Consider the following 225,207-nt stretch of genomic DNA (forward strand, 5'->3'; position numbering starts at 1 on the left):
CCATGGGCGCAGTCTACATGGGCGCGCTCACCTATATCGGCAATGCGCCGAATTTCATGGTGAGCAGCATCGCCAGCGAGAACGGCATCAAGATGCCGAGCTTCTTCGGTTATTTCGTGCGCGCCAGCGCGGTGCTGATCCCGCTATTCGTGCTGCTGACGCTGCTGCCGTTCGCTCCGATCCTGCGCTGGCATTGAATCCGCCACCCGATTTGCTACTGCTCGCCCAAGATGCGATGAATTTGCGCGAAGCAATTGGAGCCGGTGGATGAGCGCGCACAATCCGATGCCTCGGTCGGCCTGGATCTTTCCGGCGCTGGCCGTGCTGCTGTTCGCGGCCGTCAGCGCGACGGACTACGCGTTCACGCTGTCGTTCGGCGGGCTCGTCTTCGCCCTCGTGCTCCTCGTCATCCTGTTCGGCACGGTGTTTGCCGCGGTCCATCATGCCGAAGTGATCGCCGAGCGGGTCGGCGAACCCTACGGCACGCTGGTGCTGACACTCGCGGTGACCATCATCGAGGTGGCGCTGATCACCACGATCATGCTGGGCGACAAGCCGGCCCCGGAACTGGCGCGCGACACCGTGTTCGCCGTGGTCATGATCGTCTGCAATGGCCTCGTCGGGCTCTGCATCTTCATCGGCGGCCTGCGCTATCGCGAGCAGGGTTTTCAGCTCTCCGGCGCCAACGTTTATCTCAGCGTGCTGTTCGCGCTCGCGACCATCACCCTGATCATGCCGAACTACACGACCACCACGCCGGGCCCCGTCTATTCGGCGGCTCAACTCGGCTTCGTCGACGTGGTCACACTCGCGCTGTATGGGGTGTTTCTCTACACCCAGACCGTGCTGCACAAGGATTACTTCGTTCACGACCGGGCGGGCGGCGGGAGCGGGGAGGCGCATCTGTCGGGGAGGACCTTGGCGCTCAGCGTCGTGCTGCTGCTGATTGCGCTGCTGGCGGTCGTGCTGCTGGCCAAGAAATTCTCGCTGGTGGTCGATGCGGTCGCGGCCAGGATCGGCGCGCCGCCTGCCTTTGCCGGACTTCTGGTCGCGCTCCTGATCCTGCTGCCGGAGGGCGTCGCAGCCGTCTCGGCGGCTCGCAAAAACGACCTTCAGAAGAGCATCAACCTCGCGCTCGGCTCGTCGCTGGCCACCATCGGGCTGACCATCCCGGCGGTCGGTGTCGCCACCTATGCGCTCGACAAGGAGCTCACGCTCGGCCTCAGCGGCCAGGGCAGCGTGCTTTTGCTCCTGACCTTCTTTTTGAGCATGCTGACCTTCGGTACGGGCAGGACCAATGTCCTGTTCGGGCTGGTCCATATGGTGGTATTTGCCGTCTACGTGTTCATGGTTTTCGTGCCCTGAACCGGTTTTCCGGATATGCCCCAGGAGAGTTCCGATGCTTGCCGCCGAGTCCGAGGTTCAGGTCGACAATGAGCAGGTTCGGGTGACCGAGTGGCGGCTCGCGCCAAACAGCGCCACCGGGCATCACACCCACGGCATGGACTACGTCATTGTTCCCGTGGTCGCAGGGGAAATGACCATCGTGGCACCCAATGGCGAGCGGTCCAAGGCGCAACTTGCGGCCGGAAAATCCTATTTTCGCAAGGCCGGCGTCCAGCACGATGTGCTTAACGAAACCGCAACCGAGATCGTGTTCCTTGAGGTTGAGCTGAAGTCGTAAATCGGCGTACCCCTTTGCCATTGATCCGTCGCAGTTGATCCCTCACTATGCCTCAAAGTTCCCGCATCAGATCGCGCGGGGAGTGGCCGGAATGCTGAAATACATCGCTAAAATCTCGATGGACATCTTCCCCTCGGTGCTCGCAACGATCATCGGGGCATACATCGTTAATCATTACATCAACGCGAAGCCGGCGGCGGATGCACCCGCGGCCGTGATGGCGCCTGCCGACGCTGGCAAGAACGGCAAGCCCGCCGATCTGGCCAACCTGCCCACGCCGGGTGTCAAGGCCAAGGGTATTTCCGAGAAGAAGGTGGCGGACAAGCCGGCGACCGAGAAGGCTGGCGATCAGCCCGCCGCGGAGCCAAAGACTTCTACGGCGGACGTCGCACCGGCCGAGGCCGCCCCGCGCGGCAAGCCGTCCGCGCGCGAGAAGGCAGTCGCCAAGTCCACCCCGGCCGTCAGTGCACCCGTTCCCGCCACCCCGGTGGTGGAGGCCAATTCGGCGCCGGCTGCTGCCGCACCGACCGCAACCCCCGACGCCAACGATCTCGTGCGCGCCGCGATCGAGCGCCTGCGCAAGTCGCCTGAGGGTAAAGCCGTTGAGGCCAAGTCGGTTGAGACCAAGTCTTCGGAAGCCAAGGCGCCCGAGAAGACTCAGGAGCCTGCGGTGCGCGAAGCCGCCCGCAGCCCGGAGGCTCCGCGTATCATCCCCTTGGATCAGTCAACGGTGCGTCCGTTGCCGCCGCCGATCACGGTCTCGACGCCCGCAGCCGAGGCCTATGGCGATGGCGGCTCGTCGCAGGCGAACCCGCCCTACACGGCCTCGGTCGGCAACGAGAACCCGAATCGGCTGACGCCGCCGGCTGACATTCCTGTCCCGATGATCGCGCCCCCGCTCGATCTGCGCGCCGATGCCGGCGCGTCCATGCCGCGGCCGAAGACCAATGTCGCCGACGACATGCTGTCGGGCGTCAAGTCCATGTTCCACTCCGTTCTGCCGAAGGGCGTCACCCCGGATTAAGACGGCGCCTGCGGCTTCGCCAGAATCGTCAGCCGCCGACGCGGGCGAGGCCGCTGCGGGCGGCATCGTCGCGTGGACGAAGCGAGACCGCCTTGGTGTAGGACGCCGCCGCCTTGGTCCTGTCGCCCAGCCGTTCATAGGCCTGGCCGCGTATGGTCCAAACTTGGGCATTGTGGGGATCGGCCTCGGAAGCCTCATCCAGATCGGCCGCGGCCTCCTTGGCCTTGCCGAGGGCGAGATAACTGTTGGCGCGGCCGAGCAGCGGCTCGACCTTCTGCGGGTTAAGGCCGCTCGCCGCGCTGAAATCGGCGATCGCGAAATCGTGCTGGTTCTTGCCCTGGTAGATCAGGGCGCGGCCATAGAGCGCCTGCGCATTGTAGGGATCGAGTCCGACCGCGTGATTGAATTCATCGAGCGCGGCCGCCGTCTCGCCGGACTTTGCCAAGGCTTGGGCCTTTGCCGTATGGGCCTGGGCTTCGCTGACATTGCCGGCGCTGACCACATTCTCGGCGGTCGTGGCCGCCTTGGGTGCCTCCTGCGGCTTTTCCTTCTCCGGCGTCAGCGATCCCAGGTCGAAGGAGCAGCCGCACAGCGAAATCCCCATCAAGGCCAGCGCAAATGGCTGCAGCAAGATCTGGCGTAACCGCGCCAAGCCGCGCTTGGGGAAAGGGGAGGCCATCTACGGTTCGCTCGCGCTAGTGCCGCATCGGGAGTGCCCCATCCCAGGAAGGCACCGCTCACAAAACAATAACGCGGGCCAGGGGCCCGCGTCATCGAAAACTGAAGTCTCTCAAGTCCGGTAAATCAGCGCGGTCCGCGCGGACCGGCACTTGCACCAGCACCCGGGCCGCCGCGACCGCCACGATCACCGCCAGGGCCAGCGCCGAACACCGGCTTCGGCTTCATTGGCAGCAGGCCTTCGCGCTGCAGCTTCTTGCGGGCCAGCTTGCGTGCGCGACGCACGGCTTCGGCCTTTTCGCGGGCCTTCTTCTCGGAGGGCTTTTCGTAGTGACCGCGGAGCTTCATCTCGCGGAAAATACCCTCGCGCTGCATCTTCTTCTTCAGCGCCTTGAGGGCTTGATCGACATTGTTATCGCGGACGAGAACCTGCACGCGGCATCCTCTTCAGTGGATCGGATTTGAATTCTGGTAAGTCAAAGGGGATGGCGAAACGCACAAGCCCTTAACCTTGAGGGCGCGGATGTATCAGACAAAACCTGGGATGTCCACCGGCCAAGCGGGTTTTCGGGCCAAGTTCAGCCATTAAATGAGGCAAAATACCTCTGTGCGGCCCTGATTTGGGAGATTTGACGCCAAGGGTGGGGCCGTTTCCGGAGCTTTGTTCCGGAATCTTTGAAAGCAGGGGACGACACATGGATATGAAGAAATACGCGGCCGAAGCTATCGGCACCTTTTGGCTCACATTCGCAGGTTGCGGAAGTGCTGTGATCGCAGCCGGCTTTCCGCAGGTCGGCATCGGTCTGGTCGGTGTCTCCCTCGCATTCGGGCTGAGCGTGGTCACCATGGCCTATGCGATCGGCCACATCTCCGGCTGCCATCTCAATCCGGCCGTCACTGTCGGCCTTGCTGCCGGCGGACGTTTTCCGGCCGGACAGATCCTGCCTTATGTGATCGCGCAGGTGGCCGGCGCGATCGTGGCCGCGTGGCTTCTCTACGTCATCGCAAGCGGAGCGCCCGGCTTCGACGTCAGTAAAGGGTTCGCGTCCAACGGCTACGACGCCCATTCTCCCGGCCAGTACAGCATGATCGTGTGCTTTCTCACCGAGGTGGTCATGACCATGATGTTCCTGTTCATCATCATGGGCGCTACCCACGGCCGCGCGCCCGTGGGCTTTGCGCCGCTGGCGATCGGGCTCGCGCTGGTGATGATCCATCTCGTCAGCATCCCCGTCACCAACACCTCGGTGAACCCGGCGCGCAGCACGGGCCCCGCATTGTTCGTCGGCGGCTGGGCGCTGTCGCAGCTCTGGTTGTTCTGGGTTGCGCCACTGATCGGCGGCGCGCTGGGCGGAGTGATCTATCGCTGGCTCAGCGACGAACCCACCGGCGTCGTCGCGGGCGCAAAGACGGCGTAATCGCAAAGCGGGATCGCGGCATACGCCGCGGTCCCGTTATTTGCCGGTCGTGGGTCGCACTTCGGTGACGTGGCCCATCTTGCGGCCGGGACGCGGCGCGCCCTTGCCGTAAATGTGCACGGTCGCGCCCGGCACGCTCAGCCAGTTCTCATACTCGTTGATCTCGTCGCCGATCAGATTGGTCATGGTGACGACTTCGCCGTGGCGCACGGGCTTGCCGAGAGGCCAGCCGGCAATGGCGCGAATGTGCTGCTCGAACTGCGAGACGGACGCACCGTCGAGCGTCCAGTGTCCGGAATTGTGCACGCGCGGAGCGATCTCGTTGACCAGCACCTTGGGTCGGGTGCCGTTGGCGAGCACGAACATCTCGACGGCAAGCACGCCGACATAATCGAGCGCGCCCGCGATCTTGCCGGCGATGCTGCGCGCTTCCTCGGCGAGCACATCCGGGATCCGCGCGGGCGCACGGGAGATCTTCAGGATGTGGTCGCGGTGCTCGTTTTCGGTGACGTCGAAACACTCGACCTGGCCTGTGGCCGAGCGGGCGGCGATCACGGAAATCTCACGCTCGTACGGCACGAAGGCTTCCAGGATGGCCGATTTGGTGGCGAGACTGGTCCACACTTTCGCGATGTCGTCGCCCTCGCGGATGATGGCCTGGCCCTTGCCGTCATAGCCGAAGCGACGGGTCTTCAGCACTGCCGGAAGGCCGATCCTGGCGATCGCCTCGCGCAATGACGGGACCGAGGTGACGTCGGCATAGGCCGCGGTGCCGATGCCGAGCCGGGTCACGAAATCCTTTTCGGCGAGTCGGTCCTGGGTGGTCTCGAGAATCTTGCGGTTGGGCAGCACCGGGCGGCGCGCATCCAGCACCATCGCGGCCGCGGACGGCACGTTCTCGAATTCGTAGGTGATGACGTCGACGTCGTTGGCGAACAGCTCGAGTGCTTCGACATCGGCGTATTCGGCGCAGGTCGCATTCAGGACGACGTCGAAGGCCGGTGAGTCCGGATCGGGCGAGAACACCTGGCAGCGCAGGCCGAGCCGTGCCGCCGCCATAGCCAGCATCCGCCCCAATTGTCCGCCGCCGAGGATGCCAATGGTGTCGCCGGGCTTCAGCTTCACCTGCTTTGCGTCAGTCACGCCTTGTCCTCCGGGCGCTCGGCCACGGCCTCGGTCTGCGCCTTGCGCCAAGCGGCGAGGCGGTCGGACAAGGCCGGGTCGGACAAGGCCAGCACGGCAGCCGCCAGCAGCGCCGCATTGATGGCGCCGGCCTTGCCGATCGCGAGGGTGCCGACCGGGATGCCCGCGGGCATCTGAACGATCGAATAGAGCGAATCGATGCCTTTGAGTGTCCTCGATTCGACGGGAACGCCGAACACGGGCAGTTCCGTCAGCGCCGCCGCCATGCCGGGCAGGTGGGCTGCGCCGCCCGCGCCGGCGATGATGACCTTGTAACCAGCCGCCTTGGCGCCCTTGGCGAACGTAAACAGCCGGTCGGGGGTGCGGTGGGCTGAAACGATGCGGGTGTCGGCGGCAACGCCGAGTCCTGCGAGCGTGTCGGCGGCATGCCGCATCGTGTCCCAGTCCGACTGGCTTCCCATGATGATGGCGATCGGCGCGGTCATGACGTGAATTGTGCTCGAAAAACAGGAAGATAGGCCAGATTAGCGGTTCCGGCCGGTGGCTCGCAAGGCGGTGGCAAGGAGAAGGGAATGCACTATCCTGTCTTGGTGAATCCCCGCAAGCCTTCATTGAGCAGGATGCCCATGAAGAAACCAAAAAGGGCGAGCGCTGCGAAGGCCAAAAAGGGCCCGAAAACCAGCGCCGCTCGCTCCAAAGTTGCTCCTAAGCGTCCGGTCAAGCGTCCGACCAGACCGTCGCGACGCGGAGCGTCTGCCGATGACGGCGCCAAAGCGGTCATCAAGACGGCCATCAACGCGACCATCCGTGACCTCCGGAGCAAGCTGAAGGGGGCGCTGCGGCGAGTCGCGGAGCTCGAGGCGGCCGCCGACACCGACTTCCTGCTCGAAATTCCGAACCGGCGCGGCTTCGAACGCGAACTCGGACGCGCCGTCGCCTACATGAAGCGCTACCGCGCCAGCGGCGCGCTGATCGTGCTCGACGTCGATCGGCTGAAGCCGATCAACGATTCCTTCGGCCATGCGGCCGGCGACGAGGTGCTGAAGGCGATTGCCACCACGCTGACGCGGCAGATCCGCGCCTCCGACGTGGTCGGCCGGCTCGGCGGCGACGAGTTCGCGCTGCTGCTCTGGAATCTCAGCGAGACCGACGCCAAGGCGAAGGCCGCGGCCTTCGAGCAGGCTGTCGACGAATTGTCCTTTGTCTTTCGCGGCCAGCACGTGAGCGCGGGCGCTTCCGCCGGCGTGGCCCTGCTCGGGGTACAGTCCGACGCCGCGCGCGCCCTGGAAGAGGCCGATGCCGCGATGTATGTGCGCAAGGCGCACCGGCGGCACGAGCCGCGCATCAGGCTCGTCAGCAGCTAGTTAAAGCGTGCCGAGGTCCTTCGGTACGTTGCCAAAGCTGCGAAGCAGTTTGGCGTCGCCGAATTCGCCGGTCATGGGATCGCCGCTGCGGCTGAACGCGACGGCGCCGGTGTGGCCGGCGCCGTGCGACATAACCTCGGCGCGCCGTAACGCGGCCGCCGCGGTCTGGCATTCCTCGGCCGCACCTGCGACCGGCGATCCGTCCTCGTCGGTCAGGAAAGGTAATGCAACGTAATAGGTGACATCGGACATGGTCGGCTCCGATAGCTGACAGCTCAGGCTGCGCTGCTCTTGCTCCGCATCTTGCTGCGTGAGGTCTCCGGAATGCAGCCGGCGGAAATGGCCGCCTGCAATTCCTCCAGCTCGGCCTCCAGATATTCATTGGCCATGATCAGCGCCTTGATGGTGCTGCGCAGATTGCCGTCGCACATCGCGATCGCCTGATCGCAGGCTTGTTCATAATGGCTGTTGTCGAGAAGGGCGGTTGCCGACATCTGCGTTTTCCTTGGACGGTTTTCCTGGGGGCGTTGGTGCGCAAATGTTCTTATTTTGTTCCTTTCGAGTCAAGCGGATTCGCGTGCGGCGAGCTGCCGTAAAGCTCTCCTCCTGTGGATCAGGCGATGATGTCGGGCGTGATCTGGTCTTCGATGAACGCGATACGGTCACGCAACAACAGCTTGCGTTTCTTCAACCGCTGTAACCGCAACAGGTCGGGCGCGGGCGATTGATGCAGTGCATCGATCGCCACATCGAGATCTCGGTGTTCCTGGTGCAACCGGGCGAGCTCGGATTCGAGTTCGCGCGCATCTTCATTGGTCATGTCTGCGGTGGCCGAAAAACCGATAGGCGTGAGATTAAGGCTGTGGATGCCCTGTGGAAACTATCGTCCTTGCGCGCCGTGATCGCAAGCGATCTCGGGCTGTCCTGCGCCGATCTCCCGCGAGATATTTCTGCCGGTCGCTGCGGCGTTGCGCAAGCGCATTGATATCACGGATTTTTCCCGCGTGGTTCCCTTACTCACGCTTCGTTACATATGAATTTTTAAAAATGACACTGCGACGACTGATATCCATCGACAGAACGAATCGGTGATGTACACTTCCTCGTCCGGTCGAATCCAAGGTTCACCCCTACCGAGGAGGTTTCGAATGACAATTCAGGCACATCTGGTTGAATTGGAGCGGAAGCATAAAACTCTCGAAAACGAATTGCACGAAGCTCTCGTGCACCTTTCAACAGACGACCTGCAAATTGTTGAGTTGAAGCGCCGGAAGTTGATGGTCAAGGACCAGATCGAGCGTCTCAGGCACGGCGACACGCTCCACTAGCAACCCCCGTAACAGCGTAGAGTTGATCGCACCCTTTCAGGCAGGGATGGGAGTCTTTGCGCTCATCCCTGCTGCAAGGCGCGCACCGTGCAAGGATTTGTGCGGCTCTAGCTTCTTGTCTGGACGCGGTTCTTTACGCGCAACTGGAATCCACTTCGCTTTAAACCACTAGACATTTGCGAGCTCGGCGACGTGATCCGCGATCGCAAGCGATGACGTCAACCCGGGCGACTCGATGCCGAACAGGTTGATCAGGCCTTCGACGCCGTGATCGCGCGGGCCCTGCATCAAGAAATCCTGCGTGGCCACCGCCGGCGGCACGATCTTCGGGCGGATGCCCGAATAGCTCGGCATTAGCGCGCCGTCAGGCAGCGTCGGCCAGTATTTGCGGATCGCCGGATAGAAGCGCTCGGCGCGTGATGGGTCGACCTCATAATTGATCGTCTCGATCCATTCGACGTCGGGGCCGAAACGTGCCTGCCCGGCCATGTCCAGCGTCAGATGCACCCCTAGCCCGCCGGGCTCGGGCACCGGATAGATCAGGCGCGAGAACGGCGCCCTGGCATTGCAGCTGAAGTAGTTTCCCTTGGCGAGGTAGGCCGTCGGGATCCGTTCCAGCGGCATGCCCTCGATGTTGCGCGCCACCGTGGTCGCCGAGAGCCCGGCGGCGTTGACGAGGAGGCTGCATTGCAGCGTCATCGGCGCTTCGCCGCCCGCCTCGATTTCAATGACGCCGGCGGTGGCCTTGGCACGGATCAGCGGGGTGTGAAACGCGAAGGCCGCGCCCGCGTCCTCGGCTTCGCCGCGCAGCGAGAGCATGTAGGCGTGGCTGTCTATGATGCCAGTCGACGGCGACAGCAGCGCGGCGTCGCAGGCGAGCGCCGGCTCAAGCGCACATGCCGCATCGCCCGTGAGCAACTGCATGTCGAGCACGCCGTTGGCCTCGGCATGCGCCTTGATCGATTGCAGCTTCTCGGTCTCTTTCGGATTGGTCGCGACGATCAGCTTGCCGCTATTCCTGTGCGGGATGCCGCGCTCGGAACAGTAACGGTAAAGCGCGTGCTTGCCGTCGACGCACATGCGCGCCATCCAGCTTCCGGCGCGATAGTAGATGCCGGCATGGATCACCTCGCTGTTGCGCGAGGAGGTGATGGTGCCGATGGCCTCGGCTTCCTCGAGCACGATCACCTCGCGCCCGGCTTGCGCCAGCTTGCGAGCCACCGCGAGCCCGATCACGCCGGCTCCGACGACGACGCAGTCGACCCTATCCATGGTAGTGCAGGACGTCCGCTCGAAGCGACGATGGCCTCACGCCTGGGACCGGCGGCGCGGGGGCGTTTTCCGTTAACGAAGCATTTATCATGTCAGGGCAATTGCCGTATTTGATGCCACATTTTTTCGTTGCGCGTACAGGCGTTTACCCGATCCAAACCCGCGAGGCCAGACAATCCGACGTTGAAATCGCGGGTGGCTGATGGCTGAGAAGAACTGGCACGCGGGCAGCGCGCTTCCGATTGCGGTGCAGGCCGTCGTGTGCCTGGCCGCAGCGGTGACGCCTGCGCGCGCCTTTGCCCTCTCCGACAGCTTCACTCCTCCGAGCTATCTCGGCCACCTCGATCCCAACGTGATCTGGGAAGCCCTGATCGCGGGCATCGTGATCTGCTCGTTCCTCGTCGCGATCGCGCTGTGGATCCATTCCTCGCTGCGCCGGACCAAGCGTCTGCAGCTGCGGCGCAATGCCTTCGTCTCCTCCGCGATGAACAATCTCAACCAGGGCGTGGTGATGACGGATGCGCAGCGGCGCATCATCTTCTGCAACGACCGCTATCTCGAGATTTACGGCCTGGCGCGGTCGGATCTCTGGGCCGACATGAATGGCTACGAACTCCTTGAGCTGCGACGCAAGCGCGGTGTGCTCGGGGGCGCCTCCAACGACGAGTTCTATGAGAAGGCGGCAAGCACCAACGGCTTGATCACCGAACTGCCGGACGGGCGGGCCATCCTGGTGAAATATTTCGTGCTGCCCAATGGCGGCTCGGTGACGACGCATCTGGACGTCAGCGAGCAGCGCAGGCTGTCGCGGCAGCTCGCCTCCACCAAGCAGTTCCTGGAAACATTGCTGGACCACGTGCCGGCCTGCGTGGCCGCGAAGAACATCGAGGATGGTCGCTACATCTTCGCCAACAGCGCTTATGAGCGGTTCTGGGGGTTCTCGCGCGACCATGTCGTCGGCAAGACCGCGCGCGAGCTGTTTGCGCCTGTCTCGGCGGACAGCATCGAGGCGACCGACCGGGCGGCACTCGATTCGCAGGACGGCCAGTTTCGCAACGAATTCGAGGTCGACCGCGCCGGTGAGCGGCGCATGGTTGCCTCGATCCGGATCGTGGTCCGCAACGAGAGCAACAAGCCCGAATTCCTGATGCTCGTGTTCGAGGACATCACCGATCGCCGCTCGCTGTCGAAGGAGCTGGAGAGCACGAAGAAGTTCCTGGAGCTCGTGGTCGACAACATCCCGGTGGCCCTGATCGTCGAGCAGGTCAAGGACGGCCGCTACCTGCTCGCCAACCGCAGCGCGGAGACGATCCTCAACCGCAGGCGTGAGGAAGCCACGGGCCTGACCGCGTCCGACATCTTCAATCCCAAGGAAGCCAAGCTGATCATCGCGCGCGACGAAGCCGCGATCAAGAAGCGCGGGATGATCACCGAAGAGCACCCGATCTCCACCAAGGACGGGCTGCGGCTGTTTCTCACCCGCCGCGCTACCGTGCTGAGCGACACCGGCGAGCCGCAATATCTGATCAAGACCCACGAGGACGTCACCGATCGCCGGCAGACCGAGTCGCGCATGGCGCACATGGCCTATCACGACGGCCTCACCGATTTGCCGAACCGTGCCGCTTTCCTGCAGGCGTTGACCCAGATGATCGAGGCCTGCGAGGGCACCGGCGAGGAGTTCGCGGTTCTGTGCGTCGATCTCGACGGCCTCAAGGAGGTCAATGACGTCTTCGGTCATGCGCACGGCGACAAGCTCCTGGTCGAGGTGGCCCAGCGGCTCCAGGACTCCGCGCGCGGCGGCGTGGTGGCGCGCCTGTCTGGCGACGAGTTCGGCCTGATCATCGACGGCAAGCAGCCGGAGGCAGGTCTCGCGCTGGCGCAGCAGATCGGTGATGCCGTCGCCAAGGAATTCCAGATCGACGGCCGCCCGGTCCGTGCCGGCGTCACCACCGGCATGTCGATCTTCCCGCACAACGGCGCCGACGCCGCCTCGCTGCTCGCCAACGCCGGCGCGGCGCTGTTCCGCGCCAAGCAGAAATCGCGCGGCACGATCAGCCTGTTCCAGCCGGAGATGGACCAGCAGATCCGCGATCGCCGCGTGCTGCACCAGGATCTCTCGATGGCGATCAAGAACGGCGAGCTCTCGCTCGCCTTCCAGCCGCAGGGAGCAGCGGGCCACAGCGTCGCCGAGAGCGAGATCATCGGCTTCGAGGCGCTGGCGCGCTGGCAGCATCCGGTGCGCGGCCAGGTCTCCCCGGCCGAATTCATCCCGATCGCGGAGGAAAGCGGCCTGATCGTCGAGATGGGCGAGTGGATCCTGCGCGAGGCCTGCCGCGAAGCCGCGTCCTGGCCGACGCCGCTTCAGATCGCGGTCAACCTGTCGCCGGCGCAGTTCATGCACGGCGACGTGGTCGGGCTCGTCCATTCCATCCTGCTCGAGACGGGTCTTGCCCCCGGCCGGCTCGAGCTCGAGATCACCGAGGGGGTGCTGATCGAGGACTTCGATCGCGGCCTTGCGCTGCTGCGCCGGCTCAAGGCGCTCGGCGTGCGCATTTCCATGGACGATTTCGGCAGCGGTTATTCATCGCTGAGCTATCTCCAGGCGTTCCCGTTCGACAAGATCAAGATCGACCGCGCCTTCATCATCAATCTCGGCCGCAACCCGCAATCGGCAGCGATCGTGCGCGCGGTGATCGATCTCGGGCATGGCCTGGAAATGTCGATCGTCGCCGAGGGCGTCGAGACGCTGGAACAGCTTGCCTTCCTCGCCGCGGAAGGCTGTGACGGCGTGCAGGGCTATCTGCTCGGCAAGCCCCTGCCGATCGGGAAATATGCCGGCCTCGTCGGTCGCGCCGAAGTCATGGAGCTTGCGCTCAAGACCGGCTAAAGCGGTTTCGAGCGAAGTGGCTGCCGGTTCGCGTCAAGAAAACGCGCCAAACTCAAATCTAGAGCCCCGTTCCGATTTCATCGGAACGGAAATGGCTCTAGTGAGGGTGGGCGTTTCTTTCGCTCCCATTCGACGGCTTTATGGCGGATTACGATTTTGCGATCATCGGTGGCGGCCTGAACGGTGTCAGCCTCGCGCGCGATGCCGCCGGCCGCGGCCTGCGGGTCATCCTGTTGGAGCAGGGCGATCTCGGCGGCGCGGCGTCCTCGGCAACACCGCGGCTGATCCACGGCGATCTCTCGGTCCTGGAACGGCGCGGCTTCCGACGGGTGCGCCGAGCGTTGGCCGAGCGCCGGACCTGGCTGCGGATCGCGCCGCATCTGGTTCGGCCGATGCGCTTCGTGATCCCGGCGCATTCCGACGAGCGCCCACCATGGCTGCTGCGCGTTGGCCTATTCCTCTACGACAGCCTCACCGGCCGGAGCGGCCTGCCTGCAACGGCGACCCTCGACATCACGCATCATCCGGTCGGCAACGCGCTGAAACGACCGTTCGGCACGGCCTTCGAATATTCGGACTGCGTCGTCGACGATTCCCGACTGGTGGTGCTCACGGCACTGGATGCGGCCGAGCGCGGCGCCGTGATTCGGACTGGAGCGCGCTGTGTGCGTGCCGATCGAACCGATACATGGCGGCTCGCGGTGGTCGACCGCGGCCATCGTCGCACGATCACGGCCCGGGCACTGGCCAACGCCACCGGCGGCTGGACGTCGATGGTCGCCGAGACCGTGCTGCGGCAGCCGCAACCCGCCATGGTGGCGACGCAGATGAGCCAGATCATCGTCCCGCGGTTGTTTGATTCCGATAACGTCTACGTCTTCCAGAACAGCGATGGCCGGCTGATCTTCGCGAGTCCTATCGAGCGCGATTTCACCCTGATCGGAACAGTAACGCACGATTTCACCGGCGATCCCGCGATCGTCGCGATGCCGGGGGCCGATGTCGGCTATCTCTGCGAAGCGGCGAGCCGCTATTTCCGCGAGCGCGTTGCCCCGACCGACGTGGTGCGCGCGGTCTCCGGCGTCAACCTGACGCTGGCGTCCGCGCGCCGGCGTGACGGCACGACGCTGTTCGACGCGCGGCGGCGCAAGGCGCCGCTGATCACGATGTTCGGCGGTGACGTCACCACCTCGCGCCTGCGGGCGGAGCGCGCGGTGACGAAGTTGACGCCGTTCTATCCGATGTCGCCGCCCTGGACCGCCGGCGCGGCGCTGCCCGGCGGAGATTTTGCCTGGGACCGTTTCGACACCGAGGTCGATCTTGCGCGCGACCGTTGGCGCTTTCTGTCGGAGACGCAGGCCCAACGCCTCGTCGCGGCCTATGGCTCGCGGCTATCGGTCGTGCTTGCCGAGGCGAAGACCCGGGACGATCTCGGCGCCGCCTTCGGTCCCGAGCTGACGGGCGCCGAGGTGCGCTATCTCATGACCCACGAATGGGCGCGTTTTCCCGAGGACATCCTGTGGCGCCGCTCCAAGCTCGGCCTGACGATGTCCGCACAGGAATGCGATGCGCTGGCTGCGTTCATGGCGAATGCGTGAACGAACCGCCTCTAATTGGTTGAGTGAGGGACGATCGGCCGCTAGCGTGCGGCGGGATTGGGGTTGGCAGGGACCATGACTGACGAGTTGCCCGGAACAGACGCGGCTGCGGCTGCGGTTGGAGAGACGCAGTTCGCGGCCGGCGAGCCGCTGCTGCGCATCGAGGGCGTCGCCAAGTCGTTCGGGACGTTCCGGGCCGTCGACGGCGTGTCGCTCGACATCAAGGCCGGCGAGTTCTTTGCACTGCTCGGGCCCAGCGGCTGCGGCAAGACCACGCTTCTGCGCATGCTCGCCGGTTTCGAAGCGCCGGATCAAGGGCGCATCCTGCTCGGCGGCAAGGACATCGCGCAGGCGCTGCCGCATGAGCGGCCGATCAACATGATGTTCCAGAACTACGCGCTGTTTCCGCACCTGTCGGTGCGCGACAACATCGCCTTCGGCCTGAAGCGCGCCGGCATGGCGCGCGCCGACATCGCCACGCGCGTTGCGGAGATGGTCGCGCTGGTGAAGCTCGAAGGGCTCGAGAAGCGCAAGCCCGATCAGCTCTCCGGTGGCCAGCGCCAGCGCGTGGCGTTGGCGCGCGCACTGGCGCGACGCCCGCAGCTGCTTCTGCTCGACGAGCCGCTCGCAGCGCTGGACAAGAAGCTGCGCGAAAACACCCAAGGCGAGCTGATGGAGCTTCAGCGCCGGCTTGGCATGACCTTCATCATCGTCACGCACGACCAGGAAGAGGCGATGACGATGGCGAGCCGGATCGGTGTGATGAGGGACGGCAAGCTCGCGCAGGTCGCCAGCCCGCGCGAGCTCTACGAGGCGCCACGCTCGCGCTGGATCGCGGAGTTTGTCGGTGACGTCAACCTGTTCGACGCCGAGTCCAAATTGCGCGACGGTCATCGTCTGGTCATCGGCACGCGCGATGCGGGCGCGCTGGTGGTGGCGGAGCCGCGCGAGCCGTTCGGCGAGGGCAGATTATCGGTTGCGATCCGCCCCGAGAAGGTCAAGCTGTCGCGCCGCGGTCCGGTGCGGGAAGCCGGTCATGAAACGGCGATCAACCAGCTGGACGGCGTGATCGCCGACATCTGCTATCTCGGCGGCACCACCACTTACAAGGTGAAGCTGGACGCCGGCGGGATGCTGCAGGCTTCGGTCGCCAACAGCGCGCGCCTCGATGTCGACGCCTACAGCCTGAACCAGCCTGTCGTCGCCTGGTTCACGCCCGACGACTGCGTGGTGCTGCCGTCATGAGCGCGCGCCGCATTTTTGCGCGACCCGCTCGCCTTGCCGCGATCGCGCCCTATGTCTGGATGGTGCTGTTCTTCCTGGTGCCGTTCGGCTTCGTGCTGAAGATCAGCCTGTCGCAGACGGCGATCGCGCAGCCGCCTTACGAGCCGGTGTTCGACCTGATGGCGGGATGGGGGGCGCTGAAGGCCGCCTTTGCTGCGCTGTCGATCGACAATTTCAGGCTGCTCGTCTCCGACGATATTTACGTGTTCGCCTATGTGCGTAGCCTCACCGTCGCCGTCACCGCGACCGCGCTGTTGCTCCTGATCGGTTATCCCATCGCCTACGGCATGGCGCGGCTGCCGACGCGCTGGCAGGCCGTGGCGATGGTGCTGGTGATCGTGCCGTTCTGGACCTCGTTCCTGATCCGCATCTATGCCTGGATCAACATTCTCCAGCATGACGGCCTGCTCAACCAGATCCTGCTTGCGTTGCATCTCGTCAGCCAGCCGGTGGTGTGGCTCTCCACCGACAGCGCGATGTATATCGGCATCGTCTATTCCTACCTGCCGTTCATGATCCTGCCGCTCTATGCCACGCTCGCCAAAATGGAGCCGGTGCTGGAGGAGGCCGCCTCCGATCTCGGCGCACCGCGCTGGCAGGTGTTCTGGCTCGTCACCTTCCCGCTGTCGCTGCCCGGCGTCGGCGCCGGCGTGCTGCTGTGCTTCATCCCCATCGTCGGCGAGTTCGTCATTCCGGATCTCCTGGCCGGCTCCAATGCGCTGATGATCGGTCAGACCCTGTGGCTCGAATTCTTCACCAACAAGGACTGGCCGGTCGCCTCCGCCGCGGCCATCGTGTTGTTGGTGGTGCTGCTGGTCCCGCTGCTGCTGTACGAACGGCTGCAGAAGCGGCAGCTGGAACAGGGGCGGTGAGGCGATGCGCAAGGTCTCCCGCCTGTCCCGCTTCAACGTCGTCTCGCTCGCGCTGGGTCTGGCTTTCCTCTATCTGCCGATCCTGATCCTCGTGATCTATTCCTTCAACGCCTCGCGGCTGGTGACGGTGTGGGGTGGCTGGTCGCTGCGCTGGTATCACGAGTTCTTCAATGACCGCGCCATGATCGAGGCGGCCTGGATGAGCCTGCGCGTCGCGGTTTCGTCGGCGACCATTGCGACCCTGATCGGCACGCTCGCCGCCGTGGCGCTGTCGCGCGGCGAGCGGTTTCGCGGCCGCACCCTGTTCTCCGGCATGCTCTATGCGCCGCTGGTGATGCCGGAGGTGATCACCGGATTGTCGCTGCTGCTGCTGTTCGTGGCGCTGAACGCCGAGCGCGGCTTCTGGACGGTGACGATCGCCCACACCACGCTGACGATGTGCTTCGTCGCCGTCGTCGTGCAGTCCCGCCTCGGCTCGCTCGACCGTTCATTAGAAGAGGCCGCGATGGACCTCGGCTGCGACCCCGTGCGGGCGTTCGTGGCCGTGACGCTGCCGCTGATTGCGCCCGCGATCGTCGCGGGCTGGATGCTCGCCTTCACGCTGTCGCTGGACGATCTCGTGATCGCGAGCTTCACCACCGGCCCGGGCTCCGCGACGCTGCCGATCCGGATCTATTCAGAGGTACGGCTGGGAGTGAAGCCCGAGATCAACGCGATCTGCACGCTGGTGATCGCCTTGATCGCGGTCGTCATCGTGATCGCCTCGCTCGCCTCGAAATTGTCGAGCTCGCAGGGCGAAAGCGCGGCGCCGCTTTGAGAGGGGAGGCATTGTGATATTCACCTACCAGGTCCTCGTCCATACGCCGCTCTGGGTCTGGCCCTTGTTCGCCTATCTGGTCTGGCAGGGCATCAAGGCGATGCAGCCGCGCAGGACGCCGATCTGGCGCGCGCTGATCGTGCCGGCCGTGTTCATCGTTTGGGGCGTCTCACGGATCGGCTTTGGACATCACGACGGCACATGGCCGCTGATCGCCTGGATCGCGGCGGCACTGGCGCTACTGCCGCTCGGCGTCCTGACGCCGCGTCCGTTCGATGTCGATCACACGACCGGGGAGATCATTCGTCCCGGCAGCGCGTTTGCGCTGGTCCGCAACCTCGTCGTGTTCTCTCTGCAGTACACGGTTGGCGTGATCTCGGCGATCGATGCGGGCGATCGCGCGGTGGCCTTCATCGCCGGCCGCGCCATTTCGGGCGCGACCGCCGGCTATTTCATCGGCTCGACGGTCGCGCTTCTGATCGCATATCGCAGCAAGCGCGCGGCCGATGTTTAGGACTTCACCGCACCCGCCGTGAGCCCGCCCACCATGTAGCGGCGGAAGGCGTAGTAGATGGCGGCCGGCGGCAGCGCGTAGATGAAGCCGGTCGTCATCAACAGCTCCCACGGCGAGTCGTCGGCGGCGAGGAAGTTGCCGAGCGCGACAGGGAGGGTGATCTCGCGATCGTTTGAGAGCAGCAGGAACGCGTAGAGATATTCGTTCCAAGCGAGCAGCACCGCATAGGTGCCGATCGCGACCAGCGAGGGCATCATCAGCGGCAAGTAGACCAGGCGGAAGATCTGGAGAGTCGTCGCGCCGTCCATCACCGCGGCCTCGTCCAGCTCGACCGGCAGCTTGTCGGAGGCCTGCTTGAGCACCCAGATCGCATAAGGGCTCGCGATCGTCACCATGGCCAGGATCAGCGACCAATGATTGTTGAGCAGGCCGTAATTGCCCATGGTGCGATACATCGGCACCGCGAGGAACGCTGCCGGGATGAAATAGGTGAACAGCGCGAGGTTCATCACGATGCGCCCGCCGGGCACGCGCAACCGCGAGATCGAGAACGCAGCCGCGGTTGCGATGACGAGCGTGAGCACGCCGACGGCTGCCGCGATCACCAGCGAATTCCAGAACTGCACGTAGAAGTCCCGCAGGAAGTAATGCTGCTGCTTGAACACGATTTCGAAGTTGTGCAGCGTCGGATGATCCGGCCACAGCTTGCCCGAGAACGCGTCCTCCTTCGGCGAGATCGCGAACAGGAACATGTGATAGATCGGTATCATCGTCCAGAGCAGGACGGGAATGCCGATCAGGAGCAGCCGCGCCTCGGTCGCGACGTCACGGAGAGAGGGAAGCTTCATCGCGACAACCGTTTCATCATGAAGTACATCAGCGGCAGGACGAACGGTATCGCGCAGACGATGGAGGCCATCGCGAGCGAGAGCTGGTCGAGCCGGAGATAGCGGATGCCGAGTGTCGACAACACGTGCGTGAGGTCGGCCGGGCCGCCGCCGGTGAGCAGATAGACGCTGTTGAAGTCGCCGAGCGTCCAGATCATCGAGAGCAGCGTGCAGGTGATGTAGAGCATCTGCAGCGACGGCCAGGTGATGTAACGGAATTTCTGCCACCAGCTGGCGCCGTCGACCTCGGCGGCCTCGAACAGATCTTGCGCGATCGCAAGCCGTCCGGTCATCAGGATCAGCGTCCAGAACGGCAGCGATTTCCAGATGTGGACGCCGATTGCCATGGTCAGCGCCACGGTCGGGTCGTTCAGCCAGTTCGGGCCGTCATCACCGGTCAAGTTGAAGATGAGGTGGTTGACCATGCCCCATTCGGGGTTGAACATGAAGCGCACCGACAGGATGGTCGGAATTGACGGCACTGCCCAGGGCAGGATGAAGACCACCGAGAGCCATTTGATCCAGGTGCGCTGCTGCGCGAAGAAGCCGGACAAAAACAGCGCGATCAGCATCTTGATGTTGATGCCGATGACCAGGAAGATCAGCGTGTTGACGGCGGCGCGCGCGAAGATCGGGTCGTTATAGAGCGCGACATAATTCGACGGGGCCCGCGCCAGCCATAGCCCGTAACAGACGGGGTAGACGACGAAGGCAAGGAAAACGAGCAAATAGGGTGCGAGCAGCACGATGCCCCAGATTTGCGTCGGGGTCAGCCGCGACGACAAGGGCGGTGCGGGGATCGACTGATCACCAGAGAGCGTAATCGCCATTCTTTTTGGACTCTTCAAAGAGTTGCCGGCCGCGAAACGCGGCCGGTACTGTTCTTATACCTTCACCCGCTGGGCGGGGCGAGGGGATGATGACTTAACCCGCGACCTGCTTGATGCGGGCGATCAGTTCGTCGACGGCCTTGTCGACCGGAACCTTCTCGCTCACCACCCGGTTCATCGCCTTGGCCCACACGTTCTCGTTGTTGAGAATCGTGAACTTCCAGTTCTTGGTGAAATCGAACGGCGCGGTGCCGCCCGTGAACTGGGCGTACACCGCCTTGCGGTGCTTGTCGGCCTGCCAGAACGGGCTGGCCTGGCTTTCCTTCGTCACCGGGAACCAGCGGCCGAGCGCGCCCTCGATATAGGGGCGAACGTTCTCTTCCTGGAGCAGGAAGCTGATGAACTGCTTGGCCTCGGCCTTGTTCTTGGCAACGCTGAAGACCAGCCCGGTCTTGACGTCGGAGCGGTAGCGGATGGTCGACCCATCCGGCGCCTTGGGGAAGGACGCCGTGATGATGTCCTGCTCATAAGCCTTCTTGCCGGCGTCGCGCTGCTCTTGCGTGAGCGCCTGGTTCTGCGAGTCCTCATACCACTTAGCCGCGATCGAGATCGTGAAGTTGTGGGTCATCACGATGGTCTTGTTGTGGAACGCGACGTTGTTGTCCGGATCCTTCCAGGTCGTGGAGGACGGTGGCGTGCAGCCCTTGATATAAGTGTCGGTGTAGTCCTTCATGGCCTTGATCAGGTTCTCGCGGACCGTGGGATCGTCGACCGTGAGCTTGCCGTCGTCGTCGACCAGCTTGACGTGGTAGGCATCCATGAAGGTGTAGAACGACTGGAAGGCGTCGGTGGATTCTACGCCCATCGGCTGGCCGACGGCGTAGATGCGCTGGCCAGTGGCTTTGCGGATTCCCGGTTGCACCTTGTCGCACCAGAACGTCCAGTACCCCGCCCAGTCGGTCGGAATGTCGCTCTGCTTGAAGCCGGCCTTCTCCAGCATGTCGTTCCAGATCTGGACGTGCATGCTCTGCTGCTTCAGCGGGAAGCCGTAATAGGCCTTCTTCTTGGTGACGTCGTTATAGAGGATCGAGGCGTCCAGCGTGTTCTGCACGAACCGGCCCTTGATCGGCTCCATGACGTCGGTGAGATCCTCGAGCTTGCCCTCGTAGGCCCACTTGCCCTGGGCCTGCACGTCATAAGAGTCGGAATAGGCGACGTCGGGCACGGTGCCGGCATCGAGCGCGGCGACCGTCTTCGGAATCATGTCCTGGATCGCGTACTGCGACAATTCGACCTTGATTCCGGTCTTGGCTTCGAACTTCTTGATCGTCTCGAGCAGCGCGTCGTCTTCGGAGCGGTAGAAGCCCTTGCCCCACCAGACCGTAATCGTCTTCTGCTGCGCAAATGCGGGTGCAGCGGCTGCAAGCAGCCCGGCCGCAGCGACCGCCAGTGATACTGCGCCAATAACCTTGGATTTCACGTTTTTCTCCCTCAAACGGCCGGTGTTTTTAACCAGTCGTATAAAACACTAGCGCATGGCCGCTATCCGATCTAGCGGCTTCTTGTCAGACATAGGTCGTGGGGTGTCGGGCGAGAGGAGATGCTTAATGTGCGGCATCGATCCAATCGCCGCATCAATTCGCCCTGATCAATTCGCGTGAGGTCTCAGGGCCCGAGCTGACATGCAAATACGCCAAACTGTCTCTTTAGCGGGTCCGACGGCTGGCATTGAAGGCCTTCGATCGGCTGTCCCCTGCGGTCGATCGGACACCAAGAGGCGTCGGTACTGGTCCAGTTGATGCCACGATCAAAAAACGTCGGTGCATCGAATCTCGCCTCGATCACCATTTTTCCTTCCACATTCATGAAGCCCCAATGCCCGCCCGATTGGGCCGGGACCAAGCCATCCTCGAGGCGAATGCCCATCCGTCCCTCTCGCGGTTTGATTAGCCAGGAGCCATGGGCATCAAGGATGCCGCGTTTACCCCCCTCGAATGCCATGGCCATATCAGGCCTGATGTGGCAGATGCGTTCGAAAGGCTGCTTGGTGATCCATGCACCGGTCGAGGCATCGATGATGCCGTTCCTGTCGTCCAGCCGCGCTAGAACCGAACCATTCGGCAAGCCTGGAGAGATCGCATCGAGCGTGGGTTCTATGGCCCAGGTGATGTCAGTTCTCAACAATCCGAATTTGTCCCCAAAACCGGCGACAGCAAGAGAGCCGACGAAAGGGCCGGCACGGTCAAACCGCTGTGCCGTCATCGGCGTGAGATCGGCTGCCGCATAGGCAAATTTACCGCTGATCTTGAGGATATAAGGTCCGTCGCAGGTCACCGGCCTCGATAGCTCACCCTCCTGCGGCTCGATCGACTTGCCATTCTCATCAAGAATTCGCGGCTGCCTGTCGATCTCCCCGACAATGCGTCCATTGGCGCATCGCCCGACCGAAAAATCGAATAGGGGCGGGACAATGAGCTTGGCGTTTTCATCGAGATAGCCATGCTTCTTCTCGTTCTGAATGTCCCACGACCATGGCGCAGTCCCCTTCAGAGATATGTTTTCGTATTGGGGCTGGACGACCCATTCGCCGGTGCGATCTACCAGGCCCCATCGGCCGTTCAGGCGGGCTGGGGTAAATTTCGCGCCGTGTACAAATTGATGGACGTTCTCGAATTTCGGCTCGATCTTGAGGCGTCCCGCGCGATCAATGAAACCCCAATGGTCATCGACCTTTGCGGGGGCCATCCCATCAACAAACGAACCAAGCTGCTGGAATTTTGGTTCGATCTCCCAGCTTCCGTCGGGACGTATCACACCCCATCCTGAATCGACCCTCGCCAGCATGAGCGCCGTACCTTCGGTGTCAAAAGGCAGGATCGCGTTGGGAGACGGCGGAACAAGCCAGGCGCCGGAGCGGTCCACGAGGCCCCATTTGCCTGTCGCAGTGACCGCTCTGCTGTCGGCGATCGCGCCGACGAACTCGAAAATCCCATGGCTGAACTGCTCCGTGCCCGCGATGCCTCCTGACGTGGTCCGGCCCTCGGTGGCAAAGAAGACCTTCTCGGTGAAGGGAATGACGTAGCCAAACTTCGGCTCGAGCGCGGTGTTGCCGTCGAGGTCGATCAGACCGGATCGGCCGCCGACGTCGATCTGCGCAAATCCGTGCGAGAAGCGATCTGCAATCGGATATTGCGGCTTTGCGATCACATGACCGCTTGTGTCGACATAGCCATAGCGACCATTCGATCGCACCAGCGCGCGCCCTTCATGGAAGGTATCGACCCAATCGTATTCGGCCGGCACAGCAAGCGTGCCGTCGCGGTTCACCGCGCCGCAAAGCCCATCAGGAAATCCGCACGAGGGCAGTGGGAACGAAGGGGGCAGGCCGAAGCCGTTTGTGCCCCTGTTGGCACGAGCCACCGCGGCGTCGAAAATGACCTTCCCGGCAGGAAGGAGAAGAGCGGAGGGGCGATCAACAGACTCCGGTCGTGAAACGTCTTGCGCATGCGAGGCGCTCGCGACGGTGACCAGCGCGAGTGCCGCAATAACGGCGGCCACCCGGCATCTTCCAAAGCTTCCCATTGGGCGATGTCTCCTCCTGCTTCAACCTCAGGTATGAGACCATCGTGGCGAAATACGGACGGCTCTTATGCGTTGGCGGAGGCGTTCCGCGTCCGCGATCCGCTCAGGACTAGTTCGACTTCGCGCCTTCCTTGGCGTTCTCCGCCGTCGGCGCTTCGGCGGGTGCGGGACGTTTTCCGGTGCCGGTGATGCGCTCGATCGCGGAGCGCACCGCGTCGCCCGGCTTGCGGTCTTTCAGCATGTCGAGCAGGGGCGCAGAGGCCGGCGAGCGGCGGATCAGGCTTTCCGGATCGGGGAAGACGAGGGGGTCGTCCCAGGGGCCCTGCACCACGAAGGGCAATTCGAACCCCGACGCGCTGTTGAGGCTGGCCACGCCCTTCATGTCGTATTCGCGGGTCGGCACCGAGGCGGTGCCGGTCATCGTGATCTTCGCCGCCGGTCCTTCGACGCGGATGTCCTCGGCGGTGGCGATGCCGTCGGAGAACTTCACCGCGATGGTGAGATTGTCGTAAGGGGTCGAGCCGTTGCGGAAATTGCCGCCGCCGGACAGCGGCCGCCGCTCGAGCCGCTTCAGGAGCTGCTCGGCATTGAAGCCCGCGATCGCGCCATCATGCCCGGTCACGGTGGCGCTGCCGTCGAGCGACTGTACGAGGCCGAACGGGCTCGAGCCGGACGCGACGAGCGAGACGTTGATGTTGCCGCGCCCGGACAGCTTGTTGATACCGAACAGCTCGGAGGCGCAGGCCTGAAGGTCGACGTCGGTGAACTGGAATTGCGCCTTGATGTCGGCCACGGTGTCGGAGCGCGCGATGCCGAACGAGCCCTTGGCGATGCCGCCATAGACCTGGGCCTCGCCGACCGAGAGCGCCAGCGTGCCGTTGCGCAGATTCGCGCCGATCGCGGTGCGGCCGAGTTTCGACGCCCCGACCGTCAGCTTGGCGGCCGACAGGCGCATGTCGAGGTCGGTGGTCGACAAGGCGTTGAGATCGAACAGCTGCCTGTTCCAGTCGCGCGCGCCGCTCGCGAGCAGGCGGAAGGTCGAGATATAGGGTGTGAAGTCGAGCGCGTCAGCTGCGAGCGTCGCCTGCAGCGTCTGCCGGCCGTTATTGGCGTAGGTCATCACGCCCTCAGCGGTGTTGCCGTCGAGCTCGACATTGACATTGGTGAGCGCGATCGACGCGCCGACGACATTGGCCCGCGCCTTCAACGCGAAGCGGCCGAAGCCGCCGCTGGCGGGCTGCGGCTGGCCGGTCCAGCGTAGCGCGTTGCGCAAGGACGGGCTGTCGATGGTGAGCGTGCCCTCCATCATCGGGCTGGTGCGGTTGGCGACGCTGCCGTCGAAGGCGAGCTTGAGCGGTGCGCTCGCGATTCGCGCCTTCAACCCCGAGCGCTCGCCGGAGAGCGCGGCGACGAAATCGGCAAAGCTGATCGAGCCGTCGACCCGTTCGCCGCGCCAGTCGAATTGTCCGGTCGCAGCGAAGGAGCGCGAGATCGAGGGCCAGGCCAGCGAGAGGTCGATGTCCTCGAACTTCTCGGTGCCGTGCATGGCGGCGTCCTCGTAATCGAGCACGCCGTCCTGGATCCGGATCTCGGAGAACGACACTTGATTCTCGGCGCCGGGCTTCATGGTGCGCGCGATGGTCTGGATGAACGGCGTCCAGTTGCTTTCGCCGTCCGGCTTCAGGCTGACATGGATGCGCGGCCGCAGCAGCGTCAGGTCGGCGATCTCGAACCGTTGCAGCAGCAGCGGCAGCAGCCGCAGGTTCGCGGTGAGCACGTCGACATGGAGCGCGGGATCGCTGGTGCCGCCGCCCTTCAGGCCGACGTCATGGAAGGAGATGTAGCTTGCCGGCAGCACCGAAATGTCGATCGCGCCCGCGACATTGACCTCGAGCCCGGTGACGTCGCGGATCTGCGTTTCCACCGCCTTGCGCAGCGCGTCGCGGTTGATGAGCCATGAGGTCGCGATCAGGGCGATCAGCGCCACGCCGAGCAGCGCCGCGATCGGCGTCCCGAGGCGCTTCATTCCTTGGGCCATGGTCAATGGCATGTCCTGATCGAGTTGGTCGCTGGAGCCAGAAGGCGGGCCGGGAAACCTGCGCGCCCCACGCCCAAGACCTATTGTGTTAAGTGCCGCAACTTGATGGGTTTTCTTGTCGCTTTCAAGGCCGCGGGAACGGTTGCGCCCACGGCTTGGGCAGCTTCTATCACCCAGGGGTGGAGCGGAGAACCCCGTATCATTGACGGCTTCGGACGATTTCGCCTAATAATCGCCGCCACTAAGGCGCGACGCCTGCAAGCCGAAGGTTCACTCGAAGGTAATTTGCATGAACAAGGTCTATCCCGACGCCAAGTCGGCTCTCGAGGGTGTTCTGAAAGACGGCATGATGATCATGTCGGGCGGCTTCGGCCTTTGCGGCATCGCCGAGACGCTGTCGGACGCGATCCGCGACTCCGGCGTCAAGGACCTGACGGTGGTCTCAAACAATGCCGGCGTCGACGGCATTGGCCTCAGCCGCCTGCTCGAAACCCGTCAGATCAAGAAAATGATCTCGTCCTATGTCGGCGAGAACAAGCTGTTCGCCCAGCAATTCCTCGCCGGCGAGCTGGAACTCGAATTCAATCCGCAGGGCACGCTGGCCGAGCGCATCCGCGCCGGCGGTGCCGGCATTCCGGCCTTCTACACCAAGACCGGCGTCGGCACGCTGATCGCCGAAGGCAAGGAAGTGAAGGAATTCGACGGGCAGAAATACCTGATGGAGCGCGGCCTGTTCGCCGACCTCGCCATCGTCCACGCCTGGAAGGGCGACACCGCAGGTAACCTCATCTACCGCAAGACCGCGCGCAACTTTAACCCGATGATGGCGACGGCCGCCAAGGTCACGGTGGCCGAGGTCGAGCATCTGGTTCCGGCCGGCGAACTCGATCCCGACCACATCCACACACCCGGTCTTTTCGTCAAGCGCATCGTCGAGGTCGGAACGGCCAAGAAGCGCATCGAATTCCGCAACACCCGCCCGCGCACGGCAGCTTGAGATCAGGAGACTAAGATGGCCTGGACCCGTGAACAGATGGCTGCGCGCGCCGCGAAGGAACTGCGTGACGGCTATTACGTCAATCTCGGCATCGGCATCCCGACGCTGGTCTCGAATTACATCCCCGACGGCATGGACGTCAGCCTTCAGAGCGAGAACGGCATGCTCGGCATGGGCCCGTTCCCCTATGAGGGTGAAGAGGACGCCGATCTCATCAACGCCGGCAAGCAGACCGTCAGCGAGCTGCCGTCGACCTCGTACTTCTCGAGCGCGGATTCCTTCGGCATGATCCGTGGCGGCCACATGGATCTGTCGATCCTCGGCGCCATGCAGGTGGCCCAGAACGGCGATCTCGCCAACTGGATGATCCCCGGCAAGATGGTCAAGGGCATGGGCGGCGCGATGGATCTCGTCGCCGGCGTCAAGCGCGTGGTCGTGGTGATGGAGCATTCGGCCAAGGACGGTCCAAAGCTCCTGAAGCAATGCAATTTGCCGCTGACCGGCGAGCGCGTGGTCGACATGGTCGTGACCGACCTGGCCGTCTTCACCATCGACAAGCACGGCAGCGGCGGCATGGCGCTGATCGAGCTCGCCGACGGCGTCTCGCTCGACGAGGTCAAGGCCAAGACCGAAGCCGAATTCCGCGTCGCGCTGAAGAACACGTAAGGTTTTCGCGAAGGGGCGCGCATGACGATACGGTCTGCGCGTCCCGAAGACGCCGATTTCATCGCACAAACCATCCTGTCATCGCAGCGCGGCTACCGGCCGCGCGGCTGGTTCGACGTTGCGCTCGGTTGGCCTGAAACACAGTGCCGCGCTTTCATCGCGCGCGTCGCAGTCGCCCGCGCAGTGTCGATGTGGCACGTCTCGCAATTTCTGGTCGCCGAGATCGATGGCAAGCCTGCTGCCGCCTTGTGCGCGCTACCGGCGGCCGGCACGGGACCAGCGGCTTGGCGTGCGATCGAAGAAGTCGCAGCCGCGTCCGGGCTCGCCCCGGCAGAGCTGGAGGCCATTCGTCAACGCGCCGGCTACACGCGCGCCTGCTGGGTTCAGGGCGGCGAGGGCGATTGGATGATCGAGTATGTCGCGACTGATCCCGCCTATCGCGGCCGCGGCCTGGTGCAGTCACTGATCGCGCATGCGCTGGAGAAGGGGCGGGCAGCTGGATTTGCCCGGGCGACGATATCGTTCCTGATCGGCAACGAGCCCGCCGAGCGCGCTTATGCCAAGGCCGGCTTCGTCCTTGCCGAGGAGAAGCGCGATCCTGCCTTCGAGGCGATCATCGGTGCGCCGGGCTTTCGCATGTTCGTGCGGGCGATCTGAGCACGCCGCGCGTGCAGTGACGGTTGAGCGCCGGGCGCGCGCCGCAATTTCGTCATTGCGAGGAGCTCTTGCGACGAAGCAATCCAGACTGTCTCCGCAGAAAGATTCTGGATTGCTTCCGCCTTCGCCGAGGCTTCGGCGGACAAGTCGCTGCGCTCGCAATGACCGAATATGAGGCGCCGGCGTCGATCTTCCCTCGCGTTTAGATCCGCTACGACCTCGCTGCCCACGTCTTGCTCCACCGCGCCGACACGCTTGCGACCCAGGACGTTTCCTCTCGAACCAGGCGGAAGCCGAGATTGGCGGGAGGGACGCCCTGTGCGCAGCCGCCCGCGCGGGCGTCGCGGATGAAATCGGTGACATAGGCGCGGTGCGCGCCTTCGGCGACGCGCACACCGCAGTTCACGGTGGGACGGCCGGCATTGCCGGCTGCGTCGATCCGCGAGCGCACGAAGCAGGTCGAGGTCCACTCCCAGACATTGCCGGCGAGATCTTCGATGCTGTGCTCGTTCACACCGAACCTGCCAAACGGATAGGTCGTCGTGTCGAAGAGGTCGCGTTCGGATTCACGTTCATAGCGGCCGATCCAGCGCTTCGATGGATCTGTTGCGTCCACCGGAAGGCCGTCATCCCTGAATCGGGAGCCGGCCGCAAAGGCCCATTCCACGTCGCTCGGCAGGCGGTAACTGTGACCGGTCTTGCGCGAGAGCCAACCCGCATAAGCCTCGGCATCATGCCAGCTCACCTGCACCGCGGGTCGATCGGAGGCGATTGCCACGCCGCGATCAAGCGCGCGGCAAGCGCCCTCCTGCACGCAAATCTGATAGTCGGATGACGAGACCTGATGCCGCATGATGTACAGCGGCCTCTCGAAGCGCATCGCGCGCAGCGGCGCTTCCGCCTGCTGCCCGGCACGCGTGAAATCGCCGGCCTCGCGATAGGACAGGCTGCCTGGCGCGACCCTGACGATGGCGGGCTCCGTCGCAGCGCCGTGGGTCCCGATCTCCGACACGAGCGGCGCCACCGCGATCGGCCCTGCAAGCCCGGCGGCGCAGGCGAGCAGCAGTTTCAACTTGAATGCGATCAGCATGGTCGTTCCCCAAGGAAAAGGGGCCGGTCATTCACCGGCCCCTCGTCGCGTCTAGTTGGTGTTGGGGGCCGGGATATCGGCAGGGGCCTTCACCTGCGTCATCAAATCGTCGTTCCACTTGCCTTCGACCTTGAAGTGCGCGGTGGCGCCGAGGTCGGCGGCTTCGATCAGATTGTGCGTGACATAGGCGTAGATGCCGGGCTGCATGAACTTGTACAGCGCAGCTCCCGCCGAGCCGCCGCGGATGAACCACGTCTCAAGCCCGGTCTCCGGCGCGTTGGAGAACTTGCCGGTCTCCCAGACATAGTCGCCATGGCCGCCGATCAGATGCGGACGGCTGTCGCGATTGGCCTGCGAATGCACGATCAGCACGTTCTCGCCGACATTGGCGGTCAGCGCATTCTTGCCGGTGAGCGCGCCGACCTTGCCGTTGAACACGACATGAGAGGGGATCAGCTTCTTCATCACCTCTTCGGTGTCGGTGAAGGCTTCGCCCGGCGATTCATAGGACTTGAAATTGCCCTTGTCGTCGCGCGGCACGTACATGTCCTGCTCTCCGACATAGTAGATCTTGTCGTATTTCAGTGCGTGGCCCTTGCCGTCGTTGAGGCCGTCGCGCGGCAGCACCATCACGGCGCCGTTCATGCCGGAGACGACGTGCCAGGGGATCATCGGGCCGCCCGGTGCGCAATGGTAGACGAACACGCCGGTTTTGGTTGCCTTCCAGCGCAAGACGACCTGCTCGCCGGGATTGACCAGCGTGAGCGCGCCGCCGCCGAGCGCGCCGGTCGCGGAATGGAAGTCGATGTTGTGCGGCATGGAATTGGTTGCGGGATTGACCAGCGTCGTTTCGACGTAGTCGCCCTCGTGCACGACCATCATCGGACCCGGCATCGACCCGTTGAAGGTCATCGCCTGGAAGGTGGTGCCCTTCTCGTCGATGACGACCTTCTTCTCCTCGATCGTGAGTCGGAACTCTACGATCTTGGGACCCTGCTTGGTCGCTTGCTCATGCGCGTGCACGAACGGCGGAGCGACCAGCTCGACCTTCTGGCGCGGCAGTTTGAGATCATCGGCAGCCAAGGCGGGTGTCGCCAGCATCAGGGCGGTTGCGGCGGCGCTGATCAATGCGGCTCGGCGGGTGAACATCGGAAGCATCCTTCATCTGAAATGGTTTTGATGACGGAATGCAGTGTGCGCCGATCGCGGCAAGTGTGTTTGTGCTGCGACAAGCTTTTGCCGAATTCGCCTCCGGTAAAATCCTTAGGAGTTTGTCGAAGATCGCATCGGCGATACGAAATACGTGACGACTCGCGACGTCAGTCGCGTCGGCCGCAAATCGTTCGCATGTTCAGCTGCGTTTATTGCGAATGGATTGTCGTCGATTAGAGCAACTGGATCGCAATCCAGACCGTGCCCCAAACCGCGAGCGACAGCGCGGCGAAGACCGCGGCCGTGATGACCATCACGCGGACCACGTGGCCGGCGCCAACGGTGGGCGTGGAGGGGACGGGACGAAAATCGTCGAAGCGCGGGATATGGCCGCGAACGCCGGTGAGCCACAGAACGAGATCGAGCGCGAACGACGCCATAACCTATCTCCAGAGGGCAATAATCAAATGTCACCATGGCTCCGATCCCGTGCTCGGACTTTGAGCGAGCGCAAGGTTTCGCACCCGAAAACGAGTAATTTCGTGCCATCCGGGATGCGCTGCCCCGCTGCGCAGCATTGATTGACGAATGGGTAAGATATGAGGGCCGATCTTGCGGCGAGCTACGGCGAAGAACGATTGCCGCGCTACACGAGCTACCCGACCGCACCGCATTTCTCGCCGGAGATCGGCGCGGGGGCCTGCGCCCGCTGGCTGGCGGAGCTCCCGGCGGCGGCCAGCGCGTCGCTTTATCTGCACGTGCCGTTCTGCCGCGAGATGTGCTGGTATTGCGGCTGCCATACCCAGATCGTTCGTCGAGACGGTCTCATCGCGGCCTATCTGCGTACGCTGCGCAGCGAGATCGCGCAGGTGTCCGAGACGATCGGCCGGCGCATCAAGGTCGAGCACATCCATTTCGGCGGCGGCACGCCGACGATCATGGCGCCGGAGGCTTTTGCCGAGTTGATGGCGGCGATGCGGCAATCGTTCTTCGTGCTGCCGTCGGCCGAGATTGCAGTCGAGATCGATCCCCGCACGCTGACTTCCGACATGGTCGAGGCGATGCGGCTCTCCGGCGTCAATCGCGCGAGCCTGGGCGTGCAGAGCTTCGACCCTGTCGTGCAGCGCGCGATCAACCGGGTGCAGAGTTTTGAGCAGACGGCTTCCGTGGTCGACATGCTCCAGCACGCCGGCATCAAGGGGATCAACTTCGATCTGATCTACGGACTGCCGCACCAGACCGTTGCCTCGTGCCTGGATACGGTGCGACGTTCGCTCGAGCTTGGGCCCGACCGCTTCTCGGTGTTCGGCTACGCGCATGTGCCTGCTTTCAAGAAGCACCAGCGCATGATCAACGAGGCCGTGCTGCCCGACGGCCTTGCGCGCCACGACCAAGCCTGCGCGATCGCCAATGCGTTGAAGGAGGCCGGCTACGTGCAGATCGGGCTCGATCATTTCGCGCGACCCGGCGATTCCATGGCCGTGGCCTTCGAGCAACGCACGCTGCGGCGCAATTTTCAGGGCTACACCACCGACCAGGGCGAAGTTCTGCTCGGCTTCGGCGCGAGCGCGATCGGACATTTGCCGCAGGGCTATGTCCAGAACGAGGTGCAGATCGGCGCCTATGCGCAGAGCATCGCCGCCGGCCATTTGGCCACCGCGAAAGGCTATGGCCTCACCGACGACGACCGGCTGCGCGCCGACATCATCGAACGCATCATGTGCGAGTTCAGCGCCGATCTCGGCGATATCTGCGCGCGTCATGGCGCAGAGGCCGGGGCAATGCTGAAATCGGCGTCGCGTCTGAAGCCGCTGATTTCCGACGGCGTCGTGAAACTCGACGGCGCCCGCATCGCAGTCGCCAAGGACTCCCGCTTTCTCGTGCGCAGCGTCGCAGCCGCGTTCGACGCGCATCTGGATCCCGCGAAGCAGTTGCACAGCCGGGCGGTGTAGTCCCGTCATTCCGGGGTGCGCCACTTGGTGCGAGCCCGGAATCCATTTCACCTCTCGGTCTGCTGCCCGATGGATTCCGGGCTCGCGCTTCGCGCGCTCCGGAATGACAAGCAGCTTGCGCTCCAACAAAGAAACCGCCGCCCGCTCTGCTATCGTGGTTTCGGAACGGAGTTGTTGTCCATGCCTTTTGGATCCGACGATCTGGTCGATGACATCATGCGCACGGCGCCGCACACGATCCGCGTGTTTCTCGCCTTCAGGATGGCCTGCGTGGGCTGTCCGATCGCAACCTTCCACACGGTCGATGACGCCTGCCGCGAGCATGGCATCGATCGCGACAAATTCCTCGCCGCGCTGTGTGACCGCGTGCCGGCGTGAACCGATCTGGAATTCGCGCGGGCTGCGCGCGGATTCCCGGGTGAGGGGCGCTTTCGCCGTAAGCGGAAGCGACGCTCACCCCTGGCCTTAAGCCGCGCCGCTGTCAGGGCTCCGCTCCGCCAGCACGACGATGCCATGCGGATCGCGCAGGATGATGCGCTGACGGCCGCTCTCGACCAGCCCCTGCTGTTCCCAGCCGCTCAGGATGCGGCTCACGGTGTGCAGCGTGGTGCCGGTCATCTGCGCGATGTCCTGGCGGCTGATCGGGAAATCGATCTCGATGCCGTGGTCGAGCTTCTTGCCGGATTGTTTGGCGAGGCGCAGCAGCGCATGCGCGACGCGCTGCTCGACCTGCTGGGTCGACATTTCCAGGATTCGGGTGTGGCTCTCCTGCAGCCGCGTGCCGACGGTTTGGAGCGTGTTGGCGGCAAGCGAGGGAAATCGCTCGACCAGTCGCGGCCAGGCCGAGGTCGGCCAGATCAGGGCGACGCTGTCGTCGACCGCGATCGCCGTGGCCGGATAGCGCGCGGCCCCGATCGCCATCGCGAGACCGAACGTCTCGCCCGGCGAGACGTAGCGCACCACGATCTGCTCGCCGCTCGGTGTGGTCTTGGCTGCGCGAACATGGCCGTGCAGCAGCAGGAAGAAGGATTGCGCGTCCGCACCCTGCTCGAAAATGGCGCTGTTCTTGGGATAGCGCACTGAGCGGGCCTCGCGCAGGATCTCCTCGAGGTCCTCCGGTTTGACACCCCCAAACAGCGGCAAATGCGCAACCAACGATGTGTCGACCTTGGCCATTCTGCCTCCTTGGCGCTGGAAGTGTGATGACACCTGCAATCGTCAGGGTGTTTGCGATAGCTCAAAAACGAGCCGGCCGGACGGCAGTATTTTTCCAGGCGACGATTTGAATCGACTGGAGTTGACCCATGGCTGGCGCCCGATCCCGCAACTTTGAGGGCTGGCCGCTGTTTGCGAACAGCTTTCGGCCCTTTTTCCTGCTCGCCGCCATCCAGGCTGGGCTTTCGATCCTGGCCTGGCTGCCGATGTTCTACGGCGAATTGTCGGTGACGTCGGCTTTCGCGCCGCGCGATTGGCACGTCCATGAGATGCTCTACGGCTTCCTGCCGGCGGTGATCACGGGATTCCTGTTCACGGCGATTCCGAACTGGACAGGGCGGCTGCCGATCCAGGGGACGTCCTTGGGCGCGCTGCTGGCGGTCTGGCTCGCCGGCCGCGTCGCGGTGACGCTGTCCGCCGATATCGGCTGGGCGTTTGCGCTTGCCGTCGATGCCGCCTTCCTGACCTTGGTCGTCGCTGCAGCAACGCGCGAGATCATCGCCGGCGGCAACTGGCGCAACCTTCCTGTGGTGGTGCTGGTGCTCGTGCTGCTCGCCGGCAATGTCGGCTTCCATCTCGAAGCGCATTATGCGGGTGCGGCCGATGTTGGCATCCGCGTCGGCATCGGCGTGGTCGTGCTGATGATCTCGCTGATCGGCGGCCGCATCATCCCGAGCTTCACCCGCAACTGGCTGGTCAAGTTCAACCCCGGCCGCCTCCCGGTGCCATTCGGACGCTTTGACGGTGTGGTGATCGGGTGCAGCGCAATTGCGATCATCGCGTGGATTGTGGCGCCGTTGAGCACCCTCACCGGCGTGGCGATGGCGCTTGTCGGCGGGCTCCATCTGGTGCGGCTCGCACGCTGGGCCGGTGACCGCACATTCCGCGAGCGGCTGCTCCTGATCCTCCATATCGGCTATGTCTTCGTGCCGCTCGGTTTCCTCCTGCATGCCTTTGCCGTCGTCGGCGAATTGCCGCCGAGCGCGGGCGTCCATGCCTGGATGGCCGGCGCGGCCGGAACCATGACGCTCGCGGTGATGACCCGTGCGAGTCTCGGCCATACTGGACAGGCGCTGACAGCTTCGCCGGCGACACAGGCCATCTATGCCGCGATCATCGTTGCGGCGCTGGCGCGGGTCGCGGCGGTGGTTTGGCCTGCGCACAGCGATGCGTTGCTGCACCTTGCCGCCTGCGGGTGGATCGTTGCGTTCCTCGGCTTTGCCATCGCGTTCGGCCCGCTGCTCGCCGGCAGCCCTCGCCGCGCCCTCGCCATCATGGGCGTGCCCGTCCCGGCACGCTGATTCAAGCTGCGGTCGCCACGGTCGACGATTTCAATGGCCTGACGCCTTTGCGCCATGCGGTGATGGTGCAGCCGAAATGGCCGCGGAACCAGCGGGCCATGGCGCTCTGCGCGGAGAAGCCGAGCTGCACGGCGATGTCGGCCAGCGGCCGGCCGGGATTATCGATCAGCTGGACCACGAGATCGGCGCGCTGCGCGTCGAGAATCGCCGAGAAGCTGGTGCCGGCTTCGGCGAGGTGCCGGTGGACGGTGCGGCGGGTGCAGGCGAGGTGCTCGGCGACGCGCTCGACCGTGCAGTCGCCGCCGGCGAGCAGGAGACGCACGACCTCGTCGACCTTCTCCTCCCAGCTTGCCGGCCGCGTCTCGATCGCCTCGATCCGCTTGCGCAGATAGCTCGCGATCAGCGGATGCGCGCTCGGGATCCGGCGCTCCATGTCGTGCGCCGACAACAGGATCGAATCGTCCTCCGCATTGAAAGTCACGCGGCAGCCGTAGAACTCGCGGTAGCGCTTGCGGTCGTGCGGCGGTGGGTAATGCAGGTGCACTTCCTGCGGCCGCCAATCGCTGCCGAACAGCGACTGGATGATGCGGTGGACGCTGCCGAGCGCCATGTCGATCGACTGGCGCGGCGCGGTCGGCTGTCGGCCGCGCAGGTGCAGCGTGACGGTCACGGTCTGCTTGTCGCGGGTGACGTCCAGCTTCATGCCGTCGTGATGGATCGGGATGAAGCGCGAGAAGGCTTCGATGGCTTCACCTACCGTCGCCTGTTCGCGCACGATCAGGCCGACCGCGCCGAAATTGGTCAGCCCGCCGCGCTCGGCAAGCCGCAAGCCGAAATCTTCGGCTCCGGACGCCTCTGCCGACAATTCGAGCAGACGTCGCAGGCCGGTGACGGCAATGGGCGTATCGGGCTTGTCGAGGCAGGCCAGCGGCAGCCTGACCTTGCGCATCATTTGTCTGGGGTCGAGCCCGACCGACCGGGCGACCTCCGGGTAATAGCTCAAGCCCGCGCTGCGAATGAGGTCGGTCATGCGAACCGTTCCTGCCAGCCATTCCCGCAGATGTCCCGAAATGTAAAGTTTATGTCCCGATCCGTCAAATCCGGGAACCGGGTGGAACATACATAAGGGAAACCGAAGCACGGGCGTGAATGCCGTGCATATGACGGCGCGGCGCGACGAGGCCCCGCTGCTGTCTCGGACCATTTGACCAAAAGACATTGCTGGATCGGAATTATGCCTGGGAACATGCTTTCCAAGGGTGAGGTATTCGTCATCGACACCGATGCCGCCTCCCGCGAACAACTTTCCACCGCGCTCCAACAGAGCGCATACAACGTGATCTGCTTCGCCGACGGCGCGTCTCTGCTCTCGGAGGCCAAGGCGCGGATGCCGGCCTGCGTGCTGCTGGAGATGCCGCCCGATCGCTCCGGTCTCGACGTGCTCAAGCGCCTGCGCGAGGAAAACTGCATGGCGCCGGTGCTGGTGACCGCGACAAACGGCAGCATCGCCATGGCGGTCGATGCCATCAGGAGCGGTGCGGCCGACTTCATCGAGAAGCCGTTCCGCACCCGCGACATCGTCGACCGGATCGATGCCGCCATCGACGAGTTCGCGCAGCCCGGCTCCAACCGGCAGCGCTGGTTGCCCGGCTGCGAACCCCTGACCGCGCGCGAAGGTGACGTGCTCGAGCATCTCGCCGCCGGCCTGACCAACAAGGAGATCGCCCGGCGCATGCATCTGAGCGCACGGACGGTCGAAGGCTATCGCGCCGGCATTCTGAAGAAGGCGGGCGCCAAGAACGTGACAGACCTGCTTCGCCGCATTTTCGGCCAGGGTTCGTCCGCTCAGGATTAAGGGCTCTGTCGCGGCCGACGACCCGTTCCGGGCCCCGCTGCCGCCGCGGCGGCGCCCCACGGAAACCTCAATCGAACCAGTTCCTTCCCTGCCGCGTCCAACCATGTTGGCGAGGCATTGGATCGCGCGTCCGGCTGGCGGCGGCGATGACTTGGAGGAGGGACTTGATGCGCATCACCGCAAGATGTTTGGCAACGACGAGCCTGGTTCTGGTGACCACGGCCTTCGCGTCGTCGTCATGGGCTGCCGAATTGGACGCCACATCGGCCATCGATACCGTCACGGTTTACCCTGATGGCGCGACCGTCACCCGCGTCATCGCGGTGGACCTGCCGTCTGGTGACTCGACGCTCATTGCCAAGGACTTCCCGCTTGGTCTCGACACCTCCTCGATCCGGGTGGAGGGTGAGGGGGGAGCGAAGCTCACCATCGGCACGATCGATGCGCGAACGCCACGTGCGGCGCCGGTCAATCTGCCGGAGCTGGACAAGCGCATCGAGGCGCTGAATGACCAGCGCGCCGACCTGCAAGGCGCGATCGACTCGGCCAATGCGCGGCGCAAATTCGCGGAGCATTTTGCGGAAGCATCGCCCGCCGGCATCGGCGACAAGGGCGAGGCGCGGCCGATTGCCGAATGGCGCACGGCCTTTGCCACCGTCGGGGAGGAAATTGCGAGCGCCGATACCGCCGTTCGCGACGCCACGCGCAAGATGCGCGAGATCGATCGGCAGATCGGCCAGCTCGAAATCGAGCGCAAGGCCAAGCCGCCGAGCAAGCTCGAAGTCCGCATGGACATCGCCGTGCCGGCAGCAACCAAGGCGACGTTGAGGGTCACCTACAATGTGCGCAATGCGCGCTGGCTGCCGCTCTACGACGCCCGCCTCGACACCGGCGCGAAGGATCGCAAGCCGCAGCTCGAATTGGTTCGCCGTGCCGAAGTCACGCAATCGACCGGCGAGGACTGGTCCAACGTCACGCTCGGCGTCTCCACGGTCCGCATCGGCCGCGGCGGCAGCGCGCCGGAGCTGAATTCGCTGGTCGCGCAGTATCCGCAAGTGCCGAAGCCGCGGGCGCTGGGTTCGCTTTCGGATTCGGCAATGCCTGCGGCGGCGCCAATGCAGCGTAAGATGGAAGCTCCGGCTTATGCCAGCCGATCCAGGGAAGATATTGCCGAACGCGCCGAAGAACAGCAGGCGGTCGCCGAGATCGGCGACTTCCAGGCCACCTACAAAATTCCCGGCCGCGTCAGCCTCGCCCCCGCCGAGGGCGCCAAGAGCCTGCGCATCGCCTCGATGACCGTGCCCGCCGATCTCATGGTGCGCGCGGCTCCGGTGATGGATCCCACCGCCTTCCTCGAAGCCAGCTTCAAGCAGGCCGACGACACGAGCCTGTTGCCAGGCAAGGTCGCAATCTATCGCGATGGAACCTTCGTCGGCCGCGGCAAGCTCTCGGCTTCGGCCAAGGACGATATCGTGCGGCTCGGCTTCGGCGCCGACGACAAGGTCAGGATCGAGCGCGCGGTGCTCAAGCGCAACGAAGGTTCGGCCGGTCTCCTGGTCACGACGTCGAAGACCGACGAGCGATCGTTCAAGACGACGATCCGCAACGGTCACGACTTCCCGATCAAGGTCGCGATCGAGGATCAGTTGCCGGTCAGCGAGAACGAGGACATCCTCGTCGAGATGTTGCCTGCGACCACGCCGCCGACCGCAAGCAACATTCGCGACCGGCGCGGCGTGCTGGAATGGTCGTTCGACGCCAAGCCCGGTGAGGTCAAGGACATCAATTTCGCCTGGCGCATTCGCTGGCCGAAAGACAAGAGCATGGTGATCGTGCCGGCGGGTTGATGGGCGGCGCCGAAGTGCGATGCTGTCTTAGCTCGCGCTCGCTCACTCCCTGTCATGCCCCGCGAAGGCGGGGCATCCAGTACGCCGCGGCGTCACGATTCAATCGCTGGCGCCGCGGATTACTGGATCGCCCGGTCAAGCCGGGCGATGACTGTGTTGAAAGAGCGTCAGCTTACTTCGCCTTCAGGAAATCCGCGACATCGAGCAGCATGAACTCGTCGTCGTCGGCCTTGTTGGGATCGCGGCTGGACGAGAACGGCAGATTGTTGTCGTTGCCGACGATGATGTGGGTTTCGTCGACACGATCGACGTTCTCGATGGTGAAGAACGGGAAGGTGTAGACGCCATCATTGAGCGGCTTCTTCGCCTTGTTGTCGGGATCTCTGATCTTCAGGAGGTCGATGTAGCCGATCTTGCGCACGGGCTTGCCGACATTGGCGTCGGTGAGCTCGATCTTGTAGACGCGCTTGAACTTGGCGACGTCGGGGAAGCAGTTCTCGCCGCGGGTGCCTTGCGGGCAGGCCTTGTCGGGCGTGCCTTCGCCGTTGTCGCGCTCGATGATCAGACCGCTCGCCCGGTCGATCATGTTGAAGTCGCCGATGGCATTGCCGTTCTGCTCGAAGACATACTGCCAGTAGCGGCCAGTGAACTTTTCCGCGGCGACGTCGAATTCGAGGATGCGCGAGGCTTCCTTGCCGTCGACCTTCTCCCAGTCTTTCTTGTCGGCGTCCCACAGCGGCCCCTCGAGCAGGCCGTAGAGAAACTTGCCGTCTTTCGAGGAGGCGAAGCCCTCATAACCCTTGGAGCGCCGCAGGTTGACGTTGGTGTAGGTCGCGCCCGGCGCGCCCGGGGTCGTCACCGCCCAATGATCCGGCGAGCGCACCGGCTTGCCGTCGGCAACCGTCTCGAACAGCCCGAGGATCTTGCCTGATTTGTCGGCCTCCAGGATATAGGGGCCGAATTCGTCGCCGATCCAGAAGGTGTCGCCGATGATCTGAAAACCTTCGGTGTCGAAGTCGGAGCCGGTGAGATAGCGCTTCTCGGTATCTTCATGCACGATGCGGAACGGCACGCGTCTGTCGGGGTCGTGCAGGAACACGGTCTCCAGCCGCTCGATCTTGCCACCGGCCCAATCCATCTTGTAGCGGTTGAGGTACAGCATGGAATCCGGCGAATTGGCGCGCGCGCCCATGCCGTTGTCGGTGACGACCCAGAAGGTGCCGTCGCCCATCGACTTGATGCCGGAATGGCCTTGCAGCGGCTGGCCCTTGAACGGCAGCGACAAGCCGGTCGCCCGCTCATAGGACTTGCCCATCACCGTGCCGAGCGCGTCGACGCGCTTTCCGGTGGTGTATTTGCCGGAGGTCTTGAGATCGGCGGGCGCATCAGCCGGCGCGTCGATGAACGTGGCGGCCGGCATCACGACGTGGCCGGCGAGCCTGGCCGGGAATTCGCCTTCGCTCTGCGCGAGCGCGGAGCTCGCGGTGAGAATGATCGTTGCGACGGTGCCAAGAAAAGTCGCGCGCATGTGCGTCTCCTGTTAACGGAGGCCGTCTTATGCGGACCGCGCATTGCAGTTTTGTGAAACCGGGCCAAACGCCGCGGCCGACGGTCATTTTTTTAGCGGTGTGGGAATCTCAAAGCTGACGGACTTGCTGTCGATCACGTGGTGCGTCGGATCTGCCAGCTCCAACAGGACCTTGTGGGGTCCTGGCTTCAGTCCGACCACGATCACGGTCTCGCCACTGGCATCGACAAAATGCCACGGCGCATCGTCGACCGTGATATGGACGTGGCCAATGCGCGGCGATACGTCGAGCGCGCCCTTGCCAAACACCGGCACGACGCGGAGATTCTCCGTGGTGTACTGGATGAAGACGAGACCCTGCGCCAACTGGTCGGCGAGCGGCGGATCGACGATCAACCGCGCAGGCGCCTCATTTTCGATCGCGACCAGTGGCGATGGGCCGCGCACGTCTCTGGCGGTTTGGGCGACGGCGGCTGCTGCGAACAAGGTGGAGGCCGCCAGAACGGCCATGCAGTCGAGAGCGGCATACATGTCCGTTTCCTTCCGGACTGATCAGGCGATCTTGCGGGAGAGGAAGTTGCGGATCAATGGGACCATTTCGTCGAACTTGTCCTCGAGCGCGAAATGGCCGGTGTTGATGAGGTGAAACTCCACCTGGGGCAGGTCGCGTTTGTAGGGATGGGCGCCATCGGCCGGGAAGATGAAATCGTTCTTGCCCCAGACGATCAGGGTCGGCGGCTTGTGCTTGCGGAAGTAGGCCTGCACCGCGGGATACAGCGGCAAATTGGTCCGATAGTCGTAGAACAGGTCCATCTGGATTTCGCTGTTGCCGGGACGGTCGAGCAGTGCCTGATCCTGCACCCAGTTGTCGGGTGAAATCCGGCTGACGTCGGACATGCCGTCGGTGTACTGGAATTTCGTCGTTTCCAGCGTCACCAGCTTCATCAATGCTTGGCGGCTGGTGTCGGATCCGTCGGTCCAGTATTGCTTGATCGGATTCCAGAACTCCTTCAGCCCTTCATCATAGGCGTTGCCGTTCTGCACGATCAGGCCGCTGATGCGCTCTGGATTCTTGAGCGCCAGGCGCCAGCCCACGGGAGCGCCGTAATCCATGACATACATCGCATAGCGAGTGACGCCGAGCTGGTCGAGCAGGCCGCCGACAAGCTCGCCGAAACGGTCGAATGTGTACTTGAATGTCGCGCGCGGTGGCATCTCGCTCTGGCCGTAGCCGGGATAGTCGGGAGCGATCACATGGTACCTGTCGGCCAGTGCCGGGATCAGGTTGCGGAACATATGCGAGGAGGTCGGGAAGCCGTGCAGCAACAGCACAACGGGAGCGTCCTTCGGACCCGCCTCGCGATAGAAGATCTTGATCCCGTCGACGGTCTTGGTTCGATGATAAGTGACCGGATAGGCAGCGGCGGCGTGTTCGTCGCGCTCCGGCTTCGCGGATGCTGCCGTGGAAGCAACTGCGACAGCCGCTCCGGACAACCCAAGAACGAGACGGCGACGATCAAGGAGCGATGGCTTGGATGTGGTCTCTACGATTTTCATGTCAATGTCCTTTCAATACGATGAGTTCGTCGACGGCCGAGAGGGATTTTTCAAACGCCCTGATAGACCAGCCCGGTGAAGAAGCCGGGATCGATCACGAATTGCCCCCATATCGCGTCGAACGCCGCGGTCGGCTTCGCCGCAACGGTTTCATCCCGCGTTCGTCCCTGCTTCTTGAGGCGCGCGACGTTGTCGCGGATCCCGACGAGCATGTCGCGAAAGGCCTGGAATTCGGCCTTGTTGCCCACCGGCTTGCCATGCCCGGCGATGACGATCGTGTCCTTGTCCATCGCCGCGAGATTGGCGTCGCATGCAGCGATCATCCCGTCGATGCTGCCACCGGTCGAATAGTCGATGAACGGATAGATGCCGTTCCAGAACATGTCGGCGACATGAATGATATTGGCTTCTGCGAAGGTGACGGAGATGTCGCTGTCGGTGTGTGCGGGCCCGTAATACTTCAGGCCGATCGAGGTTCCGTTGAGCTTAAGCTCGCGGCTGTCGGCAAAGACTTCGCTGGGGATTCCGCCCGCGCCGAGCGGAAGGAAATTGTAGTCCCAGTCCTCGACCCGCTGCACTTCGGCAAGGTGTTTACGGGTGTTTTCCTGGGCAATGATCTTGGCGCCGGCTGCATGCAGCCATTCGTTGCCATCGGCATGATCGAAATGCCAGTGGGTGTTGACGAGATGGGTGACGGGATCGGCGCCGAGATCAGCCAGCGCTTTGGTGAGTTGTGGACGTGAGACGCGGATGCCCGCATCGATCAGGACTTTGCCGTCGGGCCCGGTCAGCACGGCAATGTTGCCGCCGGAGCCTTCCAGCACGGTGATGTTGTTTCGGAGCTTGTGCGTGACAATCGGCGATACCGCAGCACTGTCCTTGATCAGGCTGACGATGCCTCGCGCTTCTGCGTAGGCTTGCCTCGGGCTAAGCCATCCCGAAGCGCCGGACGCTGCGGCGCCGACGCAACACAGGCAGAAACCGCGTCGGGATAACGACGGGAGCTTTGGCGAACGCATGCAATTTTCGCTTTCTCGAGCGACAATCGACGGCGCCAATGATCGACCCCGCTGTCACGATGGAGCGTGGGGCCAATGCAGCAAGCAGTCTATCACGATAGCACGATCGACTGCGCTTGCGCTCAGCCGCGAGTTACTCCTTTACCGCGCCGGTCAGCGACGACACGTAGTAATCGACGAAGAGCGAGTAGAAGATCGCAACCGGCAGCGAGCCGAGCAGTGATCCCGCCATCAGCGCACCCCACTGGTAGACGTCGCCGGTGACGAGCTCGGTCAGGATCGCGACCGGCACCGTCTTGTTGGCGCCGCTCTGGATGAAGGCGAGTGCGTAGATGAACTCGTTCCAGGACAGCGTGAAGGAGAAGATGCCGGCCGAGATCAGGCCGGGCACCGCCAGCGGTAGCGTGATCCGGCGCAGGATCTGGAGCCGTGTGGCGCCATCCACCAGCGCGCATTCCTCGAGTTCGTAGGGGATCGACTTGAAATAGCCGATCAGGAGCCAGGTGCAGAACGGCACCAGGAAGGTCGGATAGACCAGGATCAGGGCAAGCGGGCTGTCGAACAGGCCGAACTGCACGACCACGGTTGCGAGCGGAATGAACAGAATCGACGGCGGCACGAGATAGGCGAGATAAATGCCGAGGCCCACATAGGGGCTGCCGCGGAAGCGCAAGCGCTCGATCGCGTAGGCGGCAAGCGTGCTCGCGATCAGCGACAGCGTGGTCGCGCCGACCGCAACCAACATTGTCGTCCACAGCCAGCGCGGATAGGCGGTGTCGAACAACAGGTGCTTGATGTGCGCCAGCGTCGGCGAGGAGATCCAGAATGGGTTGTGCTCCCGGTAGTTCATCAGCTCGGCGTTCGGCTTGAACGACGTGATCGCCATCCAGTAGAACGGAAACAGCAGGATCAGCACGAAGCAGCCGAGCGGCAGATAGATCATCATCAGTCGCCGCAGCCCGGAATCCCAGGCCATGGTGTCCGGCACAGCCTTCGCGTCGGCGACGGCCGGTTGCGCCACTGTATCAGTCATTGCTCTCTCCTTGCTGCCATTTGCGGCGCGCCAGGCCGAAATAAGAGAACAGCGTCGCGAACACCAGGAACGGGATCATCGACACCGCGATCGCCGCGCCCTCGCCGAGCTCGCCGCCGGCAATGCCGCGCTGGAAGGCAAGCGTGGCGAGCAGATGGGTCGAGTTGCCGGGGCCGCCACGGGTAATGGCGTAGACCAGCTGGAAGTCGGTGAAGGTGAAGATGATCGAGAAGGTCATGACGATGGCGAGGATCGGCATCATCATCGGGAAGGTAATGTAGCGGAAGCGCTGCCAGGCGCTGGCGCCATCCAGCATCGCCGCCTCGTAGAGCGAGGGCGAAATGGTCTGCAGGCCCGCCAGCAGCGAGATCGCGACGAAGGGAATGCCGCGCCAGATGTTGGCGGCGATCAGCGAGAAGCGCGCCGGCCAGGGCGAGCCGAGGAAGTCGATATTGCTCGTGCGCCAATGCAGCACATCGACCAGAAGGTAGGAGATGATCGAGAATTGCGGATCGTAGATCCACCAGAACGCCAGCGCCGAGAGCACCGTCGGCACGATCCAGGGCATCAGGATGATCGCACGCAACAGGCTCTTGAACGGAAAATGGTTGTTGAGCAGCAGCGCGAGCCAGAAGCCCAGCGCGAACTTCCCGAAGGTCGCGATCCCCGTGTAGACCACGCTGTAGAACACCGCGTTCCACCACAGGGAATCGGTGAGCAGATACTGGAAGTTCTCGAAGCCCACGAAGACGCCTTTTCTGCCGATCGTGGTGTCGGTGAAGGCGAGCCAGATGCCGAGGCCGAGCGGATAGGTCAGGAACACCGTAAGGAGCCCGATCGCGGGTGCGAGGCACATCACGATCAGGAAGGGCTTGTAGTCGAACAGGCGCACCAGCCAGGAGGGCTGCCGTCGTGCGAGTACGGGGGAGGAGAGGGTGGTCACGGACATCGGTCAGGCGTCCTGTTTTAGGCTGTCACCACATCCGTCATTGCGAGCGAAGCGAAGCAATCCAGTCTGTCTCCGCAGTTACAGTCTGGATTGCTTCGTCACTTCGCTCCTCGCAATGACGGTCGCTTTATCGTCGGGCGCTACTTCTGCCGCCGGAAGTACCGCTTGCAGCGCTGCTCGGCTTCCGCGGCCGCGGCTTCCGGCGTGGCAGCGCCGGTCGCGACGGACGCGAACATCTGAATCAGCACGTAGTCGGCGCTGACGGCGCCGGTCGCGGTCGAGATCGGGCCCGCGTAGCCGTCGTAATAGGTGCTGTTCATCGTGTTCTTGAACAGCTTCACTTTGGGATCCTGCGACCACACGGCCGCTTCGGCATAGGCCGCGAGCGGCTGGGCCCAATAGCCGGAATTGGCGTTGAGCCACGGCTCGTACTGGTCCTTTTCCAGCATGTATTGCAGGAAGGCCTTTGCGGCGTTGGGATACTGGCTGTGCTTGAACACCATGGCGTTCAGCGTCAGGCCCGCCATCGGCGACACCTTGGCCAAGCCTTTCGGCAGCAACTGATGCTCGCTGTCGTCGGCGATCGCCTTGGTCGCCGGATCGTTCTTCAGCGAAAAATACAGCGAGACGCCGTTGGCGGTCAGCGCGATCTCCTGCGCAGCGTAGGCGCGGTTGTTGCTGACGTCATTCCAGGACGTCGTGCCGGCGATGAAGGTCGGGTAGAGCTGCTTGACCCAGTTCAGCGCGGCGATCGTCTCCTTGCTGTTGATGATGACGTTGCCCTCTTCGTCCAGCAGGGCCGCGTTGTGCGACCATAGCGCCCAGCTTGCGAAGCCGTTGCCGTCCCCCTTGGCATTGCCGAGGGCGAAGCCCGCCGGCTTGCCGGCCTTCTGGAGCTTCTGGCACAGGTCGAGGATTCCGGCATGGTCTTCCGGCACCTTGTCGAAGCCGACCGATTGCAGGATCGACTTGCGATAGATCACGGGACCCGCGGTGGCTCCGAACGGCAGCCCGATCCAAATGGGGCTCTTGTTCTTCTTGCCGTAGCGCTGCGCCAGCGGCAGCCAGCCGCCGTACCGTTTGCCGAGGTAGTCGGCCACATCGGTCAGCTCGATCAGCTTGTCGACGTAAATGTGCGGTGCGTCGGAGAAGCCGATGATGATGTCGGGACCGGCGCCGGAATTCGAGGTCACCGCGGTTTGCTGGTTGATGTCCTCCCAGCCGACGAAATCGACCTTGACCTCGACGCCGGTCTCCTTGGTGAATTTCGCCGCATTGGCGCGGAACACATCCTCGTCGGCCTGGACGAAACGTACCGGTCGCAGCATGCGCAGGGATGCGCCTTTCTCGATCGGCAGTTTCGGTGCGGGGACGTCCGCGGCCTTGATCGTGGATTGGGCATTCGCCGGAGCACCGGTTGCCGCGATTGTCGCAGCGGACAGGCCCAGCGCCAAGGCATCACGACGTGTGATGTCGTTCCTCATCGGTTCCTCCCTATGTTTTTCCCTTCCCGGCGTTGATCGCCGGTGAAGGGTCTTTCCGGTTGCCGGCGCGCCTTCGCGGCCGCCCGCCTAGCTGTTCGGGCCGCGGTCCATGCTGACAGGTTGCCAGCGGCGGAGCGCGGTGTCTTGCAGCACCGACGGATTGACGCAGCTTACCGGCCACATGCCCTGAAGCACCAGTGACAATTCGTAGCCCACCCGGCGCTTGCGCGCCTCGTCGAACCGTGCCGAGGCGGAGGCGACGTGGGCGGTCAGGGTCACATTCTCCATGCCGAGGATGGGGTTGTTGTGCGAGGGCGGCTCCTTCTCCAGCACGTCGAGGGCGGCATGGGCAATCCAGCCCTCCTGAAGCGCCTTGATCAAGCCTTCCTCGTCCACGGTGGCGCCGCGACCGGTGTTGATGAAGACCGAGCCCTTCTTCATCTGCCGGAAGTGCTTCTCGGTGAGCATGTGATGCACCTCGGGCCGGGCGGGGGCGTGCATCGAGACGAAGTCGGATTGCGACAACACCTCGTTCAGCGTCGCCGGAATCACGCCGTGGTCGGACATCAGTGTTTCCTGGATGAAGGGATCGTAGGCCATCATCCGCAGGCCGAAGGGAGCTGCGCGTTTCGCAACTGCACGCGCGACGCGGCCGAACGAGATGAAGCCGAGCGTCTGGCCCATCAGCCGCGGAATCTTCGACAATGCCGGCCGGCCCTCGGCCCAGCGGCCGCTGCGCACCATCCGGTCCTGCTCGACCGCCCGCCGGAAGCCCGCGAGCAGCAGCATCATGGCGTGGTCGGCGACCTCCTCGATGAAGGTGTCGGGGATGTTGGTGACGGGAATGCCACGCGCGGTCGCGGCCTTGATGTCGACGCTGTCGACGCCGACCGAGCCGAGCGTAATGACCTTGCAGGTCTCCAGCGCGTCGATAATGGTCTTGGTGATCGGGATGCCCTTGGCGTAGATGGCGTCCGCAGTCTTGGCGGCGGCGATGAACCCGGCCTCGTCGGCCGGCGCCTCGACGATCTCGGCGTCGATCGGATCGAGCGCCTCACGCTCGTAGGAATAATCGCTGCTCGCGACCGTGAAGCTCGCGCCCTTCGGCGTCACCACCCTGTATTTCGGCATTTCCTGCTCCCGATTTGGTTTCTTGTTGTGACCCGGACTTTGCGCGAGTCTTTGCGTCTTTTACGCGAAATCGGGGCGGTTGCGTACAATCGGCGGTTGCCGTGGCGGCGATTGTGCGACGGCCCCGACGTTTCCTCCGTGCCTTTACGGGGCGCTCCGTAACAGGTTGCTAAGGGGTCGCCACTAAAAGTTGTTTCAATTGCGATCGATTCGCTCGTGCGTCCTTGTCCTTTTGTTGCCGGAGCCATCCCGTGAAATTGAGCAATCTGAAGATCGCCCCCAAGCTCGGCATTCTCGTCGGCGTCACCTTGTTCGGCCTGTGCATCTCCGGATTTCTCGCCGGCTATCTGATGAAGCGCGAGATGGTGAATGCACGCGTCGAGCAGACCAAGGCCATCGTCGAGGTTGCCCGCAACATGGCCCTCGCTCTCAAGAAACGAGTCGATGCCGGCGAAATGACGAAGGACGCGGCGATGGCCGAGTTTCGTCTGCTCGGCAACGCGATGACCTACGACAAGGGCGCGGGCTACCTCTTCGGCACTTCGTATGACGGCATCACGCAGCTTGCGCCCGACCCCAAGCAGGTCGGCCTGAACCGCATGAGCAATCTGACCAACGGTCGCAATCTTTCCAAGGAATGGATGGATGGCGTCAAGGCCAACGGCGAATTTCTGCTCTTCTACGAGTTCATGAAGCCCGGCCAGGAAACGCCGATCCGCAAGATCGGCTACGCGGTGGCCGTGCCCGGCTTCGACATGTATCTCGGCACCGGTGGCTATCTCGACGATATCGACGCCAAGATGGTCCCGATCTACTGGCTGCTCGGGCTTGCCATGCTCGGCATCGTCGTCGTCGCGGGCAGCGTCGCTTGGGGGCTTGGCCGCAGCATCAGCCGTCCCTTGGCGCTGCTCGGCGCCCGCATGAAGGATCTCGCCGAGGGCAAGCTTGAGGGCGACATTCCCGGCGTCGGCCGTGGCGACGAGGTCGGCGCAATGGCGTCGACCGTCCAGATCTTCAAGGACAACGCACTGCGCATTCGCGACCTCGAGAAAACCGAAGCCGATGCCAAGGATCGTGTCGCGGCGGAACGTCGCAGCGCGATGGAGGGTATCGCCAGCGATTTCGAACGCAGCGTCAACGGCATCGTCCGCTCGGTCTCCTCGGCCGCGACGGGCATGCAAGCCACGGCGCAATCGATGACCGCGACCGCCAGCGACGCCTCTTCGCGTGCGGCGACCGTCGGCGCGGCCTCGCAGAGAGCGTCGGGCAATGTCGGCACGGTCGCCGCGGCTGCCGAAGAGCTGTCGAGCTCGGTTGCGGAAATCTCGCGCCAGGTCACCCGCTCGACCGAAGTGGCGAGCCGCGCCGTCAACGACGCCGAGCGCACCAATGCCACGGTGCAGGAACTCTCCACCGGCGCCGAGAAGATCGGCGAGGTGGTCAAGCTGATCCACTCGATCGCGGCGCAGACCAATCTGCTCGCCCTCAACGCCACCATCGAGGCGGCGCGTGCCGGTGAGTCCGGCCGCGGCTTCGCCGTCGTCGCTTCCGAGGTCAAGGCCCTCGCCAACCAGACCGCCAAGGCGACCGAGGAAATCTCCGCCCAGGTCGCGGCGATGCAGACTTCGACCAGCGATGCGGTCGCCGCCATCGGCGGCATCACCCAGACCATCGCCGAGATGAGCGAGATCACCGCGGGCATTTCCGCGTCGATCGAGCAGCAGGGCGAGGCGACCCGCGAGATCGCCCGCAACATCCAGTCGGTCGCGGCCGGATCGAACGAGATCAACGCCAATATCGGCAGCGTCACCTCGGCCGCGGAAGCGACCGGAACGGCGGCAAGCGACGTGCTCACCAACGCCCGCGAGCTCGACAGCCAGTCCGGCGCGCTGCGCAGCGCAGTCGACGGCTTCCTCGCCAAGGTGCGCGCGGCGTAAGGCTTGCACTGAATTCGTAAGGTGGGCAAAGACGCGAGGCGTCGTGCCCACCTTTTCTTTTTGAGTTCGCGGTAACTTCTCGGTGGGCACGCTTCGCTTTGCCCACCCTACGAGACCGCCCTACTGCTTCTCGATCCCCGCCTCGCGGATCAGCTTCTCCCACAACACCAGCTGTTCGTTCACGAACGTGCCGAGCTGTTCCGGCGTGCCTGAAAACGCGTCCATGCCGAGGGTGGCGAGCTGCGCCTTGATCTCCGGCTTCTCGACGATCTTCCGGATCTCGGCGTTGAGTCGCGTCACGATCTCCTTGGGCATGCCGGCGGGGCCGAAATAGCCCTGCCACGACGAGATGTCGAAGTCCGGCACGCCGGCCTCTTGCATCGAGGGCAGGTTCGGCACCAGCGACGAGCGGTCCTTTGTCGTGACGGCGAGCGCGCGTAGCGCGTTGCCCTGGACATGCGGCAGGCCGGTCAGGATGTCCACGAACATCATCGAGACGCGGCCGCCCATGACGTCGTTGAGCGCCGGCGGCGAGCTCTTGTAGGGCACGTGCAGGAGGTCGAGCCCGGCATTATGCGCAAAGGTCGCCCCCGACACGATCGCCGAGGACGAGCCCGAGGCGTAGCTCAGCTTGCCCGGATTGGCCTTGCCGTAGGCGATGAGCTCGCCGACCGTCTTGGCCGGCACCTCCGGGTGGATCACCAGCATGAAGGGCAGGTCGCCGGTGCGCGCGATCGGGGTGAAGTCCTTGACCGGATCGTAGGTCAGGCTCTTGAGCAGATAGGGATTGGCCGAATGCGTGGTGTTGGTGGTCACCAGCAGCGTGTAGCCGTCGGGCGCGGCGCGCGCGACATAGGTGGCGGCGATCATGCCGTTGGCGCCCGCCTTGTTCTCGATGACGATGCCGACGCCGAGGGCCTGCGACAAATGCTGCGAGATCAGCCGCGTCGTGGTGTCGGTGCCGCTGCCGGCCGCGAACGGCAGCACCAGCGTGATGTTGCGGCTCGGATAATTGTCGGCCTGCGCAGCGGATGCGCCAGCGAGACAAAGGGCGGCCGTGGCGATGGCACGCAGGTTTCGGATCAACGCTGAAAGCATGTCTGGTCGTTCCCTCTTTTTTCGTTGGCGGGGAACCTAGCGTCTCCTCGTCGAAATCGGAAGGCGCGAGTTTGTCGCCTCGTCTCGCGGTGCGGAATTACTTCACCGCAGACCCTTGGCGCGAGGCGATCACGACGCCGGCGAGCACCAGCAGGTAGCCGATCAGGTGGAACGGCTGGATCTTTTCGCCGAGCAGCAGGATCGCCATCGCCGAACCGAACACCGGCACCAGATGGAAGAACGGCGCGGCGCGGTTCGGGCCGATCAGCGCCACGCCCCGGTTGAAGAACAGATAGGCCAGCGTCGAGGGAAAAATCAGGATGTAGCCCAGCGCCGCCAGCGTCACCCCGTCGAGTTGCAGAACGCGGCCGCTCCAGGCTTCCCAGATCGCGGTCGGCAGCAGCATCGTCGCGCCGCAGCAGGTGGTGAAGGAGAGAAATGAGAGTTGGTGGATCTTCGGTCGCCGCGGGATGAAGGCAGAGTAGATCCCGAACGCCACCAGCGAGGAGGCGAACATGATGTCGCCCCTGTTGAAGCTGATACTCGCGAGCGCGGCGAGATCGCCGCGCAGGATGATGATCAGCACGCCGAGCAGCGAGATCCCGATGCCGGCGAGCTGCGCACCGGTCAGCCGCACGCCGAACAGCACCAGCGACCACAGCGCCACGAACAGTGGTCCGGCCGATTGGATCAGCAGCGCGTTCAGCGCCTCCGTGTACTGCATCGCCCAGTACGAGATCGCGTTGTTGAAGGCAAAGCCCACCAGCGACAGGAACAGCATCAGCGGCAGGCTCTTGCGCAAGTTCGGCCAGTCGCGCTTCAGATGCGGCCAGGCGAACGGCAGCAGGATCAGGAACACGCCGAACCAGCGGATCGTGGTCACCGTCAGCGGCGGCACATGCGCACCGACGTGGCGCGCGAGCACGATGTTGCCGGCCCAGAACAGCGAGCTCAGGCTGAGCAGCAGATAAGGCTGGTTGTTGAGCCAGCTGGCCGCATTGGAGGCGGGTGGCGCGGGCGAAGCGATCGTCATTGGCGTTCGACGCGAGCTTGCGCCGGATTTAAGTCGTGACACAAGTCACGCGGCCGCAATGCTACAATGCAGGCATGACCAGAGGAGGCGGCATTGGCGGTTAATATGTTGAACATCGACGGCCTGGATCGGCTCGATCGGCATGCACCGGTGGTGATGTTGAACCTGATGCGCTTCCACGCGCGCTCGGGCGACGGCGACGGTTCCGGCTGGGACGCCTATTTGCGCTACAGTGCGGTCACAGTGCCGATGATCAAGGCGCGCGGCGGCACGCTGCTCTGGACCGGCGACGCCAAGGCGGTCGCGCTCGGCCCGCAGCAGGGCAACGACTGGGATTTCGCGGCGCTGGTCTATTATCCCACGGTTGCGGCTTTCATCGACATGATGACGTCGGAGGCCTACGAGACCGAGGCCGATCCGCACCGCGTCAACGCCTGCGCCGAGCACGTCATCATTGCGACCAGCGAAGCGTACAGCAAGTTCAAGGTGAAGTAGCCTTGGCTGCCGCGCGGCACGGCGCTTTCCTTCTCCTACGACGGAGAAGGAGGACCTATGCCGCCTGCTTCCGTGACGCCACGAACACGCCGGCCAGCACCAGCGCGAAGCCGATGAAATGGAACGCCTGGGGGTGCTCGCCCAGAAACACCATTGCCATGATCGAGCCGAACACCGGCACGACATGGAAGAAGGGCGCGGCGCGGTTGGCGCCGATCAGCCGGACTCCGCGATTGAAGCAGAGATAGGCGAGCGTCGAGGGGAACACCGCGACATAGAACAGGGTCAGGAGGTTCGGCCCGTCGAGCTTCATCATGGGGCGCGCGGACAGCTCCCAGATCTCCAACGGAATGAGACAGGCAGCACCGCAGCCGAACGTGAAGGCGAGGAACGACAGGCCGTGCATCGGCGGCCGCTTCAAGGTCAGCACCGAATAGAGCGCGAAGATGATCAGCGCGACGACGAAGATGAGGTCGCCCTTGTTGAAATCGATATTCGACAGCGTGGTGAAATCGCCATGCAGCAGGATGATCAGCACGCCGCACATCGACAGCAGCACGCCGAAGGCCTGCGCCGCGGTAAGCCTGATACCGAGGATGGCGAGCGACCACAGCGCCACGACCAGCGGCGCGGCTGACTGAAGTAGCAGCGTGTTGAGCGCCTGCGTATGCTCCAGCGCCCAATATTGCAGCGTGTTGAAGGCGCCGATGCCGGTGATCGAGAGTGTGACCATCAGGCCGAGCTTGCCGCGGATCGCGGGCCAGTCCTGCGCAAGGTGTTTCCAGGCGAACGGCAGCACCAGCAGGAAGGCGAAGAACCAGCGCAGGAACGACAGCGTCACCGGCGGAATGTGACCGGCGGCGAGCCGTCCGACGATGGCATTGCCGGCCCAGCACAGCGCGGTGATGCTGAGCAGCAGGTAAGGCTGGTTGGCGATCCAGTTGTGGCCGGACGTGGCGGCGCCGGTGGTCTCGTCGGTGGCGGACATTGTGATCGTTGTGGCCCCGCGTCATGCGCCAAGCCTCCAGCCCGGCGGCACCCGGGCCGGTTCAGACCCGGCCCGTTCAAAGACACGGAAATCCGGCCGATATCAATGGCGCGAGGCGCATCGCGTCCATGCACGGCGGCGGCCGGAACCCGCTCAACCCTTCAGTCCGGCACGGATCGCAAACGGCTTCACCAGTTCGGCGCAGGCGAGATAGACGACAACCAGAACCGCGATGCCGGCCATCATGAGCGGTGGCGGCGCAACAAAGCCGAACCAGGCACCGAGCGGCGTGAAAGGCACCACCATCGCGACCAGCAAGGCGACCAGCGATGAGACGGACAGCACCGGATCGGGCCAGCTGCGCCACGGTCGGCCGTTGGTGCGAATGATGAAGATCACGAGGATCTGCGTCGCCATGGATTCGATGAACCAGGCGGTGCGGAATTCGTCCGGCGACGCTTGAAACAGCAGGATGAGGGCGCCGAAGGTCAGGAAGTCGAAGACCGAGGACAGCGGCCCCATGATCGCGGCGAAACGCACCAGCCGCGTCATGCTCCAGACCTGCGGCTGCGCGGTGGCCGCGCGCGAGACCTGGTCGAAGGGAATGCCGAGCTCGGAGAGATCGTAGAGCAGGTTGTTGAGCAGAATCTGCGTCGGCAGCATCGGCAGGAACGGCAGCGCCATCGAGGCGATCGCCATCGACAGCATGTTGCCGAAATTCGAGCTCGCGCCCATCCGGACATATTTCATGATGTTGGCGAAGGTGCGCCGGCCCTCTTCGACGCCGTCGGCAACGACTTCGAGATCCGAGGCGAGCAGGATGATGTCGGCGGCGGCCTGCGCCACGCCGGTCGCGCCTTCGACCGACAGGCCGATATCGGCGGCCTTCAGCGCCGGAGCGTCGTTGATGCCGTCGCCCAGGAAGCCGACCACCGCGCCGCCGGCCTGAAGGGCCTTCACGACGCGCGACTTCTGATCGGGCGCAAGCCGGCCGTAGGCGTCGGTCGATTGAACCTGGACCGCCAGTGCTTCGTCGCTGAGCTCGGCGATGTCGGCTCCCGATAGGACGCGGTCAGCGTTCAGCCCGACCAGGCCGGCGAGTCGCTTCACCACCACCGGATCGTCGCCCGACAGGATCTTCAGCGTGATGCCGGTTGCCGCGAGCCGTGCGATCGCGGCCGCGGCCGTCGGCTTCGGCGGGTCGGCGAAGGCGCAAAAACCTTCGAAGACGAGATCGGTCTCGTCGGCGGTCTCGACTTCGCGGGTTGCGCCGGTCCACGGGCGCGAGGCGATCGCAATGCTGCGTAGCCCTTCGCTCGCGAGCTCGTGCACGCGGGCGATCGCGCGGGTCCGGGCGCCGTCATCCATCACGCACAGCTCGAGCACCGCCTCAGGCGCGCCCTTGACGATGAGCAGCGCGCCTTCGGGACCGGTCGCGAGCACGGATCCCAGCCGCCGTGAAAAGTCGAACGCCTGCCTGCCGGCGAGGGTCCAGCCCTGTGCGGCATTCGACTGGCCGGCAACCAGCGCCGCGTCGAGCGAGCCGCGATCGCCGCCGAGTTTCGCGGCGATGGCGCCGAGCCGCGCGGCGCGGGCATCGTCCTTGCCGGCGGCATCGAGGCTCTTGGCCAGCGTGATCTCGGCCGAGGTCAGCGTGCCCGTCTTGTCCGTGCACAAGACGGTCATGGCGCCAAGATCGTGGATCGCGGCGAGGCGCTTGACGATCACCTTGCGGCCGGCCATGCGCAGCGCGCCGCGCGACAGCGTCACCGTGGTGATCATCGGCAGCAGTTCCGGCGTCAGCCCGACCGCGAGGGCGACGGCAAACAGCAGCGAGTCCATTACCGGGCGGCCGAACACCACGCGGACGCTGAGCACGACCAGCACCAACGCCAGTGTGGCGCGCGCGATCACGAGGCCGAATTCGCGCAAGTCGCGTTCGAACGGCGAAGGCGTCTGGGCCTCGGCAAGCGCGGAGGCCGCCGCTCCGAACACGGTGTCGCGTCCGGTCCTGACGACGAGCGCGATCGCCTCGCCGGTTTGCGCGACGGCGCCGCGAAACAGTGCATTCGACGTGTCGTCCGGGTCGGTGATGGCACCGGCGCGCTTCTGTACCGGATAGGGTTCGCCGGTGAGCGCCGCTTCGCCCGCGGTGAAGGCTGTGCTCTCCAGGACGAGCGCGTCCGCGGGAATGATGTCGCCTGAACGGACGCGCAGGATGTCGCCCGGCACCAGCCGATCGACGTCGATCTCGCGGAAGTCGTTGTCACGTCTGACTTCGGCCTTGAGCGCAACCGATCGGCGGAGCACTTCCGCGGCCTGCAACGCATGGCCTTCCTGAACAGTGTCGAGCCCGATCGAGAGCGCGAGTATCAGGACAATGATGAGCCCGCCGATATCGTCGCCGGTGAGCATCGAGACGATGCCGGCAACCAGCAGAATCAGAGACAGCGGCTCCAGCAGCCGGCGCATGATCGCGCGCGCCGCCCCCTCGACGCGTGGCCGCGCGTCGCTGTTCGGCCCAAAGCGATCGAGGCGCTCGGAGGCGTCCGCGGCGGTCAGGCCGGTGAGGCCGCAGCCCAGTCGCTTGCATAATTGATCGGGTGAAAGATGCCAGAAGCGGTCGTCGGCGTGCGCTGGACTGTCCGACAAGCAAGGCCCCCGATTCGAATTGTCTCGTCAGGCAAATGCCTCGAAATTCGGTGTAACCTGTTGACCTACCGCAATTTGGATGGCCGCGAGCGCCTGGCTTCGTTGGCATCTGCCGACTGAAACGACGTGCTGCAGGGCATTGACCTCGAGCTCGACCATTGCTGCGACCGCATCATCGAAGTGGTCGACGGCCGCATCCGGGCCTAACGTCGTAGAGCCCGTCCGACAAAGCGGATTTTTAGGGGATATCAAGGGCTTGGATAGCGCATTGGGCCCCGAAAAAGCCCCGTTCTTGCTTGCTTACAGAGGCTGCATCCTTTATCCGGTTGGCTGCCTCGCGTTCGAGCGGCCCCGGCCGTGATTGGGCTGGGCGCATCTAACAGATTGCATAGGGATTACCCGCGAATGGCCAATGTTGTCGTCGTCGGCGCCCAGTGGGGCGACGAAGGAAAGGGCAAGATCGTCGACTGGTTGTCGGAGCAGGCGGACATCGTCGTCCGTTTCCAGGGCGGCCATAACGCCGGCCACACGCTGGTGATCAACGGCAAGACCTACAAGCTGGCGCTGCTGCCCTCGGGCGTGCTGCGCGAGCAGAAGCTGTCGGTGATCGGCAACGGCGTCGTGTTCGATCCCGCCGCCTTCCTCGACGAGGTCACCAAGCTGCGGTCGCAGGGTGTCGCGGTCAGCCCGGACAATCTTCGGGTCGCCGAGAACGTCACCCTGATCCTGCCGCTCCATCGCGAACTCGACGCGCATCGCGAATCCGCCAATGCGGCGACCGCGATCGGCACCACCCGCCGCGGCATCGGCCCGGCCTACGAGGACAAGGTCGGCCGCCGTGCCATCCGCCTGATGGACCTCGCGGATCTCGACACGCTGCCGCACAAGATCGACCGGCTGCTGGCGCATCACAACGCATTGCGCCGCGGCCTCGGCCTGCCGGAGTTCGACGGCAAGGAGATCCTGAAGGAATTGACCGCGCTGGCACCTCAGCTGCTGCCTTATGCCGAGACCGTGTGGCGGTTGCTCGACATCGAACGGCGCGCCGGCAAGCGCATGCTGTTCGAGGGCGCGCAAGGCGCGCTGCTCGACGTCGATCACGGCACCTACCCTTACGTCACCTCGTCCAACACGGTGGCGGCGCAGGCCGCGACCGGCTCGGGGCTCGGCCCCGCCGCGGTCGGCTATGTGCTCGGCCTCTGCAAGGCCTATACGACCCGCGTCGGCCAGGGCCCGTTCCCGACCGAGCAGGACAACGAGACCGGCCGCAAAATCGGCGAGCGCGGCCGCGAGTTCGGCACCAATACCGGGCGCCCGCGCCGCTGCGGCTGGTTCGATGCGGTTCTGGTTCGCCAGGCGGTCCGGACCTGCGGCATCAACGGTCTGGCGCTGACCAAGCTCGACATTCTCGACGGCTTCGACACGATCGAGGTCTGCACCGGCTACAAGCTGGACGGCAAGGAGATCGATCATTTCCCGGCGGGCGAGGGGGCCCAGGCCCGGGTCGAGCCGATCTACGAGACCATCGAGGGCTGGAAGGAGCCGACCGCCAATGCGCGGTCCTGGGCCCAGCTGCCGGCCCAGGCGATCAAATATGTCCGCCGGATCGAGGAATTGGTGGGGTGCCCGGTCGCACTGCTTTCCACGAGCCCTGAACGCGAGGATACTATCCTGGTACAAAATCCGTTTGAGGCTTAACGATCTCTTACCGGGACGCGCGTATAATTGAGTAGAAATGGCTGATTACTATCCGCTGATCGCCCGCGCTATTGCCGCCCTGGACCCCAACGCTCCCGGCGAGAGCCGTCGCGCGCTCTACGAGCGGGCGCGCACGGCGCTGATCGCGCAGCTCCGCAGCGTGCAGCCGCCGCTCTCCGAATCCGAGATCACCCGCGAGCGGCTTTCGCTGGAAGAGGCCGTCCGCAAGGTCGAATCAGAGGCTGCCCAGCGTGCCCGCGAGGCCTCGCGCCCCGGTGGCAGCGCCCGCAGCAGCGGCAGCGGCGATGCCTTCCGCCGCGCCAGCACCCGCGCCACCGAGGGCAACGCGCCCGCGCCGCAAAGCGCTGCCCCGCCGCGCACCCGTCCGGCTCCGCCGCCGCCGCGCGCCGACCGGCCCTCCTTCAATGTCGATGACCAGGGCGACGCCCCGCGTGCGCCGCGGGCTCCGCGTTTCGACGCGCCGCGGCAGCCGGGTCCGTCGGCACCGCCGTCGATGCCAGAGCCTCCGCCGGCCGGACGTGATCGCGCCGGTGGGCGCCGTCCGCCCGACATGGGACCTCCGCCGCCGCTGCCGCCGGCACCGGGCGTGCGCGGCTTCCGCGACATCACGGCCGACGCCAACGATCTCGGCGGCGCCGCCGCGCAGGCCAACCGCGCGGCGCGCCGGACCTACGCCAACGTGCCCTCGCCCTCGCCGGAATTCGATCGGCTCGAGCCGAGCCTGGAAAATCGCGCCGCCGGAGCGGACGCGCCGTATTCCTACGACGAATCGATCGAGGAAGCTGAGCGCTACGCGCCGCAGTCGCAGCCGCCGCGTCCGCACATCCCCGTTCTCGACCGCGAACCGAAGAAGAAGCGCGCCCGCGCCCGCACCGGCTCCGTGTTTCCGTTCAAGAGCGCGATCGCCGTCGGCATCGTGCTGATCCTGGTCGGTGCCGGCATCCTGTGGGGCAAGCAACTGGTCCAGACCGCGACCAACCTGTTGAAGTCTTCGCCGACGCAAGTGGTGGAGGCGCCCAAGGATTCGTCTCAGCCGCAGAGCAAGCCCAAGATCCCGGATCGCGTCGGCCAGCCCTCGGCCAGCGACCAGCCGGTCGCGCCGGTGGCGCAGAAGGTCGTGCTCTACGACGAGGATCCATCCGATCCGAAGGGCAAGCAATATGTCGGCTCGGTGGTGTGGCGGCTCGAGCCGATCAAGGCGTCGGGCAACCAAAAGGCCGACGTCGCCGTGCGCGCCGACATCGAGATCCCCGATCGCAAGTTCAAGATGACGATGTCGTTCCGCCGCAACACCGACTCCTCGCTGCCGGCGAGCCACACCGCGGAGCTGACCTTCGTCCTGCCGGCGGACTTTTCAGGCGGCGGCGTCGCCAACGTGCCGGGCATCCTGATGAAGTCGAACGAGCAGGCACGCGGCACGCCGCTCGCAGGCCTCGCGGTCAAGGTCACCGACGGCTTCTTCCTGGTCGGCCTCTCCAACGTCGACGCCGACCGCAGCCGCAACGTCCAGCTCCTGAAGGAGCGCTCCTGGTTCGACGTGCCCCTGGTCTACGCCAACCAGCGCCGCGCCATCATCGCCATCGAGAAGGGCGCTCCCGGCGAGCGCGCCTTCAACGACGCCTTCGCGCAGTGGGGCGACTAGATCTCTACTCCGTGAGACCTCTGCATGGTTCGAGACGCCCGCCTCGGCGGGCTCCTCACCATGAGGGTTTGATATCTCGCCGCGAAACGAGACCTCATCCTGAGGGCCCGCCCCTTGGGCGGGCGTCTCGAAGGATGGCCGCAGGTACGCTCTCTCTCTATTGCGCCGTGGCTTCCCGCTTGCGCGATGTCGCGGCGGCGTGCTCGCGGTCCATCACGGCGCGGCAGCCGGGGCTGACCTGCGACCTGTTCCGTACCATGCAGGCGGTGATCCTGGGGATGTCGGGGATCTCACTGGAGCACAGCCGCATGGCATCGCCCGAGCACATCTGCTGCGCTTCGGACGAGAACGCGACGCCCGGCGAGGTCGGGATTGCGATGGTGGTGGCGAGGGCGAAGAGAGTTGCGATCGTCTGATTGCGTGTCATGCAGAATGCGTCCCCGAGTTCCGTGGGCTTGAGCCACTTGATTTTGGGGCGCCGCACGCGGCTTGACCTGCCGCATGTCTCAGCCATCACGCCGGGACCTCAATCCCGCATGTGGTTGCTCGATCTCTCGTGATGTTCGAATCGAAAAGTGCTGCGCCGCCCGAATCAAGTATGCGCCATTGTCGCGCGGCCGCAATGCCAAGCGAAAAGGAATTCGCAATTGTTGCGCGCACGTCACGCACAATGCGACTCGCATGCGATCAGATCAACCGATCGGAGGATGCGCTCGCTGGTTCCGCATCGCTTGCGCCAAGGGCTGCGTGCTCTTCGACCGCCGTAACGCCCTTTGCCGTGAGCTCGAACAGATCGCCGTCCTTCATCACGTAACCGTCGGCGATCAGCTCGCCTATCTTGCCGTGCCGGTCGTCGGCAAAGGCGATGGATTGGCTGATGTCCCTCAGGATCGAGAGCTGTTCGTCGCGCAACATGGCTTCACTCTCCGTTCGCCGGGGATGGTTCCGGTCCTCACATGCCGTGGCTCTGAAAGACCTTGCTGCAAGACCGCGACAGTTTGGCTCGGTTGGCTTGCAGGCAATTCTGCACCGCACCGTCATTGCCGAGGTCCTTGCGGCAGAAGCGCGAGGCGTCCCGCGAACAGGCTTGCTGCTCCTGCGGCGAACCCATATGGCCTTGTGCGAGAGCGGGCGCGTTCGACAGGCCGCTCACGGCCGTCAGCGCGATCGTCGCCAGGAAGAACAGTTTGCGGGACATCGGCGGCTCCAAATCTGACAGGTGAGTTTCAGGTCCTGTCTGAACTCGTCGCTATGCGGCTTGTTCCCAGGGCAGAGCCCGCGCCGCCGCTATTCAAGGTTCCTGCGGCGCTGCTATAACGGGGCGAAGGATGAGGGTGCCTGATGAAACGCTATCTCGTGTTTGCGCTGGTTGGCCCGTTCGTGGGCGGGTTCCTGCTGCTGCTGACGACGACCTATCAGTCCGGCTATTGGACCCAGACCAGTCTCGCTGAGGTCGGCAAGCTGTTCGCGGTGTTCTTCAAATCCCTGCAATACAGCTATCTGTTCGGCTTCCTGCCCTCGCTGATGATCGGGGCGGTCGACGACATCCTGGTCCACATCCGGCGGATCGGCCCGGTGCTGCGGATGCTGCTGGTCGGCGTGTTCGCCTTCATCCTGGCCTCGTTGACCTATAGCTCGCGCGGGCCGGACTCGGGCGCGGTGCAGTTCATCCTGTACGGCCTCGTCGGGTTCGTGCCGGCGGTGATTTCATCCTGGCTCGTGCACAGATATGTCGCGGAGCCGCAGCCGGCGGCGGCACCGACTTGAGGGCGCGACCTTCGATCACGCCGCAGCAACCTCCGCCGTGCTGGTGCGTTCCCTACAGGCCATGACCATGTCCGATGACGATATTCTTGCCCCGCGTCGATCCCATTCGGGAAGCCGCCCGGGTGCGGCCTCTTCGGGCAGCGAGGGGCGTGGGCCGATCATCGATCAGGACGGTCGTGAGATCCGGCCCGAAACACTGGAGCAGGGCTTTCGCGAGTTTCGCTTCGAGTTCGGCAAGGACAGTCCCTTCGCCGGCAACCCGTTCGGCAATCTGACGCGCGAGCAGCGGATCGCGCGGATCGAGGCGATCGCAAAGCTGCTCGACGTGGCCTTCGTGCTGCCCGGAACCAATATCCGCTATGGCATCGACGGCTTGATCGGACTGATCCCCGTCGTCGGTGACATCATCACCACCGCGATCTCGCTCTGGCTGGTGCGAGAGGCGAGGGCGCTCGGGGCGCCCTGGTACATCACCGCGCGCATGCTCGGCAATGTCGCCCTCGACGGCGTCGTCGGCATCGTCCCGTTCGCGGGCGACGCCTTTGACGTCATGTTCCGGGCCAACATGCGCAACGTGCGCCTGCTGCGCCGCTGGCTCGACAAGCAGCCGCGCATCTGACACTCCCGAAAATGCAAAAAGCGCGGCGGCCTTTCGGCCACCGCGCTTTCAGCGCACATCGGAGGTGCTTTACGAAAATTTACGCCGCGTCGGCGGCGTCGGTGCTGGCTTCCACCGGCTTGCGGTGACGGGGCAGCGGGAAGGCTTCGCTCTCATAGAGCGAACGGATGCCGTTCTGGTCGAAGCGCGCTTCCTCGACCTGAAGATAGGCGCCGTTCAGCGAGTCCGTCGGCAACTGCTCCATCGCGAACTGCACGGCTTCGGCCGCGGTGCCGAACCGGCGATAGGTGAAGCCTGCACGCTTCTTCTTGCGGATCGCAGCGGGGAAGAGTTCGGCGGAAGTGTTGAAGTTGAACGGACGCAATGGACGCATGGTCAAAGACCTCGTGATCTCTCTGGGGCTTTAAGCGCGTGGGGTTGGGACGGGCAGAGGCCACCATTGAGTGGGCGCCGCACATGTCATTTTCGTCCTCTAATATAGCTCGTTTTGACAAAATTGCGACCCCCGCGATGCGAGATGATGAATCCGCGCATGGCAGCTCCGCAACTCAGAAAATTGCAATAATATCAGTTGCTTGGATGGTTTATAGCTTGCCAAGGAGCAGCAGCACGAGCAGCACCACCAGGACGAGGCCGCCGATCCCCATGCCGGAATGACCCATTCCGTAGCCGTAGCCACCGATGCGGCCCGACAAGCCGCCGACGAGATAAATGATCACCAGGATGATCAGGATGGTCCCAAGCGTCATGGCATCCTCCCTGGCGGCCGCCGCAACGCCATGGCCGGCCGCACCACCAGGGAAGAAAAGCACATCGCGCCGCCGGGTTCCATGGCGGAACCCGGCGGCGCGCAAGGTTTATTTGGGCTCGAGCTTCAGCGCTGCGGAATTGATGCAGTAACGCAAGCCGGTAGGCCCCGGGCCGTCGGGGAAGACATGGCCGAGATGGCCGCTGCACTTGGCGCACAGCACCTCGGTGCGGATCATGCCGTGGCTGACGTCCCGCTCCTCATCGATATGGCCCTCGGCGGCGGGCTGGGTGAAGCTCGGCCAGCCGCAGCCGGAATCGAACTTCGCGTCGGACTCGAACAGCACATTGCCGCAACCGGCGCAGGTATAGGTACCGGCGCGGTGGTCGTGCTCATATTCGCCGGAGAAGGGACGCTCGGTCGCCTTCTCGCGCAGCACCGCGTATTGCATCGGCGACAGCTCGTTGCGCCATTGCTGTTCGCTCTTGATGACCTTGTCGTCCGTGGTTTTCGTCTTGGTGTCGGGCATGGGTCTCCCGTTTTTTCGGTGAACTTGTTTTCCGTGATCTTGTTCAGTGATCTTGCGATCAGTTGGTGGCCTTGCTGGCGCTCACCAGCGTCGGCTTCTCGATATAGTTATCCGCGAACAGCTTTTTCAGGTTCTCGACCTTCGGAAGGTCGTTGTAGGCGATATAGGGCTGGTTCGGGTGCAGGGTCAGATAATCCTGGTGGTAGGCCTCCGCCGGATAGAACGCCTCCAGCGCGCCGACCTTGGTCGCGATCGGCTTGCTGAAGACTTTGGCGCCGTTGAGCTGGGCGATATAGGCCTCGGCCACCTTCTTCTGCTCGTCGGAGGTGGTGAAGATCGCCGAGCGATATTGCGTGCCGCTGTCGGGGCCCTGCCGGTTGAGCTGGGTCGGGTCGTGCGCCACCGAGAAGTAAATCTGCAGGATCTTGCCGTAGGAGATCTTCTTCGGGTCGTATTTGATCTCGACGGATTCCGCGTGGCCGGTCCGGCCACTCGAGACGGTCTGGTAGTCGGCTGTCGCCTTGGTGCCGCCGGCGTAGCCGGAGACCGCGTTGACGACGCCCGCGGTGTGCTGGAACACGCCCTGCACGCCCCAGAAGCAGCCGCCGGCGATCACGGCGGTCTGGATCCCGCTTGCGGGCGTCGCGTCAACGGCGGGAGCGGGGATCACGACCGCATCCTCTGCGGCTCGGGTCGGCGCGGCAAAGGCCAGCGTCAGGGCGGTGGTTGCGGCGAGCAGGGACAGGACGGCAGGTCGGCGCATGGCGATCCTCTTTCCGAAGGTCTGACAGTCTAGGGCGGTTGGGGCCGGGCGAACAGCCTGGCCGGCATTTTCGGACATTCGAGATACGGGCGGACCGGGCGATTGTTACGGCCGGACGGACACGAGTCTGTGAAACGCGCCGCCTGGAGCAGCCCGGCTTGGCGAGGACCGGAACTCCGCGCTAGATGAACCGGCGCGATCGGTGATCGACCTAAAGAATGATGGCTGGAGCTGACCTGACAACATGCTGCGCGTCGCATCCCTGACCCTCATCGTCGTTCTCGCCATCCTGGCCGCCTGGAGCTCGATCGCGGCGGCCGCACCGCAACCCGGCGACGACCTCGCCCTTTGCCGCGACCGCCAGGCGGATGCGCAGGCGAGGGCGCAGGCCTGCGACAATTTGCTCAACGCCGACCGTGTCACCGGCAAGGACAAGGGCATCGCGCTCTCCGTGCGCGGCAATACGCTGATCAACAAGCGCGACTACGGCCACGCGATCGAGACCTTGTCCATGGCCGTCGACCTCGATCCCGACAATGTCGTCACGCTCAATTTGCGCGGCCTCGCCTATGAGCGGACGGGTCAGGACGACCATGCGATGGCGGACTACAACCTCGCGCTCCAGAAGCGCCCGACCTACGGTGTCCCCTACAACAACCGCGGCATCATCCAGCTGCGCCGGGGCGCGCTGCAAAGCGCGCTCGACGATTTCAACCTGTCGATCAAATACGCGCCAAAATTCCTGCTCGGTTACACCAACCGCGCCCGCGTGCGCACGCTGATGCAGGATTTTGACGGCGCCATCGCCGATTTCGCGGAGGCCGAGAAGATCGAACCGGCCGCGCCGCAGATCACCGGCAACCGCTGCATCACCTACGGCATGATGGGCAAGTTCGACCAGGCCTTCGCCGACTGCAACGGTCTGATCGAGAAGCAGCCGAAGAACACGTACGCGATTAACAATCGCGCCGACGTCAACATGCTGAAAGGCGATCTCGACGCCGCGCTGAAGGACTACAACATTGCGATCCAGATCAACCCGAACAATGTGCGCGCACATTCGGGTCGCGGCCAGATCTACGAGCGCAAGAAGGATCTCGCCCAGGCCCGTGCCGACTATCGTGCGGCGGCCTATTCGCTGACGAAGTTCGACGAGCTCGACGTCGCGCGCGCCCGCGCCATCGCGCAGGAGCGATTGGCTGCGCTGACACCGCAGCCGTCAGCCGGATCCGCAGGGCGCCGTGTGGCACTTGTGATCGGCAACGGCGCCTACAAGAACGTCCACGCCTTGCCCAATCCGCCACGCGACTCGAAAATGATCGCGGCCGCGCTGCGCGACGTCGGCTTCCAGACCGTGATATCCGTCAGCGACCTCACCCGCGACAAGTTCTTCGAAGCGTTGCAGACGTTTGCGGCCGAAGCGGAGAAGGCGGATTGGGCGGTGGTCTATTACGCCGGCCACGGTTTCGAGATCGGCGGCGTTAACTATCTCGTTCCCGTCGATGCCAAGCTTGCCGCCGACAGGGACGCCGAGACCCAGGCGGTTGCGCTGGAGCAGGTGATCGCGGCGGTGGGCGCTGCGCGAAAAGTACGTCTGGTCATGCTGGATGCCTGCCGCGACAATCCGTTCGCGCCGACCATGCAGCGCACGCTGTCGCTGAAGCTGGTGGACAAGGGCTTTTCCAACATCGAGCCCGGCGCCGGCTTCATGGTGGTCTACGCCGCCAAGCACGGCGAGACCGCGATGGACGGCGACGGCGGCGCCGACAGCCCGTTCGCCACCGCACTCGCCCGCGAAATCAAGGTGCCGCGCGTCGAGATCCGAAAACTGTTCGACATCGTCCGCGACGACGTCTGGCTTGTGACCAAGCACGAGCAGCAGCCGTTTTCGTACGGCTCGCCGCCGGGCCGCGAGGATTTTTATTTTGTTGTGGGGAAGTGAGGGCCGGGCTCGAATTCGTAGCCCGCATGAGCGTAGCGACATGCGGGTCCTTCTGTCCCGGATATCGCTTCGCTCATCCGGGCTACGGCAGCTTCACACCACAATGCTCAGCCGCTTCGCCGCCCGCGTGATCCCCGTGTACAGCCACCTCGCCCGGCTCTCCTGAAACGCAAAGCTCTCGTCGAACAGCACGACGTCGTCCCATTGCGACCCCTGCGACTTGTGTACGGTCAGCACGTAGCCATAGTCGAACTCGTCATAGGGCTTGCGCTGCTCCCAGGCGATGGCCTCGACACCGCCCTCGAAGCAATCGGCGCGCACCGAGACCTTGGTCACCTTGTGGCCGAGATCCTCGTCCGGCGACAGCCTCATGCTGAGAATGCGGGATTTCGAGCGCGAGGTGTTGCGCGACTTCACGCGCCACAGGCCGCCGTTGAACAGGCCCTTCTTGCGGTTGTTGCGCAGGCAGACCAGCTTGTCGCCGGCGACGGGGAAAACGTCTTCGATGTTCTGGCGCTGGCGCACCCGCATATTGTACGCGCGCCGCGTGTTGTTGCGGCCGACCAGGACCTGGTCGGCGGCCATGACGCGATCGGGGTCGAGCTCCTTGCGCGACACCACCTCGCTCTCGCCGTAGCGGCCGATGTCGAGCTCGCGGCCCTCGCGGACGTCCATCGACATCCGCACGATCGGGTCGTCCTGGGCCTGACGGTGCACCTCGGTCAGCATTGCGTCCGGCTCGGTATTGGTGAAGAAGCCGCCGCCCTGGATCGGTGGCAGCTGCGCGGGATCGCCCAGCACCAGCAGCGGGCAGTCGAACGACATCAGGTCGCGGCCCAGTTCGGCATCGACCATCGAGCATTCGTCGATCACGATCAGCTTGGCCTTGGAGGCCGGGGCGTCGTCCCACAGCTCGAAGCTCGGCTGCTCCTCGCCGGATTCGCGGGTGCGATAGATCAGCGAATGGATGGTGGAGGCTTCGTCGCAGCCCTTGTTGCGCATGACCAGCGCCGCCTTGCCGGTGAAGGCGGCGAACTTCACCTCGCCGTCGACGCCGTCGGCGATGTGCCGCGCCAGCGTGGTCTTGCCGGTGCCGGCATAGCCGAACAGACGGAACACCGGCGGCGTACCGTTGCGGCCGGGTTTGGCCTTGAGCCAGTCGCCAACGGCCTTGAGCGCGGCATCCTGATGCGGGGTGAATGTGGCCATGTCTGTCTTGAGAAGGGGCGAAACGGAGCGATTCGCCATCTGCCGAAACTAACCATTCGCCCCAAGGGTTCAAGCGCAGGGCGGCCGCATTCAAAGGCTGTTTCTGCGGCCATCCTTCGAGACGCCCACCTTTGGTGGGCCCTCAGGATGAGGACGGACTGCGCGGCGGCTATCTCGACGGGCGAAGATGCCGCCTAGCCTCATCCTGAGGAGACCGCAAAGCGGTCGTCTCGAAGGACGAGGCGCGCGCTCAGGCCTCGCCGAGGCTACTGCCAGCCGGGAACGCCGCGCATGTCGGGCAGATGGTGGGCAATGCCCTTGTGGCAGTCGATGCAGGTCTTTTCCTTGGTGAACAGGAAGCGCTGGTGGGCGACCGAGGCCCGCGGCGACTGCTTGGTGATGTCCATGGAATCGGCGCTGTGGCAGTTGCGGCATTCCAGCGAATCGTTGGACTTGAAGCGCGCCCATTCATGCGCCGCCAGCTCGAGCCGGTGATCCTGGAATTTCTCGCGGGTATCGATCGTGCCGAAGATCTTGCCCCAGACCTCCTTGGAGGCTTGCATCTTGCGGGCGATCTTGTCGGTCCAGTTGTGCGGCACGTGGCAATCCGGACAGGTCGCCCGCACGCCGGAGCGGTTGGCGAAGTGGATGGTCGACTTCAGCTCGGCATAGACGTTGTCCTTCATCTCGTGGCAGCCGGTGCAGAATTTTTCGGTGTTGGTCAATTCCAGTGCGGTGTTGAAGCCGCCCCAGAAGATCACGCCGGCCATGAAGCCCGCCAGCACCAGCACACCAAGCCCGAACACCGAGCTCGGACGGATCAGCACCTGCCAGAGCTCGCGCGCAAAGTCCAAGCTTCGCGCGACGAAGCCGCCCTTGGCCTTCATTCCCTCGCCGGGTTCATCAGCGGTCGTCGTCATCGGCGGCCACCGGGGCTTGCGCGCGACAGCAGCGTGTCGATGTCGGTGAAGTCGTTGCTGACGGGCGGCGTCGCCGTGTTCTGCGGCACGTGGCATTCCGTGCAGAAGAAGCGGCGCGGCGAGATCGAAGCCAGGAACTGGCCGTCGCGATCCATGAAGTGGGTGATCGAGACCATCGGCGCCTGCGATTCCGCGATGCGCGCCCGCGCGTGGCAGGACAGGCACTTGTTGCCGTTGAGATCGACTTGATAGCCGTCGATCGCATGCGGGATCACCGGCGGCTGCTCCGGATAGTTGCGCACTTCCCTTTCGGAGGTGTTGCGGTTCGGCAGCATCGGCGGCGCCGGCCCTTCGTCGTTGAGCGGGGTCGGGCCGCGCAAGCCTGACGTCACCGTCTGCGCGGTCAGCGAACTCGCGCCAGCCGCGATCGCGACTGCGAGCAGCGCTACTCCAAATCGTTTCATCATGACACGTTCACCCGCTCGATGCGCACGGCGCACTTCTTGTAATCGGTTTGCAGCGAGATCGGATCGGTCGCGTCCAGCGTCACCTTGTTGATCAGCTTGGATTCGTCGAACCACGGCACGAAGACGAGGCCACGCGGCGGCCGGTCGCGGCCGCGCGTCTCGACGCGGACGCGGATGAAGCCGCGGCGGGAGACCACCTTCACCTCGTCGCCGCGGCGGATCTTCGCCTCCTGCGCATCATCAGGATGCATGAAGCACACGGCCTCGGGGAAGGCCTTGTAGAGCTCGGGCACCCGGCGCGTCATGGTGCCGGAATGCCAATGCTCGAGCACGCGACCGGTCGACAGCCAGAACGGATATTCGTTGTCGGGGGATTCGGCCGCCGGCTCGTAAGGAAGTGCGAAGATGCGCGCCTTGCCGTCCGGATAGCCGTAGAACTGCACGTCCGTGCCCTGCTTGACGTAGGGATCGCTGCCTTCGCGGAAACGCCATTTGGTTTCCTGGCCGTTGACGACGGGCCAGCGCAGGCCGCGCTCGCGGTGATAGGCGTCGAACGGCGCGAGGTCATGGCCGTGGCCGCGGCCGAACGCGGCATATTCCTCGAATAGGCCCTTCTGCACGTAGAAGCCGAACGCCTTGGACTCCTCGTTGGCGTAGCCGTCCTCGATCTCCGATGTCGGGAATTTGTCGACCTGGCCGTTCTTGTAGAGCACGTCGAACAGAGTCTTGCCGCGCACGTCCGGCTTCTTGGCGATCAGCTCCTCGGGCCAGACCTCCTCGATCTTGAAGCGTTTTGAGAACTCCATGAGCTGCCATAGATCGGACTTGGACTCGCCGGGCGCGGGGACGAGCTGGTGCCAGAATTGCGTGCGCCGCTCGGCGTTGCCGTAAGCGCCCTCCTTCTCCACCCACATCGCGGTCGGCAGGATCAAATCGGCGGCGAGCGCAGTCACCGACGGATAGGCGTCCGAGACCACGATGAAATTGTCGGGGTTGCGGAAGCCCGGATAGGTCTCCTCGTTGGCGTTGGGACCAGCCTGCAAATTGTTGTTGACCTGCACCCAATAGGCGTTGATCAGGCCGTCCTTCAGCATCCGGCTCTGCAGCACGGCGTGGGCGCCGGGCTTGTCGGGAATGGTGCCCTCGGGCAGCTGCCAGATGTGCTCGGCCTTGGTGCGGTGCTCCTTGTTGGTGACGACCATGTCGGCCGGCAGGCGGTGCGAGAAGGTGCCGACCTCGCGCGCGGTGCCGCAGGCCGAGGGCTGGCCGGTCAGCGAGAACGGGCTGTTGCCGGGCGAGGAGATCTTCCCGGTCAGAAGGTGGATGTTGTAGACGAGATTGTTGCACCAGACGCCGCGGGTGTGCTGGTTGAAGCCCATGGTCCAGAACGAGACAACCTTGGTCTTGGGATCAGCGTAGAGCTCGGCCAGCGCCTCCAGCCGATTGAGCGGCACGCCCGACATCTCGGCCGCTTTCTCCAGCGTGTACTCGGAGACGAACTTGACGTACTCGTCGTAGCTCATCTCGGTGGAATCGTTGGCCTTCGCCGCGCCCGTCGCTTTCTTCTGCAGCGGATGCTCCGGCCTCAAACCATAACCGATGTCGGTCTGGCCGCGCCTGAAGATGGTATGCGCGGCGACGAAGTCCTTGTTGACCCGACCGCTCCTGATGATGTGGTTGGCAATGGCGTTCAGCAGATAGAGATCGGTCTGCGGCTTGAACACCATGCCGATGTCGGCGAGGTCGAACGAGCGATGCTCGAAGGTCGAGAGCACGGCGACCCGGACATGCGGCGCGGAGAGCCGGCGGTCGGCGAGGCGCGTCCACAGGATCGGATGCATCTCCGCCATGTTCGAGCCCCACAGCACGAAGGCATCGGTGGCCTCGATGTCGTCATAGCAGCCGGCCGGCTCGTCGATGCCGAAGGTGCGCATCATGCCGGCCACGGCGGAGGCCATGCAGTGGCGCGCATTGGGATCGATGTTGTTGGTGCGGAAGCCGGCCTTGAACAGCTTCACGGCCGCATAGCCTTCCCAGACCGTCCACTGGCCGGAGCCGAACATGGCGACGCCGTTCGGCCCGCGCTTCTTGATCGCCTCCTTCCACTTCACCTCCATGATGTCGAAGGCTTCGGTCCAGGTAACAGGCGTGAACTCGCCGTTCTTGTCGTATTTGCCCGCCGTCTTGCGCAGCATCGGCTGCGTCAGGCGATCGTGGCCGTACATGATCTTGGAGAGGAAGTAGCCCTTGACGCAGTTGAGGCCGCGATTGACCTCGGCCTTGATGTCGCCGTGGGTGGCGACGACGCGATTGTTCTTGGTCGCGACCATCACCGAGCAGCCGGTACCGCAGAAACGGCACGCGGCCTTGTCCCATTTCAGTTCGGCGACGTCGCGCTCGGCGACGAGGTTTGCGGCGAGCGCCGGTGCCGGCATGCCCGCAGCGGCTGCCGCGATGGCGGCGGCCTCGAGCTTCAGCATCTGGCGGCGGTCGAGCTTTGGCGATGTCATGACGACTCTCCCGGCCTTAAGCCGTTTCGATGGCGTGAAACACCAGCGCCGCCGAATAGACGTCGGGCAGCGACTGGATCGTGTTGAGCAGGGTGCCGAGGCTGCCGGCATCAGGCGCTTCGGTCACGACGATGAGCTTGCCGCGCAGGTCGCGGCCGTGGATCTCGCAGCCGGGAAGGGCGGTGATCGCGGCTTCCAGCTGGTCCAGACGCTCGGGGCGGGCCTGCACGATGATGCTGGCGATTTCGCAACCGGGCGGCGCGACGATGCGGTCGGCGCTGAGCACCCGGCCGGTAATCAATGCGCGGCGGTTGAGTTTGGATTCGGCCATGATGCCTGTCTTTCGCTTCGAGGAGATCAATGCGGGGAGGGCGGCGGGCCGGGAGGGCCGGCAAACATCTGGTAGATCCAGACGCCGAGCCCGTAGGAACCCACCGTTCCGACCGCGAGGACGGGCATCACGATCGCGGTCAGGAACAGGAAAGCGAAAATCTCCATGCGCTTACGGCGCACGCGCGAAGTCGCGTCGTCTGGGGCCGACATATTCGGTCTCGTTTGGAATGTGGGGATTGGGACGGCATCCGGGCCGTTGCCTTGCCGCACATTAGAAGCAGCAGGGCCACTGACGCCTTGATCTGGATCAATCCGTCGAGTTGCGATGATGGCTGCCGCCAGACCACAAGCGCAAGTTTGGGTTGTACCCGTGCGACGGCGATGCGACAGTTTGGCATCGAACGGGGATACGAGTTGTGACCGCGACAGGGCTGACGGCGATCGATCTCGGACTTCGCGGCGCGGCGAGCGGCGTGTTCCTGTTGATCGTTCTCGTGGCGTTGCTGCGTCGTGCGACCGGCCAACAGGCTTTGCTGGGCATCGCGATGTGCGCAGGCGGCATATTCTATGCGATCGCGACGGCGCCCAGCCTGCCCAAAACGGCTTGGTGGTGGACGTTGCCGATCCTGTCCGCGCAGCCTGCGGTCTTCTGGCTGTGGGCGCGCGCGGCGTTCGACGACGATTTCGTGCTGAGGCGTTGGCACGGCGCCCTGTGGCTGAGCATCGTGGCTTTCGGATTTGCGATCACGCTGGCCTGGGCGAACTGGCCCGCTTTGGCCGGCGCAGGCGGGCGAGTCCTGGCTCTGGCCACCCTGGTGCTGGCCCTCGCTGCCGCGGTTCAGACGGTCAAGACCTGGCGCGCCGATCTGGTTGCGCGGCGACGCCGACTGCGGCTCGCGATGCTTGCGATCAATGTCGTGCTCATCGCGACCGTCGCGGTCGCCGGCTTCGCCGCAATTCCCGTCGCGGTCCCCGGTGCGCCCGGCAGTCTCCCGACCGCGCTCGGGCTGTTCGTGGTGGCCATGCTTGCCGGCCTCGGCCTGTTCAGCGCGCCGGCGATGGCCGTCAATGACGCCACGGCCGCGATCGCATCCGGCGAGGCGCGGACGCAGGCCGGGGGCGCCGATCGCGCCGCCGCGGGGCGGGTTGTTGTCGACCCGATCTTGCTGCGGCGCCTCGACCATCTGATGACCGTGGAGCGAACCTACCGGCAGGAAGGTCTCGCGATCGGGGCGCTCGCGGCTCGGCTCGACGTTCCCGAGCATCGGCTGCGCCAAGCCATCAACGAAGGGCTGGGCTATCGCAACTTCAATGCGTTCCTCAACCGCTACCGTATCGAGGACGCCAGGCTGGCGCTGTCCGACGTGACGCAACGGGAGGTCCCGGTGCTGACCATCGCCATGGATGCGGGCTTCCAGTCGATCGGACCTTTCAACCGGGCCTTCAAGGCCGAAACCGGCATGACCCCGACCGAATTCCGGCGTGAGGCGCTGAGCCGGCCGGACATGGCTGGAATCGGCCAGCCGCGCCGCGAAATCGGCTAGCCGATTTTTGGATCAGGCGAGAAGGCCCTGTGCCGATGGATTAGACCGTCCAGCATACACTCCCATCCAGCCGGAACGAGCCTATCCATGTCCCACTCGACCGCCGCCGCCCCTGCATCGGAGAGGCTCCATGCTCTCGACGCGGTCAGGGGTGGCGCCCTGCTGCTCGGCATCGTCCTGCACGCGACATTGTCGTTTGTGCCGGCCTCGTCCCGGTTCTGGATCATCCAGGACATCCATACCAGCCCCACTCTGGGCCTACTGTCCTTTACGATCCACGTCTTCCGGATGACGACCTTCTTCCTGATGGCCGGCTTCTTTGCCCGCATGAGCTTTCACCGCCGGGGGAGCTGGGGCTTCGTCAGGGACAGGCTGCAGCGGATCGGCCTGCCGTTCGTGATCGGTTGGCCGCTCGTGTTCATGCCGATAGCTCTGATCGTGAGCTGGGCATCTCACTTTCCAAATGGTGGTCTGATCCACCCCACCTCCGGCTGGCTGCCGGCATTGCCCAAGTTCCCCCTGACCCATCTCTGGTTTCTGTATGTGCTGCTGGAGCTCTATGTCGCGACGCTGCTGCTGCGCGGTGCAATTGTCTGGCTTGATGTATCAGGTACGCTACGCACAGTGTTTGACCGTATCTTCGCCCGGACCATGCGAAATCCGCTGGCTCCCCTGGTTCTGGCAATCCCGATCGGCACCGCCTTCTGCCTCGACCCACGATGGATCAATGTGATGGGCGTGAGGACGCCGGATCAATCGCTCGTCACCAACGCGCAGGCCTGGATCGGTTTCGGCACCGCATTCGGCGTCGGCTGGCTCCTGCATCGGCAGGTCGATCTGCTGCGGCTCATCGAGCGACGCTGGCTGGCGCATGTCCTGCTCGCGCTCTTCCTGGTTCTGGTCAGTTTCGCGTTGTCAGGCGTGATGCTGTCGTTGCCTGTCGCGCCGAAACTGCCGGTCAGCTTCGCCACGCTGAGGCTGATCTCCGCCATCCTCTACGCACCGGCGATTTGGGTTTCCACATTCGCGGTCCTCGGCCTCGCCCTCCGCTTCATGTCCGGCTTCAGTCGGGCGTGGCGCTACCTCGCCGATGCATCCTACTGGCTCTATCTGATCCACCTGCCGATCGTGATGGCACTGCAGGTCGCGCTGTCGCAGCTCGACTGGCCCGGGCTGATCAAGTTCGCGATCATTCTCGTCGTCGCGCTTCCTCCGATGCTGGCGAGCTATCATCTGCTGGTGCGCTTCACCTTCATCGGTGTGGTCCTGAATGGCCGCCGCGCCGAAAAGCCCCTTCTCCCGCAAGGCGGAATTGCGACTGCGTAGACAGCGTCGCCCCACCCATTAAGATGCCCGCAACAAAAATATAAGCTGCAAGAAAACTCAAGAATACTTGGGAGAGGCGTCATGAAGTTCGGCATCTTCTATGAGCTACAACTGCCACGGCCGTGGGTGGCCGGCGACGAGCTCAGCCTCTATCAGAACGCGCTCTCGCAGATGGAACTCGCAGACCAGCTCGGCTACGACCACGCCTGGGTTGTCGAGCATCACTTCCTCGAAGAATACTCGCACTCGCCTTCACCGGAATCCTTCCTCGCGGCCGCGAGCCAGCGCACCAGGAACATCCGGCTCGGCCACGGCATCCTCCAGCTCACCACCAACCACCCGGCGCGTGTTGCCGAGCGCGTCGCGGTGCTGGATCTGCTCTCCAACGGCCGCTGCGAATTCGGCATGGGCGAGAGCGCCTCCATCACCGAGCTCACGCCGTTCGGCCGCGACATGGAGACCAAGAAAGAGGTGTTCGAGGAGGCCGTCGCCGCGATCTTCCCGATGTTCAAGGACGCGGGAAGCGAGCATCACGGCAAGTATTTCGACATCCCCTTGCGCAACGTCGTGCCGAAACCGGTGCAGAAGCCGCATCCGCCGCTGTGGATGGCCTGCTCGCAACTACAGACCATCGAACGCGCCGGCCGCCACGGCTTTGGCGCGCTCGGCTTCCAGTTCGTCAGCGCGGATGCCGCGCATGCCTGGGTGCACGCCTATTACAACGCCATGACCAAGCGGCTCGCCAAGCTCGCCGACTACGAGATCAACCCGAACATGGCGCTGGTGTCGTTCTTCATGTGCGCGAAGACGGACGAGGAGGCCCGCGCCCGCGCCGACGGCGCCACCTTCTTCCAGTTCGCATTGCGCTTCTAGGGCGCCTCGCAGAATCGCCAGCGTCCGGCGCCCTACACCGTCAACATGTGGGACGAGTACAACAAGTGGAAGCGCGACAATCCGGAGGCGCAGGAGGCGGCGCTGCGCGGCGGCCTGATCGGCTCGCCCGAGACGATCCGCAGGAAGCTGAAGCGCTTCCAGGGCTCGCACATCGACCAGGTCATTTTGCTCAACCAAGCGGGCAAGAACAGCCACGAGCACATCTGCGAATCGCTGGAGCTGTTCGGCCGCGAGGTGATGCCGGAATTTCAGAACGATCCGGCGCAGGCGGCCTGGAAGCAGGGCGTGATGAGCGGCGAGATCAAGCTGGAGGAAATCGACACGGAGGCCTTCACCGACCGCTACGGCAAGCTCGCGGTCAGCGTCGCGCCGGCGAAGGCGGCGGCGGGGTAGAGGCAGTCCCGTAGCGGTGGCATGGACCCCGGCTCTGCAGCGCACCGCTGATCCGGACGATGCTTCGCATCGCCGGGGAAGCGCTGCGCTGCGTCCGGGAGACCATTGATCGACGCGCTCTCTCTTGTCCCAGACGCGCTGCAACGCGTAGCGTTGCTGCGCAGAGCCGGGACCCAGAAGCTGCACATGAGCTGCAGGCTTCCGGCGCGTCGCCCTTGCTGATATCTTCCGCCAAAAGAACTTCGGCGGAGGATACCAATGCGGCCCCACGGCATGGCCTCAACTCCATCGGCCGGCGACATTACGCCCGCGGTGCTCGCCATCGGTCGCCCGGATTTCCCTGATGTCCTGATCGATACACTGCGCCGGCAGGCCGGCGTCGGGCATTGCATGGTGTTCGCGCTGAGCCGCGCGGGCGCCGCACACTGCCTGCTCGATGCCGGCAACATCCCGATCGGCGGCGATCTCGGCGCGGCCTATGCCGGCCAGTTCCACCAATCCGATCCCAACCGCGATGCGCTGTTCGAAGGCGAGGGCCGCGCGCCGCTCGTGCTGCCCGCCTTCGCGCCGCGCATGTACGGCGCCCGCTACCGCAAAATGTTCTTTGTCGATTCCGGCATCGTCGACAAATGCGCGACCGCGATCTGGGTCGACGACACCTGCTTCTACGTCAACTTCTATCGCATCGCGGTCCAGGGCCGCTTCAGCGACGCCCAGCGTGCGCGGCTTCAGGCCATCGCACCGGCCATCAGTGCGAGCGTGGCACGCCATTTCCAGCACAGCCCGGCGGCGACGACCGAGCAGTCTCTCGCCGCGCTCTTCGCGACGCGCGCGCCGCTCGCCAGCCTCACCCCGCGTGAGCAGGACGTCTGCCGGCGCATTCTCTCCGGCTTCAGCTCCGAGGCGATCTCGCAGGCGCTCGGCATCAGCCTGCATTCGACGCTGACGTACCGCAAGCGCGCCTATGAGCGGCTCGGCATCTCGTCACAAAGCGAGCTGTTCGCGATCGTGCTGCGCCTGCTCGCCGGCCCACGCGGCCTGAACTAAGGGGTACTCCAGGCCCGCGAGTCCCTGCTTCCGAGAGCAAGGCGGACACGCGGCCCGCCCTCCGGGACTGTCGCTCTGTGACCCATTGTAGGCGATATAACCAGAGTCAGGTTTCAGTCTCCTTCAATCCAAATCCCCGCTTCACTCAGGGCGTTGAGAACGCGTTCAACGTCTTTGGGATCAAGTGTGCTGCTGTCACACAGCTGATTTAGTTCATCGAAGGTAATCTTGCCGTTCCGTTCACCGATTTCGATGGCACGTCGAATGATTCCGCCACGCTCATGCTCTCTCCGCTTCAGCAGCCTCTACTATACGGGAAGAGGGACGGGTCTGGTCCATAAGCGAACATCGAAGCTTCGTCCTGCACGGCTGCTGCCGGGATAGGGCCGGATCTCCGGCCCGGTGCCAAACCCGATGCGGACATCGCCTCCGCGATCGATAAAGTTGGAACCAAATCGTAAAACCCGCCGAAGCGGAGCCCCTGTATTAGCTTTGAGATCTGCTAGCTCGATCGGAAGAGATGTCGACCACCATGTCTCGCGGCTCCCCAGCGACAGGACCTTCGCTCATCGATAGAATCGGGCTGTGGATGTCGAAAAGCCGCGTTGTCGACGGCCTCTGGATCGGATCTTTATCGGATGATCCCGAGCGAGCCCTGCAACGCGTCGAAGCCGCGCTGCGGCTGATCGAAAGGTTTGCTCCACTTCACTACCGGCGCATCAAGAAGAGTCTTTTTCGAATCTGGGTGCAATTGGTTCCGCACGGCGCCGGATGCTATCAGCATTCAATAAACGCCTGCCTGCTCGACGCGCGTGTCGTCGATTCTGAAAGCACGACGGTCGAATGGATCGCGTCCGCCATCGTACACGAGGCGACCCACGCAAGGCTCGAGAACTGGGGCATCCACTACTATGAAGCCGTCCGCCCCCGGATCGAGCGGATCTGCGCCAGAAGAGAGTTGGATTTTGCTCGGCGTCTGTCGGGCGTCGACGCGTTGCGAGAAGAGATCGCTTGGAGACTTGATTGGAGCCGTGAGGGGAGCACGCATTACACCGACCAGAATATGAGCCAGAGCATGGATCAGGGAATTGCGCAGACACTCCGTCATCTGGGAACGCCAGAATGGCTCATAACCCTCATGTTCAGGGTGAGAGATCTACGCGTTGGATTCCGCCGGTTCACGCGACGCATAGCGGGTGCTTTGGAGTGATGAACTCGGGTCCGAAACGAAGTGGGGCGGGTCTGGCGGGAAATCCTGACTAAAGCTCGGTGCCGGCTGGCGCGTCCGCACGAGACTCTCAGCAGAAATTAACGTTGCGCGACCAACATGCCCAACATGCATCCCGAACGGCTTCGTCAACTGCCTTATCTGGTTCACACCAACAGAGAGCTCGGCTTGATGTTGAGGGGTATCAAGCCGCTCGCGTATTTCATGGACATCATTGGCCAGGAGCCAGATATTTGCATTCGATATTGGCGCATGTTCGACAGGCACGTCACTGAAGGTCGCTTGATAAGACGCGAGCTGATCGAAACATGTCCTGACGCGCCGCAGTTCGAATATCGGAGCCTCTTCTACACGTTGCCCGGCCATGAGTGGCAGGTTGATACCATGCTTGCACTCCTAAACGAACCCGGAGCCTGGTCCGATGATCGCGAACGACGCTTTGGCGAATTGCTTGGTTACGAGAGTTGGCAGAACGACTATTGGCTGACGCATGGTCGGTCGCAGGCGGATGTCTCATCGACGCCGCCGTCGTCGGCCATTCGACTTGCGAAGACACGCCCTGAGGCTGCTTGTCCCAATCGCTGGGGACAGACGGCGCCTCCTGAAGCCGCTAACCTCGGTGGCGAACAGCAATGGAGCGAAGCTTGAGCACCGCGCCGCGCATCGACATCGACCCGGCCGCGTTCTGGGCCGACCCGTATCCGATGCTGGCAAAGATGCGCAAGGAGGCGCCAATCGCCTTCGTGCCGCAGCTCGGCTCGACGCTACTGACGAGCCGCGACGACATCTCGATCTCCGAGAAGCAGATCGACGTGTTCTCCTCGCACCAGCCTGCCGGCCTGATGAACCGGCTGATGGGCCACAACATGATGCGCAAGGACGGCGAGGCGCACCAGGTCGAGCGCCGCGCGATGTTTCCGACGGTGTCGCCGAAGACGGTGAAGGCGCACTGGAGCGGGCTGTTCCAGGCCCATGCCGATCGCATCATCGACGCGATCGCGCCCGGGCGGATCGATTTCATGCGCGACTTCGCGTTGCCGTTCTCCGGCGAATGCCTGAAGTCGATCACCGGCCTCACCAATATCGGCTTTGCCGACATGGACGCCTGGTCACAGGGCATGATCGAGGGCATCGCCAACTACAGCGGCGACGCAGCCGTCGAGGCGCGTTGCCATGCGGCGACGTCGGGTATCGATGCGGCGATCGACGACATCCTGCCGGTGATGCGCAAGCATCCCGACCAGAGCATCCTCGGCGTGCTCCTCGCGTCGGGCATGGCGATGGAGAGCGTGCGCGCGAACGTCAAACTCGCGATCTCCGGCGGTCAAAACGAGCCGCGCAAGGCGATCGCCGGCACGGTGTGGGCGCTGCTGACCCATCCCGACCAGCTCGATCTCGTGCGCAAGGGCGAGGTGTCGTGGCTCCAGGCGTTCGAGGAATACGCCCGCTGGATCTCGCCGATCGGCATGTCGCCGCGGCGCATCGCAAAGCCGTGGACGATCCGTGACGTCGCGTTCGAAACCGATGAACGCGTATTCCTCATGTTCGGCTCCGCCAATCGCGACGAGAAGCATTTCGAGCGCGCCGATCAGTTCGACGTGCGGCGTGACACGGCCAAGAGCGTCGCGTTCGGTGCTGGCCCGCATTTCTGCGCCGGTGCCTGGGCCTCCCGCGCCATGATCGCCGACGTCGCACTGCCGACATTGTTCGCCCGTGCCGGCCGGATCGAGCTTGCCGACGACGAACCGGTGCGGATCGGCGGCTGGGCGTTCCGCGGACTGCAGAATCTGCCGGTGAGGTGGCTGCATTAGTCCGGCAAGGACCGGTCCATCCGCAACGCCGCCATGATGCCATCCTGCCCCTGTTTTGCCCGACGAGTCAAGTCAAGTTCGGATAAACGTAAGTCATTGTTTTCGCACGCGCCGGCTACTGTGCATGGGGTTGTTTTCGCGATTTTTTAGTTTCTCGGTCAGGTAGGTGCGTTTTTCACATTCGCGTGCGGAAAAATATCCCCTGCGTTCGCTCCGTGGATTGAAAGATAATCATGCGCTCTGCCAACTGCGCAGTGCTTGCATCGCTATTTTTCCGCGCGTCTCGACACCTCCGATCAGCCGCACCATCATTCACGAACACGAATGAAGGACGGCCGCACGCGGCCTGGAGTGTCGGATGCAACGTCGGGACTTTCTCAAACTATCCGTTGGAACTGCGGCAGCCGCCGCATTCGCTTCAAGTGCCAAAGCACAAGGCGCGGTGAAGGGCATTCGTATCGGCTACCAGAAGACCGGCGTGCTGGTTATCACGCGTCAGCAGGCCGCCCTGGAAAAACATTTCGCGCCATTGGGCATCGACGTGAAATGGGTCGAGTTCTCGTCGGGACCTCCGATGATGGAGGCGATGAATGTCGGCAGCATCGATTTTGGCGCGGTCGGCGATTCCCCGCCGGTGTTCGCCCAGGCGGCGGGCGCGGCGATCGTCTATGCCGCCGGCCAGCCCATCACCAACGGGCAGGGCATCCTGGTGCCGAAGGACTCGTCGATCCGCGGCATCGCCGACTTGAAGGGCAAGCGCGTCGGCTTCACCAAGGGATCCAGCGCGCACAACATCGTGGTGCAGACGCTGGAGAAAGCGGGCCTCACCTACGCGGACATCACGCCGGTCTATCTGACGCCGCCGGATGCCGGGCCGGCCTTTGCCAACGGCAGCATCGAGGCATGGGCGATCTGGGATCCGTACTTCGCGATCGGCGAGACCAAGCAGGGCGGCCGCATCCTGATCAATGCGCGCGACGTCACCAAGACCAATTCCTTCTTCATCGCCAACCGCGATTTCGCCAGGAATCACGGCGCCATCCTGCAGCAGATCATCGACGTGACGACGGCGGCTGGCAAATGGGCCGAACTGCACCGCGACGAGGTCGCCAAATCGCTCGCCACGATCACCGGCGTCCCGTTGGACATCCAGACCCTCGCCGCCAAGCGCGCGAATTTCGTGGTCGGCCCGGTCACCGACGACATCGTCACGACCCAGCAGGGCGTCGCCGACCGCTTCCACAAGCTCGGCCTGATCCCGAAGCCGATCGTGATCCGCGACATCGTCTGGCGCAACCCGGCAGCGTGATCGTGCCCACCAATTTCCCCATTTCAAAAGGTTTGAACATGAGGCGTATCGTTCAACGCGTATTCGCAGCCATCGTCATATCGATCGGCATCGTCGCTGCCGCGGTCGGAACGACGTACGGCTAGTCATCGGAGCACCTCCATGAGCAACGCCAACATCCTCTGGTTCCTGCCGACCCACGGCGACGGCCGTTATCTCGGCACCGGCACCGGCGGCCGCGAGGTCAATTTCAACTATCTGCGCCAGATCGCGCAGGCCGCCGACCAGCTCGGCTATTTCGGCGTGCTGCTGCCGACTGGGCGATCTTGCGAAGATTCCTGGATCGTCGCCTCCTCGGTCGCGCCGTTCACCGAGCGGCTGCGCTATCTCGTGGCGGTCAGGCCGGGCCTGCAATCGCCGAGCGTGGCCGCGCGCATGACCGCGACGCTCGACCGCATCACCAATGGCCGGCTCCTGGTCAACGTCGTCACCGGCGGCGATCCCGTCGAGAACAAGGGCGACGGCATCTTCCTCGGCCATGACGAGCGCTACGAGGTCACCCGCGAGTTCCTCAGCGTCTACAGCGAACTGCTCGCCGGCAAGACCGTCAATGTCGAGGGCAAGCACATCCATGTCGAAGGCGGCAAGCTGCTGTTTCCTCCGGTGCAGTCGCCGCGTCCGCCGCTCTATTTCGGCGGCTCGTCGGATGCCGGCATCGACGTCGCCGTCGACACCGTCGACAAATATCTGACCTGGGGCGAGCCGCCGGCCTTGGTCGCGGAGAAGATCGCGAAGGTGAGGGAGGTGGCCGCCGCACGCGGTCGAAAACTATCCTTCGGCATCCGGCTCCACGTGATTGTTCGAGAGACCAATGACGCGGCCTGGCGTGCGGCCAATGAGCTGATCAAGCATGTCAGCGACGAGACCATCGCGGCCGCGCAGAAGAACTTTGCGCGGATGGATTCCGTTGGCCAGCAGCGCATGGCGCAGCTCCATGGCGGCAAGCGCGACAAGCTCGAGATCGCCCCGAACCTGTGGGCCGGTGTCGGCCTCGTGCGTGGCGGCGCCGGCACGGCGCTGGTCGGCGACGCCCAGACAGTCGCGGGCCGCATCAAGGAGTATCAGGACATCGGCATCGATACCTTTATCATGTCGGGCTACCCGCATCTGGAGGAAGCTTATCGTTTCGCCGAGCTGGTGTTCCCGCTGCTCTCGCTGGAGCAGCCCAGCAACGTGACCAAGCTTCACTTCAACGGCGGTCCTTTTGGTGAAACGGTCGGCAGCGACTTCCGTCCGCAGCAGAAGGTGTCGCAATCATGAGCCTGATCGACAGCGTTTCACCCCCGCGCAGCTTGCGCCTGCCGCGCGTCGACGGCCTGATCCAGTGGATCGTGCCGCTTGCCATCATCGCGATCTGGCAGGTCGCCAGCGTCACCGGCTTCGTGCCGACGCGGGTGTTGCCGGCGCCGAGCGACGTCTTGCTTGCGGGCTGGAAGCTGCTGCTCTCCGGCGAGCTCGCGCGCAACATCTGGGTCTCGTTCTGGCGCGCCTCGATCGGCTTCCTGATCGGCGGCAGCATCGGCTTTGCCTTCGGCCTCGCCAACGGCCTGTCACAGCTCTCGGCCAAGCTCACCGACACCACGCTGCAGATGGTGCGCAACGTGCCGCATCTGGCGCTGATCCCGCTGGTCATCCTGTGGTTCGGCATCGATGAGAGCGCGAAGCTGTTCCTGGTGGCGCTCGGCGTGTTCTTCCCGATCTACCTCAACACGCTGCACGGCATCCGCACCGTCGATCCGCAGCTGATTGAGATGGGCCGCATCTACGGCATGACTGACGGCGAGCTGTTCCGCCGCGTGATCTTCCCGGGCGCGCTGCCCTCGATCTTCGTCGGCATCCGTTTTGCGCTCGGTATCATGTGGCTGACCCTGATCGTCGCCGAGACCATCGCGGCGTCCTCGGGCCTCGGTTACATGGCGATGCAGGCGCGCGAGTTCATGCTGATCGACGTCGTTGTGCTCTCGATCCTGATCTACGCGCTGCTCGGCAAGCTCGCCGACAGCGCCTCCCGCGTGCTGGAGCGCCTGACGCTCTCCTGGCACCCCGCTTATTGGAAACGCTGAGCAGACATACTGGGAATCACATGCAGACTGCCCTTCGTACCTCCCTTCCGGACACCGAACTCGCAACCCGCGCCAATTTCGCGCCTCACGCCCGCGTGGTGCGCGAGGAGCGCCCGGTGCAGACCTCCGGCCTGCCGCTCAGCATCCGCGGCCTGCGCAAATCCTACGGCGACAACGAGGTGCTGCGCGGCATCGACCTGCACATCCCCGCCGGCCAGTTCGTCGCCATCGTTGGCAAAAGCGGCTGCGGCAAGAGCACGCTGCTGCGCCTTATCGCGGGCCTGGAGAAGTTCGACGCCGGCAGCATCTCGCTCGGCGACGCCGTGAAGCCCGAGGATATCCGCGTGATGTTCCAGGAGCCTCGGCTGTTGCCCTGGGCCCGCGTTCTCTCCAATGTCGAGGTCGGCCTCGGCCGCGATCGCGCCTCTTCCGACGCGCATTCACGCGCGGAGAAGGCGCTCACTGAGGTCGGGCTGACCGACAAGCGCGACCAGTGGCCATCGATACTGTCGGGCGGCCAGAAGCAGCGTGTAGCCCTTGCCCGTGCGCTGGTCTCGCGCCCCCGTGTGCTCGCCTTCGACGAGCCGCTTGGCGCGCTGGATGCGCTGACCCGTATCTCGATGCAGCGGTTGCTGGAGCGCGTCTGGCGCGACCAGGGCTTTACCGCGATCCTGGTGACCCACGATGTCGCCGAGGCGGTCGCGCTGGCCGACCGGGTGCTGGTGATCGAGGAAGGGCGGATCGCCCACGACGTCGTGGTTAACACGGCCCGGCCCCGCGAACGCGGCTCGGCCGAGCTCGCGGGTCTCGAAGGCTCGATCCTGAGCCACCTTTTGTCGGCGGACGATCGTACCTAGATAGACAGGGACCCCGGCTCGGGAACGATGCCATGAATGTAGTGCCCCGCGATCTCATGACCCAAACTGTCGTCTCCTCCGCCGATTTCCGCGGCGCCATGCGCCATCTCACCGGCGGCGTCAGCGTCATCACCGCCGGACGGGGCAAGGACATCACCGGCATGACGGTCACCTCGGTCAGCTCGTTCTCGGTCGATCCGCCGACGCTGATCGTCAGCATCAATCGCGACGCCTCGTCCTTCCCGCTGATCCGGCGCTACGGTGCCTTCGGCGTGAACATCCTCGCGGCCGATCAGCTCGAAATCGCCGAGCGCTTTGCCGGCAAGGGCGGGCTCAAGGGTGCCGATCGTTTCGCGGGCGCCAGATGGGTGACCGCGGTCTCCGGTGTTCCGCTGCTGGTCGGCGCATTGTCCGCCGTCGATTGCGAGGTCGAGGAGCTCATCGAGCGCCATTCGCACGGCATCGTCATCGGGCGAGTGCGAGACGTCAAGAATTCGACCCGCAATGCTGCGCTGGCCTATTGGCACGGTCAGTACGTGGCGGTGGATCAGGACGAAGACGCGGTCAGGCTCGCGGACGTCAGCGTTCCCAACCACGTCCGCCGCGGCATTTGATCGCCGCCGGCGATGGGCCGTGCAGGCTGGCCTTTTCCCCGTCATCGCTCTAGAAGCGCTGCCTGAGCCTCCCGCCGGGACAGCAATGGAGCGCAATGATGAAACGCGTCGCGACCTGGGCCTTCTACGCGGTCGGCGCGCTCGCGATCGCCTATCTCGCGCTCTACGCCTATGCGATGTTCAGCGGTCATCCGATCGTGCCGGGCGACCCCATCCAGATCTTCCGCAGGCCGGATGCGCCGAGCTATTCGTGAGGTTCGGGAGGTCTCGTAGGGTGGGCAAAGGCGCACTTGCGCCGTGCCCACCATCTTTCCCCGGCACCTGAAGCGGTGGGCACGCTTCGCTTTGCCCACCCTACGGCACCTGTTTTCACCCCCGCAAGATCGCCAGCGCCAGCGCCTGCGCGCGCGGGACGATGCTGTCGAGCTCGAGATATTCCTCCGGCGTGTGCGCGAGCCCGCCGACGGGGCCGAGGCCGCAGATGGTCGGCGTTCCGACCGCGGCGGTGAAGCCGGAATCGGCGCAGCCGCCGGAGAACTCGCCCTGAAGCGTCGTGAGGCCGGCCTGCCTTGCGGCGGCCTGATAGTTCTCGAACAGCGCCTTTGAATCAGCGCTCTGCACCACCGGCACGAACTCGCCCTTGATTGTGAGCGTCGCGCTGGTGCCGGGCACGTAAGGTGTCGCGATGATGGTCTCGATCGCCGCCATCACCCTCGCGCGGTCCGCCGGATCGACGTAGCGCAGGTCGATCTGCCCTTCCGCGTAAGGCGCCGTCGTGTTGACGGACTGCCCGCCCGAGACGAGGCCGACATTGAGCGTGATGCCCTTGTCGAGATCGGTCAGCGCGTGGATATGCACGATCTTGTGCGCGAGCTCGCCGATCGCGCTGACGCCGGCGGCGAAATTGGCGCCGGAATGCGCGGCTTTGCCGGTAATGGCGACATGCATGAAGATGCCGCCCTTGCGTCCCGTGACGATATTGCCGGTCGGGCGGCCCGGCTCGGAATTGAACACGGCGCGCGCGGTGCGCCCTTCGCGCTCGATCACGGGCCGTGAGGAGGGTGAACCGATTTCCTCGTCCGAGGTGATCAGCAGCTTGATCGGGTGCGGGTTGCCGCCGAATTTGTGAAAGGCGGTTGCCACGAACATGTTCATGACGACGCCGGACTTCATGTCGGCAACACCAGGACCATAGGCGCGCGTACCCTGGATCGTGAACGGACGCCGTCCGGCCTCGCCCTTGCCGAACACGGTGTCGCGATGCCCCATCAACAGCACCGGCTTCTCGTTGCTGCCGGGCTTTGCGACTTCGGCGTGGATGGCATCGCCGAATGTGGCGTGGCTTTCGCGCCGGAACGGAATGCCGTGCTCGGCGAAATGCTGCTCGAACCGCGCCCCGACCGCATCGACGCCTTCCTTGTCATAGGATCCGGAATCGATGTTCACGACATCGCGCAGCAGGTCGATCATCGCCTGCCGCTGCGACGCCAGCCAATCCGTGATTTGAGCTTGAGACATGTTCACCCTCGCGTGGTTCTCGGTGGCGCTTATAGGGCTTTGCGGGGGCTTGACCTAGTCGGAGAATGCGGTGCGGCCATGTCGCAGTCTGCGGGTTTGATGCACGCTGCCTCCCCAACGTCGTCCTGGCGAAAGCCAGGACCCATACTGCGGAATCTGTCGACGGAGGGTGGTAGGAGTACCGAACGACGAATCTTCGCCAAACTCCCCCTTGGGGCATTGGGTCCTGGCTTTCGCCAGGACGACATTGAGAGTCTGGAGGCTGTCTGCACTTCACCAACAAAAATGCCCGAGGACCAGCCCCGGGCATTCGCAGTCTCAATGTTCGGCAGGAGCGCCTACGCTCCCACCATCGGCATGCGCGGATATTCACCCGGGGTGCCGGCTGGCGTGATCGGAATGCCGCCGTCGGAATATTCGTTGAGCTTGTTGCGCAAGGTGCGGATCGAGATGCCCAGGATGTTGGCGGCATGGGTCCGGTTGCCGAGGCAGTGCTTCAGCGTCTCCAGGATCAGGTCGCGCTCGACGTCAGCGACGGTGCGGCCGACCAGTGCCCGCGTCACCTGCTCGGCGGCCATGGTGGCATGCGCCACGGCCGGTGCGGTCTTGGCGAGGTCGAGGCGGTCGCCGTCGGGCGTGAGGATCGCATCGGCACCGATCTCGTCGCCCTGCGCCATCAGGACCGAACGGTGCATGGTGTTTTCGAGTTCGCGGACGTTGCCCTGCCAGCGGTTGGTGGAGAGCACGCGCCGCGCTTCCGCCGAGATCGGGCGCATCGGCACGCCGTTGGCTTCGGCGTATTTCTTCACGAAGTGCTGGGCGAGCTCGAGAATGTCGAGGGGACGCTCGCGCAGCGGCGGGATCTTCAAATTCACGACGTTGAGCCGGAACAAGAGGTCCTCGCGGAACGTGCCTTCGCGCACGGCCTCGACCAGGTTGCGGTTCGAGGTCGCGATGATGCGGATGTCCACGGGGACGGGCTTGGTGCCGCCGACACGGTCGATCACGCGCTCCTGGATGGCGCGGAGCAGTTTCGATTGCAGGCGGACGTCCATCTCCGAGATTTCGTCGAGCAGCAGCGTGCCGCCGGTTGCCTCCTCGAACTTGCCGATACGACGGGCGATCGCGCCGGTAAAGGCGCCCTTCTCGTGGCCGAATAGCTCGGACTCCAGCAGATGCTCGGGGATCGCGGCGCAGTTGATCGAGATGAACGGGCGCTTGGCACGGGCCGAGCGGGTGTGGACGTATCGAGCCAGCACTTCCTTGCCTGTCCCGGATTCGCCGGTGATCATCACCGAAGCGTCCGAGCCTGCGATCTGCTGGGCGAGCTTGATCACCTTGGCCATCGCCTCGTCGCGATAGACCAGCTCGCGGGAATCGTTGGCGACGGCAGCCAGCACCGCTGCGATCAGCTCCGGGTCCGGCGGCAGCGGGATGTATTCCTTGGCGCCGGCATGGATCGCGGCGACCGCGGCGCGGGCGTCGTTGGTGATGCCGCAGGCGACGATCGGCGCGTGGATGTGTTCGGCCTCGAGCCGCATCACGAGGTCGCGGATGTCGAGGGCGACGTCGACCAGCAGCAGGTCGGCGCCCTTGCCGCTGCGCAGCACGCGCATCGCCTGTTCGTTATCCTCGGCGTGGGTCACGGTGGCGCCGTTCGCCATCGCGATCTTGGTGGCGGTGGTGAGCTGGCCCTTCAATGTGCCAACGATGAGAAGCCGCATGTCAGTCTCCTGTCCGTCTGGTCGCGCTGCCGCGCGTCGTCGCTTTAGGCGCGTTCAGTCTTGATGATTTCAGTCATGGTCACGCCGAGCTTGTCCTCCACCAGGACGACTTCGCCGCGGGCGACCAGCTTGTTGTTGACGTAGATGTCGATGGCTTCGCCGACGCGCCGGTCGAGCTCGAGCACGGTCCCGGGTCCGAGCTTCAACAGCTCGCTGACGTCCATCTTGGAGCGGCCGAGCACGGCCGAGACCTGCACCGGCACGTCGAACACGGCCTCGAGGTCGGCGGCGGCGCGCGTCGCATATTCGTCCTCGTTGTAGCCGACGTCGGTGCCGGTAGGCGGCATCGGGCCGTTGAGATCGGGCAGCGGGACCTGTCCGTCAGTGTCGCTCATGGTTTAACTCCCCCTGCGGGACGCAACGTAGCGCCCCACCATTTCGTCGATCTTGGCCGCGATGGCGGCGCGCTCCAGCACGACGCCGCCATCGGCCCATTCGATCCGGCAGTCGCCGGTGGCAATCTCGGGCTCGGCCAGAATCACCAGCCGGCCTTCGAAGCCGTTCTGCCTGGCCAGCCGCTCGATGTTCTCGCGCGCGGCATCGTAGAGCGCGTCGTTGATGCGAACGACGAGATGCGGCGTCGCGACCAGATGCGAGAAGCAGTCCTTGACCAGCGCGACGATCTCGCCGAGCGGCTCGCCGGCGACCAGATCGGCGCACAGCTTGCGCGCCACCGCGACCGCGACGTCGACCGCTTCCGTCTCCATCTTGGATTCGATGTTGCCGATGCCCGAAGCGATGCCCCGGATGGCGATGTTGATCTCTTCCATGGCGAGCGCGACGCGGCGGTCGCTCTCGGCCTTGGCCTCGCGCTGGCCGGCGGCGAAGCCGTCCTGATAGGCGCGCGCCTCGGCTTCCGCGACCTTCTGGGCGATCTCGGCCGCGGTTGCGGCCTTCTCGCGCGTCCGGTCGGGCGCGGCGAAGTCGTTGTCGAACAGGAATTTTGCCGGAGCGGCCATCAATACACCAGCTCGTCGTCGGCGCGGTTCTTGGTCAGCATGATCTCGCCCTTGGCGGCGAGATCCTTGGCCAGGTTGACCAGCAGCGCTTGGGCCTCGTCGACGTCGCGCAGGCGGACCGGGCCCATCGCCGCCATGTCGTCCTGGAGCATTTTGGCCGCACGCGAGGACATGTTGCCGAAGAAGAAGTTGCGGACGTCCTCGTTGGCGCTCTTGAGCGCGACGCCGAGCTTGTCCTTGTCGACGTTGCGCATCAGGGTCTGGGCGGAGCCGGAATCCAGCTTCACAAGGTCGTCGAAGGTGAACATCAGCGCCTTGATGCGCTCGGCCGATTCGCGGTTGTCCTCTTCCAGCGAGGTGATGAAGCGGGTTTCGGTCTGGCGATCGAAATTGTTGAAGATTTCCGCCATCACCTCGTGGGCGTCGCGTCGGCGGGTCTGGGACAGATTGGACATGAATTCGGTCCGCAGCGTCTTCTCCACGCTCTCGATCACCTCCTTCTGCACCGCCTCCATCTTCAGCATGCGGTTGACGACGTCGAGCGCCAGATCCTCGGGGAAGATGCCGAGCACGCGGGCGGCGTGTTCCGGCTTCAGCTTCGACAGCACGACCGCAATGGTCTGCGGATATTCGTTCTTGAGATAGTTGGCGAGCACCTCTTCCTGCACGTTGGAGAGCTTCTCCCACATGTTGCGGCCGGCGGGGCCGCGGATTTCGTCCATGATGCCGTTGACGCGCTCGGGCGCCAAATATTGCTGGAGCAGCCGCTCGGTGGCGTCGAAATTGCCCATCAGGGCGCCGGAGGCCGACATCCGCGAGACGAATTCGAGCAGCATGTCCTCCACGGTGTCGACCTCGACGGTGCCGAGCGTCGACATTTCCAGCGAGAGCTGGCGCACCTCGTCGTCGTCGAGCAAGCCCCAGATCTTGCCGCCATATTGCTCGCCAAGCGCCAGCATCAGGATCGCGGCGCGCTTCGGTCCCGCCACCGCGTCGACCTTCGCGCCTCCGCGGCTGCCGGCACGCTGACCGAGCGTGGAGATCACGCTGGTGATGTCGTTGGAATTGGCGTTTTGCAGGGCGGCGGCCATGTCAGATCACTTCTCGATTATTTCGCGGGTTCGGTCAGCCATTGGCGGATGATGGCGACCGTCTCGTTGGGATTGCGCTCGGCGAGTTCGCCGACGCGATGGACGGATTGGGCATGGACCTGGCCCTGGACGGTGGCGACGTCGATCGCGCTCGCAGCGCCGCTCGGCAGGAGCGGCTGGCTGGCGGGCGCGGCCTCGTCGCTCGCCGGACCGGTGAGGACGCCGGAGATGGCGGCTGCGACTTCGTCCGATGCCAGGATGCGCTTGACCAGCGGCCGGATGACCAGGAACAGCACGACCAAACCGAGCAGCATCATCACGCCGAGCTCGACGAAGTACATGACGTCGTCCTTGGTGAACTGGAGCATGCCGAGCAAGCCGCTCGGCTCCGCGATCGGAGTGGTGGAGGGGGCGTCGGCAAAGCGCAGATTGACGACCTCGACCTGGTCGCCGCGCTTCTGGTCGAAGCCGATCGCCGATCGCACCAGCGTGGCGATGCGGTCGAGCTGCTCCTTGGTACGGTCCTGGTAGGCCAGATCGCCCTTCTCGTTCTTGGAGTAGATGCCGTCGACCAGCACCGCGACCGAGATGCGGTTGACCCGGCCGGCTTCGGTCACCTCGGTCTTGGTGGTGCGGGAGATCTCGTAATTGTTGGTCTCTTCGCTCTTCTTGCTCTGGTCCTTGGCCGCAACGCCGCCGTTCTGCTGGTTGCCCGGCAACTCGTTGTTGACGGTGACCTGGCCGTTGTTGTCGGCGGTCATGCTCTGCTCTTCGCGGGTCTGGCTCGAGCGCAGCACGCGGCCTTCGGGGTCGTACTTGTCCGAGGTCTGGGTGATCTTGTTGAAGTCGAAATCGGCGGAGAGCTGGACCCGGGCGCGCCCGGTCCCCACCACGGAGGAGACGATGTCCTCGACCTGCTTACGCATCCGCTTCTCGAAGGCGGTGCGGCGCTCGTCGCCCATCGCCTGCTCCGGGTCGGTCTGGGCGCCGTCGGCGAGCAGCTGCCCGGTCTCGTCGACGATCGAGACCCGCTGCGGCTTCAGCCCGTTCACGGCAGAGGCGACGAGGTGGCGGATGGCGCGGATCTGCTGGGCTTCCAGCGCGCCGCGGACCCGCACCACGATCGAGGCCGATGGCTCCGGCGCCTCGCGCGAGAACAGCGGGCGCTCGGGCAGCACCAAATGGACGCGGGCGGCCTGGATGCGGTCGATGGCCCGGATGGTGCGGGCTAGCTCGCCTTCCAGCGCGCGGAGATGGTTGATGTTCTGGACGAAAGAAGTGGTGCCGAGCGCATCCGACTTGTCGAACACCTCGTAGCCGACGCCGCCGCCCTTGGGCAGGCCGCCCTCGGCGAGCTTCATCCGCAGCCGGGTGACCTTGTCCTTGGGCACCATGATGATGGTGCCCTCGTTGCGCAGCTCGAACTGGATGCCCTGGCGCTCCAGGTCCTTGATGATGCCCGAGGAGTCCTCGACGCTGAGGTCGGTGAACAGCGTCGTCATCTGCGGCGTGGTGACGCGCATGATGACGAACGCAAAGAAGCCGACGAGCGCGGCGGTGACCGCGATCATCGCCCCGAACCGGGCGGCTCCGATACCCTTCAGAAAGTCCGCAAGACCTTGCAAGCAACCGCCCCGACAGATTCGGCTGCTTTCACAGGAAAGGCCGACTGGGCAATTATTGCCTAGGTGATGGTTTCGATATGGTTAACGAAGGTTAAGAGCTGCGACAAAAGTAGCGCCAAAACGAAACATGAAAAAAATCGGCCTCGCAAGGCGAGGCCGATTTTCGTCAAAAGCCGCAGATTTCCGGATTGCCTACTGGCGATATTGTTGGATACGGGTGGTGCGAAGTCCCGCCAGACCATGCTGGTCGATCGAAAACTGCCAGGAGAGGAATTCGTCAACCGTCAGGGTATAACGGCTGCAGGCCTCCTCAAGGGAGAGAAGACCGCCACGGACTGCGGCGACGACCTCGGCCTTGCGGCGGATGACCCAGCGTTTGGTGCCGGGTGCAGGCAGATCCGCAATCGTCAACGGACTACCGTCCGGCCCGATGACGTATTTTACCCTCGGGCGATGGGGTTCTGTCATGGCGTACTCACAAACTCTCAACCACTGAACTCACTCAGGAACCCTACGCCCGCCGACTTAAAAATCCGCTAAGCCTAAGGCTTCAATACAATTCTCGTTGAAAATGGCTGGAACGCAGCCGTCTCGACCGGCGGGACGGTGCGTCCGGGCGGGCCGAGGGGGTGTTCGTAAATACTTTACTAACGAAAGAGGCCTGCGGGGGTGTCGCACGGCCCTCAACGTCGTCCTGGCGAACGCCAGGACCCATTACCCCAGCGCGAAGTTTGGCGAAGACTCGGAGTTACTTCCTCGCGCCAAAACGACTTTCGGTGGCGATGGGTCCTGGCTTTCGCCAGGACGACACAGCGGCATTCCGCCTTTAATTGCTGGCCGTCGCGATGATGCTCTTGACCTGGCTCATCGTGTAGCTGGCGCCATCGATGGTCAGCAGCGGCGGCGACTGGGTCAGGTCCACGGATGACACCGTGCCCTGCACCTGCGCGGCGATGCCGACATTGTTGTTGGCGACGTCCTTGCCCGTGGCCGAGATCGTGTACTTGCCGTCGGGCCATTGCGTGCCGTCATTGCCCATTCCGTTCCAGGTGAACGGAACGTCGGTGCCCGCGCCGGCGGTGTATTTGCCGGTGAACACGGTCTGGCCGCTGGCATTGGCGACGGTGATGTCGACGGTGGCGTCGCTGGGCACGTTGAGATGCCAGGTTGCCGACGAGTTGGTCATACTTGCGGTCGTGCCGTCGACCAGGGCGGTCTTGCCGACGAAGCCGAGCGCCTGGGTCGCCTGCGTGGTCTGTTGCAGGGTGACGAGCTGGGACAGCGAGTCGTTGGTCTTGAGCTGCTGCTCGACGCCGGCGAACTGCACCAGCTGCTGTGTGAACTGGTTGGTGTCCAGCGGATCGAGCGGATTCTGATTCTGCAGCTGCGTCGTCAGCAGCGTCAGGAAGGTCTGGAAGTTGCCGGCCAGCGTCGCGCCGGTGCTCGAGCCCAGGCTTGGGTTAGACGAGGATTTCGGCAGGTCGGTCGTGCCGGAGACGACGGACGGGGCGGTGGCGGCATTCGTGGTAGTCATGATCGAATACTCCTCACACTCTGATATCGACGCCGCTGCTCGATCCGAGCATGCGGCCGTAGCTGCGCCCGACCGGGGCTGCGGGAACTGCGTCGTCGTCGCTGACGATCAGCCGGCGGGCATTGCCGCCATTGTCGTTGTTCTGGCCGGAGTTCTGCCCCGACGAGTTCTGGTCGCGCAGGCTGAAGGACAGTCCGTTGCTGCCGGTTTTAAGGCCGGCATCGTCGAGCGCGCGCTGCAATTGCGGCGCGTCCTGCCGCAGCATCTGCAGCGTCTCCGGCTTCTCGACGGTGAGATGCGAGGTGACCTGGCCGTTGCGGTCGACATTGATGCGGACGTCGATGCGGCCGAGGTCGAGCGGATCGAGGCTGATGTCGAACCGGGTCTTGCCCGCGCGCGCAGCGGCGGCAATTTCGATCGGCACGCCGCTGATCGGAATGGCCGTATTGGTGGCCGCGGTCGCCGTGAGCGTCGCGGTCGAAGCGGTCGCGGCCGAAGTCGTATTGGTCAGCGACGCCTGCACGGCCGAGGCCGCCTGCGCGCTGGTGTCGGTGGTGGGGACAGCGACCTGCGTGCCGGCATGGGCATGATTGGTTGTCGTCGCCGGTGCCACATCGGCGGTGCGGTCGGAAGTCCCAGCCTTGGCGTCGGCCGCGTTCGCATCGATGGACGGCTTGTCCGGTTGCGGATGCGCCGTGGTGGCGGACGCTGCTGTCGCCGAGGTCTGCGCGGCGTTCGCCTTGCCGGTGTCCTGGCCGATATTGGAGACGTCGCTCGCGCCCTGCGCGATCGCTGCGGCCTTGAACGAGGTTTTTGGCGTGCCCTGGTCGACCGCGGCGATCAGGCCGCCATTGGTCTTGGCATCGGTCGCGGTCGAATCGGTCGTCCCGGTCGCGGCATCGGCCAGCGTCGCCGAAGTGTCGGCATCGACCTTGGCACTTGCGGTCTTGGCGCTCTTGTCGCCCGGCGTCGCGGTATCGGTCTTGGGGCCGGCGATCTGCGCCGCGATGGACGCGCTGGCGGCGATGCCGGCGGCGGCAATCGTCAGCGGCGAGGAGGCGGAGCCGGCGGCCTGGTTCGTAGCCGCGTTCGGATCGGCCGGCACGGCCACGACGAGTGCGTTTGGATCGGGCACAGCGGCGGCCTGCGTCGCGTCAATCTGCGCGGCTGCGACGGCGTCAACGGCGGCAAGGCTGCCGTCGGCCTTGTCCCCCTTGGTCTCGTCGGACTTGTCGGCCGATTTGGCGTCGGACGCCTCCGGCTTGTCCTTGGTCTTGCTATCAGCCTTGGCCGCATCAGCCGTCGTATCGTTCTTGGCGTCGCTCTTGGCGTCGTTCTTGATGTCGTTTTTGGCGGACGCGGAATTGTCAGTGTCGTCGCTGGCCTTGCTCTGCGAGGGCTTGTCGGTCGCCGAGCGATCGCGCGGGCTCCTGTCCGAGGCGGAGGAGGATGAATCGGTCCGGCGCGGGGAGTCCTGCGCGGAGGACGCCGCGCTGTCGCTGATCGCCTGGGTGTTGCTGTCCACCAGCGAGCCGAACGAGTCGTTGGCGGAGTTCTCTTTCGGCGCTTGCGACCGGGCAGGCTTTTGCTGCGCGCTCGGGACTTGCACGCTTGCCACGACATCTGACGTACGACCGACCACAGGCAACCCCTTGGAAACATCTTCGCCATGAGAGGGAGCAAGGAGCGGGCCATCCTCGCGCTGAGTAACTTTATTTAATGAAATCAATGGTTTGATGATTTGGCGTCCCCGCCTCAGGGCCTCTCGAAGGCCCACCATTTCTGCCTCCCCGGCAAGAATTGCCGTAAACCTTGCGGGGTCCGTGATTGCTTCACCGGAAGGCCGCCTATATTAAAGAGACAGCTCTCAACCGCTTTCGACCGGGCAGGCCGTGCCTTTCGGGAACTCTCAGTTCCCGGGGGATCGCCGATGTCCCGCTGGAAGCACCCAGCGGATCGCCCAACGCCGCCGTCCACAACGCTTTAAGGCCCATGCTCAACAGTCTGGATCTCGAAGGCCGTCCTGAGGATACCAGGGTCGTCGTTGCCATGTCGGGCGGCGTCGATTCATCGACGACGGCTGCGCTTTTGAAGGCGGAAGGCTACGACGTCGTCGGCATCACGCTGCAGCTCTACGACCATGGTGCGGCGACCCATCGCAAGGGCGCCTGCTGCGCCGGCCAGGACATCCACGACGCCCGCGACGTCGCGGCCAAGCTCGGCATTCCCCATTACGTGCTCGATTATGAGGACCGCTTTCGCGAATCCGTCATCGATAATTTCGCCGACAGCTACGCGCTCGGCGAGACGCCGGTGCCGTGCATCGAGTGCAACCGCTCGGTCAAGTTTCGCGACCTTTTGAAGACCGCGCGCGAGTTGGGCGCCACCGCGCTCGCCACCGGCCATTACGTCGCCTCGCGCCGCCGCGCCGACGGCTCGCGCGCGCTGGTGTGTGCCGCCGACGCCGATCGCGACCAGAGCTACTTCCTGTTCGCGACCACGCAGGAGCAGCTCGATTATCTGCGCTTTCCGCTCGGCGACATGACTAAGCCCGAGACGCGCGAGTTGGCGCGGCGCTTCGGTCTAGCCGTCGCCGACAAGCACGACAGCCAGGACATCTGCTTCGTGCCCACCGGCCGCTACACGGATATCATCACCCGCCTGCGGCCGAACGCGATGGACCCCGGCGACATCGTCGATCTCGACGGCCGCGTGCTCGGCCGTCACAACGGCATCGCCAATTTCACCATCGGCCAGCGCCGCGGCCTCGGCATCGCAGCCGCCGCACCGCTGTTCGTGGTGCGGCTGGAGGCCGCCAACCGCCGCGTCGTCGTCGGCCCGCGCGAGGCGCTGAAGATGCATCGCATCAGCTTGCGCGACGTCAACTGGATTGGCGATGGCGACATCGACTGCGCCATCGGCAATGGACTCGAAATGTTCGTGCGCGTGCGCTCGACCCGCGCGCCCCAGCCGGCGTGGCTGCGCGGCGCAAACGGCCATTACGAGGTCGAGCTCGTCGCCGGCGAAGAGGGCGTTTCGCCGGGCCAGGCCTGCGTGTTCTACGACGCACCTGGCGGCCAGGCCCGCGTGCTCGGCGGCGGCTTCATTCAAAGCGCCGCCGCGAAGGCCGCAAGCAGCACGACGAGGCCGCTCGCAGAAGCGGTCCGCGGCTAAAAAAATATATAGGGCAGGGCATGGCAGCAGACATCTCGCGGGCCGGGGTCGAGAAGGCCTATGGCCGCTGGGCGCCGGTCTACGATCTCGTGTTCGGCAAGGTGTTCGACGCCGGCCGGCAGTCGACCATCGCCGAGGCCGACCGCATCGGCGGCCGTATCCTCGACGTCGGCGTCGGCACCGGGCTTTCGCTGTCGGATTATGCGCGCACCACAAAAATCTGCGGGGTCGACATCTCCGAGCCGATGCTTCGCAAGGCGCAATCGCGCGTGCGTGCGCTGCGCCTGAGCAATGTCGAGGTGCTCTCGGTGATGGACGCGAAGAATCTCGCCTTCCCTGGAAACTTCTTCGACGCGGTGGTCGCGCAATACGTCATCACCGCCGTGCCGGATCCGGAGGGCACGCTCGACGAGTTCGTGCGCGTCTTGAAGCCCGGCGGCGAGCTGATCCTGGTCAATCACATCGGCGCCGAAAAGGGTTTGCGCAAACTCTCCGAACTCGCGTTTGCGCCCTTGGCTCGCCGTCTCGGCTGGCGCCCGGAGTTTCCGTGGGCCCGCCTGGTCGTCTGGGCCGCAAAGCACGGCGGCGTTACGCTGGCGGAGCGCCGCCCGATGCCGCCGATGGGGCACTTTTCGTTGATCCGCTACCTCAAATCGTAATGTTCGGGGGTGGGAACAGGGCGCGCGCCCCGCGCGTTTCCCTCCCATGCGCACCACATCGAACATCATTCTGGCCAGCCTCCTGATCGCCGCCTCCGGCAGCGCGATCGCGCAGGCCCCGCCCGCCCCGGCGACGCCGCCGCAACAAACCGCGCCGCCATCCCCACAGCATGCGACGAATTGTACGCCGCAGGACCGCCCGAACCGCTCAGCCGACGGCACCACCACCGGCCAGTCACGGGAACCGCTCGGCGACAAGCTGGCCAAATCGGACGGCGTGCTCTGCCCGCCCTCCGGCGTCGATCCCGAGATGCACGCCCCGGCGCCTAGCACGAACGGCGCCATGCCCGTGATCCCGCCCCCCGGCAGCCCCGGCGGGGATCCGACAGTAAGGCCGAAATAGCTTGTCGCGCCGAAGCCTTGGCGTAGGCGGAGCCTGTTCCGCATCCCCAATCTCGTCGTCATGCCCCCGGGCTCGTCCCGGGCATCCACGTTCTCGGCGGCAGCGAAGACGTCCGTGGATGGCCGGGACAAGCCCGGCCATGACGGTGCGGCCGGAAATTAAGCTCAAAACAAGCCAATTCGTCTCCACCCGCGGCCATGTCCGCCGAAGCTTTCGCTAAGCGGAAGCGAAGGCGGATTGACAGCCCGCCGCCCCCTTCCTTATATGCCGCGCGTTCGCGAGATCGGCCTTGTCAGGCCCTCGCGACCCTGTGGCGGGGTAGCTCAGCTGGTTAGAGCACGGGAATCATAATCCTGGGGTCGGGGGTTCGAGTCCCTCTCCCGCTACCAAATTCCGCGATTTTGCATCCCTAATTACTATCTCCTGCGATTTTGTACTCCTGACCCGTAGCGGTCGGAGCCCCGCTTGCGGGACTGCGTTGTCCGAGAAAAAGCCTCGCGGAGCGTCCCGAACTCAGGAATCGTCATTTTTCCATCCCGGTCACGAACCAGGAGGGTGAGGAGATCGGGAAAGTGCCAATGGATGTCCTGCACTGAAATCCCGGCCTGACATGTTGACGAGAATCGGAGTGATCTCGGATACGCACGGCCTTCTCCGGCCGGAGGCCGAGCGCTGTCTTGCGGGAGTGTCGCATATCCTCCACGCCGGTGATATCGGCGCGCCGGAGGTTCTGGAGCGGCTTTGCCGAATAGCACCCGTCACCGCCATCAGGGGAAACGTCGACGTCGGCAGCTGGGCGAGGCGCTATCCCGAAACCGAAACGGTGCACCTCGGCGCTCGTTGCTTCTATCTTCTGCACGATCTCAAGACGCTGGCCATCGACCCTGCGGCAACCGGTGTGAACGTGGTGATAGCAGGACATTCGCATCGGGTGCAGGTCAACACGATCAACGGAGTGCTTTTCCTGAATCCCGGGAGCGCCGGTCCGAGGCGCTTCAAGCTGCCGATCACGCTGGCAACGCTCGATCTGGATGAGGGCGACCTGCGGCCCACCATCCATGAGCTCGACGCGTGAACGAGGTACGTGCGTCGCAGCTAGTGGGTATTCGATTTTTGCCACCGCTCCAGATCAATCGGGGGACGCTTTGGGTCGATCTGCTCCTTCTCGGGATTCCCCTGCCAAGGCTGGTCCGTCTGCCGGTGGGTTGGCAAATCGGTCTGCTGTCGCGGATCGTCGACCGGGGTTTCTCTCGGATCGTTTTCAGGTTCTTTTGCTTTCGGCATAAGCTGTCCTCTCTACAATCCGTCGATGCGGCGGCACGCGATCAGCGTACTGGCGCGGCACGGAAGTACCGATCATCATCTCGAAATTCGGGCGATCCATCGCGGGGTCATGCGCTGATGAGAGGATGGAGCGGAGCTGTTCGCGCTGCTGATCGTTGAGGCAGCCGGCTCCTGTGGAGGGGCGGCCCAGATAGTCCGTTGCCCCGAACATCTGCGGGACGGCGAACCAGACGATGAAACCCACAAACAGGACCGCGGCCACTCCCGATCCCGCCATCATCAGCTTCCGGGTGCCGTCCTTCTCCGTTTCACGCGATAGATCCTTGACCATGAACAAAAAGCCGTCGGTAGGAACTGCGGGGTCAACACGGGCAGGAATCGTTCGTTCCTACGGGCATGTATCGGCCGCCGAGGCTGCCTGCGCTATCATATGGGCTTGCAGGACCGAAACCCTCTCATCCGCGTTTTGCTGTCATGACGCACATCATCTTTAGCGACTACCGCAATCCTGCTGCCGAACAGGCCTATGAGATCGCATGGGACTTTCTCGCCCGTAGTGGAGCGATCCACGATGAATTCGATGCGTGCGTATTTCTAGCCCAACGCATCACCATGATGGTCCAGGAAGGCCAGGAAAATCGGATCCGGATGGCGAACCGCGCGATCTCCGAATACCAGTACCATCTCGAGAACCTCTGCAAGTCGGTCCGCGGCGCGGCTGCTTCACGGGCTTGAGGGCTCGCGAGGAGTTCCGCTGATCACTGCCGATCGGCGATCGTCAGCTTGCCGCGTGCCCCGGTACGTCCGCTCCTGCGCGGTGCAATGGCCGGAACGAGTGCCGGCGCTTCCCCGGCCATGCGCATGGCGAAATAGGCGATCGTCGCCTTGAGACCGTCTTTGAGCGCCACGCGCGGGCGCCATCCCAGCGCTCGAACGGCTGTGTCGATCACCGGTTTGCGGCGCTTTGGATCGTCCTTGGGCAACTCCTCGAACCGGAGCGGGGAAATTGATTCCGTGTACGCCAGCACGTCGCGCGCAATGGCCTCGATGGTGACCTCGTGGGGATTTCCCAGATTGCACGGACCGGTAATCGAAGACGAACTCTCCATGAGCAGCTGGAGGCCGTGCACGAGATCGTCGACGAAGCAGAAGCTCCTGGTCTGCGTACCACCTCCATAGATCGTGATCGGCTCTCCGCGAAGTGCCTGCACGATGAAGTTGGAGACCACGCGTCCGTCATTCTCCAGCATCCGGGGTCCGTACGTGTTGAAGATGCGCGCGACCTTGATTTCGACCCCGTACATGCGATGGTAATCGAACATCAGCGTTTCCGCGGCCCGCTTGCCCTCGTCGTAGCAGGCCCGGGGCCCGATCGGATTGACGTTGCCGAGATAGGTTTCCGGCTGGGGATGGACCTCCGGATCGCCGTAGACCTCGCTGGTTGATGCCTGCAGCACCCGCGCGCCTTTCCGCTGCGCGAGCTCCAGCATGTTGATGGTGCCGAGCACGCACGTCTTCATCGTGCCGACCGGATCCTTCTGATAGTGACGGGGCGACGCCGGGCAGGCGAGGCTGTAGATCCGGTCGATGTCGCCGTCGATCTCGACGGGATCGCGCACGTCATGTTCGATGAAGCGAAAATTCGGATGATTGAGCAGCGGCCGGATGTTGTCGATCCTTCCCGTAAACAGGTTGTCGAGACAGATCACGGTGTGGCCGCGCTGCAGAAGCGAGTCGCAGAGGTGGGATCCGATGAAGCCGGCGCCGCCGGCCACCAGAACGGTGGGGGAGCGGCGGGACGCGTTGATGCGGGTCTGAAGTGTCATGGTGGTGCCTTTCAGATTTGAGCGACCTGCATGGGACGCGAGGCGGGAAGTTGCGGGGCTTTCCGACGGCGACGGACCGATGCCTCGGCGTAGTAGGTCTCCACTTGCCGGGCGCGATGGTCGGAGGTGTGGTCGGCCAGAACGCGCCGCCGTGCGTTTTCCGCGATCGTGCGCCTCCGCTCCTCGGGCATGTCGCGCAGGATCTCCACGACGTCGCGGGGGCTCGATGCGAGCAGGATTTCCCGGAAAGGCTCGAAGACGGTCTCGATTCCAGGCCACCGGTCCGAGATGACGGGCGTGCCGCACGCGGCCGCTTCGAACAGCCGAACGCTGGGCGAGAAGCCGAGCGCGCGCATGTCGGCGCGGGTGGCGTTTAGCGTAAAGCGTTGCTCTGCGTAAAAGCCCGGATGATGTCTCGGCGTGAGGTGCTCGATCCGGGCGACATTGGCGGGCCAGACCACCTCATCGGGATATTGCGCGCCGGCGACGACGAATTGCTCGCGTGACAGAGTGCGAGCGGGGGCGAGCAGCAACTGCTCCAGAACCGGTTGCCGGTCCTCGCTATAGGTTCCGAGATAGCCTAATGCCCACTTCTTCTCCACGCGTTGTGGCGCGTAGATGTCGGTGTCGGCACTGCAATACAGCACCCGCGCCAGCGGACTGCCATAGTTCTCCTCAATCATGCCGGGCACCGGGCCGCCGGCAAAGGACAAATAAAGGTCGAAGCGCGGGATCATCGCCGCGGAAAGATAGTCCAGGCCCTGCTCGAGCTTGGCAAGCGTGACCGGCGTGTCGATGTCGTAGAAGGCGGTAATCCCCCGGGCGTGGGTCGTGATCCATTCGGAGATCGCGATGCCGTCGGGCACGTAGGAGCCAATGACCACCAGATCGGCATCGCGGATTATCTTGCCGAAACGCTGCGGGATGTCCTTCAAGGATTGATAAAGCTCGACGGTCCAAGCGGAAGGCTTGGCAAGATCACGATGCTCGCGATACCAGGGGACGTCGCGTTCGAGAAACGTGACGTGGTGACCTCGTCGTGCCAGGGCTTCGATCAGGGCGCGGTAGGTCGTGGCATGACCGTTGCCCCAGGACGAAGTAACCGAAAGACCGACGACGACGATGGTGAGGTTCATTCTGCTGCCTCGATTCGCGAACTGCTTGCGGCAAAGAGATCGTTGAACTGGCGCGCGCGCTGCCGGTAGGTGTGATGGCTCAGAATGCGCGCACGAGCGCGCGCTGCGATCGCCTGAGCCCGGTCGAGGCGCAGTGCGGCAAGATGCTCTGCGACCTCGGTCCCGCTCGCGGCCACCAGCACCTCGCGATCTGGTTCGAGAAAATGATCGATGCCGTCCCACTGGTCGGTGATCAGGCAGGCTCCGGCACCGATGGCTTCGAACACGCGCGTTGGCGGCGAGAAGCCGTAGCGGGCCATGCTATCGCGATTGACGTTCAGCGTAGCCAGAGCGGAGCCGAAAAACGCGTTGTGGTCGCCGGTCCCGACATGCCCGACCTTGTGCAGATTGGCTGGCGTGTCTTTCGAGTCCCACCCCGATCCACCGAGCACGAATGTCTTGTCCGGCAATCGGCAGGCGACATCGATAAAGAACCGCTCGACGCGCTGCTCGCGATCAGGGAGGCGGTTTGCCAGCAAGCTCAGATCGCAGGTGAAGTGCGCATTGGGCGGCGCCGGAAAGTGCGTGGCGGGGTCGAGCGCATTGTAGATCGGCACGCAGTCTCGCGCGCCGATGCCGCGATAAGCGGATACGACAGCATCGCCGCCGCCATAGGTCAAAACCATGTCGTAGGACCGGATCGCATGGCGCAGATGATGGTCTGGATTGTCCGCCACCGATTCCAGCGTCGCGGGGGCATCGACGTCCCAGTAGATGCGCATCGCATTCGACGGAATTTCAGCGACCGCGTTCTCCAGCTCCCGATCGAAGACGCCGACGCCGCTGGCCTTGACCAGCATGTCGGCCGAGCGGGCCGCTTCCTCAAGCGAGCTTCGCCAGCCGTCGGGCGTCGCGGCGTAGACCACCACCTTCGCCCAGTCCGGATCGTCGATGTCGCGATGGGCCTGGCGCTCGAAGGCATCGGGCTCGAAGAATGTGACGTCGTGGCCGAGGGCCACAATCTCCTTCAGCATGCCGCGGTAATAGGTGGCAGCACCGTTCCAGTAGGATGAGACGAGGCTGGACCCGAAGAAGCAGATCTTCATGCGGAGGCTCCGATGTATCGCAGGGGCTTTTTGGAGTGGCCTGTGACCCGGAGGTCCTGCACGATGCCGACAAGCTGCTCCGCCCGGTGACGGCAGGTGTGACGTTCCTTGATTGTCCGGAGTCCGGTCTCCACGGTGGAGGACCATAACTCCCGGTCATCGAGCAGCGCACGAAGCGCCCGCTTCATTTCGGTGCCGTCGGAGGCGCCGAGATAGGCACCTTCCGGGAACAGGCCTTCCGCATCCGACCAGGGGGCCGAGACCAGTGGAATGCCGCAGGCCATCGCCTCGAAGACGCGAATGGTTGGAATGCCCGGAAGCAAGCGGACATAGGGGCCGCGGGGAACGTGGACAGTCGCGCGTGCGCCGGCGAAAGCGATGGGAGCCCAGTGTGCGGGCAGCCAGCCGCCATACCGAATGCCTGCCGCCTGAATGGTGTCGAGCGCCCCGTCCGAATAGCGGACGCCATAGACCCCCGCGCGCAGCTTCAGCTCGGCCACGGGTTCGACCAGAAATTCGTTGAGCTCGGTGCTGCGTTCGCCGTCGCCCCAATTTCCGATCCAGACGACATCGTCGGTGCGCTCGACATGCGGCAGCGGATGGTACAGGGCGATGTCGGCCGCCTCGTGCCAGGTGAAGGCCCGGTCCGCCCAGCCGAGCTTCAGATAGATTTGACGAAGGACCTCGCCGAAGGCGAGCACACCGTCGAAGCCGTCGAGGTCGAACTGCGCAAGTTCGTCCGGTGCGCTAACGGCGCGATGATGGGTGTCGTGGAACAGCAGCGTGAACGGAGCGCCGTGAGCCCGTCTCGATCCGATGTCTGCGATTAGATCAGGCGAATTCCATTCGTGGACGACGACGAGATCGGCGCCGTGCAAGGCTTCATCGAGATTAAGGGAGGCATCGTAGCGGCGGAGGCCGATGCCGGGAAATAGCGTTGGAATATCCTCCATCGTTTGACTGCCACCCTCGCGGATCGCATTCAATCGGCTCCAGCCGTCGATCGGCTCGAACACGACGACCTCATGGCCGAGCGCGTGAAGTTCGCGGGCATAACCACGCAGGAAATGGGCATTGCCGTTGTTCCAGCAGGAGGTGAACGCGTGGTAGAACAGAACGCATTTCATGCGCGTACCTCCATGGGGGCGGGCGCGTGATGGACGGCAAGCAGCTCCTGGTAGAGGCTGAGATAGGCGCTCGTGGTCCGGGTCAGCGAGTAGGTCAGGGAATGCTCAAAGGCGGCACGTTGCAGCCGCACCCGCTCGCGATCGTCGGTGCACAGACCTGCGAGTGCTCGATGCAGCGCCTTGCTGTCGGTGGGATCGACGAACAGCGCGGCCTCGCTCCACAATTCCCTGAAAGTGGGAATGTCGGACAGGATGAGAGCGCATCCCGCCGCAGCGGCTTCCAGAACGGAGAGGCCGAACGGCTCATAGAGCGCAGGGCTGGCGAAGATGGCGGCGTGCTGCAAGTACGCGCGCATGGCTTCGTGAGACAACTGCCCGAGCCAGGTGACGGAAGCCGAAGGGCACTCGTCCGCCGGCCCGGCGACCTGAACGGGCCAGTCCAGCCCAGGCGCTGCAGCCGCCAGGACTTCGATGTTCTTGGCGCGGTCCCAGAGCCGGCCCGCCGCAAAGATCATGTCTTGCTTCCGTCCCGCGGGATCCTGAGGGGAAATTCCATTCCAGATCACGTTGCCGCGCGAGCGAGGCCGATAGATTTCCGCAACGTCATCGTGGAAGGACTGGCTGGGACAAACCCAGGCTTGTGCCGTGTCGAGTGCGGCCGTCACCCGTTCGGTGTAGCGGCGCCACTTCGGTTCGCCGAGCCAGCCCGTATCGCGGCAGGCGAGCCCCCAGGAGTTGACGCAGGAATGCGCGACGACCACCACAGGAGCGCGCCAGGCGAAGGTCGCCTCGCGAAAACTGTTGAGGTGAACGACGTCGGGCCCGATTCCGACTTCGAGCTTCGCAAGGACGTGTCTGGCCTGGGACAGATCTTGTCCTTCCGGGTCCTGCCATTCGAGTGCAAGGTCCGTTTCGATCAGGCGGACCCGCGAGCCACGCAGCATTGCAAGCTGGCCGGCCTGCGCGCGGGGGCCCATCGTCACCAGGGTGACGTCGGCGCCCTTCGCAGCAAGGGACGAAGCAAGAGAGGACGAGTAGGTCCAGACGCCCCCGACGGTATCGGTCGTCATCAGGATCCTGAGCTGCGAGCTGCGGCTCATGATGCCACCTGCAGTTCGAGAGTCTCGAGCGGGACCGGGCGATCGTTCTGCACGTCGCTGAACTGGTCGAACATCGCAAGATAATGCCGGTGTGCGCGCTCCCAGGCGAAATCGTCGGGCTCGCCCCACAGCTTCCGATAATCCGGCGAGCCCGGATAGGGATACAGCGGGACCGGATCGTTGGCCCAGATGCCGGCATCCTGCATGGTGCGGCGCCAGCGCTGCACGATGGGGTCATCGTCCTCGGGGACTTCGATCAAATTGGCCTGCACGAAAGGAACGTGACGGCGCGCTTCGACCAGGCGTTCGGCCAGCTGGTCGGTCGTCATCTTGCAGTTCTTGGCGAGCGCGGCGCGGCCCTCGACGGTCAGGCTCTCGATGCCGGCTTCAATCGAGACGCAGCCGGCGCGGCCGAGCAGCGCCAGCATATCCGGCCTCCAGAGGTCGATGCGGGTCTGTACCCCGAACTTCAGCCCGCGTGTCGTCAGCCCTTCCAGCAGTTCCGCGTTCGGTAGGAAAATCTCGTCGATGAAATAGACATACTCGATGCCCTGATGACGCAGGCCGTCGATCTCTTCGAGAACAATGGAGGGAGGCCGCTTGCGGTAGGCGTTGCGGAAGTTCTCCTTGGCGCAGAACGTGCAGTTGTACGGACATCCCCTGGATGATTCGACTTCGGCGCCTGGCGCCTGCGGCTCGGCTTCGAAGCGATGATGGTGATGATGGTGCCGCCGGATCATCTCCTCCGGCCAGTCAAGCGGCGGCTGATCCTTGAACGCGACCGCCTGCGGCCCCTCATTGACGCGTAGCGATGCGCCATCGGCGAAGCACAGGCCCGGAAAGTCCCGCTCGCCATTGGCGAGACGCAGCAAGGACGCCTCGCACTCGCCCATCACGACGATGTCGGTGCCGAGCTTTCGAAGCGCGGTCCTTGGCACAGTCGAGCCATGCGGGCCCACCGCGATGAGGATCGGAGCCAAATCGCGCACCGCCATCGCGAGCTCCTGCGGAACGCGGAGCTCGGGAGGGGCACAGCGCCAGAACAGATAGGTCGGTGCCGTCGTGATGACGATCTGGTCGGGGCCGAACGCGCGCAGCTCGGCTTCGATATCGGCGAGGGAAAGATCGAACATGTGGGCGTCGAGCAGCAGCGTCTTGTGCCCGGCCGCCTTCAGGTAATGCTCGGAGATCCCGAGTTCGAGCGGAAGGTGAGGGGATCGGCAGCCGAAATAGATGCTGCCGCCAAAATCCCAGTTTGGATTGATGAGGGCAACACGCGTCATGCCAGCGCCTCGCGGTTGCCTTGTGACGATCCGAACCGGCCGTCCAGCCAGGTGTGAAGGGATCGGAGGCCGTCTGCGAACGAAACCTGAGGCGCCCAGCCGAGCGCGCTGGAGAGCGCGCGCGTGTCGGTGACGTACCAGGGCTGATCCCCCGGCCTCCAATCAGCAAAGCGATAGGCCACCTTGCGGCCGGTCAGATCGGTGATGCGGTCGATCAATTCCAGCAGACTGATTGCGTTGGCCGGACCGCCGCCGAGATTGAAGACGCTTCCACGGGCGAGCGCGATGCCATCGAGCACGGCGAGCCAGGCCGAGGCCGCGTCGGAGACGTGAAGCGCATCGCGGACCTGATGGCCGTCGCCATAGATCGTCAGCTCCTTGCTGCGGATGGCGCTCAGCAGGAAATGCGCGATCCAGCCCTGATCCTCGGTGCCGAATTGACGGGGCCCATAGATGCAGCTCATCCGCATCACCACGGTCTGGAGGCCGTAGACCCGCGCATAGTCGTGAACGTATTGATCCGCCGTTCCCTTGGAGCATCCATAGGGGCTGTAGAAGTCGAGCGGCGCATTTTCCGAGATGCCGGCGGCCAGCAGGCCGCTTGTCGGCGTGTAGCGGCGACCGGTGAGCGCGATGTCGCCATCGTCGATCAGGCGTCCGTAGACCTTGTTGGTTGAGGCGAACACGATCGGCGCGGCGTTGTTGTGGAGGCGCACGGCTTCGAGCACGTTCAATGTGCCCCGCGCGTTGATCTCGAAATCGGCGGCCGGATCGCTCACGCTGTCGGTGACGGCGACCTGGGCGGCCAAGTGCAGCACGGCGCGGGCTTCGCGTACGGCGTCGATCACCGGGATCGGCTCGCGAATATCGGCCACGGTGATTGTGACCCGGTCGCCATGCCGAGACTTCAGCCACTGCGCATTCTCCCGCACGCCGGCGCGGGCGAGGTTGTCCAGGATCAGCACCGGCTCGCCACGCTCCGCGAGGCGATCGGCGAGGTTGCAGCCGATAAACCCGCAGCCGCCGGTGATCAGGACGGGTCTGTTGTCTCGTTCACTCATCACGCGACCAATCCTCGTTGCTGCAGCTCCTTGGTGGCTCGCTCGGCCTGATCGTCAGCGATCTGGTCGGCGAGATATTCCGCCAGCTCTTCGAGCCCGGCCCTGAATACGACGCGAGGCTCGAAGCCGAGCACGTCGCGGGATTTTCCCATGTCGGCGAAGCAGTGCCGGATATCTCCGGCGCGATATTTCCGCGTCAGCTCGGGCGCAATGTCGCGGCGCCCCATGACTTCGGCCAGATCCTCCGCGACCGACAGAATGGTGCGACTCTGGCCGGAGCCGACGTTGAAGACGTCCTGCGCGTGCTCCGCCTCCAGCGCCAACCGGCAGGCGCGGGCAACGTCATGGACATGGACGAAATCGCGGCGCTGCCGGCCGTCCTCGAAGACGAGGGGAGGGCGGCCGTTGAGCAGCCGGGCGGCAAAGATGGCCAGCACGCCGGTATACGGATTGGACAGGGCCTGACGCGGCCCGAACGCATTGAAGAAGCGTAGCGCCACGGTCGGGATGCCATAAGCCTTGCCCGTGATCAGGCACATGCGCTCCTGCGCATATTTGTTGAGCGCATAGATCGAGCTCAGCGAAGGCTGCTTTGTCTCCGGCGTAGGGACAGGATCGAGCGGGTTACCGGCTGCATCGCGCAGCTCCCAATCGCCGCGGCGAAGCTGCTCGACCGCCCGCTCCTCGCAGGCGACCACGCTCTGATCGGCGCTCCGGTAAAGGCCCTCGCCGTAGATGCTCATGGACGAGGCCACCACGAGCCGCGCGACCGGGCGCTTGGACAGTGTCTGCAACAGCACGGCGGTACCGAGCTCGTTGGTTCTGACGTAGGGTTCGATGTCGTACATGCTCTGGCCGACGCCGACTGCTGATGCGAGATGCAGGACCATGTCGGTGCCGCGCAACGCATGATCGACCGCGAGAGCGTCGGTGACGTCACCGACGACGAGCTCCGCGTCTTTGGCAAGATACGCGGGACGCTGGCGGTTGCCTCCGTGGACCTGCGGCGAGAGGTTGTCGAGCAGGCGGACTTCATAGCCGGCCGCCAGCAGCGCGTCGGCTGCATGCGATCCGATGAATCCCGCACCTCCAGTGATCAATACTCGCGTCATTCACCGCTCCGTGCCGCCGTGAGATCGATCCTGCGGGATCAATCCGTGATGAGAATGAAAGCGCGCTGCTGTTCTGGTCGGGCGACCGGCGCGCCAGTCACATTTGGAATAAGAAGCGATGCAAGGAATGTTCGTTCCTGCGAAACCTACAAACGAATATTTCTCTAACCTGGATCAATAACCCAGGTGAATCTGTCCGGTGCAGCGGGCTAAAAATACACGCCGTGAACCGGCGTCGGTAGCTCAAGATGCCTCGCGACCGTCGCGCCGATGTCCGCAAATCCGTCGCGCTTGCCGATCGGAGAAGTTGACCGCGTGCTCCACGCCAAAATCGGCACTTGTTCCCGCGTATGATCGGTACCGCTCCAGGTTGGGTCGCAACCATGATCGGCCGTGATGATCAGGAGATCATCGTCGCGCAGGCGGTTCAGCAGATCCGGAACGCGAGCATCGAAGGTTTCGAGTGCCGCTGCATAGCCCCCGACATCTCGGCGATGGCCATACAGCGTGTCGAAATCGATAAAGTTTGCGAACAACATCCCGCCCTCTGCGAGAGAGGCGAGCCCATCGAGCGTGGCATCGAACAGCGCTTGGTTGCCGTCGCCGCGCAGGTTCCTCCCGGTGCCGCGATGGGCGAAGATGTCGTCGATCTTGCCGATCGTGACGATGTCACGGCCTGCGCTTTCGGCAAGATCGAGGATCGTCCGCTCCGGCGGCGGAACGGAAAAGTCCTTCCTGTGCGCTGTTCGCTTGAAATCACCTGCCGACGCGCCGATGAAGGGACGTGCGATGACGCGCCCGATGTTGAGGGGATCGATCAGTCGGCGCGCAATACGGCAGATCTCATAGAGGCGTTCGAGTCCGAACGTCTCCTCGTGCGCTGCGACCTGAAACACGCTGTCGGCCGACGTATAGCAGATCGGTTCGCCCGTTCTGATGTGACGCTCGCCGAATTCGGCGATGATCTCGGTGCCGGAGGCATGACAGTTCCCGAGGATGCCGGGCAATCGAGCCTGTTCGCACAGGCGCTCCACCAGGTCGCGCGGAAAGCACGGCTTGGTTCTTGGAAAATAGCCCCAGTCGAACGGCACCGGCACGCCGGCGATCTCCCAATGGCCGGATGGCGTGTCCTTGCCTTTGGAGATCTCGCTCGCGCAGCCAAATCGCGCATGCTCAGGACGGCCATCGAGCCCCGGCGGCACGCGCCCGGTGGCGAGACGGCAAGCCTGGCCAAGGCCGAGCGCGACCAGATTGGGAAGCCGAAGCGGCCCCTCCCGGCGTGGTCCGTCGGCATTGCCGGCCATGCACATGTCAGCAATGTGGCCGACGGTATCGGCACCCTCGTCGCCGTAATTGATGGCATCGGGCGCGGCGCCGATGCCGACGGAGTCCATCACCAGGATCAGGGCACGCATGTCGGCTCCGAGATGGCCGCGCGCGAAGACGCTGCGGACGGCGCGAGCCCGGTTTTCGCGCAATAGCGTTCGACCATCTGTGCGCAGAAATCCGCGAACTCGTTGACGTCGAGCGGCGGGCTGGTGTGATGAGGCTCGATACCCCGATGTTCCGGGGTGAAGCAGAAGGTCACCGTGACCTGAAACTCGGCCAGCGCGTCCATCTGCCGATCGAACCAGGCGAGCGCATTGGGACGGAAGCTGTCAGCCCAGGACAGGCCGGTCCTGAGATGCTGCACGCCGAGTCGGCGCATCCAGCGCACGGCGTCATCGAGGCGGTGGTCCTCGAAGTGAAACCACTGGCACAGGCCCATCGCAGGTGCATATTGGCCGAACAAGTCCGCGGCAGCTTTCGGCGTGCCGTCCTCGCGCAGCAGCCCCATGTGGAAATGCCGGTAGTAGGAGGAGCCTTCAGCTTCCTTGTGCCGCGTGGTCGCCTCCCAGCTCGAAGGCAGATCGTACAGGCTGTACCAGTGAATCCGCGGCGCCCGGCCAGTCAATAGCTCAGCGGTCCGCGTCAGTCCCCAGGCCTGCACCTCCTCGGCACCGAAGGACGAGACTCCCACCTCCGTCACCCAGACCGGTAGCGAGGTGACCGCCTTGATCTCCTCGATCTTGGCGGGCCATTCCGCGATCTGCCACAGGTTCCAGTCCAGCGGAAAGCCGTGCACGGCCACGGCATCGACATGATCGAGCACGCCGCGCGCCTGCATGTTGCGCATGAAGGACGGATCGATCGGCGACATGCCGCCAAGCACACGCGGGAGTGTGGGATGCGCGCTGCGGATCGCCTTTCCGGCAGCCAGCGCCAGGCTGGCGAACATGGTCCAATCCGGATCGATCAGGATGTCCCAGTGCGATTTGTTGTTGGGCTCGTTCCAGATCTTGGCGGCTTCGATCATCGGCCGGTCTCCCGCGACGGATAAACCGGACCTTCCGCCTGCGGCCTTGTCACCCGCTTGCAGAGATAGACTTCCTCTTCCGGATGCGCCGCGATCGCAAAGCCGGCGCTGCGCAGCATGGCTTCGGCGCAGGCGCGGTTCGGCACCCACCAATTGGTGGGGTCGTCGGCATATTTGTTCTCGATGAAGTGCAGCTTTGGATAGCCCGGGGAATCGAACTGATCGGTGGTCCAGAAGTCGTAGTTCTTGTCGAGGGAATCCACGCGGCTGTCGCCGCGCTGCATCGACTGGAACAGCAGGAGATCGCCGGCCACGTGCTCGTGGATCAGGTCGAGCGCCAGCAGAGGGTGCCGCAGGTGGTAGAGGACGCCCATGAAGATCACGAGATCGAATTTTTCGCGCAGCTGTCCGACATCATAGGCTGACATCTTGCGGAATTCGATCCTGAGCCCGTTCACCTCAGCCGCGAAGCGGGCTTGCGCGAGATATTCGTCGTCGGTGTCCAGGCCGAGGACGCGCTCGGCGCCGCGCCGCTTCATCTCCATAGCGTAGAAACCGGCATTGCAGCCGATGTCGAGCACGGTCTTGCCTTCGAGGCGGTCCGGAATGATCCCGGAAAAGCGGCGCCATTTCACGTTGGGATAGTCGCCGAGAAAGTGTGAAGGCGCTGTCGGCACGCCGTTGAGGTCCAGATTGTGAAACCATGGCCCGAGCGCATCGACGCGCTGGCGGATTTCCTCGCGGGAGAGGGCGCCACTGCTCATGCGGTCACTCCATTGTTCATTGCGGGGGCCGGGCGGGCTGCCTCCGGCGAACCGCCGGCCAGTAGTCGAGAGCGTCCGTTCCCGGGAGAGCTTTCCGCGAGCAACGCCATTGCTGTCCGGTAGCCGTCGATGGTGCCGACGTCGACATAGGATTCGCCAGCCTTGACGCCGAGACCCTGGCCGCCGGCCGCGATGTAGGCATTGACGAGCGTCCCGAAATATTCATCCCGGCGCTCGCGCTTTGTCCACAACGACTGGAGTTCGCGAAATCCGTTGCCGGACATCTTGAAGGCACCCCATATCCATTTCGACGCCGCATCCGGCTGCTTGACCTGGATTTCCGTGACGCGATCGCCGTCGAGCACGACAGCATCGAAGAACTCGGGGTGTTCGACTGGAAATAGCAGAAACGACAGGTCAGCGGCCGGCAATGCCTGCAGGGCCGCCTTTGGGAACCAGACGGTATCCGGAAGTCCGACCAGGATGTCTTCGTCGTGGCCAACCACCGTGCCCGCCCTGAACACGGCATCGCACAGCCCCGACGCATCGGGCTGCACGACATAGGCGAGCTGGGCGCTGCCGTAATGATCGCCGAAATATTCGAGGATGTCCGATTTTCCGGGGGAGATCACGAAGCAGATCTTGTCGGCGCCCCCAAGGATCAGCCGCTCCAGCAGATATTCGGAGACCGCGCACGGACGGTCGATGCCGTCGTCCCGTTGGCTTCCGACCGGAAGCAACTCCTTGGAGAAGGCAAGCGGCTGGATGCGGCTGCCGCGGCCCGCGGCCGGAACGATGCCCCACATGATCAGGCCTCCTCGGGTTGCTGTCGGCGCGCGCCAAGGGATGCCGTCTGCTCGAACAGCCAAATCAGTTCGGCTGCGCGCTTGTCGGATGTGTGCTGATCCATGGTCCGTTCATATGCGCGCCCGGCGATGTGCTGAAGCTCGGCGTCGGTCATCGTCAACGCGGCGAGCGTGTCCTTCGCATCGCGTGCGATCAGGATCTCCTGCCCGGGTACAAAGAATTCATCGAGTCCCGGCCAGTCGTCGCTGAGCAGCGGGGTCTTGCAGGCAGCGGCTTCGAACAGGCGGCCGGAGGGGCACCAGCCCATCTCCGCCATGGCCTGGCGCGTGACGTTGAGTGTCAGCCGGGACGACGCAAAGAACGACGCGTGCTCAGACGGCGGCAAGTGCTGCACGAAGTAAATGTTTGGCGACCAGGGAAAATCTTCCGGGTATTGTGCACCCCCGATCAGGAAGCGCCGATCCTGCCTGCTACGTGCGGGTTCGACGAAGAGAGCCTCGAGAGCGCGCTGGCGATCCTGCGAATATGTGCCGAGATAAGACAGATCCGCACGGTAATGCGGCTGCGACGGCACCGGCCGATGAATGTCCGTATCGACATGGCCGTAGAGCGGACGGACATTGCCAGCGCCAAGCCTGTCGCGAAATTCGTTGCAGATGCGTGGACCGCCGGTGAAACTCAGGACCAGGGCGAAATCCCGCAGGCCGCACGGCCCGATGTAGGGAACCGTCTCGCCAGCCATCAGCTTCGCCAGCGTGACCGGCGTATCGAGATCGTAGAACACGGGCACCGCCCGACCCTCGGACAGGACGAGCTCCGTCGCGGTGATCGCGTCGGGACAATAGGAGGTCACGATCGCGACATCGGCATCACGAATGTCGCTGCGCGCCAAAGGAAGCACATCGTCCCAGTTCGGGAACAGTCGCAATTGGCCGCCGGGCAGTTCGTGCAAATCCCGCGCGCCGGCGTAGTACGGCACGTCGCGCTCGAAAAAGACGACGCTGTGGCCGGCGCGCGCGAGATGCTTGCAAAGCCCTCGCCACAAGGTGGCGTGACCGTTGCCCCACGACGAGGAAATTGTCAGGCCGAAAATGACGATCTTCACGCTGGCACCCGCTGATTGATCCCGGTGATCTTGAGTCCGCGATTGTCCACGCTGAGGGTGCTGACGCTGCCGGGGTCGATCTTGATCGAGAGGAAGTCGTCGAGCTCCTTCCGGGAATAATGCAGCAGCGCTGCGCGGATCGGTTCGGCATGGCTGACGGCGACGACGACGGTGCCGCTACAATGATCATTGCGCACTTGTTCCAGATGGGCGACGACGCGCTTCTGGAGCGACCGCATGCTTTCGCCGCCTGGCGGGCGGTTCGTTCCGCGTTGTTCGTTCCAGCGCGACCATCGGCGGTCTCCGGCGAGCGCCTCGAATGACAGTCCGGTCCATTCGCCGTAGTCGAGCTCGTCGAGTGCCGGCACGATCTCGACTGGCAAGCCGAAGCGCGCCGCCAGGATGCAGGCCGACTGCATGCAGCGCCGCTGCGGGCTCGACTGGACCATGCTCGGCGGCGGCGTGAAGGTATCGGCGCATCGCGCGATTTCCTCGCAGCCGAGATCATCGAGCTCTACGCCCTTCATCCGGCCACAGAGCGTGCGGCCGAGCAGGGCATGATGCCCATGGCGGATCAGATGAATGATCTCCGCCATCAGGCGTACGCCTTGTCGTCGATGAAGGCGCGCGTTCGCCGTCCGGCCTCCTCGTCCGTGAACTGCTGAGGCGGCGACTTCATGAAATAGCTCGACGGCCCCGTCAGCGCGCCGGCCTGCCCGCGGTCCATGGCGAGCTTGGCGCAGCGGACCGCGTCGATCACGACGCCCGCCGAGTTCGGGGAGTCCCAGACCTCGAGCTTGACCTCCGCGCTCAAGGGAACACCGCCGAACGTCGTGCCTTCCAGGCGGATAAAAGCCAGCTTGCGGTCGGTCAGCCACGGCACATGGTCGCTCGGGCCGACATGGATATTATCGGCATCCATGGGCACATCGAACTGGCTGGTCACGGCCTGGGTTTTGGAGATCTTCTTGGACGTCAGCCGCTCGCGCTCGAGCATGTTCTTGAAGTCGGTGTTGCCGCCGACGTTGAGCTGGTAGGTTCTGTCCAACCGCACGCCGCGTTCGCGGAAGAGATTGGCGAGCACACGGTGCAGAATGGTGGCGCCGACCTGGCTCTTGATGTCGTCGCCGACGATCGGCAGGCCTGCATCCTCGAATCGCCGCCGCCAGTCGGGATTCGAGGCAATGAAGACCGGGATGCAATTGACGTAGCCGCAGCCGGCCTCGATCGCGCGCGCGGCGTAAAATTCGCTCGCGCGCTGCGAACCGACGGGAAGATAGGACACAAGCACGTCCGTGCGCGACGTCGCGAGCACCTCGGAGACGTCGGCTTCCGGAACATCCGCAATCGGAACGTCGTCCTTGAGATATTGGCCGACGCCGTCCATGACAGGGCCACGTTGGACCATGACGCCGGTGGGCGCGACGTCGGAGAAGCGGTGCGTGTTATTCGGCGCTGCGAAGATTGCCTCGGCCACGTCGCGTCCGACCTTGCCGGCATGGACGTCGAAGGCCGACGCGACCTGAATGTCGCTGATGTGGTAGCCGCCGAGATCGGCGTTCATCAGCCCAGGCACCGGCTCATTCGATTTGGCGTCCCGGTAATAGGAGAGCCCCTGAACGAAGGAGCTCGCACAATTGCCGACACCGACGATGCCGACGCGCACGCGCCGCCTGTCCTGAAGACGAGAATGCATGGATCTAGGCCCTCCGGAAGACGTGCAGCGTTAAGGCATGCAGTGTTGAAGACGTACTGTGTTAAAGACTTGCAGTGTTGAAGACTTGCAGTGTTGACGTAAGTACGTCGGCGAACGTGAGGAACGTATGTTCGTTCCTGAACTCACGGCACTACGTCAGATTCCGGCCAAAAAAATTTCGCGCCCTTAACCTGGGATAGAATCCCGAGCAGTTTGGCGGGAACTAAAAGCTTCCATGATGAAGATGAAGAAGATGATGCTCTGAGAGAGCCCGACACCACGAAAGAACAAATCCTTCCGTCCGGCGTTCACGGCGAACAGTCTGACGCGACGACCTATTCGTCGCTCGCTCTTTGTCAGCAGTCGAGGTGTGACATGTCAACCAAATCACAAACCAGCGAAGCCCAGCAGACCACCAGCCATGACGTGATCAGGAAATGGGCGGAGGAACGCGGCGGAAAGCCCGCGACGGTCAAGGCTACCGAGGAGGACGGACACGCCGGTATCCTGCGCATCGATTTCGATCCGCCCGACGAAGGTCTCGACCGGATCAGCTGGGACGAATTCTTCGCGAAGTTCGACGAGACCGGCATCGCGTTCCTTCACCAGGACCGCACCAAGGATGGCAAGATGAGCCGTTTTCACAAATTCGTGCGGCGTTGATCGGATCACCGCGAGTGTCGGTTAGTTGGACGGAAGCGATGCGAGCAGGCGACTTCGAACGTGCCTGGGCGATCAGCGACCGCGATCTGGCGATGCTTGCGTATCCACCCAAGCACACCGGGCCTCGTCACCTGCAGCGTATCTGGCGCGGCGAGGAGCTGACGGGCAAGGATGTGCTGGTCCGCTGCTACCACGGGCTCGGCGACACCATCCAGTTCCTGCGCTTCATGCGGCCGCTTCGTGACGTCGCGCGCCGGGTCACGGTCTGGTGCCAGGGCGAGCTTCTGCCGCTGGTCGAGCGAACGGCTGGCGTCGATCGGGCCTTTGCGCTCCATGATGGTACGCCTGAGGTCGACTTCGAAGTCGATGTCGAAATCATGGAGGTGCCGCATGCCATAAGGGCGGGGCGGGAGCACGTCGAGATGCGGGCACCTTACGTATCGCTGCCGCCGGCGGTCGCGCCAGCACTTGCGCAAGTGCGAGGTCTTGAACTTCGAGGTCTCGAAGTTCCAGGTCTTGAAGTTCCAGGTCTTGGACTGCGAAGGCTTGCCGTCGGTCTGGTTTGGGAAGTCGGCAACTGGGACAAACGAAGGACCATCCCGCCGTCCCTGTTGGGGCAACTTGACGTTCCCGGCGTGACGCTCTGCTCGCTGCAACGCGGGGCCCGAGCGCGCGAACTGGCCGAGATCGGCGCGAGGGACGTCAGCACGCCTGACATTACGGTTCTCGGTCATCTCCTCCAGCGGCTCGATCTGCTCATTTGCGTCGATACCATGGTGGCCCATCTCGCGGGAGCACTCGGCTGTGATGCGTGGGTCTTGTTGCATGCGGATTGCGACTGGCGCTGGCCGTCATCCGAGTCCCACTCCCTTTGGTATCCGAGCCTGCGGCTGTTTCATCAGAGGACGCCAGATAATTGGGATGATGTCATTGGAGAAGCGCGGCAGGCCCTGATTGCACGCTCCGCAATCCGTCAAGGTGTCGTCCGAAACGGGCTCAAGCGAGCGCAAGGTCCGCCGTAAGTGGCCTGAGACGCGAGGACGACGCATCGTCGCGGCTGGACGGAATCCCCAGATAAGTCGGATCGAATCTTGCGAGCCGCACGAGTCCCGGCCAGTCCGTGATCGTTACCGTCTTACCCTGCCATTGCAGGAGGTTGCATCGTCGCAGTTCCTGAATTGTGCGGTTGGCGTGCACTGGGGAAATGCTGCACGCTGCCGCAAGGTCCGATTGGGTAAAGGGTGATGGCAACCTGAGATCTCTCGCCAAGCCGACGCTTTGCAGGCGGGTAGTGATCTCGCACAGCAGATGCGCAACACGCGTCAATGCATCACGGCTGCCCAGGTTCACCGTCCAGTTGCGCTGAATGGCGTGGCTGGTGAGCAGCATCAGCAGCAATGCGCGAGACATCGCGGGCGAACGCGCGGACAAATCGTGAAAGAAGCGGTGTGGCACGAGAGCGACGATGGCCGGGCCGAGTGCGATCAGGTTGCCGTCAACGCGCGGACGATAAAGCGTGTGTAGATCGGCGATGTCACCGGGAACATGGATTGACGTGATCTGCCCGTCCGCACTCTCTGCATCCTGCCAGGACAGATATCCCTGAAGCAGCAGGCAGCACTGGGTGGTATCATCGCCATGCCGCAAAACGGCCTGACGCGAACTGAGATGCGCGATTGTGCTTGCCATGTCCGCGAGCAGGTGGAGATCGTCAGCCGTTACGGGAGTGAGGCTCGCCAACCGGTCGGCGAGCTTGGAGAACGCAAATCCTGCCTGCATTGGTCGCCTAATAACTCAGAACCCGTCCCCAATTTGATCGATGAGAACGACAGAACGCATTAAACTTTGATAGTTTCGCTCCATGCAGGTGATTGTTTGTCTGCCCCGCACGCGCGAAAAAGGCGACGCGCCATCGGCGCCCGGGATCAGGTCTGCGTCGATGACGAGGTTCTTCTCCCGGTGAGGGCGGCGTATCCTGCCGCAATTGCGCGGAGCCGATCGACAAGCTAAGTCGTTGATCTCTTGAGCGGTGAAGCGGGCAAGCCTGATTGTTCGCGCACGTCTTCTGCCCAAGGGCTGTGACGGTCAAACCCGTACATCCGGCCTCGGCCTTCGTTCTGCGTGGCCGGTGCTGAGCGAACTTGGTGGCAGCTGTCCGCGAAAATCCACCATCAATGTGCCGTCCGTTTCGACTCAGGGAGGGCGCGCGGAACATCGCCGACATCGTCAAGGTCAGGCGCCTGGCCGTATCCCATGCGTTTCATCTGCTGATGTACCTGCGCCATTTCAGCGTCGCTGAGGCGCGGCGGCTCGCCGATAGCCAACGCATGGACATACATCTTCGCCAGCGTCTCCACCTCCACGGCGAGCCAAAGCGCCTTTTCGAACGTTTGGGCCGTTACGATCAAGCCATGATGGCCAAGGAGGCAAGCGTTGCGATCTTCGAGGGCCTTGAGGGCGTAGTCCGATAGTGCCTGAGTGCCGAAACAAGCATATGGCGTACAGCGCACATCGTTGCCACCCGCAACTGCAACCATATAGTGGAAGCAGGGAATGCCACGCTCATGAACGGCGAGAATCGTGCTGAAGGTGGAATGCGTATGCAGCACGACGTTGACGTCTTCGCGTGCTCGCAGAATATCGCGATGAAAGCGCCATTCGGATGAAGGCCGATGGTTGCCCTGGTAGTTCGCGGCAAAATCCATCGCGACAATGTCGTCTGGCTGCATCCGATCATAGGGCAGACTGGTAGGCGTGATCAGCATGCCGTTTGGAATCCGGTGCGAAAGATTGCCGGATGTGCCCTGATTGAGGCCGTTTCGATTCATCTCCCTGCAGGTATCGACAATGCCTTGGCGGAGATCGGCATGATTATGGTCTGTCATGAAGACGGCTCCGAGAAAGCGATCCAGGACTGGTAGGCGGCGGAAAGGTCGCGCGGTTCGAACCCATCGTTGCTGAGTGATGTGACGGCTTCAAGGATCACACTCGAAACCGGCAGCGTACGCGAGAACCGCCGCCACAGCAGCGCAGCGCCAAGCGCCGTTCCGTCCGGAGACCGACTCACCCAGACGCTCTGCGAGGATCGCAAAGTCGCAAGGCAACGGGCGAAGGGCAGGTTTGCGGCAAAGCCACCATCGATGACTATGCGTTGTGAGCTCTCGAGCGCATCAAGACAGCGGTTTGCGCTGAATGCTGCGTAGAGCACCGCTAGTGCCTGCCATTCGGCAGGCGTTTCGGGGGGCGGTCCGATGACCCGTCCGCGGCGAGCCGCGCCCGGAAACAGTCCATCATCGCCGACGAATGAGGGGAGCGCCAGGGTTCCCCTCGACAGCAGGGTGGGCAATGCGGCAAGGACGGCTGCATCGGAAGCACAATTGTTCCCGCGGATCAGGTCGTATTCGCGGCCGGTCGCGATCAATGTCGAAGGTGCATTCTCGCCATCGACATCGATATTGAGAACCATCGCGCGCGTGCAATCGAGTTTGTCCAGGGGGAGGCCGCGCTGAAAGCCGATCATCCAGGTACCGGTCGATAGGATCGTGGCATCGGCCATGCCGGCGGCCTTGTAGCGGAACAGGTTGGCGTTGGAATCATGGACGCCACAGAGGATCTCGGTCGATTGCGCCAGGCCGGAGCGCCTGGCTACGGATTCCGAAACCGTCCCTAGCACCTCGCCGGCGGGTACGCATTCGGGCAGCAGATGGCTCCAGCCGCGCTTGCGCATAAGAGAAGAAGGCTGCTGGTGGATGAGGTCCCAGATATGGCTCTGAGCCGCGAGCTGTGAGATTTCACTGGCCGCACGTCCGCCAAGCCGCAAGGCAAAAAACTGCGCGGTGGTCAGATAGGTTTTTGCGCGGGCGAATTCGAGGGGATACGCGCTTTCCTGCCACAGCAGCTGTTTTCCTAGCCGCATCGCCCCTCCGATTCCGCAAAACACTTCATCGCAACCGGGCGCGATTCGCGCATATGCTTCATCGATTGCCGGTGGAGAGACGGCATCATAGTCCATCATCGGCAGCACTGGCGTATCACCGTCGACGAGAACCGCACCGCATCCATGCGCAGCCACGATCACGGCTCCAATGGCATGGCGTTGAGACACGACGGCAAGGGTATCGAGAAACCACTCTTCTAACCCGGCAAGGTCATAGGCGAGGTACGAGCCCTGAGTCATCGGCACATTTGGAAGCGCATGTGTTTCGAGCGGCCAGCCGTCCTCGCTCGCCACTAGCAGTTTGAGATTGGTCTTGCCAATGTCGAGAACTGCGATACGGGGCGAGGCGATCGAGCGCATCATCGCTGGCTACCGCGGCGCTTTGCCGGCGAAATGAGGAACCGCCGCGACGGCAATCAAGATTCCACCCCAGATCGCCAGCGTGAGGAATTGGCTGAGGTTCAGAAGGTTGAATGCCGATGAGATCACCTGAAGGATGATCAGCGCAAGCAATAGCCCGCCGACTTTGCCGAAGCCACCAAACGGATCGATGCCGCCGAGGACGGCCGCGAGAATGGTGACCAACAGATAGCTCTCGCCGTATGCTGCGTTGGCCGAATTGAAACGTGCCAACATGACCACCGCTGCCACGCCCGCGAGCAAGCTGGAAAACACATAGAGTTTGAGGAGGACGGCGCGGGTATCGACGCCGGAGTAGCGGGTCGCCTTCTCGTTCGAGCCGATCATGTAAACCTTTGCCCCGAACGGCGTCGCGTTCAGCATGAGCGCGACGGGCAAGGCGCAGAACACAAGTACGATCAAAGCAAAGGGTACCCCGAAAACCGTTCCATTGCCGATAAATACAATGGGCTCCGGAAATCCGGAGATGACGTTACCGCGCGACAGGCCGATCGCGATGCCCTTGCAGAGCGTCATCGTGCCGAGCGTGGCCAGGATCGGCGAAACGCCGAGATAGGCGATGACAAAACCGTTGAGGAGGCCGACCAATGCGGCCACTGCGAATCCTGCAGCGATCGCCAGCACCTGAATGCCGACCCAGGCAAGGCCCTGACTCCCCGGGATGTAGTGCGTCAGCAGGAAGGCGATGGTCAGTCCGGACAGATTGGCGGTCGCGATGATCGAAAGGTTGAGTCCGCCGGATAGCAAGGCCAGCATCATCGCAAGTGAGAGGATGCCGAGTTCGGGCATCTGGAAAGCCATGGATTGCAGCGTGTTGACCGAGAAGAACCGGTCGCCGATCGTGATCGCGAACGCCACCCAGAGCGCGAACAACAGCAGGGTGAGGGTGGTGACCGTGCCGCTGCCGGCGAGGCCGACCATACGCCGGCGAAGCGAGAGGGCGGGCGCATTGCTCATCGGCGCGCGCTCCGGGTTCGCCGCTCTCGCTGGGACCAGGCGGTCGCTGAGACCGAAATGAGAATAACCAAACCGACGAAGAACGGCGACCAGTAGGACGAAACGCCCAACAAAATGATTCCGTTTTGGAGCACCGCGAGCAGTGTCAGGCCCAAAAACGTGCCGAGGACTGTGCCGACGCCGCCCATCAAGCTGGCGCCGCCCAGCACGACGGCGGCGACCACATCGAGTTCCTTGCCTACCAGCACTGTCGGGGCAACGGATTGCGCGAGTTGTGCCTGGATCAGCGAGGCGATTCCGGCCATGACACCCATGTAGCAATAGACCAGTATGTTGAGACCGAAAATGTGGAAGCCGAGCCGCTGTGCAGCGTCGGCATTGCCTCCCATGGCATAGATTTGCCGGCCGATATTAGTTCGATTAAGCAGGAGCCAGGTGACGAGAAACGCCAGCGCGAGCGCAAGGATCTGCAGGTTGATGCCGTACGAGCTATCCTTGCCCCATTCGAATTCGAACCAGAATATTCCGGTCGCAAACCAGTCGGGCAACGAATAGATGTATTTGCCGCCGGTGAAGAAGATCAGAAGTCCATAGAAAATGTTCAGAGTTGCGACCGAAACGATGATCGATGGTATTCGAAGTTTCTGGATGAAGATCGCGTTGAGGGCACCCAGCGCACCGCCAATCCCAATCGCGATCGCAAAGACGCTGATCCAGTTCGCGCCGTAAGCATTGGCAAGCGAGAGTGTGACATATTGCGCCACCGACGCGGTGGCGGTGAACGAGATGTCGATACCCCCGGCGATCAGCACGACCAATAGTCCGAGCGCCAGGATGCCGACGAAGGCGTAGGAGGTCAGCAGATCAAACAGATTCTGCACGGTCAGGAATTGGGCATTCGCGAAGCCCAAGCTGGCGCAGAGCCCGAGGATTACCATCAGCAGCCAGAACTCATGGCTGCGACGAAACCTCCCAAATGATGCAATGCGCGATTCAGGCATTGACGGCCTGCCGAAGCTCATCTTCGGAAGTGGCTGCGGCAGCCACATCGGTTGTCAAACGTCCTTCCCGCATCACTAGCACGCGATGACTATGATAAAGGACCTCCGGGATTTCGTCTGATATCATCAGCACCGCAACGCCGTCGCGGGCCAGCCGCCGGATGATTTCATAGATTCCGTCCTTGGCGCTGATGTCGACGCCCACCGTAGGACTATCGAGGATAAGCACCCGCGGGCTGGTCGCCATCCATTTGGCGAGCACGACCCGCTGCTGATTGCCCCCGGAGAGGGTCTTCACCGCGTTGGCCGGGTTGGAGACCTTAATCCCGAGTTCGGCGACCCACCGAGCCACATGGCTCTGTCGCGCGCCTGCGGCAATCAGGCCGAATGCGCCAGCCAGACGTTCCAGCACCGTGAGCGTGACGTTCGCCGTGACGGACTGGTTCAGGATGAGACCAAGCGTAAGCCGATCCTCGGATACATAGGCAATCCCTCGGTCGATCGCCTCTGCATTTGTCCGGAGCGCGATCGGCTGCCCGTCAAGCGCGATGGTGCCGCGGTCGGGCGGCTTCATGCCGAACAGCGATAGCGCGAGTTCGGTTCGACCCGAGCCGAGCAGACCGGTGAGACCCACCACTTCCCCTGCGCGCAACTGCAAGCTTACATCCTCATACTCACCCTGGCGGCCAAGGCCCTTCACTTCCAGCACGACCGGGCCAGCGGCAAGCTCAGGCGCCTGTACCTGATACTCGAAGGACTTACCGGTCATCAGATGGCTGAGTTTCCCACCGTCGATTGTGTCTGCAGCAAAAGTACCGACTTTGGCGCCATCCCGCAGTACCGTTACGCGTTCGGCGATTTCAAGCACCTCGTCGAGACGGTGACTGACGAAAACGACGCAGATGCCAGCACGCTTCAGCTCCCTTACGAGCGCGATCAGGGCGTTCACCTCGTGGCGGGTCAACGATGCCGTCGGCTCATCCATAATCAGGAGTTTGGCATCCGCAGCCAAGGCGCGGCAGATCGCGATCAGCTGGCGTCCGGCAATGCTGAGCTCTGAGACTTTCGCGTCCGGGTCGAACTCGACGCCGATCCTTGCCATTGTGGTCTTCGCGGTGGCGCGCATTGAGGCCCAGTTCACCGAATGGAGGCCGCCAAGATGGTGCGCCATCGCGATATTCTCGGCGACGGTGAGGTTGGGGAATAGCGAAAGATCCTGGTAGATGACCTGAATGCCGCAATGCGTGGAGTAGACCGGGTTTAGTTTGGGATATTCCTTGCCGGAAATTGCGATGCGGCCGCCAGGCTCCGCTGCCTCGACGCCCGAAATGATCTTGATCAGTGTGGATTTTCCGGAGCCGTTTTCACCGACCAGGCAATGCACCTCGCCGACTTCCAGAGTGAAATCGACGCCGCGGAGCGCGTGCACGCCGCCGAAGCGCTTCGATATGTCGGACATCTCCAGGAAAGTCGCCAAAGGTTCGCCTGCAATGGACGTTCGATCGTGCGATCACTCGAGTGGTACTGCATTCCCGACCGGAAGGGCCGGGAATGCAGCGCGATGAGGCGACTAAACGGGTGTCGGCCTAGAGCCCTCCGGCGATCAACCCGTCGATGGTTTCCTTGTTGATGCGCATGATCTTGTCCACCTTGATCTGCTTTCCTGCAACGTCGACGGCTGCCTTGCCAAGGCCGGGTACATCGACGCCATCCGTGATCGGTTTGCCATCGAGCACGAGTTTGGCCACCGCGACCATCGCGTAACCCGCATCGGTGGGATTCCACAGAAAACCTTCGCGGATCGTATCGTCCGCGATAAGCGACTTCGCCTGGCTCGGCAGCACGGTGCCGACCACGGCGATCTTCTTGCCAAGGCGTTGTTGACGCACAGCATTTCCGGCCCCGATAGGTCCATTCGAACCGAAGCCGAGAATACCACGCAGGTTCGGATAGGCCTTGATCACGTCGAGCGTCGTGCGTTGGCTGGTGTCGATCTCGTCGGCGCCGGGGAAGCGGTCGGCGACGAGCTTCATTTTCGGAAAATTCTTCTGCTGGTAGGCAATCGCGGCATCGGCCCATTTGTTGTGAAGCGGCGTCGTAAGAGTCCCGACATAGACCACATAATCACCTTCGCCGCCCATGTCCTTGGCGAGACGTTCCATCTGCACTTCGCCGAAGCGAACGGAGTCGATCAATTCCACATTCCAGTCACGACCTTCCTGTTCCGGACCCTCATGCGTGATGACCTTGATTCCGGCGGCCTGGGCGCGCTTCAGCACGGGCTCGCAGACTTTTACATCAAGCGGGACCAAGCCGATCACGTTGACTTTCTTGGCAATCAGATCCTCAAGGAGCTTTACTTGCTGTGCCGGATCGACGTTCGCCGGGCCAACCATAGTGGCATTAATGCTGAAGTCCTTCGCACCCTTCTGGATTCCCTTTTCAAGTGCGTTGAACCACGGAATTCCCGCGATCTTCACGACCGTGACCATTTCCTTTTGGGCTTGCGCAAAGGCAAAGCCCGGAAAACCGGCACCGGCAAACGCGGCCGTACCACCGATCAGCTTGAGCGTCTGACGTCTGTCCATTGTTCCCTCCCAGGAAACTATCTTGGATTCCGCACCCTCGATCTGACAGTCGATGGGTGGGGGCAGTCGAGCCTGTTCTTGCTTGGGGGCAGAAAGAGTTGCCTGTCCAACCGCAGGACCTTGAGGGAGATTAGAGACCGGCACTCCAGAACGTGTCAAGCAAGCGAGATGTTCGCCAGCCATCGTCGCAGTGCGATACCTGATCGCGTCTTCGAGCTGCTGAGTGAGGAGCTGCGAGCGATCGGCGTTCCTACAGCCATCGTCTCACCGAAGGAGCGCCACGCCACCCCGCCGGACGAAAGCAAGTAGTCCCGGCTTCTGGCTTCAATCCAGCTTCAGCAATCGGGCTTCGTTCGGCTTCGCGTAGCGATTCACACTTTTCCCTGAGTGTCATTTTTTTCGTGACGCGCGTGGATGCCACCATGAAAGGCCGGCCATGGCCGGCTTCGCCGTTGCACAATCCCTTGCCGCCCACGAACATCCGACTGTCATTGTTACGTTTTCTGCTTCCCGCAATTGTCGTCGGTTGGCCGTGCGTGCAGATCGTGTCTCGCGCCGGAGCGTCCGCCCTCGGCTTGTCAGCATCGCAAGTTGCGTGCCATCCTAACGCAACACGCGCACGGGAAGGTCAATTCCCGGCATGGCTACGCGCCGCGTTAGGGTGGAACACAAACGCTCAGGGAGACACGACATGGTGTGGACGCTTCGTCTGACGGGGCTGGCTTGCGCCGGCTTGCTGTTGTCATCGGTGAGTGCTCTGGCAGGTCCTAAGGTCGTCTCCGGCCCGGGCGCCGACCCCGCCTGCTTCAAGCCATGGTCGTCCGAGACCAAATTCTTTCAGTGGCCCAAGAAGGCGGGCCCCTACAGGATCGCGCTGGTCAACGGTTTTGTCGGCAACACCTGGCGCATCCAGATGGTGAAGACTGCCAAGGCTTTCGCCGATCAGCCGGGTATCAAAGAGAACATCAAGGAGTTCAAGGTCGTTTCCACCGGGACCGATGTGGCGGCGCAACTTGGCGCGATGGAGGACTTCATCAACCAAGGCTTCGACGCAATCGTTACCATTGCGGTCGCTCCCGACGGTTTTGATCGCATCATCCGTCTTGCCGACAAGAACAACGTCGTGGTGGTGCCGTTCGACAACGTCCTCGACACCGACAAGGTGATGATGGTCAACGAGGACCAGAAGGAAATGGGCCGTATGTCGGCCAAATGGCTGATCGACGAGAGCGGCAAGAAATCCGGCGACATCCTTGAAGTCCGCGGCCTGCCGGGAAATTCCGTCGACCGCGACCGTCATCTCGGTTTCCGCGAGGTAATAGAATCGCCCGGCAACAGCTTCAAAATCACCGAGGTGGTGGGTAATTGGGACACCGGCACCTCGCAGAAGGTGACTGCGGATGCGCTAGCCGTGCATGGCCATTTCGATGGAGTATTCACCCAGGGCGGATCCGATGGCACCGTGCAGGCGCTGATGGCTGCCAAGCATCCCTTTGTGCCGATGTCGGGTGAGGGCGAGAACGAGTACCGCAAGCAGATCGCCGATCACGCCAAGGACGGACTGAAGGGAATGTCCTACGGCCAGTCGCCGGCGCTGGTGGCGATCGCGACCAAGGCGGCGATCTCGGCGCTGCAGGGCAGCATTATGCCGCAGCTGATCTCGATCCCGATTCCAGTGGCGACCTACAAGGATCTCAAGCCGGGCACGAATTACTGGCCTGAGCTCAATGCCAACTTCTTCGCGCCGAATCAGTTCACGCCGTGCGGCGTGAACTTCACTGCGCCGGAGATCATGTCGCAGAGCGAGAAGAACACCCAGTGACGGCTCCAGCGATGTCTCTGTCACGGCCCGGCATTCGCCGGGCCGCCGTCGCGTGAAGGCCCGGGCATGCCGGTTGCCGACCCGACGCAATCCGCCTTCCTGGAGCTTGCCGGCATCTCCAAGCGCTATGCCGGCGTTCGGGCGCTGGAAGGGGTCGATTTCGCCTGCGAGCGCGGCAAGATCCACGCCGTGCTGGGCGAGAACGGCGCCGGCAAGTCGACCCTGATCAAGATCATTGCCGGTGTGGTGCAGCCCGACAGCGGCCGCATGCGCCTCGCGGGGAGCGAGGTCAGCTTCGCCACGCCGTCGGCGGCGAATGCAGCCGGTGTCGTCTGCATCTTTCAGGAGCTATCGCTGATGCCCGACCTCTCGGTCGCGGACAACATCTCCATTGCATCCCCGCCGCGGCGGTTCGGCCTGATCGATGCGAAGGCCCAGCGCCGCCGCGCCGAAGAACTGTTGTCCGAGATCGGCTGTGAGGACGTCAACCCCCTGAGGCGCGTGCGCGATCTGCCCCTATCGAGGCGCCAGGTGGTCGAGATCGCGAAGGCGCTCGGCAAGCGGCCGCAGTTGCTTATCCTCGACGAGGCGACATCGGCACTGACGAGCGCCGATGTGGAGAAGGTTTATGCGATGCTGGCACGGCTCAAGGCCGAGGGCGTCGCAATCCTGTACATCTCGCACCGCATGCACGAGGTCGAGGCGCTCGCCGACCGCGCCTCGGTGTTTCGCAACGGCCGCCATATCGAGACCTTCGACAAGGGGAGGCGTTCGACCGCCGATATCATCCAGCTCATGATCGGGCGTGACATCGCGGCCCAGTATCCGCCCAAGCCTGCGCGAAATGCCGCGAAGCCGGTGCTGGCGCTCGAGAACCTGTGCTGGGAGAGGCAGCTCGATCGCATTTCACTGAGCATCGGCGCCGGCGAGATCGTCGGGCTCGGCGGTCTCGACGGGCAGGGCCAGAAATCCCTGTTGCTTGCTCTGTTCGGTGTTTTGCGCGGCGTCACTGGTCGTCTCACGGTGGCGGATCGCGAAGTACGTCCCGGCTCCCCGGCGGCGGCAAAATCGGTCGGCATCGCGCTCGTCCCTGAGGACCGCAAGACCGAAGGGCTGATGCTGCCGGTGTCGATCGCGGACAATCTTGCGATCGCATCGCTCGACGCGCTTTCCACTGGCCCATTCATCGATACCGGCCGGGAACGCACCGCGATCCAGCGAGCCATCGCGAGGCTACAGATCAAGTTGGACGCAGCGAGTGATGCGGTCTCGACGCTGTCGGGCGGAAACCAGCAGAAGGTCGTGCTCGCCAAATGGCTGATGACCGATCCGCGCATCATCCTGCTCAACGATCCCACGCGCGGAATCGACGTAGGCACCAAGCAGGAGCTCTACCGGCTGATGCGCGAACTCGCCGACCAGGGCGCCGCAATCCTGTTCTACTCGACCGACTATGACGAGCTGATCGGCTGCTGCGACCGCGTCGTCATCATGTATGACGGCCGCATCGTGCGCGAGCTCGAGGGCGACGACCTCACCGAGACCAACATTGTCGCAAGCTCCCTGAATGTCGACACCGATACCGCAGCGGGGGCGGCGCATGCTTGACGATATCGCGATCAGGATCCGCCAGAACATCGGTCTGGTCACCGCCATCCTGTTGTTCTGTGCCCTCTACATTTTCTACAACGCCGCGCATCCCCGCGGTTTCTCCTCCGCCGTGCTGGTGCAGAATGGCGACGAAATCTTTGCGCTCGCCATGCTGGCGATGGCGCAGACAGTGCCGGTCTTGATGTCGGGCCTTGATCTCTCCGTCGGAGCGGTCATGACCATGGTGGGCTGCTTTGCGAGCTACCTCCTGACCGGCGCGGCAGGTGGTGCGCCGCTGCATCTCGACATGTTCGGCGTGCATCTCGGCCTCGGCACCTTTCCGGGCGGCGTGAGCGGCATTCTGCTCGGGATCGCCGTGTGCCTTGCGATCGGCGCGGCTGCCGGCTTTATCAATGGTTGCGTCGTCGTCTATGGGCGCATCCAGCCGATCATCGCGACGCTTGCGACCGGCGCGGTCTACATCGGCATCGCGCTTTTCCTGCGTCCGACCCCGGGCGGCAAGATCGATGTTGATCTGAACTGGGCGCTGACTAACTCGCTCGGCGATTTCGCCTCGACCGTGCACATCTTCGACGATGGCGCGGCTGCCTGGTTTGCGCCGTTCGCCTGGATCCCGGTGCCCTTTGTGCTTCTCGTTCTCATTCCGCTGCTGGTGTGGGTGCCGTTCCGCCGCTCCGTTCTCGGCCGCGCCGTCTATGCGATCGGCTCGGCCGAGGGCGCGGCTTATATGTCCGGCCTTCCGATCGAGCGCGCCAAGATCGCCGCCTTCACGCTCGCGGGCTTCTTCGCCGGCTGCGGCGGTCTCTTCCTTGCTATCCAGACGTCGTCTGGGAATGCGGACATTCCGCAGGCCGGCGCCTATACGCTCAACTCGATCGCCTCCGTGGTGATCGGCGGCACTTCGCTGCTTGGCGGAACCGGCAGTGCGATCGGGTCGATCTTCGGGGCCATGGTCTTGCGCGTGATTTCCTTCTTCTTCCGCATCTTCGACATTGCCCCTCTTCTGCAGCCGCTGTTCGAGGGCGTGATCCTGCTCGCTGCCGTCAGCATCGGCGCGTTGGGCATGCTACGCGTCAAGAACACGCTGGAGCTGTTTCGATGACGGCGGCCTCATTCAGTCTCTCGCGCGACGACCGCCCGATCCTGATTGCGGCGGCGTTCATCGTCGTCATTCTCGTCGCGGGTACGGTTTACACATTCGCCCGTTTCGGCAGCGCTCCCCTGTTGTCTCCGGCCTATCTTCTGCAGCAATTGCAGATCGGTGCGTTCCTCGGGATCGTCTCGGCCGGCATGATGATCGTGATCCTGATCGCGCAGATCGACCTGTCGGTGCCCTGGACGCTCGCCGCCGCGGCCATGATGGCGACCTCGGTCGGCGGTCCTCTCGCAATTCCGGTCGGGCTCGGGGTCGGCGTTCTGGTCGGGCTCGTCAACGGCGTCGGGGTCGCGTATCTGCGGGTCCCCTCGATGATCTTTACGCTGGGCGTGAATGCCGTGATGCGCGGCCTGATGGTCGCGCATACTGGCGGCTACGCACCGCAGACCGGGGCGACCGACCTGATGCGGATGCTGGCGGGCGATCGTACGCTCGGCATTCCCAACGCGCTGTTCGTCTGGGCCGCGGTGTCCGTGCTGGTGGTCGTCATCCTGCAGCGCATGTCGCTCGGCCGCTACATCTACGCCATCGGCAACAAGGAGGCGGCGGCCTATCTGGCCGGCGTCAACACGCGCCGCGTCACGGTGGTCTGCTTCGTGCTCTGCGGCCTTGCTGCCGCGCTCGCGGGCGTGCTGCTCGCCGGCTATTCCACCAAGGCCTACCAAGGCATGGGAGACGCCTATCTGCTGCCCTCGATCGCCGCCGTCGTGATTGGAGGCACCAACATCCTCGGCGGCCGCGGCCGCTATCTCGGCACGCTGATCGGCGTCGTCCTGATCGTGCTCCTGAACAGCGTATTGTCGATCATGGAGATGCCGGAGGCGGGCCGCCAGGTGATCTATGGTCTCGTTATCATCTTCATGCTGCTCGTCTACGGGCGGGGCGAACGCGTCACGAGCTAGATGGCCGGCCTAAGCTTACACGGCCGCGCGCGTATTGAGGAAGATCGAATACAACGAGGTCTGTCCGCAAATGTACAGGCGGTTGCGCCGTGGACCGCCGAAACAGACATTCGCCACGATCTCACCGATCGGGATCGTGCCGATATGCGTCCCGTCGGTCCCGTAGCAGAACACGCTCCGTCCCGCCGACGTCCAGATGTTGCCATGGATGTCGCAGCGAAATCCGTCATAGAGCCCGTCGGGGCAGGTGGAAAACAGCGAGGGCTCAGCGACCTCGTTTCCCTGCACCTTGTAGGACCAGATCGTCGCGGGCAGCCCGTCGACGTGGGTCGCGCCGGTATCGGCGACATAAAGCAGCTTCTCGTCTGGCGAGAACGCCAGCCCGTTCGGCTGCACGCGGTCAGAGACGACCAGGCTGATCTCGCCGCCCGCTGGATCGATCCGGTACACGTTGGAGGCGCCAATCTCGGATTTGGCATGTCGGCCCTCGTAATCGCTGTCGATGCCGTAGGTCGGATCCGAAAACCAGATCGAGCCGTCCGATTTCACCACGACATCGTTGGGCGAGTTCAGCCGACGCCCTTCGAACTGTTCGGCAAGCACCGTGATGGAGCCGTCGTGCTCGGTCCGGGTGATGCGGCGCATGAAGTGCTCGCAAGTGACCAGCCGCCCCTCGCGATCGGTCGTGTTGCCGTTCGAGTTGAAGCTCGGCGAGCGGAACACCGACACCGATGAATCCGTCTCGTCGAAGCGCATCATCCGGTTGCTCGGAATGTCGGACCAGATCAAATAGCGGCCGGCCGGAAAGTAAGCGGGTCCTTCGGCCCAGCGGCAGCCGCTGGTGAGTTTTTCGAGATTGGCGTGACCAAAGACCAGGCGGGCAAATCGCGGATCGTGCGTGACATAGGGGAGCATCGTTCCTCCTTCGTTGCCGCAGGTCGTGAAGTGCCCGCGTGCCGGTTCCGCTTTTCTTAGCAACCCGAATGTATGAGCGGAATAGTCTTGTACGAGACCCGCAATCCTCGCGTTGACACCCGACGGCAAATACATACGCTGCGCGTCGCTGCAATGAGACGAGCGCGCGATCAAGGCGCGAAGAAGGAAGAGCAATCCACCATGATTTCGCAATCAGCTTTGCCGCGCCGCACACTTGGCCGGACCGGTCTCGAAGTCTCCATCCTCGGGTTCGGAACCGCACCGCTCGGCGATCTCTTTCTCGAGCTCGACGACCACACTGCGATCGCCGCCGCGAGCCGCGCCTTCGAGCTCGGCATCAATCTGCTCGATACATCACCGCACTATGGCAACGGCCTGTCGGAGCATCGCTGCGGAACGGCGCTCCGGCGCGTGCCCCGCAAGGATGTGGTGCTTTGCACCAAGACGGGTCGCTGGATGGATCCGTTTCACCAGCCGGAGACTCGGTCCGGATTTGTTGGCGGACAGCCGCACCGGGCCGTCGTCGACTATTCCTATGACGGCACCATGCGCTCGGTCGAGCAGTCGCTGTTGCGGCTTGGCACCGACCGGATCGACCTGCTGCTAATCCACGATGTCGATGTGTGGACCCACGGCAAGGACGCGATCGAGGACCGGTTTCGCGAAGCGATGTCCGGGGCCTATGTAGCGCTGGACAAACTTCGTTCCGAAGGTGTGGTCGCGGGCATCGGGATCGGCGTCAACGAGGCCGAGATGTGCGTGCGCTTCGCGCAGGCCGGATCCTTCGAGGTGATGCTGCTCGCGGGGCGCTATTCGCTGCTGGAGCAGCCAGCACTCGAAGAGTTCATGCCGCTGGCGCTGAAGGAGGGCATCGCGGTGCTGCTCGGCGGCGTGTTCAATTCGGGGATTCTGGCGACGGGCGCCACCAAGGGCGCCAAGTACAATTATCAGGACGCACCGCCGCAGATCCTTTCGAAGGTTGCCGAAATCCAGCGTATCTGCGCAGCTCATGACGTAGCGCTGCCGACGGCCGCTCTACATTTTGCGCTCGGTCATCCCGCGGTCGCGAGCGTGGTCCTCGGGGCGCATAATGCGCAGGAGGTCGAGCGCAACGTGGCAGCGCTGACCACCACGGTGCCAGCCGCGCTCTGGAGCGATCTCAAGGCCGCGTCCCTGCTGGAATCGGAAGCCCCTGTTCCGAGCTAGACCGGATGAACGCGCTTGAATCGGTACAAGGCGAGGACTCGGATCACCTCTCTCCGCGGGGGAGAGGTGCACCGAATGATACGGTCGGAATCGTGAATTTTTGCATCGATGCGCGGGCGCGCGTGGACCGCGTAAGAACGGCGGCTTCTGGCGGGCTATCAAGGCACGAGGCCGGGGGTTAAGCTGCCCTCCGGTAAGCGAACAGCGCCTCCACAGTCGTGGGTTTGGCACCGTAGCGGTCTCCCGCTACGATTTCCCCAAGCTTCGCATGTGCGGCTTTGACCTATGGGAGGACTACCCGTCGGGCAAAACACCCGCCACCCCGTCAACCCCTCCCCACAAAAATATTCCACTTTACCGAAATTCGGAAATGGCGTATGTGTCGTCCATCCCGGCTCATCCTTGAGGGGCGATCTTGTGGTCGTCATGTTCGCGAGCCGGGCTTGCGGTGGACGCGGCAGCGTTCGGGTGCGAGTGGCCAAGGGCAGGGCGGATTGCTCTCCGTGAGCCCAAGGCTTCGTTCCGACGAGCGGCGCTGCTAGGCTTCGTCTCGTCATCAGGTCGGCGGCAAGGTGCACAACGTCGTCGAAACCGGTGGTGAAATGGCGGGCCGTGCGTACGGCAAAACCGTGTGGTCCTGGCCGTCGTTGCTACGGTCAAGCCCTAGCGAATGCGGCATCTGCGTCAACCGGCGTGGTGTCGGTGAATTTCGCTGGGGTGAGGGAGGCCAGAACGAACTCGGCTCCCGGGAGAGCACGGCATAAGCCGTCCAACCATCGCGCAGGGAAGGCCGAGTGATTGGCTACACCTGTATGCTGCTGTGCGGTTCTTTTGCGCACCATCTTCGCGCAGCGGACCGCGGGTGCCAGCCGGCACCCGGCCTTCCCTGCACCCTCTTGGACAAGAGGGTGGAATGACGAAGCAAAGCTCGGGCGAAATGCGCCGCGAGGATGCGAAGCTGTGCCTGTTAGGTCGTAGGATGGGTAGAGCACTTGCGAAACCCATCATGCTTCCGCGCGGATGAAACAGGATGGGTTTCGCTTCGCTCTACCCATCCTACCAGCGCTGCTAAAAGTGCGCGACTGGCTAGCTGCAGCTCAGCGGCACCGGCTGGCCGGGATGCAGCTCGTACCAATCATAGCAATCCGGACCGGCGCCGTAGAATCCATATCCGGCGCGGAAGCGGCCGTCGCGGTGAAACGCGTGCTGGCCGAAGCCGCGGGTTGCGGCATGATCGCCGAAGCCTAGGTGCTCGCCGCCGAACCGGGCGCCGCCGCCGAAGCCGCCCTCGTGCCCCATGCCGCCGAAATGCGCGCCGCCGCCAAAGCCCGCATGTCCGCCGCCGAATCCGCCACCGCCAAATCCGCCGTGGCCGCCGCCACCACCACCGCCGCCGTGCGCGTCGGCCGTGCCGATGGCGAGCGTCGAGGCGAGCGCCGCTGTTGCCAGAATCATGATCACTCGTTTCATGGAAAACTCCTCTCGTGTTGAGCCCGGCCATCCCTGAAGCCCGCTTCCGCGCCGCGCGGTACGCGCGAGGCTGCTTGATGGCCGGGTGTGTGACGCTGGAGAGGTAGGAGCGCTGCGCGGCAATCCAACTGAATTCGACGTCAGACATTGGGGTCAGACATCGGGCTCGCCGCGCACGAAGGTGATCGCGCCGCGCCTGGTCGCGACGCAACGCAAGGGAGCGGGCTGACGAGATCAGTCCGCTCCCTGTCATTCGATATGCGTCCGGGCGGCGAAGTCACTCGGCCGGATGCGTTGGCGCGATCAGAAGAAGCTGCCGGTGCCGGGCTCGCAAGGCACGTTGTTGCCGGTCCACGGCGCAGTGGCGAAGGCGCCGACGCGCGGCGCCGGCACGCAGCCACGTTCGCCCTGATAGACCGGCGCGCTCGTCGCGATCGTGTCGGCCGCCGTCGCGGGTTGCCGCACGAGGCGGTGATGCTCGCGCGCCATGGCGGGGCCGCCGAGCATGGCGGCCGCAATCAGTCCCATCGACAACAGTCTGGACGTGGTCATTCGCTCTCTCCTTTGATGACATCAGGCCGACCAAGCCGGCTGGTCGTCGAGGTGTGCGCGATCGGGCCCGATTCAAATGCACGATTTGCTCACCGCAATTCAACGGCCCGTGAGCCGATGTGACGTCGCAACCACGATCGTGCGAATCCATAACATCCGTTGTCCCCCGGACGACTGCGAGCGCGTCGAGCTCATATGTTCGATGCAGCGCAGTTCGGAGCGGAGCCCACAAGATGATCACGACATTGGCAACACGCATTGCACTGGCGCTGCTGGCGCGACGCGCAGCCTGCATCATGAACTGCAATTCAATGGCGCCCCATGCGCCGCAAGCCTATCCCGTACCGCAGCGAGTGGCCGGCAACAGGCGACATCAAGGCCGCGCGTTCGACGAGCACGGGCATCGCACATGACCCAACGCGTCGCCGAGCCCACGCGCCCCTACCGCGCGCCGAGACGCCGCGTGGAACGTGGAGCGAGGGTCATGAACCGGATTCTCCTGATCGAGGACGACGCCGAGACCGCCGAGGCGATTGTCGCCGAGCTTGCCGACCGCGGGTTCGAGGTGCATTGGTCCGCCGACGGCGTCGACGGCCTCGACCGCGCGCGCGTGTCGAGCCCCGATGCCATGATCGTCGATCGCATGCTGCCGGGAATGGATGGGCTGACCGTCATCGAGGCACTTCGCAACGACCAGGTCAGGACGCCCGTTCTCGTCCTGAGTGCGCTCGGCGCGGTGGACGACCGGGTGCGCGGATTGCGAATGGGCGGAGATGATTACCTCACAAAACCGTTCGCGATCATCGAGCTGGTCGCGCGGATAGAGGCGTTGCTGCGCCGTCCGATCGACAGCCGCGAAACCATCCTGCATGTCGGACCGCTCGAGCTCGATCTGATCGAGCGGACCGCGCGGCGCGGCGAACGCCGGCTCGAGTTGCTGCCGCGCGAATTCCGCCTGCTCGAATACATGATGCGCCGGAACGACCAGGTGCTGACGCGTGCGATGCTGCTGGAGGAGGTCTGGAACTACAAGTTCGTTCCGGCAACCACGAACCTGATCGACGTGCATATGGGCCGGCTCCGTCACAAGGTCGACGGCCCCGGAGAGGTGCCGCTCATCCACAACGTCCGAGGCTCCGGCTTCGTCCTGCGTTCGCGGCAATAGGGGCCGGCGATGCGTCAGATCCAGCTGATCCGCTCCAGCACGTTCCTTTCGGCCCTGGCCATGGCGGCCGGCTTCGCGCTGTTCGTGGTCGGCCTGTTCGCATTCATCTATTGGAAGCTCGACAACTATCTGGTCGCGCGATCCGATCGCATGATTACCACCCAGATTCACTTCATCTCAGACCTGTCGCCGGCCCATCGCATCAGCGCGATCGCGGATCATCTCGATCAGGATTCCAGGGGCGTGCAATACGCGGGACTGTTCGATGCCGCGGGCACCCGCCTTGCCGGCAACATCGACCACGTGCCGCGCGAGCTCGGGCTCGATGGAGCGGTGCAGGGCGTGCGCCTCGATCTCATCAAGTCGCCGACGGTGCACAATCCTGTCGTCAGGGTGGTTGGCAAGCGCCTCGACGGCGGCGATGTCCTGGTGGTCGGACGGAATGTCGATGAGACACGCGAGATCTCGAGCGTGGTGGGGCAGGCGCTGGCCCTGGGCCTGCTGCCGGCCTTCAGCCTCTGCCTGCTGGCCGGTGCCTGGCTCAGCCTGCGCGCCCAGAGGCGCGTCGAGGAGGTGAACCAGCGGGTCCAGCGCATCGTGGCCGGCGAGCTGCGCGAGCGGCTTCCGCAGGACGGGACGGACGATCCGTTCGCGCGGCTGGCCGGGATCGTCAACGGCATGCTCGACGAGATGGAGGCGATGATCAATGCGCTCGCCGGCGTCGGCAACGACATCGCCCATGATCTCAGGACGCCGCTCACGCGCGTCCGCCTGGCGCTGGAGCGCGGGCGCTCCCATGCGGCCACTCTGGAGGAGCTGCAGGAGACCATCGACAAAGCCATTGCCGGCATCGACCAGTCGCTCGCGATCGTCACCGCCCTGCTGCGCCTGACCGAGATCGAGAACAACCGCCGCATGGCCGGCTTTGGCGAGGTCGCGCTCGACGAGATTCTGCGGGAGGTGTGCGATGTCTACGAACCCATCGCCGAAGACAAGCGCGTGGGGCTCGGTGTCGTCATCGAGCGCGATGTGCTTGTGTGGGGCGACCGGGACCTGCTGTTCGAGGCGGTCGCCAATCTCGTCGACAATGCCGTCAAGTTCACGCCGTCAGGCGGTCGGGTCGAGCTCGCCCTGGAAGCGGACGACGACACTGCGCTGGTGCGCGTCAGCGATACCGGGCCCGGCATCAGCGAGCAGGAACGCGAGGCGGTGCTGCGGCGGTTCTATCGCTCCGACAAGATGCGCCATACGCCGGGCGTCGGCCTCGGACTGAGCCTGGTCGCCGCCATCGTCAAGCTGCACGACTTTCGGCTGATCGTCGGTCCCGCCCCTGGTGGACGGATCGAGATCCTTGCCTGGACCGGACGGATGGGCAAGGCCGCCACGCGCCGGTCGCGGACATTGCTGCGCGCAGACGCAGACCAGATGGGATGAGCCACATGGTCCACGATGCTTTCGAGATTGATCAGCCGGCCTGGAGTGCGGGAGCGACAGATGCAGACTAGCCACGAAGTGACGAGGATCAATCCCCCTGCGACGCCGGTCGCACCGGTGTCGGTGCCGTTCCTCAGCGCGTATTCCGCGGCCATCGGGCGCTACGACTTCCTCGAGCCCGGTCAGGAGCAGCAGCTTGCACGCCGCTGGCAGCAGACGCGGGACCGAAGCGCGGCGGACGCGCTCGTCACCAGCCATCTTCGGCTCGCGGCCAGGCTGGCGCGAGGCTACAAGCGATACGGCCTTCCGATGGTCGATCTGATTGCTGAGGCTAATCTGGGCCTCGTGATCGCAGCGTCACGCTTCGAACCCGGCCGCGGCGCGCGCTTCTCCACCTACGCGGTCTGGTGGATCAAAGCCGCTATTCACGAGTACATCCTGCGTTCCTGGTCCCTCGTCAAGATCGGGACGACGGCCGCGCAGAAGAAGCTGTTTTTCAAACTCCGCGGCGAGATCAGGAAAGCCACCGGCAGCGCGATGTCGGGGCTCACGCCTGACGTCGCCGAACTGATCGCGGGGAAGCTCGAGGTCACCGCGCGTGAGGTGATCGAGATGGACGCGCGGCTGCATGGCGACATGTCGCTGAACGTGCGCATCGGTGGCGAGGACAGCGGAACCGAGCTGGAAGCCTTGCTGGTCGACGGGGCGGTCGACGCCGAGACGGTGCTGGTCGATCACGAGCAGACCGAGCGGCGTGCCAGCGCCTTGCGTGTTGCGCTCAGCGGGCTCGCGGCGCGGGAACGTCGCGTCTTCGAGGCGCGGCGGCTGACGGAATGCCCCGTCACGCTCGATCGGCTGGCCCACGAACTCTCCATATCCAGCGAACGTGTCAGGCAGATCGAGATGCGCGCCTTTGCCAAGGTCAAGCGCGCCGTGATGCTTGCCGTGCAGGATGCGCCACGGGGCACCGCATGCAGCGTCTGAATTCGTTTTCATTTGAACGCAGGTCCGGCCGCTCTCATCTGTCCGACGATCCCGCGTAACTCCCTCCAGGCAGACCCCCATGGGAATTGTTCGCTTCGCGCTACGGCTTCCGCACACATTCTATGTGCTTGCTGCGCTGATCCTGTTCCTCGGCGGGATCGCAATCCGGTCGATGCCGACGGATATTTTCCCGGAGATCCGGATCCCCGTGGTCACCGTGATCTGGAGCTACACCGGCCTGTCCACGCCGGAGATGGAGCAGCGCGTCAGCACCTACAGCCAGTATTCGATCAGCGCCAATGTCAGTGGCATCAAGAATATCGAAGCGCAGACCCTCAACGGCCTCTCGATTCAGAAAATCTACTTCCAGCCGGACGTCAATCTCGATCTCGCGATCTCGCAGATCGTCTCGGGGACCAATGCCATCCGCGCCCTGATGCCGCCGGGGATCCAGCCGCCGATCATCGTGCAGTTCAATGCCTCGAGCGTCCCGGTGCTCCAGCTCAGTCTCCAGTCGAACAGCCTGAACGAGCAGCAGCTCTACGATTTCGGCATTTACCGCGTCCGCCAGCAGCTGGCTCCCGTTCCGGGCGTGACCCTGCCCACGCCTGCCGGCGGCAAATACCGCCAGATCATGGTCGACATCGATCCGAACAAGCTCCTGTCGCGCGGATTGACGCCGCTCGACATCGTCAATGCGGTGAACACCCAGAACCTGACGCTGCCGACCGGCACGACCAAGATCGGCGACACCCAGTACACCGTTCGAACCAATGCGACGCCGGCCACGATCCAGGATCTCAACATGATCCCCGTCAAGTTCGTGAACGGGGCCACGATCTTCCTGAAGGACGTCGCCCAGGTCCGCGACGGGGCCCAGGTCCAGCAGAACATCGTGCGCGAGGACGGCCACCGCGCCGTCCTGCTCAGCATCATCAAGAACGGAAATGCCTCCACGCTCGCTGTCGTCAACGGCGTCAAGGCGGCGTTGACGTCTATCCGCGCGGCGGCTCCGGCGGGGCTGAAGATCAACGAGCTGTTCGACCAGTCGATATTCGTGACCCATTCGGTCAATGGCGTGCTGCGCGAAGGTGCGATCGCCGCCGGCCTGACCGCGCTGATGATCTTGGTGTTTCTGGGATCGTGGCGGTCGACGCTGGTCGTCCTGATCTCGATCCCGCTGGCGATGCTGTCTTCGCTGATCGTGCTGTATTTCCTCGGCGAGACCCTCAACACAATGACGCTCGGCGGGCTCGCCCTCGCGGTCGGTATCCTCGTCGACGATTCGACGGTGACGATCGAGAACACGCACCGGCTCTGGACCGAGGAAGGCATGCCGTTGCCCGAGGCGACCCTGCACGGAGCCGCTGAAATCGCCATCCCGACGCTGGTCTCGACGCTCGCGATCAGTTGCGTGTTCACCTCGGTCGTGTTCCTGGAGGGCCCGGCCAAATACCTCTTCACGCCGCTCGGCCTGGCGGTGGTGTTCGCGATGTTGGCGTCCTACGGGCTGTCGCGAACGCTCACGCCGATCACCATCGGCCTGCTGCTGAAGGGCGAACGGCGTCATGGCGAGAGCGCGCGCCCGTCAGGCATCTTTGCGCGCGCCTCCGCTGCGTTCGAGCGCGGGTTCGAGCACCTGCGCGAGGGCTATTCCGATCTCCTGCAAAAGTTGTTGCGGCGTCGTGCCGTCGTGCCCGTCGTCGCCGTGCTTGTGCTGGCGCTCGGAGCCACCATGTTCGCCTATGTCGGCAGGGATTTTTATCCCGTCATCGACGGCGGCCAGATCCAGCTCCATGTTCGCGCGCCAGCGGGTACGCGGATCGAGCGTACGGAAGCGATCTTCCAGGCGGTCGAGGACAAGGTCCGCGAGGTCATTCCGGAAGGCGACCGGGCGTTGATCGTCGACAATATCGGTCTTCCGGCGCGGGCCTACAATCTCGCATTCACCGACGGCTCGACGATCGGAGTGAATGACGGCACCATTCTGGTATCGCTGAAGGATGGGCACAAGCCGACGGCGGATTACGTCAGGAAGTTGCGGCAGGTGCTGCCAGCGGCGTTCCCGGAGGACACCTTTTATTTCCAGGCGGCCGATATCGTCACGCAGATCCTGAACTTCGGGCTTCCCGCGCAGATCGATGTCCGCACGGTCGGTTACGGCAGCAACAATCTGGCCGTGGCCAAGGAGCTGCAGAAGAGCCTCGCGGCGATCCCCGGCGTGGTCGATGCGCATCTGCAGCAGGAGGTCGATGCTCCCGCGTTCTACGCCGACATCGACCGCACCCGCGCCGCACAGCTCGGCCTCAATGCGAGCACGGTGGCGACCAATATCAATGTCAGCCTCAGCTCGTCCGCGCAGGTCTCGCCGAATTTCTGGACGGACCCGACGTCAGGCATCCCCTATTACCTTGCGGTGCAGACACCCGAATACAGGGCTGATTCGCTGAACGCCTTGGGCAACACGCCAGTGTCGGCCTCGGCTGCCGCAAGCGGTCAGACGGTGCCGGGCTTGCTCAGCAATGTCGCGACGTTCAAGCGGGGGACCGTTCCCACCAATTCGAACCAGGCCAATGTCCAGCCGGTGTTCGACGTCTATGCGAGTGTCCAGGGCCGCGATCTCGGCAGCGTAGCGGCCGATATCGAGAAGGTGACGTCAGCCCTGCAGAAGCAGCTCCAGCCAGGCAATTCGATCCAGGTTCTGGGACAGATCCAGAGCATGCATCAGTCGTTCCGCGATCTCGGGATGGGACTGCTGTTCGCCGCTATCCTGGTCTACCTGCTGATGGTCGTGAACTATCAGAATTTTGGCGATCCCTTCGTCGTCATCCTGGCGCTGCCGGCGACATTTTGCGGCATCGTGACGATGCTGTTCATTACCGGGACGACGCTGAACGTGCCATCGCTGATGGGAGCCATCATGGCGATCGGCGTTGCCTCGGCAAATTCCATCCTGCTCGTGACCTTCGCGCGTGACGAGCAGTTGAAGGGGCATTCCGCGTTCCAGGCGGCGCTGAGCGCAGGCCGTACGAGGATCCGGCCCGTCCTGATGACCGCGGCCGCGATGATCGTAGGCATGATCCCGATGGCGATCGGCGGTCCGGGCGAGGAGCAGAACGCGGCGCTCGCGCGGGCGGTCATCGGCGGGCTGCTGTTCGCAACCCCGACCACCCTGCTGATCGTGCCGTATCTCTTCGCCATGCTGCGCAAGAGCAACGATGGCAAGCCTCGGCACGGCGTATTTGAGGAGCAACCGGAATGAGCGACGTTCGCGCAAGAACCGATGACGACGGTGCGAGAGATCGCCCCGGGGCGGAAAACCTCCGGGTTGTGGAGCTGCCGAGCAAGGGCGCACGATCCGGACGCCCTTATGGTGGGGCGCTGCTGGGCGGAGGCCTGCTCCTGCTGCTTGCGGGCGGTCTCGGCATCGGCGGCTGGCGGCACTACGAGGTTGCGCGTCAGGTGGCCGCCGTGGCCGAACAGGTTCGGACCAACATTCCGGAAATTCGGGTGGCGACGGTCAAGCCCAGCGGCGACATCATGAAGGTCAGCCTGCCAGCGACGACGACTGCATTCGAGGCGGCCAACATCTTCGCGCGGACCAGCGGCTACATCGAGAAGCGCCACGTCGATATCGGCGATCGCGTGAGGAAGGGCGATCTCCTCGCGGAAATCACCGCTCCCGAGCTGGATCAGCAGATCGCGCAGGCGCAGGCGACGCTCGCCCAGGACCAGGCTGCGCTTCAGCAGGCGCAAGCCAGCCGGGAGCTGGCCGACGTCACCAACTCGCGCGACAGCAATCTTGTCAAGCAAGGCTGGTTAACGGCACAGCAGGGCGACAACGACCGTCTCACCCTGCGCGCGCAGCAGGGGGCTGTGGGCGTCGCCCAGTCGAACATCACGGCGCAGGAGGCGCAGATTCGCGTTCTCCAGCAAGAGAAGTCCTACCAGCGTGTGGTGGCGCCGTTCGATGGCGTGGTCACGCAGCGGAACGTGGACAATGGCAGCCTGGTGCAAGCCGGCTCCACCTTCATGTTCACGATGATGCATTCCGATGTGGTCCGAACTCAGGTCTTCGTACCGCAGGACGAGGCTTTCGGAGTTGCCCCGGGCGTCGATGCGGACATCCGCGTTCCCGAGATTCCGGGGCGGACGTTTGCGGGCAAGGTCACGCGGATCGCAACCGCGCTGCAGCCGGGGAGCCGAACGCTGTTGACCGAGATCGACGTGCCCAATCCAGATGGTCTGCTCAGTCCCGGCATCTATTGCACCGTCGAACTATCGATACCGCGCAGGACGCCATCAATGACGATCCCGTCCGACGCGCTCGTCTTCGATCAGAATGGCCTCCACGTCGCGGTCGTGCGGAACGGCACGGTCCACTTACAGCAGGTCTCGATCTCCAGGGATTTCGGCACCACGGTGGAAGTGCGCGACGGCGTGCAGCCCGGCGATCAGGTCGTGCTCAATCCTGCGGTCACGCTGGCAGAAGGCAGCAAGGTCACCGTTCGCAAGCTTGAGACGAGCTAGGGACACGAGAGATGATACGGTTCGCGTTTGCAATGATGGTCGCTTTCCTGCTCGGCTTCTCTCCGGGCCAGGCACAAATCGCAACGACCGGCAGCACCGCAATGGATCTGCCGACGGTGCCGGGCGCGATCGTGATCTCGCCGCTCAACAGCCCGGGGCCGTTTTCCGCAACGACTGTGCCGGGTGCTCCGGATACGACGCTGGCGCCCGTTCCGCTGGCGTCGGATCCGGTGACGCCGGGGACAGTGGTCATCTGCGCGCCGCCATCGTCATCGCTGTCGCCGGTGCCGGCGACTCCAGCTGTATCGCCCACGGGTCTTTCGCCTCCGGGCATCGCGGCTCCGATCCTGCCGCTCACGGGACAGAGCGGTAGCTCCATCGGGACGATTCCCGCGGCCGCTCCGGCGGGAACAGGTGCGACAGTGGCCTGCAGTTCAACGCCGGGAGGACAGGTGACCAGCGCTGCGTCTTTGCCGCTTTCGATTTCGCAAGTGCCTGCAAGCCCCGCGCCCGGCACGATCCCGGCGGACGCCAGCAACGCCGGCGGCACGGGCATCGACCCGAACGCCACCGTCGTGCCGAGCCCTAACAGCGCGGCTTGCGCGGAAGGGGTCTCTATGAACCTGGCGGAGCCCGCGACAGTGGTGCCGGCGAACGCCTCAGGCGCAGCGCCGACGCCGGGCGTGTCGCCGATCCTGCCGCCGGGATGCTGAGATGGACTTGCAGGGCTTCCGTGTTATCGCATCACACGGCATTCGCCAGTCATATTGCCGGGCGCAACTTGCGGACTTCGGCATCCGGGGGAAGCACGCTTCCACCATCCCTATATTTCCAGTCTACCATGACGGCTTTGTTGCCCCTGACCGCGGTGCGACCGACGAATGTTCCCATCGTGCTTTGATGATCGATCGAACGCCAAATTGCCGGTCCAAACGGTGTATCGAAGCTGACATTGCCAAACCCATCCGCCATCGTTTCGGTATCGAGGCTCCCGAGCCGCTCGATCGGAGCCACGATGGAGCTGATCATGGCGTGACCGACCACGGAGCCCATGGTGGGAGCCTCGCCATATCGCGAGGAATACGCCGATGCGAATGAACTGTTGGCGCGGTCCAGGATCTCGGTCACGGGATAGCCGGTCACGATCCAACCTGTCGGCGCGTCCTCTCCGAGCGGATGGAGATATTCGGGTTCGCCTGTCGTGAACGACACGACATCTCGTCCTTCGAACAGGCCGCGATCCTTTCCCTGCCGGACGAATTTGGTGAGATCGGGCCCGAAGGTGATATTGAGGATCGCCTCGGGATTCTGCTGTGCGAGCGCGTTCACGACCACGCCGGCATCGATGGCAGCCAGCGGCGGCCATTGACTGCCAACGAACGCGACATCGGGGCGACGTTGGCGGAGAAGCTGCATGAACCACCTTACGGCCGACTGCCCGTACTCGTAGTTCGGAGCGATTGTCGCCCATCGTGTCGCCTTGAGTTGAGCGGCCTCCTCAACCAGCATCGCTGCCAGCATGTAGGTCGAGGGGCGGAGCCTGTAGCAATATCGATGTCCCCGCTCCCAGACGAGGGCATCCGTGAGCGGCTCGCTCGCCACGAACAAGACCCGGTTCTGCCGGGCGAAGTCGCTGATCGCGAGGCCGACATTCGACAGATATGCGCCAGCCAGCAGATCGACGTCGTTCCTGCGCACGAGCTCCTCTGCCGCGCGGATCGCGACGCTGGGTTTGCCTTCGTCGTCCCGGCTGACGACCTGCAGCTCGCGACCGAGAAGGCCGCCTTTGGCGTTGACCTGCTCGACCGCCAACTGCCAGCCGCGACGATAGGGCAGGGTGAACGCGGGGGCGCTGCTATAGGAGTTGATCTCGCCGATCCTGATCGGTCCCGTGCCCTGCGCACGGATGATGCCGGGCGAAAACACCGAAGCGCCGATGCCGCCCAAAATCTGTCGTCGAGAGATGTTCATCACGCAAGGTCCGGAAGATGGAGTGAAGGGCAGTGTCGGCCGAAAGGCATCGCAACCTAATGGCAGGTGCAGGATGGGAGCCGGTCGCCGTCGGATGTCGAAAGCGAGATGCCCGGTATTTCAGCCAGAGTGCGGGCAAAGGCGAGTGCGGGAAGGTCAATCTCCTGATCGAACAGCGCGCTCACCGGGCCCACAAGATCAAGGGCCGTCTGCTGACGGTTCGATTTCGCCATGATCCCTGCCCACGCAGCCGCAACTTTCAACTCGTAGAAGCGGCATTGCTGGTCCCTGGCGATGGACAGTCCCTCGGCGAACAGCACCTCGGCTCGCGAAAGATCGGATGGTCCGTTGGCCAGGAGAATCTCGGCCTTGATCCGCAATAGGTCCGCAAGGCACCACAATTGCCGGCCTTGCCGCGACATCGACAAGGCCTCTTCCACCGCGGCCAGGGCCTGCGCAGCCTCACCGATCGCGAGCAGGCCTTCGGCGAGCGATCCGAGAAACTCGGGATTGCGCATCAGCCAGCCGTTCTCGGTCCGCGCCTTCAGGCCGCTGCGCAGCAGCGCTATTCCGTCGTGATGCTTGCCTTGCAGAACCAGCAATTGTCCCTTCAGGCAGGACGTCCAGCTGGTCCAGAAAGCTATTCCCTCGCGCGTGACGAGTTCGAGAAGGGAGGATATCGCCTGATCGGCGGCGGCAAGATCATGCGTCATCAGCGCGATCGGGCAGACGGCATTGCGGAGTGCATAGGCGATCGCAAGCTTGTCCTTCTCGCGCCGGGCCTCCTCGAGGCACTCGGCGGCCAGAGATCTGCTCTGGGTGATCCTGCCCTGCAGCAGCAGGACGCGCGCCAACATCGCCTTGGCGAGGACACTCTGGTTCAGCAAAAACCACATCTGGTTCGCACCGCCGTTCAATCCGTGAGCCGAATGGTCCAGGGACAGCGTCAGCTCGCGTCGTGCATCCTCCTGCATTCCAAAGAAATGCGTGGCAGCGCCGATCAGGCGACGGCCTACCGCCTCGTTGGCGGGATTTCCGGTGCGTAGCGCGATCTCGAGGTAGCGTTCGCCAACCTCCTTGGCCGCGGCATATTGGCCCGAGTTGAGATTATAGCTCCACAAGGTCCAGACCGCCTTGAGCTGAAGCTCGAGATCGGACAATTCCTCGGCGAGCACGAGACCGATGCTCAGCGCCGCCTTCATGCGGTCCGCTGTTCCCGCCGTGTTGAGAAGTGCGAAACCCAACGCGACATAGAGCTGCGCCTTGAGCTTCGGAACGCAGGTGAACCCGGGACCGAAATGCGCAAGCGCGTGCTCGATCCGCGTCGAGCATTCCACGAAAGACAGCAACTGCATCCATACCGGAACGAATCCGGCCGTCAGTTCGATTCCAAGCGCGGTCTCTCCACCGGGCGAGAACGCCCAGTCGAGCGCGGCGTGCACGTTGCCGATCTCCTGAGCGAAACGGGAGATGTCGTCGGGAGCGGGAGAGGCATCGCCGAGCGGTGCGATGATCTGCCTGAGAAAGCCGGCCTGCCGCCTTGCCGCCCGCTCGACGAGGCCTGCCTCTGCGAGCTTCTCCAGCGCATAAGCGCGGGTGCTCTCCAGGAGCCGCCATCGTCCCTCGAATGAGGGGTCCAGCGACACCAGCGATTTCCCGACCAGATTGAACAGGGTTTCAATGACGTCCGACCGCGACAGAGTGTCGTCCATCATTGCACTGGCCGCATCGAGCGTGAAGCCGGCCGGAAACACCGCGAGCTGGCAAAGCAGGTGCTGCTCTGCCGGGGTCAAAAGGTCGTAGCTCCAGTCCAGTGTCGCTCGCAGGGTCTGGTGGCGCGGCAACTGGTCGCGGCGGCCGCCATTCAGGAGCTCGAAGCGCTTGTCGAGACGGAGCAGTACGGTATCGACCCCGAGATTGGCGGCCCGGGCCGCGGCAAACTCCAACGCGAGCGGAATGCCGTCGAGGCGGCGACAGATGGCGGCGATCTTCCGGAGTTCCTCCGCGCCCGCAACGAAGGTCGCACGTAGGGCCCGCGTTCGCGCGACGAACAGCTGCACTGCGCTTGCCCGCAGCAGCAAGTCGGGATCGTGCATCTCGGGATCGGGAACCGACAGCGCCGGAATGGCCGCAACATATTCGCCGTCGATGCGGAGACCTTCGCGGCTGGTCGCGAGCACGGTGACGTTCGGACAATAGCGAAGCACGGCACTGGCGATCTGCGCGGCGACTTCGATCACATGCTCGCAATTGTCCAGGACAAGAAGCAGACGGCGGGTTCCGATGGCCTGCGCAATGCTTGCGGCCGAGGCTTCCTTGTCGTTCGAGGCGAGCTTGAGTGCACGGGCGCATGCGGATGCCGCAAGTGCCGCATCCTGCAGGGTCGCAAGTTCGACCAGCGCCACGGAATCGTTGAACGCGGGCGCGACGCTGCGCGCCAGCTCGATTGCCAGCTTCGTCTTTCCGATGCCGCCGGGTCCGACGAGGGTCACTGCCCGATAGGCCGAAAGCACATCGACCAATTGGCTCATGCAATCCTCGCGACCGATAAGAGGCGCACGGATACTCGGCAGGTTGCTTGAAAAGGGCACGTCGGCCGGAATCGTTACCGGTGCGGCGGCAGGGTGATCCAGATGCCCGCTTTGCCAAGTCCCGGAGAGGGTATAGCCGCGGCCCGAAACCGTCTTGAGGAGATTGCGATCCTCCCCGAGTGCCTTGCGGACGGCCGAGATATGGACCTGAAGCGTGTTGTCTTCGACGGTCAGGCCCGACCAGACGCTTCCGATCAAATCATCCTTGGTGACCAGGAGACCCGCGGAGCCGACCAGCCTCTCGAGAACCTCGAACGCGCGGCTTCCGATCGGCACCGTGACGTCGTTGTGCCTCAACTCTCTTCGTTGGCAATCGATATGCCATTGTCCGAAAGAGTAGGTGCGATCAACCGACATAAGGGGGCCCGTGATTCAATTCCGCCGCCGTGATCCGGGGGAAATCACGAGCCCGCCCCTTGAGGTCACCGATCCCTGGCATGGATTTGAAAGCGTCAATGCGGTTGGGTCTCCTACAGGGGAGATCGTCAGCGTGTCAAGAAGGCCCGCTCAGTCGCCGGGGCTTCGTTCATTATCAATGCTGACACCCGACACGTTGGTGATCGATACACGAATTCGTGACGACGTTCGGGCGCGTGTCAGAATGGAAAGGGTCCCTCGGAGGGAACCTGATGCCATCAAAGGAAGCATCATTTACTCGGCATCGCCGAGAATCGTCAGCGCAAGAACTCCGGAGCCCAAATGCTTCCAGGAGACGTGCACCAGTCGCAAGAACGGCGGCCTGGTCGTGAGCCGCCGTCCTTCCTTCCGCCGAGAGGTCAAAATCCGGAACGTTGAGGCGATCAACTTCCGGTCGGCGTCAACCGGACTTGCTCCGGTTCGCGAACTCAATAGCCCGAGGTGGGCTCGCAGGGCGGCCGGCGCCAGGGGGCGGTCGCGTACGCACCGACGTCGGGAGCACGGGCGCAGCCGCGCTTGGCGGAGGCCGGCACGCGCTGAGCCGACGCATAAGCCTCGACATTGGTACGCTTCGCGTTGCCTTCGCGGGCCATCGCGGGGGAGGCAATCATGGCCGCGACAACGAATCCGGCCGACAAGAACTTCAGTGTCGTCATCGAACATCTCCTTGAGAAAGCGACGCCAAGAACGCCTCGGCCCGCACCTGAGACATGTGCATGCGTGCGCCGGATCCGCAGTGTCGATCGAACGAACATTTTCCTCTTTGCACGAAGCCGTCGCGGTGCGTTGAATTCATACATCGACGGCTCATCCGACAGGAGGTTCGCGCGCTAGTTTGGTGAGGACGTCGCCTGGTCAGTGCGTCCATCCAGCAGTGGGCCAAACCATTCCCATCTTTCGCCGGTGAAGCGCATCATCCGGAGCTGCTCGATCGGACGAAAGTCCCTCGGTGATGTCTTTATGCGAACACCGGGAATGTAGGCTTCGAGGTCGAGATCGAGATCGGTGGCCACGCGCATGATCCTTTCGTGCGTGAGATCGTCGCCGCAACGCCTGATCACCTCCACGAGTGCACTCGACATGTTGAAGGCCACCAGCGGCCCGCTCTCCGATCGATCTGCCTCCGGATAGTATTTCGCCATGAACGCGCGAAAATGCTGCATGCCCGGATGGCTGTCCCACTGCGGATCAGTCACGTCCATCTGATACCCCGCGCTGAGAATTCCTTTCGCATTGTCCAGTCCGGCGGGCTTCAGCACCGCGCCGACCGAGACCGAGACGTTCGTCACGATGTGGATGGGATGCCAGTCCAGCTCGGCGAGCGTCCTGATCGCCTGCGCGGCGAATTTGGGTGTTGCGATGTCGATGAATATGTCGGGCGCAGCGGCCTTGATCGCGGCGACCTCGGAGTCGATCGTCGGGGTGCTGACCTCATATGATTGGCTGGCAATCACCATTTGCGCGTACTGGTCCTGCAGCACGTCCTTCAGGCCGAGCAGATAGTCGCGTCCAAAGTCGTCGTTCTGGTACAGGATACCGATCCTTGCCCCCGGATGGTGCCGCAGAATGTAGTCCGCATAGATGCGTGCTTCGGTTCGGTAGCTCGGTTGCCAGCCGATGGTCCACGGAAAGTGCTCGGGATCCGCCCAGCGCGATGCTCCGGTGATAACGAACAATTGCGGCACATGCCGGCTATTCATGTATTTCTGGATCGCTGCGTTGCTGACCGTGCCGAACGGAGCGAAGATCGCAAGCACCTCGTCGTCCTCGACGAGCCGTCGCGCTTGCTCGACCGCTTTGGATGGACTGTAGGCGTCGTCGTATGAAATGAAATTGATCTTCCGGCCGTTGATCCCGCCATTGTCGTTGACCATGCGGAAATACGCGCTCATCGTCCTGCCGATGATGCCGTAAGCAGATGCCGGGCCACTGTAGGGCATGATGTTGCCGATCCGGATCTCGGTGTCGCTTGCGCCGGGATCATATCGTGGCTCCGCGGAAGCGCTGCCGACTGCAAGCGCAGCGCAGGAGATGAAGAGCTTTCCCAGGCGCCACGCGTTGCCCGAAATCGAATAACCAGTCCTGCCTGCGATCAAGCGATGCCTCCATGGCGCTGCCGGTCTTTGCACATGCCAACCCTGACGAGGCGTGGCTCGGCCGCGCCCGCTCGAGGCGGCGGACGAGCGCGTGCAGCAGTCGGCGTAGCGACTATAGCGCGGACGGCGCTGCGCGCCCGGTTGCGGATGCTGAAGAACTGTTAAGTTTCGCAGTTTTTGGGTCGGCTATCCGAATCGATGCAATCGGCCCTGCCGCGAAGCCGGCAGGGTGCGCCGCATGGCGCGGTCGCACTCCCGGATTACGGGCACCATCATCCGCACCTGCAGAAAGCAGAATACTGGATTGTGGTATCTCGTCATCGATGCCAGTTGTGGTCGCGAAATTGGCCTATGCCGAAGACGGGCGCGGCACCGCCCGGCCGTTCGAGACCCATTCGCCCGGCGGGCGTCAGTGCGCCGCCATTCAGCACGTCGCGATCGGGGTACATCGATGCAAAGGCTGCCGGCTCCTGATCAGCGAAAGACCAGGCTGCGGACGCCGACGATATCGTTGCCGTTGAGAGTAGCGCCGCTGCGATTAGAATCTTGAATACACTCATAGCGATTCTCCATTGTTTGCTCCGTGCGGAGAGTCGCTTGGCGATGATCGCTGCTCGGCTGGTGGCGTTTCCGAAGTTTTTTTGATGAAAATGATCTAGGTCGTCGGAGCGGAAAGTCCCGGTGGATCTGCATCACTCCTGCGGGAAGAGTCTGTCACGCTTGTCAGGATTCTCGCGCGTTTGTGCGTAGTCAAACGCGTCCGGTGTCCGTTTCTGGGAGGCGGATAGTTTGAATACCTGGAGTGTGAGCAATGAAATCATTTGCTGTTGTTTGCGTCCTCGCCTGCGTTGCGCTTTCGGGCACTGCGTCCGCCCGCGGCGGCATGGGATCGCATATGTCGATGGAGAGCGGCGGTGCGCTCGGGACGAGCGCCGCCGCGCCGGGCACGAACTCGCTGGGCACTGCGCTTTCGTCGTCCGACGGCGGTGGTCACGCGATGAAGGGGCCGTTGCTTGGCACAGACCAGACCATCGACAAGGAAGATGCCCGGCTTGAGAAGATGCTGGAAGGATCGATCTGCCGCGGCTGCTGAACGGCGCGCATTGCGAGACAGGGGCCGGCGGCCGCGCCGCCCGGCTACCTGTGTCTTTCGACGGGGTTGGTGGTAAGCTGGACTGAAAATGACGAAACCGCTTGGGGCTGTCCCAATGATGGCTGAGCCGGGCCAGCGTCCCGTCTACATTTGCGCGGAATGGGAAATCGATCTTGCCAGACGCGAATTGCGCTCGAACGGCGAACTCGTTCCGTTGGGGGGGCGTGCCTTTGAGATTCTTGCGGAATTGGTTCAGGCGCAGGGCCAGCTCGTCACCAGGGACGACCTGAAGGAGCGGGTCTGGCGGGGCGTCTTTGTCGAGGAGAGTGCACTTCGCGTGCATATCGCTGCGATCCGAAAGGCGCTCGGTTCCGACCGCGACATGTTGTCAACCAGCGTTGGCCGCGGTTATCGTTTGCTGGGAGCATGGCGGGTTCAGCATACGGACACCCCGCTACAATCTGCCGCAACCGGCCTGCTGCCGTCGATCAACATTCCCAGCGCATCATTCGATCTCATCGGCCGAACGGCTGCGATCGCACATTTGTGGCGGCTCCTGTCGGCCTATCGCATCGTGAGCCTGGTCGGGCCTGGCGGCATCGGAAAGACGTCGCTCGCGCTAGAGGTCGCCAGAACGCCGCCGCCCGGCTTTGTGGCTGACCGGTTGCTGGTCGAGCTAGCCCCACTGTCCGATCCAAAGCTCGTCTGCTCGGTCATCGCCAGTGTCCTCGGCACCAAGCTCGAGGGCGAGGAGATCTCGCCTGATGCCATCGCGCGCGCGATCGGCTCTCGGCCATTGCTGCTCATTCTCGACAATTGCGAACATGTCATCGACGCCGTGGCGCAGGTGGCCGAGTTGGTTGTCAGCCACTGTGCGGGGACGGTCGTTGTTGCGACAAGCCGGGAGGCGCTGCGTATCGAGGGGGAACATGTCTACCGCGTGCCTCCTCTGGGCGTACCGCCTGAAACCTGGCACGAGCCCACTGACGCTTCCGCGTATAGCGCAGTGGAATTGTTCACGAGCAGAGCGAAGGCGCTGGGTTCGAGTTTTGTACCCGACGAGGAGAACATCGGCGCTATCGCATCCATCTGCCGCCGGCTCGACGGCATTCCGCTGGCGATCGAGTTTGCGGCGGCGCGCGCAGTCATGCTTAGCCCGCCGAAGATCGCGTCACTTCTCGATGACAGGTTCAAATTCCTGACGACCGGCCGGCGCACGGCGTTGCCGCGGCAGCAAACGCTACGCGCAACGCTCGACTGGAGCTACGACCTCTTGCCGGACGACGAGGCGTGGCTGCTCCGGCAGCTCGGCATATTCGCTGGCGAGTTCCAGCTCGATGCAGTGATTGCTGTTGCTGGCGAGAACATCGGCGATGTGACCGGCCAGCTTGCCAGGCTGGTGGCAAAGTCGCTCGTTCTCGCGGATATTTGCGGCGACAGCCCGCATTATCGTCTGCTGGATACGACGCGTGCCTATGCATTGGAGAAGCTGCGTGCCGGCGGAGAACATCCCGGCGCAGCCTACCGCCAGGCGAAATACTACTGCGGATTCTTTGCCAGCGCCGAAGCCGACAGCGAAGTGAGGCCGCAGGCGGAGTGGCTCACCCTCTATGGCCGACACATCGACAACGTGCGAACTAGTCTCGATTGGGCCTTCTCCCCCGGCGGGGACTCGCAAGTCGGGGCCGCCCTGACGGCGGCCGCGGTCCCGCTCTGGGTGCAATTGTCGCTGCTCGCCGAATGCCGCGAGCGGACCGAACTCGCTTTGGCGCGCCTCGATCCGTCGGCTGCAAACGCGCCGCGACTTCGGATGCAGCTGTCGGCCGCGCGCGGCTGGTCACTGATGTACGGTGTTGGCAGGGCCCGGGAGGCCGGTCCCGCCTGGGCTGCGACCCTACAGCTCGCCGAGCAGCTCGGTGACAGGGATTACCTGCTGCGCGCGCTGTGGGGGCTCTGCATCGATCAGTTCAATAACGGCGAATTCCACAAGGCGCTTGAATTTGCTAATCGCTTCGCGGAGGTCGTGGCCGATTCCGGCAATCCCGTCGATCGCATGATGGCCGACCGCCTTCTCGCAACCACGCTGCATTATCGCGGCGACCAGCGGCTCGCCTATCATCATATCGGCCGAACCCTGTCGCGGCTCTCGGAACTTGCGGCAAAGCCGCAGGTCATTCGTTTCCGGTTCGACCTGCGGGTCTCGACGCGCTATTTCCAGGCGCGGATCCTGTGGTTGCTCGGCCTCGCGGATCAGGCCTTGAGCGTCGTCGAGCACAACGTCGAGGAAGGCCGGACCAGTGGTCACGCACTCACGTTTTGCAGCGTCCTCGGCCAGGGTGCCTGCCCGATTGCGTTCCTGGCCGGCGATCTCGACGCCGCCGAGCGCTATTGTACGATGCTGCTCGAACACACCGAGCGACATCCGATCCGCCTGTGGAATCTGTGGGCGCGCGCCTTCAGAGGAATGCTGATCTCGCGCCGGGGTGACCTCGCGACCGGATTGCCCCTGCTGCGCAAGACGTTTGAGCTCGCGGGCGAGGCGCGCCACCTGCCGCGCTTTCTGCTTCCCCTCGGTGAACTCGCGGTATGTCTCGGCGACGCCGGCGAGGTATCGCAAGGCCTTGCGACCGCCGACGAGGCGCTCGCGCGATGCGAGGCGAGGGACGAGGGGTGGTACGTCGCCGAACTCTGGCGCATCAAGGGCGAATTGCTGCTGCTTCCCGGCGAGCACCGCTCGGCGATCGCCGCCGCGCAGGCCTTCGACAGGGCATTCGAGGTGGCGCGGAGCCAGGGCGCCTTGGCTTGGGAGCTGAGAACGGCGATCAGTGTGGCACGATTGAAAGTGAGCGAGGGGCATCCGGCCGATGCACGCCGTGTTCTCGCGTCCGCATACGGCAAGTTCACTGAAGGTTTCGAGACGGCGGACCTCCGCGACGCGCGTGCAATGCTGGCGAAGCTCGGATCGTAGGTCCTAGATGCCCCGGGAGCGGCATCCGATTCAACCAATCGGATGCCGGTGCAGCCTCGGCGAGCACCGCATCGGTCGGGGCAAAGGGCGCTTATGGATCAGGAGAGGGTCATTTGGCCGCAGACGCGTACGGGCGCGCCGGATTCAGCTCGGCAAGCAACGCTCTCGCCATCTTGAGGCTGCGCGTATCGAAGCCCTCGGTAAATCGCAGATAGACGGACGCAAGCATATCGTGCGCCTCCTGGCAGCGACCGCCTCGCTGCCATAGTCTCGCAAACCCGATCGCCGCGCGAAGCTCATAGCCCAGCGCTCCTTGATGACGAGCGAGGTCGAGCGCCTGCACGAAGCTCATCTCCGCCTGCGAAAGATCCGGATTGCTCTTGTGCATCAGCGCTTCAGCCCTTGCGCGCAGCATGTCGGGCATCTCCATCATGAAGTTGCAGTGCCGGGCCTGGACAATCGCCTGATCAATGGTGTCGAGGGCTTCGTCACCGTGACCTGTAGCCGACAAGGCATCGGCGAGGGACATGCGCAACCCTGCGACCGCACCGAAGCTCTGGCTCTGCAGCTTGTCGATCGAGCCTTTCAGCATAGCGAGCCCGATGCCGGTCTCGCTTCGGGCCAGCAGCGTAATCCCCTTCATCGCCTCGCCGACCATCTGGAGAATGGCGAGGTTGTGCCTTCGAGCCTCCACGACGAGCCTGTCGATGTGTTCTTCGCAATCCGCCAGATCGCCATTCCAGAAGAAGACGTCGAATGCCCATGCTAACGCTCGGCAGAACATGACCGGATGGTTCGTCGCGATCACGTCGGAGATCGCCCGGCGCACCATTTGCGCTGCTTGATCCGGATATCCCTGAAGCCAGAGGACGCGCGCAAGGGTGATTTGAGCGCGTTTAGGGTATTCGAGGGTGAGGCCGCTAAGGATGTCCCCATCCATGCCCGGATGACGCAACGCCGCTTCGATGTATGAGCGGGACTCAACGAACCTGCCGAGATATTGGTAGGAGATGCTGAGCAACACGCGCATGCGCGCGACGGCAATGGGATCGTTGCTGGTCAGCGCAACGGCTTCGCCGCGTTTGGCGGTGGCCAGTACCTCATCATATCTGCCGACGAACAATTGCAGCAGGTGCAACTGGTCGATCAAACGGATCTGCCCTTGCACGTCGCCGATCTTCTCGGTCAGTTCAAGCGCCCGGTTGAGATGATTAACGCCCACTCCGTCGAGCCGTCCCGTGAGCATGCGGGCGGCGCCCAGCGCAGTGTGAAGGACGAGACCCTGCCTGATGCTTCCATTGGTTTCATCCAGTGCTTCGATGGCGCGAGTGACCCAGAGTTCGCATTCCGCCAGGAGCGACAGCTTGAAAAACAGCGGAATCGATGCCGCAGCGAGCGCCACGCCGATTTTGCGGTCTCCCTGATCGGAGAAGCACCACGTCAGCGCGGCGCGGACGTTACCGAGCTCCTCGGCAACCGCCGAAAGGTCTCGGTTCGCTTCGCTCCCGATCCTTTCAAGGAGACCGCGAAAGTAGCAGGCGTGACGTCGCGAGATCGCGCCAGCGTCCCCGCTGGCGACAAGTTTCTCTTGCGCGTACGCCCGGGTCGAGTCGGCAAGGCGGTAGCGGGTTGGTTGCGAGCCGGTGTTCAGTGTAAGCATCGACTTGGCAACGAGGCCGTCGATGATCGCCAGGATCGTGTCGTCGTCCTCCGTGGCCGCGGCAATCGATCGGGCGGCGTCCAGGGTCATGCCGCCGACGAACACCGACAGCCGGCCGAGAATCACGCGCTCCGGTTCGGATAGAAGATTGTAGCTCCATTCGATGGTTGCGCGCAGCGTCCGGTGTCGGGGCAGTGCCGTGCGTCGCCCCTCCCACAGCAAATTGAGGTGCTGATCGAGGAGCTGGACCATCGCCCTCGCGCCGTATGCGCCCACATGGCCGGCGGTGAGTTCGATGGCAAGCGGGATGCCGTCGAGCCGACGGCAGAGGTTGCCGACGTCCGGGGCGTTCGCATCCGTCAGCGTGAACTCGCCGCCTCCTGCAGTCGCACGCTCCACGAAGAGTTTCACGGATGGGTAAGCGAGGGCGTTCGCGGCCGTCAGAACGGCCTTCTCCGGCGGGCTCGGGAGCGGCGGGAGACGGTATGTGAACTCGCCTTCGACGCGCAGCAACTCCCGGCTCGTGGTCAGGATGTGCAGCTCCGGGGCCGCCTGGTAGAGCCGCTCGGCCAGCGCCGCCGTTGCTTCGATGACATGCTCGCAGCAGTCCAGAATGAGCAGCATGCGCCTGTCGCGCAGGAATGCCGCCAGGCTGCTCGCCGGATCATTCGATCGCGCCGGCAGTCCAAGTGACGATGCGACGATCGCCGGCACCGGAGCGGCGTTGCCGGTTTCGCCGAGACCGATGAAGTGGACATGTCCGGCGAATTCCGCGAGCAGGGCGTGGCCCGCGGAAATGACGACCGGGGTCTTGCCGATGCCGCCGGGGCCGACAACCGTGACGAAGCGGTGGGCTCTCAGACTTTCCGAGATGTCCTGAATGGTATGCTCACGCCCCACCATCTGCCGGGGATGCGCCGGCAAATTGTGGACATAAGTCGGATTGGTCGACGCAGCTTGCCTCTGTTTGGGGCGTGAGACCGCGGCGACGAAGCAGTAGCCCTGGCCGGAGACCGTGCTCAGATATCTGGCGCCGGCATCGCCGTCTCCGAGTGCTTTGCGGAGTGCGGCGATATGGACACGCAGGCTGTTTTCCTCGACGTTGGCGCCCGGCCATGTCGTGGCTATCAGATCCGTCTTGCTGACGACGTTGCCGGCCTGCCGGACCAGCGCGAGCAGGATGTTGAACGCACGATCCGATAATCGGAGCGGGCTCCCGTTTCGTTCAATCCGCCGCTGCGAGAGGTCGAGGCGAAACGGCCCGAAGAGAAAGATCTCATGGGCGGACTCGTCTTGAGCGGAGCGGCCGGCTTGGGCCATCATGTCGTTGCTTTGCCAGCGGGGGACCATTTTCGGATATCAACCCGGCGCACGACTCGTCACGTTCTATGACTTGGAAGCACACCAAGACGTGTGAACGCAGTGGCCCTTAAACGGTAACATCCGGTAGTTTCGGGGTAAAGCATCGGGCTCTATCACTTTCGTCTGAGGCTTGGATGTGCGGCGCCACGATGCGCGCCTTATCAGATCAATGTCGGCTTGAGAATGTCTTCCAGTCCGATCCGGCGGAGCAGTTCCGCGCGGACGCTGTCGGCGACGGTGTCGACGGCTGCAGCCCCGTCGTCGTCCGGACCGAAATGAACGCGTAGCGGACGCTGTCCGAATGGCATATCGACGATATCGGCTATGGCGGTCGCGACGTCTTGCGGAGTTCGATCCTTCGCCGGAAGCTGCCCAAGTGCCGACAGCGCGATCTCGCTCAAATCGGCCGTCGGACCATCCGCGTATTCCTCTGCCCGAACGGTGTCCAGCGGCCGGCCGGAGCGAATGTAGTGGCCGGGCCCGAGCGCGCTGGGAACGACGATGGTTGTCTCGACACCCCAACGCGCGAGCTCGCCGGCATAGCCGAGCGCTAGCGCATCCAGGGCAGCCTTTGAGGAAGCATAGGCGCCCAGGAAAGGAACCGAGCCGCCTCGCGCGCTGCTCGACGAGACCCATATCAGCAGGCCATGGCCCTGCTTGCGCAACTGTGGCAACGCGGCCCGATTGAGCCGTTGCGCACTCAGCACGTTGGTGTCGTAGAGTTCGGCAAGCTGGGCCGGTGTAAAGGCCTCCGCCGGCCCGTAGAGGACCTGGCGGGCATTGTGCACGATCACGTCGAGGCGGTTGTTCTCAGCGACGATGGCGTCGATAGCCGAGTTGACGGAGGCTTCCGAGGAGACGTCGAACGCGATGGTTCGGAGGTCCGCGCCACGCTTGCCGTCCTCGGCTCCGCCATCCGCGCCGCCGTGCTCATCCACTTCCGGCATTGAAACGTAGACCGTGTGGCCGGCCTGTGCCAATTTCCTGCAGGTGCTTCGTCCGATGCCGTTCGCAGCTCCTGTGACGATGATCACTTTGCCCATTCGAATCCCAATCGCATTCCACCTTCCGCAAAGACGCCAGCGCCATCGCGACACGTTCGTCGTTTGGCGATTGATCCCTGGCCTTGTGCGAAGAGTTCCTGAAATACAGCCGGGCGCAAGACGGGTCTTTCGAGCCCGGCGGCTGATTTCCAGATCGCACGAAATATTTCGAGAAAGCCCGAAAGCGGATGAGGACGGGTCTCCCGCGGACCGGGCAGGCTCGAACGTGCCTTCGCGAAATTGGCGTTGGCTTTCAGAAGATCGCGGCTGTGGCCGCCGGCTACAAGAGCCGCTCGGCAGAACGGGCCGTGTGACGCGTCTGTGTCAGCTCGCTCGTTACGAGGAGAAGCGATGAATCAATCAGGCAAACTGCCGCGTTCGGGACTCGGACCGCTCGTGTTGATAGCGGCCATCCTCGGAGGCGGGGCTGCGGCGTTCGCGTACACTGCGGGCTGGCTCTCGCCCGGGCGCCTGACGCCGGAGCAGATGATTGCGGCGCTGACGCCTCCGAGCGGCGCACCGCTCGGGCACCGGCGAAATCATGCGAAGGGGATCTGCTTCACCGGCATCTTCGAGGCCAACGGAAACGGCGTAGAACTTTCGCGGGCCAAGGTCTTCGAACGCGGCACGTATCCGGCGCTGGGTCGCTTCAATCTCGGCACTGCGGATCCGAACGCCGTGGATGCAACTGTCCGTGTGCGCGGTTTGGGATTGCAGATCGCCGCAGCGGATGGCGAAGAGTGGCGGATGGCCCTGATCAACCCGCCGTTCTTTGCAGTGTCCACGCCGCAGGCGTTTCACGACCTGCTGATCGCATCCGCCGAGAAGGAGCCGGAGGCGATGAAGATTTTCATCCACGCAAATCCGGAATTTGCCGCCTTCGCGACCTGGGCGAAGACGGCGCCCTGGACCACCAGCTATGCGGAGGAGCCTTACCACGGGCTCAACAGTTTCATCTTCACGAACGCGAAGGGCGGGGAGCACGCGGTGCGATGGTCGCTGCTGCCCACTGTGCAGCCCGTTCCGGTTTCGCAAGCCGAGCTGGAAAAGCGCGGTCCGGATTTTCTCGAGCAAGAGATAGTGGAGCGAATCAGGACCGTCGGCCCGCAGCGCTGGACCATGGTTACGACGGTCGCAGATCCCGGCGATCCGATCGCGGACCCGAGCAGGCCCTGGCCCGAGGGGCGCCGTACGGTGCAGCTCGGAACGCTTGCCGTGCAGCGGATCGAACCCGAGCGGGATGGACCCTGCCGCGACATCAACTTCGATCCGACCGTGCTGCCGCGGGGAATCCGGCTGTCGGACGATCCTTTCCCGGCCGCGCGCTCGTCGGTCTACCGCAAGTCCTACGATTTGCGTGCGGCCGAAGCCGGCGACTATCCGCGAACCGAGTCGGCGAGGCCATGAGCAACGCTCCGCATCGTTTCGCCCTGATCCAGCGGCTGCTGCACTGGCTGATGGCAGCCTGTATCGTTGCCATGTTCTTCATCGGCGTCGGCATGGTGTCCACCGTGGCGCCGAAGTACTTGCCGCTCATCCTGATCCACAAGACGCTCGGCGTCACGCTTCTGGTCCTCGTTGTGATCAGGCTGGCGCTGCGGCTCCATTACGGCGCGCCGCCGTTGCCGGCAGATCTTCCGCCGGCGATCAAGCTGGGAGCAAGATTGTCGCATCGGCTCCTCTATGGCTTCATGATCGTCATGCCGTTGCTGGGTCTCGGCATGCTTTGGGCTGCGGCTTATCCAGTTGTCCTGTATGGCGGGATTCGAATTCCGGCGTTGCTGCCGCAGAGCGACCGCGTGCACACATTGCTATGGAATGCTCATTTTTACCTGGGCTTCGCGTTCTTTGCCCTCGTGCTACTGCATCTGGCGGCGGCGCTGTTCCACGCAATGGTTCGCCGCGACGGCGTGTTCGGGACGATCGCACTCTTTCCACTCGGGAATGGGACGACGCCGGCAGAATGAGCGCTTGGCGCGTCGGCGACATGCGCGGCTCAAATTTTTCAGCCTCCAGCAAGGATGACGACAATGACCAAAGCAGATCTCCAAAGCCCGACGGATCTCGGGGCCAATGCGAACCGGGACGTTCCAGCCGCGCTGAGAGCGCTGCTGGCTGATGTCTTCGCGCTGTACCTGAAGACCAAGAACTTCCACTGGCACGTGTCGGGTAGGCACTTTCGCGACTACCACCTCATGCTCGACGAGCAGGCCGAGCAGATCTTTGCCATGACCGACGACATTGCCGAGCGGGCACGCAAGATCGGCGGAACCACGCTGCGCTCGATCGGCCAGATCGCGCGCGAGCAGCGCATTCTCGACAACGACGCCGATTATGTCGAGCCGCAGGACATGCTGGCCGAGCTGCGCAGCGACAATCAGCAACTGACGCGAGAAATGCGCCGGGTCCACGAGCTCTGCGACGAATACGGCGATGTCGCTACCGCAAGCCTGCTGGAAAACTGGATCGACGAGACGGAACGGCGGATCTGGTTCTTGTACGAGACCGGCCGGGACGGCCCGAACTCGTAAGCACCTGGTATGGGATGCGGCCGCAAAGCGAAGCGGGCCGCCGCGCAGCGACGACGCGGAAGCGAGGGAGATCCTCGCGTCCGCGTATTGCTGTCTGATCGTCTTCGCATTGATCGACCAGGGCGCACGCCACGTACCCATCGGTCGTGAATCCCGCAGCAGCGTTCACATCGTGCGGATGAAACAATGGCGCTGCATCCTCGAAAGATGACTGGACGTGGATCTCTATAGGCTTGACCGCATCCATGACCGGCAGGCCGGTCATACGTACAAGGGTCAAGCCATGACGGATATGTCGAACTCGAAGGCGTCGCTCGGAAGGGCCGTTCACGCGATCAGCGGAAAATGGGGCTGGTTCGTTGCGCTGGGGGTCGGTGAACTGATCCTCGGCGGCATTGCGTCGGCCAATCTGATGGCAGCAAGCCTCGCCTCCGTGCTCGTCATCGGCGTCAGCATGGCAGTCGCCGGGATCTTCCAGATCGTGCATGCCTTTTCGGTGCACGGCCTGCGCGGCTTCCTGTTCTGGCTGTTCGCCGGGATCGTCTATGCCGCTGCCGGAGCCGTCGTCCTCTACGATCCGCTGCTGGCTTCGTTCACGCTGTCGCTCGTGGTGTGTGCTCTCCTGGTCGTTGCCGGTGCGACACGGATCTGGACGGGTTTCCATCTGCGGCCGGCCGCGGGCTGGCGCTGGATCGTGGCGGCCGGCGTTGTGACGTTCTGCGTCGGCGCGATGCTGATTGCGGTCTTGCCTGCCGTCGGCCTGTGGCTGCTCGGTGCGATGCTGGTCGTGGATCTGGTCTTCCAGGGTTGGGGCTTTATTGCATTCGGGCTCGCGCTCAGAAGCCGGGCCTCGCGGCATTCGGCCGAGCCGGCGACGGTCTGAGCCATGATGACAGGTTCGACATTCACGCGGCACCGGGAGATCGCCTGGCGCGGTGGCCGCACGACATCGACGTCGCGGCTGGTTGCCGAGGAGAGCGCCATTGCGCTCACTTACAACGGATCGACCCATGCCGTGATGATGGGAACGCCGGCCGATCTGGAGGATTTTGGTCTCGGCTTCAGCCTGACCGAGGCGATCATCGACCGCGCAAGCGAGATCAGGAGCATCGAGCTGATCTCGAACGAACTCGGCATGGAGGTGCGGATGTGGCTTGACGGCGACCGCGCGACGACCCTGGCCGCACGCCGCCGCGCCATCAGCGGTCCGGTCGGATGCGGATTATGCGGCATCGAAAGCCTTGAACAGGCGCGTCGCGCGCCGTTACGCGTTGAAGGGCGTGGCATTGCCTTTCATGCGCGGGACCTGCTGAACGCCATGCATGCGCTGTCTCCCCTCCAGATATTGAACCAACATACGCGGTCCGTTCACGCGGCAGCCTTGTGGCGCCCTCGCACCGGCATTGCTCTGATCAGGGAGGATGTCGGCCGGCACAATGCGCTCGACAAGCTTGCCGGCGCCATCGTCCGCGACGGCAAGTCAGCCTGCGACAGCGCCGTGCTGCTGACGAGCCGGGTTTCGGTGGAGATGGTGCAGAAGGCCGCGATGATCGGCGCGCCGGTCGTTGTGGCCGTTTCCGCGCCGACCGCGCTCGCGATCCAGACCGCGAACGAGGCGGGAATCACGCTACTCGCCGTCGCCCGCGATGACGGATACGGCGTGTTCACGCATCCGCGCCGTGTTCTGCTGCCTGACGAGGCCGCGCCGCGCGCCGGCTGCTGACTTCAGCGGACCGGCGAATATGGCCATGCAAACTGCAGCACTGGAGCCCCTGGCCGGGACAAGCGTCGAAGCCTGTGCGCCGGAACGATCGCTGCTGGTTGCCTCTGTGCTGAGCATGTCGGGCGGTTTCCTCGACGCGTTTACCTGGCTGTCACTCGGCGTCTTCGCGAGTTCGCAGACCGGTAATGTCGTCTTCCTCGGAATCTATGCGCTATCAGGGCAATGGCAGCGCGCGCTTCATCATCTTCTTCCGCTCGTGGCCTTTGTCCTGGGAGCGTTGGTGGCGGTTCGCACCCGGGCGGCGTTATGTTGCCTCATCGGAGAGATCGTCTGTCTCGCCGCGACGATGCTGTTGCTTCATCGCGTTTCGGATGAGATCACGATCCTCGTCATCTCTTTTGGCGTCGCGCTGCAGTCGGCAAGCTTCAGACAGGTCGGTCACTGGAAATACCTCTCGGTCACGGTCACCGGCAACATGCTCCGCGCCATGGATCAGTTCGTTGCGGCGCCTGATCGCGATGCGGCGCGCGGCGCCGGAACCATGCTCACGCTCTGTTTGGCGTTCCTGCTAGGGGCGGCCGTCGGCGGTTGCGTGACGAAATGGTTGGGAACCTGGAGTCTCGCTCTGCCGATTGCATCGTCGGTGTACGTGCTCTGGCTCTGCCGCCAGCGAAGCCATTCGCGCTGACGTCGCGCTCGCTCGCGCGGGTCGAGGCGTTCACCATGCCATTCGGCAAAAGGACGTTCCTTCGCGGAAGCGCATGCGCCGTCCCCGCGGATAAGCTCCCGGGTGCGGCCGCGGCCCTTAAGGTCGACAACATTCCGCAGCCGGCCGCACGCGCGCCGGCGGCCGCGAACCGGGCGTGAGCGAACGGGAGTCTATCCGATGGATCCGACGGCACTCCTCCTGTCGCGGCTGCAATTCGCCTTCACCATCTCGTTTCACATCATCTTCCCGGCATTCACGATCGGGCTTGCCGCCTGGCTCACCGTGCTGGAAGCGATGCACCAGTACAGCGGCAAGCCGGTCTACCGGACCCTGTTCGCGTTCTGGCTGAAGATCTTCGGCGTGGCATTCGGCATGGGCGTCGTATCGGGCGTGGTGATGGCGTTTCAGTTCGGAACGAACTGGAGCGTGCTCTCGAAGATGTCGGGTCCGATCCAGGGCCCGCTTCTGTCCTACGAAACATTCACCGCCTTCATGCTGGAGGCGGGCTTCTTCGGCATCCTCATCTTCGGCCGGCCCCGGGTGTCGCCGTGGTTCTACCTGTTCTCGACCGCGATGGTTGCGCTCGGAACCACGCTGTCTGCGTTCTGGATCATGGTCAACAACAGCTGGATGCAGGTGCCGACCGGCTACGTCCTGCAGAACGGCCAGTTTGTGCCTGATGACTGGGCGCAAATCATCTTCAATCGCGTGGTCTGGGTCCGGTTTCCGCACATGCTGCTGGCGTCCTACCTGACCGGCGCGTTCTGCGTGGCGGCGACCGGCGCGTGGTATCTGCTGCGGCGGACCTATCGCGCCGAGGCACATGTGATGCTGCGGATGGGCCTCGCGCTCGCGGCAGTGCTGCTGCCGGTCCAGCTCTTCATCGGGCATCTCGTCGGTGATTACGTCCACGACTACCAGCCGGCCAAGTTCGCCGCGATCGAGGCACGCTGGCATGACGAGCAGCCGGCCTCGGAGGTGCTGATCGCAATTCCGGATTCGAGCACCGAATCGAACAAATACGCGATATCGATTCCCGTGCTCGGCAGTATCATCGGCAGCATGAGCCTGACATCGAAAGAGGTCGGCCTGACCAGCTTTGCGCCGCAGGACCGGCCGCCGGTGACGATACCCTTCTTCGCCTTCCGCGTCATGGTCGGCTGCGGTTTCGTGATGCTGGGGCTGGCTTGGCTTGGGACTTGGCTCGGCCTCAAGCATCGGCTCGATCGGAGCCGCCCGCTGCTGTGGGGCATCTTCCTCAGCTTCCCGCTGCCGTGGATCGCAATTCTCACCGGCTGGTACACCGCGGAAGTGGGGCGCCAGCCATGGACCATCTACGGCGTGCTCCGCACTGCGGACGCCGTGACGCCGTTCCTGACCGCGTCGGCTGCGTTGGCTTCCCTGATCCTGTTCGTCGCGGTCTACGCCTTCATCTTTTCGTTCGGGACGTATTACATCTATCGGCTGCTGCGTGCCGGCCCGGCGGGACTCGGCGGCAAGCCGCTCCACGCTCCCGTGCCCAATCGGCCGATGTCGCTCGCCGATCAGGTGCCGACCGCCCGCAGCTATCTCGAGGCAGGAGAGTAACCATGGTGATGTACTGGGTTGCCCTTCTTGCCATCAGCATTCTGATCTATCTCCTCCTCGACGGGTTCGATCTCGGCGTCGGCATGCTGTTCGGTGTGGCCGGCAGCGAGGCGAAGCGGCATGCCATGCTGAGCACGGTCGCTCCGGTCTGGGACGGCAATGAGACCTGGCTGATCGTCACGGGCGTGATCATGTGGGGCTCGTTCCCCGTGGTCTACGCCATGGTGATGTCGGCCCTCTATATCCCTGTCGTCGTGATGCTGCTTGGATTGATCCTGCGCGGCGTGGCCTTCGAGTTTCGCGGCAAAGCCCTCCGTTCGCGCTGGGTCTGGGACGTCGGTTTCGTCGCGGGTTCGTTCGCCGCCAGCTTCATGCAGGGCGCGATGGTCGGCGCTCTCGTCGAAGGACTTCAGTTCTCCAACGGCGATTATACCGGTGGAACGCTCGGCTGGCTGACCGCCTTTTCCGCCCTGTGCGGCATCGGACTCTGCTTCGGCTATTCGCTGCTCGGGGCCTGCTGGCTGGTGAGGAAGAGTGATGGTCCCGTTCGGGATGCCGCGCGGAGCCAGATCCCGCCGCTGGCGACCGGCGTCCTGGTGTTCCTGGTCGTCGTCTTTGCATATGCGCTTGCCGAGCATCTTCCGATTCTGCAGCGCTGGACCGACCGGCCCTATCTGCTCGTGTTTCCCGCGATCGGCGCCGGTGCGGCCGCGATGCTGGCCAAGAGCATCCTGGTCCATGACGATTATTGGCCGTTCCATATGGTCGCGCTGATCTTCGTGGCGGCTTTCGCCACGCTCGCTCTGTCGTTCTGGCCCTACATGATCCCGTTCGTCATCACGATCGACGAGGCCGCGGCGCCTCATGCAAGTCTCGCCTTCATGTTCTGGGGCGCCGGCCTGGTCGTATTCCCGCTGATGCTGCTCTATGTCGCCGTCGGTTATCGCGTTTTCCGCGGCAAGGCGGCCCCAGCGGCCGATCACTACTGACCGCTGCACGGCTCGAAAGGCGAACAAAAAGAAAGGCGCCGGTTTCGGCGCCTTCCTCGTTCTGGTCCCTATGTGGCTTTGCTTCAGGATTTGGGCATGACACCGGGGCTACTGTCCGGCCATTGGGCGATCAGCTTCTCGTCGATGTTGAAATGCTGGGCTACCAGCTTGGCCGGCGTGTGTGTCAGCCAGTTGGAGAGCGACACCTCCTCGTAGCGGGGCGCACGGAACACGCCGACGAACTGCAATTCGGTGTCGCCGACATTCTCGACATAATGGCCGAGATTGCGCCGGACATAGCCGATGTCGCCGGCCGAGAAATCCGTCGTCAGCGCGTTGGGGCCGGTGTCGAACACCGTCATCCGCGCCTTGCCTTTGATGTAGTACTGCCACTCGTCGGCGTTCGGATGCCAGTGCATCTCCCGGACCGCTCCCGGCGGCATCGTCACCAGCGCCGCGGCGACGGTGGTGGCCACCTTGAAGTTGCTGCTGTCGGCGACGCGGATGCTGCCGGCGGAGCTCTCCTTTACCGGCGCCGAACTGCCGAGCGAATGGATGAACGGATAGGGCGGTGCTTCGGCATGCTTGGCGACTGCGGCACGATCGGCGGCGAGATCGCTGGGCAGCGTGCCCTGGAAGATCCAGCGATTGTGCAGCGGGATCTTCGCGAAAGCGTCGGCGGGGACGCCGAAATTCTTCCCGAGTATCTCGGGCGGCGTATGGGCGAGCCAGTCCGTCACCAGCAGCGTGTTGAACTCATTGGCGTGGCCGTCGTCGAAACAGATCACGAATTCGCAACCATCAGGCCCCAGGCCTTGCAGCGAGTGCGGTGCGCCCGGTGGGAAATACCAGAGGTCGCCGGCCTTGAGGTCGCCGACATAGGGGCGCCCCTGCGTGTCGAGCACGGTGATGCGGCAGCTGCCGTAGGTCATGATCGCCCATTCGGCCGCCTGATGCCAATGCAACTCGCGGATGCCGCCGGCGGACAGCCGCATGTTGACGCCGGAGATTTCCTTCGAGATGGCGAAGTCCTCGACGGTGACTTGCCGTGCCCAGCCGCCATTCTGGATGCGCCTCGGCGCATTGTTGAACGAGGCCCAATCCATCGGCAAGCCACCGACGTCGGTCGCCGGCGGGCTTTGTGCGGAGGGGAATTGCTTGCCCAGTTCGGGATTCTGCGGACCGGGATCAGTCAGGCTTCCGGGGCTCTTGGCGTTGACGGCGCCTTGCGGCGGCTCGTCCGGATTGCCGAAGGTTGCGGCCTGCGCACTGGAACCGACCATGGCGGCGCCTGCCGCGGACATGGCCAGCAAATCACGTCGTGAAAACATCTTGGGTCGCTCCTGAAAACTGTCGAAAGCCCTCCCGTAGCGACGGGGCTCCGGCCGACAAACCTAGTTTCCGCTTGCCGCTTCTGCTTCCGCGAACGGCGCTGTTTTTGCCGGAATGCATGGCTGCTTCGGCCCGCCGCCCGGGATCGAACGTGTGCAATTGCGAAATTCGGCTTCGTTCTGAAAAGACGGCTCTGCCTGCGCGATCCTTAACTGAACCGGAGAATTGCCATATCGAGAGATATCGAGATGACCACGAAATCGGTTCGTCCCTATCGCGAGCCCGCCGGCGGCTGGGGCGCACTCAAGGCGCTCAGCGAGGCGCTTCTGGTGCAGCGGGCGCCGCTGAAAGGTGCAGCGACGCTCAGCCGGATGAATCAACCGGAGGGTTTCGATTGCCCCGGCTGTGCCTGGCCCGATCCGAAGCATACCTCGTCATTCGAATTTTGCGAGAACGGCGGCAAGGCGATCGCCTGGGAGACAACATCGAAGCGCTGCACGCCGGAATTCTTCGCCGAGCATACCGTCACGGAGCTCGCGGGCTGGAACGATTACGATCTCGAAATGGTCGGGCGGCTCACTCATCCGGTGGCCTACGACGCCGCATCCGACCGCTATCTCCCGATGGCGTGGAGCGATGCATTCGACATGATCGGTCGCGAGCTCAAGGCCTTGCCGGATCCGAACATGGCGGAGTTCTACACGTCCGGGCGGACTTCGAACGAAGCCGCCTTCCTCTATCAGCTCTTCGTGCGCGAATACGGCACCAACAACTTTCCCGACTGCTCGAACATGTGCCACGAGGCGACCAGCGTCGGCCTGCCGTACTCGCTGGGCGTCGGCAAGGGCACCGTGCTGCTGGAGGATTTCGACAAGACCGATTGCATCTTCATCTTCGGCCAGAATCCGGGCACCAACAGCCCGCGGATGATGACCAGCCTTCGCAATGCGGCACGCCGCGGCGCGTCCATCATCTCGTTCAACCCGTTCCGTGAGCGGGCGCTGGAGCGCTTCCAGGCGCCGCAGAGCCCGGTCGAGATGATCACGCTGTCGTCGACGGCGATCAGCTCAAGACTGTTCCAGGTGCGGGTCGGCGGCGACGTCGCCGTCCTCAAGGGGATCATGAAGATTCTGGTGGAAGCCGACGAGGCCGCTCGTGCCGCCGAGCAGCCGGAGATCCTGGACTGGGATTTCATTCGCGGCCACACCATCGGCATCGAAGCGCTGATCGATGATCTCAAGCGCACGCAATGGCCGGACATCGAACGTCAGTCCGGCCTGACGCGCGAGGACATGGAATATGCGGCCGGCGCCTATATGAAGGCCGAGCGCGCCATCCTCGTGTACGGAATGGGCATCACCCAGCACTGGCGCGGTGCGAACAACGTCCAGCAGATCGCCAACCTCGCGCTGTTGCGCGGCAATGTCGGGCGCGATGGCGCCGGCGTATGCCCGGTTCGCGGTCATTCCAACGTGCAGGGCGATCGGACCGTGGGAATCACGGAAGTTCCCAAGGCGGACTTCCTCGAGCGCCTGGAGCAACGCTTCGGCTTCAAGCCTCCGGCCGCGCCGGGACACAACGTGGTGACCGCGTTGGAGGCCATGATCCGCGGCGAGGTGAAGGCCTTTTTCGCGATGGGCGGCAATTTCGCCGCGGCCATTCCGGACTGGCAGGCGACGCGGGCTGCGCTTGGCAAGCTCGATCTGACCGTCCACGTCTCAACCAAGCTCAACCGCAGTCACCTGATCCACGGCCACGCCGCCCTGATCCTGCCGTGCCTCGGGCGCACCGAGATCGATGTGCAGCAATCGGGGCCACAGTCGGTCACGGTGGAGGATTCGATGTCGATGGTGCATGCGTCCGCCGGCCGCAACAAACCGGCATCGGAGCATCTCCTCAGCGAGATCGCGATCGTCGCCGGCGTCGCCAAGGCGACGCTGGGCGAGCGCACGGTGGTCGACTGGGACGGCTTCGTCGCTGATTACGACCGGATTCGCGATGCGATCGAGGCGGTATTCCCGATCTTCCAGGGCTACAACGCCCGCATCCGCGTCCCCGGCGGCTTCCATCTTACCTCGACGGCACGCGAGCGCATCTGGGCGACGCCGTCGGGCAAAGCGAACTTTTTGGTCTTCCCGGGTTGCGGCGAGGACCCGCCGCAGAGCGATCCCGATTTCCTGTGGCTCACAACCATACGCAGCCACGATCAGTACAACACGACGCTCTACTCGATGTCCGACCGCTATCGCGGCGTGTTCGGCCAGCGCGACGTGGTCTTCCTCAACGAATACGAGATGAGCAAGCGCGGGCTTGCCGACGGCGACCGCGTCGACCTGATAACCGCCTCGACCGATGGCGCCGAGCGGATCGTGCGTAACTTCCGCGTGGTAGCCTATGCCTTTCCGACCGGCTGTTGCGCGGCGTACTATCCGGAGACCAATCCGCTGGTGCCGCTCTATGCCCGTGATCCCCTGAGCTTCACGCCATCATACAAGGGCGTCCCGATCCGCCTGGTGCGTGCGGCCGCGGCAGGGGAATAGCGGCACCGCCGGAGTCACATATCCGCGTGAAGGTCGCAGCGCGGCGGATCGACGGGGATGGCGATGGGCAGCGTAAACCAGAACCGGGCGCCACTCGTACCATTGCCTTCAGCGCCGATCCGGCCGCCATGCGCTTCGACGATTGACCGGCAGATCGGCAATCCCATGCCCATGCCGCTGTCCTTGGTCGTGAAGAAGCTGTCAAACAGACGATTTGCATGCTGGGCGGCGATGCCGGGACCGTTGTCCTCCACCGAGCAGCACAATGTTGCGGCGTCCTGTGTGACCGTGCTGATGACGATCTTGCGATCGTCATATCCGGCCTGCGTTATTGCCTGCGCCGCGTTGATAGCGAGATTGACGATCACCTGCTGGAGTTGGGTGCGATCTCCGAGAACCAGCGGCGCGCCCGGATCGGGCCGGTGCAGGATCGTCACGCTGCGGGATTCCATCTCGTGTTGAAGGAAAAGAAGTGCTTCGCGGATGATCTCGTCAAAGGACAGCAATGCCTGCTCGGGGGCTTTCCGGGAGGCCATCCCGTGAACGCGCGCCACGATGTTCGCGGCGCGCTGGGTATCCACGACGATGTTCTCGATGGTCTTGCGGATCTCGAGGATATCGGGCGTGGGCCTGTTCAGCCACCGTAGGCCGGCGGCGCCGTTGGTGGCGATGGCGGCCAGCGGCTGATTGACCTCGTGCGCGATCGACGCGGTGAGCTCGCCGAGCATCGAGACGCGCGCGGCATGCGCGAACTCGGCCTGTACCTGCTGGAGCTTCTGCTGGGCGCGAATGCGTTCGGAAATGTCGATGGTAACGACCAGGCTTGCTTCGAGATTGTCAATGGGGCCGACGCGAGCCGTCGTAAAGAGAACGTCGACGATGCGGCCGTCCCACGTGACCATCTGGGTCTCTTCCTCGAAATTCGTTTCTCCGCGGAAGCGGGACTCGATAGCCCGGCGGAATGTATCTGGACGTTGCTTCCAGGTCTCGGCCATGGAACGTCCGACATAGCCTTCCCCGAAACTCTGGATGGCCCGTTCGTTGGCCTCCTGAATCGAGAGTGCGTCCATGCAGGTCCGGAGGAAATCGGGATGGCTATCGAGATAGAGGCCCAGATCGGTAACGCCCTCGGCGCGCAACTTTCGGAACAGCGCCATCAGCCTGCTGGTGTCGAGCTGCCGAAGCGCGATCGGCATCCGGCTGAACAAATGGCGGTAACGCTGCTCGCTCCGCTCCAGCTCGGCATGGGCCTTCTTCTGCGCGGTGATGTCCATGACCGCGCCGACGAGCGTCAGCGAAGCGGCCAGAAAAGCGGCGAAGGCAATCGCCGCGAAATTGTCTCCGAGCAGCGAGCAGGCGAAGGACAGCAAGGTCAAAACAAGGCTACCCCAAGCCCACAGCAGAATCCGATCCTGTATTGTGTGGATCGGCAGCAAACGGCGCCACCATCGACGAGGCTGTACGGGGTCGGAGCCATCCAGGCATTCGAGCGTCATGCAAAAGGTTTACCGCCCCGCCGGAGGCCGGTCTTTTGCCTTTTCGTCGGCGCTTTGTCAAAACGCACGAAGCTGTGATCGAGCTGGCATCATGCCGCCAGTTAACTACTCAAGCGGATTCATGGCGCAATCCAGTATCCGCTTCGCGCGTGGCTGGAGTGGATGTCTCGGCCGACCGCGGCTTGCGTCCGGTGAGCCAATTGCTGAGCCGGTCCAGATAGAGATAGACGACGGGCGTCGTGTAGAGCGTCAGGATCTGCGATAACATCAGACCGCCGACGATAGTGTAGCCGAGCGGCTGACGCAGCTCGGCGCCGGTGCCGGAGCCGATCATCAGCGGTACGCCGCCCAGCAGCGCCGCCATCGTCGTCATCAGGATGGGGCGGAAGCGCAGCGTGCAGGCCTGGTAGATCGCCTCTTCCGGGCTGAGCCCGTGCTGGCGCTCCACCTCGAGGGCGAAATCGACCAGCATGATGCCGTTCTTCTTGACGATGCCGATCAGCAGGATGATGCCGATGATGGCGATGACGCTGAGATCCACGTGGACCGCCAGCAGCAAGAGCAGCGCGCCGATGCCCGCCGACGGCAGCGTCGACAGGATCGTAATGGGGTGGATCAGGCTCTCATAGAGCACACCGAGGATAATGTAGATCACGATCAGCGCCGCGCCGATCAATAGCGGCGTGCCCGACAGGGAGGACTGGAACGCCTGCGCATTGCCCTGGAACGAAGCTGTTAGCGAGGCGGGCTTGCCGGTGCTCTTCTCGATGTTCTGGATCGCCGCCACCGCGTCGCCCAGTGCGACGCCGGGCTTCAGGTTGAACGAGATTGTCACCGAGGGGAACAGGCTCTGGTGGTTGATCAGGATCGGCGCGGGCTTGATTTCGCTGTGAACCAGCGTGCTCAGGGGGACCTGCTGGCCGGTGGCCGAGTTCAGGTAGATGTCCTTGAGCGCTTCGGGGCCGTACTGAAAACGTGGGTCGACCTCCATCACGACATGGTACTGGTTCAGCGAGGTGAACATCGTGGAGACGATGCGCTGGCCGAATGCGTCATCGAGCGTGTTGTCGATCGTCGTGGGCAGGATGCCGAAGCTCGATGCGACCTCGCGATTGACGGTGACCTCCAGCCTCGGGCCGGCATTGGCCTGGTCGCTCGCGACGTCGGTGATGAGGTCGAGCGCGCGGAGCTTCTCCAGAAAGATCGCCGACCAGTTGGTGAGCTCGTTGGAATCGGCGTCCGTCAGCGTGTACTGATACTGAGTCTTCGACAGCCGTGCGCCGATGGTGATGTCCTGCGCGGCCTGCATGTAAAGCCTGATGCCCTGAATATGGGCGAGCCGAGGCCCTAGCCGCTCGATGATCTGATCGGCGCTGGCCTTGCGCTCGGGCTTCGGCTTCAGGACGATGAAAATGCGTCCCTGGTTGAGCGTCGCGGTCGGGCCGCCCGGGCCGATATAACTCGCCACCGACTGGACCGCTGGATCCTTCGAGAGGATATCGACGACCGCCTGCTGGCGCTCGGACATCGCGGGGAAGGAGATGTCCTGTGCGGCTTCGGTGATGCCGACGATCTGCCCGGTGTCCTGCTGCGGGAAGAAACCCTTCGGTATGATGACGTAGAGGTAGCCGGTCAGCGCGATGGTCGAGAGCATCACCAGCAGCGTCACGAAGCGATGGCGCAACACGATTCGCAGGCCTCTCGCATACAGTGCGAGCAGGGCATCGAAGCCGCGTTCGAAGGCGAGGTAAAGCCGGCCGTGCTTCGCCCGCGGGTCGTCCTTCAGCAGGCGCGCGCACATCATTGGCGTCAGCGTCAGCGAGATGAGGAGCGACAGCAGCAGCGCGGCGGTAATCGTGATCGCGAATTCCTGGAACAGCTTGCCGACATAGCCGCCCATCAGGAACAGCGGGATGAACACCGCGATCAGCGACAGGGTGATGGAGACGATCGTGAAGCCGATTTCGCTGGAACCTTTGAGCGCGGCCTCCATCGGCGTCATACCCTGCTCGAGATGGCGCACGATGTTCTCGATGACGACGACAGCATCGTCGACCACGAAGCCCACCGCGATCGACAGTGCCATCAGCGAGAGGTTGTCCAGGCTGTAGCCGAGCACGTAAAGCACCGCGAACGTGCCGACCAGCGACAGGGGAACCGTGATCGCCGGGATGATCGTGGCCCAGAAATTCCGCAGAAACAGGAATATGACCATCACCACGAGTGCGACCGTCAGCATCAGCGTGAATTGAACGTCGGAAACGGCGGCGCGAATGGTGGCGGTCCGGTCGGCGGCAATCGTCACCTTGATCGCGGGCGGAACGGAGGCCTGCAGTTGCGGCAACAGCTTCTTGATGCGGTCGACGGTTTGGATCACATTGGCGCCGGGAACGCGCTGCACCGCCAGGATGATGGCGCGATCATTGCCGTACCAGCCGGCCAAGAGGTCGTTCTCGGGCCCGTCGACCGCCGTACCGATGTCGCGTATCCGCACCGGTGAGCCGTTGCGATAGGCGATGATGAGGTCTTCATAGGCGGCGGGCTTGAGCAACTGATCGTTGGTGTTCAGCGTATAGGTAACGCGCGGGCTGTTGAGCGTGCCCTTGGGCAGGTCGACATTGGCGCCGGCGATCACGTTGCGAACGTCTTCGAGGCCGATGCCGCGCGCGGCAAGCGCCTGCGGATTGACGCGAACGCGGATTGCGGGTTTCTGCTGGCCGCCGATGCCGACGAGGCCCACGCCCGGCACCTGCGAGATCTTCGGCAGCAGGATGTTCTCCGCATAGGCATCGACCGTGGTCAGCGGCAGCGAGTCGGACGTCAGCGCGATCAGCATGATCGGCGTCTCCGCCGGGTTCACCTTCCGGATCGTCGGTGGGTAGGGGATATTCGGCGGCAAGAACGGGCTCGCGGCATTGATCGCGGCCAGCACGTCCACCGCTGCGCTGTCCACCGTGCGCGACAGCTCGAATTGCACCGTGAGCTGGGCCACGCCGAGCGCACTGGACGAGGTGAGCTGAGTGATACCGGGAATCTGGCTGAGCTGCTGCTCGAGCGGAGTGGCCAGCGACGAGGCAATCGTGCCCGGGTCGGCGCCGGGCAGTTGCGCCGAGATCTGGATGGTCGGGTAGTTGACGTTCGGCAGCGCGCCGACCGGCAACAGCGGATAAGCCGCAAGGCCGCACAGCAGCAGGCCCGCCATCAGCAGCGCGGTTGCGATCGGCCGCAGGATGAAGGGGGCGGAGATGTTCATGGGATTGCGTCCTGCACGGCGCTCTGCAGGTCGGCTTCACGCGCGGCCTTGCCGTGCAGCTCGAGAACGCGGCTGCCTTCCGTCAGTCGATACTGGCCGTCGACGACGACAACGTCACCGGATTTCAGGCCCTGGTCGATCAGGGCCTGGCCATCGGTGATCTGGGCGACGTGAACGGGACGCAAGGTAATCGTCCGGTCAGCGGATACGACATAGACATAGCTGCCGTTCGGCCCCTGCTGCACGGCCGAGCCGGCGACAGTGAGCGCATCCTTCTGAATCTCGAGCAGCAGGCGCGCATTCACCAACTGGCCCGGCCATAGCCGGTGCTCATGGTTCGGAAACACCGCCTTGAGCTGGACGGTGCCGGTCGTTCCCGCGATCTCGTTGTTGACCAGCAGTAGCGTGCCTTCGTCGAGCTTTGTCTTGTTGTCCTGGCTGTAGGCGATGACCTTCAGGGCGCCCTTTGCGGCGTGCTCCTGGATCATCGGCAGGTCTGCCTGCGGCAGGGTGAACAGCAGCGAGATCGGCTCGATCTGGGTGACGACGACGAGGCCATTGGCGTCGGTCGGATGAATGACATTGCCGACATCGATCTGGCGAACGCCGGTGATGCCGGGAACGGCCGACGAGAGGCGCGTATAGCTCAGCTGGACGTTGGCCTCGTCGATCTGGGCCTGGTCCGCCTTCACGGCAGCCTTGAGCTGCGCCACCTGCGCCGTCTGCGTCTCGATCAGTTGGGGGGTCGCATAGCCCTTGTCGCCGAGTTGATTGTAGCGGGAGAGATTGGCTTCGGCATTCGCGAGCTGCGCCTGGTCCCTGTCGCGATTGGCCGTCAACTGCTCGATCTGGGCCTCGTAAGGACGCGGATCGATCTGGGCGAGCAAGTCGCCGGCCTTGACGGCCTGTCCCTCGGTGAAGGCGATCTTGACGATCTGTCCTTGAATCTGGCTGCGCACGACGTCGGTGTTGTAAGCGATCACCGTGCCGATGCCGTGCAGATAGATCGGAACGTCCTTGCCCGTGACCGTGGCGGCGACCACCGGCACCGCAGCGGGCACGGGTGCGGCTGCCACGGCCGGCGATCGGTCGGTGCCGAAGAACCAGAAGCCCGCGCCGAGCATGATCGCAGCGAGAGTGAGGAGCGCAATGGTGAGGTTCCGTTTCACGGTGATGGTCCTTCTTGATCTCAGGGATTGCCGGAGCCGTCGATCGATGTCGTGCCGTTCAAGGACGTTGTGCCGTTCAAGGGCGTCGGGCCAGCCACCGGCACGGACGGACTGATTCCGGCGCCTCCGATTTCAGTGGCGCCCAGCGGAATTCCGACGCGGCCGACCGTCGATGTCGAGGGCAGGGACGGGACCGCTGCGGTGCTGCCGGCACAAGTGGTCGATGAGGTGCCGGACAACCCGCCGCCGTCGAACAATGCTCCGGTCGATGCGGCGTTGCCGGACCCGGCGCAGGCGCTCGTGCTTTGCGCAGGGTTGATCGGCGAGATGCCGGGCGTTACGATTTCGGTCGATCCCAACGGAATGCCCACTGGCCGCGTGGATTGCGGGTTGAGCGGCGACGTCGCAAGCATGCCGGCGGGAGGCTGCATTCCCGGCGCTGTTGTTTGAGCGATGGCCGCAGCCGGGACCAGCCACAGCATGGCGGTCGCAAGCATCACACCGTTGTATGTTGAATATTGTTGTCGCATGGATGAAAGCTCCGGCCGACTGCGATCGAACAATAGGAAGCTGCGCCGGCGCGGGTATTTCCAGAACGCACGCCCTGCTGCCCGGCTGCACGACGACGAGGCGAATCCGGTGCGTCGTGCATCGCATTCTGTCTTGCGCGACCACGTTCGACGCATCGCCTCGCCGTTGGCCTGAGATAGCCTTCGCTATCTCAGGATGGCCCGGGCGTGTGCGATCTCCCGACTGCACGCGGCGAGGTCGCCGCCGCGATTGGCGGTGCGCGCGCGATCGAGCGAGTCGAGCGCCTCGGTGAAATCGATGCCATTGCCACCAGCTGCTTCCGCGAGCGAGCGGGGCGTGGGTTGATGGCCGCGCAGCGCGCTGAGGCTCTCCGGCTTCCAGCCGTGGGAGCCAGCGTCTCTTCTATGGCCAGATCGAGCTGGGCCTGGGTTTGCGCGATGTCATCCGTGCAGGTTCCGGCACGAGCCGGCATTGTTGCGTACAGCAGGGCGAAGAGGGCCAAGCTGCACTTTGCGATGGATGTCATTGTTCGATCCTATGCTTGGATTTCGAGTGACGTCAGGAACGTTGCCTTGAATGACAGAGCGCGCATCGATCGTCTTTCGTGTACGAACGCCGGCCGTTCACGCTTGCGAGAGGTCATGTCATGAATGTCAGCGTACATAACGTGAGCCCCCAAAAATGCCTCGCTCAACGGGGCTACGTCCGGAGGATGTTCCAGCAGCGATCGTCGCAGCTCGCGTGTCCGGGCGTGCGAAGTGGCAAGGATAGTTGTTTGCGGAAATACGCAAGCAAGCCTTGAAATTAGTATCGCGTCATTCCAACCCGGAGTGATCCCGACATGAAACACGTCAGCGCCAGCCTCGCCTTTGCCGCCGCTCTCTCCTTGTTCTCGGCCGTCGCCCCTGCGCGCGCGGAGCCCCTGAAGAACATCGTCCTGGTGCACGGCGCCTGGGTGGATGGGTCCGGCTGGAAGCCGGTTTACGAGATCCTGACCAAGGAAGGCTTCCGCGTCACCATGGTGCAGGAGCCCGAGACCTCGTTCGCCGACGACGTCACTGCGGCCAAACGTATTCTCGATCTGCAGGATGGCCCGACGCTTCTCGTCGGTCACAGCTACGGTGGCTCGATCATCACCGAGGCCGGCGTACATCCCAACGTCGTCGGTCTTGTCTACGTCGCCGCACATGCGCCCGACGTCGGCGAGGACGAATCGGCGCTGGGCAAGAAGACGCCGAGCGTGCTCGGGAAGACCGAAGGCGTCATCAAGATGACCCCCGACAAATTCACCTATCTCGATCCCGTGCAATTCCCGAAACTGTTCGCGCCGGATCTGCCGCGCGAGCGGGCTGAGTTCGTCGCGCGCTCGCAGGTCCCGGCCGCGACACAGGTCTTCAGCACGCCGCTGACGGCAGCGGCGTGGAAGACCAAGCCGAGCTGGGGCATCGTCGCCGGCAACGACCAGATCATCAGTCCGGATCTGGAGCGCTGGTACTATGAGCGCGCCAAGAGCCAGACCACTGTGATCCCCGGCGCGAGCCACTCGGTCTACGAGTCCCGTCCGAAGGAAGTGGCGGCGGTCATCGCCCGCGCCGCGCGCAGCATTCAGTCGCCGGTCACGCGCTGACCGTGCTTTTGCTGGTCCCGACGCACGACCGGCAGAAGGAAGGACGGCGGGAGTGACAGCACTCCCGCCGCCCCGAATATTCCATCCGGAGAATTCCCATGAAAATGATCGAGACGACCAGCTCCGCTCTGAACTGGAAGGTGACGACGGTGAAGCGGGCCGGACTCAGCCGCGACTTGCCGTCCGGCAATCCGGATTTGATGTGGGTCGCGAATTCGTCGACGCTGATCTACGGTGAGCGGGATGCGGTTCTCGTCGACACGTTCCTCACCGCCGGGCAGTCGAAGACGTTGCTGGACTGGGTCGTTTCGTGCGAGCGAAATCTGACCACGATCTATGTCACGCACGGGCACGGAGATCACTTCTTCGGCCTGGCGCCGCTGCTCGATCGCTTTCCGCATGCGAAGGCCGTTGCAGTTCCCGAGGTCGTCGAGGAGATGAAGGCGCAGCTTGCACCTGAAGCGCTCGATGGCTTCTGGCGCAAGCGCTTTCCGGGCGAGATCGCAGAGCGTCTGGCCGCGGCTGCGCCCCTCGAAGGCGAGCTTACGCTCGAGGGACACAAGCTCGTCGTCGTCGACATGGGACGAACCGATACGGCCCGCTCAACTGCTCTTCATGTCCCCTCTCTCGACCTGATTGTCGCCGGCGACACCGTGTACAACGGCATTCATCCCTATCTGGTCGAAACCGATACGCAGAGCCGGCTGGAATGGATCGCCGCGCTCGGCCGGCTCGATGCCTTGAAGCCGCGCTTCGTGGTGGCCGGACACAAGAAGCCGGACAACGACGACGATCCGCGCAACATCGCTGAGACCCGTCAATACCTGCTCGATTTCAACCGCCTCGATAAGGCGACGACATCGCCGCGCGAGCTTTACGAGGCGATGCTCGAGCTCCATCCCGACCGTGCCAATCCGGGATCGCTCTGGAGCGGAGCCAACGCCGCAAAGGAGCTGAGGTCGTGACGAGCTGGCAGAACCATCGAGCCGCGCGCGATGCGCGCATTGCGGCAGGAGCCGGCCTTGCCCGCGGCAAGGTCGTTGAAGCGCACGACGTCACGCGCCTGCTGGAGGCCGTGGTCCGATCGGGAGACCGGGTTTGCCTGGAGGGCGATAACCAGAAGCAGGCGGATCTCTTGAGCCGCGCGCTGCTGGCGGTCGATCTGTCCAAGGTCAACGATCTGCACATGGTGCAGTCGGGTGTGGTTCTGCCCGAGCATCTGGACCTATTCGACCGCGGGGTCGCAAAGCGGCTCGACTATGCTTATTCAGGACCGCAATCGGCGCGCATCGCGCGCATGCTGTTCGGCGGCAAGATCGAGCTGGGCGCGGTTCATACCTATCTCGAATTGTTCGCCCGCTACTTCATCGACCTTACGCCGCACGTCGCGCTGATCGCCGCCGTCAGCGCCGACCGCGAGGGAAATCTCTACACCGGCCCGAATACCGAGGACACCCCGACCGTGGTCGAGGCGACCGCGTTCAAGGACGGCGTCGTGATCGCACAGGTCAACGAAATCGTCGACACCGTTCCGCGGGTCGATATCCCGGCGGACCGTGTCCATTTCATCGTCAAGGCCAACAAGCCGTTCTTCGTCGAGCCGCTGTTCACGCGCGATCCGGCGGCGATCACGGAAGGCCAGATTCTGACAGCGATGCTCGCGATCAAAGGTGTCTATGCGCCCTATGGCGTACAGCGGCTTAATCACGGCATCGGCTTCAGCACAGCCGCGATCGAGCTCCTGCTGCCGACGTTCGGCGAGAGGCTGGGGCTGAAGGGCACGATCGCGTCCCATTTCGCGCTGAATCCCCATCCCGCGCTCATTCCGGCGATCGAGTCCGGCTGGGTGCGGCAGATCCACTCGTTCGGGTCGGAGGTCGGCATGGACGACTACATCCGGGCCAGATCCGACGTCTACTTCACCGGTTCGGACGGCTCGTTGCGCTCCAACCGCGCCTTCTGCCAGACCGCCGGTCTCTATGCTTGCGACATGTTCATCGGCTCCACACTGCAAATCGATCTGCAAGGGAACTCGTCGACCGTGACCACCTCGCGCATTGCAGGCTTCGGCGGCGCCCCGAACATGGGGGCGGATGCCCGCGGGCGACGCCATCCGAGCGAGCCCTGGCTGAAGGCCGGAGCAGAGGCCGATCCCGACGGTTCGGCACTGATGCGCCGCGGCCGCAAGCTGGTCGTGCAGATCGGCGAGACGTTCGGCGACAAGAACGTGCCGCTGTTCGTCGAGAAGCTCGATGCGATCGAGCTCGCCGAAAAGCTGAAGCTCGATCTCGCGCCGGTCATGATCTACGGCGACGACGTCACGCACATCATCACCGAAGAGGGCGTGGCAAACCTCTTGCTGTGCCGCACCGCGCAGGAGCGAGAACAGGCCATTCGTGGCGTTGCCGGCTACACCGACGTTGGCCGACGGCGGGACTACGGCATGGTCTCGCGCCTGCGCGAGCGCGGCGTGATCCGCAGGCCGGAAGATCTCGGTATCAATCCGCTCGATGCGGATCGCAGCCTGCTGGCGGCGCGCTCGATCAAGGATCTCGTGCGCTGGTCGGGCGGACTCTACGCGCCGCCCTCAAAATTCAGGAATTGGTGAGGGACCGACCATGGAAGATCTCAACTTTCAACACCAGGTTCGCGCGCGAGCCGGCGGCACCAGGCAACGCGCGATTGTCGGCGTGGTCGCTTCCGGAAATCTGGAAGTGCTGGTCGAGCGGAGCTTGCCGGATGCGGAATGCGTCGTGGACATCAAGACCGCGGCCATAGGCTTCGGAGCTGTCTGGAGCGCCGTGATCGGCGATTTCGTCGAGCGCTATTCGCCGGGCGGGCTGAAGTTCTCGATCAATGACGGTGGTGCGCGTCCCGATACGGTGTCGCTTCGGCTAGCGCAGGCGGTGCGATTGATCGCGGAGGCCGGCCAATGACCGCTCCGCTCAAGGACATCAGCCCGGCCGAACGGGCCCGGAGCACAAGCTTCTACGAGGCGTCGGCCCGCACGCGGCTGGACCTGCTGCTCGACGCCGGCAGCTTCGTCGAGTTCATTGGACCGGAGCAGCGCGAAGTCAGCCCGCATCTGAAGATATTCGACCTTCCCGAGCAGTTCGACGACGGCATCATCGTCGGTCACGGCCGCCTCGACGACTCGCCGGTGTTCGTCGCTGCGCAGGAAGGCCGCTTCATGGGTGGCGCGTTTGGCGAGGTGCACGGTGCCAAGCTGACCGGGCTCCTCCGCGCCGCGCGTCAGATCGGCTCGATCCCCGTCCTGATCCTGTTCGATACCGGCGGCGTCCGCTTGCAGGAGGCGAATGCTGGCGAGCTGGCCATCGCCGAGATCATGCGCGCCTTGATGGAAGCCCGCAGCGCAGGCGTGAAGGTCATCGGCCTGATCGGCGGCAGGTCCGGATGCTATGGCGGCGGCGGCCTGATCGCAGGCTGTTGCTCCGCTCTCGCCGTCTCGGAGCCGGGGCGTATCGCAGTGTCGGGCCCCGAAGTGATCGAGACCAATCGCGGCGTCGAGGAGTTCGATTCCCGCGATCGCGCCTTGGTCTGGCGGACCATGGGAGGCAAGCATCGCCGTCTGCTCGGTGCCGCCGATGTCTTCGCCGACGACAATGTGCAGGATTTTCGCGAGGCCGCGCTGGAGCTGCTCGGCCTGGTCGGACCTTTCGGTCTCGACAGACTGAGGGCCGAGCAGCGGCGGCTTGCCGACCGGCTGCGTAGCTTCGGTGACTGCGGCGATGCCGTGGACATCTGGACGGCGGAAGGCATCGCGCATGCCGAGGCCGTTCCAGAGCTGCCGGCCGATCAATTCATTGCTCTTGCCAACCGGATCGGGAGGACCAGCCGTGACGCTCGATAATATCCTCGCTTCGCTCTTTCCCGACGGCCATGAGGTGAGGAACGACAAGGGCGTCATCCTCGGCTCGGCGACGCTGCGATCCGGCGGCCGGATGCTCGTGCTTGGTGTTGCAGACCGGACGGCGTTAGGCGTCGACGAAGCGATCAGGCTGTCGGGCCACGTCCTGGAGTCGATCGACCGGGACTCCGGGCCGATCCTGGTGCTCGTCGACAGCGACAGCCAGCGCATGAGCAAGCGTGACGAGCTGCTCGGGTTGAACGAGTTCCTCGCCCATCTGGCGAAGGTGCTGATCCATGCGGATATGAATGGCCACCCGACCGTCGGCCTTCTGTATGGTCACTCGGCTGCGGGCGCCCTGCTTGCGACGGGCCTAGCGACGCGCGTGCTGGTCGGACTGCCCGGGGCCGATCCCGCGGTGATGGACCTGCCGTCGATGGCGAAGGTCACCAAGCTGTCGATGAAGGCCCTGCAGGAAAAGGCGAAGTCGACGCCGGTGTTCGCCCCGGGCCTGTCCAATCTCGCACAGATGGGCGCCGTTCACATGACGTGGAGCAATGCCAGGTCGCTTGCCGACCAGTTGGAGGCGCTGCTGGCCGGCATGCCGGCCGTGCAGGATCGGCGGGATGCGCTAGGCAAGGAGCGTGGCGGCCGGCTGAAGGCCACGGAGATCGCGGAGCGCGTTCATGACCTCGCCCTGCAAGCACGGTGAGCGTCCACCGGGTCGTCACGACCTGGTCTTCATCAGCCCCGAAGGCTGGCGCGCGATGCTGGACGCGCGCGACGACCTCGCAGCCGATTCCCTTCTCGCGCGCTGGCCAAAAATGCGGTGGCCAACGATCAGGCGACGCGCCCTGCCATGCGAGGCAACAGGCCTCGCGCTGGGCCTGCCCTTGCCGCCCTCTGCCGGCAAGAAACGGGTCTCTCTCGTGGTCGATATCGACCACGTCGCCTCGGTCGCGAGGCCGCCGTCGCTGCGGCAGGCGCGGGCCTACGCGCCGCGCAACTGGTGGCCGACGCTCGACCGGCTCGACGGGCTGGCGCTTCGCCATGCGGTGGAGGTGCGCGTGTTCGGCAGCCTGGCCTGGCAGTCGCTGACCGGGCTCGACTACGTGACCGACCGTTCCGATCTCGATGTCCTGTTCGAGTTTCACCGCGAAACCGACATCGATCGCTTCGTCGCCGACGTCGCTGCGATCGAGACTGATGCGCCGATGCGGCTCGATGGCGAGTTGATGGGCGCCGACGACGCTGCGGTCAACTGGCGCGAATTCCACAGCGGCACCAGCGAGCTTCTGGTCAAGAGCCTCGCGCGCGTGGTCCTGCTCGGCAGGCATCAATTCATGTCGGGAGCTACGGGATCATGATCACCACGGCCGCAAGAGGCGTGGAACGGCCGGTTCTGCGCCGGGCGCAGATCGCGCCCGATGTCTCCGCGATCGGCGCCGTCGCCGCCGATTGCCTCGTCAAGGAGCTCGAAACCTGGCCTAAGCCGGGGCTGGTGAGCCATGTCGACAACGGCAGCCACGACGACATGGATGCGGGCACGTTTCGTCGCAGTGCTGCGGCCATCAGGCCCTACCTGCAACGCCTGGCCGATGCGGGCGCGCTTGGCTGCGGCATGGGGCGGCTGCGCATCATCGGCCTTGAAGCGGAGCGCGCCATGCTGGCGGCGACCGCGGGGGTCAACACGCACCGTGGCGCGATCTTCGGGCTCGGCCTGCTGTGCGCGGCGGCCGGCGCGAGAGCCGGCGGGTTGGTCGATCCCGGACTTCCGCTTGGCGCTGTCGTGGCGCGCCTGTGGGGCGACAGCATATTCGATGGTCCGGTGCTGCTGCACAGCCATGGCAGCGCAGCCCGCCGCCGCTTTCGTGCGGGTGGTGCACGGATGGAGGCCGCAAACGGATTTCCCAGCGTCTACCGGATCGGCTTGCCGGCCTTGCGCGGAGCGACGCCGATTGCGCTGGAAGATACGGAAGCCGCCCGGGTCGAGGCGTGCTTTGCGCTGATCGCATTCGTCGAAGACACCAACCTCCTGCATCGCGGTGGGCTTGACGGCCTTCGCTTTGCACATGACGCGGCGCGTCGCTTCATCGCTTCAGGCGGCGTCGGCGTGTCCGGCTGGCGTGCGCGGGCGCAGTCGATCCACGAAAGCTTCGTCGCCCGTCGCCTCAGCCCGGGTGGATCGGCCGACCTGCTTGCGATGACGCTCTTCGTCGACGCCCATGAAAGGCCGATATCATGATGTCCAACGCGATCCTGATGGCGCTGGTGCCGGTCTTCTTCGTTCTGTTGCTGGGATACGCCGCCGGAAAATTCCATATCGTCGACAATCTTCACGTCGACGCCCTCAACGCACTCGTGATGGATTTTGCGCTGCCGGCCTCTCTGTTCGCGGCGACAGCCTCGGCGTCACGCCGTGAGATGATCGAGCAGGTTCCGCTCTTCCTGGTGCTCGGCGTGACGATGCTGCTGGTCTATCTCGCCTGGTATTTTACCGCGCGTGGGGTCTCCAAGGTTTCCCGGTCGGAAGCATCGTTACAGGCGTTGACGATTGGTTTTCCGAATCTCGCCGGCGTGGGCCTTCCGATCATGACCTCAGTCGTGGGGCCGGCCGGCACTGTGCCGGTTGCCGTCGCATTGGCGGCGGGCTCGATCCTCATCAGTCCGCTGACCCTGATCATGGCGGAAATGGGCGCCGCCAAGGCTCGCGGCGAGCAAATGGCGGCACGGCAGGTCCTGACGGCAATTCGGCGTGCGATCACCAAGCCGGTGGTGCTCGCGCCCGCCCTTGGCATCCTGTTCTCGTTATCGGATGTGAGCCTCGACGCGTTGGCCCGTGCAAGCCTCGCGCTGATTGGAAGTTCGGCTGCCGGCGTCGCCCTGTTCCTCACCGGAGCCATTCTGTCGGCGCAGTCGTTTCGGCTGGACTGGAAGGTCGTCGCTGCAACGGTGGCTTCGGACATCGTACGCCCGCTGCTGGCAGTTGCGGTCATTTGCCTCATTCCGATGACGCAGGATGCGGCGAAAACGGCTATTCTGCTCGCCGCGACACCCTCGGGCTTCTTCGGAATTTTGTTCGCGGTCAATTACCGGCTGGATTCCGCAAGGGCAGGGTCGATGGTCATCGCCAGCACCGGATTCAGCGTCGTGACCCTGGCGATTGCGATCGCGCTGCTCTTTCCCCATTAGGCCGCGGCGATGACGCTTGCGATCCTCTGCTCGGGCCAAGGCGGCCAGCATCGGGACATGTTCGCCCTCACGGGCGACGCGCCGGACGCCGCGCAGCTGTTTGCGCATGGGGCTGCATTGCTGGGTGGCAGGGATCCGCGCGAATTCGTCCGGAGCGAACCTGATGAGGCCCTGCACCGCAACCGTGCCGGCCAGATTCTCTGTACCTTGCAGCCGCTCGCTGCGGCGCGTGCGCTCGCAGATGTCATGCCGCATGGCGTCATCATTGCCGGCTATAGTGTCGGCGAAGTCGCGGCCTGGGGTGTCGGCGGACTGTTCGATGCGACTGCCACGCTCGATCTCGTGGCGCGCCGCGCAGAAGCCATGGATGCGGCCACGCGCGCCGGCGACGGTCTGATCTTCGTCCGTGGTCTTTCGCGAGACGAGATCGGTCGCCTTTGCGAACGTCACGGCGCGGCGATCGCCCTCGTCAATCCCGGCGATGCCTTTGTCATCGGCGGCGGCCGGGAGGCGCTGAGCGGAATTGCCGCAGACGCGCGGGCGATACGCGGCGCAAGGATCGTCGCGTTGCCGGTTGAGGTGGCCTCCCACACTACACGGCTTGCCGCCGCGTCCGCCGTATTTCGTGAGACTCTGCGCTTGGCACCGGTGGTGTTCCCGCCGGGAAGCGGTGCGCGCATTCTGAGCGGAATAGATGCCACTCCGGTTGTGTCGGCCAACAACGGTCTCGACAAGCTTGCCGCGCAGATTTCGCAAACCGTGCAATGGGCAGATTGCCTGCAAGCCTGTGTCGAAGCGGGCGCGACGGGGTTTCTCGAGCTGGGGCCGGGACATGCGCTCAGCAGGATGGTTGCCGAGATCGAGCCCGAGCTTCCGACTCGTTCGCTGGACGATTTCAGGAGCCTTCACGGTGTCCGCGCCTGGATTGCGCGTCACCTGAGCGCCCAAGCGCGATAAATTCCGAAGAGACAATCGCGCTGCGCGGTGGAAAAAAAGGGGCCATCCTTGGGGGAGGACGGCCCCAAAATGCTCGTATGCCCAGGGAGGAGAAAGAGGCTCGAGCCGTGACTTGGGGGTCTCAGTCACCTAACACACACAGCATCGCCGATCGCGCGGCCAAAGTATTTCACGAACCCCTGTTATTTCTCATTTCGCATGATTCACGTGATTTCCGCGGGCAGCGCGTGGGACACCGTCATGCGTGTCGCAGCGGGATCGCCGAGCCTGGACGAAGCCGACGCGTTCCGGCTGGCGCATCGCCAGCGCGCGGGGGTTTCACCTGTGATCCGCTTGAAGACGGTCGAGAAATGCGCCTGGGTGCAGAAGCCGACGGTCAGCGCCACCTCGGCGAGGACCGTGTCGGAATTCGATAGCAGTGATTTCGCACGCTCGATGCGCTGATGCAGCAGGTATTCCCGCGGTCGGTATCCCGTCGCGGCACGAAACTGGGCCGCGAAGTGCATCCGCGACAGTCCCGCCACCCTGGCAAGGTCGGACAGGGTGATCCCGTGGTCGAAGTTCGTCCCGACATACTCCTCGACGCGCCGCAGCCGCCATTTCGGCAACGCATTGACTTTCGCGTGAGGGAGCTCGCGCCGGGCAATGTGCATTGCCAGCGTCCGGCCAATGCAGCGTGCGAATTCCCGGTCGGCAGAATGGCCGCGTTCGGTCAGTGCTTTCGCAAGCTGCTCGGCAAACGGGTCGCGGAGCAGGACGAGGTCGTTGAGGCCTTCCGGCGCGGCGGGGCCTGCTCCAGGCCGTAGAGGCGGAAAATAACTGCCGGCAGAGACGTGGAAGTGCAGGAAATCGCACGGCGCGTAGAACTGCGCACTGAGCCGCTGCGACGGTGCGCCGATATACAGCGTGCCTGCCGGCATGACGCCGTCGAAGACGGTGTGGCGGCCTCTGGTCAGTTTGACCCGTGTTGTTTTCAAGGCGATGGCCAGGAAGTATCGGTCGCAAGGCGTCGCGGCTTCTTCGTGCCTTATGCCTGTTTGGGTCGAGGTCCAGCGCGAGATCGTGATGTCGTCGGACGCGGTGCCGCCATGTTGGCCGGGCTGGCGCCACCTTCGTTCGAGGGGAAATGCGCGAGACTCTTGCGGGGAAGCCGATTCGCGGCGGCTGGGTTGATACGTCACCCGGGCGCCGGCCGCTTGCATATCAGTAAGCATCGTTCGTCCCCATTTCCTGGATTCGGCTGCCGTCGGGACGGCAGCAGAATGCAATTGGTCCATGTTCGAACGATAGGTGCGACCGCGTCGGAAGGCTCGTTAAGGAAGCTGAAGCGGTATTAGATTTTGCAAGTGCGAGCGGGTGCGACCGCGTGTCGCGAAAAATTCAATTGGAATCAAAGGGATCAAGTGCATGTGTGGAGAGAACACACCGAACGAGGGTGCATGCGGTACTGTCATGTCCGGCCGGCCGTCTTCGTCTGATTCAGGGCAGGCGTGGCGAGGCGGCGAGGCCGGGTGTGAGGCCCGGTGCGATGGCAGCCGCTGGCGGAATGGCGGGTTCGCGCGAATACGGAACCGCTTCCACCTCGGGGGGCTGCTGGGATGTGGCCTGAAGGCAGTTCGCGCGAGGCGGACGTCCCGCGCCGAACAGATCGGCGACGGGATTCACGAAGTTCGTGCGGAATCGCTCAAACCGGCTTTGGGTTTCGCTTGAGGGCTGCCGGATCGTCACCGTCGCCGTCATGCCGGAGACCAGCGGCACCCCCGGAGGCACCGTGTCGATGGCGACGCGAACCGGCACGCGCTGCGCAAGCCGAACCCAGGTGTAGATGGGATCGACGTTGGGCAAGCCTTGGGTGCCGGATGCGGCGTTCGACACGCTGACGCCGCGGGTCACGGTTTTCACATGTCCCTGAAGCGGCTTGGAGTAGCCGACGAGCTGTGCCTCTGCGCGATCGCCCACGCACACGCCCGCCATCTTGGTCTCTTCGAAATAGCCGTCGATCCAGAAACTGTTGGCATCGATGATGGAGACGTTGCTGGCGCCGGTGGTAGCATAATCGCCGACGCGCAGCAGGAGGTTGGTGACGTAGCCGTCGACCGGACTCGTCACGTTGGTTCGTTTCAGGTTCAATTCGGCCTGAGCAAGCTGATGCGCCGCCGCCTCATACGCAGCCTTCGCTTGCAAGGCATTGCCGGCGAAGATCTGCTGTTCCTCCGGCGTCGTTGCGAGGTTGGACAAGCGCTGACGCCGGTTGAACTGGGCCTGCTTCACTTCGAGATCCGCCGCGCGCTGGTCGAGGACGGCCTTGCCGACATGGGCGGCCACCTCGAAGTCGAAGGGGTCGATGACGTAGAGCACGTCGCCCTTATGGACGAACTGATTGTCGGTCACCCGCAGTTCCACGATCTCGCCCGAAACCTGCGGCGCGACGTTGGCGACCTGGACGCGCACGCTGCCGTTCCGGGTCCAGGGCGCGGTGACGTAATGCTGCCAGGTCGCGAGCGATATCAAGACGGCGACCAGTGCAATGCCGAGGGTCGCAAGATGTTTGGCCGCGCCGTGGATGAAGCGGCGGGCGCCCTCGCGCAGCACCTTCGCGGAGGGAGCCGCCTGTTCCGGAGGTTTGACGCCGGCCGCGGCGTGATCGCCGGTGTCGCGCGCTACGGTCTCCGGCATGTTCGAACCGTCCACGGTGTCTGCGGCATCCACCGGCGCCTCGGTCGTTGGCTCGCCATGAAGCGGGGCGGCGTTGCGGGGCAGGGTGGCTTCCATGGCTTTTCTCCCTAGAAGAACAGTGCGAGCATGCCGAACATCGCCACGTAGAGGCTGAGTTCGGCCAGCGAAGGGTTGCTGAAGAATCTCGTGAAGCCGACGAAGCGCAGCAGCGGGCGCAGCATCAGGAACGCGAGCATCGCTGTTGCCGCATAGGAGACGATGGGGGCAATCAGCACGCCACCGATGACGAGTTCCCGATAGGTGTTCATCATGGTGATGTCCCTCGGCTGGAGCCGGTCGGAGATTGTGGCGGCATGAACGCCGCACTTGCCGCAATCAGCGCGGCGATGGCTGCACTGGTGGGCAGGTTGCTTGGCGCTCCCGCCTGGTGCAGCGCCCCGGCCGAAGCGAGGATCGCACCGCCGTCCCGCCGGACGAGGGCCTCTCGCGCGGCCTGCGCCGCTCCGGCGAGCGGGCCCTGGCCGACCCGGTCCAGTTCGGCACGGCAACGTCGCAGGGCGTCGGCCTTGTCGAAAAAATGCATGGCCGTGCCGGCGATCTGATCATTGATTGCGGAGGGGCCGTTTGCGGTCACCATCTGTTCAATCCGCGCCGCGTCGCGAAAGGCGGCTTCCTCCGGCGCGAGATGCCGGGCTGGCCCGCTGTCGCGGCGGCTCAGCTCGCGCCGGACCTCTTCCAACAGCAGCCGAATGCGCCGGCCGCATGACAAGGGAGGCAGCAGCAACTGCGCGGCAAAGACGAGGACGGACGAAAGGCAGGCAAAGAAGCTCGTCAGCAGAAACACCTCGGGGTCGTAGCTCTGCGGATTTGTCGGTGCGAGCACCGCGAGCGTGAACACCAGGACGAGACGGCCGAGGGAAGACAGCATCGGGCTCGGCAGCGAGACCAGCAGCGCGAGGCCGATGACGACAGGCGCAAGACCGATCGCCAGCAGCTGAAACTCGGACACCCCATTGAAGACGAGATACTTCAAGATGCCGGCCAGCACGCAGGCGATCGGCATCGCCATCACCGCCACCAGCGTGAAGCTGCGTGGCGCGGGCGAGGTTGAGCCGAGGCCTATGATCACGGCGACGAGTGAAAGGCAGAGCTCTGTTGTCGGCCAGCCCGCCAGCACGAAGAAGATTGCGATCAGCGTGAACGCGATCGCAGCCCGTGCGCCGGCTTCGGCCGCAATGCGGCGCGAACGATAGAGCGGTGCGTGCCATGCACGATAGGGACGCGTCCCTGCACGCAGCGCATCGAGGCTGCTGCGCACTTGCGCGTTCTTGCGGCTGATTTCGATCCGCAGCCAGGATCGGGAAATCGCGATCAGCCCGGCCGCATCCTGGTCCGGATCGTCACCATTCTGCGCCGGAGCGGACGTGGCGGAGAGCGCTGCCAGCATGCGGCCGAGAGAGAACGCGCTGACGAGATCGACCAGCGCGGAACGCGCGGCCGCGGCTCTTGTCGGGCCCACGCTCGATTCCGCCGCTAGGCTCGCGATGTCCGGGCGCAGTGCTGCGATATCATGCAACAGGCTCGCCGCAACGGGTGCGGATGGCGCTTGGCCGCGCTCGGCATCTTGCGCGAGATCCGTTACCCGCCGGTGCAGCGCCTCGATGCGGCTTGCCAGGGCCGGATGATAGTTCGGCGCGGCCAGAATTTCATTCACGAGCGCCACCGCGAGGACCCCGACGCTGATGGCCGCGCCCCGCGCGACGCCGGTCGGGAATACTTGCAGCGGGCTGTCGATCTGCTGAACGGCAATCAGCGCGACCGTGGTGCAGCAGAGAGACGCTGCATAAGCGCGATTGCCGTCGAGCATCCCGACGGCGTAGACGCAAAGGCCGATCCAAATGCCGAGCACCGCGAGCAGGAGACCGTCGGTTTGGGAAAACATGCCGGCGATCGCGATCGATGCCGCCACGCCGATGGCGGTTGCAAGCAATCGGTAGCCGGCCTTTTCCATGCCTTGACCGCGCGTGGGCAGTGCCAGGATCGCCACCGTGAGGGCTGACGACGAGGGCGATTCAAGCTCGAGCCAGAAGCTCACATAGAGGGCGAGAAGCATCGCGAGCCACACCCGCAGCGCAAAGGCCCAGGAGCTCGCCGGAAACCCGGCGAAGACCAATGGGCGCGCCGCGGCGGCAGCATCGGCATTGATTTGCATCGCGCGAGATCCCCATTTCCCTCGGCAGAACAGCCAGCCCCGCCAGTGCTGTGATACGCGCGCGAATATGAGGTGCGAGGGGCTCGCCGGTATTTCCGGTTCACCAACCTCGTTGCCGGATTGCACGTCGGGTTGAGGGAAAACGGCGCTCGTCCGCGCCAGCCGCGGGCCGGACTATTGCGGCCCGTTGCCTGCCAGCGCGTCTTCGAGGCAGCGGATGATCTCGTCACCGCTGGAAGGCTTGCCAAGATAGCAATGCGCGCCTGCGGCCATGACGCGCTGACGCACGGTTTCACTCGGAAACGCCGTCATGAAGATGATTGGAAAATGGCGGCCGGCGGCAACCAGCTGGGCCTGCAGCTCATCGCCTGTGATGACCGGCATCTGGACGTCGGCGATCATGCATGCCGGATCGTCTCCCTGCGCCTGCCGCAGGAAGTCCACGCCGGATTCGTAGGCCTGGGCCTCGTAGCCGACCGAACGCACGAGGCTCGCCAGCGATGCCCGAACGCCTTCGTCGTCGTCTACGATCGCAATCACCAAGCTTTTGGCCATGGGGGCGCCTTATCCTGGCCGCGGTGTTCCGCAAGGAAGAGCATCTCCCTCGGCGCGGCCGATGGCGCTTTATGCACCTGGGGCAGTCCCGCCGGAATTATACTCAGGTTTGGTCCGAAGTCCTGCGGGTCTGGGAAACTCCGAGCGCCTCGGCCTTGCGAACGAGGTCGGCGAACGACCGGACCCCCATCTTGCGCATGACGTTCCCGCGGTGGATCTTGACCGTGATCTCGCTGAGGCCGATCAGGGCGGCGACCTGTTTGTTCATCAGGCCGGCGGTGACATGGCCCATCACCTCGCGCTCGCGCGCCGTCAGGGTCTCGTATTGGGCGCGGATGTCCTCCTTGGTCGCGGCTTCGGCCCGGTGCTGCGCATCGCGTTCGAGCGCCGCGGTCACGGCATCGAGCATGTCCTGGTCGCGAAATGGCTTGGAGAGGAAATCGACCGCGCCGGCCTTCATGGCACGCACGGACATCGGAATGTCCCCATGGCCCGTCATGAAGATGATCGGATAGCTGATGCCCTGCCGGACGAGCTGGCCCTGCAGGTCGAGCCCGCTCACGCCGGGAAGGCGGACGTCCAGCACGATGCAGCCGGGGCCGTCGGGCAGCGAGCCTCCAAGCAGTTCGGACGGCGAGCCGTACAGGCGCGTATCGAGGCCGACCGATCGGAACAGGCTGTCGAGCGAGGCGCGGATCCCTGCGTCGTCATCAACGATGATAACGACCGAGTTGAGCGATTGGGCGGGCGATTGCGCGTGGTCTGGTCGTGTCATGGTCTGATGTGTTCTTGGCTGTATGGCAGTGTCAGGCGGAATGTCGCTCCCGCGCCCGGGGTGCTCTGGACCGACAACTCGCCACCGTGAGCTTCCACCGTCGTTCGGCAGATCGCAAGTCCCATGCCCATTCCGCCGCGCTTCGTCGTGAAGAACGGATCAAACAGGCGTGGAATGTCGTCCGGCCGGATGCCGGGGCCGCTGTCCTGCACCGTGATGGCGAGTCTCTCGCCGTCGACGGCGCTGGCGCGCAGCATGACGGTACGGGAACCGCGCTGGTCCGACATGGCCTGGGCGGCATTGACCAGCAGGTTGACCAGCACCTGCTGAAGCTGGATCCGGTCGCCGCGAATTGGCTTCAGGCCAGGCGTCGTCTCGACAGTCAGGACGACGTCGTCATTCGCGAGCTCCCGCGCGACCAGAAGGGCCGCTTCCTGGATGATCTCGGCGATATCGAGACTGTCCTGCTGGGCAGGCGCCTTCTTCAGGAAGGTGCGGATGCGGGCCACGACCTCGCCGGCACGGCGGCCCTGCGCGACGACGTGAACGATCGTGGCCGCGACCTCCTTCAGATCGGGCACGTCGCGCCGCAGCCATCGCAAGCCGGCCTCGCCGCTGGTGACGATCGCCGCCAGCGGCTGATTGACCTCGTGGGCGATAGAGGCGCTGAGCTCGCCGAGGGTGGCAACGCGCGCGGCATGGGCGAGCTCCGCCTGCGCCGCGAGCAACGCATCCTGCGCCTGCTTGCGCTCGGTGATGTCGACGACGAAGGCGAGCACGTTGCGGTCGCCGTCAGGCCCGGAGGGGAAGGTGATCGTGAACAGCACCGGAACCTTGCGTCCGTCGAGCCTGACGAGCTCGGTTTCGCCTTCGTAGAACGGCTCGCCTTCCGCGAACGCGATCAACGCGCCGAGGAAGCTGCGGTCGTTCTCGCCGAGAAGCAGGTCCACATTCTCGATAAAAGTCGAGGCGCCGTTTGCGCCTGCCATCTTTTGCAGGGCCGGATTGACGTCGGTGATTGCAGCGAGCCGGCGGGCATGCCGGACGAAACCGGGATGCCGCGCCAGATGGTCGCGCAGGCTGGCTCCCGCGGTATCCAGCGATTGCAGTGCGGTTCGGAGTTCGCTCCAATCCTCTTCGACGACGCCGATCCGGCTTGCGTCGAACATCCGGCGGTATCGCTGTTCGCTTCGCACCAGCGCGTTGTGTGCGGCCACGCGGTCGGTGACGTCGGTGTGCGTTTCAAGGACTCCGACCGGCTTGCCAAGACGGTCGTGCTGCAAGGCCCATCGGGCATCGACGGTGAGCGCCGCGCCGTCTTTCGTTCGTTGCTGCACGCGGCCTTCCCATCGACCGGTGCCCACCAGGCCCGCTTCGATGACCTCGCGCCGGTCGGGATATCTGGTTTGCAGGAGCGCGTCGGCGAGCTGCCCGACCGCCTCGTCGGCAGACCACCCGTAGACCTGCTCGGCCGTCTTGTTCCAGAAGGTGATCACGCCGCCGCGGTCTCTGACGAAGATCATGTCGTGCGAGAGGTTGAGCAGGCGGGCCTGCGCGGCGAGGCGCTTCGTTGCCGCGTGATTTTGCAGCGCCAGCAAGGTCGTGATCCCGATTGCCGCGAGGCTCACCAGCACACGAAGGGCGGGTGAGGCGATGGTCCGCAGATCGTGCGACAGGAGATAGGCTGTTATCGTCAGGACGACGCAGCCGGCCGCGGCAACGATGGTGTCGTCGCGCCGGTTGGTCTTCGCCGCGAGCAGGATCGCCACGATATAGAGAACCGCCACGGCGCCCTCGAGCGGCGTCAGGACGTCAACCAGGAAAACCGCAAAGGCGAGGACGGCGGACAAGGACCGCAAGCCGGTGCGGCTCTTGGATGAGCCCGTGGTCAGATCATGACGCGTCATCGTCACTTGCAGTCGTTCTTCTCACATCAGCTATCAGCGCGTTGATGCCGCGATTTGATCGCGTTCACAACATCCACCCGCGCGATTTTCGTGCTCTCGTGGAAGACCTGTCGCGCGCTCGATGCGGTGAAACCGCCGGCAAGCGGCATTCCCCGGAAAAACCAGGGAGCTCGCGTGGTCCCGCCGGCGGATGGTGCGCAGAAAGCGCGTCAACTTACCGCAGGCGTCGCGCCGCAAGTTGTGCCCGCAGCCGCAATCCCGGTGAGACGTCGCATCGGTGCGCTCACCCGACGAACAGGTCGTGATCATACCTAGGTATGACGCGGTCAACCCGAGAACCTATAGACGCACCCGCGGGTAGAATGGATCGCGCACACCGCCGAATTACTCTCCTCCCATGGCATTCGGGCAAGCCGGTCAGGCCAGGCCGGATCGAAAACGGGACAAGGAGATTCGACGATGTCGCTGCAGATGTCACGCTCACAGGCGATCAAGGATCATGACGTTCGCGCGATCGATATCTCGGCAATCGATCGCGATCGGCTCGGGCTATCGAAACTCCCTGACCGGTTCGACGAAGGCGGAACAATGCTGTCTTTCGTCCATCTGGACATGGCCCTGGCGGTCGAGCATGCGGCGGACGCCGGACGTTCTGCCGCTCGCGGGCCCCGCTTCAGGCTCTCCGCAAAACTCCTTGCACCGCCGCCTGCCGAGAGCGAACGGGCCTTCGCAGGAGGAGAAGCCGCTGATCCGGTGATGCGGCGCCTGTCCGATGCGCTCGCGGCGACCGAGGCCACGCACGATACCCATTCCGCCATCATGGCCGACGCCCTGCGGCTTGCGATCCTCACCCGGACGTTCAGTCGGCAGGCTCCCAGCGCACGGGCCGAGCTCGATCAGGCCGACGCCATTCGCGAGGGGGATGCTGGAAGGACCGTACGGTCGCTGCAGAATTGGCGTCTCAGGCGCGTCCTGCAATATGTCGACAAGAATCTGACTGCAAAGATAACGCTTCAGGACATGGCCGCCGTCGCCGGCCTGAGCAGGATGCATTTCGCCGGGCAGTTCCGTGCGGCCGTCGGCGTGCGACCTCATGAATATCTGCTGAGGCGCCGCATCGAGCGCGCCCAGGAGCTGCTCAAGCAGGCCGAAATTGCGCTCGTGGACATCGCCCTGACCGTGGGTTTCCAGACCCAGGCGCATTTCACCACGGTGTTCAAGCGCTTTGTCGGCGATACGCCGTATCAATGGAGAAGCGCTTATCTCGCGCAAATTATGCCGCTGCCGTGCGCAGGAGCGGGTCCGTCATGATCAACATTGGCATTCAAGCCCTGCTCCTGTCGCACGCCAGTCTTCATTTGACGCTGACGCATCATGAATTGATGGAGATGATCGAAATTCTCCGTGCTCTCGGCAATTCGTACCGCCTCGCTGCGTCAGAGCCGGGAAGCGGTTTTCTCTATGGACGCCTCGCCTTCAACTTCTGTCGAGGCGCTGTGATGTGGGCCGCGCGGTAGGCGGCACTTCGGTGGCACCCCGGCGTCGGGTATTTACGGGAGCGACTGTTTGCTGTGCGCGCCCATATCATTCGACCCTTGTGCAGACCATCAGGCTCCGGATTGTGAAGAGGATATGCCTTATTCAGATGCCTTGGCGAACTGCGGCACCTTGGTCTCGGATTCCGCCAACCAGATGCTCGCAAGCAAGACGGTCGCTGCCAAAGCCGCTGTCACGCCGAGCAAGAATTGCCAGCCCGCCTGCTGGAGCAGCCAACCGGATAGAAGCGCGCTGATGGCGGTTGATAGGAATACTGTTTGATCGTGCAGCGCTTGAGCCTTGGCGCGCTCTGAAACGTGGAAACCCAGAATGCACTCACGCCAGTTCCAAGAAGTGCGGCCGCGGCAGCGCAAGCGAGCATCAAAAGTGCGCCGAGCCGGATGATCGTGGTCGGGCCTGCGCGCTTGATCAATGACCCCGTCGCCAAGGATGGGGCGAACATTCCCAAGGCATGCCATTGGATCACGAACGCAGCGTCGGCATATGTGTGATGATGCGAGATCATCGCGATTGGAGCCGATGTCATCAGCATATTCATGCCGGCATTTCCGAAGGCACTGCTGAGAACGGCCATGATGAACCCCGGCTGGCGCGCGATCTGCGAAATCGGGCGGCTTTCGGTTTGCTCCGACTCATCGTGGGATGGCAGTAAATTCAGACGAGCCTGAACCATCAAAGCGACAAGCGCCAGGCAGGCGAGAAACAAGTATGTCCCTGCGAACTGGACCGCAAAAGCCGCCGGCTACAAGACTCATGGGTTTGTGGAGAGGCAGCGACTCAAGCTGTTCTGGTGCGCTTCGATGGAAAGCTAGATTTGTCGTTCGAGCGGGTAGGTTAAATTGGTGGGCTTTTCCGTTCCTTTGGCCAACTCTCGCCTGTCGAACCGACGGTCTGTCTCGCAACGCTCCAGCCCTGTGTCGCCCCCTGTCAATCCGCTCACGCAAAAATATTCCACTTTACCGAAATTCGGTTTTGGCGTATGTGTCGCTCATCCCGGCTCATCCTTGAGGGGCGATCTTGTGGTCGTCACGTTCGCGAGCCGGGCTTGCGGTGGACGCGGCAGCGTTCGGGTGCGAGAGGCCAAGGGCAGGGCGGATTGCTCTCCGTGAGCCCAAGGCTTCGTTCCGACGAGCGGCGCTGCTAGGCTTCGTCTCGTCTGTAAGTTTCCGGCTCTGTCGACAGGGCTGGAAAAACTGCGGCGAAATGGCGAGCCGTGCGTACGGCAAAACCGTGTGGTCCTGGCCGTCGTTGCTACGGTCAAGCCCTGGCGAATGCGGCATCTGCGTCAACCGGCGCGGTGCCGGTGAATTTCGCGAAGGCGAGGGAGGCCAAAGAGAACTCGGCTCCCGGGAGAGCACGGCATAAGCCGTCCAACCATCGCGCAGGGAAGGCCGAGTGATTGGCTACACCTGTATGCTGCTGTGCGGTTTTCCTGCGTGTGCTTTTCGCGCAGCGGACCGCGGGTGCGAGGTCAGCACCCGGCCTTCCCTGCGCCCTCTTGGCTTTGAGGGTGGAGTGACCAGGCAAACCTCGGGCGAATTTCGCCGCGAGAACGCGAAAACGTGTCCTGCGGGTTGCAATGCGTGTCGGAGGACTGCGATGTCTTCCACCAGATGTCGTTTTCATTTTAGAACGACGCTTCATGATCAGAAAGAAGGGTGGCGGCACAAGCCGCCAGCCCAATAACGAAACTCAAGTGTTGTCAGCCTCACGCATCTTGCGGCGCGGCTGCGCCGGCGGTCCGTCGCCGTGCCGGCAGGAAAAACCCTGCAATCGCGCCGGCCAGCGACAGCGTTGCGGCGAGGCTCATCGCCGCGGCAAATCCGCTCTCGAAATGAGCGGCCGAATCGACCCCGCCATGGGCCGAGAAGTTCGCCACCAGCGCGGCGATGCCGAACATGCCGCCGAGGAAGCGGCCCATGTTGAAGATGCCGGACGCCTTGCCCATTTCGGCCACCGCGACCGAGCTCAGGATGGCGTTCTGTGCTGCCGGCATCGCCATCGAGACACCGACGCCGGCCAGCACCAGCGGCGCGACCAGAGCGGAGTAGGTAACCGCGGGGCTCACGATCTCCGCGATCCAGCCGAGGCCGATCGCCTGCATCAGCAATCCCGTCACCACCAGCGGCCGCTCGCCGAACCTGTTGACGACCGCGCCCGCGATCGGGGCGGTGACGAACAGCGTCGCTGTCCAGGGGAGCAGGCGAAGTCCGGCGCCGAAGGCGTCGAAGCCCAGCGTGGTCTGGAGGAACTGCGGCAGCAGGAACAAGACGCCATACATCGCGGCGTAGAACAGCACGCTTGCGGACATGCCGGAGGCAAGCGCCCGCGATGAGAACAGCCGCATCGGCACCATCGGCGCGGCCGCGCGCAATTCCCAGAGCACGAAGCCGGCCGTGAACACCAGGCCCGACATCAGCGTGGCGATGATTTCGGCGCTCGCCCACCCCACGGCGTTGCCGCGCAACAGGCTCCACACCCACGCCAGCGCCGCCAGCGCAACAAGCGCCAGTCCGGGGATGTCCAACGCGGCGGCCGGGCCGAAGCTTTCGCGCAACCGTGCCAGCACCAGGGTGATCGCGATCAGGCCGATCGGCAGGTTGATCCAGAACACCCAGCGCCAGCCGAAATGTTCGGTGATGAAGCCGCCGACGGCGGGGCCGATGATCAGCGCGCAGCCGGTGATGCTGGCGAAAATGCCGAGCGCGCGGGCGCGCTCCTCGCGGCCGAACGTGCCGCTCAGGATCGCCATGGCCAGCGGCATCACCAGCGCAGCGCCGGCGCCCTGCAGCGCGCGGGCGGCGATCAGCGCGGTGGCATTGCCTGCGAGCGCACAGGCCGCCGATGCAACGACGAACAGGGCGAGCCCGGCCGCGAACATGCGGCGGCGACCGAAGCGGTCGCCGAGCGCGGCACCGGTCAGGAGCAGCACGGCAAAGGTCAGGTTGAAGGCGTTGACGGTCCATTGCAGCGTCTCGACCGGGCTGCCGAATTCGGCGCGGATGGTCGCGAATGCCGTCGTGATGATCATGGCGTCCAGCGCCATCATGAAGGATGCCAGCGCGGTGACGCCGAGCACCCAGTTCTGCGCGGCGCGATTGGTCGGGGTCTGCATCGCCCTCTCTCCGTGTGTCGCGCCAGCCTGTCGCGGCGCGTTCTGCGGGCTAGACGAGGGCTGAGCGGCAAAGGATGCGCCCAAAAATAATTGTTTCCGGGCCGCATCCTTCGCCGGTCGGCAAACGTCCTAGGGGTGATGCGGCCATGTGCGCGATTTTGAGCGAACCAGGTCGCGACATGAGCAAGGAGCGCGCGATGAGAAGGACGTTGATCAGGTACAAGGCTAGGCCGGAGCTGGCCGATCGGAATGCTGAGCTGGTTTCGGCCGTATTTGCCGAATTGAAGGCGGCCGGGCCGGACGGTGTGCGCTATCTGACGCTGCGGCTGGAGGACGACACCTTCATCCATCTTGTCGAGGCCGCGGCCGAGGACGGCTCGAGCCCGATCCCGAAACTCAAGGCATTTCAGACGTTCCAGGACGGCATCCGTGACCGCTGCGCGGAGCTGCCGCTGGTTCGTGATGTGAGGATTGTCGGCAACTATCGTATGCTGGACGAGTCCTGAGCAGGCGAAGCGGAGGAGCAATGGCGCCAGACCCCCTGGCCACCGTCGATGTCGAGGCCCTGCTGGCGCGGATGCGGCCGAAACTGCATCGCTACTGCGCGCGCATGGTCGGCTCGGTCATCGACGGTGAGGATGTGCTGCAGGATGCGCTGATCAAGGCGATGGAAGCGCTGCAATCGGTCACGCCCGTCAATATGGAGGGCTGGCTGTTCCGCATCGCGCACAACACCGCGCTGGATTTCCTGCGCCGCCGCAACCGGCAGGAGGCGCTGCATTCGGCCGAGGAGGTGGAGATGATTGCCGACCGGCTCGATGATGTGGAAAGCCGCCAGATCGCCGCGACCAGCCTGCGCACCTTCATGCGGCTGCCGGTGGCGCAGCGCTCCAGCGTGATCCTGATGGACGTGCTCGGCTGCTCGCTTGCCGAGGTCTGCGACATCATGGATTTCAGCCTGCCGGCGGTGAAGGCCGCGCTGCATCGCGGACGCACGCAGCTGCGTGAGTTCGCCGGAGAGCCGGACGACGTGTCGCAGCCGGGCCTGTCGGAAGCCGATCGGACGCGGCTCAGCGCCTATGTCGGCCATTTCAACGCTCGCGACTTCGACGCGATCCGCGCCATGATCGCCGACGACGTCAGGCTCGAGCTAGTCAACCGCACCAGGCTGAAAGGCAAGGCTGAGGTGTCGAACTATTTCGGCAATTATTCGAAGGTCAGCGACTGGCACCTGGTGACGGGGCAGGTCGAGGGACGTCCCGCGATCCTGGTGTTCGATCCGAACGAGCCAGCCGGGCGGGCGAAATATTTCATGCTGCTCGACTGGTCCGCCGGCAAGCTCGCCACTATCAGGGATTTTCGTCACGCAGCCTATGTTATCGATGGTGCGGAGTGTGTGGTGGATAGAGGGTGAACTTGCCTATGTGCTTTTCGCGCAGCGGACCGCGGGTGCCAGCCGGCACCCGGCCTTCCCTGTGCCCTCTTGGATTTGAGCGGGTGAGTGATGAAGCAAAGCTCGCGCGAAATGCGCCGCGGGAACGAGAGTTCATGTCCGTTTGAAAGATCGGTCGCACCATTTCCAGGGATATGTCGAACGTTGCTCGCGCTACGCAGCCATCTCACGCGGCGCTCCGGTGGGCCTATGTCTTTGCCCTTGTCTCTCGCTTTGCCTTCGGCTTCTCCGGCGCCGGGGTGCGTCGAGCACCAGGGCCGGGGTGGGTATGAATCTCCTTGGCCAAAAGCGGCTCGCCGCATTCGGAGCAAACCATGACCGGATCGAAGTCCTTGCCGCATTTGCGGTGTTGATGCAGCAAAGGTCGTCCGCGCGCGTCGACCATATGAGTGTCGCCCCAATGCACGATCGCCATCATGATCGGATAGAGATCGAGCCCCTTCTGAGTGAGGATGTATTCGTGCCGCTTGGGCGAGTCCTGATAGGGGATACGCCGCAACACGCCTTGCCGGACCAGCTTCTTCAGCCGCTCGGCGAGCAGGTGGCGCGTGATTCCGAGCGAAGACTGAAAGCCCTCGAAACGGCGTGTGCGCAGGAAGCATTCACGCAGGATCAGAAGGGTCCAGCGGTCGCCGATCACGCCGATGGTTCGGGCCATCGAACACGGCTCGTCCTCCAGCTGACCCCATTTCATTCCAGATCTCCACTCTGCCCGCGGCTTCCGCGCGAATATCGTTCAGGAAGCCTTTGGTTCAGATACCATTCTAAATCGGTACCTACTGCGAGACAATGTCTTTGCTAGAGCACAAAATCTACTCGAATTGACAGTTCGGTTTTAGAACTGTAAGACAATCCGCGGTCTGAATTATGATCCGACGACCGGATCCAGACCTGACCGGGAGAAGTCCCATGCAAAAGAGAAACGCGACCGTGGCCGTGATCGGCGCCGGTGATTTTATCGGCAGCGAGATTGCAAAGAAGTTCGCCTCCGAGGGCTTTACGGTGTTTGCGGGACGCCGCGACGGCGCCAAGCTCGAACCGCTCGTCAAGGAGATCGAACAGGCCGGCGGCGAAATTCACGCGCGCGCGCTCGACGCGCGCAAGGAAGACCAGGTCATCTCGTTTCTCGGCGATGCCGACAAGCACGCCCCGCTCGAGGTTTGCATCTTCAACGTCGGCGCCAACGTCAACTTTCCGATTCTGGACACGACCGAACGGGTGTTCCGCAAGGTCTGGGAAATGGCTTGCTATTCCGGCTTCCTCGCCGGCCGCGAGGCCGCGCGCCTGATGCTGCCCCGTGGCCAGGGCAACATCTTCTTCACCGGTGCGACGGCGAGCTTGCGCGGCGGCAGCGGCTATGCGGCCTTCGCCAGCGCCAAGTTCGGCCTGCGGGCGGTCGCGCAAGCCGCGGCGCGCGAATTGGGCCCGAAGAACATCCACGTGGCGCATCTGATCATCGATTCCGGCGTCGACACGGAATGGGTCCGGCAACGGCGGATCGAGGCGCTTGGTCCGAACGCGCTGGATAATCCCGACCTCCTGATGCCGCCATCGTCGGTCGCCGAATCCTACTGGATGCTCTATCAGCAACCCAAAAGCGCCTGGACCTTCGAGCTGGAGATTCGTCCCTTCGGCGAGAAATGGTAGCGAAGCCGGTTCACGACGGCCCGTGCAAGGGTTCTGAATGAAGAGGGTTCAGGATCAACTGCCGAAGCGGTGTTCTGGAAGTCCCTGTGCGATGCCCTCAATGGCCAGAACATGACCCGCTTGGGGTTCGCGGCTCAATTGCTCACGATCTAGAAACTTTCGCGCCGTCGTCACGAACAAGGTCTTCAGATCGGCTCCGCCGAAGCACACGCAGGTCGGATTGGTCGCCGGCACCGGAATGACGGTGTCGATCCGGCCGTCCGGCCGATAGCGCACCACCCGGCCGCCGGAGAAGAATGCGGTCCACAATCCGCCGGCGACGTCGATACAAGCGCCGTCGGGCCTCTCCCCGGAGGCGCTGTAATCCGCGAACAGCCGCCTGTTTCGGATCACGCCGTCATCGAGATCGAAGTCGAACTGCCAGGTGCGGTAACGCCTGGTATCCGTGAAGTAGAGCGTGCGATTGTCGGGTGAGAACGCGATGCCGTTCGTTACGATGACATCGCCGAACATGCGCACCGTCCGGCCGTCGGCATCTACCCGATACAGCGCCCCGTTCGGTCGATGCAGCTGGTTGTCCATGGTGCCGATCCATAGCCGACCCCGGGCGTCGACGCGCCCGTCGTTCAGACGGTTGTCGGGGCCGCTTTCGATCTCGCAGAGCTGAACTGGACGACCGTCATCGGACGCGCGGCGATAAAGTCCCAGATCCTTCGCGAGCAGGTGGGAGCCATCCGCCGTCAGAGCCTGACTGCCGAGAAAGTTGCATGCGTACGGAACAACCTGATGAGCGCCTGTCGCCGGATCGAACGATTGATGCAGCCGCCGGTCGACGTCGACCCACCACAGCTTACGGGAGCGGTCACACCACAACGGCGTCTCCCCGAGGATGTCGCCTGCGGCGACCGCGGTCTCGACCCGATATGCGGGGATCATGTCGGCGGTCATTCCGATATCCGATTCCAGCCGCGAGCCGGGCGATCAGTCCTCGTTCCAGGAGGCGAGGGCGTGCGCGACGCACCCGTTGATGTGCTCGGTGAGCACGGTTTTGGCGCCTTTGATGTCGCGCTTGAGGGCGCATTCCAGCAGCGCCTTGTGCTGGTTGATCGTCTCCGCGCCGCGGTAGCGCAGCGCATAGCGGAAATATTTGTCGAACACGACCGCGTGGGTCTGCATCAGCTCGCGCGAACCGCAACTCGAGATCAGCGCCTGGTGGAATTCGCCGTCGTAGCGTTTGCGCAGCTCGGGATCGTCACCCTCCTTGAGGACGGTGCGTTCGGTGGCCGCCAGCTTGTGATGCGCGGACACCACGCGGCCCTCCCACTCGACGTCGCCGGCACGAAACGACTCGGCCATCGCGTGATGCTCCAGCAGGATGCGCAGGCCGGCGAGCTCACGCAGGTTCTGGATGGAGATCGGCGCCACCTCGAAGCCGCGCTGGCCCTCGGCAACCACGAAGCCCTCGGAGGTCAGACGATTGAGGATCTCGCGCAGCGTGGAGATGCTGACCCCGTAGTCCTCCTTCATGGCGTCGAGCTTGAGGCGTCCGGATGGCGTGAGCACTCCGAAAATGATGTCGGCCCGGATGCGCTGATAGCCGCTGTGGCCTGCCGACAGGGGCCGTTCCTCGACTGACGTCATGCCTTCTGATCCCGCCTGTCCCGATCGTCGGCCACTTCGGACGCGGCCGAACCATCAATGTTGCCAGCACTATAGCAGATTTCAGATGTATGATGTATGACAAATCATCATATGAAATAGATATCGTCATTTGACACGGAAATATATGTGTGATGTCTAAATAGGCTGAGGGCACGAAAAATAATGGCTTAAGCCGCCGGTCGTGCCCGGTCGAACAGGGAGGAAACGATGAGCTTGTTGGTACGGGCGCTGTCTGCGACGGCGATCTGCGTGGCGCTGACGGTCGGCGCATCCGCTGAGGACATTCAGGAGCGCACGATCAGGTGGGGACACCTGAACAACACCGATCACCCCGTCAGCGCGGGGGTGCAGAAATTTGCGGAGATCCTGCTGGCGAAGAGCGGGGGCAAGATGAAGATCCGTGAGTTCGCGGCCTCGCAGCTCGGCAACGAGCTGCAGCAGCAATCGGCGCTGCGCGGCGGTACCCAGGAAATGCTCTCGGCCTCGACGACGTCGCTCGCAACCGTCGTGCCGGAGTTCGGCCTCATCGACTTTCCATTCATCGTGAAGACCATCGAGCAGGCCGACGCGCTCGGGACCGGAAAATTCGGCACGTCAATGCTCGATACGCTGCCGTCGAAGGGGCTGATCGGTCTGGGCTATTGGGGCCTCGGCTTCCGCAACGTCACCAACAGCACGCGGCCGATCACCAAGGTCGAGGATTTCAACGGCCTCAAGCTTCGCGTCATTCCGAACCCGGTCTACCTTGAGACCTTCGGATCGTTCAAGGCCAATCCCGTTCCGATGGCCTTCGGCGAACTCTACTCGGCGCTGGAGACGCGCACCGTCGATGGCGAGGAGAACCCTTTTACGGTCATTCTCTCCAACAAGTTCTACGAAGTGCAAAAGTACGTTTCCGCCACCAATCACACCTTCACCCTGAACATCATCCTGGTGAGCAAGGCGTTCTGGGACAAGCTCTCGCCGACCGAGCAGCGCCTGATGCGCGAGGCGTATGAGGAAAGCCGAGGCTATCAAAAGGAGCAGACACGCCTTCAGACCGAAAAGGCGCTGTCGGAATTGCAGGCCAAAGGCATGCAGTACAACACCGTCGCGCCGGAAGAGCTCGATCGCATGCGCAAGACGGCGCAGCCGGTGGTCGACAAGATTGCCGCCAATCTCAAGCCGGACGCGGTTAAGCTCTTCAACGACGAGCTCGATCGCATCCGCAAGGACGTGAAATAGTCGACCTCGTCAGCATGCAAGACGCAGAGCCGTCCAGTCGGCCGGCTCTGAATCCGACTTTGCCCGGACGGCACGTATGGCGCGATTTCTCGACCTGTATTGCACCCTGCTGAAAGGCATCATCGCCGCATTTCTCGCGGTGATGGTGGTGCTGGTGTTCGGCAACGTGGTTCTGCGCTACGGCTTCAACTCCGGTATCGCGATTTCCGAGGAGCTGTCGCGCTGGCTCCTGGTCTGGCTGACTTTCCTCGGTGCGGTCGTGGCAATGCGTGAGCACGCCCATCTCGGCGTCGATAGCCTTGTGCGGATGCTGCCGGCTTACGGCAAACGCATCTGCTTCATCGTCAGCTACGTCCTGATGCTGTTCGCCGACTGGCTTCTGCTCTCGGGAAGTTGGCGGCAGACGATCATCAATCTCGACGACCGCGCGCCGGCGACCGGCCTGTCGCTCGGCATCTTCTATGGCGTGGGCGTGATCTTCGGCGTTTCGGCCGGCGTGATCCTTCTCTACGATCTGTTCCGCGTCATGTCCGGACAAGCCAGCGAAGCCGACATGGTGGCCGTCAGGGAATCGGAGGAGCACTGATGCTGTCTCCCAATATCGTGTCGCCCGGCGCTCACATCCTGAAAATCTCCGGGATCACGCCATGACGATTGCCGTCTTCACTTTCTCGCTGCTCGGCGCCATGGCGCTGGGCATGCCGATCGCCTTTGCGCTGATCGTCTGCGGCGTGGCCCTGATGAGCACGATCGACATGTTCGATGCCCAGATCGTGGCGCAGAACGTCATCAACGGCGCAGACAGCTTTCCACTCATGGCCATTCCCTTCTTCATGCTCGCCGGCGAGGTCATGAACAAGGGCGGTCTGGCCAAGCGAATCGTCAATGTTGCGCTCGTCGCAGTCGGACATTTTCGCGGCGGACTCGGTTACGTCACGATCCTCGCGTCCTGCATCCTCGCGTCGCTCTCGGGCTCCGCGGCGGCCGACGCCGCAGCGCTGGCTGCGCTGCTGGTGCCGATGATGGTGGCGGCGGGCCACAAGAAGTCCTATGCGGCGGGTCTGGTGGCGGCCGGCGGCATCATCGCGCCTGTGATTCCGCCCAGCATCGGGTTCGTCATCTTCGGTGTCGCCGCGGGCGTGTCGATCTCGAAGCTGTTTCTGGCCGGGATCGTCCCGGGGCTGCTGCTCGGGGCTGGGCTCTGCCTGGCCTGGTGGTGGGTGGTGCGCCAGGAGAACCTGACGCCCCCGCCAAGGGCATCGCTCTCGGAGATGGTAAAAGCCGTGGTCGACGGCTTCTGGGCGTTGATGCTCCCGGTCATCATCATCGTCGGCCTGCGCTTCGGCATCTTCACGCCGACGGAAGCCGCAGTGGTCGTCGCCGTCTATTCGCTGTTCGTCGCGACCTGCATCTATCGGGAATTGAAGCCGTCGCAGCTTTATGAGGTGTTTGTCTCCTCGGCCCTGACGACGAGCATCGTGATGTTTCTGGTGGCAGCGGCGCTGGTATCGTCCTGGCTCATCACCGTGTCCGAGATTTCGGCACAGATCGTCACCCTGCTGAAGCCTTTCATGGGCAACAACACGCTCCTGATGCTGGCGATCATGGTCGTGGTGGTGATCGTGGGAACGGCCCTCGACATGACGCCGACCATCCTCATTCTCACGCCGATCCTGATGCCGATCGTCAAGGCAGCGGGCATCGATCCCGTCTACTTCGGCGTCCTCTTCATCATCAACAATGCGATCGGCCTGATCACGCCGCCGGTCGGCATCGTGCTGAATGTGGTTTGCGGCGTCTCGAGGATCAGCATGGAGGACATCATCAAGGGCGTCTGGCCCTTTTTGATTGCACAATTGATCGTCCTGTTCGCGATGGTGCTATTCCCGGGACTGGTGACGATCCCGGCCAAATGGTTTGCCGGCTAGACCCGTCGGCAACAAAGGAAGGACAAGCGAAATGGCCGCAAGGATCATGATCCTCAACGGACCCAATCTCAATTTCCTCGGCATCCGCGAGCCCCACATTTACGGCTCGACGACGCTCGGGGAGATCGAGGCGAGCTGCCGCGCGCTGGCCGATCAGCTCGGCGTTTCGATGTCGTTCCATCAATCGAACATGGAGGGCGAACTGGTCAATCTGATCCAGTCCGCCCATGGCAACGTGGAAGCCATCATCATGAATCCCGCGGCCTATTCATTCACCTCGATCGCGCTGATCGACGCGCTGAAGATTTTCGAGGGTGTGAAGATCGAGGTGCATATCTCGAACATCCACGCGCGGGACGAGCTGCACCGCCACTCGATCACGTCGAGTGCCTGCACGGCTGTCATTTGCGGCCTGGGTCCCTATGGTTATCTCGCGGCGATGCTCGCGGCGGTCCAACGGCTGGGGCAAATGCCTGCGACCATGGCACCGGCTCTGCGCGGGCTTCCGGCCGGCGGCAAGGCGTAGGCATGGAGGGCGGAATGCGCGGCACGGGATTTCTCGCCATCTGGAGCGACGTCGAGGCTCACGACCTGACCGACTACCGACACTGGCTGACGCGTGAACACACGACCGAGCGCGTGACGACGAAGGGCTTCCTGGCATCGCGTGTCTTCCGCGCGGCAAGGGACGACATCAACCGCTTCTTCATTCTGTATGAGCTGGAGACGCCGGAGGTCCTCGACAGCGAGGCCTATCTGGCGCGCCTCAACGCACCGACGCAATGGTCCCAGCGCATCATGCCGAAGCTCGGCAATTTCATGCGGGGCGGCGGCGTCATGATCGCGCGGGGAGGGCGGGGCGAGGGCGCATCGATCGTGGCGCTGCGGATCGAGACGTTGCCGAAAGATCCGGAAGGTCTGGCCCAGGCGCTCGTTGCGTGCGACGGGGTTGCGGTCGTGCAGATCGGCGCGACCGACGAGGCGCGGACGTCGGTGCGGACGACGGAGAAGGGCATGCGGAAGAATGAGGGCTTCTTCGCGGGGCTTTTGCTGATCGAGGCGCTCGACGTCGCCTCGTTGCAGGCTGCCTTGCGGCGGGCGAGCGAGCTTGCGCCCGACGTCATGGTCGGGGCGAGCGAGCCGGAAGTTTATCAAAGCATGTTTGCGCTCGACGCCCGTATCGCGGATTTCGGCTGATGACAACGTTCTCGCTCGCCGCGTTGACCGTGCTCGAGCTTGCGCCGCCCGAGATGATCGAATTGGCGGCGCATTGCGGTTACGAAAAGGTCGGGCTCAGGCTGTTGCCCGCCACGCCTGGCAGTGTTGCCTATCGCCTGATGGACGATGCGCCGCTCCTGCGGGAGACGCTTCGGCGGTTGGAGTTGACGGGGGTGTCTGTCGCCGATCTCGAGGTCGTTGCGTTCAGACCGGAAACCGAGATTGCCTCGTTCACGCCCTTCTTCGAGGTGGGCGCGCGCCTCGGCGCCAAACACATCCTCGTCGCGGCCTACGATCCGGACCTGGCGCGGTTTTCGGATCGCTACCAGCAATTTTGTGAAGCGGCAGCAAGCTATGGCCTGACCTCCGACCTCGAATTCATGCCCTGGACCAGCGTTCCGGACCTGAAGACCGCAATGCGGATCGTCGGCGACGTCGATCATCCCGGTGCCGGCATTCTGGTCGATGCACTGCATTTCGATCGGTCGCAATGTTCGCTTGCGGACCTCCGCGCTATCCCGGCGCAACGCTTTCACTACTGGCAACTTTGCGACGGCCCGGCCGAGCGCCCGGCGACCACGGAGCAGCTCATCCATGCCGCTCGCGAGGAGCGGATGTTTCCGGGCGAGGGCGGAATAGACCTGATGGGGCTTGCAAGCGCGATGCCGAATGACCTGACGATCAGCATCGAGGTTCCGACCGTTCAGCTGGCCAAGAGCGTCGACGCCGCGACGCGAGCACGCCGGGCGTTGGCGGCAGGCAGAGCCGTTGTCGAGCGGGTGCGCAGCGAGAGGTGAGAATTTCGGGACGAGAAGGGTAGTGCGGGATGTCGCAAGCCGATCGCTCCTGGGACGTCGAGACCGATCTTCTGGTCGTCGGGGCGGGTGCCGCCGGCATGACGACGTCGCTGGTGGCCGCCCTCGAAGGGCTCGACGTGATCCTTTGCGAGAAGTCGGACACGGTTGGCGGCACGACCGCGACCTCCGCCGGCACCATCTGGATTCCGGGCAATCGGCAGGGATTGCTTGCAGGGATCTCAGACTCCACCGAGGCGGCGCGGGTCTATCTTGAAGCATTGCTCGGCGAACACGCCGCGGACGCGCGTGTGGATGCGTTCCTCCAGACGGGTCCAATGATGCTCGATTATCTCGAGCAGAGGACGAGCGTACGGTTTGCGGCGCCGCCGGTCCATCCCGACTACAAGAATCTTCCAGGGGCAGCGATCGGTGGTCGTGCTCTCGGCGCCGTTCCGTTCGACGGCCGCAAGCTTGGCAAGGACTTCGAGCGCATAAGGGCCCCGCGGCGAGAGTTCATGGTCCTCGGCGGCATGATGGTCGGAAAGGCGGACATCCCGGCGTTGCTGGCGCCATTCCGCAACTGGACGAATTTCAGGCATGTCGTTGGTCTGCTCGGTCGGCATTTGCTTGATCGACTTCGCTACAACCGCGGAACGCGTCTGATCATGGGCAACGCTCTCGTCGCGAGGCTGTTTGACAGCCTTCGTCGTTCCGGCGTGGATCTGCGATATGAGACCGAGCTCGCTGAGCTCATCCGTAATGGCGACGCAGTCGTCGGGGCCGTTTTGTCATCGCCCTCAGGAGCATTGGCGATATGTGCCCGCAAGGGCGTGGTGCTGGCAACGGGAGGCATCGGCTGGAGCCGCGAGCTTCGCGACAGGTTTTTCCCCGAGGCCGCGCGCCGATTTTCACTCGCGCCTTCGTGCAATACCGGGGACGGCCTGCTCGCGGCCGAACGCGTCGACGCGGTGATTGAGCGTAATTTCGATAGCCCCGCCTTGTGGATGCCGAGCTCGGTCATGACGCAGGCGGACGGCTACGTCTCGGTATTTCCGCACATTATGCTGGATCGTGCCAAGCCAGGACTGCTTGCGGTGAACAAGTCGGGCCGCCGTTTCGTGAATGAAGCCGACTCCTATCACGACTTCGTGGAAGCGATATTGCGATCGGACTCGTCTTCGGTATTGGCAACGCCAGCTTTCCTGATTTGCGATCGCGCCTTTATCGGCGACTATGGCATTGGTCTCGTTCATCCCGGGACGAGGGATTTGGACAAATTTCTCAAGGCTAAATATTTGCTGGCGGGCGAAACGATTGAAGCACTGGCCGAAAACATCGGCGTCGATGGCGGCGAGCTTGCTCAAACGATCGAGCGATACAATCGCTATGCCGAGAGCGGTGTGGACGAAGAGTTCGGCCGCGGTTCAAGCGAGTTGAACCGGTTCAATGGTGATCCCCGGAACGTGCCAAACCCGTGCCTGCGGCGGGTCGGTCCTGGGCCATACTATGCCGTCGCAGTATGGCCGACGGATCTCGCTAGCAGCGCCGGCTTGTGCACGGATTCAACCGCCCGCGTCTTGTCTAGCCGTGGGACCGCCATACCCGGACTCTACGCCGTCGGTACCGATTCATCCTCGATCTTTCGAGGCACTTATCCGGGCCCGGGCACGATGATCGGGCCTGCGATGGTATTCGGATGGTGCGCGGCAATGCATGCCGCGGGCGCTTCAGCTCAGGACGAAGGTAACTGAAAGCCGGATCGTTCGCCGCTCAGGGCTAGGAACTCTGCGCACCATCGAGGCTTGACTCAGCGGGCCAGCGTCGCCGCCGATTTGCTGGCCTGCACGGCCCCGCCTCCAAGCCCCCATACCCCCCAGGGTGGGGCCGTGTCTCTCGTCGCAGGAGATGCAATGCCGGAGCCGACCGATCACGACATCAGAGAACGCGCGCACCGCTTGTGGGAACAGGCGGGCAAGCCGGAAGGCCGCGAGGAAGAATTCTGGCATGCGGCCGAGCAGGAGTTGCGCAACGAGGACAAGTCGAACCCCATGCGGACGCCGGATACGCTGTGACCGACAAGAGATGCCCATTCTGCCACGGTCTGGGATGGGTCTGCGCAAACCATCCGCTCCGCGCCTGGAGCGAGGAACTGGGCGGCTGCCGCTGCGGTGAGGGAATGCCCTGCACCTGCAACACGACGGAAGATCCCGAAGCAAGGGCGGTGGTCGTCGAAGCGGACACGACGTGGCACTAGCAAGACCTGGCATTGAAGGCGGAACAGAGCCTTCCAGCAGGAATTGAGGTTGTGAGCAGCACGGGCTGCGACGCAGGCCCGTGGCTACGGCGGGGTTTGCGGTGGACGAGCGGCAAAAGATAGAGCACCAGATCGAACTCGCAACGCGAGCGGCAGCCCTTGTCAAAGACGAAACCACCGTCCAGCGATTCAGGACGTTCGCCGAGGAGCTGAAGCAAAAGCTGCTTCGCATGATGCGGCGCGGAAAGGTGCGAGCGCGCGCCTACGAACTCTGGGAGCAGGCCGGTCGCCCGGTCGATCGGGACGTGGAGTTTTGGCTCGAGGCCGAACGGCAGATCGACGAAGAGCGCGATCAGCGGAGGCTCTCGGATTCCTCAGACAAACGGTAGAGGTTCCGGGAGCCACATCGGCAGCGAACAAGCTTCGGCCGCGCGTTCCCTGGACAGAGAAAAAGCCGCCGAGTTCTTCACCTGGCGGCTTCAAAAGTCCGTAGCTGTCGGTCGCCTTTCCAGCCTCGTGCGTACCGCCGTTACCTTGTTTGCGGCCATGCAAGTTCAGTTTAGGCCAAGGCGCTCGATTCTGCTGTGACCTGAAGCACACATTGAAAAGACAATGTCGGGAAGCTTGGGAGGGCGCCGACTTTGATGGGATTGCCCCGCCATGGCGCTACGCGCCGGCCGTGACACCCAGGCGGCCTATGCCTGGAAGCTTCAGCGCGGGGCGGCGGATGTCGAGGCCGAGCACCGCGCCGAGGAAATTGATCTCGACCCCTTCGACCCAGCCGATGGTCATGCCGAGATAGCCCGACAGCGAGGCGTAGAGCCCGGTGCCGGACGCCGTGATGCCGGCCCAGCGTCCGCTGTAGGGAAAGTCCTTACCGATGGCGGTCGGCGGCAGCACGGCGCGCAACTCGGGAACGGCGTCAAGCGCCGCCTGCACGAAGGTGTTGGAATTCGGCCCCGGCCAGGCGCTGTAGTCGCCATAGGCGCGGAACTTATAGTTCTCGATGACGGTGCGGATCTTCGGAATCAATGCTTCTGCCCGCGCGCCGTCGACCGCCACGACCGTTTCCGGCATCGCGCCGAACCAGCGGCCATCGGGCGCAAAGCCGTTGCTGCGAACAGGGTCGCCCCAGGCCGTGTAATCGTATCGGCTGTAGGTCGCGGCGCCCTTCTCCTTGACGACGATCCAGGTATGGACAGCAAAAATACTGCGCCAGCGCACCGTGCGCGCGGCGAACACGCGGATCAGCGCGTCCGGATTGGCGGACGCGGGCGGCAGCAGGCCGGCGCTGGAGCGATCCGCCGTCTGCCAATTGCCGCGGCCGTCGCCGCGCAAATAATAGCGGCCGGCCGACACGGCGATCGGCAGGAAGATCAGCAGCAGGAACAGAATCAAGGATTTCCTCAAGGGCAAACGGCGGTCAGGCGGGACGATGCCACCAATATAGTTCGCAAGGCACGCCGCGCCAGCGCTCTCCTGCTCTTGCATTCGGATGGTGCGGCCATATGTTGCGTCCATGAGGAAGTTGTCGCTCGTCGAGGACCAGGCCATCCAGGCGCGAATCGCGTACATCGCGGGCGCCGAGATTTTCGATCGCCTGTTCGCCGGCATCCGGTTCGACGAAATCGACGGCAATCTGCTGTTTGCCATTGCCAGCGACGAAGACTGCGCGGCCGAGATCGAGGACGAGTTCTCGCACCAGCTCGCTGTGGTCGCAACGCATATCCTCGCGCAAAGCGTGGATGTGGTCGTAGTGCTGCCGAAGGTCCTGCAATAGCCCGCTAGCCTTCTGGCCGTCCAAGCCGCTTGCCTTCACGCTCTGTCTCTGCTTTTCAACGCAATTGCAAAATTGTAATGACGTCATTGGGCGCTCAGGCCCGAGGCGCGTTATCGACGGAGCTCAACGGGAGGGCTCGTCGTCGCTCGCCTCTATTTGCGAAACAAAGTTGGATACACATTGGCGCCCACCAGGAAAGCCCGGGCCACGACCGGCGCGATAAAGACACAAAGCAAGAGCTCAAAAAGCAAAGGCTCGCTAAGCAAGAGCGCGAAAAGCAAGAGCACGAAGAGCACAAGCTCGAGAAGCAGGAGCTCGACAAGCAAGCGTCCGGACAAGAGCGCCTCGCGTTCCGCGGTCGCCTCCTCATCGCCGCTCGGCATGCTGGCGCTGCATCTGCTCGAGCAGTGGGAGAAGTCCGACGGCCTCGTCTTCCTCTGCGACGACGAGAGCAGGGCGGAGCGGCTGGGCGGCGTGATTCACGCTCTCGATCCCTCGGTCGACGTGCTGGTGTTTCCGCGCCTGAACACGCTGCCCTTCGACGGCCTCGAGCCATCCCGCGAGATCGCGGGACGGCGCAGCTCGGTGCTGCGGCGTCTCGCCAAGGCAAAGAAGCCCGTCTTCCTGGTGTCGACCGCGGAAGCCATCATGGAACGGCTGCCGCTGCCGGCGAGCTGGTCGCGGTCGAGCCTCACGCTGAAGGTGGGCGCGCCCTATTCCGGGCCCGAGCTGGAGACGCGGCTGGAGGCTCTCGGCTACGATCTCGACGAAGAGGCGGAGTATCCGGGCGGCGTCCTGTTCCACGGCAAGACGTTCGAAGTGTTTCCCGCCGGCGCGCTCGCTCCCTTCCGGATCGAGCATTCCGGAGACACGATTCGCAAGATCGTCGCGGTCGATCCGATCGAGCACGAGGTCGTCTACGAGACCGCGGAATTGATCATCGATCCCATGTCCGAGCGGATCGCGCTGGGAGCTACGCGCGGACAGCGGGCGACGCTGCCTGATTATTGCAGCCGCGCGCGGTGGATCGCGGATGCCGGGGTATCGACCCACGCCGAGAGCTGGCAGGCCACGATTGAGGACGCCGCCGGCCGCAGGGATGCGGAGCGCGAGTATCTGGGGCAGGCGGATTGGAAGCAGCTGAAGAAGCGCATCAGCGTGCTGCCGCGCAAGGCCGCCTTCATCTCGACTCCGGAGTTCTCGAAGCTGGCCTCGCCGCGCAAGGCGCTTCGCGCCTTCGTCGCCGACATGCAGCGCGGCGGATCGCGGCTGCTGTTCGTCGCGGCCGTCGAGGACGACCTTCGCGCGATGGAGCGCATGAGCGGCATCAAGGCGGAGCGCCTGGCCGATTGGAGCGAGGTGGCGAAGGCACGGAGCCGCGAAGGCGCGCTGCTGGCCGATTTCGACGCGGGGTTCATTGGCGCCGGCCGCAAGCCGCTTGTCGTCGTGACCGCGTCCGACGTGCTCGGCAGCCGGGCCCATCATCCCCAGCCGATGGCGCGCGCATGGAACCCGGCGTTCGATCATCCCGATGTGCCCGAAAAGGGCGCCGCCATTGTCCATCTGCAACGCGGGCTAGCCGTGCTCGATGGCTTGCAGACCCTCGATATGGGCAAGGGATCGCGACGCGAGATGATCAGGCTCAAATTCGCGGGCGACAATGCCGTGCTCGTTCCACCGGCCGATCTTGCGGTGATCTGGCCCTATGCCGGCGAACCCGGCAAGCTGACGCTCGACAAGGCGGACGGCAGCAGCTGGTGGGCGCGGCGTACCGAGGCGGAAGCGGAAATCCAAGTCGCCGCCAAGGCGCTCGCCAAACACATCAGCCAGCGCCTCCGCCGTCGTGCACCCAAACTGGTGCCACCGGGGCCGGCTTATGAAAAATTCGTCGCACGGTTCCCCTATTTCACGACAGCGGACCAGGGCCAGGCCATTCAAGACGTCCTCGACGATCTTGCGGCGGGCCATCCCATGGACAGGGTGATCTGCGGTGATGTCGGATTCGGCAAGACCGAGGTCGCGCTGCGGGCGGCGGCCGCAGTGGCGCTGTCCGGCAAACAGGTGGCGATCGCGGCGCCGACGACCGTGCTGGCGCGGCAGCATGTCGAAACCTTCCGCAAACGGTTCGGCCCTCTTGGGATCGAGGTGGGAAGCCTGTCGCGGGCCAGTTCAGGCCCGGAGACGCGAGAGACCAAGGAGGGGCTGCGGCGCGGCACGCTGAAAGTCGTGGTCGGCACACAGGCGCTTGCGGCAAAGGACGTGAAGTTCGCCGACCTTGGCCTCGTCATCATCGACGAAGAGCAGCATTTCGGGGCGGCGGAGAAGGCGAAGCTCTCAGGCCTCGCCAAGGGGGCCCATTCGCTGTGGATGAGCGCCACGCCGATCCCGCGCACGCTCGCGGCGGGTCTTGCCGGCTTCAGGGACCTCAGCGTGATCGCCTCGCCGCCGGTTCATCGCCTTCCCATCGTGACCAGGATCGCGCCGCTGTCCGACGCTGCCATTGCCGCGGCGCTGCTGCGCGAGCGCAGGCGGCACGGTCAGAGCTTCCTGATCTGCCCACGCATCCAGGATCTGGAGCCGATGCTGGCGCGGGTGCAATCGGTGGCGCCGGAGCTGCGCATCGTCTGTCTTCACGGCAGGTTGCCCGTGGACGAGATCGACGACCGCATGATGAGTTTCGTCGACGGCGAGGCGGACGTGCTGTTGGCGACCAATATCGTGGAAAGCGGGCTCGATATTCCGCGCGCGAACACCATCGTGGTGTGCTGGCCCGAAAAGTTCGGGCTTGCGCAGCTGCATCAGCTCAGGGGACGGGTGGGACGCGGCGGCACGCGCGCTTTTGCCCATCTGCTGACGGAATCGACCTCAGAGCAGTCCGAGAAACGTCTGGCGGTACTGGAGGAGTTCAGCAAGCCGGGTGCCGGCTTTGCGATCAGCGAGCGCGACCTCGACCTCAGGGGCGCCGGCGATCTGTTCTCGGAACAGCAGTCCGGCCATGTCCAGGTGTTCGGACCGGTGCTCTACAGTCATCTGCTGAAGCGGGCGTCCGAGCGAGGCAGCGACGCCGGCGCCGATCTGTGGGTGCCCGATCTCAATATGCCGTTGGCCGACATGCTGCCTGAGGGCTACGTGCAATCGGAAGCGGTCCGGCTCGAGATCTATGGCCGCGCTGCCCGATGCCGAAGCGACGACGATCTGGAAGATCTGGAGGAGGAGATCTCGCGTCGTTTCGGTCGGTTGCCGCCGGAGGCCCGCGACTTCTTCGCATCCGCCAGGCTCCGGATCGATTGCAAACGGCGCGGCATCGTCAGGCTCGATGTCGGGCCCGAGGCGGTCGCCGCGACGTTCCTGCCGGGGCGGCTGCGGAAATCCAGAGGAAAGTCGCAGACGGGAGCGCTGCAGCGCGACGGCGACCGCGTCGTTCACGCCGGCCGCCGCGACGCGGATCCGTTCAGCCGGGTCGAGGAGTTTCTCGACCTGCTGGACGGCTAGGGATCATTCGGTCTGCTCGACTGCCGCGGGCATTTTCGCCACCGACATCAGCGAGCGGGCCACCTGGTTGAGGAGCTGATCCGCGTTCTCCTCCTCCGCGAGTGATTTCGACAGCAGGGCGACAACGGCGCTGTGGCGAAGCTGCTGGGCGAGGTTGCGCGCCGTGGTATAGCCTGCGATCTCGTAGTGCTCGACGCGTTGCGCCGCGCCGATCAGCGCGAGGTCGGCCGCCGCGTCCTCCTTGTCCTCACCTTCGGCCATGATCTCCTGGCCCTCCTCGACGAGGCCCATCATGCCCTTGCAGGGCTTGGCGCGGGCGGATTTGCCGAGCATCTCGAAGCATTCGTTGATGCGCTCGACCTGTGCTTCGGTCTCCGCCAAGTGCTGCTCGAACAGCTCGCGCAACTGGTCGAAGCGGGCGGCCTCCGCCATCTTGGGAAGCGCCTTGGTCAATTGCTTCTCGGCATGCAAGATATCGCGCAGCTCGTTGATGAGCAGATCGCCGAGACCCGCTTCGTCGGCCGGCGGCGAGCTCTCGGTGACGATGGCCGAGGCCGGACCCGGTTCGCCCGCCTGGATCGCCGGCGACTCCGTGAAGACCCAGTCGCCGCCCTCGTTCCAGGGGCCGCGCGTGTCGATCTCGCCATGGTCGCCGGCGCCGGTGGAATCGTTGAAGAACTGGTCGACAAGGCCGGGCGTCGGGGCGATGCGGCCGATGCTGAAGGCCGGCTTGCCCATGCTCTCGAGCGCCAGCGCGAACGCCTTCATGTGCGTGATCTCGCGGGTCATCAGGAACTGCAGCGCGTCCTTGCTGCCGGCGTCGTCGCAGAAATTGATCAGCCGCTCATAGACGATCTTGGCCCGCGCCTCTGCGGCGATGTTGCTGCGCAGATCGACGTCGAGCTCGCCGGTGATCTTCAGATAGTCGGCGGTCCAGGCATTGCCCTGCGAGTTGAACAGATTGACTCCGCCGCCGCCCGCGATGGCGATGAGGGGATCGGCTTCGGCCGCCTGGCGGTCGAACTTCGAGGGCTTGAGATGCATCCGCGCCAGCGTGCCCACCACTTCCAGATGACTGAGCTCCTCGGTGCCGATGTCCATCAGCAGGTCCTTACGATCGGGATCCTCACAGTTCAATCCCTGGATCGAGTACTGCATCGCGGCGGCGAGCTCGCCATTGGCGCCGCCGAACTGCTCCAGCAGCATGTTGCCGAAGCGCGGATCCGGCTCGTCGACGCGAACGGTGAACATCAGCTTCTTGACGTGATGATACATGGCGGGACTCTCGGATTGGGAGGGCAGGAAAAGAAGATGTCTTCCGAACGGGCGGCTTCAGTGTTCGTTCCTAGCGAAACGACCTGCGCCGATCAGGCGCAGGTCGTTCAAAGACGATCGGCAGGATTGTGGACGTACTCGCTCAGCGTTGGTCCGGACGCTTGGCGGGCGGCCCGCTCTTGTTGCCCGGTGCGCCCTGAATATGCGCCGGGTCCTGCGATTGCACGGCGGTGTTGCCGGTGGAGTTTGTCGAACTTGATCCGACGGTTTCACCGGGCTTGGCGGCCGGACCGTTCTTGTTGCCGGGCTGTCCGGCAATGCCGGCACCCGAATTCTGCGCGCTCGGCGCGGACGAAACGTCAGGCTTGCTGGCCTGCGCCCAAGCTGCACCAGGCAGCGCAAGAGCGGCGAGGATAACGGCACCTGTGAACTTCATCTCGGTGTTCTCCGACTGATGCCCCATCTACTCGAACGCCGGTGACCTGCGTGCGTTCCCTATTGTCATCAACTCGAAAGCATCGGCTCGCCTGATCGTGGCGACTATCCCGGCAGCGGCGCCTCCACGACGTCGAGCAGCGCTCCCAGGCCCTGGCGCAGGCGGCGGGTGGCGATGCTCTCGGTGGCGAGACCGAACACCACGAGGGATCGCCCGGTCATCACATAAACATGCCCGAAGTCGAACGCGGGCATCTGCCCCTCCGGTTGATTGGTGTCGATCAACCCGACCCAGCTGCGTCCCTCGGCGACGGCGGGCAGGGTGAAATGGACGACGTCGTGATGAGCATTGTAGATCAGCAGCATGGTTGCGTCCGAGCCGCGGCGCTTGATGCCGGTCTCCTGGGCGCGGCCGTCGAGCAGCAAAGCGAAACATTTGGCGTTGCCGTCCTGCCACTGCTCCGTCGTCATTTCCTCTCCGGACGGCGCGAGCCACGTCACGTCCTTCACGTCCAGCTCTTCATTGTGCGAGCCGACCAGGAAGCGGCTGCGGTAGAGAATCGGAAATGCCTTGCGCGTGGCGATCAGCTTTCGGGTGAATTCGCGCAGGCTGCGGCCGTTCGCGGTGATGCCCATCCAGTCGAGCCATGTGGTCTCGTTGTCCTGGGCGTACGCGTTGTTGTTGCCGTGCTGGGTGTGTCCGAATTCGTCACCGGCAAGCAGCATGGGCGTGCCGTGCGACAACAGCATGGTTGCCAGCAGATTGCGCTTCTGGCGCTCGCGCAGCGCAATGATGTCCGGATCGTCCGTCGGTCCCTCGGCGCCGCAGTTCCAGGAGTGATTGTTGCTGTGGCCGTCGCGATTGTCCTCGCCATTGGCTTCATTGTGCTTGTCGTTGTACGAGACGAGATCGTTGAGATTGAAACCATCATGTGCGGTGACGAAGTTGACGCTGGCCCACGGCCGGCGGCCGCGCTTGTTGAAGAGATCGCCGGATCCGGACACGCGCTTGGCGAAGTCCGCGATCGATCCCTCGTCGCCCTTCCAGAAGGCGCGCACCGTGTCCCTGAACTTGTCGTTCCACTCCGCCCATCCCGGCGGAAACTGGCCGACCTGATAGCCGCCCGGACCGATGTCCCAAGGCTCGGCGATCAGCTTGACGCTGGAGAGCACGGGGTCCTGGCGGCAGGCATCGAGAAAGCCGCCGCCTTCGTCGAATCCGTAGGGCTCCCGTGCCAGGATGGTGGCGAGGTCGAAACGGAAGCCGTCGATCCTCATCTCGGTCGCCCAATAGCGCAGGGAATCCGCGACGAGTTGCAGCACACGCGGGTGCGACAGGTTCACAGTATTCCCTGTACCGGTATCGTTGATGTAGTAGCGCTGCTGGTCCGGCAGCAGGCGGTAATAGCTAGCGTTGTCGATGCCCTTGAAGGACAGGGTCGGGCCGAGCTCGTTTCCTTCAGCGGTGTGATTGTAGACGACGTCGAGGATGACCTCGATGCCATGGGCGTGGAACTGGTTGACCATGGCTTTGAATTCGTTCGCGAACGGCGTCTTGAGGTAACGTGGCTCCGGCGCGAAGAAGGCGAGGGAGTTGTAGCCCCAGTAATTGCGCAGGCCTTTCTCAACCAAATAGCTGTCGTCGACGAAGGCATGGATCGGCAGCAATTCTGCACTGGTGATGCCGAGCGATCGCAGATAGGCCGGGACCTCCGAATGCGCGAGGCCGGAGAACGTGCCGCGGTCTGCGTCGGGCACCAGCGGATGCAGCTGGGTAAAACCCTTGACGTGCATCTCGTAGACGATCGTCCGCTCCCATGGCACTTCCGGCTTGCGCGCGGCGCCCCAGGTGAAGGCCGGGTCGATGACGCGGCATTTCTGCATCAAGGGCGCGCTGTCGCGTTCGTCGTAGGAGAGATCCTTTCGGCATGGTCGAGCTGGTAGCCGAACAGCTCCGGTCCCCAGCGCAACCGGCCGACCAGCTGCTTGGCGTAAGGATCGAGCACGAGCTTGTTGGGATTGAAGCGGTGTCCCGCGTCGGGTTCGTAGGGGCCGTGAACACGATAGCCATAGATGGTGCCGGGACGGGCCGCGGGCAAATAGCCATGCCAGACTTCGTCGGTATATTCCGGGAGTTCGATCCGCTCCAGTTCGGTCTCGCCGTCGTCGTCGAACAGGCAGAGTTCGACCTTGGTGGCATGGGCCGAAAATAGCGCGAAATTGACGCCGAGCCCGTCCCAGGTGGCGCCGAGCGGAAACGGCTTGCCCTCGCTGATGCGGGAGCGGCGCAGGCGCGAAGCCGCCCGCGTCAGGGCGTCGTCTGGATGTACTGTTTGATCCATCGCTGCCCCGAAAAGTCGTTCAAGAATTTGGTGGGATTGCCGTCACTTCCGTCGTCGCCTGCTCGCCGACGGTCGCCGAAGCGATCGCGGCGGCGGGAGGCACATCGTCCGGCTTGGGCAGCGTGGTTGCCCTTTGCAGCGCCGCCTCCTTGCTGATGGCCGCAATCGAGTTGCCGGTCCGCTCGACGATGCTGGTCAGCTCCGCATCTGACAGTCCGAGACGCTTTCTGACGAGCCGCACCTGAGTACGGTCGGCAAGATCGAGCTTGTTGCGGATCGGCTGTGGCTTCGAGCGGCGCATGGCGAAAACTCCCGTGTAGAATTGCAACCGTCGCCGAGGCGATTCCGTTCCCTGTTTGCAACAGTGATCTTCCCCAACCATCGTCGCCGCACCTCGGCCCAAAAGTGCACACAACGCGCACGGCGCATCGGTGTGGCGCCGGCCTGAGGAACGAATGCCTCCATCTCGGCTTCTCCCGTCCTGAGCATGCTCGAGCGATCGTAAAATCGAGCCTCGCGAAGCGTGCTGTTACTTCCAGCCACGCAAAGGCGGCCAGGTTTGAGTCACAGATTGGGAATGGCCGGGCAAGCGCGACACCACGGCCCTCGATGCCTCGATCACGGGGTCTGCTTCAATCTCTGGGCGCCGACGGCGCAATCGGTCGAATTGCTCGAAGCCGGCCGGCCGCCACTCCGGATGACGCGCGACCATGATGGCTGGTACCAGTTGTTGAGTCCCACCGCGCATGTCGGCACGCGCTATCAGTTCAGGATCAACGAAGACCTGGTCGTTCCCGATCCCGCCTCGTTCTTCCAGCCAGACGACGTCGGGGCGCCGAGCGAGGTGATCGACACCGCGACGTTCCGGGACTCGGTGCTCTATCCCGGCCGCCCCTGGGCGGAGGCCGTGATCTACGAGTTGCATGTCGGCACCTTCAGTGAGGAAGGCACCTATGCCGGCGTCGAGAAAAAGTTGCCCTATCTGCACGATCTCGGCATCACCGCAATCGAGCTGATGCCGCTCAATGACGTCCCCGGCCGGCACAATTGGGGCTATGACGGCGTGCTGCTGAATGCGCCAAATGCGCGCTACGGCAGGCCGGAAGACCTCAAGCGGTTGTTACGCGCGGCGCATGCCCTCGACATCATGGTCTACCTCGATGTGGTCTATAACCATTTCGGGCCGCAGCTGAACTATCTGCACCTCTATGCGGAAAGCTTCTTCACCACGCGCCATAGCACCGGCTGGGGCCCTGCCGTCAACCTCGAGGGACACGACGGCGCGTTCGTGCGCGAGTTCCTGATCGAGAACGCGTTGATGTGGCTGCGCGACTACGGGTTCGACGGCTTGCGGCTCGATGCGGTTCACGCGCTCAAGGACGATTCCGACCGCCATTTCCTGATCGAGCTTGCCGAGACGGTTCGCAGTCAGCTGCCGGGCCGACGCGTGCATCTGATGCTGGAGAACGAGGCCAATCAGGCCCGCCTGCTCGACCGTGCTCAAGGGCGAACCCGGCTCTATGACGCGCAATGGGGCGATGATTTTCACAACGCGCTCCACGTCCTCTTGACGGGTGAGGACGAAGGCTACTATCGCGCCTTCGCAGACAGGCCGCTTGAACATCTCGCGCGAGCGCTCACCGAGGGCTTTGCCTATCAGGGCGAAGTCTTTCCGCTGCATGACGAACCGCGCGGCGAGCCGAGCGCGCATCTGCCGCCTGAGGCCACCATCTTCTTCGCCCAGAACCACGACCAGATCGGCAATCGCGCGCTCGGGGAGCGGCTTTCCGCGCTGGTCGGTCCGGAGAAACTGGATCAGGCCATGGCGCTGGTTCTCTTGAATCCGCACATTCCGATGTTGTTCATGGGTGAGGAAGCCGCGGCCGAGACACCGTTCCTGTTTTTCGCAGACTGGTCCGGCGAAGCTGCCGAGCTGACACGGGAAGGGCGGCGTAAGGAGTTCGCGCACTTCAAGGCGTTCTCGACGCCCGACATACGCGCCAGGATTCCGGATCCGTGCGATGAAAAAACCTTCGCGGCATCGAAGCTCGACTGGACCGGCATCGACCGCTCTCCCGCCAGCGCCAGGTTTCGCAGCCTAACATCCCGATTGCTGAAGATACGGCGCGAGAAGATCGTTCCGCTGATCAAACGGGGTTTCCTTTCGGCTCATTGCAAGTTGCTGGGGGAGAACCAGCGTAAGGGCGGCCTGGATGCCCGTTGGCGGACGGCGAACGGAGACATCTTGCAGATCGTCGCCAATTTCGCGGACGGCGAACTGCCCATGCCGGCGCTGGTTGCGGGCGAGAGCCTATGGCGATTGGGCGCCGCCGACGCGCCAGCCCTGTTGCGGAGCGACATCATCGTAAGGCTTGGCCACGAGGCGTGATGGAACAGCGAGGAACGCTTCCGAAAGCTTTCCGTTAGCGGAGTAAATCTCTGGAGCCGCTTCATGACCGACTATCCAAAGCCGCCTTTTCCGCCGCAGCAGCAATCGATGCCCGGTTCGACGCGCGCGATGAACCCGCGACCGGATCATGGCGAGGAAAGTTACAGGGGCGCCGGGCGCCTGAGCGGAAAGAAGGCAATTATCACCGGAGGCGACAGTGGCATCGGCCGCGCGGTCGCGATCGCCTATGCCAGGGAAGGTGCCGACATCGTCATCGCCTATTTGAACGAGGACGAGGATGCCGCCGAGGTCAAGACGCTGGTGGAGCGCGCAGGACGCAAGGTCGTCCTGATCCCCGGCGACATCCGCAATCCCGATCATTGCCGCGCGATCATCCAGCGCACCGTCGAGGCGTTCGGCGCAATAGACATCCTCGTCAACAACGCGGCGCATCAGGACACGTTCAAGGAGATCGCTGACATCAGCGACGAGGAATGGCAGCGGACGTTCGAGACCAATATCCACGCCATGTTCTATCTCACCAAGGCTGCGGTCCCCCACATGCGCCCGGGAGCGGCGATCATCAACACCGCGTCGGTGAACTCCGACATGCCGAATCCGACTTTGCTGGCCTATGCCACGACCAAGGGCGCCATTCAGAATTTTACCGGTGGGCTCGCCCAGATGCTGGCGAGCAAAGGCATTCGGGTCAATGCGGTCGCCCCGGGTCCGATCTGGACGCCGCTGATTCCGTCGACGATGGCGGAGGACACTGTGAAGAACTTCGGCAAGCAGGTGCCGATGCAACGGGCCGGCCAGCCGGCCGAACTCGCGACAGCCTATGTCATGCTCGCCGATCCGCTCTCGAGCTACACATCGGGAGCGACCCTGGCGGTCACCGGCGGCAAGCCGTTCATCTGACCGAACGTGCGACGAGAACGTGGCAGCCCTGCGAGCAGGGCCGCCACGCCCAGCATGTCTTCACCAGTACGCCTCGACCGGCGACGAGGTCCTTGTTTGTCGCCTTATCGATCATCTTCGGCAGCGCCTTGAGGATCTGCTGTTCCGCGTAATAGATATCCTGCAGCCCGTGCAGCAGCAGGTCTTCCATCGATTTGATGTCCTTGGTGAAGAATCCCGTAAACGACGTCTCCTTGTCAATGATGGAACTGGAACGCCGCACAGCTGCAGCTGTTCCATTCCCGTGACCAGATCAGGAGAGCCGAATGAGCGATGGAGCGGATCATCTTGCGAGCCTGCTCGGACGAGCGGCGATGGACGTCTGGGGTGACATGCCCCGCGACATCCAGGAAGCGCTGTTCGAGACCGCCATGAAGGGACGGCCAGCGGAGCGGGAAGAGCTCGCGCGGCTGCTGCACGAGCGGCATCCCCGTACGCTTCATCCGGCGCGGCCTGGCTGAGCCGTTGCAGGAACGATCGGGCAAGAAGCCGATTTGTAAAATGGGCGAGGCGCGGCGAATGGGATTGGACGAAGCCCGTGAGCCGTAGCTCCGCCCAGGATCAAATCGGTGAGTCGATCGGCGTGACTGAAATGATGATCGGAAAATGGTACGACCCGATCTCCCAGAGATGGATCGTGCCGCGCGAAACGCACCCGGTGGCGGGCCACTCGCAGTCCGACCCGGAGAAGGGGCTCGAAGCCCGCAAGCCGGCCGAGGCGCAGCGGATCTGGGACCTGTTGGTCGATTGCTGCGCGCGCGGGTGATGTCCGAGCCGCACCATCATTGGCTTCTGCTGTCGGCAATTCACAGAGTGATGACATAGACCGCGAAGGCAATGATGAGCGCCAGGCTTACGACGGCGGTGCTGATCAATATCTTGCCCATGGCGCGTCCGTGCTGTCTCGCCGCGTCAATGTAACAGCCGTCATTTTCGTTCCGGACCGGCAGCTGAAGGCAGCTCCGACTGTTCACATGTGCACAAAGGGCGTCGGCACCAAATGGCTTGAACTATATCATTTGATGCAGACATGGCTGCGCTCGCTCTTATCATCGGCCATGCGGAAAGGCACCGCATGGTGCCATGACATGGAGACCCGATCGTGCACAGGCGGCGTCGCGTTCAGCAAACCACCACGCTTCAAGAGCGGCTTGCAGAGTTCACCAGGACCATCCGCGAAAAGGCCGAGGCGTTGCCCGACGGCAAGGAGCGGGATGAGCTGATGAAGCGGCTGAGAAGCGCAGACACTGCGTCAAACCTCGACCGTCAATTCGCCGGCAGGGATTGAGCTCGCAAGGATTGAACTGGCAATTGAGCTGGAAAGCGTCAGCTGCGGTACCAACTCGCCAGATTCCAGGTCGTGACGTCCCAGCCTGACATGTCGACCATGAGATTGTTGACCCCTGCGTTGACGATGTTGCGGGATAGAAGCGGCAGGAACACGTTGGCCTCGCAAAAAATTTCGTCGACCTTGATCAGCAGCGCGGCCCGCTTGACCGGATCGAGCTCGTTCTGGGCGGCCTTGTAGGCCTTGTCGGCCTCGGGATCGGACCAGCGCGAGACGTTGCGGCCGAGCCATTTGTTGTCCTTGTTGGAAATCTCCCAGGAGACGCATTGGTTCAGGAAGCGCTCCGGGTCGGGCTGCGGCTGCGTCGTGTTGTACATCTCCATGTCGGCATAGAACTTCGAGTAGGTGTCGGGGTTGCCGACGTCGGACGAGAAGAACACCGATGCCGTGACCGCCTTGATCTCGATCTCGATGCCGGCCTTCTGGCAGGCCTGCTTGATGATGGCCTGCGTCTTCTGACGCGGCGCATTGGTCGAAGTCTGGAAGACGAATTTGAGCTTCTTGCCGTCCTTCTCGCGGATGCCGTCCGCGCCCTTTGCCCAGCCGGCGTCATCCAGGACCTTGTTGGCCTTGTCGACGTCGAACTCGTATTTCAGCTTGGCCGACTTGAACTGTTTGGGTGCGTTGACGAAGCTCGCGGTGGCGACGCCGCCGCGCCCGTAAATGAACTTCTGGATCGACTCGCGGTCGATCAGCAAGTTCATCGCGCGGCGAACGGCGGGATCGGACAGCGTCGGGTGCTTGGTCTTGGGGCTGGAGCGCTCGCCGTCCACCTCGGTCCACGGATCGGTCGTGTTGAGGATGATGAACTCGACATTGCCTGACGGCGTGACGTCGAGCTTGCCCTTGCCGCTGGCCTCCATGCGTTTGAGGACCTCCTCCTCCACTTGCATGTTCCAGGCGTAGTCATATTCGCCGGTCTGCAGCACGGCGCGCGCCGCGGATACCGCATCGCCGCCGCCCTTGATTTCGAGCGTGTCGAAATGCGGCTGGTTCTTGACGTGATAGTCGGGATTGCGTTCGGCCCGGATCAGGTCGCCCGGCTTGAACTCGACGAATTTGTAGGGACCAGTGCCGACCGGCTTCAGATTGCCGGGCGCTTCGCGCGACTTCGCGCCGACATAATCGCCGAAATGATGCTTCGGCAGGATCGGACCGACCGAGCCGACGAAGGGATCGGCCCAGAACGGCGTCGGCGCCTTGAACAGCACCTTGATGGTGTGGTCGTCGATCTTCTCGACCGTGATGTCCTTGTAGGAACCCGTGGTGTACGCCGCGGTCGCGAGATCCGAGGCGTATTGCCAGGTGAAGACGACATCGTCGGCAGTGAAGGGCTTGCCGTCATGCCACCTCACGCCCTGTTTCAGTTTCCAGGTCACGCTCAGGCCGTCCGGCGAAAGGCCGCCGTTCTGCTTGGATGGAGCCTCGGCCGCGAGGCAGGGGACGAGGTTGCCCTCCTTGTCCCAGCCGGCGAGCGGCTCGAAGAAGACGCGCGAGGCGATCTGGTCCTTGGTGCCGAGCGCGAAATGCGGATTGAGCAGCGTCGGGGCCTGCCAGAGCAGGATCTTGAGCGGGCCGCCGCCGCCGGCCTTGGTCGGCTTGTAAGGCAGCGTGGTGTCCGCCATCGCCATGTCGTTCCAGACCAGGATCTGGCTCGCGACCGGCGCTGCGATCCCGATCGCAGCCATCGTCTGCATGAACGAACGTCGCGATAGCTTGCCTTGCTTCACCTCAGCGATGGACTTGCGGATTTCGTTCTCGTTCATCGGATGATCCCCACTTCACAGACAAGTCGTCACCGGCCAAGGCCCATCATGTTTCATCACGGGCGAGGCGGCAATGCCGACAGGGTGAGAAAACCCTGCGGCGAAATGACGAACGTAGGGGACGGCAGCTATGGCTGCCAAGGGGCGCTAGCTGGATCGCCGCGCGAGAGACCCAAGGCGGCGATCCAATGCGAGCTAGGGGAACCGCCCATTCGCAAGCGCCAGCGCAGCTCCAACCGCGTTCTCGAGAATTTCCTCCGACAATTGCCTGTCGCTCACCGCGCGCGACAATTGCAGCGCGCCGACCATGGTTGCGTAGACCGAAATCGCGCGTCGTCGACGCTCCGCAACCGGACCTTCCGGCATCTGCGCCGCCATCAGCGCGATGATCTCCGACGTCTTCTCGGTGAAGGCATCACGCGTCGCCTTGGGATGTCGGGCGATTTCGGCGACAAGGGCTGCGGTCGGGCAACCGGCGCCCGCGCGGTCGCGATGGCGCGGGGAGAGGTAGTCGCGGATCGTTGCCTCGAGCGCGACGCCGTTTGCAAGATTGTCCTTGTGCCTCTGCTCGCGCCGCTCCAGGGCGTCGATCAGCACCGCGCGTACCAGATCCTCCTTGGAAGCGAAATGCGTGTAGAAGGCGCCGTTGGTCAGGCCCGCTTCCGCCATGATGCCGGCGAGGCCGACCGCGGCGATGCCGCTCTCGCGGAACTGCGAAGAGGCGACGTCGATGATGTGCCGCCGCGTCGTGTCCCTGTGT

The 225,207-nt window shown here is 63.8% G+C and carries 211 protein-coding genes, 1 tRNA gene and 4 pseudogenes (2 of these 216 cut by a window edge); 104 read left to right on the plus strand and 112 right to left on the minus strand.

The window, feature by feature from the left end; genetic code table 11:
- The 4 genes from ABIB80_RS08050 to ABIB80_RS08065 all read left to right on the plus strand — a co-directional run.
- Window positions 1-197: the final stretch of a sodium:proton antiporter gene (locus ABIB80_RS08050; protein ID WP_051058434.1), read on the plus strand. Its footprint begins 1,285 nt before the window's first position; only the last 197 of its 1,482 coding nucleotides appear in the window; its start codon lies off the left edge, out of view; its stop codon occupies window positions 195-197.
- Window positions 198-267: 70 nt separating this feature from the next.
- The gene (locus tag ABIB80_RS08055) at window positions 268-1,365 is read left to right on the plus strand and encodes a calcium:cation antiporter (RefSeq protein WP_007596272.1); all 1,098 of its coding nucleotides are present in this window, start codon (window positions 268-270) and stop codon (window positions 1,363-1,365) included.
- A 34-nt stretch (window positions 1,366-1,399) separates the two neighbouring features.
- Entirely contained in the window at window positions 1,400-1,684 is a 285-nt protein-coding gene (locus ABIB80_RS08060; RefSeq protein ID WP_007596270.1) for a cupin domain-containing protein, read from the plus strand.
- Window positions 1,685-1,775: 91 nt separating this feature from the next.
- Window positions 1,776-2,708 (plus strand): hypothetical protein, encoded by a 933-nt coding sequence (locus ABIB80_RS08065; RefSeq protein ID WP_007596268.1) that lies wholly within the window; start codon window positions 1,776-1,778, stop codon window positions 2,706-2,708.
- Between the two features lie 28 nt (window positions 2,709-2,736).
- Here the strand turns inward: ABIB80_RS08065 and ABIB80_RS08070 are convergent, their stop codons facing one another.
- Window positions 2,737-3,387: a tetratricopeptide repeat protein gene (locus ABIB80_RS08070; protein WP_007596267.1), complete on the minus strand. Its 651-nt coding sequence runs from the start codon at window positions 3,385-3,387 to the stop codon at window positions 2,737-2,739.
- 125 nt (window positions 3,388-3,512) lie between these two features.
- Window positions 3,513-3,821, minus strand: coding sequence for a 30S ribosomal protein S21 (gene rpsU, locus ABIB80_RS08075; protein ID WP_007596265.1), 309 nt, complete (start codon window positions 3,819-3,821; stop codon window positions 3,513-3,515).
- A gap of 260 nt (window positions 3,822-4,081) precedes the next feature.
- Here rpsU and aqpZ point away from each other — a divergent pair, with 260 nt between their 5' ends.
- The gene (gene aqpZ, locus ABIB80_RS08080; RefSeq protein WP_007596263.1) at window positions 4,082-4,804 is read left to right on the plus strand and encodes an aquaporin Z; all 723 of its coding nucleotides are present in this window, start codon (window positions 4,082-4,084) and stop codon (window positions 4,802-4,804) included.
- Between the two features lie 36 nt (window positions 4,805-4,840).
- On the opposite strand, the gene ABIB80_RS08085 is transcribed toward aqpZ, so the two are convergent.
- Together ABIB80_RS08085 and purE are read right to left on the minus strand one after the other, a co-directional pair.
- A complete protein-coding gene (locus ABIB80_RS08085) occupies window positions 4,841-5,947 on the minus strand; it encodes a 5-(carboxyamino)imidazole ribonucleotide synthase (protein WP_007596261.1) in 1,107 nt (368 codons plus the stop codon).
- Window positions 5,944-6,432, minus strand: coding sequence for a 5-(carboxyamino)imidazole ribonucleotide mutase (purE, locus tag ABIB80_RS08090; protein WP_007596259.1), 489 nt, complete (start codon window positions 6,430-6,432; stop codon window positions 5,944-5,946). The genes ABIB80_RS08085 and purE overlap by 4 nt, the downstream gene beginning before the upstream one ends.
- 141 nt (window positions 6,433-6,573) lie before the next feature.
- On the opposite strand from purE, the gene ABIB80_RS08095 reads away from it, so the two are divergent.
- Window positions 6,574-7,311 carry a GGDEF domain-containing protein gene (locus ABIB80_RS08095; protein ID WP_083869869.1) on the plus strand — a complete coding sequence of 246 codons (738 nt, stop codon included), beginning with the start codon at window positions 6,574-6,576 and terminating at the stop codon, window positions 7,309-7,311.
- On the opposite strand, the gene ABIB80_RS08100 is transcribed toward ABIB80_RS08095, so the two are convergent.
- The 3 genes from ABIB80_RS08100 to ABIB80_RS08110 form a co-directional block, all read right to left on the minus strand.
- The gene (locus ABIB80_RS08100) at window positions 7,312-7,563 is read right to left on the minus strand and encodes a hypothetical protein (protein ID WP_007596257.1); all 252 of its coding nucleotides are present in this window, start codon (window positions 7,561-7,563) and stop codon (window positions 7,312-7,314) included.
- Window positions 7,564-7,586: 23 nt separating this feature from the next.
- The gene (locus ABIB80_RS08105) at window positions 7,587-7,805 is read right to left on the minus strand and encodes a hypothetical protein (protein WP_007596256.1); all 219 of its coding nucleotides are present in this window, start codon (window positions 7,803-7,805) and stop codon (window positions 7,587-7,589) included.
- Window positions 7,806-7,924: 119 nt separating this feature from the next.
- A complete protein-coding gene (locus ABIB80_RS08110; RefSeq protein ID WP_007596255.1) occupies window positions 7,925-8,131 on the minus strand; it encodes a YdcH family protein in 207 nt (68 codons plus the stop codon).
- Window positions 8,132-8,459: 328 nt separating this feature from the next.
- On the opposite strand from ABIB80_RS08110, the gene ABIB80_RS08115 reads away from it, so the two are divergent.
- Window positions 8,460-8,639: a YdcH family protein gene (locus ABIB80_RS08115; RefSeq protein WP_007596254.1), complete on the plus strand. Its 180-nt coding sequence runs from the start codon at window positions 8,460-8,462 to the stop codon at window positions 8,637-8,639.
- Between the two features lie 168 nt (window positions 8,640-8,807).
- On the opposite strand, the gene ABIB80_RS08120 is transcribed toward ABIB80_RS08115, so the two are convergent.
- On the minus strand, window positions 8,808-9,911 hold the full coding sequence (locus tag ABIB80_RS08120) for an NAD(P)/FAD-dependent oxidoreductase (protein WP_007596253.1): 1,104 nt from the start codon (window positions 9,909-9,911) through the stop codon (window positions 8,808-8,810).
- Between the two features lie 202 nt (window positions 9,912-10,113).
- On the opposite strand from ABIB80_RS08120, the gene ABIB80_RS08125 reads away from it, so the two are divergent.
- The 6 genes from ABIB80_RS08125 (at window position 10,114) to ABIB80_RS08150 (ending at window position 17,886) form a co-directional block, all read left to right on the plus strand.
- The gene (locus ABIB80_RS08125; protein ID WP_007596252.1) at window positions 10,114-12,801 is read left to right on the plus strand and encodes a sensor domain-containing protein; all 2,688 of its coding nucleotides are present in this window, start codon (window positions 10,114-10,116) and stop codon (window positions 12,799-12,801) included.
- Between the two features lie 140 nt (window positions 12,802-12,941).
- Complete coding sequence (locus ABIB80_RS08130; RefSeq protein WP_007596251.1) at window positions 12,942-14,399, plus strand: glycerol-3-phosphate dehydrogenase; 1,458 nt, start codon at window positions 12,942-12,944, stop codon at window positions 14,397-14,399.
- 75 nt (window positions 14,400-14,474) lie between these two features.
- Window positions 14,475-15,644 (plus strand): ABC transporter ATP-binding protein, encoded by a 1,170-nt coding sequence (locus ABIB80_RS08135; RefSeq protein ID WP_007596250.1) that lies wholly within the window; start codon window positions 14,475-14,477, stop codon window positions 15,642-15,644.
- On the plus strand, window positions 15,641-16,555 hold the full coding sequence (locus tag ABIB80_RS08140; protein ID WP_354127181.1) for an ABC transporter permease: 915 nt from the start codon (window positions 15,641-15,643) through the stop codon (window positions 16,553-16,555). Before ABIB80_RS08135 ends, ABIB80_RS08140 begins: the two co-directional genes overlap by 4 nt.
- Before the next feature lie 4 nt (window positions 16,556-16,559).
- A complete protein-coding gene (locus tag ABIB80_RS08145; protein ID WP_007596248.1) occupies window positions 16,560-17,372 on the plus strand; it encodes an ABC transporter permease in 813 nt (270 codons plus the stop codon).
- 13 nt (window positions 17,373-17,385) lie between these two features.
- Window positions 17,386-17,886 carry a DUF6622 family protein gene (locus ABIB80_RS08150; protein ID WP_007596247.1) on the plus strand — a complete coding sequence of 167 codons (501 nt, stop codon included), beginning with the start codon at window positions 17,386-17,388 and terminating at the stop codon, window positions 17,884-17,886.
- On the opposite strand, the gene ABIB80_RS08155 is transcribed toward ABIB80_RS08150, so the two are convergent.
- The 5 genes from ABIB80_RS08155 to ABIB80_RS08175 form a co-directional block, all read right to left on the minus strand.
- A complete protein-coding gene (locus ABIB80_RS08155) occupies window positions 17,883-18,734 on the minus strand; it encodes a carbohydrate ABC transporter permease (protein WP_007596245.1) in 852 nt (283 codons plus the stop codon). The two genes, ABIB80_RS08150 and ABIB80_RS08155, sit on opposite strands and share 4 nt — an antisense overlap.
- On the minus strand, window positions 18,731-19,603 hold the full coding sequence (locus tag ABIB80_RS08160) for a carbohydrate ABC transporter permease (RefSeq protein ID WP_007596244.1): 873 nt from the start codon (window positions 19,601-19,603) through the stop codon (window positions 18,731-18,733). Before ABIB80_RS08160 ends, ABIB80_RS08155 begins: the two co-directional genes overlap by 4 nt.
- 94 nt (window positions 19,604-19,697) lie before the next feature.
- Window positions 19,698-21,083, minus strand: coding sequence for an ABC transporter substrate-binding protein (locus ABIB80_RS08165; RefSeq protein WP_007596242.1), 1,386 nt, complete (start codon window positions 21,081-21,083; stop codon window positions 19,698-19,700).
- Window positions 21,084-21,268: 185 nt separating this feature from the next.
- Window positions 21,269-23,161: a WG repeat-containing protein gene (locus ABIB80_RS08170; protein ID WP_198288254.1), complete on the minus strand. Its 1,893-nt coding sequence runs from the start codon at window positions 23,159-23,161 to the stop codon at window positions 21,269-21,271.
- Window positions 23,162-23,294: 133 nt separating this feature from the next.
- Window positions 23,295-25,223: an AsmA family protein gene (locus tag ABIB80_RS08175; protein ID WP_007596239.1), complete on the minus strand. Its 1,929-nt coding sequence runs from the start codon at window positions 25,221-25,223 to the stop codon at window positions 23,295-23,297.
- 289 nt (window positions 25,224-25,512) lie between these two features.
- On the opposite strand from ABIB80_RS08175, the gene ABIB80_RS08180 reads away from it, so the two are divergent.
- From ABIB80_RS08180 to ABIB80_RS08190, 3 genes are read left to right on the plus strand one after another with little or no spacing between them, the layout of a single operon-like run.
- Window positions 25,513-26,220, plus strand: a complete 708-nt coding sequence (locus ABIB80_RS08180) for a CoA transferase subunit A (protein ID WP_007596238.1) — start codon at window positions 25,513-25,515, stop codon at window positions 26,218-26,220.
- A gap of 15 nt (window positions 26,221-26,235) precedes the next feature.
- Complete coding sequence (locus tag ABIB80_RS08185; protein ID WP_007596236.1) at window positions 26,236-26,886, plus strand: CoA transferase subunit B; 651 nt, start codon at window positions 26,236-26,238, stop codon at window positions 26,884-26,886.
- 21 nt (window positions 26,887-26,907) lie between these two features.
- Window positions 26,908-27,543: a GNAT family N-acetyltransferase gene (locus ABIB80_RS08190; RefSeq protein WP_007596234.1), complete on the plus strand. Its 636-nt coding sequence runs from the start codon at window positions 26,908-26,910 to the stop codon at window positions 27,541-27,543.
- Window positions 27,544-27,754: 211 nt separating this feature from the next.
- On the opposite strand, the gene ABIB80_RS08195 is transcribed toward ABIB80_RS08190, so the two are convergent.
- The 3 genes from ABIB80_RS08195 to ABIB80_RS08205 all read right to left on the minus strand — a co-directional run bounded on the left by ABIB80_RS08195 (window position 27,755) and on the right by ABIB80_RS08205 (window position 30,225).
- Window positions 27,755-28,633, minus strand: a complete 879-nt coding sequence (locus ABIB80_RS08195) for an SUMF1/EgtB/PvdO family nonheme iron enzyme (protein WP_007596232.1) — start codon at window positions 28,631-28,633, stop codon at window positions 27,755-27,757.
- 51 nt (window positions 28,634-28,684) lie between these two features.
- Window positions 28,685-29,782 (minus strand): copper-containing nitrite reductase, encoded by a 1,098-nt coding sequence (nirK, locus tag ABIB80_RS08200; protein WP_007596231.1) that lies wholly within the window; start codon window positions 29,780-29,782, stop codon window positions 28,685-28,687.
- A 236-nt stretch (window positions 29,783-30,018) separates the two neighbouring features.
- Window positions 30,019-30,225 (minus strand): hypothetical protein, encoded by a 207-nt coding sequence (locus ABIB80_RS08205; protein WP_007596230.1) that lies wholly within the window; start codon window positions 30,223-30,225, stop codon window positions 30,019-30,021.
- A gap of 159 nt (window positions 30,226-30,384) precedes the next feature.
- On the opposite strand from ABIB80_RS08205, the gene hemN reads away from it, so the two are divergent.
- Both hemN and ABIB80_RS08215 read left to right on the plus strand, forming a co-directional pair.
- Window positions 30,385-31,737: an oxygen-independent coproporphyrinogen III oxidase gene (hemN, locus tag ABIB80_RS08210; protein WP_354127182.1), complete on the plus strand. Its 1,353-nt coding sequence runs from the start codon at window positions 30,385-30,387 to the stop codon at window positions 31,735-31,737.
- A 180-nt stretch (window positions 31,738-31,917) separates the two neighbouring features.
- Window positions 31,918-32,115, plus strand: a complete 198-nt coding sequence (locus ABIB80_RS08215; RefSeq protein ID WP_007596228.1) for a DUF1858 domain-containing protein — start codon at window positions 31,918-31,920, stop codon at window positions 32,113-32,115.
- Window positions 32,116-32,202: 87 nt separating this feature from the next.
- Here ABIB80_RS08215 and ABIB80_RS08220 read toward each other — a convergent pair whose 3' ends face one another.
- Entirely contained in the window at window positions 32,203-32,913 is a 711-nt protein-coding gene (locus tag ABIB80_RS08220; RefSeq protein WP_007596227.1) for a Crp/Fnr family transcriptional regulator, read from the minus strand.
- A 128-nt stretch (window positions 32,914-33,041) separates the two neighbouring features.
- Between ABIB80_RS08220 and ABIB80_RS08225 the strand changes: the two genes are divergently transcribed.
- Window positions 33,042-34,253: an NnrS family protein gene (locus tag ABIB80_RS08225; RefSeq protein ID WP_007596225.1), complete on the plus strand. Its 1,212-nt coding sequence runs from the start codon at window positions 33,042-33,044 to the stop codon at window positions 34,251-34,253.
- A gap of 1 nt (window position 34,254) precedes the next feature.
- On the opposite strand, the gene ABIB80_RS08230 is transcribed toward ABIB80_RS08225, so the two are convergent.
- Entirely contained in the window at window positions 34,255-35,283 is a 1,029-nt protein-coding gene (locus ABIB80_RS08230; protein ID WP_007596223.1) for an AraC family transcriptional regulator, read from the minus strand.
- Between the two features lie 204 nt (window positions 35,284-35,487).
- Between ABIB80_RS08230 and ABIB80_RS08235 the strand changes: the two genes are divergently transcribed.
- Window positions 35,488-36,108: a response regulator transcription factor gene (locus ABIB80_RS08235; protein WP_007596222.1), complete on the plus strand. Its 621-nt coding sequence runs from the start codon at window positions 35,488-35,490 to the stop codon at window positions 36,106-36,108.
- A 167-nt stretch (window positions 36,109-36,275) separates the two neighbouring features.
- On the plus strand, window positions 36,276-37,955 hold the full coding sequence (locus ABIB80_RS08240) for a mucoidy inhibitor MuiA family protein (RefSeq protein ID WP_007596221.1): 1,680 nt from the start codon (window positions 36,276-36,278) through the stop codon (window positions 37,953-37,955).
- Window positions 37,956-38,127: 172 nt separating this feature from the next.
- Here ABIB80_RS08240 and ABIB80_RS08245 read toward each other — a convergent pair whose 3' ends face one another.
- The 8 genes from ABIB80_RS08245 to ABIB80_RS08280 all read right to left on the minus strand — a co-directional run bounded on the left by ABIB80_RS08245 (window position 38,128) and on the right by ABIB80_RS08280 (window position 46,656).
- Complete coding sequence (locus ABIB80_RS08245) at window positions 38,128-39,483, minus strand: esterase-like activity of phytase family protein (protein ID WP_007596220.1); 1,356 nt, start codon at window positions 39,481-39,483, stop codon at window positions 38,128-38,130.
- A gap of 84 nt (window positions 39,484-39,567) precedes the next feature.
- Entirely contained in the window at window positions 39,568-40,014 is a 447-nt protein-coding gene (locus ABIB80_RS08250) for a DUF6130 family protein (RefSeq protein ID WP_007596219.1), read from the minus strand.
- 21 nt (window positions 40,015-40,035) lie between these two features.
- Window positions 40,036-41,040, minus strand: a complete 1,005-nt coding sequence (locus ABIB80_RS08255; RefSeq protein WP_007596218.1) for an alpha/beta fold hydrolase — start codon at window positions 41,038-41,040, stop codon at window positions 40,036-40,038.
- Between the two features lie 50 nt (window positions 41,041-41,090).
- The gene (locus ABIB80_RS08260; protein ID WP_007596217.1) at window positions 41,091-42,059 is read right to left on the minus strand and encodes an MBL fold metallo-hydrolase; all 969 of its coding nucleotides are present in this window, start codon (window positions 42,057-42,059) and stop codon (window positions 41,091-41,093) included.
- 133 nt (window positions 42,060-42,192) lie between these two features.
- The gene (locus ABIB80_RS08265) at window positions 42,193-43,092 is read right to left on the minus strand and encodes a carbohydrate ABC transporter permease (RefSeq protein WP_007596216.1); all 900 of its coding nucleotides are present in this window, start codon (window positions 43,090-43,092) and stop codon (window positions 42,193-42,195) included.
- Window positions 43,085-44,041, minus strand: coding sequence for a carbohydrate ABC transporter permease (locus tag ABIB80_RS08270; RefSeq protein WP_007596214.1), 957 nt, complete (start codon window positions 44,039-44,041; stop codon window positions 43,085-43,087). Before ABIB80_RS08270 ends, ABIB80_RS08265 begins: the two co-directional genes overlap by 8 nt.
- A gap of 140 nt (window positions 44,042-44,181) precedes the next feature.
- A complete protein-coding gene (locus ABIB80_RS08275; protein ID WP_007596211.1) occupies window positions 44,182-45,525 on the minus strand; it encodes an ABC transporter substrate-binding protein in 1,344 nt (447 codons plus the stop codon).
- An 87-nt stretch (window positions 45,526-45,612) separates the two neighbouring features.
- Window positions 45,613-46,656 carry a C-terminal binding protein gene (locus ABIB80_RS08280; RefSeq protein ID WP_007596209.1) on the minus strand — a complete coding sequence of 348 codons (1,044 nt, stop codon included), beginning with the start codon at window positions 46,654-46,656 and terminating at the stop codon, window positions 45,613-45,615.
- Window positions 46,657-46,907: 251 nt separating this feature from the next.
- On the opposite strand from ABIB80_RS08280, the gene ABIB80_RS08285 reads away from it, so the two are divergent.
- Window positions 46,908-48,593 (plus strand): methyl-accepting chemotaxis protein, encoded by a 1,686-nt coding sequence (locus ABIB80_RS08285; RefSeq protein ID WP_007596208.1) that lies wholly within the window; start codon window positions 46,908-46,910, stop codon window positions 48,591-48,593.
- A gap of 120 nt (window positions 48,594-48,713) precedes the next feature.
- Here the strand turns inward: ABIB80_RS08285 and ABIB80_RS08290 are convergent, their stop codons facing one another.
- Together ABIB80_RS08290 and ABIB80_RS08295 are read right to left on the minus strand one after the other, a co-directional pair.
- Entirely contained in the window at window positions 48,714-49,691 is a 978-nt protein-coding gene (locus tag ABIB80_RS08290; protein WP_219681667.1) for a Bug family tripartite tricarboxylate transporter substrate binding protein, read from the minus strand.
- A 97-nt stretch (window positions 49,692-49,788) separates the two neighbouring features.
- Complete coding sequence (locus ABIB80_RS08295; RefSeq protein WP_354127183.1) at window positions 49,789-50,724, minus strand: DMT family transporter; 936 nt, start codon at window positions 50,722-50,724, stop codon at window positions 49,789-49,791.
- A gap of 105 nt (window positions 50,725-50,829) precedes the next feature.
- On the opposite strand from ABIB80_RS08295, the gene ABIB80_RS08300 reads away from it, so the two are divergent.
- Entirely contained in the window at window positions 50,830-51,219 is a 390-nt protein-coding gene (locus tag ABIB80_RS08300; protein WP_007596202.1) for a DUF1330 domain-containing protein, read from the plus strand.
- A 55-nt stretch (window positions 51,220-51,274) separates the two neighbouring features.
- On the opposite strand, the gene ABIB80_RS08305 is transcribed toward ABIB80_RS08300, so the two are convergent.
- Complete coding sequence (locus ABIB80_RS08305; protein WP_007596200.1) at window positions 51,275-52,207, minus strand: DMT family transporter; 933 nt, start codon at window positions 52,205-52,207, stop codon at window positions 51,275-51,277.
- A gap of 153 nt (window positions 52,208-52,360) precedes the next feature.
- Window positions 52,361-54,859, minus strand: coding sequence for a magnesium-translocating P-type ATPase (gene mgtA, locus ABIB80_RS08310; protein ID WP_007596198.1), 2,499 nt, complete (start codon window positions 54,857-54,859; stop codon window positions 52,361-52,363).
- A 405-nt stretch (window positions 54,860-55,264) separates the two neighbouring features.
- Between mgtA and ABIB80_RS08315 the strand changes: the two genes are divergently transcribed.
- Both ABIB80_RS08315 and ABIB80_RS08320 read left to right on the plus strand, forming a co-directional pair.
- Entirely contained in the window at window positions 55,265-56,557 is a 1,293-nt protein-coding gene (locus ABIB80_RS08315; protein WP_007596197.1) for an adenylosuccinate synthase, read from the plus strand.
- A gap of 37 nt (window positions 56,558-56,594) precedes the next feature.
- Window positions 56,595-58,220: a hypothetical protein gene (locus ABIB80_RS08320; RefSeq protein WP_007596195.1), complete on the plus strand. Its 1,626-nt coding sequence runs from the start codon at window positions 56,595-56,597 to the stop codon at window positions 58,218-58,220.
- A 157-nt stretch (window positions 58,221-58,377) separates the two neighbouring features.
- Here ABIB80_RS08320 and ABIB80_RS08325 read toward each other — a convergent pair whose 3' ends face one another.
- The 3 genes from ABIB80_RS08325 to ABIB80_RS08335 all read right to left on the minus strand — a co-directional run bounded on the left by ABIB80_RS08325 (window position 58,378) and on the right by ABIB80_RS08335 (window position 59,418).
- Window positions 58,378-58,647: a hypothetical protein gene (locus ABIB80_RS08325; RefSeq protein WP_245285936.1), complete on the minus strand. Its 270-nt coding sequence runs from the start codon at window positions 58,645-58,647 to the stop codon at window positions 58,378-58,380.
- Between the two features lie 260 nt (window positions 58,648-58,907).
- Entirely contained in the window at window positions 58,908-59,135 is a 228-nt protein-coding gene (locus ABIB80_RS08330; RefSeq protein ID WP_007596192.1) for a hypothetical protein, read from the minus strand.
- A gap of 37 nt (window positions 59,136-59,172) precedes the next feature.
- Window positions 59,173-59,418, minus strand: coding sequence for a cysteine rich repeat-containing protein (locus ABIB80_RS08335; protein WP_007596191.1), 246 nt, complete (start codon window positions 59,416-59,418; stop codon window positions 59,173-59,175).
- Window positions 59,419-59,561: 143 nt separating this feature from the next.
- On the opposite strand from ABIB80_RS08335, the gene ABIB80_RS08340 reads away from it, so the two are divergent.
- Both ABIB80_RS08340 and ABIB80_RS08345 read left to right on the plus strand, forming a co-directional pair.
- The gene (locus ABIB80_RS08340; protein ID WP_007596190.1) at window positions 59,562-59,987 is read left to right on the plus strand and encodes a DUF5413 family protein; all 426 of its coding nucleotides are present in this window, start codon (window positions 59,562-59,564) and stop codon (window positions 59,985-59,987) included.
- 61 nt (window positions 59,988-60,048) lie between these two features.
- Entirely contained in the window at window positions 60,049-60,606 is a 558-nt protein-coding gene (locus ABIB80_RS08345) for a DUF4112 domain-containing protein (RefSeq protein WP_088941332.1), read from the plus strand.
- A gap of 79 nt (window positions 60,607-60,685) precedes the next feature.
- Here the strand turns inward: ABIB80_RS08345 and ABIB80_RS08350 are convergent, their stop codons facing one another.
- The 4 genes from ABIB80_RS08350 to msrA all read right to left on the minus strand — a co-directional run bounded on the left by ABIB80_RS08350 (window position 60,686) and on the right by msrA (window position 62,646).
- Window positions 60,686-60,979, minus strand: coding sequence for a hypothetical protein (locus ABIB80_RS08350; RefSeq protein ID WP_007596188.1), 294 nt, complete (start codon window positions 60,977-60,979; stop codon window positions 60,686-60,688).
- Window positions 60,980-61,190: 211 nt separating this feature from the next.
- Complete coding sequence (locus tag ABIB80_RS08355) at window positions 61,191-61,355, minus strand: DUF3309 family protein (RefSeq protein WP_007596187.1); 165 nt, start codon at window positions 61,353-61,355, stop codon at window positions 61,191-61,193.
- Window positions 61,356-61,463: 108 nt separating this feature from the next.
- Window positions 61,464-61,883, minus strand: coding sequence for a peptide-methionine (R)-S-oxide reductase MsrB (msrB, locus tag ABIB80_RS08360; RefSeq protein WP_007596186.1), 420 nt, complete (start codon window positions 61,881-61,883; stop codon window positions 61,464-61,466).
- A 58-nt stretch (window positions 61,884-61,941) separates the two neighbouring features.
- On the minus strand, window positions 61,942-62,646 hold the full coding sequence (gene msrA, locus ABIB80_RS08365; RefSeq protein WP_007596185.1) for a peptide-methionine (S)-S-oxide reductase MsrA: 705 nt from the start codon (window positions 62,644-62,646) through the stop codon (window positions 61,942-61,944).
- Window positions 62,647-62,890: 244 nt separating this feature from the next.
- Between msrA and ABIB80_RS08370 the strand changes: the two genes are divergently transcribed.
- A complete protein-coding gene (locus tag ABIB80_RS08370; RefSeq protein ID WP_007596184.1) occupies window positions 62,891-64,588 on the plus strand; it encodes a caspase family protein in 1,698 nt (565 codons plus the stop codon).
- Window positions 64,589-64,681: 93 nt separating this feature from the next.
- On the opposite strand, the gene ABIB80_RS08375 is transcribed toward ABIB80_RS08370, so the two are convergent.
- From ABIB80_RS08375 to napE, 6 genes are all read right to left on the minus strand, one after another.
- Window positions 64,682-65,797 carry an ATP-dependent DNA helicase gene (locus ABIB80_RS08375; RefSeq protein ID WP_007596183.1) on the minus strand — a complete coding sequence of 372 codons (1,116 nt, stop codon included), beginning with the start codon at window positions 65,795-65,797 and terminating at the stop codon, window positions 64,682-64,684.
- Between the two features lie 266 nt (window positions 65,798-66,063).
- Complete coding sequence (locus ABIB80_RS08380; RefSeq protein WP_007596182.1) at window positions 66,064-66,717, minus strand: NapC/NirT family cytochrome c; 654 nt, start codon at window positions 66,715-66,717, stop codon at window positions 66,064-66,066.
- Window positions 66,714-67,184, minus strand: coding sequence for a nitrate reductase cytochrome c-type subunit (locus ABIB80_RS08385; protein WP_007596181.1), 471 nt, complete (start codon window positions 67,182-67,184; stop codon window positions 66,714-66,716). Before ABIB80_RS08385 ends, ABIB80_RS08380 begins: the two co-directional genes overlap by 4 nt.
- Complete coding sequence (napA, locus tag ABIB80_RS08390; RefSeq protein WP_007596180.1) at window positions 67,181-69,694, minus strand: nitrate reductase catalytic subunit NapA; 2,514 nt, start codon at window positions 69,692-69,694, stop codon at window positions 67,181-67,183. Before napA ends, ABIB80_RS08385 begins: the two co-directional genes overlap by 4 nt.
- Before the next feature lie 16 nt (window positions 69,695-69,710).
- On the minus strand, window positions 69,711-70,025 hold the full coding sequence (locus tag ABIB80_RS08395; RefSeq protein ID WP_007596179.1) for a chaperone NapD: 315 nt from the start codon (window positions 70,023-70,025) through the stop codon (window positions 69,711-69,713).
- A 26-nt stretch (window positions 70,026-70,051) separates the two neighbouring features.
- Window positions 70,052-70,237 (minus strand): periplasmic nitrate reductase, NapE protein, encoded by a 186-nt coding sequence (napE, locus tag ABIB80_RS08400; RefSeq protein WP_007596178.1) that lies wholly within the window; start codon window positions 70,235-70,237, stop codon window positions 70,052-70,054.
- Window positions 70,238-70,443: 206 nt separating this feature from the next.
- Here napE and ABIB80_RS08405 point away from each other — a divergent pair, with 206 nt between their 5' ends.
- The 4 genes and pseudogenes from ABIB80_RS08405 (at window position 70,444) to ABIB80_RS08420 (ending at window position 75,231) form a co-directional block, all read left to right on the plus strand.
- A complete protein-coding gene (locus tag ABIB80_RS08405; RefSeq protein WP_007596177.1) occupies window positions 70,444-71,571 on the plus strand; it encodes an AraC family transcriptional regulator in 1,128 nt (375 codons plus the stop codon).
- A gap of 87 nt (window positions 71,572-71,658) precedes the next feature.
- On the plus strand, window positions 71,659-72,897 hold the full coding sequence (locus tag ABIB80_RS08410; protein ID WP_007596176.1) for an acyltransferase family protein: 1,239 nt from the start codon (window positions 71,659-71,661) through the stop codon (window positions 72,895-72,897).
- Window positions 72,898-72,978: 81 nt separating this feature from the next.
- Window positions 72,979-74,184 (plus strand): annotated as a pseudogene (locus tag ABIB80_RS08415) (LLM class flavin-dependent oxidoreductase).
- 258 nt (window positions 74,185-74,442) lie between these two features.
- Window positions 74,443-75,231, plus strand: a complete 789-nt coding sequence (locus tag ABIB80_RS08420) for a LuxR family transcriptional regulator (protein WP_007596174.1) — start codon at window positions 74,443-74,445, stop codon at window positions 75,229-75,231.
- 113 nt (window positions 75,232-75,344) lie between these two features.
- Here ABIB80_RS08420 and ABIB80_RS08425 read toward each other — a convergent pair whose 3' ends face one another.
- Complete coding sequence (locus ABIB80_RS08425) at window positions 75,345-75,533, minus strand: RNA polymerase sigma factor region1.1 domain-containing protein (protein WP_354127286.1); 189 nt, start codon at window positions 75,531-75,533, stop codon at window positions 75,345-75,347.
- A 218-nt stretch (window positions 75,534-75,751) separates the two neighbouring features.
- Between ABIB80_RS08425 and ABIB80_RS08430 the strand changes: the two genes are divergently transcribed.
- From ABIB80_RS08430 to ABIB80_RS08470, 9 genes are all read left to right on the plus strand, one after another.
- Window positions 75,752-76,441, plus strand: coding sequence for a hypothetical protein (locus tag ABIB80_RS08430; protein WP_035993509.1), 690 nt, complete (start codon window positions 75,752-75,754; stop codon window positions 76,439-76,441).
- Window positions 76,442-76,558: 117 nt separating this feature from the next.
- Window positions 76,559-77,107: a hypothetical protein gene (locus ABIB80_RS08435; protein WP_007596172.1), complete on the plus strand. Its 549-nt coding sequence runs from the start codon at window positions 76,559-76,561 to the stop codon at window positions 77,105-77,107.
- Complete coding sequence (locus ABIB80_RS08440) at window positions 77,104-78,270, plus strand: cytochrome P450 (RefSeq protein WP_088940989.1); 1,167 nt, start codon at window positions 77,104-77,106, stop codon at window positions 78,268-78,270. Before ABIB80_RS08435 ends, ABIB80_RS08440 begins: the two co-directional genes overlap by 4 nt.
- A 358-nt stretch (window positions 78,271-78,628) precedes the next feature.
- Complete coding sequence (locus tag ABIB80_RS08445) at window positions 78,629-79,579, plus strand: sulfonate ABC transporter substrate-binding protein (protein WP_007596170.1); 951 nt, start codon at window positions 78,629-78,631, stop codon at window positions 79,577-79,579.
- 141 nt (window positions 79,580-79,720) lie between these two features.
- On the plus strand, window positions 79,721-80,878 hold the full coding sequence (ssuD, locus tag ABIB80_RS08450) for an FMNH2-dependent alkanesulfonate monooxygenase (RefSeq protein WP_007596169.1): 1,158 nt from the start codon (window positions 79,721-79,723) through the stop codon (window positions 80,876-80,878).
- A complete protein-coding gene (gene ssuC / locus ABIB80_RS08455; RefSeq protein ID WP_007596168.1) occupies window positions 80,875-81,681 on the plus strand; it encodes an aliphatic sulfonate ABC transporter permease SsuC in 807 nt (268 codons plus the stop codon). The genes ssuD and ssuC overlap by 4 nt, the downstream gene beginning before the upstream one ends.
- Window positions 81,682-81,701: 20 nt before the next feature.
- Window positions 81,702-82,538, plus strand: a complete 837-nt coding sequence (locus ABIB80_RS08460) for an ATP-binding cassette domain-containing protein (RefSeq protein ID WP_007596167.1) — start codon at window positions 81,702-81,704, stop codon at window positions 82,536-82,538.
- A gap of 32 nt (window positions 82,539-82,570) precedes the next feature.
- Window positions 82,571-83,152 carry a flavin reductase family protein gene (locus ABIB80_RS08465; RefSeq protein WP_007596166.1) on the plus strand — a complete coding sequence of 194 codons (582 nt, stop codon included), beginning with the start codon at window positions 82,571-82,573 and terminating at the stop codon, window positions 83,150-83,152.
- A 95-nt stretch (window positions 83,153-83,247) separates the two neighbouring features.
- Window positions 83,248-83,406: a hypothetical protein gene (locus ABIB80_RS08470; protein ID WP_018453881.1), complete on the plus strand. Its 159-nt coding sequence runs from the start codon at window positions 83,248-83,250 to the stop codon at window positions 83,404-83,406.
- 115 nt (window positions 83,407-83,521) lie between these two features.
- Here ABIB80_RS08470 and ABIB80_RS08475 read toward each other — a convergent pair whose 3' ends face one another.
- The 9 genes from ABIB80_RS08475 to ABIB80_RS08515 all read right to left on the minus strand — a co-directional run bounded on the left by ABIB80_RS08475 (window position 83,522) and on the right by ABIB80_RS08515 (window position 93,305).
- Window positions 83,522-84,670 (minus strand): M20 family metallopeptidase, encoded by a 1,149-nt coding sequence (locus tag ABIB80_RS08475; protein ID WP_007596163.1) that lies wholly within the window; start codon window positions 84,668-84,670, stop codon window positions 83,522-83,524.
- A gap of 338 nt (window positions 84,671-85,008) precedes the next feature.
- Window positions 85,009-86,394: a sigma-54-dependent transcriptional regulator FlbD gene (gene flbD / locus ABIB80_RS08480; protein ID WP_007596161.1), complete on the minus strand. Its 1,386-nt coding sequence runs from the start codon at window positions 86,392-86,394 to the stop codon at window positions 85,009-85,011.
- Between the two features lie 44 nt (window positions 86,395-86,438).
- A complete protein-coding gene (gene fliN / locus ABIB80_RS08485) occupies window positions 86,439-86,789 on the minus strand; it encodes a flagellar motor switch protein FliN (protein ID WP_007596160.1) in 351 nt (116 codons plus the stop codon).
- Between the two features lie 3 nt (window positions 86,790-86,792).
- Window positions 86,793-87,413 carry a FliH/SctL family protein gene (locus ABIB80_RS08490; protein ID WP_007596159.1) on the minus strand — a complete coding sequence of 207 codons (621 nt, stop codon included), beginning with the start codon at window positions 87,411-87,413 and terminating at the stop codon, window positions 86,793-86,795.
- Entirely contained in the window at window positions 87,413-88,504 is a 1,092-nt protein-coding gene (gene fliG, locus ABIB80_RS08495) for a flagellar motor switch protein FliG (protein ID WP_007596158.1), read from the minus strand. The genes ABIB80_RS08490 and fliG overlap by 1 nt, the downstream gene beginning before the upstream one ends.
- 17 nt (window positions 88,505-88,521) lie before the next feature.
- Window positions 88,522-90,129 carry a flagellar basal-body MS-ring/collar protein FliF gene (gene fliF / locus ABIB80_RS08500; RefSeq protein WP_007596157.1) on the minus strand — a complete coding sequence of 536 codons (1,608 nt, stop codon included), beginning with the start codon at window positions 90,127-90,129 and terminating at the stop codon, window positions 88,522-88,524.
- A gap of 192 nt (window positions 90,130-90,321) precedes the next feature.
- Window positions 90,322-90,597 carry a CtrA inhibitor SciP gene (gene sciP / locus ABIB80_RS08505; RefSeq protein WP_002714638.1) on the minus strand — a complete coding sequence of 92 codons (276 nt, stop codon included), beginning with the start codon at window positions 90,595-90,597 and terminating at the stop codon, window positions 90,322-90,324.
- Window positions 90,598-90,955: 358 nt separating this feature from the next.
- Window positions 90,956-91,663, minus strand: coding sequence for a flagellar hook assembly protein FlgD (locus ABIB80_RS08510; protein WP_007596155.1), 708 nt, complete (start codon window positions 91,661-91,663; stop codon window positions 90,956-90,958).
- A gap of 13 nt (window positions 91,664-91,676) precedes the next feature.
- Window positions 91,677-93,305: a flagellar hook-length control protein FliK gene (locus ABIB80_RS08515; RefSeq protein WP_502918725.1), complete on the minus strand. Its 1,629-nt coding sequence runs from the start codon at window positions 93,303-93,305 to the stop codon at window positions 91,677-91,679.
- Between the two features lie 350 nt (window positions 93,306-93,655).
- Here ABIB80_RS08515 and mnmA point away from each other — a divergent pair, with 350 nt between their 5' ends.
- From mnmA to ABIB80_RS08540, 5 genes are all read left to right on the plus strand, one after another.
- On the plus strand, window positions 93,656-94,837 hold the full coding sequence (gene mnmA, locus ABIB80_RS08520; protein WP_007596153.1) for a tRNA 2-thiouridine(34) synthase MnmA: 1,182 nt from the start codon (window positions 93,656-93,658) through the stop codon (window positions 94,835-94,837).
- A gap of 20 nt (window positions 94,838-94,857) precedes the next feature.
- Complete coding sequence (locus tag ABIB80_RS08525; RefSeq protein ID WP_007596152.1) at window positions 94,858-95,496, plus strand: class I SAM-dependent methyltransferase; 639 nt, start codon at window positions 94,858-94,860, stop codon at window positions 95,494-95,496.
- Between the two features lie 46 nt (window positions 95,497-95,542).
- The gene (locus ABIB80_RS08530) at window positions 95,543-95,899 is read left to right on the plus strand and encodes a hypothetical protein (protein WP_007596151.1); all 357 of its coding nucleotides are present in this window, start codon (window positions 95,543-95,545) and stop codon (window positions 95,897-95,899) included.
- Between the two features lie 312 nt (window positions 95,900-96,211).
- A tRNA-Met gene (locus tag ABIB80_RS08535) sits at window positions 96,212-96,288 on the plus strand.
- Between the two features lie 221 nt (window positions 96,289-96,509).
- Entirely contained in the window at window positions 96,510-96,974 is a 465-nt protein-coding gene (locus ABIB80_RS08540; protein ID WP_007596150.1) for a metallophosphoesterase family protein, read from the plus strand.
- A 20-nt stretch (window positions 96,975-96,994) separates the two neighbouring features.
- Here the strand turns inward: ABIB80_RS08540 and ABIB80_RS08545 are convergent, their stop codons facing one another.
- Together ABIB80_RS08545 and ABIB80_RS08550 are read right to left on the minus strand one after the other, a co-directional pair.
- Entirely contained in the window at window positions 96,995-97,183 is a 189-nt protein-coding gene (locus ABIB80_RS08545; RefSeq protein WP_007596149.1) for a hypothetical protein, read from the minus strand.
- Window positions 97,161-97,514 carry a hypothetical protein gene (locus tag ABIB80_RS08550; RefSeq protein WP_007596148.1) on the minus strand — a complete coding sequence of 118 codons (354 nt, stop codon included), beginning with the start codon at window positions 97,512-97,514 and terminating at the stop codon, window positions 97,161-97,163. The genes ABIB80_RS08545 and ABIB80_RS08550 overlap by 23 nt, the downstream gene beginning before the upstream one ends.
- 143 nt (window positions 97,515-97,657) lie before the next feature.
- Between ABIB80_RS08550 and ABIB80_RS08555 the strand changes: the two genes are divergently transcribed.
- Window positions 97,658-97,918 carry a hypothetical protein gene (locus tag ABIB80_RS08555; RefSeq protein ID WP_007596147.1) on the plus strand — a complete coding sequence of 87 codons (261 nt, stop codon included), beginning with the start codon at window positions 97,658-97,660 and terminating at the stop codon, window positions 97,916-97,918.
- Between the two features lie 23 nt (window positions 97,919-97,941).
- Here the strand turns inward: ABIB80_RS08555 and ABIB80_RS08560 are convergent, their stop codons facing one another.
- From ABIB80_RS08560 to ABIB80_RS08630, 15 genes are all read right to left on the minus strand, one after another.
- A complete protein-coding gene (locus ABIB80_RS08560; RefSeq protein WP_007596146.1) occupies window positions 97,942-99,009 on the minus strand; it encodes a UDP-glucuronic acid decarboxylase family protein in 1,068 nt (355 codons plus the stop codon).
- An 11-nt stretch (window positions 99,010-99,020) separates the two neighbouring features.
- Window positions 99,021-100,145, minus strand: a complete 1,125-nt coding sequence (locus ABIB80_RS08565) for a CgeB family protein (protein WP_007596145.1) — start codon at window positions 100,143-100,145, stop codon at window positions 99,021-99,023.
- Window positions 100,142-101,230 carry a CgeB family protein gene (locus tag ABIB80_RS08570; RefSeq protein ID WP_007596144.1) on the minus strand — a complete coding sequence of 363 codons (1,089 nt, stop codon included), beginning with the start codon at window positions 101,228-101,230 and terminating at the stop codon, window positions 100,142-100,144. Before ABIB80_RS08570 ends, ABIB80_RS08565 begins: the two co-directional genes overlap by 4 nt.
- Window positions 101,227-102,357: a CgeB family protein gene (locus ABIB80_RS08575; protein ID WP_007596143.1), complete on the minus strand. Its 1,131-nt coding sequence runs from the start codon at window positions 102,355-102,357 to the stop codon at window positions 101,227-101,229. The genes ABIB80_RS08570 and ABIB80_RS08575 overlap by 4 nt, the downstream gene beginning before the upstream one ends.
- On the minus strand, window positions 102,354-103,457 hold the full coding sequence (locus tag ABIB80_RS08580) for a glycosyltransferase family 4 protein (protein ID WP_007596142.1): 1,104 nt from the start codon (window positions 103,455-103,457) through the stop codon (window positions 102,354-102,356). The genes ABIB80_RS08575 and ABIB80_RS08580 overlap by 4 nt, the downstream gene beginning before the upstream one ends.
- The gene (locus tag ABIB80_RS08585; protein WP_007596141.1) at window positions 103,454-104,740 is read right to left on the minus strand and encodes a TIGR04295 family B12-binding domain-containing radical SAM protein; all 1,287 of its coding nucleotides are present in this window, start codon (window positions 104,738-104,740) and stop codon (window positions 103,454-103,456) included. The genes ABIB80_RS08580 and ABIB80_RS08585 overlap by 4 nt, the downstream gene beginning before the upstream one ends.
- Window positions 104,737-105,801, minus strand: coding sequence for a GDP-mannose 4,6-dehydratase (locus ABIB80_RS08590; RefSeq protein ID WP_007596140.1), 1,065 nt, complete (start codon window positions 105,799-105,801; stop codon window positions 104,737-104,739). The genes ABIB80_RS08585 and ABIB80_RS08590 overlap by 4 nt, the downstream gene beginning before the upstream one ends.
- Window positions 105,801-106,913 (minus strand): NAD-dependent epimerase/dehydratase family protein, encoded by a 1,113-nt coding sequence (locus tag ABIB80_RS08595; protein WP_007596139.1) that lies wholly within the window; start codon window positions 106,911-106,913, stop codon window positions 105,801-105,803. The genes ABIB80_RS08590 and ABIB80_RS08595 overlap by 1 nt, the downstream gene beginning before the upstream one ends.
- A gap of 209 nt (window positions 106,914-107,122) precedes the next feature.
- A complete protein-coding gene (locus ABIB80_RS08600) occupies window positions 107,123-108,328 on the minus strand; it encodes a phosphopentomutase (protein WP_007596138.1) in 1,206 nt (401 codons plus the stop codon).
- Window positions 108,316-109,269 (minus strand): glycoside hydrolase 5 family protein, encoded by a 954-nt coding sequence (locus ABIB80_RS08605; RefSeq protein ID WP_007596137.1) that lies wholly within the window; start codon window positions 109,267-109,269, stop codon window positions 108,316-108,318. Before ABIB80_RS08605 ends, ABIB80_RS08600 begins: the two co-directional genes overlap by 13 nt.
- Window positions 109,266-110,033, minus strand: coding sequence for a TIGR04290 family methyltransferase (locus ABIB80_RS08610; RefSeq protein ID WP_007596136.1), 768 nt, complete (start codon window positions 110,031-110,033; stop codon window positions 109,266-109,268). Before ABIB80_RS08610 ends, ABIB80_RS08605 begins: the two co-directional genes overlap by 4 nt.
- The gene (locus ABIB80_RS08615) at window positions 110,030-110,839 is read right to left on the minus strand and encodes a nucleotidyltransferase family protein (RefSeq protein ID WP_007596135.1); all 810 of its coding nucleotides are present in this window, start codon (window positions 110,837-110,839) and stop codon (window positions 110,030-110,032) included. The genes ABIB80_RS08610 and ABIB80_RS08615 overlap by 4 nt, the downstream gene beginning before the upstream one ends.
- A gap of 2 nt (window positions 110,840-110,841) precedes the next feature.
- Window positions 110,842-111,945, minus strand: coding sequence for a CgeB family protein (locus ABIB80_RS08620; RefSeq protein WP_354127185.1), 1,104 nt, complete (start codon window positions 111,943-111,945; stop codon window positions 110,842-110,844).
- Window positions 111,942-112,541: a histidine phosphatase family protein gene (locus tag ABIB80_RS08625; RefSeq protein ID WP_354127186.1), complete on the minus strand. Its 600-nt coding sequence runs from the start codon at window positions 112,539-112,541 to the stop codon at window positions 111,942-111,944. Before ABIB80_RS08625 ends, ABIB80_RS08620 begins: the two co-directional genes overlap by 4 nt.
- On the minus strand, window positions 112,541-113,641 hold the full coding sequence (locus tag ABIB80_RS08630) for an inositol-3-phosphate synthase (RefSeq protein WP_007596132.1): 1,101 nt from the start codon (window positions 113,639-113,641) through the stop codon (window positions 112,541-112,543). The genes ABIB80_RS08625 and ABIB80_RS08630 overlap by 1 nt, the downstream gene beginning before the upstream one ends.
- 375 nt (window positions 113,642-114,016) lie before the next feature.
- Here ABIB80_RS08630 and ABIB80_RS08635 point away from each other — a divergent pair, with 375 nt between their 5' ends.
- Window positions 114,017-114,304 carry a hypothetical protein gene (locus ABIB80_RS08635; protein WP_007596131.1) on the plus strand — a complete coding sequence of 96 codons (288 nt, stop codon included), beginning with the start codon at window positions 114,017-114,019 and terminating at the stop codon, window positions 114,302-114,304.
- Window positions 114,305-114,309: 5 nt separating this feature from the next.
- Here the strand turns inward: ABIB80_RS08635 and ABIB80_RS08640 are convergent, their stop codons facing one another.
- From ABIB80_RS08640 to ABIB80_RS08675, 8 genes are all read right to left on the minus strand, one after another.
- Window positions 114,310-115,038, minus strand: coding sequence for a hypothetical protein (locus ABIB80_RS08640; protein WP_354127187.1), 729 nt, complete (start codon window positions 115,036-115,038; stop codon window positions 114,310-114,312).
- A 262-nt stretch (window positions 115,039-115,300) separates the two neighbouring features.
- Complete coding sequence (locus ABIB80_RS08645; protein WP_007596129.1) at window positions 115,301-116,083, minus strand: Crp/Fnr family transcriptional regulator; 783 nt, start codon at window positions 116,081-116,083, stop codon at window positions 115,301-115,303.
- A 392-nt stretch (window positions 116,084-116,475) separates the two neighbouring features.
- The gene (locus ABIB80_RS08650) at window positions 116,476-117,189 is read right to left on the minus strand and encodes a class II aldolase/adducin family protein (RefSeq protein ID WP_007596128.1); all 714 of its coding nucleotides are present in this window, start codon (window positions 117,187-117,189) and stop codon (window positions 116,476-116,478) included.
- Entirely contained in the window at window positions 117,186-118,604 is a 1,419-nt protein-coding gene (locus tag ABIB80_RS08655) for an FGGY-family carbohydrate kinase (RefSeq protein ID WP_007596127.1), read from the minus strand. The genes ABIB80_RS08650 and ABIB80_RS08655 overlap by 4 nt, the downstream gene beginning before the upstream one ends.
- Window positions 118,605-118,610: 6 nt before the next feature.
- A complete protein-coding gene (locus ABIB80_RS08660; RefSeq protein ID WP_007596126.1) occupies window positions 118,611-119,618 on the minus strand; it encodes an ABC transporter permease in 1,008 nt (335 codons plus the stop codon).
- Window positions 119,615-120,619: an ABC transporter permease gene (locus tag ABIB80_RS08665; protein ID WP_007596125.1), complete on the minus strand. Its 1,005-nt coding sequence runs from the start codon at window positions 120,617-120,619 to the stop codon at window positions 119,615-119,617. Before ABIB80_RS08665 ends, ABIB80_RS08660 begins: the two co-directional genes overlap by 4 nt.
- A complete protein-coding gene (locus ABIB80_RS08670) occupies window positions 120,612-122,078 on the minus strand; it encodes a sugar ABC transporter ATP-binding protein (RefSeq protein ID WP_035993496.1) in 1,467 nt (488 codons plus the stop codon). Before ABIB80_RS08670 ends, ABIB80_RS08665 begins: the two co-directional genes overlap by 8 nt.
- Before the next feature lie 127 nt (window positions 122,079-122,205).
- A complete protein-coding gene (locus ABIB80_RS08675; RefSeq protein WP_007596122.1) occupies window positions 122,206-123,207 on the minus strand; it encodes an autoinducer 2 ABC transporter substrate-binding protein in 1,002 nt (333 codons plus the stop codon).
- A gap of 691 nt (window positions 123,208-123,898) precedes the next feature.
- Here ABIB80_RS08675 and ABIB80_RS08680 point away from each other — a divergent pair.
- The 4 genes from ABIB80_RS08680 to ABIB80_RS08695 all read left to right on the plus strand — a co-directional run bounded on the left by ABIB80_RS08680 (window position 123,899) and on the right by ABIB80_RS08695 (window position 128,698).
- Window positions 123,899-125,029, plus strand: a complete 1,131-nt coding sequence (locus ABIB80_RS08680) for a sugar ABC transporter substrate-binding protein (RefSeq protein WP_007596120.1) — start codon at window positions 123,899-123,901, stop codon at window positions 125,027-125,029.
- Window positions 125,030-125,095: 66 nt separating this feature from the next.
- The gene (locus ABIB80_RS08685; RefSeq protein ID WP_354127188.1) at window positions 125,096-126,637 is read left to right on the plus strand and encodes a sugar ABC transporter ATP-binding protein; all 1,542 of its coding nucleotides are present in this window, start codon (window positions 125,096-125,098) and stop codon (window positions 126,635-126,637) included.
- A complete protein-coding gene (locus ABIB80_RS08690) occupies window positions 126,630-127,742 on the plus strand; it encodes an ABC transporter permease (RefSeq protein ID WP_007596118.1) in 1,113 nt (370 codons plus the stop codon). The genes ABIB80_RS08685 and ABIB80_RS08690 overlap by 8 nt, the downstream gene beginning before the upstream one ends.
- Window positions 127,739-128,698, plus strand: a complete 960-nt coding sequence (locus tag ABIB80_RS08695; protein WP_007596117.1) for an ABC transporter permease — start codon at window positions 127,739-127,741, stop codon at window positions 128,696-128,698. Before ABIB80_RS08690 ends, ABIB80_RS08695 begins: the two co-directional genes overlap by 4 nt.
- 15 nt (window positions 128,699-128,713) lie before the next feature.
- Here the strand turns inward: ABIB80_RS08695 and ABIB80_RS08700 are convergent, their stop codons facing one another.
- Window positions 128,714-129,613: an SMP-30/gluconolactonase/LRE family protein gene (locus ABIB80_RS08700; protein ID WP_219681620.1), complete on the minus strand. Its 900-nt coding sequence runs from the start codon at window positions 129,611-129,613 to the stop codon at window positions 128,714-128,716.
- A 201-nt stretch (window positions 129,614-129,814) separates the two neighbouring features.
- Between ABIB80_RS08700 and ABIB80_RS08705 the strand changes: the two genes are divergently transcribed.
- The gene (locus ABIB80_RS08705; protein WP_354127189.1) at window positions 129,815-130,840 is read left to right on the plus strand and encodes an aldo/keto reductase; all 1,026 of its coding nucleotides are present in this window, start codon (window positions 129,815-129,817) and stop codon (window positions 130,838-130,840) included.
- Window positions 130,841-131,926: 1,086 nt separating this feature from the next.
- Here ABIB80_RS08705 and ABIB80_RS08710 read toward each other — a convergent pair.
- Window positions 131,927-132,310, minus strand: a complete 384-nt coding sequence (locus tag ABIB80_RS08710; protein WP_219681618.1) for a hypothetical protein — start codon at window positions 132,308-132,310, stop codon at window positions 131,927-131,929.
- Window positions 132,311-132,613: 303 nt separating this feature from the next.
- Window positions 132,614-132,862, minus strand: coding sequence for a hypothetical protein (locus tag ABIB80_RS08715; protein ID WP_219681617.1), 249 nt, complete (start codon window positions 132,860-132,862; stop codon window positions 132,614-132,616).
- 233 nt (window positions 132,863-133,095) lie between these two features.
- On the opposite strand from ABIB80_RS08715, the gene ABIB80_RS08720 reads away from it, so the two are divergent.
- The 7 genes from ABIB80_RS08720 (at window position 133,096) to ABIB80_RS08750 (ending at window position 141,688) form a co-directional block, all read left to right on the plus strand.
- A complete protein-coding gene (locus ABIB80_RS08720) occupies window positions 133,096-133,275 on the plus strand; it encodes a hypothetical protein (RefSeq protein WP_007596105.1) in 180 nt (59 codons plus the stop codon).
- Between the two features lie 71 nt (window positions 133,276-133,346).
- Complete coding sequence (locus tag ABIB80_RS08725; protein WP_035993491.1) at window positions 133,347-134,027, plus strand: response regulator transcription factor; 681 nt, start codon at window positions 133,347-133,349, stop codon at window positions 134,025-134,027.
- A 9-nt stretch (window positions 134,028-134,036) separates the two neighbouring features.
- Window positions 134,037-135,461 (plus strand): sensor histidine kinase, encoded by a 1,425-nt coding sequence (locus tag ABIB80_RS08730; RefSeq protein WP_007596103.1) that lies wholly within the window; start codon window positions 134,037-134,039, stop codon window positions 135,459-135,461.
- A 60-nt stretch (window positions 135,462-135,521) separates the two neighbouring features.
- Window positions 135,522-136,445 (plus strand): RNA polymerase sigma factor RpoH, encoded by a 924-nt coding sequence (rpoH, locus tag ABIB80_RS08735; protein ID WP_354127190.1) that lies wholly within the window; start codon window positions 135,522-135,524, stop codon window positions 136,443-136,445.
- Window positions 136,446-136,524: 79 nt separating this feature from the next.
- The gene (locus ABIB80_RS08740; protein WP_007596100.1) at window positions 136,525-139,707 is read left to right on the plus strand and encodes an efflux RND transporter permease subunit; all 3,183 of its coding nucleotides are present in this window, start codon (window positions 136,525-136,527) and stop codon (window positions 139,705-139,707) included.
- Window positions 139,704-140,975 (plus strand): efflux RND transporter periplasmic adaptor subunit, encoded by a 1,272-nt coding sequence (locus tag ABIB80_RS08745; protein ID WP_354127191.1) that lies wholly within the window; start codon window positions 139,704-139,706, stop codon window positions 140,973-140,975. Before ABIB80_RS08740 ends, ABIB80_RS08745 begins: the two co-directional genes overlap by 4 nt.
- An 11-nt stretch (window positions 140,976-140,986) precedes the next feature.
- Window positions 140,987-141,688 carry a hypothetical protein gene (locus ABIB80_RS08750; RefSeq protein WP_354127192.1) on the plus strand — a complete coding sequence of 234 codons (702 nt, stop codon included), beginning with the start codon at window positions 140,987-140,989 and terminating at the stop codon, window positions 141,686-141,688.
- Window positions 141,689-141,737: 49 nt separating this feature from the next.
- On the opposite strand, the gene ABIB80_RS08755 is transcribed toward ABIB80_RS08750, so the two are convergent.
- The 4 genes from ABIB80_RS08755 to ABIB80_RS08770 form a co-directional block, all read right to left on the minus strand.
- Window positions 141,738-142,946 carry an ABC transporter substrate-binding protein gene (locus tag ABIB80_RS08755; RefSeq protein WP_354127193.1) on the minus strand — a complete coding sequence of 403 codons (1,209 nt, stop codon included), beginning with the start codon at window positions 142,944-142,946 and terminating at the stop codon, window positions 141,738-141,740.
- A 56-nt stretch (window positions 142,947-143,002) separates the two neighbouring features.
- Window positions 143,003-145,834 carry an ATP-binding protein gene (locus tag ABIB80_RS08760; protein WP_354127194.1) on the minus strand — a complete coding sequence of 944 codons (2,832 nt, stop codon included), beginning with the start codon at window positions 145,832-145,834 and terminating at the stop codon, window positions 143,003-143,005.
- Between the two features lie 548 nt (window positions 145,835-146,382).
- Window positions 146,383-146,610 (minus strand): hypothetical protein, encoded by a 228-nt coding sequence (locus ABIB80_RS08765; protein ID WP_219681611.1) that lies wholly within the window; start codon window positions 146,608-146,610, stop codon window positions 146,383-146,385.
- Between the two features lie 174 nt (window positions 146,611-146,784).
- The gene (locus ABIB80_RS08770) at window positions 146,785-148,050 is read right to left on the minus strand and encodes an ABC transporter substrate-binding protein (RefSeq protein ID WP_007596093.1); all 1,266 of its coding nucleotides are present in this window, start codon (window positions 148,048-148,050) and stop codon (window positions 146,785-146,787) included.
- Window positions 148,051-148,861: 811 nt separating this feature from the next.
- Between ABIB80_RS08770 and ABIB80_RS08775 the strand changes: the two genes are divergently transcribed.
- The gene (locus ABIB80_RS08775) at window positions 148,862-149,143 is read left to right on the plus strand and encodes a hypothetical protein (RefSeq protein WP_007596089.1); all 282 of its coding nucleotides are present in this window, start codon (window positions 148,862-148,864) and stop codon (window positions 149,141-149,143) included.
- Between the two features lie 115 nt (window positions 149,144-149,258).
- Complete coding sequence (locus ABIB80_RS08780; protein ID WP_354127195.1) at window positions 149,259-152,111, plus strand: ATP-binding protein; 2,853 nt, start codon at window positions 149,259-149,261, stop codon at window positions 152,109-152,111.
- Between the two features lie 109 nt (window positions 152,112-152,220).
- Here the strand turns inward: ABIB80_RS08780 and ABIB80_RS08785 are convergent, their stop codons facing one another.
- Both ABIB80_RS08785 and ABIB80_RS08790 read right to left on the minus strand, forming a co-directional pair.
- Window positions 152,221-155,094 (minus strand): ATP-binding protein, encoded by a 2,874-nt coding sequence (locus ABIB80_RS08785; RefSeq protein ID WP_354127196.1) that lies wholly within the window; start codon window positions 155,092-155,094, stop codon window positions 152,221-152,223.
- Window positions 155,095-155,294: 200 nt separating this feature from the next.
- The gene (locus tag ABIB80_RS08790; protein ID WP_354127197.1) at window positions 155,295-156,176 is read right to left on the minus strand and encodes an SDR family NAD(P)-dependent oxidoreductase; all 882 of its coding nucleotides are present in this window, start codon (window positions 156,174-156,176) and stop codon (window positions 155,295-155,297) included.
- A 351-nt stretch (window positions 156,177-156,527) separates the two neighbouring features.
- On the opposite strand from ABIB80_RS08790, the gene ABIB80_RS08795 reads away from it, so the two are divergent.
- From ABIB80_RS08795 to cydB, 8 genes are all read left to right on the plus strand, one after another.
- Window positions 156,528-157,583 carry a catalase family peroxidase gene (locus ABIB80_RS08795; protein WP_354127287.1) on the plus strand — a complete coding sequence of 352 codons (1,056 nt, stop codon included), beginning with the start codon at window positions 156,528-156,530 and terminating at the stop codon, window positions 157,581-157,583.
- On the plus strand, window positions 157,580-158,143 hold the full coding sequence (locus ABIB80_RS08800) for a cytochrome b (RefSeq protein WP_354127198.1): 564 nt from the start codon (window positions 157,580-157,582) through the stop codon (window positions 158,141-158,143). Before ABIB80_RS08795 ends, ABIB80_RS08800 begins: the two co-directional genes overlap by 4 nt.
- Window positions 158,144-158,206: 63 nt before the next feature.
- On the plus strand, window positions 158,207-158,707 hold the full coding sequence (locus ABIB80_RS08805; RefSeq protein WP_007596078.1) for a Dps family protein: 501 nt from the start codon (window positions 158,207-158,209) through the stop codon (window positions 158,705-158,707).
- 283 nt (window positions 158,708-158,990) lie between these two features.
- On the plus strand, window positions 158,991-159,590 hold the full coding sequence (locus ABIB80_RS08810) for an HdeD family acid-resistance protein (RefSeq protein WP_354127288.1): 600 nt from the start codon (window positions 158,991-158,993) through the stop codon (window positions 159,588-159,590).
- Between the two features lie 3 nt (window positions 159,591-159,593).
- Window positions 159,594-160,430 carry a formate dehydrogenase accessory sulfurtransferase FdhD gene (gene fdhD / locus ABIB80_RS08815; protein ID WP_354127199.1) on the plus strand — a complete coding sequence of 279 codons (837 nt, stop codon included), beginning with the start codon at window positions 159,594-159,596 and terminating at the stop codon, window positions 160,428-160,430.
- A 19-nt stretch (window positions 160,431-160,449) separates the two neighbouring features.
- Entirely contained in the window at window positions 160,450-161,118 is a 669-nt protein-coding gene (locus ABIB80_RS08820) for a YoaK family protein (protein ID WP_354127200.1), read from the plus strand.
- 198 nt (window positions 161,119-161,316) lie between these two features.
- Window positions 161,317-162,726, plus strand: a complete 1,410-nt coding sequence (locus tag ABIB80_RS08825; protein WP_354127201.1) for a cytochrome ubiquinol oxidase subunit I — start codon at window positions 161,317-161,319, stop codon at window positions 162,724-162,726.
- Between the two features lie 2 nt (window positions 162,727-162,728).
- On the plus strand, window positions 162,729-163,715 hold the full coding sequence (cydB, locus tag ABIB80_RS08830) for a cytochrome d ubiquinol oxidase subunit II (protein WP_219681600.1): 987 nt from the start codon (window positions 162,729-162,731) through the stop codon (window positions 163,713-163,715).
- Window positions 163,716-163,798: 83 nt separating this feature from the next.
- On the opposite strand, the gene ABIB80_RS08835 is transcribed toward cydB, so the two are convergent.
- Complete coding sequence (locus ABIB80_RS08835; protein WP_007596061.1) at window positions 163,799-165,046, minus strand: oxalate decarboxylase family bicupin; 1,248 nt, start codon at window positions 165,044-165,046, stop codon at window positions 163,799-163,801.
- A 249-nt stretch (window positions 165,047-165,295) separates the two neighbouring features.
- Here ABIB80_RS08835 and ABIB80_RS08840 point away from each other — a divergent pair, with 249 nt between their 5' ends.
- Entirely contained in the window at window positions 165,296-167,587 is a 2,292-nt protein-coding gene (locus ABIB80_RS08840; protein ID WP_007596060.1) for an FdhF/YdeP family oxidoreductase, read from the plus strand.
- A gap of 14 nt (window positions 167,588-167,601) precedes the next feature.
- Here the strand turns inward: ABIB80_RS08840 and ABIB80_RS08845 are convergent, their stop codons facing one another.
- On the minus strand, window positions 167,602-168,315 hold the full coding sequence (locus ABIB80_RS08845; RefSeq protein ID WP_354127202.1) for a sensor histidine kinase: 714 nt from the start codon (window positions 168,313-168,315) through the stop codon (window positions 167,602-167,604).
- A gap of 15 nt (window positions 168,316-168,330) precedes the next feature.
- On the opposite strand from ABIB80_RS08845, the gene ABIB80_RS08850 reads away from it, so the two are divergent.
- Window positions 168,331-169,161 carry a hypothetical protein gene (locus ABIB80_RS08850; protein ID WP_354127203.1) on the plus strand — a complete coding sequence of 277 codons (831 nt, stop codon included), beginning with the start codon at window positions 168,331-168,333 and terminating at the stop codon, window positions 169,159-169,161.
- 31 nt (window positions 169,162-169,192) lie between these two features.
- Here the strand turns inward: ABIB80_RS08850 and ABIB80_RS08855 are convergent, their stop codons facing one another.
- Both ABIB80_RS08855 and ABIB80_RS08860 read right to left on the minus strand, forming a co-directional pair.
- Window positions 169,193-172,336, minus strand: a complete 3,144-nt coding sequence (locus ABIB80_RS08855) for an efflux RND transporter permease subunit (protein WP_354127204.1) — start codon at window positions 172,334-172,336, stop codon at window positions 169,193-169,195.
- Complete coding sequence (locus ABIB80_RS08860) at window positions 172,333-173,505, minus strand: efflux RND transporter periplasmic adaptor subunit (protein WP_354127205.1); 1,173 nt, start codon at window positions 173,503-173,505, stop codon at window positions 172,333-172,335. Before ABIB80_RS08860 ends, ABIB80_RS08855 begins: the two co-directional genes overlap by 4 nt.
- Window positions 173,506-173,532: 27 nt before the next feature.
- On the opposite strand from ABIB80_RS08860, the gene ABIB80_RS08865 reads away from it, so the two are divergent.
- From ABIB80_RS08865 to ABIB80_RS08915, 11 genes are all read left to right on the plus strand, one after another.
- Window positions 173,533-173,955 carry a hypothetical protein gene (locus ABIB80_RS08865; RefSeq protein ID WP_246648717.1) on the plus strand — a complete coding sequence of 141 codons (423 nt, stop codon included), beginning with the start codon at window positions 173,533-173,535 and terminating at the stop codon, window positions 173,953-173,955.
- A 922-nt stretch (window positions 173,956-174,877) separates the two neighbouring features.
- A complete protein-coding gene (locus ABIB80_RS08870; RefSeq protein WP_354127206.1) occupies window positions 174,878-175,663 on the plus strand; it encodes an alpha/beta hydrolase in 786 nt (261 codons plus the stop codon).
- Between the two features lie 98 nt (window positions 175,664-175,761).
- Window positions 175,762-176,628, plus strand: coding sequence for an MBL fold metallo-hydrolase (locus ABIB80_RS08875; RefSeq protein WP_219681589.1), 867 nt, complete (start codon window positions 175,762-175,764; stop codon window positions 176,626-176,628).
- The gene (mdcA, locus tag ABIB80_RS08880) at window positions 176,625-178,271 is read left to right on the plus strand and encodes a malonate decarboxylase subunit alpha (RefSeq protein WP_354127207.1); all 1,647 of its coding nucleotides are present in this window, start codon (window positions 176,625-176,627) and stop codon (window positions 178,269-178,271) included. The genes ABIB80_RS08875 and mdcA overlap by 4 nt, the downstream gene beginning before the upstream one ends.
- Before the next feature lie 10 nt (window positions 178,272-178,281).
- Entirely contained in the window at window positions 178,282-178,599 is a 318-nt protein-coding gene (gene mdcC / locus ABIB80_RS08885) for a malonate decarboxylase acyl carrier protein (RefSeq protein WP_007596039.1), read from the plus strand.
- Window positions 178,596-179,534, plus strand: coding sequence for a biotin-independent malonate decarboxylase subunit beta (locus tag ABIB80_RS08890; RefSeq protein ID WP_354127208.1), 939 nt, complete (start codon window positions 178,596-178,598; stop codon window positions 179,532-179,534). Before mdcC ends, ABIB80_RS08890 begins: the two co-directional genes overlap by 4 nt.
- A complete protein-coding gene (mdcE, locus tag ABIB80_RS08895) occupies window positions 179,521-180,243 on the plus strand; it encodes a biotin-independent malonate decarboxylase subunit gamma (protein ID WP_007596036.1) in 723 nt (240 codons plus the stop codon). Before ABIB80_RS08890 ends, mdcE begins: the two co-directional genes overlap by 14 nt.
- A complete protein-coding gene (mdcG, locus tag ABIB80_RS08900) occupies window positions 180,218-180,898 on the plus strand; it encodes a malonate decarboxylase holo-[acyl-carrier-protein] synthase (protein ID WP_354127209.1) in 681 nt (226 codons plus the stop codon). The genes mdcE and mdcG overlap by 26 nt, the downstream gene beginning before the upstream one ends.
- Window positions 180,895-181,776, plus strand: coding sequence for a triphosphoribosyl-dephospho-CoA synthase MdcB (gene mdcB / locus ABIB80_RS08905; protein ID WP_354127210.1), 882 nt, complete (start codon window positions 180,895-180,897; stop codon window positions 181,774-181,776). Before mdcG ends, mdcB begins: the two co-directional genes overlap by 4 nt.
- Window positions 181,773-182,723, plus strand: coding sequence for an AEC family transporter (locus ABIB80_RS08910; RefSeq protein ID WP_354127211.1), 951 nt, complete (start codon window positions 181,773-181,775; stop codon window positions 182,721-182,723). Before mdcB ends, ABIB80_RS08910 begins: the two co-directional genes overlap by 4 nt.
- A 9-nt stretch (window positions 182,724-182,732) precedes the next feature.
- On the plus strand, window positions 182,733-183,680 hold the full coding sequence (locus ABIB80_RS08915; protein WP_354127212.1) for an ACP S-malonyltransferase: 948 nt from the start codon (window positions 182,733-182,735) through the stop codon (window positions 183,678-183,680).
- A gap of 203 nt (window positions 183,681-183,883) precedes the next feature.
- Here ABIB80_RS08915 and ABIB80_RS08920 read toward each other — a convergent pair whose 3' ends face one another.
- The 7 genes from ABIB80_RS08920 to ABIB80_RS08950 form a co-directional block, all read right to left on the minus strand.
- Window positions 183,884-184,894 carry a helix-turn-helix domain-containing protein gene (locus ABIB80_RS08920; protein WP_007596031.1) on the minus strand — a complete coding sequence of 337 codons (1,011 nt, stop codon included), beginning with the start codon at window positions 184,892-184,894 and terminating at the stop codon, window positions 183,884-183,886.
- Window positions 184,895-185,159: 265 nt separating this feature from the next.
- Complete coding sequence (locus ABIB80_RS08925; protein WP_354127213.1) at window positions 185,160-186,452, minus strand: HlyD family secretion protein; 1,293 nt, start codon at window positions 186,450-186,452, stop codon at window positions 185,160-185,162.
- Between the two features lie 11 nt (window positions 186,453-186,463).
- Window positions 186,464-186,667 (minus strand): DUF1656 domain-containing protein, encoded by a 204-nt coding sequence (locus ABIB80_RS08930; protein WP_007596028.1) that lies wholly within the window; start codon window positions 186,665-186,667, stop codon window positions 186,464-186,466.
- Window positions 186,664-188,568, minus strand: a complete 1,905-nt coding sequence (locus ABIB80_RS08935; RefSeq protein WP_354127214.1) for an FUSC family protein — start codon at window positions 188,566-188,568, stop codon at window positions 186,664-186,666. The genes ABIB80_RS08930 and ABIB80_RS08935 overlap by 4 nt, the downstream gene beginning before the upstream one ends.
- A 174-nt stretch (window positions 188,569-188,742) precedes the next feature.
- Window positions 188,743-189,123 (minus strand): response regulator transcription factor, encoded by a 381-nt coding sequence (locus ABIB80_RS08940; RefSeq protein WP_007596023.1) that lies wholly within the window; start codon window positions 189,121-189,123, stop codon window positions 188,743-188,745.
- 103 nt (window positions 189,124-189,226) lie between these two features.
- Entirely contained in the window at window positions 189,227-189,898 is a 672-nt protein-coding gene (locus ABIB80_RS08945; RefSeq protein ID WP_007596020.1) for a response regulator transcription factor, read from the minus strand.
- On the minus strand, window positions 189,895-191,805 hold the full coding sequence (locus tag ABIB80_RS08950; RefSeq protein ID WP_354127215.1) for a PAS domain-containing sensor histidine kinase: 1,911 nt from the start codon (window positions 191,803-191,805) through the stop codon (window positions 189,895-189,897). The genes ABIB80_RS08945 and ABIB80_RS08950 overlap by 4 nt, the downstream gene beginning before the upstream one ends.
- Window positions 191,806-192,264: 459 nt before the next feature.
- Here ABIB80_RS08950 and ABIB80_RS08955 point away from each other — a divergent pair, with 459 nt between their 5' ends.
- Both ABIB80_RS08955 and ABIB80_RS08960 read left to right on the plus strand, forming a co-directional pair.
- Entirely contained in the window at window positions 192,265-193,116 is an 852-nt protein-coding gene (locus ABIB80_RS08955) for an AraC family transcriptional regulator (protein ID WP_007596017.1), read from the plus strand.
- Complete coding sequence (locus ABIB80_RS08960; protein WP_007596015.1) at window positions 193,113-193,322, plus strand: hypothetical protein; 210 nt, start codon at window positions 193,113-193,115, stop codon at window positions 193,320-193,322. The genes ABIB80_RS08955 and ABIB80_RS08960 overlap by 4 nt, the downstream gene beginning before the upstream one ends.
- Window positions 193,323-193,534: 212 nt before the next feature.
- On the opposite strand, the pseudogene ABIB80_RS08965 reads toward ABIB80_RS08960, so the two are convergent.
- Both ABIB80_RS08965 and ABIB80_RS08970 read right to left on the minus strand, forming a co-directional pair.
- Window positions 193,535-194,071: pseudogene (locus ABIB80_RS08965) on the minus strand (MFS transporter); the annotation flags it as partial.
- A 999-nt stretch (window positions 194,072-195,070) separates the two neighbouring features.
- Window positions 195,071-196,477 carry a DHA2 family efflux MFS transporter permease subunit gene (locus ABIB80_RS08970; RefSeq protein ID WP_219681562.1) on the minus strand — a complete coding sequence of 469 codons (1,407 nt, stop codon included), beginning with the start codon at window positions 196,475-196,477 and terminating at the stop codon, window positions 195,071-195,073.
- Between the two features lie 197 nt (window positions 196,478-196,674).
- Here ABIB80_RS08970 and ABIB80_RS08975 point away from each other — a divergent pair, with 197 nt between their 5' ends.
- Together ABIB80_RS08975 and ABIB80_RS08980 are read left to right on the plus strand one after the other, a co-directional pair.
- Entirely contained in the window at window positions 196,675-196,983 is a 309-nt protein-coding gene (locus tag ABIB80_RS08975) for a hypothetical protein (protein ID WP_219681560.1), read from the plus strand.
- A 20-nt stretch (window positions 196,984-197,003) separates the two neighbouring features.
- A complete protein-coding gene (locus ABIB80_RS08980; protein ID WP_007596009.1) occupies window positions 197,004-197,891 on the plus strand; it encodes a sigma-70 family RNA polymerase sigma factor in 888 nt (295 codons plus the stop codon).
- 226 nt (window positions 197,892-198,117) lie between these two features.
- On the opposite strand, the gene ABIB80_RS08985 is transcribed toward ABIB80_RS08980, so the two are convergent.
- Window positions 198,118-198,624, minus strand: a complete 507-nt coding sequence (locus ABIB80_RS08985) for a winged helix-turn-helix transcriptional regulator (protein WP_354127216.1) — start codon at window positions 198,622-198,624, stop codon at window positions 198,118-198,120.
- A 215-nt stretch (window positions 198,625-198,839) separates the two neighbouring features.
- Here ABIB80_RS08985 and ABIB80_RS08990 point away from each other — a divergent pair, with 215 nt between their 5' ends.
- Window positions 198,840-199,577 carry an SDR family oxidoreductase gene (locus tag ABIB80_RS08990; RefSeq protein WP_219681557.1) on the plus strand — a complete coding sequence of 246 codons (738 nt, stop codon included), beginning with the start codon at window positions 198,840-198,842 and terminating at the stop codon, window positions 199,575-199,577.
- A gap of 54 nt (window positions 199,578-199,631) precedes the next feature.
- Here ABIB80_RS08990 and ABIB80_RS08995 read toward each other — a convergent pair whose 3' ends face one another.
- Both ABIB80_RS08995 and ABIB80_RS09000 read right to left on the minus strand, forming a co-directional pair.
- Window positions 199,632-200,525: an SMP-30/gluconolactonase/LRE family protein gene (locus ABIB80_RS08995; protein ID WP_354127217.1), complete on the minus strand. Its 894-nt coding sequence runs from the start codon at window positions 200,523-200,525 to the stop codon at window positions 199,632-199,634.
- A 33-nt stretch (window positions 200,526-200,558) separates the two neighbouring features.
- Window positions 200,559-201,218: a GntR family transcriptional regulator gene (locus ABIB80_RS09000; protein WP_007596002.1), complete on the minus strand. Its 660-nt coding sequence runs from the start codon at window positions 201,216-201,218 to the stop codon at window positions 200,559-200,561.
- 228 nt (window positions 201,219-201,446) lie between these two features.
- Here ABIB80_RS09000 and ABIB80_RS09005 point away from each other — a divergent pair, with 228 nt between their 5' ends.
- The 9 genes from ABIB80_RS09005 (at window position 201,447) to ABIB80_RS09045 (ending at window position 209,049) form a co-directional block, all read left to right on the plus strand.
- A complete protein-coding gene (locus ABIB80_RS09005) occupies window positions 201,447-202,463 on the plus strand; it encodes a TRAP transporter substrate-binding protein (RefSeq protein ID WP_007595999.1) in 1,017 nt (338 codons plus the stop codon).
- A gap of 76 nt (window positions 202,464-202,539) precedes the next feature.
- The gene (locus ABIB80_RS09010) at window positions 202,540-203,049 is read left to right on the plus strand and encodes a TRAP transporter small permease (protein ID WP_007595997.1); all 510 of its coding nucleotides are present in this window, start codon (window positions 202,540-202,542) and stop codon (window positions 203,047-203,049) included.
- A 61-nt stretch (window positions 203,050-203,110) separates the two neighbouring features.
- Entirely contained in the window at window positions 203,111-204,391 is a 1,281-nt protein-coding gene (locus ABIB80_RS09015; RefSeq protein WP_007595995.1) for a TRAP transporter large permease subunit, read from the plus strand.
- A 31-nt stretch (window positions 204,392-204,422) separates the two neighbouring features.
- Window positions 204,423-204,917, plus strand: a complete 495-nt coding sequence (locus ABIB80_RS09020) for a type II 3-dehydroquinate dehydratase (RefSeq protein WP_007595994.1) — start codon at window positions 204,423-204,425, stop codon at window positions 204,915-204,917.
- Between the two features lie 14 nt (window positions 204,918-204,931).
- On the plus strand, window positions 204,932-205,588 hold the full coding sequence (locus tag ABIB80_RS09025; RefSeq protein WP_354127218.1) for a hypothetical protein: 657 nt from the start codon (window positions 204,932-204,934) through the stop codon (window positions 205,586-205,588).
- Complete coding sequence (locus tag ABIB80_RS09030; RefSeq protein WP_007595992.1) at window positions 205,588-206,406, plus strand: sugar phosphate isomerase/epimerase family protein; 819 nt, start codon at window positions 205,588-205,590, stop codon at window positions 206,404-206,406. The genes ABIB80_RS09025 and ABIB80_RS09030 overlap by 1 nt, the downstream gene beginning before the upstream one ends.
- A 29-nt stretch (window positions 206,407-206,435) precedes the next feature.
- A complete protein-coding gene (locus tag ABIB80_RS09035; RefSeq protein ID WP_354127219.1) occupies window positions 206,436-208,157 on the plus strand; it encodes an FAD-dependent oxidoreductase in 1,722 nt (573 codons plus the stop codon).
- 159 nt (window positions 208,158-208,316) lie between these two features.
- Entirely contained in the window at window positions 208,317-208,478 is a 162-nt protein-coding gene (locus ABIB80_RS09040) for a DUF2934 domain-containing protein (RefSeq protein WP_007595988.1), read from the plus strand.
- A gap of 283 nt (window positions 208,479-208,761) precedes the next feature.
- Window positions 208,762-209,049 (plus strand): DUF2934 domain-containing protein, encoded by a 288-nt coding sequence (locus tag ABIB80_RS09045; protein ID WP_007595986.1) that lies wholly within the window; start codon window positions 208,762-208,764, stop codon window positions 209,047-209,049.
- Between the two features lie 277 nt (window positions 209,050-209,326).
- Here ABIB80_RS09045 and ABIB80_RS09050 read toward each other — a convergent pair whose 3' ends face one another.
- Window positions 209,327-210,058, minus strand: coding sequence for a DUF3750 domain-containing protein (locus ABIB80_RS09050; protein WP_007595984.1), 732 nt, complete (start codon window positions 210,056-210,058; stop codon window positions 209,327-209,329).
- A 121-nt stretch (window positions 210,059-210,179) separates the two neighbouring features.
- On the opposite strand from ABIB80_RS09050, the gene ABIB80_RS09055 reads away from it, so the two are divergent.
- Window positions 210,180-210,440, plus strand: coding sequence for a hypothetical protein (locus ABIB80_RS09055; protein ID WP_007595982.1), 261 nt, complete (start codon window positions 210,180-210,182; stop codon window positions 210,438-210,440).
- Between the two features lie 152 nt (window positions 210,441-210,592).
- On the opposite strand, the gene ABIB80_RS09060 is transcribed toward ABIB80_RS09055, so the two are convergent.
- Window positions 210,593-210,823, minus strand: coding sequence for a hypothetical protein (locus ABIB80_RS09060; RefSeq protein ID WP_219681540.1), 231 nt, complete (start codon window positions 210,821-210,823; stop codon window positions 210,593-210,595).
- Between ABIB80_RS09060 and ABIB80_RS09065 the strand changes: the two genes are divergently transcribed.
- Complete coding sequence (locus ABIB80_RS09065) at window positions 210,822-213,932, plus strand: DEAD/DEAH box helicase (protein ID WP_035993472.1); 3,111 nt, start codon at window positions 210,822-210,824, stop codon at window positions 213,930-213,932. The genes ABIB80_RS09060 and ABIB80_RS09065 overlap by 2 nt on opposite strands.
- 3 nt (window positions 213,933-213,935) lie before the next feature.
- Here ABIB80_RS09065 and ABIB80_RS09070 read toward each other — a convergent pair whose 3' ends face one another.
- From ABIB80_RS09070 to ABIB80_RS09085, 4 genes and pseudogenes are all read right to left on the minus strand, one after another.
- Window positions 213,936-215,207 carry a DUF892 family protein gene (locus ABIB80_RS09070; protein ID WP_007595978.1) on the minus strand — a complete coding sequence of 424 codons (1,272 nt, stop codon included), beginning with the start codon at window positions 215,205-215,207 and terminating at the stop codon, window positions 213,936-213,938.
- A 142-nt stretch (window positions 215,208-215,349) separates the two neighbouring features.
- Entirely contained in the window at window positions 215,350-215,643 is a 294-nt protein-coding gene (locus tag ABIB80_RS09075) for a hypothetical protein (RefSeq protein ID WP_007595967.1), read from the minus strand.
- A gap of 104 nt (window positions 215,644-215,747) precedes the next feature.
- Window positions 215,748-217,984 (minus strand): annotated as a pseudogene (glgX, locus tag ABIB80_RS09080) (glycogen debranching protein GlgX).
- A gap of 19 nt (window positions 217,985-218,003) precedes the next feature.
- On the minus strand, window positions 218,004-218,285 hold the full coding sequence (locus ABIB80_RS09085; protein ID WP_354127220.1) for a DUF3606 domain-containing protein: 282 nt from the start codon (window positions 218,283-218,285) through the stop codon (window positions 218,004-218,006).
- Window positions 218,286-218,561: 276 nt separating this feature from the next.
- On the opposite strand from ABIB80_RS09085, the gene treZ reads away from it, so the two are divergent.
- Both treZ and ABIB80_RS09095 read left to right on the plus strand, forming a co-directional pair.
- Complete coding sequence (treZ, locus tag ABIB80_RS09090) at window positions 218,562-220,373, plus strand: malto-oligosyltrehalose trehalohydrolase (protein WP_354127221.1); 1,812 nt, start codon at window positions 218,562-218,564, stop codon at window positions 220,371-220,373.
- A 63-nt stretch (window positions 220,374-220,436) separates the two neighbouring features.
- Window positions 220,437-221,294: an SDR family oxidoreductase gene (locus ABIB80_RS09095; protein WP_354127222.1), complete on the plus strand. Its 858-nt coding sequence runs from the start codon at window positions 220,437-220,439 to the stop codon at window positions 221,292-221,294.
- A gap of 76 nt (window positions 221,295-221,370) precedes the next feature.
- Here ABIB80_RS09095 and ABIB80_RS09100 read toward each other — a convergent pair.
- A pseudogene (locus ABIB80_RS09100) lies at window positions 221,371-221,484 on the minus strand (DUF892 family protein); the annotation flags it as partial.
- Between the two features lie 115 nt (window positions 221,485-221,599).
- Here ABIB80_RS09100 and ABIB80_RS09105 point away from each other — a divergent pair.
- From ABIB80_RS09105 to ABIB80_RS09115, 3 genes are all read left to right on the plus strand, one after another.
- A complete protein-coding gene (locus tag ABIB80_RS09105) occupies window positions 221,600-221,794 on the plus strand; it encodes a hypothetical protein (RefSeq protein WP_027519884.1) in 195 nt (64 codons plus the stop codon).
- A 77-nt stretch (window positions 221,795-221,871) separates the two neighbouring features.
- Window positions 221,872-222,099 (plus strand): hypothetical protein, encoded by a 228-nt coding sequence (locus ABIB80_RS09110; RefSeq protein WP_354127223.1) that lies wholly within the window; start codon window positions 221,872-221,874, stop codon window positions 222,097-222,099.
- 336 nt (window positions 222,100-222,435) lie between these two features.
- On the plus strand, window positions 222,436-222,621 hold the full coding sequence (locus ABIB80_RS09115; protein WP_007595953.1) for a hypothetical protein: 186 nt from the start codon (window positions 222,436-222,438) through the stop codon (window positions 222,619-222,621).
- 38 nt (window positions 222,622-222,659) lie between these two features.
- On the opposite strand, the gene ABIB80_RS09120 is transcribed toward ABIB80_RS09115, so the two are convergent.
- Together ABIB80_RS09120 and ABIB80_RS09125 are read right to left on the minus strand one after the other, a co-directional pair.
- Entirely contained in the window at window positions 222,660-224,447 is a 1,788-nt protein-coding gene (locus ABIB80_RS09120) for a peptide ABC transporter substrate-binding protein (protein WP_354127224.1), read from the minus strand.
- A gap of 195 nt (window positions 224,448-224,642) precedes the next feature.
- On the minus strand, window positions 224,643-225,207 hold the 3' portion of the coding sequence (locus ABIB80_RS09125) for a TetR family transcriptional regulator (RefSeq protein WP_035993465.1). It continues 20 nt past the right edge of the window; only the last 565 of its 585 coding nucleotides appear in the window; its start codon lies beyond the right edge, outside the window; it ends in the stop codon at window positions 224,643-224,645.

The organism is Bradyrhizobium sp. i1.15.2 (genome assembly GCF_040548425.1).
GTDB lineage: Bacteria > Pseudomonadota > Alphaproteobacteria > Rhizobiales > Xanthobacteraceae > Bradyrhizobium > Bradyrhizobium canariense.

Coding starts and splice junctions, on each gene's coding strand:
- ABIB80_RS08055 (WP_007596272.1), top strand. CDS start 268: ATGAGCGCGCACAATCCGATGCCTCGGTCGGCCTGGATCTTTCCGGCG.
- ABIB80_RS08060 (WP_007596270.1), top strand. CDS start 1,400: ATGCTTGCCGCCGAGTCCGAGGTTCAGGTCGACAATGAGCAGGTTCGG.
- ABIB80_RS08065 (WP_007596268.1), top strand. CDS start 1,776: ATGCTGAAATACATCGCTAAAATCTCGATGGACATCTTCCCCTCGGTG.
- ABIB80_RS08070 (WP_007596267.1), bottom strand. CDS start 3,387: ATGGCCTCCCCTTTCCCCAAGCGCGGCTTGGCGCGGTTACGCCAGATC.
- aqpZ (WP_007596263.1), top strand. CDS start 4,082: ATGGATATGAAGAAATACGCGGCCGAAGCTATCGGCACCTTTTGGCTC.
- purE (WP_007596259.1), bottom strand. CDS start 6,432: ATGACCGCGCCGATCGCCATCATCATGGGAAGCCAGTCGGACTGGGAC.
- ABIB80_RS08095 (WP_083869869.1), top strand. CDS start 6,574: ATGAAGAAACCAAAAAGGGCGAGCGCTGCGAAGGCCAAAAAGGGCCCG.
- ABIB80_RS08100 (WP_007596257.1), bottom strand. CDS start 7,563: ATGTCCGATGTCACCTATTACGTTGCATTACCTTTCCTGACCGACGAG.
- ABIB80_RS08105 (WP_007596256.1), bottom strand. CDS start 7,805: ATGTCGGCAACCGCCCTTCTCGACAACAGCCATTATGAACAAGCCTGC.
- ABIB80_RS08110 (WP_007596255.1), bottom strand. CDS start 8,131: ATGACCAATGAAGATGCGCGCGAACTCGAATCCGAGCTCGCCCGGTTG.
- ABIB80_RS08115 (WP_007596254.1), top strand. CDS start 8,460: ATGACAATTCAGGCACATCTGGTTGAATTGGAGCGGAAGCATAAAACT.
- ABIB80_RS08120 (WP_007596253.1), bottom strand. CDS start 9,911: ATGGATAGGGTCGACTGCGTCGTCGTCGGAGCCGGCGTGATCGGGCTC.
- ABIB80_RS08125 (WP_007596252.1), top strand. CDS start 10,114: ATGGCTGAGAAGAACTGGCACGCGGGCAGCGCGCTTCCGATTGCGGTG.
- ABIB80_RS08130 (WP_007596251.1), top strand. CDS start 12,942: ATGGCGGATTACGATTTTGCGATCATCGGTGGCGGCCTGAACGGTGTC.
- ABIB80_RS08135 (WP_007596250.1), top strand. CDS start 14,475: ATGACTGACGAGTTGCCCGGAACAGACGCGGCTGCGGCTGCGGTTGGA.
- ABIB80_RS08140 (WP_354127181.1), top strand. CDS start 15,641: ATGAGCGCGCGCCGCATTTTTGCGCGACCCGCTCGCCTTGCCGCGATC.
- ABIB80_RS08145 (WP_007596248.1), top strand. CDS start 16,560: ATGCGCAAGGTCTCCCGCCTGTCCCGCTTCAACGTCGTCTCGCTCGCG.
- ABIB80_RS08155 (WP_007596245.1), bottom strand. CDS start 18,734: ATGAAGCTTCCCTCTCTCCGTGACGTCGCGACCGAGGCGCGGCTGCTC.
- ABIB80_RS08160 (WP_007596244.1), bottom strand. CDS start 19,603: ATGGCGATTACGCTCTCTGGTGATCAGTCGATCCCCGCACCGCCCTTG.
- ABIB80_RS08175 (WP_007596239.1), bottom strand. CDS start 25,223: ATGGCCCAAGGAATGAAGCGCCTCGGGACGCCGATCGCGGCGCTGCTC.
- ABIB80_RS08180 (WP_007596238.1), top strand. CDS start 25,513: ATGAACAAGGTCTATCCCGACGCCAAGTCGGCTCTCGAGGGTGTTCTG.
- ABIB80_RS08185 (WP_007596236.1), top strand. CDS start 26,236: ATGGCCTGGACCCGTGAACAGATGGCTGCGCGCGCCGCGAAGGAACTG.
- ABIB80_RS08190 (WP_007596234.1), top strand. CDS start 26,908: ATGACGATACGGTCTGCGCGTCCCGAAGACGCCGATTTCATCGCACAA.
- ABIB80_RS08195 (WP_007596232.1), bottom strand. CDS start 28,633: ATGCTGATCGCATTCAAGTTGAAACTGCTGCTCGCCTGCGCCGCCGGG.
- nirK (WP_007596231.1), bottom strand. CDS start 29,782: ATGTTCACCCGCCGAGCCGCATTGATCAGCGCCGCCGCAACCGCCCTG.
- ABIB80_RS08205 (WP_007596230.1), bottom strand. CDS start 30,225: ATGGCGTCGTTCGCGCTCGATCTCGTTCTGTGGCTCACCGGCGTTCGC.
- hemN (WP_354127182.1), top strand. CDS start 30,385: ATGAGGGCCGATCTTGCGGCGAGCTACGGCGAAGAACGATTGCCGCGC.
- ABIB80_RS08215 (WP_007596228.1), top strand. CDS start 31,918: ATGCCTTTTGGATCCGACGATCTGGTCGATGACATCATGCGCACGGCG.
- ABIB80_RS08220 (WP_007596227.1), bottom strand. CDS start 32,913: ATGGCCAAGGTCGACACATCGTTGGTTGCGCATTTGCCGCTGTTTGGG.
- ABIB80_RS08225 (WP_007596225.1), top strand. CDS start 33,042: ATGGCTGGCGCCCGATCCCGCAACTTTGAGGGCTGGCCGCTGTTTGCG.
- ABIB80_RS08230 (WP_007596223.1), bottom strand. CDS start 35,283: ATGACCGACCTCATTCGCAGCGCGGGCTTGAGCTATTACCCGGAGGTC.
- ABIB80_RS08235 (WP_007596222.1), top strand. CDS start 35,488: ATGCCTGGGAACATGCTTTCCAAGGGTGAGGTATTCGTCATCGACACC.
- ABIB80_RS08240 (WP_007596221.1), top strand. CDS start 36,276: ATGCGCATCACCGCAAGATGTTTGGCAACGACGAGCCTGGTTCTGGTG.
- ABIB80_RS08245 (WP_007596220.1), bottom strand. CDS start 39,483: ATGCGCGCGACTTTTCTTGGCACCGTCGCAACGATCATTCTCACCGCG.
- ABIB80_RS08250 (WP_007596219.1), bottom strand. CDS start 40,014: ATGTATGCCGCTCTCGACTGCATGGCCGTTCTGGCGGCCTCCACCTTG.
- ABIB80_RS08255 (WP_007596218.1), bottom strand. CDS start 41,040: ATGAAAATCGTAGAGACCACATCCAAGCCATCGCTCCTTGATCGTCGC.
- ABIB80_RS08260 (WP_007596217.1), bottom strand. CDS start 42,059: ATGCGTTCGCCAAAGCTCCCGTCGTTATCCCGACGCGGTTTCTGCCTG.
- ABIB80_RS08265 (WP_007596216.1), bottom strand. CDS start 43,092: ATGACTGATACAGTGGCGCAACCGGCCGTCGCCGACGCGAAGGCTGTG.
- ABIB80_RS08270 (WP_007596214.1), bottom strand. CDS start 44,041: ATGTCCGTGACCACCCTCTCCTCCCCCGTACTCGCACGACGGCAGCCC.
- ABIB80_RS08275 (WP_007596211.1), bottom strand. CDS start 45,525: ATGAGGAACGACATCACACGTCGTGATGCCTTGGCGCTGGGCCTGTCC.
- ABIB80_RS08280 (WP_007596209.1), bottom strand. CDS start 46,656: ATGCCGAAATACAGGGTGGTGACGCCGAAGGGCGCGAGCTTCACGGTC.
- ABIB80_RS08290 (WP_219681667.1), bottom strand. CDS start 49,691: ATGCTTTCAGCGTTGATCCGAAACCTGCGTGCCATCGCCACGGCCGCC.
- ABIB80_RS08295 (WP_354127183.1), bottom strand. CDS start 50,724: ATGACGATCGCTTCGCCCGCGCCACCCGCCTCCAATGCGGCCAGCTGG.
- ABIB80_RS08300 (WP_007596202.1), top strand. CDS start 50,830: ATGTTGAACATCGACGGCCTGGATCGGCTCGATCGGCATGCACCGGTG.
- ABIB80_RS08305 (WP_007596200.1), bottom strand. CDS start 52,207: ATGTCCGCCACCGACGAGACCACCGGCGCCGCCACGTCCGGCCACAAC.
- ABIB80_RS08315 (WP_007596197.1), top strand. CDS start 55,265: ATGGCCAATGTTGTCGTCGTCGGCGCCCAGTGGGGCGACGAAGGAAAG.
- ABIB80_RS08320 (WP_007596195.1), top strand. CDS start 56,595: ATGGCTGATTACTATCCGCTGATCGCCCGCGCTATTGCCGCCCTGGAC.
- ABIB80_RS08325 (WP_245285936.1), bottom strand. CDS start 58,647: ATGACACGCAATCAGACGATCGCAACTCTCTTCGCCCTCGCCACCACC.
- ABIB80_RS08330 (WP_007596192.1), bottom strand. CDS start 59,135: ATGTTGCGCGACGAACAGCTCTCGATCCTGAGGGACATCAGCCAATCC.
- ABIB80_RS08335 (WP_007596191.1), bottom strand. CDS start 59,418: ATGTCCCGCAAACTGTTCTTCCTGGCGACGATCGCGCTGACGGCCGTG.
- ABIB80_RS08340 (WP_007596190.1), top strand. CDS start 59,562: ATGAAACGCTATCTCGTGTTTGCGCTGGTTGGCCCGTTCGTGGGCGGG.
- ABIB80_RS08345 (WP_088941332.1), top strand. CDS start 60,049: ATGACCATGTCCGATGACGATATTCTTGCCCCGCGTCGATCCCATTCG.
- ABIB80_RS08350 (WP_007596188.1), bottom strand. CDS start 60,979: ATGCGTCCATTGCGTCCGTTCAACTTCAACACTTCCGCCGAACTCTTC.
- ABIB80_RS08355 (WP_007596187.1), bottom strand. CDS start 61,355: ATGACGCTTGGGACCATCCTGATCATCCTGGTGATCATTTATCTCGTC.
- msrB (WP_007596186.1), bottom strand. CDS start 61,883: ATGCCCGACACCAAGACGAAAACCACGGACGACAAGGTCATCAAGAGC.
- msrA (WP_007596185.1), bottom strand. CDS start 62,646: ATGCGCCGACCTGCCGTCCTGTCCCTGCTCGCCGCAACCACCGCCCTG.
- ABIB80_RS08370 (WP_007596184.1), top strand. CDS start 62,891: ATGCTGCGCGTCGCATCCCTGACCCTCATCGTCGTTCTCGCCATCCTG.
- ABIB80_RS08375 (WP_007596183.1), bottom strand. CDS start 65,797: ATGGCCACATTCACCCCGCATCAGGATGCCGCGCTCAAGGCCGTTGGC.
- ABIB80_RS08380 (WP_007596182.1), bottom strand. CDS start 66,717: ATGACGACGACCGCTGATGAACCCGGCGAGGGAATGAAGGCCAAGGGC.
- ABIB80_RS08385 (WP_007596181.1), bottom strand. CDS start 67,184: ATGATGAAACGATTTGGAGTAGCGCTGCTCGCAGTCGCGATCGCGGCT.
- napA (WP_007596180.1), bottom strand. CDS start 69,694: ATGACATCGCCAAAGCTCGACCGCCGCCAGATGCTGAAGCTCGAGGCC.
- ABIB80_RS08395 (WP_007596179.1), bottom strand. CDS start 70,025: ATGGCCGAATCCAAACTCAACCGCCGCGCATTGATTACCGGCCGGGTG.
- napE (WP_007596178.1), bottom strand. CDS start 70,237: ATGTCGGCCCCAGACGACGCGACTTCGCGCGTGCGCCGTAAGCGCATG.
- ABIB80_RS08410 (WP_007596176.1), top strand. CDS start 71,659: ATGTCCCACTCGACCGCCGCCGCCCCTGCATCGGAGAGGCTCCATGCT.
- ABIB80_RS08420 (WP_007596174.1), top strand. CDS start 74,443: ATGCGGCCCCACGGCATGGCCTCAACTCCATCGGCCGGCGACATTACG.
- ABIB80_RS08430 (WP_035993509.1), top strand. CDS start 75,752: ATGTCGACCACCATGTCTCGCGGCTCCCCAGCGACAGGACCTTCGCTC.
- ABIB80_RS08435 (WP_007596172.1), top strand. CDS start 76,559: ATGCCCAACATGCATCCCGAACGGCTTCGTCAACTGCCTTATCTGGTT.
- ABIB80_RS08445 (WP_007596170.1), top strand. CDS start 78,629: ATGCAACGTCGGGACTTTCTCAAACTATCCGTTGGAACTGCGGCAGCC.
- ssuD (WP_007596169.1), top strand. CDS start 79,721: ATGAGCAACGCCAACATCCTCTGGTTCCTGCCGACCCACGGCGACGGC.
- ssuC (WP_007596168.1), top strand. CDS start 80,875: ATGAGCCTGATCGACAGCGTTTCACCCCCGCGCAGCTTGCGCCTGCCG.
- ABIB80_RS08460 (WP_007596167.1), top strand. CDS start 81,702: ATGCAGACTGCCCTTCGTACCTCCCTTCCGGACACCGAACTCGCAACC.
- ABIB80_RS08465 (WP_007596166.1), top strand. CDS start 82,571: ATGAATGTAGTGCCCCGCGATCTCATGACCCAAACTGTCGTCTCCTCC.
- ABIB80_RS08470 (WP_018453881.1), top strand. CDS start 83,248: ATGATGAAACGCGTCGCGACCTGGGCCTTCTACGCGGTCGGCGCGCTC.
- ABIB80_RS08475 (WP_007596163.1), bottom strand. CDS start 84,670: ATGTCTCAAGCTCAAATCACGGATTGGCTGGCGTCGCAGCGGCAGGCG.
- flbD (WP_007596161.1), bottom strand. CDS start 86,394: ATGCGGCTTCTCATCGTTGGCACATTGAAGGGCCAGCTCACCACCGCC.
- fliN (WP_007596160.1), bottom strand. CDS start 86,789: ATGAGCGACACTGACGGACAGGTCCCGCTGCCCGATCTCAACGGCCCG.
- ABIB80_RS08490 (WP_007596159.1), bottom strand. CDS start 87,413: ATGGCCGCTCCGGCAAAATTCCTGTTCGACAACGACTTCGCCGCGCCC.
- fliG (WP_007596158.1), bottom strand. CDS start 88,504: ATGGCCGCCGCCCTGCAAAACGCCAATTCCAACGACATCACCAGCGTG.
- sciP (WP_002714638.1), bottom strand. CDS start 90,597: ATGACAGAACCCCATCGCCCGAGGGTAAAATACGTCATCGGGCCGGAC.
- ABIB80_RS08510 (WP_007596155.1), bottom strand. CDS start 91,663: ATGACTACCACGAATGCCGCCACCGCCCCGTCCGTCGTCTCCGGCACG.
- mnmA (WP_007596153.1), top strand. CDS start 93,656: ATGCTCAACAGTCTGGATCTCGAAGGCCGTCCTGAGGATACCAGGGTC.
- ABIB80_RS08525 (WP_007596152.1), top strand. CDS start 94,858: ATGGCAGCAGACATCTCGCGGGCCGGGGTCGAGAAGGCCTATGGCCGC.
- ABIB80_RS08530 (WP_007596151.1), top strand. CDS start 95,543: ATGCGCACCACATCGAACATCATTCTGGCCAGCCTCCTGATCGCCGCC.
- ABIB80_RS08540 (WP_007596150.1), top strand. CDS start 96,510: ATGTTGACGAGAATCGGAGTGATCTCGGATACGCACGGCCTTCTCCGG.
- ABIB80_RS08545 (WP_007596149.1), bottom strand. CDS start 97,183: ATGCCGAAAGCAAAAGAACCTGAAAACGATCCGAGAGAAACCCCGGTC.
- ABIB80_RS08550 (WP_007596148.1), bottom strand. CDS start 97,514: ATGGTCAAGGATCTATCGCGTGAAACGGAGAAGGACGGCACCCGGAAG.
- ABIB80_RS08555 (WP_007596147.1), top strand. CDS start 97,658: ATGACGCACATCATCTTTAGCGACTACCGCAATCCTGCTGCCGAACAG.
- ABIB80_RS08560 (WP_007596146.1), bottom strand. CDS start 99,009: ATGACACTTCAGACCCGCATCAACGCGTCCCGCCGCTCCCCCACCGTT.
- ABIB80_RS08565 (WP_007596145.1), bottom strand. CDS start 100,145: ATGAACCTCACCATCGTCGTCGTCGGTCTTTCGGTTACTTCGTCCTGG.
- ABIB80_RS08570 (WP_007596144.1), bottom strand. CDS start 101,230: ATGAAGATCTGCTTCTTCGGGTCCAGCCTCGTCTCATCCTACTGGAAC.
- ABIB80_RS08575 (WP_007596143.1), bottom strand. CDS start 102,357: ATGAAATGCGTTCTGTTCTACCACGCGTTCACCTCCTGCTGGAACAAC.
- ABIB80_RS08580 (WP_007596142.1), bottom strand. CDS start 103,457: ATGAGCCGCAGCTCGCAGCTCAGGATCCTGATGACGACCGATACCGTC.
- ABIB80_RS08585 (WP_007596141.1), bottom strand. CDS start 104,740: ATGACGCGTGTTGCCCTCATCAATCCAAACTGGGATTTTGGCGGCAGC.
- ABIB80_RS08590 (WP_007596140.1), bottom strand. CDS start 105,801: ATGAGTGAACGAGACAACAGACCCGTCCTGATCACCGGCGGCTGCGGG.
- ABIB80_RS08595 (WP_007596139.1), bottom strand. CDS start 106,913: ATGACGCGAGTATTGATCACTGGAGGTGCGGGATTCATCGGATCGCAT.
- ABIB80_RS08600 (WP_007596138.1), bottom strand. CDS start 108,328: ATGCGTGCCCTGATCCTGGTGATGGACTCCGTCGGCATCGGCGCCGCG.
- ABIB80_RS08605 (WP_007596137.1), bottom strand. CDS start 109,269: ATGATCGAAGCCGCCAAGATCTGGAACGAGCCCAACAACAAATCGCAC.
- ABIB80_RS08610 (WP_007596136.1), bottom strand. CDS start 110,033: ATGAGCAGTGGCGCCCTCTCCCGCGAGGAAATCCGCCAGCGCGTCGAT.
- ABIB80_RS08615 (WP_007596135.1), bottom strand. CDS start 110,839: ATGTGGGGCATCGTTCCGGCCGCGGGCCGCGGCAGCCGCATCCAGCCG.
- ABIB80_RS08625 (WP_354127186.1), bottom strand. CDS start 112,541: ATGGCGGAGATCATTCATCTGATCCGCCATGGGCATCATGCCCTGCTC.
- ABIB80_RS08630 (WP_007596132.1), bottom strand. CDS start 113,641: ATGCATTCTCGTCTTCAGGACAGGCGGCGCGTGCGCGTCGGCATCGTC.
- ABIB80_RS08635 (WP_007596131.1), top strand. CDS start 114,017: ATGTCAACCAAATCACAAACCAGCGAAGCCCAGCAGACCACCAGCCAT.
- ABIB80_RS08640 (WP_354127187.1), bottom strand. CDS start 115,038: ATGACCGAGAACCGTAATGTCAGGCGTGCTGACGTCCCTCGCGCCGAT.
- ABIB80_RS08645 (WP_007596129.1), bottom strand. CDS start 116,083: ATGCAGGCAGGATTTGCGTTCTCCAAGCTCGCCGACCGGTTGGCGAGC.
- ABIB80_RS08650 (WP_007596128.1), bottom strand. CDS start 117,189: ATGACAGACCATAATCATGCCGATCTCCGCCAAGGCATTGTCGATACC.
- ABIB80_RS08655 (WP_007596127.1), bottom strand. CDS start 118,604: ATGATGCGCTCGATCGCCTCGCCCCGTATCGCAGTTCTCGACATTGGC.
- ABIB80_RS08660 (WP_007596126.1), bottom strand. CDS start 119,618: ATGAGCAATGCGCCCGCCCTCTCGCTTCGCCGGCGTATGGTCGGCCTC.
- ABIB80_RS08665 (WP_007596125.1), bottom strand. CDS start 120,619: ATGCCTGAATCGCGCATTGCATCATTTGGGAGGTTTCGTCGCAGCCAT.
- ABIB80_RS08670 (WP_035993496.1), bottom strand. CDS start 122,078: ATGTCCGACATATCGAAGCGCTTCGGCGGCGTGCACGCGCTCCGCGGC.
- ABIB80_RS08675 (WP_007596122.1), bottom strand. CDS start 123,207: ATGGACAGACGTCAGACGCTCAAGCTGATCGGTGGTACGGCCGCGTTT.
- ABIB80_RS08680 (WP_007596120.1), top strand. CDS start 123,899: ATGGTGTGGACGCTTCGTCTGACGGGGCTGGCTTGCGCCGGCTTGCTG.
- ABIB80_RS08685 (WP_354127188.1), top strand. CDS start 125,096: ATGCCGGTTGCCGACCCGACGCAATCCGCCTTCCTGGAGCTTGCCGGC.
- ABIB80_RS08690 (WP_007596118.1), top strand. CDS start 126,630: ATGCTTGACGATATCGCGATCAGGATCCGCCAGAACATCGGTCTGGTC.
- ABIB80_RS08695 (WP_007596117.1), top strand. CDS start 127,739: ATGACGGCGGCCTCATTCAGTCTCTCGCGCGACGACCGCCCGATCCTG.
- ABIB80_RS08700 (WP_219681620.1), bottom strand. CDS start 129,613: ATGCTCCCCTATGTCACGCACGATCCGCGATTTGCCCGCCTGGTCTTT.
- ABIB80_RS08705 (WP_354127189.1), top strand. CDS start 129,815: ATGATTTCGCAATCAGCTTTGCCGCGCCGCACACTTGGCCGGACCGGT.
- ABIB80_RS08710 (WP_219681618.1), bottom strand. CDS start 132,310: ATGAAACGAGTGATCATGATTCTGGCAACAGCGGCGCTCGCCTCGACG.
- ABIB80_RS08715 (WP_219681617.1), bottom strand. CDS start 132,862: ATGACCACGTCCAGACTGTTGTCGATGGGACTGATTGCGGCCGCCATG.
- ABIB80_RS08720 (WP_007596105.1), top strand. CDS start 133,096: ATGATCACGACATTGGCAACACGCATTGCACTGGCGCTGCTGGCGCGA.
- ABIB80_RS08725 (WP_035993491.1), top strand. CDS start 133,347: ATGAACCGGATTCTCCTGATCGAGGACGACGCCGAGACCGCCGAGGCG.
- ABIB80_RS08730 (WP_007596103.1), top strand. CDS start 134,037: ATGCGTCAGATCCAGCTGATCCGCTCCAGCACGTTCCTTTCGGCCCTG.
- rpoH (WP_354127190.1), top strand. CDS start 135,522: ATGCAGACTAGCCACGAAGTGACGAGGATCAATCCCCCTGCGACGCCG.
- ABIB80_RS08740 (WP_007596100.1), top strand. CDS start 136,525: ATGGGAATTGTTCGCTTCGCGCTACGGCTTCCGCACACATTCTATGTG.
- ABIB80_RS08745 (WP_354127191.1), top strand. CDS start 139,704: ATGAGCGACGTTCGCGCAAGAACCGATGACGACGGTGCGAGAGATCGC.
- ABIB80_RS08750 (WP_354127192.1), top strand. CDS start 140,987: ATGATACGGTTCGCGTTTGCAATGATGGTCGCTTTCCTGCTCGGCTTC.
- ABIB80_RS08755 (WP_354127193.1), bottom strand. CDS start 142,946: ATGAACATCTCTCGACGACAGATTTTGGGCGGCATCGGCGCTTCGGTG.
- ABIB80_RS08765 (WP_219681611.1), bottom strand. CDS start 146,610: ATGACGACACTGAAGTTCTTGTCGGCCGGATTCGTTGTCGCGGCCATG.
- ABIB80_RS08775 (WP_007596089.1), top strand. CDS start 148,862: ATGAAATCATTTGCTGTTGTTTGCGTCCTCGCCTGCGTTGCGCTTTCG.
- ABIB80_RS08780 (WP_354127195.1), top strand. CDS start 149,259: ATGATGGCTGAGCCGGGCCAGCGTCCCGTCTACATTTGCGCGGAATGG.
- ABIB80_RS08785 (WP_354127196.1), bottom strand. CDS start 155,094: ATGATGGCCCAAGCCGGCCGCTCCGCTCAAGACGAGTCCGCCCATGAG.
- ABIB80_RS08790 (WP_354127197.1), bottom strand. CDS start 156,176: ATGGGCAAAGTGATCATCGTCACAGGAGCTGCGAACGGCATCGGACGA.
- ABIB80_RS08795 (WP_354127287.1), top strand. CDS start 156,528: ATGAATCAATCAGGCAAACTGCCGCGTTCGGGACTCGGACCGCTCGTG.
- ABIB80_RS08800 (WP_354127198.1), top strand. CDS start 157,580: ATGAGCAACGCTCCGCATCGTTTCGCCCTGATCCAGCGGCTGCTGCAC.
- ABIB80_RS08805 (WP_007596078.1), top strand. CDS start 158,207: ATGACCAAAGCAGATCTCCAAAGCCCGACGGATCTCGGGGCCAATGCG.
- ABIB80_RS08810 (WP_354127288.1), top strand. CDS start 158,991: ATGACGGATATGTCGAACTCGAAGGCGTCGCTCGGAAGGGCCGTTCAC.
- fdhD (WP_354127199.1), top strand. CDS start 159,594: ATGATGACAGGTTCGACATTCACGCGGCACCGGGAGATCGCCTGGCGC.
- ABIB80_RS08820 (WP_354127200.1), top strand. CDS start 160,450: ATGGCCATGCAAACTGCAGCACTGGAGCCCCTGGCCGGGACAAGCGTC.
- ABIB80_RS08825 (WP_354127201.1), top strand. CDS start 161,317: ATGGATCCGACGGCACTCCTCCTGTCGCGGCTGCAATTCGCCTTCACC.
- cydB (WP_219681600.1), top strand. CDS start 162,729: ATGGTGATGTACTGGGTTGCCCTTCTTGCCATCAGCATTCTGATCTAT.
- ABIB80_RS08835 (WP_007596061.1), bottom strand. CDS start 165,046: ATGTTTTCACGACGTGATTTGCTGGCCATGTCCGCGGCAGGCGCCGCC.
- ABIB80_RS08840 (WP_007596060.1), top strand. CDS start 165,296: ATGACCACGAAATCGGTTCGTCCCTATCGCGAGCCCGCCGGCGGCTGG.
- ABIB80_RS08845 (WP_354127202.1), bottom strand. CDS start 168,315: ATGCTCGGCGAGCTCACCGCGTCGATCGCGCACGAGGTCAATCAGCCG.
- ABIB80_RS08850 (WP_354127203.1), top strand. CDS start 168,331: ATGCGCGAACTCGGCCTGTACCTGCTGGAGCTTCTGCTGGGCGCGAAT.
- ABIB80_RS08855 (WP_354127204.1), bottom strand. CDS start 172,336: ATGAACATCTCCGCCCCCTTCATCCTGCGGCCGATCGCAACCGCGCTG.
- ABIB80_RS08870 (WP_354127206.1), top strand. CDS start 174,878: ATGAAACACGTCAGCGCCAGCCTCGCCTTTGCCGCCGCTCTCTCCTTG.
- ABIB80_RS08875 (WP_219681589.1), top strand. CDS start 175,762: ATGAAAATGATCGAGACGACCAGCTCCGCTCTGAACTGGAAGGTGACG.
- mdcC (WP_007596039.1), top strand. CDS start 178,282: ATGGAAGATCTCAACTTTCAACACCAGGTTCGCGCGCGAGCCGGCGGC.
- ABIB80_RS08890 (WP_354127208.1), top strand. CDS start 178,596: ATGACCGCTCCGCTCAAGGACATCAGCCCGGCCGAACGGGCCCGGAGC.
- mdcG (WP_354127209.1), top strand. CDS start 180,218: ATGACCTCGCCCTGCAAGCACGGTGAGCGTCCACCGGGTCGTCACGAC.
- mdcB (WP_354127210.1), top strand. CDS start 180,895: ATGATCACCACGGCCGCAAGAGGCGTGGAACGGCCGGTTCTGCGCCGG.
- ABIB80_RS08910 (WP_354127211.1), top strand. CDS start 181,773: ATGATGTCCAACGCGATCCTGATGGCGCTGGTGCCGGTCTTCTTCGTT.
- ABIB80_RS08915 (WP_354127212.1), top strand. CDS start 182,733: ATGACGCTTGCGATCCTCTGCTCGGGCCAAGGCGGCCAGCATCGGGAC.
- ABIB80_RS08920 (WP_007596031.1), bottom strand. CDS start 184,894: ATGCTTACTGATATGCAAGCGGCCGGCGCCCGGGTGACGTATCAACCC.
- ABIB80_RS08925 (WP_354127213.1), bottom strand. CDS start 186,452: ATGGAAGCCACCCTGCCCCGCAACGCCGCCCCGCTTCATGGCGAGCCA.
- ABIB80_RS08930 (WP_007596028.1), bottom strand. CDS start 186,667: ATGATGAACACCTATCGGGAACTCGTCATCGGTGGCGTGCTGATTGCC.
- ABIB80_RS08935 (WP_354127214.1), bottom strand. CDS start 188,568: ATGCAAATCAATGCCGATGCTGCCGCCGCGGCGCGCCCATTGGTCTTC.
- ABIB80_RS08940 (WP_007596023.1), bottom strand. CDS start 189,123: ATGGCCAAAAGCTTGGTGATTGCGATCGTAGACGACGACGAAGGCGTT.
- ABIB80_RS08945 (WP_007596020.1), bottom strand. CDS start 189,898: ATGACACGACCAGACCACGCGCAATCGCCCGCCCAATCGCTCAACTCG.
- ABIB80_RS08950 (WP_354127215.1), bottom strand. CDS start 191,805: ATGACGCGTCATGATCTGACCACGGGCTCATCCAAGAGCCGCACCGGC.
- ABIB80_RS08955 (WP_007596017.1), top strand. CDS start 192,265: ATGTCGCTGCAGATGTCACGCTCACAGGCGATCAAGGATCATGACGTT.
- ABIB80_RS08960 (WP_007596015.1), top strand. CDS start 193,113: ATGATCAACATTGGCATTCAAGCCCTGCTCCTGTCGCACGCCAGTCTT.
- ABIB80_RS08970 (WP_219681562.1), bottom strand. CDS start 196,477: ATGCAGACCCCGACCAATCGCGCCGCGCAGAACTGGGTGCTCGGCGTC.
- ABIB80_RS08975 (WP_219681560.1), top strand. CDS start 196,675: ATGAGAAGGACGTTGATCAGGTACAAGGCTAGGCCGGAGCTGGCCGAT.
- ABIB80_RS08980 (WP_007596009.1), top strand. CDS start 197,004: ATGGCGCCAGACCCCCTGGCCACCGTCGATGTCGAGGCCCTGCTGGCG.
- ABIB80_RS08985 (WP_354127216.1), bottom strand. CDS start 198,624: ATGAAATGGGGTCAGCTGGAGGACGAGCCGTGTTCGATGGCCCGAACC.
- ABIB80_RS08990 (WP_219681557.1), top strand. CDS start 198,840: ATGCAAAAGAGAAACGCGACCGTGGCCGTGATCGGCGCCGGTGATTTT.
- ABIB80_RS08995 (WP_354127217.1), bottom strand. CDS start 200,525: ATGACCGCCGACATGATCCCCGCATATCGGGTCGAGACCGCGGTCGCC.
- ABIB80_RS09000 (WP_007596002.1), bottom strand. CDS start 201,218: ATGACGTCAGTCGAGGAACGGCCCCTGTCGGCAGGCCACAGCGGCTAT.
- ABIB80_RS09005 (WP_007595999.1), top strand. CDS start 201,447: ATGAGCTTGTTGGTACGGGCGCTGTCTGCGACGGCGATCTGCGTGGCG.
- ABIB80_RS09010 (WP_007595997.1), top strand. CDS start 202,540: ATGGCGCGATTTCTCGACCTGTATTGCACCCTGCTGAAAGGCATCATC.
- ABIB80_RS09015 (WP_007595995.1), top strand. CDS start 203,111: ATGACGATTGCCGTCTTCACTTTCTCGCTGCTCGGCGCCATGGCGCTG.
- ABIB80_RS09020 (WP_007595994.1), top strand. CDS start 204,423: ATGGCCGCAAGGATCATGATCCTCAACGGACCCAATCTCAATTTCCTC.
- ABIB80_RS09025 (WP_354127218.1), top strand. CDS start 204,932: ATGCGCGGCACGGGATTTCTCGCCATCTGGAGCGACGTCGAGGCTCAC.
- ABIB80_RS09030 (WP_007595992.1), top strand. CDS start 205,588: ATGACAACGTTCTCGCTCGCCGCGTTGACCGTGCTCGAGCTTGCGCCG.
- ABIB80_RS09035 (WP_354127219.1), top strand. CDS start 206,436: ATGTCGCAAGCCGATCGCTCCTGGGACGTCGAGACCGATCTTCTGGTC.
- ABIB80_RS09040 (WP_007595988.1), top strand. CDS start 208,317: ATGCCGGAGCCGACCGATCACGACATCAGAGAACGCGCGCACCGCTTG.
- ABIB80_RS09055 (WP_007595982.1), top strand. CDS start 210,180: ATGAGGAAGTTGTCGCTCGTCGAGGACCAGGCCATCCAGGCGCGAATC.
- ABIB80_RS09065 (WP_035993472.1), top strand. CDS start 210,822: ATGCTGGCGCTGCATCTGCTCGAGCAGTGGGAGAAGTCCGACGGCCTC.
- ABIB80_RS09060 (WP_219681540.1), bottom strand. CDS start 210,823: ATGCCGAGCGGCGATGAGGAGGCGACCGCGGAACGCGAGGCGCTCTTG.
- ABIB80_RS09070 (WP_007595978.1), bottom strand. CDS start 215,207: ATGTATCATCACGTCAAGAAGCTGATGTTCACCGTTCGCGTCGACGAG.
- ABIB80_RS09075 (WP_007595967.1), bottom strand. CDS start 215,643: ATGAAGTTCACAGGTGCCGTTATCCTCGCCGCTCTTGCGCTGCCTGGT.
- ABIB80_RS09085 (WP_354127220.1), bottom strand. CDS start 218,285: ATGCGCCGCTCGAAGCCACAGCCGATCCGCAACAAGCTCGATCTTGCC.
- treZ (WP_354127221.1), top strand. CDS start 218,562: ATGGCCGGGCAAGCGCGACACCACGGCCCTCGATGCCTCGATCACGGG.
- ABIB80_RS09095 (WP_354127222.1), top strand. CDS start 220,437: ATGACCGACTATCCAAAGCCGCCTTTTCCGCCGCAGCAGCAATCGATG.
- ABIB80_RS09105 (WP_027519884.1), top strand. CDS start 221,600: ATGAGCGATGGAGCGGATCATCTTGCGAGCCTGCTCGGACGAGCGGCG.
- ABIB80_RS09120 (WP_354127224.1), bottom strand. CDS start 224,447: ATGAACGAGAACGAAATCCGCAAGTCCATCGCTGAGGTGAAGCAAGGC.